Source organism: Sphingomonas mali NBRC 15500 (assembly GCF_001598415.1).
Classification (GTDB): Bacteria; Pseudomonadota; Alphaproteobacteria; order Sphingomonadales; family Sphingomonadaceae; genus Sphingomonas; species Sphingomonas mali.
In genome coordinates this window covers 1-173,384 of record NZ_BCYX01000006.1, presented here as the reverse complement: position 1 = coordinate 173,384, position 173,384 = coordinate 1, and the positions used below count along the sequence as shown (strand labels likewise).

Genomic DNA, 173,384 nt, shown 5'->3' with positions numbered 1-173,384 from the left:
CTATATCGGCGTGCCCGTCGAAGGGCCGTTCAAGCCCGATCATTATCGCTACTGATCGAGCCAATTCAGAATTGATGGAAAAGGGTCGGCTTTGCCGGCCCTTTTTCGCTTGGGCTTCAGCCCGCTAGCGCTGCCTTCAGTTCATCGAGCCAAGGTTCGTAGTTGCGCCACAGATCGAACGCGTCGCGGTTGATCGGTCTGCGGACCTGCTCTGAGCTTGCCGTTCGGACCGGGCGCGCATTTTCGTGAGGACGCAAACACGCTTCCTCAAACGGCAGACCGAGATATTCCAGCAGAGCGCGAATCTCCCGCTCGGGGTCGGCCACCAGCGATTCATGCTGAACGCGATGGATGAGGCCAGGCAACGTCTCGTCGAAATGGTCCATCGCCCGGACGTAATCGCGATAATAGCTGCCGAGATCCTGCATGGAATAGGCGAAGGTCTGCCCTCGGGAGAAATGTTGGCGAAAGTTCGAGAAGCAGCAGGCCATCGCGTCGCGTCGGGCGTCGATTATCTTAGCATTGGGCAGGATGAGATGAATGAGGCCGAGATAGCGCCAATTATTGGGCAATTTGTCGATGAAGAACGGGCGCACCGTTTTGCGTTTTATAGCCGAGTTTTCGACGTATCGCTCTCCGAGTGCCCGGACCTCTTCGGCCGTCAGCTTCTCCACCACAGCTGGATATGCCGCTGCCTTGTTTTGCCAGTCCCGCGCGACCAAGGACTGAACAATATGCGGGATGTCGGGCAATTCCGACGTGCCTTCGATTTGCGAATGGCTTGCGAGAATCTGCTCGACAAGCGTGGAGCCGGCGCGCGGCATGCCGATAACGAAGATCGGATCGCGTCTTTGGCAACCCATGCCGGCATGCTCTGCGAAGAAGGCGCGCGTGAACAGCGTCATCGAGCGATCGACTTCTTCCGACACGGCGTCGCGATCATGCGGTATGAGATCCAACCGTAGCCTGTTTCCTTCGGCATAGTGAAGGAACGAAGCTTCCCATTCCTCGCGATCCTCAAGCGCCTTGCCCAAGGCGAAATGGAGGTAGAGGCGTTTGGCGGGGGCGATTGATCGATCCAGCGAGCGCTGCATCACGGCAAGATCCTCTGCCTCGACCTTGTTGGCCTTTAATTCGGCCAGCGACCACCACGCTTCCGCGAGTTCGGGATCGAGTGCCGTGGCGCGACGATAGGCCGCAACAGATTCGTTTTGTCGGCCCATCGTCTTCAGCAAGTGCCCGTACCAGAGCCAAACTTCGGGATTGTCGTCGACGGTGGCGAGAAGCTTGCCATAGGTTTCCGCTGCAGCGTCGTAACTGCCGGTCTGCGCAAGAATGTCGGCCTTCGTGGCGGCCGCGACGATCTGCTCTGGACGGTCGGCGATAACCCGATCTAGCGTGGCCAAGGCGTCTTCAAGGCGGCCTTGAGAGAAGAACGTGAGCGCCAGGCTCACCTTGGCGTCAGGATAATCGGGCGCGACGGAAACCGCCTGCCTCAACAGCCGCTCGGCTTCAGGATGGATGCCCAGCGTGGACGCGATCTCGGCCAGCATCATCGCGGCAACGACATCGTCGGGCGAGCGCGACAAAGAGGTGCGTAGGATGCGCTCCGCGGCGGCGAGATCATTTTTCATGATCGCGGCGCGTGCCGACGAGATGTCGGGTGATCGCAGCGTCGACTTGATCGCGGCGAGGTCGGCCTTGGCCGCCTTTTCCGCAAGTCCTAGTTTGCGCAATGCTTTGCCCAATAGCCGCAGCGCTTCAGGCTGGCCGGGAGTTACTTCGAGGATCGTCGTCGCCTGTTCGACGGCTGCGACAGGATTATGGTCGAGCAGCAACGCGCCATTCCGAAGCGCGGCCTGAAGAGAACCTGTGTCTTCGCGCATGGCATAGTCGATGCCAGCAATGCGGGGCGTTCGCCACAAGAAAGGGGCCGGGAAAATCCCGGCCCCCGAATATTAGCAGCCTTGAAGATCAGAACTTGGCGACAACGCCCGCGTAGAAGAAGCGGCCCACGTTGTCGTAGATCGCGCTGCCGAAGCCGGCGCCGGTGGTACCCAGTGGCGGTTTGGTGTCGAGCAGGTTGTCAACGCCGATGTAGAAGTTGAACTTCTTGTTGGCGTCGATCTGCAGGCGGACATTGTGCAGGTACGTGTCCGGATAGTATTTGATGTCCGAATAATCGGTCTGCGATGCCGGGATGCCATTGACTTCATGCAGGGCAGACCACGGGGCGACCGTCATCTTGCCGACATAGCGTAGCTTGTAACCCAGCGTGATCGGCCCCCTATTCAGGTCAAGATTCCAGCTGAACTCATCAAACGGGAAGCCGAGCGTACCCAATTGCTGGGTACGGAAGTTGGGATCCACAGCATCCAAATACGTGTCGTTGCGGAAATTGTGGGTGTAGATCAAGCGCGTCGAAACATTCGCGATATCGCCGAGCTTGTGCTGGTAAGCCAGTTCAATGTCGAGGCCACGAACCCGCAGCTTGGCGTAGTTCAAGGGCACGACATGGAGGCTGTTCTCGATGATCCGGCCGGGCTCTTCGCCATTCGGTCCGGTCGTTCCGGGAGCACCGTTATACCGCTGGAAAAGGGCGCAATACTGATTGTTGATGCTCGCCTGTTCATAACAGGCGTCAACGACGGACTGCGCGTCAAGCGTGGAGATCGCATTGTTCACGTTGATATCGAACCAGTCGACCGTCAGCGACAGCCCCGGCACCCAGCGCGGCGTAATGACCGTGCCGATAGTATAAGAATCCGAGGTTTCTACTTTTAGCGCCGCGTTGCCGCCCGACTGATAGGCCAGTGAGTTGATATACTGGAAATTATACCCCGCCGGCACACCTGCCGCCGCGCAATTCTTCGCAATCGTCGAATTCGGGTTCGCGGTATAATTGGTGCACGGATCGCTGATGAATTGGAAATTCTGACCAAAACCCGTGTAGAGGTCGACCAACGTCGGTGCCCGGACCGCGCGCGAGTAATTGGCACGGAAACGGATGTCGCGCACCGGCGACCATTCTAGGTTGCCGTTATAGGCCCAGACCGAGCCTGCATTACCCTTATAGCTGGCGTAGCGGGCAGCGCCGCTCAACGTCAGTTCATGGAAGAACGGCACGTCCTTGAGGATCGGCAGGCGGACTTCGCCGAAGACTTCCTTCACCTCAAATGACGGTGCGCTGAGATCCGGGATGGCGTTGTAGAAGGTCAGGCCAGCCTGAGTAAAGGCGTCCTGTGAATAGGACGCTGTTTCACGACGATATTCGGCGCCGATAGCGATTCCCAGCGGGCCGCCCGGCAGATTGAAGAAGTTGCGCGTATCGCCGCTCAAGAAAGCGTTGGCGACGAACTGAGTGATTCGTCCCTTGGCAACCGAGTTCTGAAGCAAATAGCTACGCGCTGCGTCACTGACGTTCCCGACGCCGAAAAAGTTGACTGGCTGGCACGCCGCTACGTCTGCGGCCAGCTGGGCCGCGGCAAAAGACGGATTGGCCGCGTTCTCATAAGCTACGCGCGCCGCGGGATCGACGGTGGCGCGACAGACGACATGGCCGTTGGCCGTTCCCGTCTTGAACTGCCCTTCATCCACTGCGTCGATCGCCAGCAGGAAGCGCTGGAGATTCACGTTGCCCAGGATCTCGTTCTTCTCGTCGAACTGGCCGTAATTGACCGAAGTTTCGTAAGACCAACCGCTGCCGAGCTCGCCGCGAATGCCGGCGACGATGCGGTAGGTCTCACGCCTGACCCGCTCCTGACGGTTGGTCAGGCTGGTCGCATTCTCGTCGAAGTAGAATGGCTGATGGTCGCCGGGGGCGGCGCCATAATAGTCGTTCAGGAACGTGCGCGCCTGCGAGCTGAGATAAGGATTGTCGGTATAGAATACTTCGCGAGGAGAACCGGTCACGCCACCATTGAAGAAGAACGGGCCGCTGGCGCTGCCCAGCACGTCCGTACGGACATACTTGGCTTCGATGAATGGAACGAATGCCGGCGAGATCTCGAAGTGCCCGATTAGGTTCGCGCTGTAGCGATCCTGTTTCGGAAGCAGACCGAGCTGCGTCCCGTCGCGGAAGTTGTCGCCATTGCCACCGATGAAGCTGCCGTAGGGCTTGATACCGACACGCTGGCCGGTGACCGGAGTCAGTGAACCATCGGGATTGAAATGATACGAGCAATAGTAGCCGCCGCAACTGTTCCCCAGGAACAAGCCGCCATTGGAATATGTGGCACTGCGGATATCGTTGTAAAAAACCCGATTGGGCTTGCCGTCGTTATTGACATTGTCGACGGTGACGAAGCCGCTGTTGATGCTGTAATCACGACGGTCGGACGCATAGAAGTCGCCTTGGTGCGCGTATTCCAGATTGACGGCGATGTTGCCTCTTCCACCTGCGAAGTTCTTGCCGGCCAACAGGCTGGCGAAATAGGATGGCGCGTCGCCATATTGGCTGACGCCGCCCTGCGAGCGCAGTTGGACACCGTCGTAATGGTCCTTGAGCACGAAGTTCACGACGCCGGCGACGGCGTCCGAACCGTAAACCGCCGAGTCGCCGCCGGTGACGACATCGACGCGCTCGATCAAGTCGGTCGGGATGGTGTTGATATCAGGTGACGTCGCTTCGTTGAGGATGTCGCCGGCGACATGGCGGCGACCGTTCACAAGAACGAGGGTACGCTGTGTGCCAAGGCCACGCAGGTCGAGCAGGCTCAAGCCTGAGGTGCCGAGAAAGCGAGTCGAGTTGGACTGGCTGAACGTGCTGGTCAGAGCCGGCAGTTCGTTGAGTACGTCGCCAACCGAGGTGGTGCCGGTCTTGAAGAATTCCTCGCCGGAAATGCTGGTGACGGGGACGGGCGAGTCCAGATTGGGGCGGCGGATGCGCGAGCCCGTGACGACGATTTCACCCGATTGATCGGAGGCGGTCGGCCCAGCTGCCGTCGGAGGGCAGGGCGCGTCCGCGGTCGGCGTGCTGCCGTCCGGACACAGTGTCTGGCCGCCGGCAGCGGCCGCTTGCGCCGACGCCTGACCAGCGTACAGCATGCCAAAAGCGATAACGGCAGAGGTGAGCGCCGTCGACGCGCGAAGACCATTGATACGCATATGAGCCCCTTTTTTCCCTTTATGACAGTTATCTTGCCACAAAAAAAATAGGGGGTTCAAGAGTAACGGAGGAGCGCCGCATCAAAGTGACCGACTGTTTCAAATTAGCCACACCCACCGCGCTCGCGATGCAATCAAGACGCGCCCCGTCATCGATCTGGCAGCTATCACATACTGAGCAATTGTCGGCGTGCGGTCAGGTCCGGTTTTCGCCGCTTTGAGAAGTATCAGGTCGTATGCTTGTCGCAGGCCATTCTTTTGGCGGTGGGTGACAGGATATTAGAGCTAGCTCGAGCCGCACCTTACCGCGAAAGAACGATGCGACGTAGTGGATATGCACCGGGTTGGTCACGAGGAGTCGGATAGCGGTTGGTGAGATGGCCATCTCGACGAACATCACGCCCAGCCCGTCAGTCGACCATTCCGCCGGCGGGCGTCGGTGCTTCCCGGAATATCGATGGATTGCGAAGGCATCGGCGCGCCAGGCCTCTGTGATGGCATGTGCGTCCGGCAATCGCCGCGCGAGCCTGTAGGTCGAACCGGCTCTTGCCGGTCCGACCCCACCAGTCTCGTCACTGCGAGAGCCTTGCCGTGGCGATAGGACCGCACCCGCGCATCGCTGACGTTCGATGTCACCGGGTCAAGTTGTGCTGTCGAGGATGAAGCCGCTGACCGGTGCGGGCGCCGGTGCAGATAGAATCGGCCGGCGCCGTGCGATAGCCCGACCTGTCGAAGAGTATCAACGACGTCCTGGCGAACCAACTCCACCAGCAGATTACCGAACCCAGATCGAAAAACTGAGGGTGGTGCTAATGATGCTCAGTGCAAGGGGACGGACAATGTCGGACGTCCCGGCGAAGGGCCGTTCGGTCGGTCCCTACCGCCTTTAGGTCGGCTAGTTAAGACGTCCGCACTTCTCTCTAAGGAGTTCTGCCACTTTCTCTAGGCGTTTAGTCCCGGCATTCGATGGTGCATTATTCAGCCAGCGATGGAAGGGACGCGCGACGCGACAGGTTCTCCGCGGGAGCGCCACCAGGGCAGAGGCGGTCCGTCGAGCGATATAACATAGTCAAGTAAACCTGAGGGCGCCGGCCAAGCGGCACGGTATCAACTCCAAGAAGTAGCCAAGTGAAAGAACCGTACGGCTGTCGGCGATCTTTCCGACCGGTCTGAAGGATGCGAAGTCGACCATCCTAGATCCTGAACCCCTAAAGGCAGGGGCTTGTCACTTGGCAACGCCGAGATCGTCGTGAAGGGGCCGGAGGATGCTGTCACCCTCGCTTGATCCGGAGATCAGGCATGGACCATCCCACTCGTTCTGGAAGGTGAAGCTGCATCCGCCGAAACGATCTCTGCCGATGTCGAGTATTGCCGTTTATCCGGCACCCCGTAGCGATCGTGAATGGCTTCCTCCATCGGCGGCAGGTCCGAAGGCTCGAACTCCAGCAAGCAGTGACCGTTCGATAACGGAAGCAAGGTCACCGCCATCGGCTAGAGATGCGAGGCCAATTGTCTGGGATCCAGTCTGGCCTTCCCTTAATGACCGATAGCCGTCGCGCAACGCCGTCCGGATGAGGGTCTCCCATCTCTGTTCCGCCCATCTCGTCCGTCCGATTAAAGACACGCTTGCTGTCGTCCTTCGCGTAAAGCGTCTCCATCGTGGTTTGCGGCACGACGAAGGTGGTGGCGCCCCCTCGCTTAGCGTTGTTCGCTGTTCACAGATTTTCAACCTTCACGGTCGAGAATAGCCACGAGGGAGCATGCGTGGCGATGTTGGGCGGGATCAATGGTGCGCTGAAAGGGGTACGTCGGTTCGGCACGAACCTATTGCGTGACCGTAAAGGTGTGTCCGCCCTGGAGTTCGCGATAGTGGGGCCCGTCTTTCTGGCACTGCTGCTCGCGATCTTGTACACGATGCTCATCTATTTGGCACAGCAGATGCTCGAGACGGCAGCCCAAAGCGCTGGGCGCTTGATGCTGACCGGTGCGGTTCAAACCTCGCAACTTGCCAACGGCCACGTCGGCATGACGGCGAGCGACTTCAAGAACGCCATCTGCAACGGTTTTTCCGGCACGGGGCCGGACGGCCAGGCGATCAGCACGCGCGCCTTGCTGCCGTCGATGCTCTCGTGCTCGCGGCTAACGGTCAACGTGACCACCGTAAGCGCCTATAACGTTTCCGCCACCTCTTCGCCGACGTTCACCTATGACAGCAATGGCGTCCTGACTTCGACGGGCACGGGCTACAATTATCAGGCGGGCGGCGCGGGGCAGAACCGTATTGTCGTCCTGCAACTGATTTACCTGTGGCCGACAGGAAAGGGACCCCTCGGTCTCAACCTGTCAAATCAGCCGAATGCCAACCGCAAACTTGTGGCGACCTCGGTGTTCACGACCGAGAATTACACATGCAACACGTCGCAGACCTCATGCTGAAACGCCTCGTACAGAATGCTCGCGGGGCGGCGATGGTCGAATTCGCGTTCGTCTTGCCCGTGCTTCTGCTCCTGTACGCGGGCGGATGCTGCCTGTCGGATATGATCGCATGCAACCGTAAAGTGACGGTCGCGACCCGTTCTCTGGTCGATCTCGTCAGCCGAACAATGTCTCCCACGGTCCTCTACAACGATCCGAACAGCGCGAATGCGAAGTCCTACCTCAGCGCTAGTGCAGTCGTGCTGTCGCCCTACAAGCTCGACGTCGCGACTGAGCAGATTTCGCTCCTCAGGGTCTGCGATGCTTCACATGCCTATGTGGTCTGGACCCAGGCCCAAACGCAGAACGCCGACGGCAGCATCGTTGCTAACGCGACCCCCGACCAGGTCGAAGGCACGCTGCCGACGAACGAGGCGCAGGCGGCCAACACGGTCGTTTCGATCCCGACCGACATGATCACGTCGACGATGATACCGTCATCGCCGGACAGCTCGAACGTGTGTGGAAACCTTGCTCCCGGTAACAGCAACAAGACCCAGGTCGGCACGGCCGGTGGCTGGCTGTACAGGGGCAAGATTACCTACAACTTTACACCGGTGATCAGCTTCGTCCCGATCCAAACAACGGCGCTGACGAAAACCATCTACATGGTTCCCCGCCTTTACTAGGTGCTCTTATGATGCGGAAACTCCTATCAGCGACGGCTTCGGCCGCATGGGTCAGGCTCCTTCGTCGGCTGAAAGCCGACGAGCGAGGAGGAGTTCTGATGATCATGGGATTCGCGCTCATTCCGCTGACCTTCGCGGTCGGTTTCGGTATCGACTATGCTCGCGCCATGAGCCTCCAGACGCAGTTGGACGCCGCTGCCGACGCTGCTGCTTTGGCCGCCGTCGCACCCTCCATGATTCTTCAGACCAACAGTGCGTCGACCTCTGCTGCAAACGCGATGTTCAATACGCAGGCAAGCCTGCTGAACGGCTATCGGGATCTGCAGGTGACTGCCACGATTTTGGACGGAACGTCCGGGAGTAGCGGCGCTCTGGGCTATCTTCGCAAAGCTACCGTCACCTACACGGCCCAGTCGATAAACATCTTTGGCGGGATCCTCGGGGCGCCAACTCTGACGATCAAGGGAACATCCACGGCAAGCGCTGCGCAGCCGCCCAATGTCGATTTTTATCTGGCGATGGACAATTCGCCATCGATGCTCTTGCCTGCGACTTCTGATGGGGTCAGCAAAATCATTGCGGCTACGAAATCGCAGTGGAAACCCGAAGGCTGCGCATTTGCATGTCACGCGCAGATTCCAAAGGAAGACAACATCTACATCAGGGACACGCTGGGGCGGCATATCCTTCTCTCAACCGGTTATTATACTGCGGGATCGTCTAATAACGGTGTATTCTACCGTTGGGATAAGGCTGCGAACTTGATTTATGACAGTTCCGGAAATCTCATGACGTCCACTTCAACGTCCGTTTCTGGACCAACGACGACGACATCCGGAACCGGGAGTAACAAGAAGACTATCGTCACAACAGTGACCACAGTGTCGGTCACGACTTACACGGCCACCGAAAGCACCACTGATGCCTCTATCGTTTACAAGAAGGTAACTTCTACCCCCACTACAACGACGGTGTCTACGCCGGTCAGCGGTGGCAGTTCTACTACTACGACGACCACTGGTACTCCAACGTCGACCACATCTGTTTACGATCGCGGATATTGGGCGGACGGCTATTGGCTCACTCACAATTATGGAGTGTTATACGGTAGTCCGTCGAGCATCACCTTGCGCAAGGATGATGTCGTTTCAGCGGCATCGCAGCTGATCCCGTTCGCTGCGGACCAGGCGAGCCAATATCATGTGACCTACCAGGCGCAAATGTTCTCCTTCGACTGGACGCGACCTGGTGGCTCGTCGCCCGTCAAAACGCTCAATTCCCTCACCAACGTCGCATCCTATGGTAGCGGTTGGTCGGCTGCTTCAGTTTTCCCGGCTGACGATTACTGGTGGACGAATTCATATCCTGTCAAGGGCACGGGCAACGACGATCGGGCCACTGAAGTGACCAACATGCTCACCGTGATGAAGAATACCATTCCGACCGCGGGAACCGGCGCACCCGGAGCGACGCCGCAAAAGATGCTGTTCATCATTACAGACGGCATGCTGGACCAGCCGAACGGCAGCGGACGCTATTTCGGACCGATGCGGAGCTCCGATCTGACCCAATGCACCGCCATCAAGGCCAAAGGGATCAAGATCGCCATCCTCTATACACAATATCTGCCGGAATCGATCGCAAGCGACGGCTGGTCACAGACGAACGTAGCTCCATTCTTGCCGGCCCCGCCTTCGCCCTACCCGGGCGGCAATGCAGGAAACTCGGATCAGGTCCTCACGGCGCTGCAGAGCTGCGCGTCGCTGGGTATCAACGGTTCGCCACTGGTTCAGACTGTAACTGCCGATGATAACATTGCCACCGCTCTCCAGCAGCTCTTTTCAACTGCCCTGCAAACCGCTCGATTGGTTCAATGAAGGCGCGGATTTGACAATATCGACTGGATGGCCGCTGGACGGGGCGCCGATCTCGTGGCCATTTTAATCGTGCGGCTCGCGAGGGCGCCCGCACACAAGCATGCTGAAGTCGAGACTTGACGACGTAGGGGCGAGCCATATCGATGCCGCCACCGACCAATCCGGCCAAAGGGGTGAGTGCCATCGCCATGAGCGCAAGCGTGTTGCCGCGTACATCGATGGTTACCGATCATTGGCTCGATCTCGCATTCAGCTACGCCCCCGAAAGGTCGCGCGCCGCGCTGGACGCGCTGTTCGCGCTCGACGCCGTGTTGGGCAATGTATTGCGCACGACACGCGAGCCGCTCGTCGGGCAGATGCGACTCGCCTGGTGGCGCGAGGCGCTGGAGGGACTCGACGCGTCCGGTGCGCCCGCCGAACCCGTGCTGCAGTCATTGACCGCCGCGGCCTTGCCGCTGGGGATTACCGGTCGTGCACTCAGCGACATGGTGGATGCATGGGAGCCGTTGCTGGGCGAAATCGGTCCCGGATCGATCGACGATCACGCGCGTTTGCGCGGCCGTGGGCTGTTCGCGATGGCCGGGCTGGCGCTCGACGCGGCGCCGGGTGATGGGGTTGAAGAAGCGGGTGAGGGGTGGGCGCTGGCCGACCTCGCCGCCAATCTCAGCGATCCGGCACTGGCAAGCCGCGCGCGGGAGCATGCCGCGACCATGCTCGCTCATGCCCGCCGGTCGCGATGGAGCAGGAATGGTCGGGCGCTGGGCGCGCTGGCGCTGATCGCGGATCGGCGGCTAAGCGGACCGATCCCGGCAAGCTTCGTTCTTCGGCTAGCGCGGTTCCGGCTGACCGGCAGATAGCACCATGATGGTGGGATTCGGTTTTCTCCGCGTTTCTCGCGCGCTAGCGTGAGGGTCAAGGAGGATCTGGCGATGTGGCGATATCTTGCTGGGTTGGCGGCTGCCATCTTGTTGGTGGTGGCGGGAATGACATTTCAGGCGATGCGATCGCCGCCCGCGGCAACGCTCGCCGCTATGCCGGCGGCCGCGGCCGAAACCGCGACACCAGACGGACAGGCGACCAGCCCTGCGGTGCCCGAGGCGCTGCCGGCAACACGCGAGCAGAAGCGGTTCGATCGCTACGACAAGGATCGCAATGGGTCGGTTACCCGCGACGAATATCTGATGGCGCGGCACAAGGCCTTCGCCAAGCTCGACGTCGACAATAACGGCACCTTGTCGTTCGATGAATGGGCAGTGAAAGCCGAGACCAAGTTCGCGCTGGCCGACAAGGACAAGTCGGGCGCGATGAACGCGACCGAATTCGCCACGACCGCCGTCAAGCGCAAGTCCAAACCGCGGCCCAATTGCCGCCCCACCTCACCCGCTCCGGCTCCGGCGGAGGATAATCGCGAGGAAGATTCTTAAGCTGCCAGCCAACCGGCAAGCGCGGTGCGGGCGCGTTCGGTATACATCTTCTTGCGATCCGCCTTTTTCGTGCGGCCGGTAATCGGCGGGAACAGGCCGAAATTGACGTTCATCGGCTGATAGGTCTCGGCCTCAGCCGCGCCGGTGATATGGTTGAGCAGCGCGCCGAGCGCGGTTTCGATCGGGGGCGCCATCATGGCATTGCCACTCAATTCTGCCGCCGCGAAACGGCCCGCAAGCAGCCCGATCGCCGCGCTCTCGACATAGCCTTCGCACCCGGTGATCTGGCCGGCAAAGCGGATATTGGGGCGCGCCTTCAGCCGCAGCGTCGGATCGAGCAATTCGGGGGAGCGGATGAAGGTGTTGCGATGAAGCCCGCCGAGACGCGCGAATTCGGCATTTTCGAGCCCCGGGATGGTGCGGAACAGCCGCACCTGTTCGGCATGTTTCAACTTGGTCTGGAAACCGACGATGTTCCACAAGGTGCCGGTGGCATTGTCCTGGCGCAGTTGGACCACGGCATAGGGCCAGCGGCCGGTGCGCGGATCGTCCAACCCGACGCCCTTCATCGGGCCGAAGCGCAGCGTCTCGGGTCCGCGTTCAGCCATTACCTCGATCGGCATGCAGCCCTCGAAATAGGGCGTATCCTTCTCCCATTCGCGGAATTCGGTCTTTTCACCATCGACCAGCGCCTGGACGAAGGCGTGATACTGATCTTTGTCGAGCGGGCAGTTGATGTAATCCTTGCCATCACCCTTGTTCCAGCGCGACTGGAACCAGGCGGTCTCCATGTCGATGCTGTCGCGATGCACGATCGGCGCGATCGCATCGAAAAAGGCGAGGGCGTCGCTGCCGGTCGCCGCCCCGATGCTGGTCGCGAGCCCGGGAGCGGTGAGGGGGCCGGTCGCAACGATCGCGAGGCCATCATCGGGAAGCGCGTCGACGCGTTCGCGGACGATCGTGACGTTGGGATGCGCCGACAGCCGCGCCGTCACGCCGGCGGAAAAACCGTCGCGATCGACCGCCAGCGCCGAGCCCGCCGGCACCTTGTGACGGTCGCCTTCACTCATGATGATCGAGCCCAAAGCCCGCATCTCGGCATGAAGCAGCCCGACCGCATTGTTCTCGGCATCGTCCGAGCGGAAGCTGTTCGAGCAGACCAGTTCGGCCAGGCTGTCGGTCTGATGCGCCGGCGTCATGTCGCCGCTGCCGCGCATTTCGGAGAGCTTCACGCGTACGCCTGCTTCGGCGAGCTGCCACGCCGCCTCGGATCCGGCGAGGCCGCCGCCGATGATGTGAATGTCATGAGTCATGGCGCCGGGCGATAGCCGCGCCGGCGCCGGATGACAAAGCATGTTGCCGATATCGGCTCGTGGGGCCATCACATCGCCATGACCGCGATCCCATCAAAGCCCCGCGCGACATGGCTGCTGATATTGGCCATGCTGGCCGGGGTCAGCTTCTGGTTCGTCGGACAACACACCATTCCGGCACTGCCCTGGATTGCGTGGAAGGGGGCAGGTGTCGGCCTGCTGACGATCTGGGCGGCTCTCAATGCCCGTGGGCGAGATGGCTGGTTGATCACCGCCGTGCTGGCTTTGGGGACGCTGGGGGACGTGCTGCTTGAGCGCAGCCAGACCGGCGGCGCCCTGGCGTTCCTCGCGGGTCATCTGACCGCGACAATGCTCTATTTGCTCCATCGCCGCAGCAAGCCCTCGCCGAGCCAGCTGATCCTGTCCGTGCTGTTACTCCTCGGCGTGCCGTTGATCGCTTTCCTGCTTCCAGCCGATCGCGCCGCGGCGCCTGGTATCGCGCTCTATGCTACCGGGCTCGGCGCGATGGCGGCGAGCGCGTGGATCAGCCGATTCCCGCGCTATCGGGTCGGGCTCGGCGCGGTCATGTTCGTTGCCTCGGACCTGCTGATCTTCGCTAAGATGGGGCCGCTGGCGGGTTCGCTGATCCCCGTGCTTCTGATCTGGCCACTCTATTTCATCGGGCAGGCGCTGATCGCCTGGGGAGCGGTAACCACCTTGCTGCGTTGGAAAGACGATGAAGATCTTCACCATCGGTTATGAAGGCACGACGATGGACGCCTTCCTCACCACGTTGCGCGAGGCGGGGGTCGAGCAAGTGATCGACGTCCGCGCCTTGCCGCTATCGCGCCGTCCAGGGTTCTCGAAGAACATCCTGGCAGCGACGCTGAAGGATAGCGGGATCGGCTATGTCCATCTCAAGGCGCTCGGCACACCCAAGCCGGGTCGGGATGCGGCGAAGAAGGGCGATTGGCGGACGATGGAACGCGTCTATGCCGGGCAACTCCATTTGCCCGAGGCGCAGGCCCAGGCGGCGCAACTCCGCGACCTCGCCACCGAAAAGCCGTCGGCGCTGCTGTGCTTCGAGCGCGATCCCAAACATTGCCACCGCACGATGTTGCTTCGCGAAGAGGGCGAGGGGTTCGAGGTCGTCGACCTGCTTCCTTGAGAGACTCCCTCTCCCCTTGTGGGAGAGGGAAGGGGCCCATTGCGGAGCAATGGGAAGGGTGAGGGGGAGTCATAAGCAGTGTCGCCCGAACTCCCCCTCACCCTTCCGCCGACTGCGTCGGCTCCCTCCCTCTCCCACAGGGGGAGAGGGAGAATGCGACCATCAACCAGCGACGGGCAGCTTCACCGACCCATCATCGTCCCGCTCGAGCGCGCCATAGGCGATCACGACGTCGAGCGGCATGGTGCCATAGATATGCGGGAACAACGCGCCGCCACGCGACTCTTCCCACCGGACGCTATCGCCAAGCGCCGCGAGGTCGACCGCCGCGACCCACAGGTCCGATTGGCCGACGAAATGCCTGTCCACGGTCTCGGTCAGCTGCTCGCGGGTAGAGAGGTGAATATAGCCATCAGCCAGGTCGATCGGCGCGCCCTCGAAAGCATCGGCTTCGAGGGCGCGCATCTGATCGGCGGTCAGCACCTTATAGGCAATGGCCGGGCGGTCGCTCATTCGCCGTCGGCCGGGCCCGCCGCGCTATCGTCGGCAGTGTCCGCGCCGGGGTCGGGCGCGACCTCGCGCTCTTCTCCGGCGGTCAGGTCCGCCTCGGCATCGCCTTCGGTTTCCTCGATCCGCGCGGCTGAGACGACATGTTCGTTCTCGGCCACGTTGAACAAGCGAACACCGGCGGAACCACGGCCAATCACGCGCAGATCGCCAAGCGACATGCGGATCAGCTTGGCCTGATCGGTGACGAGCATCAGCTGATGCCCCTTGGTCGCCGGGAAGCTCGCGACGACCGGGCCGTTGCGGGCGATATTGTCGATATTGGTGATGCCCTGGCCACCGCGGCCGGTGCGGCGATATTCATAGGCCGAGGACAATTTGCCATAGCCGTTGGCGCAAACGGTCAGGATGAACTGCTCCTTGGCCATCAGCTCCTCGTAACGGGCGTCGCTCATCTCGCGCGGCTTGCGAATACCCTCGACATCCTCGCCCTTCCAGGCGGCGTGGCGGAGATAGTCCTCGCGTTCGTCCTGATCCCTTACGCCGACGCGATGCAGGATCGATAGCGAGATCACCTCGTCGCCATCCGCCAGTCGCATCCCGCGCACGCCGGTCGACGCGCGGCTCTGGAATTCGCGGACATCGTCGCCGGCAAAGCGGATCGCCTTGCCCTGGCGCGTGGCGAGCAGCACGTCGTCGCTCTCGTCGAGCAAGGCAACGCCGATCAGCCGGTCGTCTTCGTCCTCGCCTTCGAACTTCATCGCGATCTTGCCGTTCGACGGCACGTTGGTGAACGCGTCCATCGAATTGCGGCGCACCGAGCCCTTGGCAGTCGCGAACATCACGTGGAGCTTGCCCCACTCATTCTCGTCCTCGGGCAGCGGCAGCACGGTCGAGATCGTCTCACCCTCGGCCAGCGGCAGCAGGTTGATCATCGGCCGCCCGCGCGTATTCGCGCCGCCTTCGGGCAAGCGCCACACCTTCATCCGATAGACGCGGCCGAGCGTCGAGAAGAACAGCACCGGCGTGTGGGTCGAGGTCACGAACAATTCGGTGACGACGTCCTCGTCCTTCGTCGCCATGCCAGCGCGGCCCTTGCCGCCGCGAGCCTGAGAGCGGAACGTATCGAGGCTGGTGCGCTTGATATAGCCCTGCATGGTCACGGTCACGACCATGTCCTCGCGCTCGATCAGGTCTTCGTCCTCGATGCCGTCGGCTGCACCGGCAATCTCGGTCCGACGCGGCGTGGCGAATTCGGCGCGCACCGCGGCCAGTTCCTCACGCATCACTTCGTAGAGGCGCGCGCGATTCGCCAGGATTTCGAGCAATTCGGCGATCGAGGCGGCGAGTTCCTTGAGCTCGTCGCCGATCTCGTCGCGGCCCAGCGCGGTCAGGCGATGGAGGCGCAGGTCGAGGATCGCGCGAACCTGAAGATCCGACAGCCGATAGCTGTCGCCGGTGACCTCGACATCGGTCGCCTCGACCAGCCGGATATAGCCGGCGATTTCCGCGATCGGCCATTCGCGCATCAGCAGTGCGTGGCGCGCCTCGGTCGGGCTCGACGACCCGCGGATGATGCGGACGACTTCGTCGAGATTGGTGACCGCGATCACCAGGCCGAGCAACAGATGCGCCCGGTCGCGCGCCTTGGCGAGCTCGAACTTGGCGCGCCGGGTGATGACCTGTTCGCGGAACTGGATGAACGCCTGGATGAAGTCGCGCAGGTTGAGCAGGTCGGGACGACCGCCGCGGATCGCCAGCATGTTCGCCGGGAACGAGCCCTGCGCGGGCGTGTGGCGCCACAATTGATTGAGCACGACTTCGGGAGTCGCGTCGCGCTTCAGGTCGATGACGATCCGCACGCCTTCGCGGTTCGATTCGTCGCGAATGTCGCTGACGCCTTCGATCCGCTTGTCCTTGGCGGCCTCCGCGATCTTTTCGACGAGCGCGTTCTTGCCCTGCTGATAGGGGATTTCGGTGAGGACGATCGAGCGGCGATCGCCGCGACCCTCTTCGAGTTCGTGACGCGAGCGCAGGATGATCGAACCGCGACCGGTCTCATACGCCGATCGCGCGCCGGAGCGGCCGAGGATGATCGCACCGGTCGGGAAATCCGGACCCGGCACATATTCCATCAATTCCTCGGTCGTGATCGCGCCATTGTCCATATACGCGAAGCACGCATCGATCACTTCGCCCAGATTATGAGGCGGGATATTGGTCGCCATGCCGACCGCGATGCCGCCGGCGCCGTTGACCAGCAGATTGGGAAAGCGCGCCGGCAGAACCGACGGTTCGCTTTCCGAGCCGTCGTAATTGGGAACGAAGTCGACCGTATCCTTGTCGAGATCTTCCATCAGGAAGCTCGCCGATTTGGCGAGGCGCGCTTCGGTGTAGCGCATCGCGGCGGCGGGATCGGGATCCATCGATCCGAAATTGCCCTGACCGTCGATCAGCGGCAGCCGCATCGCCCAATCCTGGGTCATGCGCGCCAACGCCTCGTAAATCGAACTGTCGCCGTGCGGGTGATATTTACCGATCACGTCGCCGACGATGCGGGCCGATTTGCGGTACGGCCGGTTGTAGAAAAATCCGCTTTCCTGCGCCGAGAAGAGAATGCGGCGGTGCACCGGCTTCAGCCCGTCGCGCACATCGGGCAGCGCACGGGCGACGATCACGCTCATCGCATAATCGAGATACGACGACTTCATCTCATCGACGATGGAGATGGGGGTAATGTCCGAGGGGTCGGCGAGGACGGTCTCGTCGGTCAAGTTTTGGGGTCTTTCAGGTGATGTTGCTGTTCGATGACGACCCTAGCGGGTCATGCAACCGATGTCACGCGCGCGCGTACGCGCGTGAGGGCGCAATTGGGCGCGCGGGGAGCGATCCGATGCCAACCCCTGCCCGAGCGGCGGCGCGGGCGCAATTCTCCATTCAATCCGCATTCAGCCGGTTTCGGCGATTTGCTCCGCCAGGCGCCTTGAACCCCCGGCGCCCGCTGACTAGAGCGGTCGGGAAGGGTTCCCCCGCCCATGAGGAGAGATTGATGAAGAGCATTTCGACGGCCGCCTTCGCCGCGGCGATGGTCGCCGGCGCGACCGGGTTGGCCTTTGCGCCGCCCGCTTTTGCCAAGAAGAAGGAAGAAGCGCCGGCCGGCCCGCAATATACCCAGGCCGTGGCGGTTGCCGCGAACAAGGCCAAGGCCGCGCTGCTCGCCAAGGATATGGCGACCGCCGAGGCCGCGGTTGGTGAGGCCGAGGCCGCCGCCAAGACCGACGACGACAAATATATCTCGACCTTCCTGCGCTATGCCCTGGTGTCGCAGAAGATCGCCGATTCCTCGGCCGGGACCAACGGCGCCTTCGACCCGGCGCCGATGATCGCCCCGCTCGATGCGCTGATCGTCAATCCCAAGACGCCGGCGGACATGCTGCCCAAGTTCGAATTCAGCCGCGCGACGATCGCCTATGATGCCAAGGATTGGGCGCGCGCGAGCCGGCTGTTCCAGCAGGCGCAGCAGCACGGGTCGACCGAAGCGAACCTGCCGCTCTATCTCGCCAAGTCCAAGGTCCAGGCCGGCGACGCCGCCGGCGGCATGGCCGACCTCGAGAAGGTAGTCGCGTCCGGCAAGCAGTCGGAAGACATCTACAAATACGGCATCGCGCAATCGGCCGCTGCCGGTCTCAAGCCGCAAACCATCGTCTGGCTGAAGCGCTGGCTCGTCGCCTATCCGACGTCGAAGACCTGGCGCGACGCGCTCGGCTATTACGCGCTGACCCAGAACCCCGTCGCCAAGCTCGACAAGAAGCAGATGATCGACGTGTTCCGGCTGATGCGCCAGACCAAGTCGCTCGCCGACCAGAATTATTACGAGGAATATGCGCAAAAGGTGATGGACGTCGGCCTGCCCGACGAAACCAAGGCGGTGATCGCCGAGGGCAAGGCGGCGGGTAAGATCCCCGGCACCGGCAATTCCAACATCCAGGCGCTGGTCAACAGCTCGAACAGCCAGGTCGCGGCCGAAGGCTCTTTCGCGGGGCTCGAGACCAAGGCGGCTGCCTCGCCCAATGGCGCGCTGTCGTCGCAGACCGGCGACGCGTTCCTGGGCCGCGGCGACTATGCCAAGGCGATCGCGCTCTACAAGCAGGCGCTGACCAAAGGCGGCGTCAACAATGACGAGGTCAACACGCATTTGGGCATCGCCCTGGCGTTGTCGGGCGACAAGGCCGGCGCCAAAGCGGCGTTCGCCGCGGTCACCACCGCGCCGCGCAGCGACATCGCCGGCTTCTGGTCGACCTGGATCGACAGCCCGCCGACGAGCTGATTCGGCGTAATCGGGACGAGAAAGGGGCGGCTGGCGACGGCCGCCCCTTTTTTTGTTCATCGCGCTCAACGCATCGTGCCCGGTTTTCGCACGAGCGCGAGGACGGCGACTACGAGCTCTAAATGTGCCGTTTCGGCCACACTTCGCTCCTTATCGACCCAGCCGCCGGCGCCCCGCTTGTGATCATTGTATGCCAGGCGTATAGTTATTCCAAAGCGACAAATCGAGATCGCGGTACGTCGGGAGAGGCATGATGGGCGTAGCGACCTTGACGACACGGCCTGCGCGTTCGGCGCATCGACGCATTGCGCCTCATCGCGGCCGGTGCGGTGCTGGGCGCTGAACCCGATGACGTTTTTCGCGACCATGACGCCGCTTTTTGTGAATGCCTGACGCCCGAGGAAAGCGAGGCGTTTCGTCGCACCGTCCTGAAAGTGCGGACGCTCAACGCACCAGATTTACCAATCGAACGCTCGAGAAAGAGCGCAATTCTTAGGAGGATCAAATGAGGGGAATCGTGGCTGCACGAAACGTCGCCAGGCTACTCGCGGGGGTCGCTCTCACCACCCTGCTACCAATCCAGGCCGAAGCGCAGACCGAACCGGCCGATGCTAAAGCCGCGACAGCCCCCGGTGATGCCGCGGCCGCCGCCCAAGACGATATTCTGGTGACCGCACGGCGCACCACTGAGCGGCTCCAGGACGTGCCGATCGCGGTGACAGCCTTCACCGGCGATGCGCTGGCCAGTCGCAGCGTCGATACACTCGACCAGATCGCAAAATATACGCCGAACATCCGGTTCGATGGCGCGGCCGCGCTTTCGGGCGGCAATTACAACGCCACGGTGTTCATCCGCGGCGTCGGCCAGAACGACTTCGCGATCTTCTCCGATCCCGGCGTCGGCTTCTATGTCGATGATGTCTATTATGCGCGCTCGATCGGCAGCGTGCTCGACGCGGTCGACCTGGACAGCGTGCAGGTGCTGCGCGGGCCGCAGGGCACGTTGTTCGGCAAGAATACGATCGGCGGCGCCGTGCTCATCACCACCGGCCAGCCCGACACGCAGGATTTGTCGGGCAAGATCGAGGGCACCTATGGCAGCTTCAACCGCATCGACGTGAAGGGTTATGTCAATATTCCAATCGTCAGCGACAGGGTGGCGCTGCGCATTTCAGGATCGAGCATCAACCGCGACGGCTATGTGAAGCGCCTGATCGATGGCGGGACCGAGGGGAACCGCAATGCCGATTCGATCCGCGCCAAGCTGCGCATCAAGGTGACCGACGATCTGACGATCGATATCGGCGGCGACTATACCAGGGCACGCGAGAATTCGGCGCCGTCCAAGCTGATCGCGGTCGGCAATGCGCCGGGTATCACCGGCATCCCGTTCCTGAGCAACTATAATCGCTATATCGCGCCGACGCTGGGCATCACCGCTCCGAACGGCGCGAACACGCTCAACGCCTCCTACATCACCAATGATCCGTTCACGACCTATGCGACCGGGCGCAACCGCAACGACCTGGATCTGTGGGGCGTGCAGGGCGTGATCCGCTACGCATTCGGCAATGCCGAGATCAAATCGGTGACGGCCTATCGCGACCTGAAGGCCGGGTTCAACCGCGACGGCGACAACACGCCCTTCACCTTCCGCGAGACGGTGAACGACGACAAACAGTGGCAGTTCAGCCAGGAATTGCAGCTGACCGGCAAGGCGGTCGACAACCGGCTGAGCTATGTGCTCGGCGCTTATTATTTCAAGGAAAAGGCGTCCGACATCGCGCGCGCCGATCTCGCGCTCGGCCTGCAGCCGCCCCTCGCGCTGACCCCGCCTTATACGCCGGCAGTGTTCATCGAGAATTATACCGACAATTACAGCTATGCCTTTTTCGGCCAGGCGAGCTTCGAGATCGTGCCCAAGCTGAACATTGAGGTGGGCGCGCGCTACAATAAGGACCACAAGGTCTTCACCTCGATCAACACCCGCCAGCGCGACAATGTCCAATTCATCAACGTCACGCGGGCAAAGGGTTGGTCCGCCTTCACCCCGCATGTCGGCGTGAACTACAAGCCGAACCGGGATATCCTGCTCTACGCCAGCTATTCGCGGGGGTTCAAACAGGGTGGCTTCAACGGTCGGCCGCTCGCCGACGCGGCTGAAGTGACCGCCTATGAGCCAGAAACGCTCGACAGCTATGAAATCGGCATCAAGGCGGATCTGCTCGACCACACGCTGACCGCGAACCTTGCCGGGTTCCATTCGATCTACAAGAATATCCAGCTGACCGTGAATCAGACCCCGCAGAATTTCGTAGCCAATGCCGCAGCGGGGCGAATCAACGGGTTCGAGCTGGAGCTGGTCGCGCGGCCGGCGCGGTGGTTCACGGCCAATGCCTCGCTCGGCTATCTCGACGCCAAATATACGTCGATCGGCCAGGGGTTGGGCCCGACGCAGATCCTGCCGATCACGCTGGCGAGCAAGTTCGTGAAGACGCCCGAGTTCACCGCAACGGCGGGGGCGGAGATCAGCCACGAGTTCGAAAAGGCGGGCAAGCTCTCGCTGCGCGGAGACGTGACGGTGTATTCGCGGATCTATGAGGATGTGGGCAACACGGCGCTGATCACTGAGCCGGGTTATGTGCTGGCCAATGCTCGGCTGACCTATACGCTGCCCGGCAACGCGATTCAGCTATCCGGGTTCGTCACCAATCTGACCAATGCGCTCTACCTGGCCTCCGGCAATGCCAGCCCGGCGTTCGGCCTAGCCGAGGTGAGCTATGGCCGTCCGCGCGAATGGGGGATTTCGGCCAGCTACCGCTTCTGATCACCCGGGTCCGGTGGCACACCTGTCACCGGACCTGCGGCGAGGCCGGTCCGGCCTGATGCCCGATCAATCGCGGTGACACGCGCAATAACCCTAATTGCCGACTAGTTGAAGCAGCCGTCCGCCACCTGAGCCGGATGGAGCATTGGAACGGGACGGGCGGCCAATCGCGCCGCCCTTTCGCTATTCCGCCCCGACCGGAATCCCCGGCTGGTTCTTCGATGTGCGGATGGTCAGCGATGTCTTGACGCTTGCCACGTTGGGGGCAGGGGTCAGGTGCGTCGTCAGGATATCCTGGAAGGCCTTCAGGTCACCGGCGACGATCTTCAGGATGAAGTCGATTTCGCCGTTGAGCATATGACATTCGCGGACCTCGGGAATCGTCGCGATGTGCGATTCGAACGCGGTCAGGTCGCGCTCCGCCTGGCTTTTCAGGCTGACCATCGCGAACACGGTGATCGGATAGCCCAGGGTCGCGGGGTCGAGTTCGGCGTGGTAGCCCTTGATCGCGCCCGCTTCCTCGAGCGCGCGGACGCGTCGCAGGCATGGCGGTGCGGTCAAGCCGACGCGGTCGGCCAGTTCGACATTGGTCATGCGTCCATCGGCCTGTAGTAAAGACAATATCTGCCGATCGATCCGATCCAACGCCATCGCCGGTTCTCCAAGAATTTTATGCGAGTTAGCCCGATCGCCAACATAATATAATTGCTGGATTGCGCAATCGTCCCACTATGCGACGCGTCAAAATGAACCATTTGAAGCGCGCCGCACTGCGGTTAAGAAATTCTTAGGCGCGGCGGTTCCGCGCGATCCGAGGGCCCCGTTCTTGCGTTTCGACGACAGCCTCGACACCGTACTCGGCGCCGATATGGCAACGTCGTTCGGCGCGCAATCGGCATGGCGTCAGCTGACCGACCTGATTGGGCGTCGCCGGGCGGCTCCGGACGCGAAGGCGATCGAGCAATTGCGGGCGATCCGGCCGCGAGTGCCGACGCGGACCCGCGCGGCGAGCGCGCGCAGCCTCGCCTTCGCCAATCCGCCCGCGGAACTCGTCCGGCTATTCGCCGAAGACGAGCCGTCGGTCGCTGCACCGGTGATCGCGGTGGCGCGGCTGACCGGCGAGGAATGGCGCGCAATGTTGCCCGATTTGCCGCCCACCTCGCGGTCGTTGCTGCGCCATCGTCGCGACTTGCCCGCCGAGACGGTGCGCGCACTCGACAGTTTCGGGCGGTCGGATTTTGCACTGCCGCGCCCCGGTGGCGAGCCGGAGTCAGTGACCTCCGCCATCGAGGAGGTCGCGCCCATCGCGTCCGTCGCCAGTATCGTACCGGATCGGCCGATCGCCAGCGAAACGCCGCATCGTGTCGAATCGCCTGCCGGCGCACCGGCCAATGACGCGAGCCCAGCACCCGCGCCAAGAGGCCCGTTCCAGATCGCCGATCTGGTCGCCCGGATCGATGCTTATCAGCGCGACCATGGCGGCCTGGGTCGTCCACCGCGAACGATCGCCAGCGACGGGCCGATCGATCATTTCTGCTTCGAAACCGATGCCACGGGCACGATCCGCTGGGTCGACGGGGCGCCGCGCGAACCGCTGATCGGCGTGTTGCTCGGCACTGGCTCCGCGCAGGTCGACGGCGTGGTCAGCGGCGCGTTCCGCCGTCGTGCGTCGTTCGCGGATGCGCGCCTGGTGATTGCCGGTTCGTCGCCCGCCGCCGGACAATGGCAATTGTCGGCGACACCCGCATTCGACCCGGCCAGCGGCCGGTTCACCGGCTATCGCGGCGTGGCGCGGCGTCCGCGCGCAGACCAGCGCGCCGAACCCGTGCCCAAGAACAGCCCGTCGCCCGAGGCGCTGCGCGCATTGGTCCATGAATTGCGCACGCCGACCAACGCGATTTCGGGCTTCGCCGAGATGATCGAGGCGCAAGTGCTCGGACCGGCGCCCGACGCCTATCGCGAACGCGCCGCGGCGATTCGCCACGACACTCATGACCTGATCGCCGCGATCGACGACGTCGACACCGCCGCGCGGATCGAACAAGACGCCTTGGTCCTGCGCCCCGGCGTGGTCGAGATAGCCCCGCTGCTCGATCGCGCCGCGCGCGACCTCGAACCGTTGATGCTGCTCCGGCAATCGGTGGTCGATATCGATAGCGGGCCGGCCGGGCTGGCTATTGCCGGTGACGAGGTCGCCGTCGGCCGCCTGATCAGCAGGTTGATGGCATTGGCGGTCGGCGCCAGCGGGATCGGCGAACGGATCGCGATCAGGGCATGGTCGAAGGATGGCCAGGCACGGATCGCCGTCGAGCGCCCGCGCGCTTTCGCCGCATGGCCGGGTGAAGCTCTGCTGTCGCTCGAAGGCGAGGACCAGGAAGGCACGTTGCTCGGCACCGCGTTCGGGCTCAGGCTGGCGCGTAACCTGGCCGGCGAACTCGGCGGCAGCCTGAAGATCGGCGAGCAGCGCTTGACATTGCGCTTGCCGGCGGCGTTGGATCACGGCGTGGGGCAACTCTCTTCCAATTGACGTGACCGTAGCGTTCCGTCCGCAACCGCCGGCGACCGGCGACCTCGTCACCTGGCCTGACTCGTTCGGCACGCGCTTCGTCGTATTCGTCGACACCGAAGAGGAGTTCGACTGGAGCAAGCCGCTCGCGCGCGAGAACCGGTCGGTTTCGACCGTGGCAGCGCTTCCAGCGGCACACGCCAGATTCGCTGCGGCCGGCGTGCCGCTCGCGCTGATGGTCGACCACCCGATCGCCACCGACCCGCGCGCGATCGACCTGATCGGGCCGTTGCTGACCGGCGGCACGGCAGTGGGGACGCAGCTTCATCCCTGGGTCAATCCGCCGTTCGACGAAGCACTGACTCCGGCCAACAGCTTCGCCGGCAACCTGCCGCGCGCGCTCGAAGAAGCGAAGCTGATTTCGCTGACCGACGCGATCACGACTGGCTTCGGAACGCGTCCAACCGCCTATCGCGCCGGGCGTTATGGCCTGGGTCCGGCAAGTTTCGATCTGCTGGCGACGCATGGCTATCGCCTCGACAGTTCGATGCGGCCCGGCTTCGACTATGGGAACGAGGGTGGTCCCGATTTCTCCGCGCTCGGCAATCATGCCTTTCGTGCCGGCGGGATCGTGGAGTTGCCGCTGACCACAGTCTTCACCGGCGTCGCGCGCTCGGGCGGGATGGCGCTCTATCGGACCGCCGGGCGCATCCCGAAGGGGAGGGCAGTGCTCGCACGATCCGGGCTGCTCCAGCGCATTCCGCTGACGCCAGAGGGGATTCCGGTGCGCGAGGCATTGGAAGCGATTCGTGTCGCGATCGGCGAGGGCGTTCGCGTGCTGAGCTTCGCCTTCCACTCGCCCTCGCTCGCGCCCGGACACACGCCCTATGTGAAGGATAAGGCGGATCTGGCGGCATTTTGGGATTGGTGGGACAAGGTATTGGCCGAACTCGATCGGCTCGGCGCCACGGCAGCAGGTCTGGACGATGTGATCGCAGCGGCGACGGCTGGCGGCGCTGGTGGGCCCGGCAGGACTTGAACCCGCAACCTAGCCGTTATGAGCGGCCAGCTCTAACCAGTTGAGCTACAGGCCCCACCTACGAAGGCGCACGTTGATAGCGGAGCAATCAACGAGACGCCGCACGCCGGACGGCCTCGCGTCAGCGAGGACCGACGGCGCGGGATTTACTCCCGCGCCGGCATTTAGCAAGCGACAGGAGCATAGCGCGGAAAAGTGGGCACCGGTTTTCCGCAGAAAGCGATGCGACCCCAGATCGCAAAATACATCCCCTCGTTTGCACTCGGGAGTTTTGCGGGCGGACATCCCTCGGACGCCCGCTGATTCCGTAAAACGAATGGTCGGGGAGACAGGATTCGAACCTGCGACCCTCTGGTCCCAAACCAGATGCGCTACCAGGCTGCGCCACTCCCCGACGCGGGCGATCCTCTAGGCGGCATTATTGCGGGCGGCAAGTCGGCAAAGAAGAAAGGGCGGCTCCCGGAGGAACCGCCCCTCTATCGTGCCGGCGGGCGATGCCCGACGGTGCGAATCTTACTTCTTGGCCGGGGCCGCGGTGTTCGCCGCTTCGGCGCGGATCGAATCGGCCGCATTGTTCAGGCTGTCGGACGCGTTGCTGACCGCGGCAGCCGCGGTGTTGTTGGTGAGGTCGCTGGCCTGATCCGAGAGATTGTCGGCTTCGGCTGCCAGATTGTCCGCTACCGCGTCGGCATTCGCCGCGGCCGGGGTCTGCGACTTGCAGGCCGCCAGGGACACCAGGCTCGCGGCGGCGAGAACAATGGCGATCTTCTTCATTTGGGTGCTCCCAAAAAATTACCGTCGTTTCGCAGCCGGGCCGAACTGCCCTTCGCGAGCCTGGAGGAATAACGGCGACATTGTGACGGTCAACGACCAAATTGTCGCGCGTCTCCGGTTTGCGTCCAACCGGGCTCTCCGTCGCTGGATTCACTCGCTCGTATTGGGCGTCACTGGTCCGAATTCTTCAGGCGCATTGGCGACGATGGACAGAACCGTGGTCCAGGCGGCGACGTTCTGGCGCAGCTGTTCCGGATCGATCTTGTCGAGCGTGTCCTCGGGCGTGTGGTGCCAGTCGAAGTAACGCTGGCCCGATTGGGCAAGCGTTACCGCGGGAACCCCGGTCGCCAGCACCGGGCCGACATCGGTCCCGCCGCCAGCGACATCCTTGCCGCGGACGATACCGAGTGGCGCCAGGGCCGCCGCGAGCCGGTCGCCGACCGCCTTGGCGCTGTCGGGCAGGTTGGTGTTGAACCGCCAGACATTGTCGGCCCCGAAATCGGATTCGCTCGCCATCGCGAACTTCTCGCCGGCATGCGCCTTGGCATAGGCCGCGCCACCGAACCCGCCGGGCTCCTCGGCACCGAACCAGACGACCCGGATGGTGCGGCGCGGACGCGGGCCGTCGAGCAGGCGCTTGGCCGCCGCGGTGGTGATCGCGATCCCGGCGCCGTCGTCGATCGCGCCAGTGGCGAGATCCCAGCTGTCGAGATGGCCGCCGATCAGGATCGTGCCGGCCTTGGGGTCGGTGCCGGGTACCTCGGCGACGACATTGCCCGATTCAGCGTCGGGCAGCGTCTGCGGGGTGAGGACCAGTTTCATCGTCACCTTGTCGGTGCGCGCGAAGATACGTTCGAGCTGCTCGGCGTCCGCGACCGACAGCGCGCCCGCGGGGATCGGGGTCACGCCCGGCGTCCAGTTGGTCCCGCCAGTATGCGGCCAGCGACCCTTGTCGCTACCGATCGATCGGATGACGGTCGCGACCGCGCCTTTCTTGGCGGCGATATTGGGGCCGATGAAGCGCGCGCCACCATAAGCGCCATAACCGCTGCCGTCCTGCGTTGCCTTCATCTGGTTAGAGATGAAAGCGATTTTGCCCTTCAAGCTGCCATCGGGCGCAGCGATCAGGTCGCCGAGCGTCGGGAAATAGACGACCGGCGCGGTGATGCCCTCTGGCGGGGTCGCGCCCGACCGGCCGAGCGCGGTGATCACGAGCTTCTGTGGGTAGGGGCCGACGATCTCCGCCGTCTCCGCGCCGCGGATCCAGACGGGCATCTTGTAGGTTTCGACATGGACGTTCTGGAAACCGAGCTTCTTCAGCCGGATCACCGCCCAGGCGCGGGCACGCGCTTCGGCTTCGGTTGCCGCCAGCCGCTGGCCGACTTCGGTCGTCAAATCCTCGACGATATCCCACGCGACCTGGTCCTTGAGCGCAGCATCGCGCGCCTTGGCGACCGCGGGATCGACCTTGGCCGCCACAGGGCCAGCGGCGCGCTGTGCGAGGGCAAGTGTGGGAACGGCCAGGGCAAGCGTGGCGACAGACAGCATCAGCGGGATGCGCATAAGTTCAGGTCTCCTGCGACGAACGGAGCCCCGTGGCGCCGGACGGCGTTTGGGGAGACCTGCTGCTTAGAGCCGAAGCACTCGGTCCGGCAAGCCGCCGGGGCTTTCCAATCGGCCACCCAATCGCTATCTGCCCGCTCTACTTTTCCGGCAATTTCAAACCACGGAGCAACGTGCCGCATGGCCGCCCAATACGCATATGTCATGAAGGACATGACCAAGTCCTTCCCCGGCGCCCCGAAGCCGGTGCTGAGCAACATCAACCTGCAATTCTATCACGGTGCGAAGATCGGCATCGTCGGCCCCAACGGCGCCGGCAAATCGACTCTGATGAAGATCATGGCCGGCATCGACCAGGACTTTTCGGGCGAGGCATGGCCGGGTGAGAACGTCACCGTCGGCTATCTCGCGCAGGAGCCGGAGCTCGATCCGAACAAGTCGGTGCTCGAGAACGTCAAGGACGGCGCGCGGGGAGTCGCCGACATGGTCGATCGCTTCAACGCGATCTCGGCCGAAATGGGCGATCCCAAGGACGACACCGATTTCGACGCGCTGATGGAGGAGATGGGCGATCTCCAGGGCAAGATCGACGCGGTCGACGGCTGGACGCTCGACAGCCAGCTCGAACTGGCGATGGAAGCATTGCGCTGCCCGCCGTCGGACTCGCCGGTGCAGAATCTGTCTGGCGGTGAGAAGCGCCGCGTCGCGCTGACGCGTTTGCTGATCCAGAAGCCGTCGATCCTGCTGCTCGACGAACCGACCAACCACCTCGACGCGGAAAGCGTCGAATGGCTGGAAAACCATCTGAAGGAATATGCGGGCGCGGTGCTGATGATCACCCACGACCGCTATTTCCTCGACAATGTGGTCGGCTGGATCCTCGAGATCGACCGCGGCAAGTACTTCCCGTACGAAGGCAATTATTCGACCTATCTCGAGAAGAAATCCAAGCGGCTCGAGCAGGAAGAGCGCGAGGAGTCCGGACGCCAGAAGGCGATCAAGGACGAGCTCGAATGGATCCGGCAGGGCGCCAAGGCGCGCCAGACCAAGTCGAAAGCGCGTATCGCCAAGTTCGATCAGTTGGTCGAGGCGCAGCAGAACCGCTCGCCCGGCAAGGCGCAGATCGTCATCCAGGTGCCCGAACGGCTGGGCGGCAAGGTGATCGAGGTCGAGAATCTGACGAAGAGCTATGGCGACAAATTGCTGTTCGAGAATCTGTCGTTCACGTTGCCGGCCGGCGGCATCGTCGGCGTGATCGGGCCGAACGGCGCGGGCAAGTCGACCTTGTTCAAGCTCATCACCGGAGCGGAAAAGCCGGATTCGGGAACGATCGACATCGGCACCACCGTCCGGCTCGGCTATGTCGACCAGAGCCGCGATCACCTCGACGACAAGAAAAACGTCTGGGAGGAAATCTCCGACGGGCTCGATTACATGAAGGTCAACGGCTTCGACCAGTCGACCCGGGCCTATGTCGGCGCGTTCAACTTCAAGGGCGCCGACCAGCAGAAGAACGTCGGCAAGCTGTCTGGCGGTGAGCGCAATCGCGTCAATATCGCCAAGATGCTCAAGCGCGGCGGAAACGTCCTGCTGCTCGACGAACCGACCAACGACCTCGACGTCGAAACGCTCGGCGCGCTCGAGGAAGCGATCGAGAATTTCGCCGGCTGCGCCGTGGTCATCAGCCACGACCGCTTCTTCCTCGATCGCCTGGCGACGCACATCCTGGCGTTCGAGGGCAACAGCCATGTCGAATGGTTCGAGGGGAATTTCGAATCGTACGAGGAAGACAAGCGTCGCCGTTTGGGCGACGCTGCGGATCGTCCGACCGCGCTGGCGTACAAGAAGCTGACTCGCTGAACGATCGAAAAAGGCTCCGCTGTCAGGTGACGGCGGAGCCTTTTTTCTGCCCGATAGGGGTGTTCAGGCCGCTAAGCGGTGAACCGCTTGGTAAATCCTTTCACCGGCTGGCCCGCTTCGACATAGGCTTCGACATGGTCGACCCGCGCCAATGGCGGGCCAGCGCGGCACGCCTCGACCAGCGAAGCGACCGCATCCTCCTCCCCGGACGCCAATATCTCGACCGTGCCGTCGTTGCGGTTGCGCACCCAGCCGGTGACCCCCAAGGCCTGTGCCTTGCGGATGGCAAAATCCCTGAAGCCGACCTGGTGCACTTTACCGGACACCACGACCCGCTGCATTATCCCCATAAACTACAACCCTTTTGACACGACCGCGGGGTTGATCCCCACTAATCGCGGTGAGTCTAGCATCGGCCGTACCGAACCGTAGCATTATGATCCGCAGCCCAGCGTGTCAGTGGGGCAATCCGGCGGCGACTGCCGCGAATTTGCGCCGAACCGAAAGAGGCAGCTAGGGAGGCAGACGAAATCAGGAGGATATGTGCCGATAATCCCCGCCTTGCTGATCTGGGCGGCGGCCACGGCCACGCCTCCGGAAAATCCGCCGCCGATCGACGGTGCGCTGCTGCCGGTCGGCGACGCTTGTTACACAGTCGCTGCACTGGAGCAGGGCAAATCGGCAGGCAACGTCCTGCGCCGCGTCGAGCGCCTCGACAGCAGGCGGCTGATGATCATGGTCGCCTCGCGCTTCAACGCCGGTCCGCTGCTGACCAGCCGGATCGAAGTGGCATTTCCCAGCCTACGGCCGATCCGCACGATCGAGGAGACCGATGGCGAGACCAACCTGTCGGTGCGCTATCGCGACGGCAGCGCGCGCGGAACGGTCACAGGCGGGGACGGACGACGCCAAACGACCACCGTTCCGTTGGCGGGGCCGGTGTGGGACGAGGAGACGATCGAATTCGTCCTGGCCGCGCTGCCGCTTGCCGAGGGTGCGCATTTCGAAGTGCCCGTGTTCCATTTCGGTCGCGGACCGGGCGTGACGAGGATCGACGTCCGGCGTTCCATTTCGGCAGGGGTATCCGATGGCGGGCCGATAGCGGCCTGGGAAATCGAGGCCGGCACGCGATCGGATATGACGATCACCTACCTGGTCGCGAAAGCCGATCGCCGGTTGCTCGCGGTCGACGTGGGTGGTGTGCGCTCGGCCCTGGGCGGCGATTGTTCCGGGTTGATCAGGTGAAGCTCAAGCTTTGCGTCACGCCTCTGCGCGAAAATTCGCCGGGCTTCGCGTAAATCGACGGCGTTTCCGGGGGAACCATCCTTGACGCGCCAGCGGCGCTTTCATAGCTGACACGACATGACTGTTCTTACCATTCTCGAAGTACCCGATCCCGGCCTGCGCGCCGTTGCCGCGCCTGTCAGCCAAGTCGACGAAGCGATCCGCGCCACGCTCGCCGACATGTTCGAGACGATGTATGCAGCCCGGGGCATCGGCCTCGCCGCGACCCAGGTCGGAATCGAGAAGCGCCTCGTCGTGATCGACCTGCAGGAGCCCGAGGAAGAAGGTGGCGAGCCCGTGCGCAAGCCGGCCGCGTTCGTGAACCCCGAACTGCTCTGGGTCAGCGACGAGATGGCGGTCTATAATGAAGGCTGCCTGTCGATCCCCGAGCAATATGCCGAAGTCGCGCGTCCTGCGCGCTGCCGCGTGAAATGGCTCGACGGCGACGGCAAGCAGCATGAGGAAGAGATGGACGGCCTGATGGCGACGTGCATCCAGCACGAGATCGACCATTTGAACGGCGTGCTGTTCACCGACCACATCTCGCGGCTCAAGCGCGACATGATCATGAAAAAGCTGGCCAAGGCTCGGAAGGCGGCTTGATCACCGTCGAAGGCGGCTGTCATTGCGGCCACGTCCGGTTTGAGGTGCGGCTCGAGAGTCCCGAGGTCGAGCTGCTCGACTGCGATTGCTCGGTCTGCAAGATGACCGGCTATCTTCACCTGATCGTCCCCGAGCCGCGTTTTCGCCAGACCGAGGGGCGCGGCGACCTCACGCTCTATCGCTTCGGATCGGGGCGCGCACGGCACCTGTTCTGCCAGCATTGCGGGATCAAGAGCTTCTACCGCCCGCGCTCGCATCCCGACGCGATCAGCGTGAACTGGCGGTGCCTCGACGAAGATCACGGCCTGACCGCGACGATCGTGCCGTTCGACGGGGTGTATCCGGTCTAGGCGCTAAGCCCAATAAAGCCGTCATACCAATAGGCCGTCATGCCAGCGAAAGCTGGCATCTCGAGCCATAGCGGCTAGCCTCGCGTCATGGCGAAAGGCGGCTGGACGTACATCATGGCGAGCAAGCCAAGGGGTATGCTCTACGTCGGTGTAACAGCCTATCTGGCGGAACGTGTCGATCAGCATCGCCGAGACGTCGGGTCGGCTTATTGCCGGCGCTATGGGATCAAGACCTTGGTCTTGGCCGAACTGCATGATGAAATCGAATATGCTATCGCGCGTGAAAAGGCACTGAAAGCGTGGAAACGCGCTTGGAAGATCGAGTTGATCGAACACGTTAATCCCGGCTGGGAGGACTTGTTCTCGGATCGCGTGATCGCGTGAGACCCCAGCTTTCGCTGGGGTGACGGCTTGGCTCAGAACAACCCCTCGATCGCGCCAGCCGGGCCGATGCGAATTCCCTCCGCCGCCGGCACGCGCGGCAATCCCGGCATGGTCATGATCTCGCCGCAGATCGCGACGACGAAGCCGGCGCCGGCGGCCAGTCGTACCTCACGTACCGGGACGATATGCCCAACCGGTGCCCCCAACGCCGCGGGATCGGTGGAGAAACTGTACTGCGTTTTCGCCATACAGACGGGCAGATGGCTGTATCCTGCATCCTCCCAGCGTTTCAGCTGCGCCAGCACGCTCGGCTCGGCGGTGGCATGTTCGGCGCGATAGAGGCGCGTGGCGACGGTGTTGATCTTGTCGAACAGCGGCATCGCATCGTCGTATAGCGGAGCGAACTGCGCACCGCCGCCATCGGCTAGCGCCGCGACGTGATGCGCCAGAGCCTCGGCGCCGGCGCTGCCGTCGGCCCAGTGCGTGCAGATGATCGCCTTGCAGCCATTGGCGGCAGCGATCTCGCGCACGACGCGCATCTCGTCCTCGGTGTCGCTGTCGAAGCGGTTGATCGCGACGACCACGGGGACGCCGAATTGGCGGACATTCTCCAGATGCCGCGCGAGATTGACCCCGCCGCGGCGCACCGCCTCAGGATCAGGCAGGCCGAGATCGGCTTTGACGATGCCGCCATTCATCTTGAGCGCGCGGATCGTCGCGACGACTACCGCCGCGGAAGGCTTGAGGTCGGCCTGGCGACATTTGATGTCGAAGAACTTCTCCGCGCCCAAATCCGCCCCGAACCCGGCTTCGGTCACGACATAATCGGCCAGGCCGAGCGCGGTGTTGGTCGCGATCACCGAATTGCAGCCATGCGCGATATTGGCGAACGGACCGCCATGGATCAGCGCCGGATTGCCCTCCAACGTCTGGACCAGATTGGGCTTGATCGCCTCGGCGAGCAGCACCGCCATGGCGCCATCCGCCTTGAGGTCGCGCGCGGTGACGGGCTGGCGATCGCGCGTATAGGCAACGACGATCCTGCCGAGCCGTACTTCGAGATCCTCCAGATCCTCGGCGAGGCACAGGATCGCCATCACCTCGCTTGCGACAGTGATGTCGAACCCGCTCTCACGCGGGAAACCGTTGGCGACGCCACCGAGCGACTGCGCGATGTCGCGCAGCGCGCGGTCGTTCATGTCGAGCACACGCCGCCAGACGATCCGGCGCACGTCGATATCGAGCGCGTTGCCCCAATGAATATGATTGTCGATCATCGCCGCGAGCAGATTGTGCGCGCTGGTGATGGCGTGGAAATCGCCAGTGAAATGAAGGTTGATGTCCTCCATCGGCACCACCTGGGCATAGCCGCCGCCGGTGGCGCCGCCCTTGGTGCCGAAGCACGGCCCCAGGCTCGGCTCGCGCAGCGCCAGCATCGTCTTCTTGCCGATCCGGTTGAGCGCGTCGGCGAGCCCGACCGAGGTGGTCGATTTGCCTTCGCCGGCAGGGGTCGGACTGATCGCGGTGACCAGGATCAATTTGCCGAGGTCACGCGGGACCGGGAGGTGCTCGCGGATCAGCTTGGCCTTGTATTTGCCATAGGGCTCGACCGCGTCCACCGAAATCCCCGCCTTCTCGGCGATCTGTTGGATGGGCCGGAGCGTCGCGGCGCGCGAAATCTCGATATCGGAGAGCATGCGCGTTCTTAGCCGCCCCAAGCGGTCGTCGTCACCCCGCAGTCGTAACGAAATTGGGGCTGTCCTGGCATCGCCGTTCGATCTATGTTCCGGCGATTGGTCGGGTCTTGCGGGTGAATTGTGGTTGAAACGTTGATCGTTGGGTTGGGTGCTCTCGTCGTCGGACTGGTGATCGGCTGGCTGTTCGCGTCGCGCCGCGGCGTGGCCGAATTGGCTGCGGCCAAGGTCCATGCCGAGCAGCATGAAGCGACGCGGCGGCAATTGATCGAAGTGACCGCCGCGCGCGACACGACGATGCGCGCCCTCGATGCGCACCAGGCGGCGTCGCGCGAGCGCGAGGCGGCGTTCGAAGCGCGGCTGACCGAGATCGTCGCGGCGAAGGACGCGCTGGCCGCGCAATTCGCCGAGGTCGGCCAGCGGCTGCTCGACGACGCCCAGACCAAGTTCCTTCAGCGTGCCGACGAGCGGTTCAAGGAATCCGAAGCGACCAGCGGCCAGCATCTCCGCGCCTTGCTCCAGCCCGTCCATGAGCGTCTCCAGCGCTACGAAGAGGGTGTGGCCAAGGTAGAGGCCGATCGCCGCGACGCGTTCGGCACGCTCCACGGACAGATAGAGGCGATGCGGGTCGGACAGGAATCGGTCCGCTCCGAAGCCTCAAAGCTGGTCAATGCCCTGCGCAACGCGCCCAAGGCGCGCGGTCGCTGGGGCGAGCAGCAGTTGCGCAACGTGCTCGAGACGTGCGGGCTGAGCGAACATGCCGATTTCCAGGCGGAAGTCAGCGTCGACGATGGCGAGGGCGGGCGGCTCAGGCCCGACGTCATCATCCGCGTGCCAGGCGGCAATGCGCTGGTGATCGACGCCAAGGTGTCGCTCAACGATTATCAGGACGCGTTCGGCGCGATCGACGACACGGAACGGGCCGCCGGGCTGGTGCGCCACGCGGCGTCGATGCGCGCGCATGTCCAGGCGCTCGGCGCCAAGGCCTATTGGACGCAATTCGACGACGCGCCCGATTACGTGATCATGTTCGTGCCCGGAGAGCATTTCCTGTCCGCCGCGCTCGAGCAGGATCCGACCCTGTGGGATTTTGCGTTTGATCGTCGCGTCCTGCTGGCGACGCCGACCAATTTGATCGCGATCGCGCGAACCGTCGCCGCGGTCTGGCGGCAGGAGAAACTGGCCGGAGAAGCGCGGCAGATCGCCGAACTGGGCAAGGAGCTTTACGCCCGCTTGTCGGTGATGGGCGGCCACGTCGCGCGGTTGGGGCGCAATATCGGGCTCGCCAACGATGCCTATAACGCGTTCGTCGGCAGCCTGGAGACGCAAGTGCTGACCCAGGCCAAACGGTTCGAGGATTTCAATATCGACACGGGCGGGCGGGCAATCGAGTCGCCGCCGATGGTGGAGCAGTCGCCACGCCCGCTGGTGAAGCTTGCGTCGGTCGGCGAGATAGGGGATCGTTCGTCGGAGGGGTGATCCTCGTGCCTGTTGGGGAGCGGGTCGATGACGAAAATGACTGGCTTGTTGGTTGCGGCGATGCTGGCTGCATTGCCGGTGAGTGCCGCGGGACAACATAGGGATAGCGACTCCGGTGCCTTGGCAACGATCGGGAGCGCATTCTCCGCCATTCAGGCCGGCGATCCGGCGCGTGCCTTGTCGATGGTCGACCCCGTCGTGGCGTCGTTCGAGGAGGACTTTTCGGGCGAGAAACGCCACATCTTCTGTTCGCAAACCGCCGAACAGGAGGGCTATTATCTGACCACGGCCGACGGGGGCGCAGACACCGTCCGCCTCGTGCCGCCGACATGGTGCGAGGCGCTCTATGTCAAGGCATTCGCCCTGGTCGATCTCGATCGCCTCGACGATGCCCAATCGACATTCGAGCGACTGGTTACATTCGCTCCGAAGCATTCTCGCTATCTCAATGAATTAGCCTATGTCTTTCTCAAGAAGAAAGAATGGCAGCGCTCCATCGACGCCTATATGAACGCCGAGGCAGCGGCCAATTTCACGCCGGAGCGGCGCGATTACGAGCGGTGCGTGTCTTTTCGCGGAATGGGTTACGACCTGGTGGAACTCGGGCGGCTCGATGACGCCGAAGCAGCCTATCGCAAGTGCCTGGCGATCATCCCCGACGAACCCAAGTCGCTGGGCGAGATCGAATATATCAAGGAACAGCGCAAGAAGACGACCTGACGTCGTTCGCCTGACTAGCGCGAACGCTATAGTCTGCGGCCGTTCAGTCGGTGCGAGTCAGCGTGGCGGTGCCGCTGGCGCTCGACAAGGTGAGCGTTCGGTCGCGGATCGCGATGCGAGCAGGGCCGGCGATGATCGCCAGGAACTTGCCCTCGACCGCCATGCCCGGCCCCGGACACGCCATCTTGGTCGAGACCACCCGGCTTGCGCTCAGACGGCCATGGTCGATGCGATAGCCGCCGCCGAAGCTGTTGCAGCCGGCGTTCCCCGTGATGCGGTCGCCCTCGAAGCGTATCTCGGTCGCACGGGCAGTGCGGATCGGGCGTCCGTCGATGCTGGCAATCGTCCAGCGCGACCCGTCGAGCGCGGCTTTGTCCAGCATGGGATCGCCGCCACAGCCTTTGACGCTGCGTCGGCCGATCGTGACGGTGACGCGGTCGGGAAATTTGCGGTCGCTCATCCCGTCGCTGCACGGCGCGCGGGTGATATCGACGACGATCCGCCGCGTGACATAGCGCCGTCCGTTGAAACTGGGCCGCGCAGCGGGCGCCTTGATCCGGATCCGGGTCTTTCCATAATCGCCGGCATAAGTGATCCAGCCGCGTTCGATGGTCAGAGTCCAACCGGGTTCGGTGCCGACGGCGCGATAGGTTTCGGTCCTGGCCGAGGCGGGCAAAGCGAGGAACAGCGCGGGGAGGGCGAGGGTCGCAGCGAGCTTCATGGCATCTCTCCTTCGCCCGGGCTTATAGCCCAATCCGGCTAAACCGGCCATGTCGGCCATATTCAGCCGCGATGTTGGGCGAGCACTTCATACGCCATCACCGCGGTCGCTACCGCGGCGTTCAGGCTGTCGGCCTTGCCCAGCATCGGCAATTTGACCAGCAGGTCGCATTCGGCCTCATAGGCTTCGGGCAGGCCCTGCGCCTCGTTGCCGGTGAGCAGGAAGGTCGGTTTTTGGTAGCTCGCGCCGCGATAATCATGGTCGGTCTGCAGGCTGAGCCCGACGAGTTGGCCCGGCCCGGAGCGCAACCAGGGCAGGAATTCGTCCCAGCGCGCCTGGGCGATCGGCACCGTGAACAGCGCGCCCATGCTCGCGCGCACTGCCTCGACCGAAAAGGGATCGACGCAATCGTCGATCAGGATCAGGCCGCCGGCGCCGACGGCATCCCCGGTACGCAGGATGGTGCCGAGATTGCCTGGATCGCGCAGCCGCTCGGCGACCAGCCAGATCGCTGCGGTCGAACGGTCGAGCGCCTCGAGCGGGGTGGTGAATTCGGGAAATACCCCGACGACTGCTTGCGGATTGTCCTTGCCCGACAATTTGGAGAGGATGTCGTGGCTGGTCTCGATCGCTTCCCCCCCTGCGGCTTCCACGGCGTCGATCAAGGCGAGGACCAGGGGATGCTTCGCGCTATCGGCGGCGAAGAATAGATAGTGGGGGAGGCGCCCCGCTTCGCGCGCCTCGGTCAGGATGCGCAGACCCTCGGCCAGAAACAGCCCCTCGGCCTTGCGATGCTTCTTGTCGCGCAGGCTGCGGACACGCTTGACCAGGGTGTTGGAGAAGGCGGTGATCTCGCGGGGCATGAAGGGACCTATCGCGTTGTGGCGTGGCAAAGCCACGCCGTCGGTCGTCGTTGCACGACGCCGGCCGGAGCGGCGCCATTCGGCGACATAGCGCCGCTATGTCGCCTGCGCTCGCTCAATCCTCGCCGAACTTGGCCTCGACCAGCTCGCACAGCGCGCCGACCGCACTCTCCGCGCCGTCGCCATCCGCGCTGATCGTGATCGTGTCGCCCATCGCCGCGCCCAGCATCATCAGCCCCATGATCGAGGTGCCGGTGACGGCGGGACCATCCTTGACGACCTGGATCTCGACCGACTGGGTCGAGGCGAGGGTGACGAACTTAGCCGATGCCCGCGCATGCAGGCCGCGCTTGTTGACGATCTGCACTGTGCGGCTGATCGCCGGCATCAGGCAGCGGCCTCGCCGAGTGCCTCGGATGCCACCGCGATATATTTCCGCCCTGCCTCACGCGCCGCGATCACCGCGTCCACGACCTTCATCGACTTGCGCGCCGATGCCAGGCGGATCAGCATCGGCAGGTTGATTCCGGCGATCACTTCGACTCGCCCGCGTTCGAGCAGCGAGATTGCCAGGTTCGAGGGCGTGCCGCCGAACAGGTCGGTCAGGACGATCACGCCCTTGCCGTCATCGACCTTGCCGATCGCCGTGGCGATATCGGCGCGGCGCGCTTCCATATCGTCGTCAGGGCCGATCGCGATCGCTTCGACGCGCTCCTGCGGACCTACGACATGTTCCATTGCGGTCACGAACTCGGACGCGAGCCGTCCGTGCGTCACCAAAACCAGACCGATCATGCGTTGCTTACTATCCCAAACCCGTCCGCGGCGCACCCTCCAAGGAGTCCTGCGGTGCCGCCCCCAGATCTCGATGCGTGACCGTGGGCGAAAACCCGGCGTCGCGCAACCGCTTCGCGACCCGTTCCGCGACATGAACCGACCGATGGCGCCCGCCGGTGCAGCCGAAGGCTATGGTAACATAGGCTTTTCCCTCGGCGCGATAGCGCGGGAGGAGGAGCAGCAGCAGCTCCTCGATCTGCTTCATGGCGTCATCATAGGCCGGATCCGCCGCGACATAGGCCGCCACATTGGGGTCGAGTCCCGTTCCGGGGCGCAATTTCTCGTCCCAATGCGGATTGCGCAGGAATCGCATGTCGAACATCAAATCGGCATTGCGCGGGATACCGCGAGCATAGCCGAATGACATGACCGACAGAGTCGGCTCGCCCAGGCCGTCGCCGCCGAAGGTCGCGCGCACTTGTTGCGCCAACTCGTTCGACGACAGATCGGTCGTGTCGATCAGCCGGTTGGCCCAGCGCCGCAACGGGGCGAGCAACTCGCGTTCGCGTGCGATGCCGTCACTCGCCGGACGATCGAGCGCGAGCGGATGGCGCCGCCGCGTCTCGGCATAACGCCGCTCGAGCTCCGCGCCGCTGCAATCGAGGAACAGCGTGCCGATGTCGTAGCCATGCTCGGCGCGCAGTTTCTTGATGCGTTTGACGATGCTGTCGGGGTCGAAGTCGCGGGTCCGGGCGCCGATCCCGACCGCGAGCGGTGAATCGCTCTCGGTGCTCTCCGATAGGGGCGTGCTCAGCAATCGGTCGAGCAATCGGAGCGGGAGGTTGTCGACGGTTTCCCAGCCGAGATCCTCGAGGGTCTTGAGCACGGTCGACTTGCCGGCTCCCGACAGGCCGGTGACGAGCAGGATCTCCTTGGCGCGAGTCACGCCTTCGCGCCGACCAGGTGCCGCAAGGCGAGTTCGACCTTGATCGGCGCCGAGGCCGTGCGCGAATCGACTGCGACCTCGCGGATGTCGAGGCCGGCGATGCGGCGGACGTCATCCGCCAGCGGCAACCGCTCGGGCGCGTCGGTCAGGCGAATGAGCAGGGCTACCGGGATCTTCTCAACATATGGAGTCTCGATGAGGCCCAGGCCGCGTACCTCGATCTTGCCGGCGATCGTATCGGGCGGCGACGCGATCAGTTCGCCACCGGCGCGCTGGAGCAAAGTGTAATCGTCGCTGATCAGCGTAGCGCCGCGATCGATCAGGCGCAGCGCGAGGTCGGACTTGCCGGCTCCCGATTCGCCTTCGATCAACACAGCGCGCCCGTCGATGGCGACGCTGGAAACATGGAGGGTTTCAAATGAGAGCCCGGTCGCGATGGCTGCCTCCCTAGCCTGGAGCGAGCGGTAGCCTGACGACGAATCTGGCCCCACTCAGACGGTCTTCACGCGATTCGACCGCGATGGTGCCCTGATGCCCCTCGACGATCGTCCGCGCAATGGCGAGGCCTAGCCCGGAATGCTTGCCGAATTCCTCATTTTCCGGGCGGATCGACTGGAAACGCCGGAATACCGCTTCGCGCGCTTCTTCGGGGACGCCGGGACCTTCATCTTCGACGCGGATCACCAGATCGTCGTCGGAAAGTGTCGCAGCGACGGTGATCAGGCCATTGTCGGGAGAGAAGGAAACGGCGTTGTCGAACAGATTTTCGAACACCCGTTCCAGTCGCGCGCCTTCGCCCATCACCAGCGCATCGCCGCGCACGCGATTGTCGAACCGGATGCGCACGCCACGTTCGATCCCGCGCGTGCCGCGCTGCTCGATCAGCGCGGCGAGCATCGCCAGCACGTCGACCGCGTCGAACTTGGCGCGGCTGAGCTGGGCGTCGAGCCGCGACGCCTCCGAGATGTCGGTGATCAGCCGGTCGAGCCGGTGGACGTCGTCGCGTACGATCGCCAGCAGCCGCTCCTGCAGCGCCGGATCCTTGACGTTCGCCAGCCCATCGACGGCGGATCGCAGCGAGGCGAGCGGGTTCTTCATTTCGTGCGTAACGTCGGCGGCGAAGGCTTCGGTGGCGTCGATCCGCGCCCGCAGCGCCTGGCTCATGTCGCTCAGCGCACGGGCGAGGCTGCCGATCTCGTCGCGGCGCGATGGCAGCCGCGGGACGACGACTTCGCGCGCGCGCCCTAGCCGGACCCGGACCGCGGCGCGCGACAGCCGGCGCAACGGTCGCACGATCGTCCGCGCCAGGAACAGCGACAGGAAGATCGACACCAGCGTAACGATCGCCAGCACGACTCCCAGACGGAAACGTTCGAGCCGCACGGTCTGGGTGACGTCGCGGGCGTTGACTGTCGTCATGACAACCTCGCCGTCGCCGAGACCCGCCGCCGCGGTGATGACGGGTGTACGATCGGGCGCGCGCCACACCGTTGCCGGTGCGGCTTGCGTGGTGCGCGCGGTGCGGACGTCGGGCCATTCGGTGCCGGCCTTGCGCTCGCGATAGAGCGGTGCGCGGGGGGCGTTGACCACGGTATCGATGATCGCATCCAAGAAGCGCGCCGCCTGCAGACCCCAACCCTCCTTGTTGGGGTCGACCAGCACGAAATTGCGTAGGCCCATCGCGCGCGTATCGGCGACCGGCGTACCGTCGGCGGCGAACAGCCGGATGCGCGTGTCAGTATCGCGGGCGAGGCGCAGCGCTAGGTCGCTGCGGTGGTCGGCCGGCGTCGACACCATCGCTGCCGCGATCAGCCGTGCCTCGCGACTCGCCTGGGCGGTGCGGTTGTCGAGGATCCGCGTTCGATACGAATCCAGATAGAAGAACCCGCCCGCGAGCAACGCCAGCGCGAAGATATTGAGCGCGAGAATGCGCGCGGTGAGCGAAATCCGACCCGACCATTTCAGCGTCAGGTCACGGCCTTCACCCTCCGCCTCACTCCTCCGAGAAGCGGTAGCCGGCGCCATAGAGCGTTTCGATCGCATCGAATTCGGCATCGACCTCGCGGAACTTGCGCCGGACGCGCTTGATGTGGCTGTCGATCGTGCGGTCGTCGACATAGATGTCGTCCTGATACGCCGCATCCATCAGCTGGTTGCGCGTCTTGACCACGCCGGGCCGCTGGGCGAGCGCCTCGAGGATCAGGAATTCGGTCACCGTCAACGTCACATTGTCGCCGGCCCAGGTTACACGATGCCGCGCCGGGTCCATCTGCAGCCGGCCGCGGTCGATCGCGGTTTCCGCGGGTGGTTCGTCGCTGCCCGCGCTGGCCTGGCTCAGTTCGGTGCGGCGCAGGATCGCGCGGATGCGGGCGATCAACAGGCGCTGGCTGAACGGCTTGGCGATATAATCGTCCGCGCCCATCGCGAGACCCAGCGCCTCGTCGAGCTCGTCGTCCTTGCTGGTCAGGAAGATGACCGGAACCTGATTCTTCTCGCGAAGCCGCCGCAACAGCTCCAGCCCGTCCATCCGCGGCATCTTCACGTCGAAGATCGCCAGATCCGGCGGGTTGTCGACCAGCGCTTTCAACGCGGTCTCGCCGTCCGAATAGACCCGGGTCAGGAAACCCTCGGCCTGCAGCGCGATCGACACCGACGTCAGGATGTTGCGATCGTCATCGACGAGCGCGATGGTGGCCGTCATCGTAGGGACATTCCCAAAACTTGTTGCGGACACGCCTAGGCGAAACCTTTGCGGGGGTAAACCATTCGCCCATTTGACGGGCGCATGGAGCAGTTCTATGCGCCCGGGATAACGAGGATGCATACGTATGCGGGGTAAACCCGCAGCGTCGATATTCGGAGGAAGAATGATCAATCGAGTCCCCGCGCAGGGGCTGGACGCGCAGGGCATCGCCACTGCCGCCAAGCTTTACTGGAATCTTGAAACGGCCGCTCTGGTCGAACATGCCATTGCGCGTGGCGAAGGACATCTCGCTGCCGATGGGCCGCTGGTAGTCGCCACCGGCCGCCATACCGGACGCTCGGCGCAGGACAAGTTCATCGTCCGCGACGCGGAAACCGACTCGACCGTCTGGTGGGGCAAGACCAACAAGCCGATGAGTCCCGACGCGTTCGCCGCGCTCAAGGCCGACTTTCTCGCCGATTTGGCGAAGCGGGATACGCTGTTCGTCCAGGATCTGTTCGGCGGCTCACAGCCGTCGAACCGCGTCGGCGTGCGTGTCGTCACGCAATATGCCTGGCACAGCCTGTTCATCCGCACGATGCTGGTCCGCCCATCGGCGCACGACCTCGCACACTTCGCCGCCGACTATACGATCATCGACCTGCCGAGCTTCCGCGCCGATCCCGAACGCCATGGCTGCCGTACGGAGACCGTGATCGCGGTCAATTTCAGCGAGAAGCTGATCCTGATCGGCGGCACCGAATATGCCGGCGAGATGAAGAAGTCGGTGTTCGGGCTGCTCAACTATTTGCTGCCGGTCAAGGGCATCATGCCGATGCATTGCTCGGCCAATATCGGGCCAGAAGGCGGCTCGGCGGTATTCTTCGGCCTGTCGGGCACCGGCAAGACAACCTTGTCGGCGGATGCCAGCCGCACGCTGATCGGTGACGACGAGCATGGCTGGTCGGACGACGCGGTCTTCAACTTCGAGGGCGGTTGCTACGCCAAGATGATTCGCCTGTCGGCCGAGGCCGAGCCGGAGATCTACGCGACCACCAAGCGCTTCGGCACCGTGCTGGAGAATGTCGTGATGGATCCGGAAACGCGGATCCTCGACCTCGACGACAACAGCCTCGCCGAGAATTCGCGCGGCGCCTATCCGATCGACTTCATTCCCAATGCATCCGCCGCCAACATGGGCCCGGTGCCGCGCAACATCGTGATGCTGACCGCCGATGCGTTCGGCGTGCTGCCGCCGATCGCCAAGCTCACGCCCGACCAGGCGATGTATCACTTCCTGTCGGGCTATACCGCCAAGGTCGCCGGCACCGAGATCGGCGTGACCGAGCCCGAGGCGACGTTCTCAACCTGCTTCGGGGCGCCGTTCATGCCGCGCCACCCGTCGGTCTACGGCAATCTGCTCAAGGAGCGGATCGCCAGGGGCGGAGTCGATTGCTGGCTGGTCAATACCGGTTGGACCGGGGGCAAATACGGCGTCGGCAAGCGTATGCCGATCAAGGCCACGCGTGCCTTGCTCAATGCGGCGCTCGACGGCAGCCTGAACGACGCCGAATTCCGCACCGATCCCAATTTCGGGTTCCAGGTGCCGGTCGCGGTGCCGGGCGTCGACAGCGCCATCCTCGACCCGCGCGAGACCTGGGCGAACAAGGCGGAATACGACGCGATGGCAGCGAAGCTGGTCGACCTGTTCGTCGAGAATTTTGCCCAATTCGCGGACCATGTGGACGAAGGGGTGCGACAATGCGCGCCCCGGACCCCCGCCACCGCCTGATCCGGCCCGTCATCAGTCGGGCCTCCCAATGGAAGCCCGACCAATGACCGAGCATGAAATCCGATACTTTTTCGACGACGCCGCTGTCCGCCATGTAGGGGAGGGGCTGCTCGCGCGCAGCCTGCCCAAGGCGGAGTGGACGCACGAAGCGCATCTCGCCGCGTGCCTGTGGCTGCTGACCGAGCGGCCCGATATCAATGTCGAGCGCGATCTGCCCGCGATCATTTCCGGCTATAACGAGGCGGTCGGCGGCGTGAATGACGCCACGCAGGGTTATCACCACACGATCACGCTGACTTACGTCGCGGCGATACGCGGCTTCCTCGCGGCAATTCGCGACGACCTGCCCTTGGTGGAAAAGGTCAATGCGCTCCTTACCGCACCCGAAGGACGGCGTGATTGGGCGCTCACGCTCTATTCGCGCGACCGCTTGTTCTCGGTGCAAGCCCGGCTTGGCTATCTGCCGCCCGATCTGGCTTCCTGACCGCGCCGCAAGCGCGTATCTGACGGAAAGCTGGAGTCGTTTCGCCTCCGGTCCCAGTGAAAGGAACTCCCATGTCGTTGCTCGATGGCATTCTCTCGCAGGTAAGTTCGAACGCCGACGTCCAGAACCTCGCCGCCAAGGTCGGGATCACGCCCGAGCAGGCCGAGAGCGCAATCATGGCGCTGGCCAAGTCGCATACCGATCCCGGCGACACGGTTGAAGGAGCGGCCGCATCGACCGGCCTGGGCTCGGACGTGCTGAGCCAGATCGTCGGCCATATTGGCGGCGAAGGCTCGCTCGGTCAGTTCGCGACGCTGATCAACGGCGCCGAGAATTCGGGCATCCTGGGCCAGCTCGGCGGTTTTGCCTCGAGCCTGTTCGGCGGCGGCAACAAGGCCTGAGATTTCGGGTCTGACGATTTACGAGTTCAGGCGAGCTCGACCGACAAGACGCTCCCGGTGGCGCCCGTGATCCGCACGAGCGCCCCGGCGGGCGCATCGGGTCCCGTGGCGTTCCAGGTGCCGTCACCCACTTTGACCCGACCTTCGCCGGCGACGATCGCCTCGCATACCTCGACCGTCTTGCCGATCAGTTTGGCTGTGCGGTCGTTCAACCCGTGCGACGGCTCCGCCAAACGGTCGCGATGATACCATCGCAGGCCGATCGCCACGGCGGCCGCGCTGAACGCCGCGAACAACAGGGCCTGAGCGATCCAGCTCAGCCCCGGGATCGCCAGCACGACGAAGCCGGTCAGCGCCGCGCCGGCGGCGATGAAGATCATGAAGAACCCCGGCGCGATCAGTTCCGCGATCGCCAGCGCCAGTGCGGCGACGAGCCACAAGGCGCCCAGGCTCCAATCGATTCCGAACAGCGTCATGATGATCGTCCTATCGTGTCCGCGGCACCGAAACATTGGCCGGGGAGCCACCGTCGCCGCCGAGGGCATCGCGCGCCAGTTCGCCGATCCCGCCCAGGGTGCCCATCAATTGCGTTGCCTCGACCGGGAACAGGATCGTCTTGGCATTGGGTGAGGTCGCGAACAGCCCGATCGCCTCGACATATTTCTGCGCGATGAAATAGTTGATCGCCTGGGTGCTGCCACCCTCGATCGCATCGGACACCATCTTGGTCGCGGTGGCTTCGGCCTGCGCGGAACGTTCGCGCGCTTCGGCGTCGCGGAACGCCGCTTCCTTGCGACCCTCTGCTTCCAGGATCTGCGCCTGCTTCTGACCCTCGGCGCGGTTGATTTCGTTCTGCCGCGCGGCTTCGGATTCGAGGATCGTGGCGCGCTTCTCGCGCTCGGCCTTCATCTGGCGAGTCATCGCATTGACGATGTCGGCGGGCGGACGGATGTCCTTCAGCTCGACGCGGGTGATCTTCACGCCCCACGCTTCCGTCGCGTGGTCGACCACTGACAGCAGCCGTGCGTTGATCTCATCGCGCTTGGACAGCAATTCGTCGAGGTCCATCGAGCCCATCACGGTGCGCAGATTGGTCGTCGCCAACTGCATGATCGCGACATAGAGATCGCTGACCTCATAGGCCGCCTTCGCCGCGTCGAGCACCTGGAAGAACACCACCCCGTCGACCGCGACCATCGCGTTGTCCTTGGTGATGATTTCCTGGCCCGGAATATCGAGCACCTGTTCCATCATGTTCACGCGGCGGCCGATGCGGTCGAACATCGGCGTGATAAAGGTCAGGCCGGGCTGCGCGACATAGGTGAACTTGCCGAAGCGCTCGACGGTATATTGATACCCCTGCCGCACGACCTTGATCGCGCTGAGGATATAAATCAGCACGACGACAGCGACCAGCAATCCGATGATTGCACCCATCACGACTTCCCCCAAAAACCCGTTCGGCCGGACCGCCGATTTCGTTGCGATAGTAGCAGATCACGGGCGCCAATATAGCGAAATGCGACGCGCGCGCCCGGCCCCTAGCTAATCGGGCGGCCCGCGTTTACATGGACCGCCAACCTGCGATTCGAGAGATTGGCGCTCCCCATGAATATCCGGCTCGGCCTGACCTTTGACGACGTATTGCTCGTACCGGCCGAGTCCGACGTGCTTCCGAGCCAGGCCGATACGGCTACGCGGCTGACCCGCGGCATCGCCTTGTCGATCCCGATCCTGTCCTCGGCGATGGACACGGTGACCGAGGCGGACATGGCGATCGTCATGGCGCAATTGGGCGGCATCGGCGTGCTCCACCGCAACCTTTCGGTCGAGGAACAGGTCGCCGCGGTGCGCGCGGTCAAGCGCTACGAGAGTGGCATGGTGGTCAACCCGATCACGATCGCCCCGACCGCCACGCTCGCCGAGGCGCAGGCACTGATGGCGCATCACCGTATCAGCGGTATCCCGGTCACCGAGGCCGACGGCAAGCTGGTGGGCATCCTGACCAATCGTGACGTGCGCTTCGCCGGCAATCCAAAGCAGCCCGTTTCCGAACTGATGACGAAGGACAATCTGGCGACGGCGTCGATCGGCGTCCGGCACGAAGAGGCTCGACACCTGCTCCACCAGCGCCGGATCGAAAAGCTGCTAGTGGTCGATGACGACTATAAATGCGTCGGACTGATCACCGTCAAAGATATCGAGAAAGCAGTCACTTATCCCGACGCGACCAAGGACGAAGCAGGCCGTCTGCGCGTCGCCGCCGCGACCACGGTCGGCGACAAGGGGTTCGAGCGGACCGCCGCTTTGGTCGATGCCGAGCTCGACCTGGTGGTGATCGATACCGCGCACGGCCATAACAAGGATGTCGCCCGCGCGGTCGAGCGTGTGAAGAAACTGTCCAACTCGGTCCAGGTCATCGCGGGCAATGTCGCGACTGCCGAAGCGACCCGCGCGCTGATCGACGCTGGCGCCGACGGTATCAAGGTCGGGATCGGGCCGGGATCGATCTGCACCACGCGCGTCGTCGCCGGCGTCGGCGTGCCGCAGCTGACCGCGGTGATGGATTGCGCCGAGGAAGCCGCCAAGGCCGGCGTTCCGGTGATCGCCGATGGCGGCATCCGTACTTCGGGCGACATGGCCAAGGCGCTGGCGGCGGGCGCGTCGGCCTGCATGATCGGATCGCTGCTCGCCGGCACCGAAGAGGCGCCGGGCGACACCTTCCTCTATCAGGGCCGCGCGTACAAATCGTATCGCGGCATGGGATCGGTCGGCGCGATGGGGCGCGGCTCGGCCGACCGCTATTTCCAGGGCGACATCAAGGACCAGATGAAGCTGGTACCAGAAGGCATTGAGGGCCAGGTAGCGTTCAAGGGGCCGGCGCGCGACGTCATCCACCAGCTGGTCGGCGGCATTCGCGCCGCGATGGGATACACCGGGTCGCGCACGATCGCCGATCTGCAGAAGCGCGCCCAATTCGTTCAGATCACCGGCGCGGGGCTACAGGAGAGTCACGTCCACGACGTGACGATCACGCGCGAGGCGCCGAACTACCCGACGCGATGACGCCGGGTGCACGCCTGGCGGCGGCGATCGAACTGCTCGACGCCGTCATCGCCGCCGCACGCGAAGGCGGCGCTGCCGCGGACACGCTGATCGCCCGCTATTTCGCCACGCGGCGCTATGCCGGATCGAAAGACCGCCGTGCGGTGCGCGAGCTGGTTTACGAAGCCATTCGCCGCTTTGGCGAGCCGCCCGCATCCGGGCGTGCTGCGATGATCGCGCTCGCCGAGATCGACCCGGGAGTCGCGGCGATGTTCGACGGCTCGGCGCATGCTCCGCCGGACATCGATCCCGACGAACCGCGTGCCGTCGAAGCGCGTGTGCCTGGTTGGCTGGGTCGTCGCTTGGCGGACTCGGGACTGGTTCCGGCCGATATCGCCAGCCTGATCGATCGCGCGCCGCTCGATCTCAGGGTCAACCGCTTGCGGACCACGCCCGCCGAACTCGCCGACCAGTTCGCCGAGGCGCTCTTGATCGACGGCGCGCGCGACGCATTACGGTTGCCGACCGGAACCATGGTCGATCAGACGCCGGCCTGGCAGGATGGGCTGATCGAAATCCAGGATGTCGGTAGCCAAATGGTCACCGCGGCGGCGCGAGTGGAACCTGGCATGCAGGTGATCGACCTGTGCGCTGGGGCCGGCGGCAAGGCGCTGGCGCTGGCCGCGGCAATGGACAATCGCGGGATCGTGCTGGCGAGCGATGTCGATCGCGCGCGGCTGTCGCGCCTCGCGCCAAGGGCCGAGCGTGCGGGCGCGACGATCATCGAGACGCGGTTGCTCGACGGCGATCGCGAAGCCGCGGCGCTGGAGGATTGGGCCGATCGTGCCGATGTCGTGCTGATCGACGCGCCCTGTTCGGGCACTGGCACCTGGCGACGCAACCCGGAGGCGCGCTGGCGGCTGAGCCCGCCACGGATCGCCCGCCTAGCGGCGACGCAATCACGCCTGCTCGATCTTGGCGCTACCCTGGTCCGCCCCGGCGGCGTGCTCGTCTATATCGTTTGTTCGCTACTCGATGCGGAAGGAGCAGGGCAGGTCGACCGCTTCCTCGCAGATCATCCCGGTTGGACCGCCGAAGCGCCGATCGAGCAAGGGCGCCCGCGCGGCCACGGCAAACGTCTGACCCCGGCGCACGATGCGACTGACGGCTTTTTTGTCGCGCGGCTGATCCGGCCATGCTAGCCGGTGGCATTGTGCCCCGTGTGGAGACGATCATGCGTTTTTCGCCCGTAGCGCTCGCAATCGCTTTGGCGGGACTGAGCGTTTCGACTTCCTTGCAAGGCCAGCGGGCCGATGCGCAAATCGACCCGCGGTCGATGGCATTGCTGATGCAAGGTCGCGCGGCGGCCGCGTCGGGAAATCTCGATGGCGCCACCGACCTGATCGAGACTGCGCTGGCGGTCGACCCGCGCAACCGTGCCGCGTTCCTGGAACTCGCGACGGTCGCGACACGCCAGGGGCTGCCCGGCAAGGCGATCCGCCTGTATCGCGAGGCGCTGACGATCGAACCCAATGACGTGACCGCGTTACGTGGTCAGGGCGAGGCCTTGGTCGCCAAGGGCGCGATGGAAGCCGCACGCGAGAATCTGGCGCGGATCAAGACCTTGTGCGCCAAGAAGCCATGCCCCGATGCGACGACATTGGCCTCGGTCATCGCCAAGGGCCCGCCGCCAAGCGCGGCACCCGCGACCAAGGTTCCCGAAACCGCCGACGCTTCGAAATAGGACGAGCGTAAAGCCCTCTCCCGTTTACGGGAGAGGGTTGGGTGAGGGTCGTCTTTCTTCTTCCAAGCGCCCGACGCCCAAAGGAAATAAGAAGACCCTCACCCTCCCACCGCCTTTGGCGGCGGGCCCCTCCCTCTCCCGCAAGCGGGAGAGGGTTTCGTGCCTGCGGCGTCGCTCAGGACAGGCACCGCGCGAGCGCGACGAATTCCGCGACTGATACGGTCTCCGCCCGGCGCGCCGGGTCGATGCCGACTTTCTCGAGCGCCTCCAACGCGCCGGGAACAGCTTTCAGGCTTTGACGCAACATCTTGCGGCGCTGGCCGAATGCCGCCGCGGTCAGGCGTTCGAGCTTGGCGAAGGCAACGCCATCGGGCTGCTCGCCGGGCACGATATGGACCACTGCCGACATCACCTTGGGCGGCGGCGTGAATGCCGAGCGATGGACGTTCATCGCGATCCGCGCCGACGACCGCCACTGCGCGAGCACCGCGAGACGGCCATAAGCGTCGCTGTCGGTAATCGCGACGATGCGCTCGGCCACCTCGCGTTGGAACATCAGGGTAAGGCTTTGCCACCAAGGTTGCCAATCGGCCGACAGCCAGCGGACGAGCAAAGCGGTACCGACATTGTAAGGCAGGTTGGAGACGATATGGGGCCGGCCCTCGAACAAGGCCGGAGCATCGATCTCGAGCGCATCGCCCTCGATCACCCTGAGCTTGCCTGGATAGGCCTCTTCGAGTTCGGCGAGCGCGGGCAGGCAGCGGCGGTCGCGTTCGATCGCCGTGACGCGGGCGCCGGCCGCGAGCAGCGCGCGGGTCAGGCCGCCGGGCCCGGGGCCGACTTCGAGCACTTCCGCCCCGGCAAGATCGCCGGGGATCGCGGCTATCCGCGCAAGCAACTGACCGTCGAACAGGAAGTTCTGGCCGAGCGCCTTGGACGCCGACAGGCCATGGCGCGCGATGACCTCGCGCAGCGGCGGCAGGTCGGGAGTCACGCTGCGACGAGCGCGTCGGCGCGGCGCTGGGCGGCTTCGGCGGCGAGGCGGAGGGCGGCGATCATCGCGCCCGGCTCGGCGCGGTCCTGGCCGGCAATGCCGAAGGCCGTGCCGTGATCGGGCGAAGTCCGCACGATCGGCAACCCCAGCGTGATATTGACGCCTTCGTCGAAATGCAGCGTCTTCAGCGGCACCAGCGCCTGGTCGTGATAGCAGCAGATCGCGGCATCATAGGTCGCCCGGGCACGCGCGTGGAACATCGTGTCGGCGGCCATCGGCCCGGTCGCATCGATTCCCTGCGCCACCAGCGCCTCGACCGCGGGGATGATCACGTCGATCTCCTCTCGCCCGATCGCGCCTTGTTCACCGGCGTGCGGATTGAGCCCGGCAAAGGCCAGTCTCGGGCTCGCGATGCCGAAGTCGCGCACCAGCGCGCGAGCAGTGACCAGCGCCTTCGCCACGAGCAGACCGGTAGTGATCAGTCCCGGCACCTGGCTGAGGGCGACATGTGTCGTTGCCGGAACCACGCGCAAGGTCGGGCCAGCGAGCATCATCACGGTCGCGCTGGCGGCGACGCCGACACGCTCAGCGACGAACTCGGTCTGACCAGGATGGGTGAAACCGATCTGATAGAGCTGCGCCTTCGATACCGGTCCTGTGATCAGCGCGCCAGCGGCGCCAGATCGGGTCAGCCCGGTCGCGAGTTCGAGCGAATGCAGGGCGCAGCGCGCTCCCTCCAGGTCCGGGCGGCCGGGAACGATCTCTCCGCCGTTTTCCATCGTCAGCACGGGCAAGGCATCGTCGAATGCGGCAAATGCGCCGCTCGGCGAATCGATGTGCGCGACCGGGCCGTCCCAGACGCGAGCGATCGCGCGAACGTCACCGACCGCGAAAAACGGCAACAGCCGTTCTTCGCGCCGGCGGGCCCAGGCCTTGGCGATGATCTCCGGACCGACCCCGGCAGGGTCGCCCATCGCGACTGCCAGCGGGGGAAGGGCCGTCATGCGCAAACCTTCCGTCAACGATACTCGACGATGGCGTCGCGCCTCAGGTCGCGCAGGATCTTCTGCGCGCGCTTGTTCACGCGTTCCTGTTCCATCTGATACTGCAGATCGGCTGCGTTGGGCAGGTTGGGAGCCTTGGCGTCGTCGCGGCCACACAGCACCAGAACGCTGACGCCCTCGGACGGCGACCCGAACGGAGGCGTCGCTTGTCCGATCTGCATGCTCAGGACCATCTGCTGCAATGCCTGCGGCAGATCGCGGACCGTCAATGAATCGTTGTCGACGATTTCGGCGCCCATTGCCGACGCTGCCTGGTTCGCGGCGCCGCAGCCGTTGATCGCCTGGGTCGCCTTGGCGAAGTCGGCGGCGCGGCTTTGCGCCTGCTCTTGCGTCGTCCCGGCAGGGAAAGAGATCTTGATCTGTTTCAGGCTCAGCTTGGCCGCGAGCGGGTCGAGCCCGAGTACCTGGCGCTTTTCGGCGAGAAACAGGATGTCATATCCGCCCGGGAGTTCGATCGGCCCGGCCAGCTGTCCAGGCTGCATCTGCCCCACCGCGGTCGCGATTTCGCTTGGCAACATCGAGGCGCGGACCCAGCCGTCGTCGCCGCCGCTCGGACCGGTCGTCGCTTCGGACTGCGTCTGGGCGAAGTACCGGAACGTCTGCTTTCCGTCCTTCATATCCTGCATCATCGCCTGCATCGAGGCGACGACGGCTTGCGGGTTAGTCCCGGCGCTCTTGTAGATTTCGTAGAGGTGATATTCCTCCGTACCCTTGTCCTTGCTCATGCGGTCGAGGATCGACTGCACTTCCTCGTCGCTGACGTTCACCCGCGGTTCGACCGTGCGACGAAGGTAGCGCTGCCAGGCGAGCTCACCTTCGATCTGTTTGCGCACCGAACGATCCGAAGAGCCGATCGAGCGCAGATAAGCCCCAAATTTCTCCGGCGGCTGATTGAAGTTCTTGGCGACACGCCCAAGCGCCTGATCGATCTCCGCGGGGGTGACCGTGATGTCGTTGGTCTTCGCTTCCTGGATCTGCAGCACTTCGTCGATCAGGCCGCGCAGGACCATCAGGCGTAGCTGGTCGCGCTCCTGGTCGTTGAGCTGATACTGATTGGCGGCGATGATCAACGCCATCCGCTGGTCGACATCGGTGCCGGTGATCACCACGCCGTTGACGATCGCGGTCGGCTTGCGAACGTTGGGATCCAGCTTGCCGAAGATCTGGAGGTTCTCCGGAATATCCAGGCCGGTCTGCGGCACGCCGTTATCGGGAACGGTCTGGGCGATCGCCACGCCGCTCGCCGCGATCATCGCGCCGGCACCAAGCGCAAGCGCGATGCGCGCCGAAGTCGAGAAAATTTTCACCTAAAAGAAACCCCATGAACAAGCGGGCGTACCCGATAAACCGTTTACGCCTGCTCGATTTCGCATGAACCCATGCTTAGCGACCCAAATTCTTGAACGCCAGCGTCAACAGGAAGCTGTTGCCAGCCTTGGCGTCGCCGGTATTTTGATAGTCGCGACGCCAGGTGAGGCCGAGGCGGAGGCAATCGTCCTCATATTGCACCCCTAGCCGATGACGGATCGGGTCGAAGCCGTCGGCGTTCAGTAGCTGCGGGTCCTCGTTCTTGTCGGTCAGGTCGATCGTCGCCGATCCGAAAATCGACCAGAACCGCGCGAACCCCACGCGCCCGCCGACACGAAGCTCCTCGCTATCGCGCAAATCCTCGAGCGTCGGGCTGATGTTGCGGTTGAGGCGGAGGTACCCGAGCAGCAAATAGGTGCGCTTATTGCCCACCGTGGCGTCGACCTCGTTGCGGCGGATCGCGAAATTGTCCTTGTCCAGTCGGTAGCGGTGGACGATCGACACGAAGTCGCGAATACGAACTTCGGTGCGTCCGACGATATCCGACCAGCGATCGGTGAGGCCGGTGCCATCCGGAAAGATGGTCGGCTGGCTCGACAGGCGATAGCTCTGGCCGATCGTTGCGCTGATCGCGATCCCCGGCAGGTCGAGCGAATAGTCGACACCATAGGTGAAACGCGTCGAATCCTCCCAGCGGTCGTAGCCGGGGAAACGATTGAGCGCGAAGAGGTTGGAATCCTCTAGGTCGACCGCACGGGCATCTTCGTTGGGAACGAGCAGGTTGGCGGTGGGCGGCGAGGCGACGACCTGAAAACGCGGCGTCACCCGCTGCGTGCCGCCCATGAATTCGCCAACCAGCGGCCATTTCACGTCGAGCGCCAGCGCCGCGATCCCGCGCGTGTGGAAGCCGCTTGCGCCACGATAACTGATCACCGAGGTCGCGACCGTATTGCTGGCGTTGTAAGCGTCGCCGCGCAGATAGGCGGTCAGCGTCACTTCCTGGCCCCACGGGGTGATCCGGCGCAAATCCCATTGCGCGCTGACAAAGGCACGCTGGGTATCCTGGCCGGCCGTCCGCGCGATGCTCAGCGTATTGACCTGCAGGTTGATGCGCCCGCCCAGGACGTCGTCGATCCGTCGGCGATAGTCGAATTCGGGCAGGGCAATAGGCTGCAGCCCCTGCCGGTCGGTCACGATGTTCTGCCCACTTTGCGTGGTTGACAGCCGGAGGGTCTGCACCGCCCAGCCATTGATCGCGAAATAGCTATTGGCGTCGATTCGTTCGACGCTGAAGGTCGAGCGCAGCCGGTCGTCGTTGGAGATTTCGTAGCGTCGCAGGAAGGTTCGGTCGGTGGTCAGACGAAGCGACCCCGACACAGACCAGTTGGGATCGAGCTGGTACCGCGCAACGCCGTCCAAATATCCGCGGAAAGCGCTCTGGGTCGTTATCGGGGCCGACGATGTCGCGAGCAGATCGCTCTGCGGCGACACCGTGGCGTAACCGGTGATCTTGAATGCGCCCTTGGTCGACAATTGCTCGTATTCGGCCTGGATCATCGGCGCAACGCTGGTGAACAGGCGCGGTGTGATGGTCAGGCCCTTATTGTCGGCCAGCCGGAAATAATAAGGGACGCCGACCTCGAAGCCGTTGGTGCGGCTGTAGCGGATGTCCGGGCTGAGAATGCCGCTTTGCGCACCGTTCCCGACCGGAGTCGACAATTTGGGTAGCGGGACGGTGGCGAAGCCGAACAGATTGAAGCGCGCGCCGGTGAAATAGATGCGCTCGCGATCGGGACGATACACAACCTTGACCGCGGTGACTTTCCACGACGGTTCCTTGGGACACCCACCGGAATCGGTCACCGAGCAGGGCGTATAGGCAGCCTGGCGCAAGGTGACGACGCCACTCTCGCTGCGTTCGCCCTTGACCGCGGCCAGCCGCCCGCCCTGCTCGAGCACGACGAGCATATTGTCGACGACGCCGTCCTTGAGCGAATCGGTCAGGTCGATCTTGTCGCCATAGGCGGTGTCGCCCTGGGGGTTGGTGACCGCGATGTTGCCGATCGCCGTCACTTTGCCCGTCTTGCGATCCCAAACTACCTTGTCGGCGCGCAATTTGTCGCCCGTGCGGTACATGCGGACATCGCCGGTCGCCGTCACGATCTCCGTGTCGGTATCGTATTGCAGCGTGGTGGCCGAGAATTGCACCTGATCGGGATCGGTCGATGCCGGCGTTTCGGGCGGCGGTGGCAGCTCGACCGGGCGGTCCTGAAGATCCTGCGCGCAAGCCGGATTAGCGGCCGCAAGCGCGAGAAGAATCGCCGAGCCGGCCAGACATGCGGAACGCGTGACGATCACCAAACACCCTTTTTCCGGCGACGGTCCCTGACGCGCCGGGCCGCCGGTATCGCATCCATGCCGCCGATCCGCAATCGCCGGCGCCCGCCTTTGCAGCGAGCGCAATAGCGGCCTAGAGAAGCGCGTCCAGCACGCATTTCGTGTTTTTGATTGAGGTTGCATTCCATGAAGATCGAGTTCGCTGCCACGCTGCCTGTCGCTGATGCACTGGTTATTCCCGTGCAAAAGAACGGGATCGACACAGCGATTGGCGGTCGTGCCGGTCAAGAAATACTGGCCGCCGCGGCCGCGGCTGCGCGCTTCGAAGGCGAAGCGGGAGCGATTGCCGAAGCGTTTGTCGGTGGTGCTGGCGCGGTGAGCCGTATCCTGTTGCTCGGGATCGGCGACGGCAACGAGATGGATTGGGAGCGCGCGGGCGGCGCCGTCACCGCGCGGTTGCTGACCAATGCAATCAGCGCGGCGATCGATCTCGGTGCGGTCGCGCCGAGCCCGGCCGCGGTCGGACGGTTCGCCGGCGCCCTCGCGCAACGCGCCTGGCGGATCGATACCTATCGCACCAAGCTGCCCGAAAAGCAGAAGCCGACCTTCGCCGAGGCGACGATCGTCGGCGCCCCCGATGGCGCCAAGGCGGCGTGGGACCATGCTTTCGCCGTAACCGGCGGCCTCGATTTGACGCGCAGCTTGGTCGCCGAGCCGCCCAACGTCGTCTATCCGGAAACCTTCGTCGAGCGCGTACTGGCAAGCGTCGAGGGGCTGGGCCTCGAGGTCACCGTGCTTGGCCCCTACCAAATGGCCGAGCTCGGCATGGGCGCGCTCCTGGGAGTCGCGCAAGGGTCGGCCAGGGAAGGGCGCCTGCTGGCACTCAAATGGAGCGGCAAGGGCGCGGGCGATCCCGATCTCGCGCTGGTCGGCAAGGGCGTGACCTTCGACACCGGCGGCATCTCGCTCAAGCCCGGACCCGGCATGGAAGACATGAAGTGGGACATGGGCGGTGCGGGCGCGGTCGTCGGCGCGATGAAGGCGCTGGCGACGCGCAAGGCCAAGGCCAACGTTATCGGTGTGTGCGGGCTGGTCGAGAACATGCCCGACGGCAACGCGATCCGGCCCGGCGACATCCTGACCTCGATGTCCGGACAGACGATCGAAGTGCTCAACACCGACGCCGAAGGACGGTTGGTGCTGTGCGATTGCGTCACCTGGGTGCAGCGCAAGCATCATCCCAAGGCGATCGTCGATCTCGCCACCTTGACCGGGGCGATGATCATCAGCCTGGGCAACGAACATGGCGGCGTCTTTGCCAATGACGATGTGCTCGCCGAGCAACTGCTTGCCGCTGGCCGTGCCTCGGGCGACCTGTTGTGGCGCTTCCCGATGAGCGACGCGTACAACAAGCTGATCGATTCGCCGATCGCGGACATGAAGAATGTCGGCCCGCGCGGCGCCGGATCGATCACCGCCGCGCAGTTCATCGGCCGCTTCGTCGAGAACGGCGTCAAATGGGCGCATCTCGACATTGCCGGCATGGTCTGGGCCGACAAAGCGGGGAATACCTACGATAAGGGTGCGACCGGCTATGGCGTGCGCTTGCTCGACCGCTTCGTCGCCGACAATTACGAGAAGTAATATTTCCCCTCCCGCTTGCGGGAGGGGTTAGGGGAGGGCGTGTTGGGAAATGGGTGACAGGCCCTCCCCCAGCCCCTTCCGCGAGCGGGAGGGGAGCGTTTCTTTGCAAGTCGATTTCTACCACCTCACCGTCACCCCGCTCGACCGCGCCTTGCCCAGCATCGCGCAACGCGTAGTAGCAAGCGGGGGGCGGTTGCTCGTGGTCAGTGACGACGCAGCGCAGCGGACGGCGATCGACCGCCTGCTGTGGACGTTCGCGCCCGACAGCTTCCTGCCGCACGGCCAGGCGGGGAGCGAGAACGACGCCGGTCAGCCGGTATTGATCAGCGAGGCGCCCGTTCCCGCCAATGCGGCGCGCAACATCGCGCTGATCGACGGGCGATGGCGCGACGAAGCGCTCGATTTCGACCGTGCGTTTCACTTCTTCGACGGCGAGCGCATCGTGGAAGCGCGCGAGGCGTGGAAATCGCTTGGCACACGGGATGGCGTCGAGCGCAATTACTGGAAACAGGATGACAATGGGCGCTGGTCGAAAGCGGCCTGAGCTCGACTCCAGTTCGAACGCGCGGGTTGCATCCCGGGCGCTCCCCGCCTAGGGAGCCGCCAGTTTTCCACAGCCCCAGCAATAGAGGAGCGAGCGACCGCCATGGCCGCCAACCGCACGTTTTCGATCATCAAGCCCGATGCCACCCGCCGCAACATCACCGGTGCGGTCACGAAGATGCTGGAGGAAGCGGGTCTCCGCGTCGTCGCATCGAAGCGCATCCACATGACCCGCGAGCAGGCCGAAGGCTTCTATGCGGTCCACAAGGAGCGTCCGTTCTTCGGCGATCTGGTAGATTTCATGATCTCGGGTCCGGTGGTCGTTCAGGTGCTCGAAGGCGAGAACGCCGTGCAGCGCAACCGCGACATCATGGGCGCGACCAATCCTGAGAACGCCGCGCCGGGCACGATCCGCAAGGAACTGGCCGAATCGATCGAGGCCAACACGGTTCATGGATCGGATTCGGACGAGAATGCCGCGATCGAGATCGCGTTCTTCTTCACCCCCGAAGAAATTGTCGGCTGACACCGGCTGGCGACTGAAGCGAGCGACCGCGGCGGACGCCGCGGCGCTGTCGCTCGTCGCCTCGGCCTGCTTCCTGGAGACGTTTGCCGGGCTCCTCGAGGGGCCCGACATCGTCGCACATTGCGCGAAGGCCAATCACCAGGACGCGTTTCGCGATTGGGCCGAGGCCGCGGATAGCCGCGTCGTCGTCGCCGAGATCGCCAGTGGCGGCGCTCCGATCGGTTATTCGGTGCTGACCACGCCTGATTTGCCTGCGATCAATATTCATCCCGACGATATCGAGCTTCGCCGGATCTATACGCTGTCGCGTACGCACGGCACCGGGCTCGGCACTGCGCTGATGGCGCAGGCGTTGCTTGATGCTCGTGCGTTGGGCCGCCAGCGCGTGTTGCTCGGCGTCTATGCGGGCAACGAGCGCGCCCGCGCATTCTACGAGAAGCAGGGTTTCGAGAAAGTCAGTGAACGGCAATATCAGGTCGGCGCTACGTCGTGCGACGATATGATCTACGCGCTGCAGCTATGATTTGGTGATGCCGGATCGGGGTGTCGGCGGTCACTATTCCGCCGGTTTTTCCCTCGCCCATAGGGAATCGAGCCGTGCCGGGCTCCCGCCGCGTTCCGCCAGGCTGGCGCCTTCGAGTTCGAGCTTCCGTCCGCCAAACAGCCGTCCGGACGTCTTCCATCGTACCTGATAGATCGCCCGGTCCGTCTTTTTGGTATCGCCATCCCACCAGGTCGCGGTGATCAACACGGGCAGGCGGCCCTGACGATCGTCCGCGCCCTTGTCGGTGACCTTGAGCAACGGGCGTTCGAACCATCGTGCATCGATCTGCGGATTGGATAGTCCGGTCTGCGCATCGGCGCCCAAGGCTGGCGGGAAAGCGACATCGATCTCCTGGATGCGGTGATCAGGGTCGTTGAGCGTCAGCACGGTGTTGCCGCTGCGCGACGCAGTGAAGGCGACGAGCGACTTCTCGTTGCTCTCGGTCGCACGTTCGGCTTCATCGGCCTTGCGATCGGACCAGCTCATCCACAAGCCGCCCGCCGATACCAGCAAGGCGGCGATGCCCACCCATTCGGCCAGCGAAATCCAGCGTCGCCGGATCGCGGCCTTTTCGGCGCGTTCGGCCGGAGTCTCGACTTGGGAGGGCGCGGGCGTGGGCGGGGAAGGCTGGTCGCTCATGTCGGACTCACTCATCGTCCACCGGCCTCCAGCAACCGGCGCGGAGCGACCATTTCCCAGCTCATCGCGATCCTGTCCTCGACGCGTTGCCAATCGGTTGCGTCGCCGTTCAATTCCATCCCGACCCAGCCCGACGGACCGAGATAGGGCGGTACGTGATAGAAATCGGGGTCCATCTCGACGAGCATCGCCTGTTCCTCGCGCCCGCTGGTCTTGACCAGGACGGCGGTGTGCCCGTCGCCGTGATGGTTGTGCCAGAAATAGGCGTAGACCTTGCCCTTCTCGATAAAAAAGGCCGGCGATCCGTGCGACAGCTTTTCGGCTGCTTCTGGGAAAGTCATGCAGATCGCGCGGATCCGCTTCAGGTCGACGTCGGGATCGGGACTCATCGCGCGGCGAAATCTGCCAGAACCTGCGGATAAAGGCGATGCTCTTCCGCCAGGACGCGTTCGGCCAGCGTGTCGGCATCGTCATCGGGCAGGATCGGCACGCGCGCTTGTCCCAGCACGTCGCCGGCGTCGAGTTCCTCGGTCACGATATGCACCGAGCATCCCGCTTCTTCGTCGCCTGCCGCGATGGCGCGCGCATGCGTGTCGAGGCCCTTATATTTGGGCAGCAGCGATGGATGGATGTTGATGATGCGTCCGCGCCATTCGGCGACGAACTCGTCCGACAGCAGCCGCATATAGCCGGCGAGCGCGACGATCTCGGCGCCCGCCTCGCGGAGCGCCGCGGAAATCGCCGCTTCATAGGCAAGCTTGCCGATACCCTTGGGCGACAGCGCGAAGGTCGGGATGCCATGTTCGCGTGCCCAGATAAGGCCCGGCGCTTCGGGCTTGTCCGATGCGACCACCACGACTTCATAAGCATCGCCCGCATGCTCGACGATCGACATCATGTTCGAGCCTCGGCCGGAGATTAGAATGCCGACTTTTTTCATTGATTCCCCTCCCGTTTACGGGAGGGGTTAGGGGAGGGCGTGTCCATCACAGGCAACTCGTTCAGCCGATCGAAAAAGTCCAACAGACCCTCCCCCGACCCCTCCCGCAAGCGGGAGGGGAGAAGAGGTTCAGGCGTTATGTGTCGCCGTCCAATTGGTGCGGGCGCTCCAGGTGCCGGCCGAGCCGGTCACGGTGCAACCGCGCTGGCCGGCCTCGATCGTTCCGATCGTCAGCGCGGTCTCGCCCGCCGCCGTCAGGTCGGTCGCCACGGCTTCGGCCTCGCCAGCAGCAACCACGACCGCCATGCCGACTCCGCAGTTGAAGGTGCGCGCCATTTCCTCTGGTTCGATCGCGCCTTGCGCCTGCAGGAATGCCATCAGCCGCGGCTGTTCCCAGCCATCGGCATCGATCCGGGCATGCACGCCATCGGGCAGCACGCGCGGGATATTTTCGAGCAGGCCGCCCCCGGTGATATGCGCCAATCCCTTGATCCGGCCTTCGGCAATAAGCGGCAGCAGGCTCTTCACATAGATTCGCGTGGGCGCCATTAGAGCGTCGATCAGCAGCGTATTGGCATCGAACAGAGCGGGGCGGTCCAGCTTCCAGCCCCGGTCGGCCGCCAGTCGCCTGACCAGTGAATAGCCGTTGGAATGCACACCCGACGAAGCGAGCCCGAGGATCACGTCCCCGGACGCAATATCCTTCCCGGTCAGCACGCGGTCGCGCTCGACCGCGCCGACGCAGAAGCCGGCGAGGTCGTAATCGCCCTCGGCGTACATGCCGGGCATTTCAGCGGTCTCACCGCCGATCAGCGCGCAGCCGGCGATGCGGCAGCCTTCGGCAATGCCCGCCACCACGCGCTCGGCAATCGCGTTGTCGAGCTTTCCGGTCGCATAATAATCGAGGAAGAACAGCGGCTCGGCGCCCTGCACGATCAAGTCGTTGGCGCACATCGCGACCAGATCGATGCCGACGCCGTCATGGTGTCCGCTGTCGATCGCCAGTTTCAGCTTGGTGCCGACCCCGTCATTTGCAGCGACGAGGAGCGGATCCTTGAACCCGGCGGCCCGGAGGTCGAAGAACCCGCCAAATCCGCCGAGATCGGCATCGGCACCCGGCCGGCGCGTCGCCTTGGCCAAGGGCCCTATTGCACGGACCAGCGCGTTTCCGGCCTCGATGGACACGCCTGCCTGGGCGTAAGTGTAGGGCTCATTCTCGCTCATGTGCACGCGACTAGGGCGTATATTCACCCCTGACAACGCCCTGGATTGCGCTGGGAGGCGTGCTGGCTAGGAACGCAGTGCAGTCGCGTAGCTGATAGCTACGCGCAAGCAAGCGACGACGCCGGCGCGCCTCCCAGCGCAACCGCGAAGCGGCGGGCGGATTTTGACGCAGCGCGGCGTCGCTCGTCGGTTACGATGCATAATGCATCGCTCCCTCCTCGCTTCTAGCCCTACGCCAAAATCCGCTCCGTCCCGGGCGTTGTCAGGGGTGAATATACGCCCAAACGACAACACGCTTGGATTTCCACGTCTGCTTCGCCAAAAGGGCGCCGACATGCGCCGCAGCCGTTTCTTCCACGCCTCCGCCTTAGCCGCGGCCCTTGCTCTTGCCGGGGCCGCCGGGATGGTCGCCGCACAAGACGGTGGCGGCGACAAGATCGATATGAACGAGCCGATCGACGCGTCCGGCAGCTATCAGGTCGACAATGTCGAGGTCGATGTTGACGGCCCCGATGCCGAATCCGCACGGATCGCCGGGTGGAGACTTGCCCAGCGCAAGGCCTATCAGATGTTGTCGTCGAAATTCGGCGGCGGCGGCGGTGTGCCCGCGGATAGCGTGCTCGATTCGATGGTGACCGGCATCGTCATCCAGAACGAGCAGATCGGTCCAAATCGCTACATCGCCAAACTGGGCGTGCTGTTCAGCCGCGCGCGGCTGGGCGGATTGATGGGTGCGGTCGGCGACATTTCGCGATCCGCGCCGATGTTGCTGATCCCGGTCCAATGGTCCGGCGGCAGCGCGGTCGCCTTCGAGCAGAAAACAGCCTGGGCGGACGCCTGGCAGCGGTTCCGGGCCGGCGACAGCTCGGTCGATTATGTCCGCCCAACCGGCGTGGGCGCCGATTCGCTGTTGGCCAATGAAGGCCAGGCGGGCCGGCGCGATCGCGGTTGGTGGCGCAGCGTGCTCGACCAATATGCCGCCGCCGATGTCCTGGTGCCCTCGGTCACGCTCTATCGCCAATGGCCGGGCGGCCCGGTCGTCGGCGTGTTCGAGGCGCGGCATGGTCCCGACAACGACTTGCTGGCGCGATTCGCCCTGCGCGTCGATAGCGAAGCCGGCGTGCCGGCGCTGCTCGATGCCGGCGTGAAGCGGATCGACACGATCTATCAGGACGGCCTGCGCAACGGCGCGCTCGGCGTAGACCCCAGCCTGGCCTATATCCCGCCGCCCCAGGCCACCCCGACGGCGACCCCGACGCCAACCGACACGCCGACGGGCGAGGCGACGACCGCCGACGCGACGACGGCGATCGCTGGAGGCGCTGCCGTTACCGTCCAGTTCGATACGCCGAGCGCCGCATCGGTCTCGGCGATCGAGGGCGCGGTCCGCGGTGTGCCGGGCGTCAGCGGCGCCAACACCACCAGCATGGCGATCGGCGGCGTGTCGGTGATGCGGCTCAATTACAGCGGCGATCCCGCGGCTTTGGCCTCCGCGCTTGAAGCACGCGGCTTCCAGGTCGGCCGCAGCGGCGCGACGCTCAGGATCCGGCGGCCGTCCTTGCCGCCGCCGTCGGTCCCGTCGGACGACCGACCCACCGGATGAGCCAGCAATTCGGCCTGCCGCTGGCTTGGCCGCCCGGACCGGGCGATGACGAGTTCCTGGTCACGCCGTCCAATGCGCACGCCTTCCATCAGCTCGAACATTGGGGAACCTGGCCGGTGATGACCGCCTTGCTGGTCGGTCCGCGCAAATCCGGGCGCAGCCTGCTCGCCCGCGTATTCGCCAGCCGTAGCGGCGGCAGGATCGTCGACGACGCCGATCTCCGACCCGAAAAGGAATTGTTCCACGCCTGGAATGACGCCCAGGCCGCGCGCCGTCCACAATTGTTCGTCGCCAATGCGGCGCCACCGACGTGGAAAGTCGGCATCGCCGATCTGCGCTCGCGCCTTGCCGCCAGCCCGATTGCGGAGATCGGCCCGCCTGACGACGCGCTGATGCAGGCGCTGCTCGAACGCCAGTTCCTGCGTCGCGGGCTCGATGCGCGGCCGGACCTGATTCAGTGGCTGATCGCACGGCTCGAACGGAGCTTCATTGCGGTGGAGCGTGTCGTCGACGTGCTCGATCAGGAAGTGCTCGAACGTCGCAAGCGCTTGTCGATCCCGCTCGCAAGGGCCACACTGGCCGAGGCGGGAATCATCTCGCGGTCGTCCGCAGCCACGCACGAGGACACATGACTCGCCCTGCCCATATCGCGCGCCTCGCCAATGACGACGATCCGTTCGAAAGCGGGGAGAGCGGCGAACGCTATTTCAACCGCGAGCTGTCGTGGCTCGCGTTCAACCGGCGGGTGCTCGAAGAAGCGTGCAACACTGCGCATCCGCTGCTCGAACGCGTCCGGTTCCTGTCGATCTCGGGCTCGAACCTCGACGAGTTCTTCATGGTCCGCGTCGCCGGGCTGATGGGCCAGCAGAAGCAGGAGGTCGAGCGCCGCTCGCCCGATGGGCTGACCACGCGCGAGCAACTCGCCGCGATCGTCGCCGGAGCCGACACGCTGGTCGAGGATCAGCGCAACGTCTGGCGTGATCTGCGTCACCAGCTGGCCGAGGCCGGCATCCACGTGCTCGGCTCGCGCCAGATCGACGAGGCGGTTACGGCGGAAGAGGCAGTCTGGCTCGAAAACCATTTCCGCGAACAGATTTTCCCGATCCTGACGCCGCAGGCGCTCGACCCTGCGCATCCGTTTCCGTTCATGCCGAACAAGGGGTTGGCGGTGATCTTCGACCTGACGCGCGCGTCGGACGGCGAAATGATTCGCGAACTGGTCATGCTGCCCGCGGCGATGGCGCGGTTCGTCCGGCTGCCCGGTGAGCCGGCGCGCTACGTCGCGGTCGAATCGCTGGTGAAGCGCTTCTCGACACTGATCTTCCCCGGTTACGCGGTGAACGGCGCCGCCGAATTCCGCGTGCTGCGCGACAGCGATATCGAGATCGAGGAAGAGGCGGAGGATCTGGTCCGCTACTTCGCCAATGCGATCAAGCGGCGGAGGCGCGGCCGGGTGATCCGGCTCGAGCTCGAATCGGGCATGCCCGAAGCGCTGGGGGTGGTGCTGCGCGAGGAACTGGCGGGCGGCGATGCGTTCGTCACCGAAAGCGGGGCGTTCCTGGGCGTCCACGACCTCGAAGCGATCATCGATGAGAACCGGCCCGATCTGAAGTTCGTGCCGTTCAGCCCGCGCTTTCCCGAACGCATCCGCGAATTCGGCGGCGATTGCTTCGCGGCGATCAAGGCCAAGGATATCGTCGTCCATCACCCGTACGAGACGTTCGAGGTGGTGATCGAATTCCTCAAGCAAGCGGCGGCCGATCCCGACGTCGTCGCGATCAAGCAGACGCTCTATCGCGCCGGCAAGCAGTCGGCGGTGATCAACGCGCTGATCGCGGCAGCCGAATCGGGCAAGTCGGTTACGGCCGTGGTCGAGCTGAAGGCGCGATTCGACGAAGAGCAGAATCTGCTCTGGGCTTCCGCGCTCGAGCGCGCCGGGGTCCAGGTCGTCTATGGCTTCTTCGACTGGAAGACCCATGCCAAGGTCTCGATGGTGGTCCGGCGCGAGGGCGGCGAATATCGCACCTACTGCCATTTCGGGACGGGCAATTATCACCCGGTCACCGCGCGCATCTATACCGATCTCAGCTTCTTCACCGCCGATCGGGAGCTCGGCCGGGACGCTGCGCAGATCTTCAACTACGTGACCGGCTATGTCGAACCGGTGCTGAGCCAGGTCGGCATTTCGCCGCGCGACATGCGCACGCGCCTGACCGCGCTGATCGATGCCGAGATCGCCCATGCCAATGAAGGCCGGCCCGGCGCGATCTGGGCCAAGATGAACTCGGTGGTCGACCCCGCGATCATCGAGAAATTATACGAAGCGTCGAACGCCGGGGTGGAAATCGACCTGATCATCCGCGGCATCTGCTGCCTCAGGCCGGGCGTGCCGGGCATGTCGGAGAATATCCGGGTCAAGTCGGTGATCGGGCGATTCCTCGAGCACAGCCGGATCTGGTGCTTCGGCAACGGCAAGGCGCTGCCCAATGACGGCGCCAAGATCTTCATCTCGTCGGCCGACTGGATGCCGCGCAATTTCGACCGCCGGGTCGAATATATGCTGCCGATCCTCAATCCCACCGTGCACGACCAGATCCTCGATCAGGTGATGGTCGCGAACCTGATCGACACCGAGCAGAGCTGGGTTCTGCACGCCGATGGCACCTATGACCGAATCGAACCAGGCCCGCGGCCGTTCAACCTGCATCGCTATTTCATGACCAACCCGTCCCTGTCGGGGCGGGGCGCCGCGCTCGAGGGTGGGGCGGTCCCGAAACTCTCGCTGACGCGACGGCGTTAGCGACGCGATGGCAACCCTTCTTTTCCGCAAACCCAAGGCCGAGCCGGTGGCGGGACAGCCTCGCACGGGCATCATCGACATCGGATCGAACTCGATCCGCCTGGTCGTCTATCAGGGGCCGCCGCGGCTCCCCGCGCCATTGTTCAATGAAAAGGTCATGGCGGGGCTGGGGCGGGGCCTTGGCGAAACCGGCCAATTGGCACCCGCCGCGCTGGAACTGGCGATCGAGGCACTCGAACGATTCGCGGCGCTAGCTCGCGAAATGGACGTCGAAAGTCTGCGGACGGTAGCCACCGCCGCCGTGCGCGATGCCGCCAACGGACACGTGCTGCTCGACGCCGCCGCGCGGATCGGGCTGCCGGTCGAATTGCTGTCGGGCGAACAGGAAGCCAATGCCGCCGGTATGGGCGTGCTCTCCGCCATTCCCGATGCCGATGGCATCGTCGGCGATCTTGGCGGCGGCAGTCTGGAACTCGTCCGCATCAAGAAGGGCGAGGTCCGGGATCGGGTATCGTTCCCGCTCGGCGTTCTGCGCATCGCGGCGCTGCGGGCCAAGGGCAAGGGCACGATCGACCGTCGCGTCGCCAAGCTGGTGGATCAGGCCGGTTGGTCGGGCAAGGGCAAGGGCCTGCCGCTCTATCTGGTCGGCGGGTCGTGGCGCAGCCTCGCGCGGCTCGACATGAACCTGCGGCGGTATCCGTTGCCCGTCATCCAGCAATATTCGATGTCGCCCGCCACGATCGGTCGGCTGGTGCGCAGCGTCAGTCACAGCGGCAAGGGGACGCTGAAAGCCGTCCCGGGAATATCGTCGCAGCGCGCGCCGATGCTGAACGACGCGGCGGCGCTGCTTGCCGCGCTGCTTCGCCACCTCAAGAGCGATCGCACCGTCGTTTCCAGCTTCGGGTTGCGCGAAGGATTGCTTTACGAAGCGCTCGATGCCGAAACGCGCCTGCAGGATCCGCTGATCGTCGCCACGCGCGAGGAGGGGAGGCGGCTCGGCCGTTTCCCCGAACATGGCGATTTGCTCGATCGCTGGATCTCGCCGTTGTTCCAGGACGCGCCGGCGATGGAGCGGTTGCGCCGCGCCGCCTGCTTGCTTGCCGATGTCGGCTGGCACGCCAATCCCGAATTCCGTGCCGAACGCGGCGTCGAGATCGCGCTGCACGGTAATTGGGTCGCGGTGGACGCGCGCGGCCGAGCGCTGATCGCTCAGGCGCTATGGACCTCACTGGGCGGAGGCGCCGGCACGCCCGAACCGCTCAACGTGCTGGCGCCGGCGCCGGACCTCAGGCGCGCCGCGCAATGGGGTTTGGCAATACGCCTGGGACAACGACTGTCGGGCGGCGTCGCCGGACCGTTGGAGCGCTCGAAGCTGGGCGAGGACGGTTCGGCGCTAATGCTGCATTTGGTGGGCGCGGATATCGCGCTGTACGGCGAGGCGGTGCAGAAGCGCCATACGGCACTCGCTGCCATGTGCGACCGGACTCCGTTGCTCACGAGCTAATTCTCTCTCCCGTAAAAGGGAGAGTGCTAGCTCATCCGCAGGTGAAGCTCTTCACCCGGTTCTTCTCGTCGACATTCACGTTGAGGCGGCCGTTCAGATATTCCATCGTTACGACCTGACCCGGCCGCAATATACGCGCCACCGATGCGCCAGCACGCCGCTTCGCGCGATTGACCAGCGACGGCGTGGCATAGCGCCCGACCATATCGCCCAGACCCTTGGCCGAACATTCGCCGGTCGGCACGCCGGGCAGCGGCGCGACCGGTGCGCAGGCGGCCACGGCGAATGCGGTGAGGACAAAAGCGACGATCAGGGCCTTCTTCATTGCGCATCCTCCGTTCGGGTCATGCGAAGCTTGCCGTTCTTGACCGCGAACGCCAACCGCCCTTCGACCAGGTCGAGCGCGTCGCGGCCGAACTGATCGAAGCGCCAGCCCGTCAGGATCGACAGTCCGTCGCGCTGTCCAGCGGCCAGTGCTTCCAACTCTTCCGACCGCGCGAGCAGCCGCGACGCCACGTCGATATCGCGCGAGCGAATCTTGAGCAGCAGTTTGAGCAGATCGGCGACCAGCGATCCTTCCTTGCCGAGACCGGGTTTGCGGTCGTCGCGCGGTGGCATTTCGTCGTTGGTCATCGGTCTGGAGTCGTCGAGCGCCGCCATCAGTCGCGCACCGATGTCGTTCCCCGCCCAAGTCGCCGACAGACCGCGCACCCGAGCCAAATCGGCTTGCTTGCGCGGCGGATGACTGGCGAGGTCGGCGAGCGTTTCATCCTTGACGATGCGGCCGCGCGGCAGGTTCTTGCCTCGAGCTTCCATTTCGCGCCAGCGTGCCAGCGCCTTCAGCCGGCCCAGCACGTCGGGCTTGCGACCGGCGATGCGCACGCGCTTCCAGGCGAGATCGGGATCGTTGGCATAATTGGCCGGATCGGCCAGCCGCTCCATTTCCTGGTCGAGCCACGCGCCGCGCCCGGTCTTGCGCAGCTTGTCGAGCATCCTGGGGAATATCTCCGCGAGATGCGTCACGTCGGCGATCGCATAGACGATCTGCCGCTCCTCGAGCGGGCGGCGCCCCCAGTCAGTAAAGCGCGCTCCCTTGTCGACCTGAATCCCCAGCCAGCTGTCGACCAGGTTCGAATAACCGATCTGCTCGCCTTGCCCGAGCGCCATCGCCGCGATCTGCGTATCGAACAGCGGATGCGGCGTCTTAGCGGTCAGATTGTAGATGATCTCGATGTCCTGACCGCCGGCATGGAAGACCTTGAGCACATCCTCATTGTCGACCAGCAGGTCGAGCAAGGGCTTCAGGTCGATGCCGGGAGTCATCGGATCGATCGCCGCCGCCTCGTTCTCATCGGCGATCTGGATCAGGCAGAGTTCGGGCCAAAAGGTGCTTTCGCGCATGAACTCGGTGTCGACGCAGACGAAGTTCGATTGCGAGAGCCGCGCGCAGAGATTGGCGAGGGCGGCGTTATCCTCGATCAGGCCATGGATATGCATCTTGACCCCATAGCGAGGCGCGCGCGCTTGACAAAGGCCTGTGTGAAGGGAATGCGCCCGGCTTTCCATCAACCGTCATCCCAGCGAAAGCTGGGATCTCGCGCCACACCCGTTTCGATCGTGGCCTGAGACCCCAGCTTTCGCTGGGGCGACGTAGTCAGAGATTACGCCATGCACGCCTATCGTACGCACACCTGCGCCGCGCTGACCGCCGCCAATGTCGGCCAGGACGTCCGCCTGTCGGGCTGGGTGCACCGCAAGCGCGACCATGGCGGCGTGCTCTTCGTCGATCTGCGCGACCATTACGGCATCACCCAGGTCGTCGCCGACAGCGATTCGCCGGCTTTGCCGATCCTGGAAGGGTTGCGCGCCGAATCGGTCGTGACGATCGACGGCGTGGTCAAGGCGCGTGCCGAGGGCACCGCCAATCCGAACCTCGCGACCGGCGAGATCGAAGTGTTCGCGCGCGCCGTGACTGTCCAGTCGGCTGCTGCGGAACTGCCCATGCCGGTCGCCGGCGAGGCCGACTATCCCGAGGACATCCGCCTCCGCTACCGCTTCCTCGATTTGCGTCGCGAGCGGCTCCACAACAACATCGTGCTGCGCTCGAACGTGATTTCGAGCCTGCGCCGGCGGATGATCGATCAGGGTTTCACCGAGTTCCAGACACCGATCCTGACCGCGTCGAGCCCCGAAGGCGCGCGCGACTATCTGGTTCCGAGCCGTGTCCATCCGGGCAAATTCTATGCGCTTCCCCAAGCGCCGCAGATGTTCAAGCAGCTGCTGATGGTGGCCGGCTTCGACCGTTATTTCCAGATCGCGCCTTGCTTCCGCGACGAGGACGCCCGCGCCGACCGCAGCCCGGGCGAATTCTATCAGCTCGATTTCGAGATGAGCTACGTCACCCAGGACGACGTGTTCGCCGCGATCGAGCCGGTCTTGCACGGTGTGTTCGAGGAATTCGCCAACTGGCAAGGCAAGGGCCGCACCGTCAGCCCGCTGCCGTTCAAGCGCATTCCGTACAAGGAATCGATGCTGAAATACGGCAACGACAAGCCCGACCTTCGCAATCCGATCCTGATCACTGACGTGTCCGACCTGTTCAAGGGCTCGGGCTTCGGCCGCTTCGCCTCGATCGTCGAGGCGGGCGATGTCGTCCGCGCGATCCCGGCGCCAGGAACCGCCGAGAAGAGCCGCAAGTTCTTCGACGACATGAACAGCTGGGCGCAGTCGGAAGGCTTTGCCGGCCTCGGCTACGCGACGCGCAAGGGTGGCGTGTTCGGCGGGCCGATCGCCAACAACCATGGCGAGGAAGGCATGGCGAAGATCGCCGAGGCACTGGGTCTCGGCCCCGACGACGGCGTGTTCTTCGCCGCCGGCAAGGAAGCCCAGGCAGCCAAGCTCGCCGGCCTCGCGCGCACCCGCGTCGCCGAACAGCTCGATCTGATCGACGACAAGCGCTTCGAATTCTGCTGGATCGTCGACTTCCCGATGTTCGAATATGACGAGGACGCCAAGAAGGTCGACTTCAGCCACAACCCCTTCTCGATGCCGCAGGGCGAGCTCGAAGCGCTGGAGACCAAGGACCCGCTCGATATCCTGGCGTTCCAGTATGACATCGTCTGCAACGGCGTGGAGCTGTCCTCAGGCGCGATCCGGAACCACCGGCCCGAGATCATGTACAAGGCATTCGAAATCGCCGGCTACACCCAGCAGGATGTCGACACCAATTTCGCCGGCATGATCAACGCCTTCAAGTTCGGCGCGCCGCCGCACGGCGGGTCGGCGCCGGGCGTCGACCGCATCGTCATGCTGCTGGCCGACGAGCCCAATATTCGCGAGGTCATCGTCTTCCCGATGACGCAGAAGGCCGAGGATCTGATGATGGGCGCGCCCAACTTCGCCACCGCGAAGCAGCTGCGCGAACTCAACATCCGTCTGGTCGATCAGCCGAGCGGGGCAAAAGCCTCGCCGATCGCCCAGGCAGTCGCACCCGACGCCGGATGACGAGCGATCGGCCCGTGCGCGCGACCCCGCTTCGGGTTGCGACAGCGTTCGTGCTGATCTTCGTCGTCTATCAGGCGGCGGAGGGATTGCAGACGGTGATCGCGCCGGGCAATCCGGTGGGGCCGCTCCTCATGCTGTCTTCGCTCCTCCTGGCATGGCCGATCGGGCGCTGGCTGGGGTGGCGGGGCTATGACGCCTATCTGCTCGACCGGCGCGCAGCGTCGTTCGCCCTGCTGGCAGCCGGGATGGCGCTCGCGCTGCTGGCCAAATTTGCCACGCTGGCGGTAGCGCTTCGCATCGGCGCCTATATTCCGGACGGGACGGGGCCGACGCCGAATATCCTCATGCCGTTGGCGATCGGATTGTTGACAACGTTCGTTCCATCGGTCGCCGAAGACATTCTCACGCGTGGATTCCCGCTCAGGACCAGCGGGATTCGCTGGATGCCCGCGGCATTCATCGGCGTGAGTGCCTTGCTGTACACGCTCAACCACATCTGGCGGTTCGACTGGGGCTGGACCGAGCAGGTTCGCCTGTTCTGCCTGGGGCTTGCCTATGCCGCGGCGGCGTGGCGCTGGCGGACGCTTTGGGCAGCGGTCGCGTTGCATTGGGGCTGGAACTTCGCGGGCATCGTCGCCGATCTGGTCGAGCCCGTGCGGATTGTTGACAGCGACGCTGTGCGATTGCTCGGCGCCGCGGTCCATCTCGGGCTGCTCGCGATCGTGCTAGTGATGCCCGCACGGCAGCGCCAGCAAGGGAACCGGGGCGGATGATCATCGACCTCAAGAATTTCGAGAAAGGCGAGAAGTATCCCGGCGACTATGTCGCCGATCTCGCCAAGGTACAGAAACGGCTGGCGCATATCCAGGTCGCGCATATCCTGCACAAGCGGCGCGCGGTCGTGCTGTTCGAGGGTTGGGATGCCGCCGGCAAAGGCGGCATCGTCCAGCGCCTGACCGCCGAATGGGACCCGCGCAATTTCCAGGTCTGGCCGATCAAGGCACCAAGCCCGCAAGAGCTGGCACGGCATTTCCTCTGGCGGTTCTGGAACAAGCTTCCGGCGAACAGCAATATCGCGGTATTCGACCGGAGCTGGTATGGGCGCGTTCTGGTCGAGCGCGTGGAGAATTACGCGAGCGAGGCCGAATGGCGCCGCGGCTATGACGAGATCAACGAGTTCGAAGCGCAGCAGAGCGATTCGGGTACCACGATCGTCAAGCTGTTCGTCCATGTCACCCAGGAGGAACAGGACGAACGTCTGAAAGCGCGGCTCGAACATCCCTGGAAGCGCTGGAAGACGGGCTTCGAGGATTATCGCAACCGCGATCGGCGTGCCGATTATCTCGATGCGATGGCGGAGATGTTCCGGCGTACCGATACCCGCTGGGCACCATGGATCGCGATCGACGGCAACGACAAGCAATCGGCACGCATCACAGCGCTCAACGCGATCGCCGACCGACTGGAATCGCACGTGCCGATGGACCCGCCGCCGCTCGACCCCGAGCTGGAGAAGCTCGCGCGCAAGGCGTTGGGAATCTAGAAATCAGCCGGTTCACGCGGCTGTCCAACGACGGTACGATGCGGACATGTTCGACCGCATCTTCCTGAGCCACCCGCGCAGCATCGGCGAATCCTATCCCGAGCACGCCGTGACCGCCTTCGCCTTCGGCATCCGCATGATTGGAGGCGGGTTGGCTTGCCTCGTCCACGGGGTCGTGCCGGCGCTGTTCACGCGCACCGCGAGCAACACCGTCAAGGCGCTCTATGGCCGCATGAAGTCGCGACAGCCCGCCTATCAGCAACGGCCGCCAGCCTTCACCGAGCCCGATTGGCAGCTCGAATACGAGATCTGAGTTCGCCACCAGCAAACCGTTCGTGCTGAGCCTGTCGAAGCACGTTTGAGACTCACCGCCCTTCGACAGGCTCAGGGCGAACGGAGGTAAAGGCGTGATCCGCCACGTCGCCATTGTCGGCGCGGGCTTTTCGGGCACGTTGCAGGCGATCAACCTGCTGCGCCACGATGGTCCCAGCGCAACGTTGATCGAACGCGCTCCGGTGCCGGGGGAGGGGCTTGCCTATGGCGCGGCTTATCCCGGGCATGTGCTCAACGTGCGCGCGGCGAATATGAGCGCGCTGCCCGACGACCCGGATCATTTCGTCCGCTGGCTCGCCGAAAATGGCGAGGGCGACGCCGGTGCGACGTTTGTTCAGCGGGTCACCTATGGCGCCTATCTGCGCGACCTGCTGGCAAAGGCGCTGGCAAGTTGCGGCGGTCGGCTGAAGGTCGTCCATGGCGACGTCGTCGATGTCGCGCGATCGGGCGGCGGCGCGCGCGTTTCGCTGGCGGATGGCGCGACGATCGAGGCCGACACCGCGGTGCTCGCCGTCGGCAACCTGCCGCCGCACGATCCGCCGGGCTTTGCCGATGCCGGCCTGTCGGACGAGCGTTACAAGAGCGATTCCTGGGACCGCAGCGTGCCGCTCGGGCTGAACGACGACGATACCGTGCTGCTGGTCGGCACCGGGCTGACCATGGTCGACATCGCACTGCTGCTCGATTCGAGCGGGTTCAAGGGGCGGATCGTCGCCCTGTCGCGGCGCGGTCTGGTGCCGCACCGCCACGATTCGCCTGGCCCGATGTTTCCCAGGCTCGCCGAGCGCCCGGTCGCGACACCGTCCGAAATGGTGCGTTTGGTTCGCGAGCGCGGCGACGCGATCGGATGGCGCAACGCGGTCGATGAACTGCGTCCCTATACCCAGGCGATGTGGGCGAACGGCAGCGATGCCGATCGTGCGCGTTTCCTCCGCCATCTTCGCCCCTGGTGGGATGTGCACCGCCATCGCCTGGCGCCGGGCGTCGCCGATCGTCTGGCCGCAATGCAGGCACGCGGACAGTTGGAGATCGTTGCCGGCAAGACGATCGCCGCGGTGGAGGACGCAGGCAGCATCAGCGTGACCTGGCGTCGCCGCGGCAGCGACTCGCCCGAAACGCTGGCTGCACAGCGCATCATCAACTGCACGGGACCGCAAGGCGACCTGACGCGTACGACCGAGCTATTGCTCGCCACTTTGTACCGGCGCGGTGTGATCAGGCCCGATCCCGCGCATCTCGGGCTCGACGTCGATTCGCGCGCGCAGACGATCGCCGCCGATGGCGCCAGCAACGACTGGCTCTACGCGCTTGGCCCGATGACTCGTGGCGCCTTCTGGGAAATCGTCGCCGTGCCGGACATCAGGCAACAGACCTGGAACCTCGCCCGGCGCCTGTCCAACGCGCAATGGGTCGGTTGGGAAGGGCTCTGACGGCCCTCATTCCTTATTAACTGCGCGTGATTAAGCCCTTGGCGAGAAAGGGCAAAGCGTGGGACGAATTCTTTTCGCGATCGGTTTCTGGGCATTGGCCATTTGGCTTGCCTCGTCTCAATACGGTCTTGGGGTCGCGATCCCGCTGTCGATCCTACTCGGCGCACTCGGGCTGAAATTCTTCGCGGCCGGCGTGACGGTGCGGGTGTTCCTCATCATCGTCTCGATATTCTGGGGCCTTATAACCATTTCGACATTGGTCGAGGGTGTACGCTTGTTTCGTCGTGACCTGCTCGATCAGGCGAGCCGCCAATGGACGATCAGCGTATCACTGATCGGCCTCGCTATAACGTTCGTCGTCGCGATCCAGTCCGCGGAACGCAATTGGGAACACTATCGGCAAGGCATTGCGATCGCGAAGACGACCGCTCGCTGACGGTTTGTCGTCAGGCGGGCGCGAAATTCCCGTCGTCGTCCATCACGTGCAACACGCCGTCGGCGATGGCGAAATAGGCGCCGCGCAGCTTGAGCGTGCCTGCCGCCTCGCGCTCGGGAATGCACGGGAAAGTCCGCAGGTTACGCAATGATACGCGCACCGTTTCGAGCTCGAGCGCACGGATCGCTTCGGGGCCGGTGCCGTATTCGGCGATGATGCGATCGCGCGCTTCGTCGAGCATGTCGACCCAGTGATCGATGAACCCGCCATTGCCCGGGGCGGCGCCGTCGAAGCGCTTGGACAGGGCAGCGGCGACGCCGCCGCACGAGCCGTGGCCGAGCACGACGACTTCGGGCACTTCGAGCTGGGTCACCGCGAATTCGAGCGCGGCCGAGACGCCGTGGCGCCCGCCGCCCAACTCGAACGGCGGGACGAGGTTGGCGATGTTGCGGACCGAAAAGATTTCCCCGGGCGAGGCATCGAAAATCTGCGCCGGATCGACTCGGCTGTCCGAGCAAGCGATGACCATAACGCGCGGGCTCTGTGCCTCGCGCAATTGCGCCCAGCGCTCGTGCTGGCGGGACCAGCCATTCTCACGAAAACGATGATATCCGGTGATGAGGTCTGCGAAGTCGGCCATGCGTCGCCTTTGCCAAGTTGACGGGGGGGTGGCAAGCGCGGCTACAGGGTCTGTACTCAATGGCGGCGGGGATCGAGATTGCGTTGTGGAGCCCGTCGGCGAGGAGTGCAGCGCAGTCGCGTAGCTCGAGCTACGCGCAAGCAAGCGACGACGTCCGGCGGGCTCCACAACGCAACCGCGAAGCGGCGGGCGGATTTTGCCGCGTGGATGAACAGGTAAAACTGCCCCGGCAGTTTTAGCCGTGTCCGGGGGACACGGCGACCTGTTCATCGTCACTCGTCGGTCACGATGCTTACTGCATCGCTCCCTCCTCGCTCCTACCCACGCGACAAAATCCGCTCCGTCTCGGCCCCGCCGCCATTGAGTACAGACCCTAGGCTCGCTATCTGCGCGTGCATGAACGAGATCACTCCCGTCGCGCGTGAGCCGCGCCAGCGCAAGCCCGACTGGATTCGGGTCAAGGCACCGACCTCGGCCGGTTTCGCCGAGACGCGTGCGCTGATGCGCGCGAAGAGCCTGACGACGGTGTGCGAGGAAGCGGCTTGTCCGAATATCGGCGAATGCTGGTCGAAGAAGCACGCCACGGTGATGATCCTGGGCGATACGTGCACGCGCGCCTGTGCGTTCTGCAACGTCAAGACCGGCATGCCGCGCGCGGTCGATCCGATGGAGCCGCAGAATGTCGCCGATGCGGCGGCGCAGATGGGGCTGCAACATATCGTGGTGACTTCGGTCGACCGCGATGACCTGCCCGATGGCGGCGCCAGGCAGTTCGTCCGGGTGATCGAAGCGATCCGCAAGGCCAATCCGACCACGACGATCGAGATCCTGACTCCCGATTTCCGCAACAAGCACGAAGCGGCGGTCGAGGCGATCGTCGCGGCGCGTCCGGACGTCTACAACCACAATCTCGAAACCGTGCCGCGGCTCTACCCGACGATCCGTCCCGGCGCGCGTTACTATGCGTCGCTGCGGCTGCTCGAGTCGGTCAAGAAGCTCGACCCGTCTATCTTCACCAAATCGGGCGTCATGCTCGGGCTGGGCGAGGAACGGCTCGAGGTTCACCAAGTGATGGACGACATGCGCTCCGCCGATGTCGATTTCCTGACCATGGGCCAGTATCTCCAGCCCACCCCGCGCCACACCAAAGTGATGGATTTCGTCACGCCCCAGGCGTTCGACGCTTATGCCGCGATCGCGCGTGCCAAGGGGTTCCTGTTGGTCGCCTCGTCGCCGCTGACGCGGTCGAGCTATCATGCCGGAGACGATTTCGCGAAGATGAAGGCGGCACGCGACGCGAGACTCTCATCCGTCACCCCAGCGAAAGCTGGGGTATCAGGCGGTTGAGACCGGAGAGAAGGCTGGAGATGCCAGCTTACGCTGGCATGACGGACAAGGCTGATGCCACGCCACACTGAGACCCGCTTTCTGCCCTACTCGCCCGAACAGATGTTCGACCTGGTGGCTGATGTCGGTCGTTACGCGGAATTCCTGCCCTGGGTCAGCGCGGTCAGGCTGCGCAGCGATACGCAGAGCGAGATGGTTGCCGACCTGATCGTCGGGTTCAAAGGGCTGCGCGAGACCTTCACATCGAAAGTGAAGAAGGAGCGTCCAGCCAAGATCCATGTCGACTATATCGACGGCCCGCTCAAATACCTCAGCAACGATTGGTATTTCCGCGTCGCACCGGGCGGGTGCGAGGTCGATTTCGCGGTCGACTTCGCCTTCAGGAACCGCGTGTTCGAGATGCTCGCGGGGCAGGTCTTCTCGTCGGCGCTGACCCGGATGACGGGCGCGTTCGAGACGCGCGCGGCCCAGCTTTACGGCGCCGGGACGTCCGATCCGCGCGGCATCAGCAATTCGAGCGCGACCAGCGCCGCCTGAAGCCTGATCCCGCCGCGGCCGAGATCGCCGAAATCCTTGCGGTCGGCGACGACATCGGACGGATCGGCGTCACGCTCGGCGCGCGCGAACACCACGGTGCCGACCGGTTTCTTCTCGCTGCCGCCGCCGGGGCCGGCAATGCCGGTGATCGCCACCGCGAGGTCGGTGTCGGTCGCCTCCAGCGCGCCCTGCGCCATCGACCAGGCGGTCGCGATCGACACCGCGCCGAACGTATCGAGCACGTCATGGCTGACGCGGAGCATGTCCACCTTGGACTCGTTCGAATACGTCACAAAGCCGCCGAGCAGAACCTCCGAAGAGCCAGGGATTTCGGTGATCGCCGCAGCGACCAGACCGCCGGTGCAGCTTTCCGCGAGCGCGAATTTGCGGCCGAGCGCCTTGTTGGCGTCGACGACCTTGCGCGCCAGGGTAACGAGCTCGGCGGGCAGGACGGTGTCGATCGTCACGGTCGTGCCGTCGCCGGCGCCGCCGCGGCGACCGGGCAGATCGAAAACGGGCTGTCCTTCTTGTCCTTGCCCCCTGCGACGGAAGCGATCAGCACAATCAGGCCGGCGGTATTGGCAGGCGGCAGCGGCGACATCAGGCCGATCGCGCGATCGATCGTCGAGCAATCGCGCGGTTTGATGTCCTGGGCAATCGCGCCCGCGATCATCGGCCCCATCATCGGACGGAGCAATCTGGGATCGATCCCCGCCATGTCCTTGCCGCCGATCTTGCCGAACGCGGCCACTGCCTGCGGCCACGCGAGATCCGCCGGGGCCTGGTAACGCGCGACGAGCGGCGGCAGACCGCCACGTAGCGTCGCATTCTCGGGCAGCACATTGCTGCAGGCCCGCCCGACCTGCTGGAACACATCCGGCAGCACCGCGGTGATCAGCGATTGCGCCTCCACCTCGGTCAGACAGGGTTGCGGCTCGGCCGCCGCCTGCGCGGTCGTCGCCGCCATGCCCATCCACAGCGCGATGGCCGCGCCCGTCAACTTCTTCATTGTGTGTCCCTTAGATCCTGATGGTCACCACCGCCTGCGCGGCAATCCCCTCGCCACGGCCGGTGAAACCCAGCCGCTCGGTCGTCGTCGCCTTGACGCTAATCTGCTCGCGCGACACCCGCAACAGCGTCGCGACGCGATCGCGGATAGTGTCGCGATATGGGCCGATCTTGGGGGCTTCGCAGATGATCGTCAGGTCGACGAAATCGATCGTGCCGCCCTTGGCCGCCACGAGCGAGGCGGCGTGTTCGAGGAATTGTCCCGACTCGGCGCCTTTCCATCGCGGATCGCTCGGCGGGAAATGCTGGCCGATATCGCCCGCGGCGATCGTGCCCAGCACTGCATCGGTGATGGCGTGGAGCGCGACATCGGCGTCGCTATGCCCTGATAAGCCCTTGTCGTGCGGGATCAGCACGCCGCCTAGCCACAAACGCTCTCCGGCGACGAGGCGGTGGACGTCGTATCCGGTCGCTGTCCTGACGCGCATCATCGCTCCCAGCCTAGCTTCGGCTAGCGCGATGTCGCCGGGATAGGTGATCTTGTCGAGCAGCGGGTCGCCGTCGACAATCGCCACATCATGCCCGGCGCGGCGCAATATCTGCGCGTCGTCGGTCGCTTCCTCGTCGATTGGCCAGGCGCGATGCGCGGCAAGGATGGCGGCGTAATCGAACGCTTGCGGCGTCTGCACGCGCACCAGAGCCGACCTATCCACCGTGTCACCGAGAGCATCGCCTTTCCGGGCGATCGTGTCGGCGACGGGAAGGGTAGGGACCGCGCCCTTGGCGCTATCCAGTGCGAGTAGCAGTCGATCGATCACCGCTGCGGGCACGATGGGGCGCGCTGCATCGTGGACCAAAACGCGCCGCGCTTCACCGATCGCCTCGAGCCCGTTCAGTACCGACTCGCGGCGTGTCGCGCCGCCAATTGCCGTCTCTCCCTCGACGAATGACTCGTTGCCGGCCGCGACCACCGTGACGACACGATCGATCCCGGGATGCGCGGCCAGCGCGCGCCGGCTATGGTCGACCAGCGACAGCCCGGCGAGCGGCAGGAATTGCTTGGGCGTATCGCCGCCGATCCGCTCGCCTTTTCCGGCGGCAACGATCAGGGCAATTGTTTCGGCAGACATGGCCGCGCGCCTAGCGCACCCTGCTTGGCCTTGCCAGCGCCATCGCGCCGAGCTATGCGCTGCCCGATTTTTAAGCACATGACCAAGCTCGCGCCCATCCAGGTCGGTCCGGTCCGGATCGAGACCCCGGTGATCCTCGCGCCCATGACGGGCGTGAGCGATCTGCCGTTCCGTCGCCTCGTGCGGCGCTTCGGCTCGGGGCTCAACGTGACCGAGATGATCGCCAGCCAGGCCGCGATCCGCGAAACCCGCCAGTCGATCCAGAAGGCGATGTGGGATGCGATCGAAGAGCCTGTCTCGATGCAGCTGGTCGGCTGCACGCCGTTCGAGATGGGCGAGGCGGCCAAGCTCGCGGAAGACAAGGGCGCGGCGATCGTCGACATCAATATGGGCTGTCCCGTCCGCAAGGTGACCAATGGCGATGCCGGATCGGCGCTGATGCGCGACCTCAAGCTCGCCAGTGCGATCGTCGCGGCCTGCGTCAAGGCGGTGAAGGTCCCCGTCACGCTCAAGATGCGGATGGGCTGGGACCATGCCAGCCTCAACGCCCCCGAGCTCGCGCGGATCGCCGAGGATCTCGGCGTGCAGATGGTCACCGTCCACGGCCGCACGCGCAACCAGATGTACAAGGGTGAGGCCGATTGGGGCTTCGTCCGCTCGGTGAAGCAAGCAGTTAGGGTGCCGGTGATCGTCAACGGCGATATCTGTTCGTCGGAAGATGCGGTGAAGGCGCTGGAACTGTCGGGCGCAGACGGCGTCATGATCGGCCGCGGCTCGTACGGCAAGCCGTGGCTGCTCGCCCAGGTGATGGCGTATCTGCAACAGGGCCGGGCAGTCGCCGAGCCGTCCATCGATGAACAATATAATGTCATCGCAGGGCATTACGACGATATGCTCGACCATTATGGCACCGAGACGGGCGTCAACATGATGCGCAAGCATATCGGCTGGTATACCAAGGGCCTGCCCGGCTCGGCCGAATTCCGCAACAAGGTGAACCAGGAACCTGACGCCAATCGCGTCAAGGCGATGCTGGCTGATTTCTATGCGCCCTGGCGAGCCCGCGCCGCTGCCTGAGTCGCCCAATTTCGCCGAGCTTTTCGCCGGGCTGCCGATCGCCATTCTCGTGGTCGATCCCGAGGGACTGGTGCGCAATGCCAATGGCGAATGCGAATTGCTGCTGAACCAGTCCGAGCGCGCGATGCGCGGCCTGCCGCTTGCCGATGTGTTGACGCCGCCGCCTGGGGCAGGGGACGGACGGGCGGTATCGGCGTTCGATTTCGATATCGGTACCGAACGCACCGGCCGGCTCCGCGTCGACTATTATGAGACGCCGGTCGCCGACCATGACGGATGGCGGGCGATCGCGCTCCACGCCATCAGCGGTACGCGCAAGGTCGGCCAATCTGCCGAACGTGGCGGGGCGCGCGCCGTCATCGGCGCGGCGGCGATGCTCGGTCACGAGATCAAGAACCCGTTGTCGGGGATTCGCGGCGCGGCGCAATTGCTCGCCGCCGAAGGCGCCGGCGCCGAACTCACCACGCTGATCACGACCGAGGTCGACCGCATCGCCGCCCTGATCGACAAGATGCAGGATTTCACCGGACGCCAGGTCAATCCGCAGCCGACCAATATCTACCCTTTGCTCGATCACGCGCGGCGCGTCGCCCAGACCGGTTTCGCGCGCGACATCACGATCGAGGAAAGCTTCGACCCTTCGCTGCCGCCGGTCCTCGCCGACAATGACGCGCTGTTGCAGATTGTCATCAACCTGTTGAAAAACGCCGCCGAAGCGCTCGATGACGTCAAGAAGCCGCGGATCCTGATCTCAACCGCTTACCGTCACGGCCTGGCGGTCGACGCCGGGCCCGGCCAACCGCGGCGTGGTCTGCCGATCGAATTGTGCGTGATCGACAATGGCGCCGGTGCGCCTGCCGATATCGCCGATCATTTGTTCAGCCCGTTCGTGTCGAGCAAGCCCGAAGGGCAGGGGCTTGGCCTCGCTTTGGTCGACAAATTGGTGCGCGATATGGGCGGCGTCGTGCAATATTCGCGCGAAGGGGCGCCCGAAATGACCATCTTCCGTATCCTGCTGGCGCGCGCGCAATGAGTCGGTCGGGCGACATCCTGGTGCTCGATGACGATTCGGCGATCCGCACGGTCGTCGCGCATGCTCTGCGCCGTGCCGGGCACCGCGTGAGAACGACCGCCAGTCTTGCCGAGTTCAACCGCGAATTGCGCGCCGCTATGCCCGATGTGGTGGTGAGCGACGTTGTCCTCCCCGACGGCAACGGCCTCGATATGGTGGCGGGATTGGTCCAGACCTATCCGCAGCTGCCGGTCATCGTCCTGTCGGCGCAGAATACGCTGACGACGGCGGTGCGCGCGACCGAGGTCGGTGCCTATGACTATCTGCCCAAGCCGTTCGACCTCGACGATCTGACGCGGGCGGTAGACGGCGCGCTCGCGCGGCAGGGTGGCGGTGCCGCCGAAGCGCTCGAAGACGCCGATCGCGCGCTGCCGTTGATCGGCCGATCGCCGGCGATGCAGGACGTCTATCGCGTGATTGCGCGCGTGATCTCGAACGATCTCACCGTGCTGATCTCGGGCGAATCGGGGACGGGCAAGGAGTTGGTCGCGCGTGCCATCCACGATCTCGGTCCGCGCGCGCATGCGCCGTTCCTGGCGATCAACATGGCGGCAATCCCGCGCGAGCTGATCGAGGCGGAATTGTTCGGTCATGAACGCGGCGCCTTTACCGGGGCGCAGGCACGATCGGCCGGGCGGTTCGAGCAGGCCGCAGGGGGCACATTGTTCCTCGACGAGATCGGCGACATGCCGCTCGAGGCGCAGACGCGGTTGTTGCGCGTGCTGCAATCGGGTGAGTTCACCACGGTGGGTGGCGCTCGGACGATCAGGGCCGACGTCCGCATCGTCGCGGCGACCAATCGTGACCTCAATGCGCTGGTCCAGTCGGGGCAATTCCGAGAAGATTTATTCTATCGTCTCAACGTCGTACCGGTCACTCTTCCAGCTTTGCGCGAACGGCGCCAGGACATTGCGCTGCTGGCGCGCCACTTCCTCGATCGCGCCGCCGAGAATGGCCTGCCGCGCAAGCGCCTGGACGAGGCGGCAATCGTCGCGCTCGAGGCGCATGACTGGCCGGGCAATGTCCGCGAGCTCGAAAACATCATGCGGCGGCTGGCAGTGCTGAGTCGCGACGAGGTGATCGGCGCGGGCGAATTGGGCAGCGTCATCGGCATGCCGTCGGCGGCGGTACCGGTCGGCGCCCTCGATCTCGACGCAGCGGTGCGAGCGCGGCTCGACCGTATCGCCCGCGAAGATCCACGCGCGCTCGACGACGGCACGCTCTACGAGCGGATCATCGCGGAAGTCGAACGGCCGCTGATCGAGGCGATGCTCGCGCGTCATGGCGGCAATCAGTTGCGAGCCGCGCGCGCGATGGGAATAAACCGCAATACGCTGAGGAAACGCCTCGACACCTTGGGGATCGAGCCAGGGGGCACGGCGGACGGGGGCTGATCCACGACGGTTTGACGTCAATTATGTGTTTTCCTTGCCACGCAACCGTTGTATTCCTGCAACGATGAGTGGCGAGAGCATGACGGCCGCGCCCCGGCGTTTCTGGGACGGGCGTCCCCGAATTACCCCAGCTTTCGAGCTGACCGTGCTCGTGCTGGCAATCGCGGTCGGCGTCGCCACCTATTTCGTCGTGCGCGCCGGCGCCGCGCCGCAGCGTTTGCTGACCCCACCACTCGTCGCGTTGTTGCTGGTGGTCAATCTTGGCCCCTGCGTCGCGCTGATCATGCTGCTCGGCCGCCGCATCGCGAAAAGCCGCGTGGCGAAATCCGGGACAGGCGGGGAAGGGCGGCTGCACGTCCGCCTGGTCGCGTTGTTCTCGACCATTGCCACCGTGCCGACCGTGCTTGCGGTGATCTTCGCGTCGGTGATGTTCCAATACGGCGTCGAATTCTGGCTGTCCGACCGCGTGAGTGGTTTGCTCAAAAATGCAACCACGCTTGCCCAAGAGTCATACGAACAGTCTTTATCTCGCTGGAACCAAGAGGCTCTGACCACCGCCACCGATCTCTCCGCGAATTTCAAGGTGCTCAGTGAGACGACCGACCCTGCTACGCTCAGCAAGGCGCGCGATCCAGTTTATGGTTCTCTGTTGCCCAACTATCTTGGTCAGCAAGCCTATTATCGCGCCCTTTCCGAAGTAGCGCTATTCACGATCAACAAGCAGAACGATATCCAGTTCATCGCGCGCGTCGACCCATACGGAAATGTGGCGCAGCAAATTGACCCGATTGCGGTAGCTGCTGTGCTCAAGGGCGAGCCGAGCATGGTGACGGTAAAGGGTAATCGCGTTCGAGTGCTAACGTTGGTCCCTGGCAGCAAGCAGATTTTCCTTTACGCTGGCAGGGTTACCGATGGTCCGGTGGTGGATCGACAGTCTCAGCGCGTGCTGGACGTGGTTGCCGAATTCAAAGCAACTCAATCGCGCGCCCGTGCGCTGCAGCTGGAATTCAACGCGGCCTTGTTCATCGTCGCGCTGCTGATCGTGGGGATCGCGGTGTGGATCGCGTTGGTCGTCGCCGATCGCCTGGTCCGCCCGGTCGGCGAAATGGTGGCGGCCGCGCGCCGCGTTGCCGATGGCGACCTGACCGCGCGCGTGCCCGATCCGCGAACCGATGACGAGGTCGGCACGTTGGCCAATGCGTTCAACCGCATGACTTTCAGGCTGCAGGAACAGACCGGTGCGCTCGAAAGCCGGCGCGCGCTGATCGAGGCGGTGATGTCGGGCGTCTCCGCCGGCGTGATCTCGGTCGATGGCGGCGGGACGATCCGGTTGATCAATGCCTCGGCGGTCGCCCAGCTCAAGCTCGACGAAACCCAGGCGGTCGGCGCGCAGCTGGTTGCCGTCGCGCCCGAGCTCGCCGAACTGCTCGAGGGCGACGCGCGCGAATCGATTGTGCAATTGACCACGGGCGGTGAGCCACGGACGCTCGCGGTGCGCATCACCGCCGATGAGGACGGGCGTGTCCTGACGTTCGACGACATCACCCAGCAATTGCTCGATCAGCGCCGCGCCGCGTGGTCCGACGTCGCGCGCCGCATCGCGCATGAGATCAAGAACCCGCTGACTCCGATCCAGCTCGCCGCCGAGCGGCTGCAACGCCGCTATGGCAAGACGATCGACGAGAAGGACGGCGTCTTCGCCCAGCTGACCGACACGATCGTGCGCCAGGTCGGCGATCTGCGCCGGATGGTCGACGAATTCTCCTCCTTCGCGCGCATGCCCAAGCCGGTTTTCCACCCCGAATCGCTGATCGACCTGACGCGCCAGGCGGTGTTCCTGCACGAAGTGGCGCATCCCGATATCACGTTCCGGCTCGACACGCCGGAGGCCGCACCCCTGGTCTGCGATCGCCGCCAGATCGGCCAGGCGCTGACCAACATCATCAAGAACGCGGTCGAGGCGATCGAGGCGCGCGGTGAGGATGCGCTGCCGGGCGAGATCAACGTCACGCTCGATCACGGCGAGCGCCTGATGACCGCGACCATCAGCGACAACGGCATCGGGCTGCCGCTCGAGCGCGATCGGATCGTCGAACCCTATATGACGACGCGCGCGCGCGGCACCGGCCTGGGCCTGGCGATCGTCAAGAAGATCATCGAGGAACATTGCGGCACGATCGCCTTTGCCGACCGCCCGGGCGGCGGCACGGTGGTGACGATCGTGTTCGACACCCTCCAACTCGACGCCCTGCTCGAAGACAATCGTGACCCCGCGGAAACCAGCAAGGGCGAAGGCGCGCTGGCGATGCTTACCCGTACCGGACAAAAATCATGAGCCTGGACATCCTCGTCGTCGACGACGAGCAAGACATTCGCGAACTCGTGGCCGGCGTCCTGCAGGACGAAGGCTATGAGACGCGCGCCGCCGCCGACAGCGACGCCGCGCTGGAAGCGATCGCGACGCGCCGGCCGAGCCTGGTATTGCTCGACGTCTGGCTGCAGGGATCGCGGCTCGACGGGCTGGAATTGCTGGAGGAGATCAAGCGGCGCGACGCCTCGATCCCGGTGCTGGTCATTTCCGGCCACGGCAATATCGATACCGCCGTCGCCGCGATCCGGCGCGGCGCGGTCGATTTCATCGAAAAGCCCTTCAACGCCGACCGCCTGTTGCTGATGGTCGGCCGCGCCACCGAAACCGAGCAATTGCGCCAGGAAGTCGCGTCCTTGCGCGCCGCGACCGGACGCGACACCGATCTGACCGGCACGTCGACCGCGATCAACGCGGTGCGGGCGACGCTCAAGCGTGTCGCGGGCACCGGCAGCCGCGTGCTGATCATGGGATCGGCGGGCGTCGGCAAGGAAGTTGCCGCGCGCCTCTTGCACAGCTGGAGCCAGCGGACCCAGGGCCCATTCATCGTCGTCAGTGCGGCGCGGATGATCCCCGAGCGGGTCGAAGAGGAGCTGTTCGGCGTCGAGGAAGCGGGCGATCTCGTGCGTACCGGCCTGCTCGAACAGGCGCATGGCGGGACCCTGTTCCTCGACGAGATCGCCGACATGCCAATGGCGACCCAGGGCCGTATCCTGCGCGTGCTGACCGATCAGAGCTTTACCCGGGTCGGCGGCACCCGCACGGTCAAGGTCGATGTCCGCGTCGTCTCGGCAACCGCTCGCGACCTCCAGGGCGAAATCGCCGAAGGGCGGTTCCGTGAGGACCTCTATTACCGGCTCAATGTCGTGCCGGTCACGATCCCGCCTTTGGCCGATCGCCGCGAGGACATTCCTGCGCTGGTCGACCATTTCGTCGCGCATTATGCCGCCGAGCGCCGTGTACCGACGCCTGAAGTCGCCGATGACGCCATGGTGGCGCTGCAAAGCTATGAATGGCCGGGCAATGTCCGCCAGCTTCGGAATGTGGTCGAGCGAACGATCATCCTGGCTCCCGGCGATCGCATCGGACGGATCGACGTCGACCTGTTGCCGGCCGACGTTCTGGGCGGCGCAGGCGAGGGGGCCGGCGCCTCGGCGATGATGGGCGCACCGTTGCGCGAGGCGCGCGAGACGTTCGAACGCGAATATCTCAAGGTCCAGATCCGGCGCTTTTCGGGCAATATCTCGCGGACCGCGACCTTCATCGGGATGGAGCGCTCGGCGCTGCACCGCAAGCTCAAGCTGCTGGGGATCACCGACAGCCGCGACGAATAGATATCGGTGCGCGCTATGTGTCCCATGGGGGTATCGCGAGCGCGCTGGACGTAGGGGCGGGGCCTCACCTATATAACGGACCGCGCGTGCCGCGTGGGCATGCGTTTCAGACGCCAGAGAACGGCGCCATGCGGGTCAAGGCCCGCCAAGACCAAGGATCGCCATATGGCCGACAAACAGACTTCGCTCCAGGACCTGTTCCTGAACGCTCTCCGCAAATCGAAGACTCCGGTGACCATGTTCCTGGTCAAGGGCGTGAAGCTTCAGGGCATCGTTACCTGGTTCGACAATTTCTCCGTCCTGCTCCGCCGCGACGGTCAGTCGCAGCTGATCTACAAACATGCCATCTCGACGATCATGCCGTCGAACCCGATCGACATCGCGGCGATCACCGATGCGATCAGCGCTGATCCCAAGAAGTCGCCGCTATTGCAGGAAATTTTCCTCAACGCGGTGCGCAAGTCGGAAGACAGCGTGACGATGTTCCTGGTCAATGGCGTCATGCTCCAGGGGCATATCGCGGCGTTCGACCTCTTCTGCATGCTGCTCGAGCGCGAAGGCATGGCGCAGCTGGTATACAAACATGCCGTATCGACGATTCAGCCGGCGCGTCCGCTGAATCTTGCTGAAGAATCAAACGGTTCTGACGAGGATTGACCACAGGATTTGAACGCGATCGCGATGAATTCGCCCGTGGTGCACGGGCGATCGTCGTGTTGCCCGACCAGGGCAATGCCAGCCGCGATGCCGATGCCCGGCTCGCGGAGACGGCGGGGCTTGCCGCGGCCATCGGCGTCGAGGTCGCTGAAAAGATCGCCTATCGCGTCCGCCAGCCCAAACCCGCGACGCTGATAGGGTCAGGGCAGGTCGAACAGCTCGCTGCGCAAGTCCGGATGGAGGATGCGCAGCTCGTTGTGTTCGACGCCAGCCTGACGCCGGTGCAGCAGCGTAATTTGGAAACGGCGCTCGAGTGCAAGGTGATCGACCGCACCGGGCTGATCCTCGAGATATTCGGCGAGCGCGCCGCGACCGCCGAAGGGCGATTGCAGGTCGAACTCGCGCATCTCGATTATCAGGCCGGCCGGCTGGTGCGCAGCTGGACTCACCTCGAGCGCCAGCGCGGCGGCTTTGGCTTCCTCGGCGGCCCCGGCGAAACCCAGATCGAGGCCGACCGCCGCCTGATCCGCGACCGCATGGCACGGCTGCGCAAGGAGCTCGAGCAAGTCAGCCGCACGCGGGGACTGCATCGCGATCGGCGCCAGCGCGCGCCCTGGCCGGTGATCGCGCTGGTCGGCTATACCAACGCAGGAAAATCTACGCTTTTCAATCGCCTGACCGGCGCTGACGTCATGGCGGAAAACCTGTTGTTCGCGACACTTGATCCCACGCTGCGGCAAATCCAATTACCGGGAATCGACAAGGCGATCCTGTCCGACACAGTGGGATTCGTCTCCGAACTCCCGACCCAACTCGTCGCCGCGTTCAAGGCGACCTTGGAGGAAGTGGTCTCGGCTGACCTGCTGATCCATGTCCGCGACATCGCGCATCCCGATACCGAGGCGCAGCGCGCCGATGTCGAGGAAGTGCTGCGCGAGATCGGCGTGGCCGACACGACCCCGCGGTTCGAGGCATGGAACAAGATCGACCTGCTCGACGGCGAAGAGCACGAGGACGCACTGGCCGAGGCCGCGCGCCGCGACGACGTCGTCGCGATCTCGGCGATGAGCGGGGAAGGGGTCGAGGAATTGAAGCGCGAGGTGGCAGTGATGCTGACCGTCGGGCATCGTCGCTATTCGATCACGCTCGATGCCGCCGATGGCGCGGGGGCCGCGTGGCTCCACCAACATGGTGAAGTGCTGGGGCAGGAGGTCGAGGGCGATCGAGCCAACTATGACGTCCGCATGGCGCCGCGCGATTACGAGCGATTCCAGCAACGTTGAGCGCTGAGCGCTGAACCTTGATCCGATGCAACCGAGCCAACGCCTCCCCGGCGAAGGCCGGGGCCCAGTCGCTATGAGATCTCAATGGCGGAATGCCGTCTCCGCGTCGTCGATACTGGGCCCCGGCCTTCGCCGGGGAAGCGTAAAGATGCCGGGGAAGCGCGGAGGTTGAGAACGATCAGGCGCGCTCACGAGCCTTTGCTGCCAGCCAAAGCGCTTCCTGCTGCTCGAGACTGCGTTCGGAAAACCTCTCATCCGCGGCTTCCATCGCCTTGAATCGGCGTTCGAATTTGGCGTTGGCCGTCCGCAACGCAGCTTCCGGGTCGATGCCCAGCTTGCGCGCCCAATTGACCACCGCGAACAGCAGGTCGCCGACTTCTTCCTCACGCTCGGCGTCGCTGGCGGCGGTTTCGACCTCGGCCAGTTCCTCGTCGATCTTGGCGCGCGGGCCGCTCGCATCGGGCCAGTCGAAGCCGGTGCGCGCTGCTCGTTTCTGGAGCTTTTCGGCTCGGAGCAAAGCGGGGAGGCCGATCGCGACCCCGTCGAGCGCGCTCTCGGCGCCCTTGGCCCCCCGCTCCGCGGCCTTGATTTGTTCCCAGAGGTAATGGCCGCCCTCGAGCGCATCGCCAAAGATGTGCGGATGCCGACGTTCCATCTTGTCACAGATCGCCGCGACGACGTCCTTGAGCGCGAAATCGCCGACTTCCTCGGCCATGCGCGCGTGGAACACGACCTGGAGCAGCAGATCGCCGAGTTCGTCCTTGAGGTCGGCCATATCGGCGCGCTCGATCGCGTCGGCGACTTCATAGGCTTCCTCGATCGTGTACGGCGCGATCGTCGAGAATGTCTGGACCGTGTCCCATTCGCAGCCGCTCACCGGATCGCGCAGCCGCGCCATGATTGCCACGAGACGATCGATATCGGTCGCGCTCATGCGAGGGGGGATCCCCCCTGTCGGTCATCCTTAAGATTGATAATATACATTATGTAAAACTCACTTGGAGTTTGGGGTGAGGATCAGCGTCTTGCCCTCCACCCGCCAGGATTTCAGCCGCGACAGGAAATTCATCCCCAGCACGTCTTGATCGCCGAATTCCGGCGCGACGATCGTCGACAAGTCGGTCGCGGTGATCCCACCGACCTTGAGCTTTGCGATCTTCGCCGACTTGCCCGTCACGCTGCCATTGGCGGTCGACACGATCGCCGGCGGCGCCATGCCGTCGAGATCGATCCTCGCGTCTGCCGCGGTCGTCGTGGACAGCGCGGTCACGGTCGCGCCGCTGTCGACCAGCATGACGCGCTCGACGCCGTTGATCGTCGCGCGTGCCCAGAAATGGCCGTCATCGGCCATCGGGATGCGGACTTCGCTGCCGACCACCGACTGATCGGGTCCGTAGAACAAGGCGCGCGTGCCGGAGACCAGCCACTGGTTCTGGTTGACGATCGCGACCACGATCAGGCCGGTGGCGAAGATGCCAATCCAGGCCAGCGCCATGACGGCAACGCGGCCCAGCGGCATGCGGCGCGCCAACAGCGCCGACAACGGGAGCACGAGCAGCAACACGTAGAAAATCACGTTTCCGGTCGTATCGCTCATCGCGCCACCTCGACTTCGAGCCCGTCATAGGCCGGTTCGACTCCTTTGGGGAGTTCGGCGAGCAAGGTCGCATAATCCATCGACTGATCGAGATGCGTCAGCGCAGCCCGTTTCGGGCGAAGCTCCTCGATCCAGGCCAGTGCCTCGGCGAGATTCGGATGGCTCGGATGCGGCTGGCGTCGCAGCGCATCGACGATCCACGCGTCGAGATCTTGATACAGAGCGCGCATATCATCGGTCATGACATTGAAATCGGTGGCATATCCGATCGCACCGCCATCAGCCTCGAAGCGCAGTCCGGCCGAGTGGATCGTACCATGCGGTTGATCGGTGACGCTGATCGACACGTCGCCGAGCGTTAGCCGATCCGGCAGCGGCTCGAGTGAAACGGTCGAAGGATAGCCGTCGCGCCCGGCAAAGACATAGCCGAAGCGCTCGGTCAGTACCGCGCCCGTCGACGGTCGTGCGAGCCCACGGATAGGCCGTCCGGCAGCGTGGAACAGCTGGCGCAGGTCGTCGATGCCGTGCGTGTGGTCGGCATGATCGTGAGTCCAGATGACCGCGTCGACCTGATCGACGTTCGCCGAGAGCAATTGTTCGCGCAAATCGGGTCCGGTATCGACCAAGATACGCGTGGTCGCGGTTTCGACCAGGATCGAGACGCGGCGGCGGCGGTTTTTGGGCTCGGCCGGATCGCACGCACCCCAGTCATTGCCGATCCGCGGCACCCCCGACGACGTTCCCGAGCCGAGGATACGAACCTTCACGCCAGCGTCTTGGCGAACAGGCGGTGGAAATTGGCGCGCGTCGCGTCGGCCAACTCGTCAGCATCCTCGCCACGCAATTGCGCCAGGAAGCGGCAGGTATCGGCGACAAAAGCGGGCTCGCCGGTCTTGCCGCGATGCGGGACGGGGGCGAGGAACGGCGCGTCGGTTTCGATCAGCAAGCGCTCACGCGGCAGTCGCGCCGCCGTCTCCTGCAGATCCTTGGCATTCTTGAACGTCACGATCCCGGAAATGGAGATATAAAAGCCAAGTTCCAAGGCTTTGTCGGCGAAATCGCCACTCGCGGTGAAGCAGTGGATGACGCCGGGATAGGTCCCCTGCTCCATTTCCTGGCGCAAGATCCGAGCGGTATCGTCCTCGGCGTCGCGGGTATGGACCACCAGCGGCAATTGCGTTTCGCGGCAGGCAGCGATGTGCGCGCGAAAGCTGGCGCGCTGATGCTCGCGGTCCGAATGATCGTAGTAATAATCGAGCCCGCTCTCGCCGATCCCGACGACGCGCGGATGCGCCGCGCGCTCGATCAGCTTGGCCGTATCGACATCGGGATGCTGGTCGGCCTCATGTGGATGGACGCCGATCGTCGCCCAGACGTCCGGCTCGCGCTCGGCGACGGCGATGACGTCATCCCATTCGCGCTCGCGCGTCGAGATGTTGAGCATCGCCACGACTCCGCTGTCGCGCGCGCGCTGCAGGACGTCGGCCTGGTGCTCGGCCAGGCCCTTGTAATTGAGGTGGCAATGGCTGTCGGCGAGCCTCATGCCGCGTCCACCGCCATTTCCAACCGGGGAAACACGCCGCTCGGCGCCGGCAGCGCGGTCCCGACCTCGATCGGCCGGTTGAGCGCATCGAAATCGCGCACGTCGGTCCCCTGCCCCAACAGATCGAGCAATTTGTCGGCGCTGTCCGGGATCGCCCAGCGCGCCATGATCGCGATCCGCCGCACGGCTTCAGCAGCGTAATAGAGGATCGTGTCGGCGCGCGCGGGATCGGTCTTGCGCACGCTCCACGGCGCCTGGTCGGCGAAATATTGGTTGGCGTCGCGCGCGGCCGACCAGATCGCCTCGAGCGCGGTATGGATCGCCAATTCGCCCATGGCTTCATGCATGCCGGCTTCGGCCGCTTTCACGCTCTCGACCAGCGCTTCCTCCGCCGCGGTCGCTGCGCCGGCCTCGGGCACGCGTCCGTCGCAATTCTTGGCGATGATCGACAGGCCGCGTTGCGCGAGATTGCCGAGGTTGTTGGCCAAGTCAGCGTTACAGCGTGTGACGATCGCTTCTTCCGAATAGCTGCCGTCCTGACCGAAGCTGACTTCGCGCAACAGGAAATAGCGCAGCGGATCGACGCCGAAGCGGTCGGCAAGCTCGATCGGGTCGGTCACATTGCCGACGCTCTTCGACATCTTCTCCCCGCGGTTGAGCAGGAAGCCGTGACCGAACACCTGTTTGGGCAGCGCGATATTCGCACTCATCAGGAAGGCTGGCCAGTAAATAGTATGGAATCGCACGATATCCTTGCCGATCAAATGCAGATCGGCGGGCCAGTATTTACCCAACGGGCCGTCCAGATCCGGATAGCCGATGCCGGTCAGATAGTTGGTCAAGGCGTCGACCCAGACGTACATAACATGGCCGTCGCTGCCGGGTACCTTGACCCCCCAATCGAAGCTGGTGCGCGAGACCGACAGGTCGGAGAGCCCGCCCGACACGAACGCGATCATCTCGTTGCGCCGGGCATCGGGCTGAATGAAGTTCGGATTGGCGACGTAGAAATCGAGCAAGGGCTGCTGGTATTTGCTCAGCCGGAAGAACCAGGTTTCCTCCGCGGTCCATTCGACCGGCGTGCCCTGGGGTGACAGTTTATCGCCCCCTTCCCCCTCGACCAGTTCCTTTTCGTCATAGAAGGCCTCGTCGCGGACCGAATACCAGCCCGCATAGCGATCGAGATACAGGTCGCCGGCAGCGGCCATGGCTTCCCAGATCGCCTGGCTAGCGGCGTGATGGTCGGCTTCGACGGTGCGGATGAAGCGATCGTATGATATATTAAGACGATCATCCATCGCCTTGAAATATCCGGACATCTCGTCGGCCAGCGCCCGCGTTTCGACGCCGCGATCGCGCGCGGTCTGGACCATCTTGAGGCCATGCTCGTCGGTGCCAGTCTGGAAGCGGACATCGCGTCCGGCCTGGCGATGATAACGCGCGATCGCATCGGCGGCGATCGCTTCATAAGCATGGCCGATATGCGGGCGGCCATTGGGATAGCTGATTGCGGTCGTGATATAATAGGGTTCGGCCATGCCCTGCCTCTAGTGCAGGTCCGGCGCGGATGGAACCTCCCGCCGGACGGGCGCCTGCGATCAGCGGCGCGTTGCTATCGGTGGCGCGGTCAGTGCCAGGCGCGCGACGATCCCCGCCATCTCGAACACTGTTCCCTGTGCATCAAGCGACAGGCCCAGCGCGCTGGCAGCCAAGTTGCGCGCCGCATCATGCGCATCGAGCGCAGTCCGCAATGCCTCACCCGATCGCGTCCGGGCGGCCGCGGCGATGAAACTCGGCGCGCGCTCCAGGAACGCTTCATACCGTTCCTGCGCCGCCTTGAGCGACAGCGCGCGGGCAAGTTCGGCGCGGGCGGCATTGCTGGGATCACCCTGCGCCAGTTCGGCCAGCGCCTTGTCGAGGCCGGGGATATCGAGCCCGGCCATCGCCAAAGCGCGGGCCGGCGACCCCTGCCCCACTCGAATCAATTCGTCGATCTCGTTCGACGCGACACCGGCATCGACGAGTGCCGCACGCATCTCCGCATCGTCGAGCGGGTCGAATCGCAACATCCTGCACCGCGAGCGGATCGTCGGCAGCAAGCGGCCGGGCGCGTGGCTGATCAGCAGGAACACCGTGCCGGCAGGCGGTTCCTCGAGATTCTTGAGCAAGGCGTTCGACGCGCCGGGGCGTTCGAGATCGTCGGCGGTATCGATCACCACCACGCGCCGGTCCGAATAGGTCGCCTTCACGCCCAGGAAATGGTCAAGCTCGCGCACCTGATCGACGCGGATACTCCTGGCCAAGCCCTGTTCGGGCTTCTTCTCGTCGCGCGGCAGCCGCTGCAGCACCTTGAGATCGGGATGCGACCCGGCATCGATCAATTGCTGTGTGCGGTCGCCGGGCGGAACCGCGAAATCGTCCGGCTGGCCGGGCCCGGCCAGGAGCCGGCGTGCCGCAAGCATCGCGAACCGCGCCTTGCCTACCCCTTCGGGGCCCGCAAAAATCCAGCCATGGTGCAGCGATCCGCTATCGATCGCGGCGGAAAAAGCCTGCCGTGCCGCAAGGTTACCATAGAGTGACGTCATGGCAGCAGGTCGGCGACCGCCTCGATCACGCTGGCTGCCACCGTTTCCACGTCACCTCCGGCGTCGATCAACCGAACGCGATCGGGTTCTGCCGCAGCGAATCGCCGGAACGCCGCCGCGACATCGTCATGGAACGCCCGTTCGCGCGCGGCGAAGCGGTCGGCCGCGGCTCCGTCGCGTGCCGCAGCGCGTTCCGCGCCGATCTCCGGTGAAACCTCGAGCACCAGGGTGCGGTCGGGCAGCAGCCCGCGTGATCCGAAGGCGTGCAGCGCAAGCACGGCGGCATCGTCGATCCCGCCCGCTACGCCCTGATACGCGCGCGACGAATCGATGAAGCGGTCACTGATCACCCAGGTGCCGATGCCGAGCGCCGGCTGGATGACCTTTTCGACATGGTCGGCACGCGCCGCGGCGAACAGCAACGCCTCGGTATGCGAGCTCCAGCGCTTGACCTCGCCCTGCATCAGCAGGTCGCGGATCGCCTCTCCACCTTCGCTGCCGCCGGGCTCGCGTGTGACGATAACGTCGAGGCCTCGCGCCCGGAGTTCGTCGGCGAGGCGGCGGACCTGGGTCGACTTGCCCGCGCCCTCGCCGCCCTCGATCGAGAGGAACTTGCCGCGCGCCACTTGTGCGTCAGCCGCCGAACAATTGCATCAGCCCGGCCCAGGCGCGCCCGAAGAAGCCCGCCGGGCCGACATCCTTGTCGGCGACGAGCGGGAAGCGCTGGTCGGGCATGCCGGGCGAGGTCACGATCAGGTCGGCGACATGGTCGCCCGCCTTGATCGGCGCCTTGAGCGGGCCGTCATAGACTACCTTGGCGTTGGTGTTGGGTGCAGTACCCGACGGCACGGTCATCGCCAGATTGTCCGCTGCGACCAGCCCGACGCTGCTCGACGATCCCAGCTGAACCTCGGCGGTGGCGATCTGCTTGCCCTTGGCGACGATCGGATGCGACTGCCAGGCGCGGAAGCCCCAATTCATGAACTTGATTGATTCGTCCTTGCGCTGATTGGAGCTGGTGAAACCCGCCGCCACCATGATCAGCCGTCGACCGTTCTGGTTCGCCGAGCCGACGAAGCTGTAGCCCGCTTCGTCGGTGTGACCGGTCTTAAGTCCGTCGGCACCGGCGACAACGCCGAGCAAGGGATCGCGATTGGCCTGATCGATGGCGCTTCCGTTCATCTGAGTGCCCCAGGTGAAGCTCGGCAGCGCATAGTAACGCTTGTAGAGATCGGGGAAGTCACGGATCGTCGCTTCGGCCAGCTTGGCGAGGTCACGTGCCGTGACATAGGTCACGCCGTTATCGGGCCAGCCGTTCGATGTCCCGAAATGGCTGTTGTTGAGCCCCAGCTTCTTCGCCGCCTCGTTCATCCGGTCGGTGAACGCCTGTTCGGTACCCGATATGCCTTCCGCCATAACGACGCAGGCGTCGTTGCCCGACAGCGTGACGATGCCCTTCAACAGATTGTCGACGCTGACGCTTTCGTCGGCCTTCAGGAACATGGTCGAGCCCTGGCTGTGCCATTTGCGCCAGGTTTCCGGGCTCATCGTGAATTGCTGGTCTGCCTTGAGCTGGCCCTTCTTGAGCATGTCGAACACGACATAGACCGTCATCATCTTGGCGGTGGACGCCGGCGGCATGCGATGGTCGGGGTCCTTCGAATAGAGGACCGCGTTGGACGACAAGTCGACCATATAGGCGACGGGGGCCGGCGTATCGAAGGTCGGCGCGGCCGCGGTGGCCGGCATGGCGGCCAGGACCAGAGCGGACGCGGCGCTCAGGTGGATCATCTTGGGCATATAGGTCATGGTGACAACAGTCCGTACGCTAAGGCGGGGTAAGATCAGTCCTGGCGGACCACACGAGCATCGCCATAGCCGCGCGCCGCCGCCGCGTCACGTGCCTGGCTGGCCTGATTTTTCGTCGCATAGGGTCCCATCCGTACGCGCCACACCGAGCCTGCCGGTATGGCCTGTCCGCCCAGGCTCCTGGCGAGTGCCGTGGCACGCGGCTGGCTCGAAAAGGCCGCCACCTGGACGTAGAATCCACCGGCGGTTGGCGCGGCGGGCTGGGTCGGCTTCCTGGCCGGAGTCTTGGCTGCCTGCGTCTCGGGTGGAATGCGGAGCGACGGGCGCGGCTGCATCGGCGTCGGCGCGGCGACGGAGACCGGCGCCCCGGTCAGCCGCTGGCGGAGTCCGGCGAGCAACGACGGTGGGGTATCCAGTCGCGGCACCCCCGGCTCGCCCGCACGCAGCGCCGCGAGGTCGGACGGGCTGGCGGTGACCGCACGAACGCGCACCGCCTCACGTCCGGTGATGCCCAGCGTCCGCGCCGCGCCTTGCGATAGGTCGATCAACAAATTGCTCTGACGCGGCCCCCGGTCATTGATCTGGACCAGAATTGTCCGTCCCGTGCCGAGCGCGGTTATTTCGGCATAGGAGCCGAGCGGCAGCGTGCGATGCGCCGCGGTGAATCCCTTGGGATCGAACGGAACGCCCGATGCCGTACGCCCACCGGCCAGCTCGTCGCCGTACCAAGTGGCATAGCCGACTTCATCATAGCGCGACTCGCCGCGCCCCGATGTGGCGCGCGGGCCATCCGACGATGGCGGCCCGGCATCGGCTTCGTCAGCGGAGAGCGGTGCGGGCCGGCCCGCGGGCGGCGCGACATCGGTGGTGCGAGCCGAGGCGAGCGGCATCGGCCGCGGCGCCTCTTGTGGAACAGATGGTGGATAGACCTGTGGATAACCGCCCCGTGGCACGCTGCCATAGGTCGGATCCGGCAAGCGCGGTCCGTCGCCAGATCTACCGCCCCCCACACACCCGGCCAGGACCAGGCATGCCCCCAGTCCGACCCCGAACGCCCCTTTATTCAACCGCATCCGCCAGCAGCCCCACGCTCAACGCATAAAAATTCGAACAATTGTAATCGAGGATGACCCGGTAATTGCCGGTCAGCAGATAAGCGGTCTTGCCCGGCCCGTCGGGCTCGATCAGCGTCGCCTGAATGTTGCCCGCCGGCCACGCCTTCGACTGCGGCACGATCCCCAGCGCGCGCCATTCGGCCATCGTCCGCCAGCCGCTTTGCCGAGCGAATACTTTGGGACAGCGTGGCGAAATCAGCTTGTTGGTGACACCCGAGCGATCGAACGTCGCGGGTACCGAAACGGCGAGACCCCAGGGTTGCCCGCGCCGCCACCCGGCATTGTAGAAATAATTGGCGATCGAGGCGAGCGTATCGGCGTCGCTGTTCCAGATGTCGGCACGGCCATCGCCATCGCCGTCGCGCGCCATGCGCAGATAGACCGACGGCAGGAATTGCGGCCCGCCCATCGCGCCCGCCCAGCTGCCGACGAGCTGGCTGCGCGTGACACCGCGATCGACCATCTTCATCGAGGCGATCAGTTCGCCCTCGAACAGCGAACGCCGGCGACCGTCATAGGCCAGGGTCGCCAAGGCTCGCGGCAGATCGAAATTGCCCATGATCCGGCCGTAATTGGTCTCATGCCCCCAGATCGCGACCATGATCGATTCGGGCACGCCTGTTTCGGCCTCGATCCGGCCAAGATGCGCGCGTTCGGCGAGGTACTTCGCCCTACCCTGTCCGATTCGGGCGGCGTCGACATGGCTACGTAAATACGGCGCGAAAGGCGGCGACGCGCTATTGGTCGGGTTGGCCGGATTGCCCCCCGGCTGGGCATGGTCGAGATCGATCACGCGCTGATTGAAGGTGAGCCCGGCCAATACCGAATCGACGCTCGATGGCTTCACCCCCTGGGCGATCGCGCGGCTGCGCACGCCTTGCAGATAGGCTTGAAACGCCGAATCGTCTTGTGCGTTGGCCGACCCGCTCGTCAGCCACAACCCGGCGGCCAGCGTGATCGCCGCCGCCATTCGTCCTATCATAGCCCGTCCGCGCATCGGCAGACCGTGCCACAGCGCGCGGTAAAGGTGAAATCCCATTGTCGCGCGACTTGCACAAATCGCCGTCCTTGACCAAAGCGCTGCTCGCGCGCGGAGAGGTGGCCGAGTGGTTTAAGGCAGCGGTCTTGAAAACCGCCGTGGGTTAACGCCCACCGTGGGTTCGAATCCCACCCTCTCCGCCAGCGCCGGATCGTCGATCGCAACGGGGCCGCTCTCCGAGAGCAGCCCCGTCGATCGTCTTCAATGGCGTTTCAGGCGGTTGCGGTTTCTTCCGACGCGGCGAGGGCCGAAGCGAAGTCGCGATAGGAACGGAGCGGGCGGCCCAGCAACCGGGTGAGGCGCTCGACGTCGCCGGCCTGCGGGATCATGCCATCGCTGACAAAGCGCTCGGCCATCAGGCGCATGTCATAGGCCGTCCATTTCGGCATGAAGCTCGTCAAATTCTGCTCGAACGCGCTGGGATCATCGCCGCCATAGACGATCGGGCGGCCGAGGACGTCCGACCAGATCGCGGCCACGTCCGAACCAGTCAGCGTGTCGGGACCGACGAGGTTGATCGTCTCGACCGGTAGCGTGGCCGGCGCCTGCGCACGGCGGACGAGTTCGATCGCCGCGACCTCTGCGATGTCGCGCGCATCGACCATGGCGAGACCCTTGCCGCCGATCGGCATGGGGTAGACGCCGTGGTCGAGGATGACGTCCTTGATCATATGCTCATTGTCGATGAAGTAGGACGGACGCAGGATCGTGGCGTTGAAACCCATCTGTTCGATCATTCGCTCGGCACCGAATTTCACCGCGAAGTGCGGCACGTTCACGAACAGATCGGCATGGATCACCGACAGATAGACAAGGCGATCGACGCCCATTTCGCGCGCGATGTTGAGCGTGACGAGCGCCTGGGTGAATTCATCCCCGGTTACCGCATTGAGCAGGAAAAATGCGTCGACGCCGGTGAACGCAGCGCGCTGTGCGTCGATATCGAGCAGGTCGCCTTGCGCGACCTCCACCCCGGCAGGGAAATCGGCTTTCGCAGGATCGCGGGTAAGCACGCGCACGGAGGCGCCCCGGTTGACGAGCTGATCGACGACATGGCGCCCGACGCGGCCGGTCGCGCCGATAACGAGAATGGTCATGATGTGTCTCCTGAGGTGTCTTGATTGACGCCCCGAAGTTAGTGATCCACAGATGCACCAATAGACGCTATATCTGGACATACTGTCTCGCTGGTGGAACATATGGATCTTCTCGCCCTCGCCGATTTCAACCTCGTCGCCAGGCATGGCGGGTTCGGACGCGCCGCACGGGCCGCCACACGCCCCAAGGCGACGCTGTCCCGGCGGGTGGCGGAATTGGAGGCCGGGCTCGGCGTGCGCTTGTTCGAGCGCGGCGGCCGCGATCTAAAGCTCACCGAAGAAGGGCGCGCACTCCATGAACGGACCGGGCGGCTGCTTAGCGAACTCAACGAGACGGCAGCGGCAATAGCAGCGGGCGGCGATGCTCCGCGCGGCCGACTGCGGATCAGCGCCCCTTCGCTCTTTTCGCAGATCGCGATGGGCAGGCTCGCCGCCGGCTTTGCGCTCGAATATCCCGAGGTGCGGCTGGAAGTCACGACCGACGACCGCAACGTCGACATGATCGAGGAGGGCTATGATCTGGTCATTCGGGTCAACCCACGACCCGACGAGAGTCTGATCGGGCGGGCCTTCCTGCGTGACCGGCTGGTGGTCGCGGCGGCACCGGCGCTCGATCGGCCGATTGACGGTTCGGCGGTGCGAGCTGTCGTGCGCGGATCGGCCGATCTGTCGGGCGACTGGAACGTGATTACGACGAGCGGACGGTCGACGATCGCGATCGATCCTGTCCTGTCCCTTTCATCCATGGTGATGGTCCGCGACGCGGTCCGACAAGGTCTCGGTGCTGGCCGCCTGCCGCTTTCGCTGGTCAGCCATGACCTGGCGGCCGGTCGGCTAGTGGCATGGGCCGATGCTGACGAACCCGAGACCAGCTTGTGGGCGCTATATCCGTCGACCCGGCTTCTCAGCGGCCGCGTGTCCGCGTTCCTGTCGTATCTGAAAAAGGTCTTCCCCAGCGGCTCGCCTGACGAGTTGGCGGCGTTTATCGACTAAGGATGCGTCGAACGCGGCTCGCCGGCACCGTGATCGCGGTCGCAGCGCGGCTTGGGTGCGCAATGACTGGCCGAATGCCGCACGTCGCAGCGCTTTGCGTCGTCGGCTCGGCGCGGTTGGACACAGCCTTTATCGACGGTAGACGTCACGGCGGCGACCTGGCCGACCGGCATCTGCGTCAGGCCGAGCCCCGCTACTGCACCGACCAGCAGTCCAATCCCCGCGAATGCACCATAGCGGCGCATCACCGTCGGTTTACGGGCGGGAGGATGATAGAGCGAGATACCTGGTTTGCGACGCATGCGATTATCTGAGCGGCTCGTTAGCAGATTCCGGTCGCCGGCCATAGCCGAGAGCGTAGCGCTACGGCCGAGGGGCGATCAGGCAGCCCCCACCTCGACCAGCGCTTCATACAGATGGTCGGGCAATGTCCGGTGGAACAGGCAGCCGGCCTGAAAATCATCGGCCCAGCGGACCGTCGCCGCGATCTGACCCGCGCCGGGCAGAGTCAGCCAGATCACGCTGTCTTTCTTGAGCGCCGAATAGGTCGAGATGCGCGCGCCTTCGGGCGACAAGTCGGTCACGCGGCACAATGTCCGGTCGAGCCCGTCCCTGCCCAGCTTGGCGTCGAGCGACACGGGGGCGCGCGGGGAGCGGCGGCGGTTCATCACCGCTGGTTCGAACTCCGCCGAAATATTGATCTGCCTGGCTTCCATGACGAAAAGTCTAGGCACACGATGCCTAAGACAGCGTTAAGGACGGCAATCTCCCGACATGCGAACGCCGCGCTCCCAGGAGGGAACGCGGCGTCGAACGTCACACTACCGCCGAAGCGGCGCGGCTTACTTCTTGGTGAGCGACAGCCCGCCGAAGCGCTTGTTGAAGCGCGCCACCTGACCGCCCGCATCGAGCATCTGGCCACGACCGCCGGTCCAGGCCGGGTGCGACAAAGGATCGATTTCGAGCGTCATCGTGTCGCCTTCCTTGCCCCAGGTGGAGCGGGTTTCGTACACGGTGCCGTCGGTCATCTGGACCTTGATCATGTGGTAATCGGGGTGAGCGTCTTTCTTCACGTCGCGAAATCCTTTTGAAAGCCGCCGGTTTCCGACCGGCAGCGAAGGCGCGGCGCCTAGCAGAGGGCGTCCGCAAGTGCAAGATTATGACTAAGGCGTCGCCGCCGCGTCAGACCGAAGGCGGATCGGCGATCATCGCCGTGAAGTTCGCCTGTGCGGCCAACTGACCATCTATCAACGCCCGGCCCGCGAATTTGCACACCGACGAGCGCTTCTGGACGAACTCGACCTCGAGCCTAAGCAGCACGCCGGGTTCGACCGGCTTGCGAAACTTGGCTTCGTCGATCGCCATGAAATAGACCAGCTTCCTCGACCCGGCGAGCCCCAGGCTCTCGACCGCCAGCACGCCGGCAGCCTGTGCCAGCGCCTCGACGATCAGCACGCCGGGCATGATCGGGCGGCCAGGGAAATGGCCCTGGAAGAAGCCTTCGTTGATCGTCACCGCCTTGATCGCGACGATCGACCGGTCGAGGATCAATTCCTCGACGCGGTCGACCAGAAGCATCGGGTAGCGGTGCGGTAGCGCCGCCATCACCCGCCCGATATCGAGCGGGCCGATGGAAGCGGCTGCCGTCGCCTCTTCGTTCACCGTCCGGACGGCTTCTTGCCGGTCGTCGGTGCCGGCGCCGGGGGCAGCGCGCCGCCCGGAACGCCCGCGGGCGGATTACCGCGCGGCGCCGCCGGGGCACCGGCAGGGTTGCCGCCCGGCTGCCAGTTTGCCGGCGGGGTGATGCTGACGGTCGTCACCAGCTTGTTGAGCTCGGCGGTGATATCGTCAGTGATGTCGGCATTGGCGTCAAAGTCGAGCGCGGCTTCCGGACGAATCACCAGGCTGACGCGCTTGGTCGTCTTGACCGTGGCATAGGCCTGCTGGAATTTGGCCGAGATCTGTTCGATCGCATAAGCGCGAGCGCGCAGGGCCGGCATTTCCGCCGTCGATGCCTGCTGCTCCTTTTGCTGGATCGAAGCGAAATTGGGCGAGGCGCGCAGCTTGGCAAGCTCGGAATCGTCGAGCTGGCCATCCTTGTTGGCGTCGAACGCCTGCTCCAGCGGCGCGAGCTCCTTGCGGATCGCTTCGGCCTGATCGAGACCGGTCTTGTAGGTGGTCTTGATCTGGGCGATCGCGTTGGTGAACGCGGCGGTCTTCAGGATCGCGGTCTGCGGGTCGGCGACGGCGACGGACTGCGCCGAGGCGACGGGCGCCAACGCCAGGCCGGTCGTCAGCGCGACCGCGCTGATGCCGAGATATTTGATCATGCTATTCATCAGAATTGAGTCCCTACGTTGAATGTTACGAGTTTGGTATCGTCGCCCGGCGAATGCAGAAGCGCTTTGGCGATGTCGATGCGAAGTGGCCCGAAGGGCGAGTTCCAATTGACCCCGAAGCCGATCGAGACGCGCGGCCGCGGCGTGTCGCCGAGGAACTGCTCGTCGAACGCCGGAGTAGAACTGGTCAGCGCGTTGTTGGCCGCGCTGCCCACGCAATTGCCGCTCGCGTCGGGAATGCCAGTCTGACAGAGTGTCTGGGTTTGCGCACTGGTGGTGGGGTCGACATAATAGTAAAGTTGCCGGCCGGAACTGTCTTTGATCGGCGTTACGATCGGGTCGTAGATCGTCTTCTTGGTAACGGGGTCGATGTGCGACGGGAAAGTAGTCAACTTCGGCTTGGTTACCCCCCAAACGGCGCCTACATCGACGAAGATCGATGGACGAAGCCCCAGCTCGCGAATGCCGCCCGAAAGCGGTGGCTGAAGCTCGAACCGCACGAGATAATAGGCCCGACCGCCCAAGGCGTCGTCGACATAATTCTTCTTGTCGGGATCAAGTGTCTGGGCGGTGACGACGCCGTTCGCGTCGGTCGTGTTGATGTAATTGGTACGCCGGACGCGCGGGCCGACGCCGCGAATGTCGAACCCGCGGATCTGCGGCTCGCCGAGATAGAAGCGATCGGTGATGCGAACCTTGTCGATGCCGGCGCCGCGACTCTTTTCCAGGCTGGCGATATAGCCGGCCTCGCCACTGATCGAGAAAATCCAGTTATGGCCGAGGTTCATGTATTTCGACGCTTCGATCCGTGAGCGGACATAGCGCACATCGCCGCCCAGCCCAGCGAAGTCCTGGCTAAGCACCAGGCGCTTGCCTGCGGTCGGCTTCAGACGGCTGTTGAGGCTATCGTAGACCAGCGAATAGCCGAGCACTGATGACAGGCGATTGCCGATCGCATCGCACAAATAGCGTCCGGCCTGCAGCGGATCGCAAGTATCGTTGCTGCTATTGCCGCGGATGCCGTCGAAATTGTTATCGGTGTAATAGGTGCCCTTATCGAGCCCGACTTCGTCATAGGTCAGCCCGTAGCGCGCCGACAACGACCAATATTCGGTGATCGGCACGCCGGTGCGGACCTGGAAGCCGGTCGAGACCTGCGAATAGGTCGTCTGGCGCTGGTCGCCGAGATAGTTGAACGAATTGTAGTCGCGGCGGAAGATGTCGACGCCGACGGCGACGTTCTTGTTGAACAGATACGGCTCGGTGAAACCGAGCGAGACCGACTTCGAATAGACCGAATAATCGACATTGGCGCGCAATTCCTGGCCCTTGCCGCGGAAATTGCGCTGCGTGATGCCCGCCTGGATGATGAACCGTTCGAGGCTCGAATAGCCCGCTGACAGCGACAGTTCGCCCGTCGCCTTTTCCTCGACATTCGCGTTGAGCACGACGCGGTCGGGCGCGGAGCCCTGCTCCTGCTTGATCTCGAACTTGTCCTGGAAGAAGCCCAGGCTGTTGATGCGATCCTGCGAGCGCTTGACCTGGAAGCTGTTGAACGCATCGCCTTCCGCCAGGCGAATCTCGCGGCGCACGACCTTGTCCTGCGTGTTGCGGTTGCCGGTGATGTCGATCTTCTCGATGTACGACCGTTTAGCTTCCGCGATGTGGAAGTTGATCGACATGGTCAGCTTGTCGGGGTCGCGGTTGAATTCGGGGTTCACGTCGGTGAACGCATAGCCGAACAGACCGGCGGTTTCGTTCAGCCGGTCGACCGAATCTTCGACGCGCTTGGCATTGTACCAATCGCCCTTGTTGATCCCTAGCCCTGCCGCCAGTTTGGTATTGTCGAAATCGCGGATATCGCTGTCGACGGTGACGTTGCCGAACTTATAGCGCGGACCTTCTTCCACCACATAAGTGATGATGAAGTTCTTCTTGTCCGGGGTCAGCTCGGCCACGGCCGATGTCACGCGGAAATCAGCGTAACCCTGGGTCAGGTAGAACTGTCGCAGCTTCTGCTGGTCGTAAGCCAGGCGATCCTGGTCGTACGAGGTGTTGGACGACATGAAGCGGGTCAGGCGCGCCTGCTTGGTGACCATCTGCTCGCGCAGCTTGCCATCGGAAAAGACGTTATTGCCGATGATGTTGATCGCGCGGACCTTGCTCTTGGGTCCCTCATCGATCTCGAACACGACGTCGACGCGGTTCTGGTCGAGGCTGACCATCTTGGGCTCGATCCGCGCGGCGAAGCGGCCCTGGCGACGATAGAGCTCGACGATCCGCGCGACGTCCTGGCGCACCGCGGTGCGCGTGAAAATCTGACGCGGCGCGAGTTTGATTTCCTTGGTGATCTTGTCCGACTTGAGGGTCTTGTTGCCCTCCAGGATCACGCGGTTGATGATCGGGTTCTCGCGCACGCGGATTGCGATCTCGCCTGTTTCCGCCCCCGCGATCGAGATGTCGGCGAACAGATCGCTGGCGTACAGGTCGCGGATCGCCTGATCGAGCGTCTCGTTGCTGTAGACCTGACCGACACGCAGCTTGGTGTACGACATGACCGTTTCCGGCTCGATACGCTGCGATCCTTCGACGCGCAGCGATCGGATGATCTTCTGCGGTGCCACGGCGGGCGATGTCGGCGCGGCGGGCGCGGTCTGGGGCGCGGCAGGCGCGGTCTGCGGTGCCGCTGCCTTGGGCGCGGGAGCGGCGGGCGCAGCGGTTGCGGTCTGCGCGGCGGCTGCCACGGGGACCCCCGAGAGCATTGTTCCCGCGAGCAACACCGTCACGGCGCGCGTTCCGAACTTCGACGTATTGATAACTTTCACCATTCCACCCCAGCCGGAGACATTGCCGTCGCGTGATTTACGGGCGCGCCCGCCCTGCCCTAACCGCTTCAGCCGATCAACCCGGCGAGATGCTGCCACAAGCCCACCTTGCCCAGATCGTTGAACGTCACGACCAGGAACAAGCACAGGATCGCCGCCAGCCCGCCGCGAAAAGCCCATTCCTGGATCGCCGGCGTCACTGGACGCCGCCGCACAGCCTCGATCGCGTAGAACAGCAAATGCCCTCCGTCGAGCATGGGGACTGGCAAGAGGTTGATGAACCCCAAATTAATGGAGATGATCGCGACCAGCCAGATGAAGTCCGGCCAGCCCATGCTGAGCTGCTCCCCGGAGAATTTCACCATGCCGACGACCCCCGACATGTCCTTTATCGGACGCCGGCCGGAGATCAGCTGGCCAAGCCCCTGGCCGGTCTGCCTGACCAACGCCCAAAGCTCCCTGGAAGCGACGCCCGGTGCCTCCAGCACGCCGACTCGCACGAAAACGGGCTGGGCGGCGCGAACCCCCAGCATCCCGATATCGCCTTCGTTGCCGAACTTGTCCTTGACGTGGCGCTTGCCGATCACGGTGTCGCTCGCCATCGCGACGCCGTTACGGTCGAAATCGATCCTGACCCGCTCGCCGGCACGAAGCTGGACGTAATAGGCCAGATCCTCGAACGTCTCGACCGCGCGGCCACCCAGCGCAGTGATCTTGTCCCCGGCCTTCAGCCCGGCCGCCGCGGCGGCGCTCCCCGCTTCCACCCCGGCCACGGTCGATGGCGTGCGATTGTCGCCATAGGCCAGCGCGAACCCCATCAGGATCAGCAAAGCCAGGAAGAAATTGGTCACCGGACCAGCCAGCACGACGATCGCGCGCTGCCACAAGGGCTTGGCCTGGAAGGTGCGGGCGCGCTCCGCCGGCGGCAGCGCCAGCCAGGCGGGGTCGGGCTGGCTCGCCGGGTTCATGTCGCCGGCGAAGCGGACATAGCCGCCGAGCGGAATCCAGCTCAGCTTCCAGCGGGTGCCGCGTTTGTCGGTCCAGCCGGTAATCTCCGGGCCAAACCCGATCGAAAATACTTCCGACTTGATGCCGAACAGCCGCGCGGCGAGGTAATGGCCGAGCTCATGGAAAAAGACGAGCGGCCCCAGCAACAGCGCGAAGCCGACAATGTACAGGATCAGGCCGGGACTCTGCATCAGGTAACGCAATCCTCTACACGCTCGCCCGCGATGGTACGCGCTTCATCATCTATAGCCAGTACGTCGTCCAGTGTCTCGGGCGCGGGCGGGTCGTAGCGGTCGAGCGTATCGGCGACGATTGCGGCAATTTCGAGGAACCCGATCTTTTCGGATAGAAAAGCCGCCACCGCGACCTCGTTGGCGGCATTGAGGATCGCCGGGCGTGCGCCGCCCGCGGTCAGCGCGCGCCGTGCAAGCGCCAGCGCGGGAAAACGCTGATCGTCAGGCGCTTCGAAATCGAGCCTGCCGACCGCGACCAGATCGAGCGGCGCCATCGGCGTCGCCATCCGCTCGGGCCAGGCGAGGCAATAAGCGATCGGCGTGCGCATATCGGCCGGCCCCAGCTGTGCAAGAACCGATCCGTCGGCATATTCGACCAGCGAATGAACCAGCGACTGGCGATGCACGATGATCTCGATACGGTCCGGGTCGACTGGGAACAGCCGCGCCGCTTCGATCAGCTCGAGCCCCTTGTTCATCATCGTCGCCGAATCGACCGAGATCTTGGCGCCCATCGTCCAATTGGGATGCGCCACTGCCTGTCGCGGCGTCACGTCGCGCATGCGCTCCAGGCTCCAGTCGCGAAACGGTCCTCCGCTAGCGGTCAGGATGATGCGGCGGACGTGTTTCGCCTGGGCGGGATCGAAACATTGAAAGATCGCGTTGTGCTCGGAATCGGCGGGTAGCAGCGTCGCACCGAAACGCCGCGCGGCGTCGACGACCAGCTCTCCCGCCGAAACCAATGGCTCCTTGTTGGCGATCACCACGGTGCCGCCCCGCTCCACCGCCGCCATCACCGGACGCAGCCCGGCGCACCCGACGATCGCGCCGACGGTGAGATCGGCCCCAGACTGCGCCGCATCGCACACCGCTTGCGCGCCGCCCGCGACGCTGGTCTCGGTACCGCGCAACGCCTCGCGCAGCGCCGGCAGACAACTTTCATCGGCGACCACCGCGAGTTCCGCGCGCGTCCGCCTCGCCGCCGCGGCGAGGCGATCGACGTCGCAATTGGCAGTGAGGGCGCGCACGCTGAAGCGATCGGGCTCACGCTCGATCAGGTCGAGCGTGGATGTGCCGACCGATCCGGTCGCACCGAGAATGGTCACGGTCTTCATGGGCGCCAGACGTAGAGGAGAGGAACGATGACGACCAGGAAGGCGGCGACCGGCGCCACCGGTACCAGCCCATCGAGCCGGTCGAGCGCGCCGCCATGGCCGGGGAACAATGCGCCGCTGTCCTTCCTGCCGGCGCGGCGTTTGAGCCAGCTTTCGAACAGGTCGCCGCCTTGGGCGAGCAACGCTAGGAACGGAGTCGCCAACGTCAATCGCAGCGCCAGGCCATATTGCCAATGCAGGACCCAGCCGAACGCGGTCGCCAGCGCGATGCCGCCGATCAGCCCGGCCCAGGTCTTGTTGGGGCTGATCATCGGCGCGAGCTTGGGGCCGCCGATATATTTGCCGGCGAAATAGGCGCCGATGTCGCACATCCAGACCAACGCCAGCGTCCACAGCGCGTAGATCAGCCCGAACTCGCGGTTTTCGCGAATGACCAGCAGCGCCAGGACCGGCACGCCGACATAGATCATGCCCAGCCCCAACGCCCGGGGCTTGAACACCGCGGCAACGAACACCGCCGCTGCCCCGACGACCCCCAAAGCAAACCAGCCCGGCCCCCAGGCGGCAGGCGACATCACGGTCAGCGGGACGACCAGGGTCAGCATCGCGCCGCGCTTGTCGCGCGCCGTGGCGCCGACCAGATCCGCCCATTCGGCAATCATGATCATCGCCATTGCCGCGACGACCAGCCAGAATATCCAATGGCCAAGCACGATCGCCGCGAGCGCCAGCGCCATCAGGCCCAGGCCTACGGCGGCGCGGATCAGCAATTCGGAAGGGCGCTTCGCAGGGCGCGCGGGACGATCGCTCACAGGCCTCCGAAACGACGTTGGCGCCGCCCGAAAGCGGCAATCGCCTCGCTCAACGTTTCGGCATCGAAATCGGGCCATAAAGTGTCGACGAACAGCAATTCGGCATAGGCCGCCTGCCACAACAGGAAGTTCGAGAGGCGCTGCTCGCCCGAGGTGCGGATCAACAGGTCGAGCGGCGGCAGATCGTGCGTATCGAGCAGGTTTTCGATTGCCTGGGTATCGATATCCTCGATCGCCATGGTGCCGTCGCGGACACGGCGCGCCAGTTCCCGGGCGACGCCGGCCAGTTCGGCTTGCGACCCGTAATTGAGCGCGATCGCCAGCAACGGGCCGGTATTGGCCGCTGTCCGTCCTGTCGCATCGTCGATCATCGCGACCAGATCGGGAGAGAAGCGGCGATAATCGCCGATCACCCTCAGCCGCACATTCTCCCGGACCAATTCGTCGAGGTCGCTGCGGATGAAGTGCCGCAGCAATCCCATCAGATCGCCGACTTCTTCCTCGGGGCGCCGCCAGTTCTCGGACGAAAAGGCGTATAGCGTCATCGCCTCGATCCCCATCGCGCGGGCGGCGCGGGTGACCTTGCGAACCGCCTCGACGCCCTGGCGGTGCCCGGCGAGACGCGGCAGGTGGCGCTTTTTCGCCCAGCGTCCATTGCCGTCCATGATGATGGCGATGTGGCGCGGCAACACCGCGCTCGAATCGGCCCGCGCCACATCGGTGACGGCCACCGGCTTCACTGGCCCAGAATTTCCTTTTCCTTGGCCGTCGCCGCCGCGTCGATATCGGCGATCGTGCTGTCGGTCAGCTTCTGCACCTCGGTCTCGTGGCGCTTGCGCTCATCCTCCGAGAACACGCCCTTCTTCTCATCGGTCTTGAGCGAATCCATCCCGTCGCGACGCACGTTGCGCGCCGCGATCCGCGCCTTTTCGGCATATTGCCCCGCCAGCTTGGCGAGCTCCTTGCGGCGCTCCTCGGTCAGGTCAGGGATCGGCAGGCGTAGCGTATTGCCGTCGTTGATCGGATTGAGGCCGAGACCGGCCGATCGGATCGCCTTTTCGACCGGACCGATATTCGATTTGTCCCACACCTGAACCGACAGCATGCGCGGCTCGGGTGCGGAAACGGTCGCGACCTGATTGAGCGGCATATGCGATCCGTACACCTCGACCGTCACCGGATCGAGCAAAGCGGTCGACGCGCGGCCGGTCCGCAACCCGCCGAGATCGTGCTTCAGCGCTTCGACCGCACCCGCCATGCGGCGTTCCAGATCGGCCTTGTCATAGGCGGCCATGTATCATCCTTCCCTTTGTACCACCGTCGAAACGCCCTCTCCGCGCAGCACCGAGGCAAGATTGCCGGGCTCGCGGATGTTGAACACCACGATCGGAATATTGTTGTCGCGGCACAAGGCGATCGCGCTTGCGTCCATGACTTTCAGATTGTCCGCGAGCACCGTGTCGTAACTAACTGTTTCATAACGTTTTGCTGCCGGATCTTTCTTCGGATCGGCATTGTAGACGCCATCGACCGACGTGCCCTTGAACAAGGCGTCGCAATTCATTTCGGCCGCGCGCAGCGCAGCACCGCTGTCGGTCGTGAAGAAGGGCGAGCCGACGCCCGCCGCGAAGATCACCACGCGGCCTTTTTCAAGGTGACGCATCGCGCGCCGACGGATGAACGGCTCGCATACCGATTGCATCGGGATCGCCGACTGCACGCGGGTATCGACTCCGACCTGTTCGAGCGCGTTCTGCACCGCCAGCGCGTTCATCACCGTCGCCAGCATACCCATATAATCGGCGGTCGCGCGCTCGATGCCCTTGGCCGCGGCGGACAGCCCACGAAAGATGTTGCCGCCGCCGACCACGACGCACAATTCGTGCCCGGCATCCCTGGCGTCCTTGATCTCGCCCGCGACGCGCGCGGTGACCATCGGGTCGATCGCCAAGCCCCCATCGCTCATCAGGACCTCGCCCGAGAGTTTCAGGAGGATGCGTTTATAGGCGGGGCTGGACATCTACACCTTCGGGTCGTGAAGTGGCGCGGACCTTAGGAGCGCTGCGCTCCGAAGCCAAGCGGTTAGCGGATACGAAAAAGGGCCGCGCCTCGCGACGCGGCCCCTTCTTCGGTCGAGACGTCGGATCAGGCCGGCTGAGGCACGCCCGACGCCGCCGCGACTTCCGCCGCGAAGTCCGATTCTTCCTTCTCGATGCCTTCGCCGAGCTGGAAACGGACATAGTCCTTCAGCGCGATCGGCGAACCCGCTTCCTTGGCGGCCGCGGCGACCACGTCGGAGATCTTGGTCTTGCCGTCCATCACGAACAGCTGGCTGACCAGGGCATTCTCCTTGCGGTACTTGGCGATCGCGCCGTCGACCATCTTGGCGACGATCTCGGCCGGCTTGCCGCTCTCCGACGCCTTTTCCTGGGCGATCGCGCGCTCGCGCTCGATCACCGCCGGATCGAGGTCTTCCTCGTTCAGCGCCAGCGGGAACGCCGCCGCGATGTGCATCGCCAGCTGCTTGCCGAGCGCTTCGAGCTTGTCGGCCGGAGCCTCGCTCTCGAGCGCGACGAGCACGCCGATCTTGCCCAGGCCCGGTGCCTGCGCATTGTGGACATAGGGCACGACCGCGCCCTTGCTCACTTCGAGCTTCTTGGCGCGACGCAGCGTCTGATTCTCGCCGATCGTCGCGATGTTGTTGGTCAGCACTTCCTCGACGGTCTTGCCGCCCAGTGATGCCGCCTTGATCGTCGCGATGTCATCGCCCAATTCGAGCGCGACCGAAGTCACGTCGCGGACGAAGGTCTGGAACTGATCGTTCTTGGCGACGAAGTCGGTTTCCGAATTGACCTCGACCGCGGCACCCTTGGTGCCCGAAACCTCGACTCCGACCAGGCCCTCGGCCGCGGTGCGGCTCGATTTCTTGGCGGCAGCCGCCAGACCCTTGGTGCGCAGCCAGTCCAGCGCGGCATCCATGTCGCCGCCGGCTTCGCCAAGCGCCTTCTTGCAGTCCATCATGCCCGCGCCGCTCTTTTCGCGCAGGTCCTTGACCATTGCTGCCGTGATGTCGGCCATGTTTTCGATCCTTCTAGTCAGAATGTAGTTGCGGGCGAGGCGGGGCGTTGTCGCCCTACCCCGCCCGCATGACGGTTAGGCGACGGCTCAGGCGTCGATCTGACGCTCGGCCTCGGCCGTCATTTCGGCCTGCTGGGCCGCATCGGCGACGACAGGCTCTGCGTTCAGCGCTTCCTCGACCGGCGCCTCGACCTGGGCACCCAGGTCGACGCCGGCATTGGCCTGGCGCTGCTGGCCGCCACGGGTAGCGGCGATGGCGATCGCCTCGCAATAGAGGCGGATCGCGCGGGCCGCGTCATCGTTGGCCGGAACCGGGAATGCGATGCCGTCGGGCGAAACGTTCGAATCGAGGATCGCGACGACCGGGATACCCAGCGTGTTGGCTTCCTTGATCGCCAGCTCTTCTTTGTTGGCGTCGATCACGAACATCACGTCCGGAACGCCGCCCATGTCGCGGATGCCGCCGAGCGACAGCTCGAGCTTGTCCTTCTCACGGGTGAGCTGCAGCACTTCCTTCTTGGTCAGGCCGTGCGTGTCGCCCGAGAGCTGCTCTTCGAGGCTCTTGAGGCGCTTGATCGAGTTGGAGATCGTCTTCCAGTTGGTGAGCATGCCGCCCAGCCAGCGGTGGTTGACGAAATGCTGTCCGGCACGACGCGCGGCGTCGGCGATCGGCTCCTGGGCCTGGCGCTTGGTGCCGACGAACAGGACCTTGCCGCCCGCCGCGACCGACGAGCTGACGAATTCGAGCGCACGCGCGAACAGCGGCACGGTCTGCGACAGGTCGATGATGTGGACGCCGTTGCGATCGCCGAACAGATACGGCTTCATCTTCGGGTTCCAGCGGTGGGTCTGGTGGCCGAAATGTGCGCCCGTTTCGAGCAATTGCTGCATGGTGACGACAGGTGCCGCCATAGGGATAACTCCTTCCGGTTGTTCCTCTGGGAAGCGGGGACCGAAAATCCTGTAATTCCCCGCGCCAATCATGGCGGAGGCAGGTCCGGCACCGGGTTATGATGCTTCCCATGCGGGTTTGAGGCGCGGCCCCTAGTCCAAAGTCCCGGGAAAGGCAAGCGGCTTGGACACACACTCGTCCGACACGCATCGATCCGCCGCGGCAATATTCATGCTATGTTCCGATTTTTCGCTTGACGATCGGAACATCAACAGAACATACAGCGATCATCCACAGGACGCGGAACATCTGAATCGTCCAGTGGTTGGTTCAGCACGGATCGCGATCCGCCAAAAGGGGAAGCCGCAATGTTCACTTTCGTTGCTATCCTGATGTTCGCTGGTGCGCTGGTCGCGGCGGGCGCGACCATTTATTCGACCATCGTCCCGGCTTTGCCCAGCATCCAGGCCGCGCTTGCCGGCAAGGGGCGCGGGTCAATCGTTCCGCCACTACCGCCACGCCATGCCGCGACGACGATCAGGGTAACGGTGCGGCCGGTTTCGGCGCAGCCGACATATTGGCGCGCTGCCGCCTGATCCGCGCATAATTGCGCGCGCTAAACGGGATCAGCGCCAGATATACCAGGCAAAGGCCAATCAGCGTGTGCCAGGGCGCCGAAACGAGCGCGGCGCCGATCACGACGATCACCGCCAATGCCTCGAACCGGATGCGGCGCCTGAGCCTGAGCGCTCCCCAACTGAAGGTCGCGATGCTGGAAATCATCAGGAAGGCGATGAACGCCATCCACGGCGCCACCAGCCAGGGCGAGCGCAGCCAGGGCTCGCCGGTGATGAACCAGAGATAGAGCGGCAGCATCGCGCCGATCGCTCCCGCGGGCGCGGGAATGCCCGTCAAATAGCCGGCGGACTTGCGCGGCTGTTCGGTGGCGTCGATCTGGGCGTTGAACCGCGCCAGCCGCAGCGCGCAGAATACCGCGAAGACCAAGGCACAGATCCAGCCAAAGCGCGGTGCGTCGGTCAGCGACCAGAGATAGAGGATCAGCGCCGGTGACACGCCGAACGAGATGGCGTCGCTGAGCGAATCGAGCTCGGCACCGAATCGGCTGGTGCCGCGCAGCATCCGTGCAACCTGCCCGTCGACGCCGTCGAGCACGCCGGCGACCAGGATCATTACGACCGCCATCTGCCAGTCGCCACCGATTGCGAATCGCACGCCGGTCAGTCCGGCGCTTAGCGCGAGCGCGGTCAGCGCGTTCGGGGTGATCGTCCGTAACGGCAGACCCGAGGTCGGCCGTCGCAGCCGTCGCGGGCGCGGCGGTCTCACTGCGTGACGCCGCTCATCGTTTCACCGCCGATCCGGCCAATGATCGTCTCACCCGCGATAGTGCGCTGGCCCAGGATCACCTGACAGGCCGTGTCGGCGGGCAGGAACACGTCGACCCGGCTGCCGAAGCGGATCAGTCCGATGCGCTGGCCGGGGGCGACCATGTCGCCTTCCTTGACGAAGGCGACGATCCGGCGCGCGACGAGCCCGGCGATCTGGGTAAAGCCGATCAGCCGGCCATCCTTGCCTTCGACGACGAGGTGCTGGCGCTCATTCTCTTCGCTTGCCTTGTCGAGGTCGGCGTTGAGGAACTTGCCCGAAATATAGACGACGCGGCGGATGATCCCCTGGATCGGCGTGCGGTTCACATGGACGTCGAACACGCTCATGAAGATCGAGACGCGGATCAGCGGGGCCGTGCCCAATATGTCGAGCTCCGCCGGCGGCACGACCGGCTGGATCATCGTCACCAGCCCGTCGGCCGGCGCGATCACCAGGCTGTCGTCGCGCGGCGTGACGCGGATCGGATCGCGGAAGAAGGCGGCGACGCCCAGCGTCAGGAACGCCAGCGGCCAGAACAGGACTTTCCAGATGACCAACGACAGCAATGTCGCGACGGCGGCGATGATGACATAGCGCCGCCCTTCCGGGTGCATTGCCGGAAAGCGCCACTTGACGGTGGTCGTGCCGATTTCCGGCGGATCGAGTGAAGGCATGCGCGTCGTCTAACCGTGTTGCCTGTGCGGTACAATGCACGGGAAGCAGGTTGGGCTCCACTCGCGACGTTGCGGGCTTGGGTCTGTACTCGCTTAACGCGAGGTCGTCACGGAGCCGATTTTGGTGTCCGGCTAGAAGCAAGGAGGGAGCGATGCTTATAGCATCGTGACCGACGCGCGACGACGATGAACAGGTCGCCGTGTCCCCCGGACACGGCTAAAACTGCCGGGGGCAGTTTTACCTGTTCATGGTGCCAAAATCGGCCCGCCGCTTCGCGGTTGCCCGCAGGAACCCGCCGAGCGTCGTCGCTTGCTTGCGCGTAGCTTTAAGCTACGCGTCTGCGCTGCGCTCCTCGTCGGCGGGCTCTCGCGGGCAATCACGATCCTCGCGCTAAGCGAGTACAGACCCTAGCGCTTGACCCCCCTCCCCGCTTCACCCTAGAGGCCCGACCAAACCCCATCAGGAAAGCGGATATGGCGAAGATCAAGGTGAAGACGCCCGTCGTGGAGATCGACGGCGACGAAATGACGCGGATCATCTGGGAATGGATCCGTGAACGCCTGATCAAGCCGTATCTCGATATCGACCTCGATTATTACGATCTCGGCATCGAGCATCGCGACGCGACCGACGACAAGGTCACCGTCGACAGCGCCAAGGCGATCCAGAAATACGGCGTCGGCGTGAAGTGCGCGACGATCACCCCCGACGAGCAGCGCGTCGAGGAATTTCACCTCAAGAAGATGTGGAAGTCGCCCAATGGCACGATCCGCAACATCCTGGGCGGCGTCGTGTTCCGCGAGCCGATCGTGATCTCCAACGTCCCGCGCCTGATCCCGGGCTGGACCAAGCCGATCGTGGTCGGCCGTCACGCCTTCGGCGACCAGTATCGCGCCACCGACTTCCGCGTTCCCGGTCCGGGCAAGCTGACCATGACCTGGGTCGGCGACAATGGCGACAAGATCGAGGAGGAAGTGTTCCAATTCCCCTCGTCGGGCGTCGCCATGGGCATGTACAATCTCGACGATTCGATCCGCGATTTCGCGCGCGCCTCGATGCACTACGGCCTCAACCTGAAGTGGCCGGTGTACCTGTCGACGAAGAACACGATCCTCAAGGCCTATGACGGCCGCTTCAAGGACCTGTTCCAGGAAGTGTTCGAGGCCGAGTTCGCCGACAAGTTCAAGGAAGCGAACATCACCTACGAGCATCGCCTGATCGACGACATGGTCGCCAGCGCGCTCAAGTGGAGCGGCGAGTTCGTCTGGGCCTGCAAGAATTACGACGGCGACGTCCAGTCGGACCAGGTCGCGCAGGGCTTCGGCTCGCTCGGCCTGATGACCTCGGTCCTGCTCTCGCCTGATGGCAAGACCGTCGAGGCCGAAGCCGCGCACGGCACCGTCACGCGCCACTATCGCCAGCACCAGCAGGGCAAGGCGACCTCGACCAACCCGATCGCGTCGATCTTCGCCTGGACCGGCGGTCTCAAATATCGCGGCAAGTTCGACGGCACGCCCGACGTGACGCGCTTCGCCGAGGAACTGGAGAAGGTCTGCATCGAAACCGTCGAAAGCGGCAAGATGACCAAGGACCTCGCGCTGCTGATCGGCCCCGATCAGGCGTGGATGACCACCGAGCAGTTCTTCGAGGCGGTTCGCGAGAATCTCGAAACGCGCATGGCCAGCTGGGCCTGAGTCGACGCCTAATCCTTCTCCCCTTGTGGGAGAAGGATAGCGTAGCTCGGCGGCTCGCCGCCTAGCGAAGCTTGGATGCGGGGGCGGCGCAAAACGCCGCGCGAGCCTTCGGCTCGCCCCCTCACCCTCCCACCTGGCTAACGCCGAGCGGGCCCCACCCTCTCCCGCAAGGGGAGAGGGTGTCACTTACGAGAGGCAGCCTCGGGCGAGCGCACATGCTCGGGACGGAAGCCCATGCCGATGATCTGTGCGGGAATCCGTCGCAGCAGCGGAATGCGATCGAGTAGCTTCGCGGCGAGTGGCGGCCCGTCGAGCGGCTCGGTGTTGGAGAGCAGCGGCGCGATGATCGTGTCCTGCACCATTCGCTGCATTCCCTGGGTCAGTTTGACCGCTCGGATTCGGCGGTCGTACACCTTGTGGAGCAGCGGATCCGGGTCCTCGCCTGCCGCCATCGGCGCGGCCAGGATATTCGCCGCGGCGACCGCATCCTGCACTGCCAGATTGATCCCGACGCCGCCGATCGGTGACATTGCGTGCGCGGCGTCGCCGATCACGAGCAAGCCCGGCCGGTCCCATTTATCGAGGCGGTCCACCGTCACGGTGAGCAGCTTGACGTCGTCCCAGCTCGTCACGCCCTGATCGACCGTCGCGGTTTCCGGTCCGATCGCGCGTACCCGATCGCGGAACGCGTCGAGACCCTCGGCCCTGATCTTCTCGGCGCCGCCCTTGGGGAAAACGAAGGCGCATTGATAATAATCGCCGCGATCGATCAGGACGAACAATATGCCGGTGTCGAACACGCCCATTGTGTCGTTGTCGGGCTTCGCAACCTTGGGAATGCGGAACCAGAAGACGTCCATCGGCGCCCCGATCACCGTCGTGGGCAGGCCGTCGCGGTGCCGCGAATCGCGGCCGTCCGCGGCGATCGTCAGACGCGCGCGGATCTCCTTGCCTTCGCCTGTTCTGACCCCGCAAACCCGCCCGCTTTCCTCGATCAGCTCGGTACCTTCGCAGCTTTGGCGCAGGTCGAACGTGGGATAGCGCCGCGCCGCATCGGCGACGAAATCGAGGAAATCCCATTGCGGCATCAGCGCGACATACGGCGCCGGGACATGAAGGTGCGTCAGATCGACGATCTGCATGTCGCGACCGGCGATCCGCGCGCCCAACCGTTCGATCTTCTGGTGCGGGCGCTGGAGCAATTCGTCGAGCAGCCCGAGCTCGCTGAAGATGCGCAAGGTCGAGGGATGGACGGTATCGCCGCGAAAATCGCGCAGGAAGTCCTTGTGCTTCTCCAGCACGATCGTCCTCAGTCCGGCGCGCGCGAACAGCAACCCCGCGACCATGCCGGCCGGTCCGCCGCCGATAATGCAGATATCCGTTTCAGTCATGACCTGACAAACTCCCTCCGGCCTGCTTTGATACCGCCATGGCGATTGGTCTCGACAACAAAGGGTTCAGCGACGCGCTGGTGATTCTCGGTGCCGCAGGCATCGTGATCCCCGCTTTCGCGCGGTTCAAGGTCAGTCCGGTGATCGGGTTCATCCTGGTCGGCATGCTGGTCGGCCCGGCGGGCCTGGGCGCGTTGGTCGGCCAGCAGCCGTGGCTCTACCACATCACCATCTCCGATCCGCATGCGATCGAGCCTTTTGCCGAGTTCGGCATCACGTTGTTGCTGTTCTCGATCGGGCTCGAGCTCTCGCTGAAAAGACTCTGGGCGATGCGCGGCGCGGTGTTCGGGATCGGCGCGGCCGAATTGCTGGGTTGTGCCGCGGTGATCGGGGTGGCTCTGCTGGTTACCGGAAATCCCTGGGGAGCGGGCCTGGGCCTCGGTCTGGCGCTGGCACTGTCGTCGACCGCCTTGGTGCTGCCGATCGCGGGGACGACCAGTCCGGTGGGCCGAATCGCCTTTGCGATGCTGTTGTTCGAGGATCTGGCGCTGGTGCCGATCATCTTCGGCCTGGGCGCGATGGGCGGGCGCGGCGGGGACATTGTCAGCGTCCTGATCTGGGGCGCGGTGGCGATCGCCGCGATCTTCCTGGTCGGCCGCTTCGTGCTGCCGCGGCTGTTCGCCCAGGCAGCACGGACCAAGAGCCCCGAGCTGTTCCTGGCCATCTCGCTCTTGGTCGTGATCGTCGCCAGCCTCGCGACGACCGCTGCCGGCCTGTCGCCGATCGTCGGGGCGCTGCTCGCGGGCGTGCTGATCGCCGAGACCGAATATCACAACGAGGTCGAGGTCATTACCGCGCCGTTCAAGGGGCTCGCCCTCGGTGTGTTCCTGATCACTGTGGGGATGAGCCTCAGCCTCGACACGTTGATCGATCGTTGGGGCGATTTCGTGCTGGCCTTGCTCGGCGTGGTCGCGGCGAAATCGATCGTTACCTTCGCGTTGCTCAAGCTGTCCAAGGCACGCAACGGCGTCGCCGCCGAAACCAGCCTCCTGATGTCCAGCCCGTCCGAGACGACGCTGATCGTGCTCGGGACGGCCGCCGGCGCCGGTCTCATCGCGCCCCAGGACGCGGCGTTCTGGCAGACGGTGACCGCGCTCGGCCTGACGATCACGCCGGCGCTTGCCGAGATAGGCCATGCCGTGTCGCGCCGTCTGGAAGCGCGCGAGCGGCTCGCTCCCGACCTTCAGCTTGCCGAGGAAGGACCGGGCACCGTGGTGATCGGCTTCGGGCGCGTGGGGCGGATGGTCGCCGACATGCTGCGGGAGCATGGCCAACCCTATATCGCGGTCGAGGCCGATATCGATGCGGTCAACGCAGGGCGGCACGAAGGCTATTCGGTGCTGTTCGGCGACGTGTCGCGCGGCGAGCTGGTCGACCGCCTCAATCTCGGCCGCGCCAAGGCGCTCGTGCTGACGATGGATGATCCGGTACTGACCGCGCATTTGACCAAGCGCGTCCGCGGCTGGGTCCCGAACCTGACGATCGTCGCGCGCGCGCGCGATGCGTCGCATGCTGCGGAGCTCTACCGGGCGGGTGTCACCGACGCCGTGCCCGAAACGCTGGAAAGCTCGCTGCAGCTTTCCGAAGCGGTGCTGGTCGAATTGGGCGTCGCGATGGGACCAGTGATCGCCTCGATCCACGAAAAGCGCGACGAATTGCGCAAATCGATCAAGCAAGAGGCGGGGATCGATCGGGAACCGCGGCTGCGCCGTGCGAGGAAAGCGGACGCTTCCTAAGTCGATCGGTTATATAGAAACGCCTCCCCGGCGAAGGCCGGGGCCCAGTATCGATGACGTGGCGACGGCATCTCGCCACCGATAGTACAGAGCGGCTGGACCCCGGCCTTCGCCGGGGAAGCGTACTATCCGGTCCGGCCAGCGGTCGGCGGGTTCTCAGCCGACCAGCGCCGTCCTGATCGCCGCGACCGCTTCATCGCCCTTGCTGCCATCGGGACCACCGCCCTGCGCCATGTCGGGACGGCCACCGCCGCCCTGCCCGCCAAGCACCTCGACGGCCTTGCGCAGCAGATCGACCGCGTTGAAGCGGCCGGTCAGATCGTCGGTCACCCCGACCGCGATCGAGGCGCGACCGTCATTGACCGCGACGAGCACCGCGACACCCGACCCGATCCGCGCCTTTGACTCGTCGACCGCGCCGCGCAGGCCCTTGGGGTCGAGCCCGTCGACCACCTGGCCGACGAAATTGATGCCGTTGACCTGCTCGGGGCCGGCCGGCGCGGCACCGCCGCCGCCACCCAGCGCCAGCGCCTTCTTGGCCTCGGCCAATTCGCGCTCGAGCCGGCGGCGATCCTCGACCAAAGCCGCGACACGCGCCGGCACTTCGTCAGGCGTCGACTTGAGGACCGCAGCAGTTTCGCGCAACTTCTCGTCGCGGCTGGCGAGATAGGCTCGCGCCGCTTCGCCGGTCAGCGCCTCGACGCGGCGAACGCCCGACGACACCGCGCCTTCGCTCACCAGCTTGAACAGACCGATATCGCCGGTCGCGTTGACATGCGTGCCACCGCACAATTCCAGGCTGTAGATCGACTTGCCGTCGGGCGCGCGGCCCATCGAGACGACGCGAACCTCATCGCCATATTTCTCGCCGAACAGCGCCATCGCGCCTTCCTCGATCGCCTCTTCGGGCGTCATCAGCCGGGTCGAGACCGCGTCATTCTGGCGGATATAGGCATTCACATCGGCCTCGACCTCGGCGAGCCGCGCCGGATCGATCGCGGTCGGCTGCGAGAAGTCGAAACGCAGGCGCTCGGGCGCGACCAGCGAGCCCTTTTGCGCGACATGCGTGCCGAGCCGTTCGCGCAATGCAGCGTGGAGTAAGTGCGTCGCCGAATGATTGGCCCGGATCGCGTTGCGGCGCTCGCCGTCGACCACCAGGTGCACGGCGTCGCCGATCGCAAGCTCGCCAGCCTCGATCTTGGTGCGATGCGCCCAGAGCCGGCCGAGATGCTTCTGCGTGTCGAACACGCGGCCCTTCAGCCCCTTGTCGTTGCTCGCGATCCCGGCGTCGCCAACCTGGCCGCCGCTCTCGGCGTAAAAGGGCGTCTGATTGAGCACGATGTCGACTTCATCGCCGGCAACGGCCTTGTCGACGCGCGCGCCGTTCTTGATCAGGGCGACGATCTCGCCCTCGCCTTCCTCCGACGTATAGCCGATGAACTCGGTGCCGCCCTTTTCCTCGACCAGATCGTACCAGAGCTCGTCCGACGCCTTTTCGCCCGACCCCTTCCAGGCGGCGCGTGCGGCGCGCTTCTGCTCGGCCATGGCGGCGTCGAATCCTTCACGGTCGACCTGCAGGCCCTGTGCGCGCAGCGCGTCCTCGGTCAGGTCGTACGGAAAGCCGAACGTGTCATAGAGCTTGAACGCTGTTTCGCCCGCCAGGGTCGAGCCCTGCGCCATGCCCGCGGTGGCTTCGTCGAGCAGCTTGAGCCCCTTGTCGAGCGTGCGGCGGAACTGCTTTTCCTCCTGCTGCAACGTGGCTTCGATCAGAGGCTGCGCACGGATCAGTTCGGGATAGGCCGCGCCCATCTCGGCGACCAAGGCCGGCACCAGCCGGTGCATCAACGGATCCTTCGCCCCCAGCAGATGCGCGTGCCGCATCGCGCGGCGCATGATGCGGCGGAGCACATAGCCGCGGCCTTCGTTGGCGGGCAGCACGCCATCGGCGACCAGGAAACCCGACGAGCGCAGATGGTCGGCGATCACGCGATGACTCGCCTGCTGCTCACCGACCGCCTTGGTGTGGGTCAGCGCCTCGGACGCGGCGATCAGCGCCTTGAACGTGTCGGTCTCGTAATTGTCGTGCACGCCCTGCATCACCGCGGCGACGCGCTCGAGCCCCATGCCGGTGTCGATTGACGGCTTGGGCAGATTGCCGACGATCTCATTGGCTTCCTGCTCGAACTGCATGAACACCAGATTCCAGATCTCGACAAAGCGATCGCCATCCTCGTCGGGCGATCCTGGCGGTCCGCCCGGAATATGGTCGCCATGGTCGAAGAATATTTCCGAACACGGCCCGCACGGACCATTGTCGCCCATCGCCCAGAAATTGTCCTTGGTCGCGATGCGGATGATCCGCTCTTCGGGCAGGCCGGCGATCTTCTTCCACAGGTCGAACGCTTCGTCGTCGGTATGATAGACGGTGACGGTCAGCCGGTCGGGATCGATCCCCCATTCCTTGGTCAGCAGCCCCCAGGCGAGCGTGATCGCGCGTTCCTTGAAATAATCGCCGAACGAGAAATTGCCGAGCATCTCGAAAAAGGTGTGGTGGCGCGCGGTATAGCCGACATTGTCGAGATCGTTGTGCTTGCCGCCGGCGCGGACGCATTTCTGGCTCGACGTCGCTGTCGAATAGGGTCGCGATTCCAGGCCGGTGAACACGTTCTTGAACGGCACCATGCCCGCGTTGACGAACATCAGCGTCGGGTCGTTCTGCGGCACCAAGGGCGCCGATTGCACGGCGGTGTGGCCGTTGGCGGCGAAGTAGTCGAGAAAACTGCGGCGGATGTCGTTTGTCGAGCTCATGGCCGCGACTTAAGGCCTACTCCCAGAACCGGCAATGGTCGTGATCGCCCGAAGAAGCCCGTCGGCGAGGAGCGCAGCGCAGTCGCGTAGCTTGAGCTACGCGCAAGCAAGCGACGATGTCCGGCGGGCTTCTTCGGGCGACCGCTCTGCGGCGGGCGGATTTTGGCGCACAGGGGCGTCCCGCGTCGGTCACGATGGAATTCCATCGCTCCCTCCTTTGCTCCTACCTGTGCACCAAAATCCGCTCCGTCACGGCCGTTGCCGGTTCTGGGAGTGGGCCTGCAGCGAGCGTTGAGCGCTACTCAAGCCGGTGGTGTGCGACACCGAACAGGGATATGATGCGCAGGCGTCACGATTGGGGAATGACCGATGCGCCTCTCGCTCCTCGCCCTTCCGCTGCTCGCTCTGATCCCGGCATCTGTCGGCGAAGCGACAATGCGACCGAGCGCCGCCGACCTGCTCGCCAGCATCTCGATCTGCGGAGATGATTTGCCGGTCGGCGCGACGCCGCAGCTCTACCCTGGATACGGCGCCGGCGGTTTCCCGATCACGACCGCCAATCCGCGCGCGCAGGCATTCTTCGACAATGGCATGCAACTCGCCCATGCTTTTGCGCACGGTGCCGCGAGCGCCGCCTTTGCCGAGGCGGCCAAGCTCGATGCCAAGTGCGCCATGTGCCAATGGGGCGCGGCGTGGAGCGACGGGCCGACGATCAATTTCCCGATCGGCGCCGAGCAACAGAATGGCGCGCTCGCCAAGGTGCTGGCCGCGGAGAAGCTGCTGACCCCGCAATCGCCGCAACGCGAACGCGACCTGATCGCGGCGCTCAAGCTTCGCTACGTGAATGGCGGCGGCAAGGGCGCGGGCGACCTCGCCTTCGCCAAGGCGATGGACGCGCTCACGCTGCGCTATCCCCAGGATGACGAGATCGCGACGATCGCGGCCGACGCCTGGATGATCCCGACCGCGCTGACCAGCGGTACCGCCAATCTGCCGCGCGCGGTCGCGCTGCTCGAGGGCGTGCTCAAGCGCAATCCGGACTATACGCCGGCGATCCACTTCTACATCCACGCAACCGAGATGAGCGGTTTTCCCAAGCGTGCCGAACCCTATGCCGACAAGCTCGGCAGGCTGGCACCGGCGTCGAGCCATCTGATCCACATGCCATCGCATACCTTCTATTGGGTCGGCCGCTATCAGGACGCCGCCGACGTGAATGTTACCGCAGTCGACCTCGGCCAAAGCGACGCGCGGATCGCGGGACTGGTCAAGCCCGGCCAGGTCTGGATGCTGCCCTATCACGGCCATAACGTGCAGTACGGGGTTGGCGGAGCGTTGATCTCGGGCGACGGTAAAGCGGCGCTGGCGCTCAGCGATCCGCTGATCGCGGCGACCGCCAGCCTGCCCGATCCCAACAACCTCTTCTTCCAGATGGGAGTCGGCACCAGCTATTTCGCGGAAGGTCGCTTCGCCGATCCGGCCAAGGTGCTGGCGATGGCCGATCCGGGAGTAAAACAGCCCTATATTCGGCAATATTGGCTCTACGCACGTGGCGAAGCGCAGGCGCGGCTGGGCAATGCCGCGGGGGTGCGCGCCGAACGCGCGAAAATCAGCCTGCCGCCGCTCCCTGCCAAGCCCGACGACCTTGCCAATCAATCGCGGCAACTCGTCCGGATCGCGCAACTCGTGCTCGATGGCCGCGCGGCGATGATCGAGAAGCGGCCGGACGTCGCCGCACGCGCTTATCTCGCCGCCGCCAAGCTCGACGAAGCGACATTGATGAAGACGCTGAGCGATCCGCCCGCCTGGTGGTACCCAGTGCGTCGCAGCTATGCCGCTGCTTTGCTCGCGCAGGGAAAGCCGCGCGCGGCGATACGGCAGGCGACTCGCGTTCTCGCGCGCCGCTCGAACGACCCGGTCGCGCTGTCGATCCGCGCTGATGCGGAAGAAGCGCTGGGGATGAAGGATGCAGCGGCCGCCGATCGCGCGGCTGCTGCACGGGGCTGGCGTGGCGATAAGGCGGACCTGACGCCCGCGCTTGCCTAAGCGTACTATTAGCCCGTCTGACTAGCGCCTCACCGGTCGGAAATAGCGCAATAATCGCGTGCCATCACTGCCGTCGAACGGAAGAAGGTTGGCCAGCCCCATGCCGACAGACAGGATCGCGAAGGCCGTCGCGACGGCGGACGCGGCGGAAAGATCGCGCGATTTGTCGAGCGACGGAATCCCGGCAGCGGCCATCCCGGTCGCGATGTTGGCGAGCGGTCCGGCGACGGCGACGATCGCATGCCGTCGGCGAGCTTCGATACGGTCGAGCGTGTAGCTGACATAGCCGCCGAGATCGCCGCGCATCCGATGCTTGAGGAACCCGAGCTTGCGCGGCCGGAGCGTGTATTCGAACGGCACGACGACGATTCGGCTGACCCGCGCGCCCATTGCGGCTGCCGCGACGGCATGGGCAAGCTCGTGAATCAGCACGGCGATGAAGACCAAAGCGAGGATGAAGAGCCCAGCGCCCACCCCGCCGAGTTGCCAGCGATGCGCCTCCATCGCGCCCATTGCCGCCATGCTCGTAAGCGCCAGAACGACCCAGGCGACGATGCGCATCACGTCACTACCGGAACGGCGCGTCGATCGAGGACGGCGGCTCGCTGAACCATTTCGGCCCGGCCTCGGTCATGTGGAAGCAATCCTCCAGCCGCACGCCGAACTTGCCCGGGATGTAGATGCCGGGTTCGTTGGAAAAGCACATGCCTGGCGCCAATCGGGTCGTTTCGCCGCGGACCAGATTGACCGGTTCGTGTCCGTCGAGTCCGATGCCGTGTCCCGTGCGGTGCGAACACCCCGGAAGCTTGTAGCCGGGGCCGTAGCCGAAGCTCTCGTAGAGTTTGCGGATCGCCTCATCGACGCTGCCCGCCGGAACGCCAAGTTTTGCTGCGGCGAGTGCGGTTTGCTGCCCCTGATGCACTTGGTCCCAGACCATGCGCTGATCCTTGCTGGCGGCGCCGTAGACGAAGGTTCGCGATACGTCGGACTGATAGCCCTGTACGGTGCAGCCGCAGTCCATCAGCACGATTTCGCCATCAGCCACCTTGTGCACCGCCTGGGTGCCGTGGGGATAAGCCGCGGCTTCGCCGATCAGCACCAGGCTGAATTCGGGACTGCCACCCAATTTGCGCGTCGCCGCGTCCATGATCGCGCCGATATCGCGTCCGGTCATGCCCTTCTCGACTCGCTTGTAGGTCCAGCGATAGGCAGCGATCGTCACGTCGGTGGCGAGCTGCATCAGGGCGAGTTCGGCCGGCGTCTTGATCATCCGGCAGCCGCGTACGACCGGATTGGCCGACACGATTTTCGCACCGGGCATAGCGTGCGCGAGCATGTCGGGGATGAAGAAGCGGACCGTTTCCTCGATTCCCACCGCGTGCGCCGCGAGCTTGCGGTCCTTGAGAAAGCCGGCGACGACCTTGAGCGGATCTTCGTCTTCCTGCCACACGCGCACCTCGGCCGGGATGGCGAGCGTCTCGCGCATCCGCGGTTCCTCGAAATAAGGCGAGACGATGCACGGCTCGCCCTCGACCGGCAGCACGGCGAGCAAGGCGCGTTCGCTGCGTCCCCAGCGAACGCCGGTGAAATAGAGCAAGGACGAGCCAGGTTCGATCAGCACCGCGCCGAGACCGTGCTGCTTCATCAGCGCCTGGGCGCGATCGAGCCGCCGTCGGCGTTCGTCCGCGCCGATCGGCACCACGCCGGTCGTCATGTCCTGCAAATCGGCAAGATCGGCCTCGGCTGCTCGCGCAGCGCCGGAAACCAACAAGGGGGCGGCGGCAGCGGCGGCCAGGACCGCTCGGCGGCCCGGTAAAAAGCGGGGATCGTGCATGTTCAGGACGATAGGGTTCTTGACCGCGGCGCCGCAATCCCCTTTCCCTGCGTCACCAAAATGGGGAGAGTAATTTTGGCCAAGCGCCTGACGACCTACATCCTGATCGCCTTGGTGCTTGGCTTGATCGTGGGCTGGGTCACGAACGCCGCCCTCGGGGGCGGCAATCCGACGCCCGATCAGGCAGCCACGCTGGCGACCATCGCCAAATGGCTGGGCCTGATCACCACGATCTTCCTCAAGCTGATCAAGATGATCATCGCACCGTTGGTGTTCGGCACCCTGGTGGTCGGGATCGCGCATATGGGCGACACCGGGGCGCTTGGCCGTGTGGGATTGAAATCGCTCGGCTGGTTCGTCTGCGCCAGCCTGTTGTCGCTCACCCTTGGCCTGATCCTCGTCCATATCCTGCAGCCGGGCGCCGGGCTCAACATGCCCTTGCCGGCGATCAACGCCGCCACCGATATCGACAAGAGCAAGTTCGATCCGATCCAGATCATCGGCCACATCTTCCCAAGCTCGATCATCGATTCGATGGCGCAGAACGACATCCTTCAGATCGTCATTTTCTCGGTATTCTTCGGCGTCGCGATCACCGCCGTCGGCGAGCGCGCCGCGCCGCTGATCAAGGCGGCCGAAGCGCTGACCAAGGTCATGCTGCAGATCACCGATTACGTGATGCGGTTCGCGCCCGTCGCGGTGTTCGCGGCGGTGGCCAACGCCCTGGTCGAGCGCGGTCCGGAAGTGATCGGCAAGCTCGGCTATTTCATGCTGTGCGTTTACATCGGCCTGGCTCTGCTATGGCTGCTGCTCGGCCTATTGGCCTATCTCTTCGTCGGACGCCGGGCGTTGACCCTGTTCCGCTATGTTCGCGAGCCCGTGCTGGTCGCCTTTTCCGCTGCCTCGTCGGAAGCCGCGTTCCCGAGAACGCTCGAGGCGCTCGACCGGTTCGGCGTGCAGTCGCGGATTTCCAGCTTCGTGCTGCCGCTGGGCTATTCGTTCAATCTCGACGGCTCGATGATGTATATGACCTTCGCGTCGCTGTTCATCGCCCAGGCCTATGGCATCCATCTCGACCTCGGCACGCAAATCGCGATGCTGCTGACGCTGATGATCACGTCGAAAGGTATCGCCGGCGTTCCGCGCGCCAGCTTGGTGGTGATTGCCGCGACGCTAAGCCAGTTCAAACTGCCCGAAGCGGGGATATTGCTGGTGCTGGCGGTCGACCATTTCCTCGACATGGGACGCTCCGCGACCAACGTCGTCGGCAATGCGGTCGCTGCGAGCGTAGTGGCGCGCTGGGAAGGCGCGTTGGGCGCGGAGGCGCCCCCCGAAATCGAGCCGCCGCACGCGCCCAGCCATGGACTGAGCGGCGAGCGTTAGCGGCTCATCTAGCTGAACGCCTTCCCGGCGAAGGCCGGGGCCCAGTCGCGACGGACTATCGACGGCAGGATACCTTCTCGACGTGCGCGAAACTGGGCCCCGGCCTTCGCCGGGGAAGCGTCCGATCAGACCAAATCTATAGGACTGGATCGCTTAGGCGTAAGCGTAGGGCCCGCCCTTTTCGAGTGCCACTTGATAGGCCGGACGTGCATGCACCTTGTCGAGCCAGGCAATCGTCGCCGGACGCGACGCGCCAAGTCCGGCGCGGCTGCGTGCCGCTTCGAGCGGGAAGCTCATCATGATGTCCGCGGCCGTCATCTCGTCGCCGGCGAACCAGGGGCGCTGGGACAGTTCGCTTTCGACATAATCGAGGTGGACGTCGATCATCGGCTGGATGCGCTTGGCCGCGGTCTTGCCCATCAGCGGGATGCGGTTGACCACGAGCATCACCAGCAACGGCGGCATCAACGACCCTTCGGCGTAGTGGAGAAATTGGCGATAGCGCAGCACATCGTCGCGATGCGCGGGCGGCCCCAGCCTGCCGTCACCTTTCTCGACCAGATATTCGCAGATCGCCCCGGTCTCGACGATCATCCGGCCGTCATCCTCGAGCACCGGCGATTTGCCGAGTGGGTGGACCTTGCGCAACGCGGGTGGCGCCAGCATCGTCTTAGCATCGCGCTGATAATATTTGATCTCGTATGGCAGCCCGAGCTCTTCGAGCATCCACAGGATGCGCTGCGACCGCGAATTGTTGAGGTGATGGACGATCAGCGTCATGGCGTTCCTCCCCCGGCTCGTTTTATGAAATTCTCAGGCGGGCCGGCACGACCATATCCATGCCGAGGCCGGAAAATCCACAATATCGTTGCGGAGGCGAGCCGCCAGAACGCCGCGCAACCGCTCGCGACCGGCTTCCCGAGCCGCGCTATCCAGCTCACGAAGCTGCGCCGCGGCAGGCCCGATTCGGCTGAAGAAGGCGAGCGCTTCGTCGACCGCGTGCTCCCCCTCGCCCGCCCGATAGGAATAGTCGACCGGCTGTGCATCGCCCGTCCAGCCGCTCGCTTGCAGAATGGCGCGAACATGATCGGCGTCCGCGAAGGCGAAAGGCCCCGGCGATGTCCCCGGCTTTTGCAGCGCCGCACCGGTCACCGCGCTCCCCGTCTCGATCGCCCATGGATTGAGCGTGACGTCGCGAAAGCAGGAGAAGACAAAATGCGCGTCGCTCGTCGCCCCGTGCCGTAATCTGGTGAAAGCGGCGACGGGATCAGCGAAGAACATGACGCCATGGCGCGAAAACAGAAGGTCGGCAGTGATGCCACCCAACTCGCTTGCGTCTCCGACTTCGAAGCGGAGGTTGGGATAAGCGGCGCCCCGCCCTCGCGCGGTCTCGACAAGATTTCGGGAAAGATCGATTCCGATCACTCTTAGAGCGGGGCGAGCAGCCGCCAGCGCGATCGCCGTGCCGCCCGCACCGCAGCCAATATCGACCGCGGTACCGGTCTCCGGCGCGACGTCGAGGATCGCTGCATTTAGATGGGGCGACAAATTGGCGAAGCTCAAATCGGTGCGACGCCATTCGTCCGCCCAGGTGTCCCCGACGCGTCCCGCCCAGTCATATGCCAATGTCATTCGACCCTCCCGTTTTTGATCTCAGCCTAGCGACGCGATCGATCATCGGCGGCGTTCTATGCACCTCGGAGATCGCGAGCCCAACATTATCGGCAAGCGGATCCCCGAAATATGAAAGGCCCGCCGACGCGGGCGGGCCTTTCCGGGAGTTGCGGCGGAGGGGGGATCGCCGCTGGGGTTGTGCCGGTAACGAGGCGAATGCGGATTGGTTGCATCGCAACAAAATTTTTCGCACCGCCTCGAAAAAAGGGGTCAGAGGTCGTCGTCGGCGCCGTCGTCCAGGCCGCCTACCATCATCTCTTCGGCAACCTCGGCAGTACGGCTGCGGATGGCGCGTTCGAGCCGCTCGGCGACGTCGGGATTCTCCTTGAGATAATTCTTGGAGTTCTCGCGACCCTGGCCGATGCGGATCGAGTCGTAGCTGAACCAGGCACCCGACTTCTCGACCAGGCCGGCCTTGACGCCGAGATCGAGGATCTCGCCGATCTTGGAAATGCCCTCGCCATACATGATGTCGAATTCGACCTGCTTGAACGGCGGCGCGACCTTGTTCTTGACGACCTTCACCCGGGTGGTGTTGCCGACGATATCGTCGCGATCCTTGATCTGGCCGGTACGGCGGATGTCGAGGCGGACCGACGCGTAGAATTTGAGCGCGTTGCCGCCCGTCGTCGTCTCGGGATTGCCGTACATCACGCCGATCTTCATGCGCAGCTGATTGATGAAGATCACCATGCAGCGCGAGCGGCTGATCGATCCGGTCAGTTTGCGCAGCGATTGCGACATCAAGCGGGCCTGCAGGCCGACATGGCTGTCGCCCATCTCACCCTCGATTTCGGCGCGCGGTACCAAAGCGGCGACCGAGTCGACCACCAGCACGTCGATCGCGTTCGACCGCACCAGCGTATCGACGATTTCGAGCGCCTGCTCGCCGGTATCAGGCTGCGACACGATCAGTTCGTCGATATTGACGCCCAGTTTCTTGGCATAGACCGGATCGAGCGCGTGTTCGGCGTCGACGAACGCCGCCGTACCGCCGCCGCGCTGGGCTTCGGCAATGACGTGGAGCGCGAGCGTGGTCTTGCCCGAGCTTTCCGGCCCGTACACCTCGATCACCCGGCCGCGCGGCAGGCCGCCGACACCGAGCGCGATGTCGAGACCAAGGCTGCCGGTCGAGATCGATTCGACCTGCATGGCCTCTTTCGACCCCAGCCGCATCGCCGAGCCCTTGCCGAACGCTCGATCGATCTGAGCCAGAGCAGCTTCGAGTGCTTTTTGCCGGTCGGTATTTTGCGATGCCATGCCGTCGATAACTTTCAGAGAAGCTGCCATTGAGAAGGCCTCCGCGCTAGCCGGGTTAGCACCGGCGTTCAATCGTGTTGGAGAGCATGTATCGCATTTGTTCTCATGGAACAATAGCGGAACATGAACTTTTTTCGCACCGAAACGGCGCTTTCCCGATATTTCTTGCCCGGGACCCTGCCCCGCTTCATGGTTTGGCCCATGCAAAGCGACCTCGACGCCTTTATCGCCGGCCTGCCCAAGGCCGAGCTCCACCTTCACATAGAAGGCAGCCTGGAGCCCGAGCTGATGTTCGCGCTGGCGGAGCGCAACCGGATCGAGATTCCGTTCAAGTCGATCGAGGAAGTGCGCGCGGCCTACAGGTTTTCCAACCTGCAGGATTTTCTCGACATCTATTATGCCGGCGCCAACGTGCTCCGCACCGAAGCGGATTTTCGCGACCTCGCGCTCGCTTATTTCGATCGCGCCGCGGCGGACGGCGTGGTTCATGCCGAAATCTTCTTCGATCCCCAGACGCACACCGATCGTGGCATCGCCTTCGAGACCGTGATCAAGGGATTGCTCGCGGGAATGGCGGAGGCCGAGGCCAGGCATGGCCTGACGTCTAAGCTGATCCTCTGCTTCCTGCGGCACCTCAGCGAGGAAGCGGCGTTCGAGACGCTTGCCCAGGCCGAGCCATGGCTCGATCGCATCGCCGGCGTCGGGCTGGATTCGTCGGAAGTCGGTCATCCGCCCGAAAAATTCGCTCGGGTCTTCGCGGCGGCGCGTGAAAAAGGACTGAAGCTTGTCGCTCATGCCGGCGAGGAAGGGCCGCCCGACTATGTCCTTCAGGCGCTCGACCTGCTCGCGATCGACCGGCTCGACCATGGCAATCGCAGCCTGGAGGATCCGGTGTTGACCACGCGGCTGGCGCGCACCGGGATGACGTTGACCGTTTGCCCGCTATCCAATGTCAAATTGTGCAACGTCGCCTCGATGGAGGCCCATCCGATCGACCGGATGCTCGATCTCGGGCTGCGTGCGACGATCAATTCGGACGATCCAGCCTATTTCGGCGGCTATATCGGGGAGAATTACCGCCAGGCAGCAGCGGCGCGCGGGCTTGGCAAGCACGAGTTGGTCACCTTGGCACGCAATTCCTTCCTGGGATCATTCCTGAGCGATGACGATGTCGCCCGCCATACCGCGGCGCTCGATGCCTATGTAGCGGAGCACGGCTGATGCCCATCTTCACCCCGATCCCGCATGACGCGTTCGAGGCGCAAGTGAAGATGCTCGCCGCCGAGATCGCCGACAGCGGATGGCTCCCCAGCTTCATCATCGGGATTGGCCGCGGCGGACTGGCGCCGGCAGTCTATCTCAGCCACGCGACGGGCTTGCCGATGCTGTCGGTCGACCATTCGTCGCGCGTCGAGGATTTTTCCGACGCGCCGCTGATCAAACTGGCGGCGCGGACGCGCGACGGCGAGCGACTGCTGTTCGTCGACGACATCAACGATTCAGGCGCGACGATCGGCAAGCTGCGCGCCGCACTAGCGACGGCGGGCGCGGCGCGCGACCACGTCCGCTTCGCCACCTTGCTCGACAATAAACGCTCGCGCGAACAGGTCGACTATCGCGCCGAGGTGATCGATCGCGACGAGCGCAAGGACTGGTTCGTCTTCCCCTGGGAAGCGGTGGCTCCGCAAGCGTCGCTCGACGCCGATGCCGCGGAAGTGCCCGACCGGATCGCTTGATCAGCGACTATCGATCGGGAGCCGGCAACCGTGCTCAGAGTTCGGCAAGCGCCTTGGCGACGTTTTCCATCGTATAGGGCTTCACCAATCGCGGGCGGTCGGCGTGCGCCGGCGTGTCATCCCCGCCACCGGTCGACAGCACGAAGGGAATGTTGCGGCCCGCCAGCGCGTCGGCAACCGGCCAGCTTTTCTCACCGCCCGACAGATTGACGTCCAGAATCGCGGCATCGAGCTGTTCGTCATCGATCACCGCGAGCGCGGACGCTACGCTGTCGCAGGTCGCGACGTGCGTCTTGTCCAATGCCTCAAGAAAATCCTCGAGCATCATGGCGATGAGGGGTTCGTCCTCGACGATTAGGATGCGATGCGGCGACGACATGACTCGCCTTAGACTCCGGCGTTGCCGGACGCCATGCCCCGCATACCGTAGCGAAACAATTCGTATGCCGATCCCGCGCGATGATTCCGATTCTTCGCGTTACGCTTGATCATTGGTCCACCGCGGGCGCCGCCAGCATGTCGCGCGCCGCTTCGGCGAGCTGCTGCACGGAAAAGGGTTTGGGCAGGAACGCCACGTTATCGAGATCGATCGATTTCCGCAGCTGTTCCTCGGCATAGCCCGACATGAACAGGATCGGCAGATCGGGATAGCGTTCGCGGGCGTGGCGCACCATCGTCGGGCCGTCCATCGACGGCATCACCACATCGGAAATGAGCAGATCGGGCTTTTCGCCCCGCGCCAGCAATTCGAGCGCCGCTTCGCCATTTTCCGCAGTTAGCACGGTATAGCCCTGGCGCGTCAGCGCGCGCTCGGCGACCGCGCGGACCATATCTTCATCCTCGACCAGCAGGATCAGCCCGGTCCCCCAAAGGTCGACCGGCTTTTCCTTGACGGTGACCTTGGCGACCTTGGGTGCCTCGGCCGCGTGGACGGGGAAATAGATCGAGAAGGTCGAGCCCTGCCCCGGCTTGGAATCGGCGAAGATATAGCCGCCCGATTGCTTGACGATGCCATAGACGGTCGACAGGCCAAGCCCCGTTCCCTTGCCGACCTCCTTGGTGGTGAAGAAGGGTTCGAAGATCTTGCCGAGGATTTCGGGCGGAATGCCGGTGCCGGTATCGCTTATTTCCAGCGCCGAATAATCGGCGATCGGCAGGATATCGGATCCCATCTTGCGAACCTCCGCCGCGCTGACCGCGCGCGAGGTGATCGTGAGCGTCCCGCCGCCATTTGGGTCCTTGGACAGCATCGCATCGCGCGCATTGACCGCCAGATTGACTACGACCTGCTCCAGCTGCCCCGGGTCGGCGCGCACCGCGCCCAGGTTGCGGCCATGCCGCACCTCGAGCTTCACCGTCTCGCCGAGCAGGCGCTTGAGCAATTGCGATACTTCGGAGATCACATCGGGCAGCTGGAGTACTTGCGGCCGCAACGTCTGCTGGCGGGAGAAAGCGAGCAATTGGCGCGTCAGGCTGGCGGCGCGGTTGGAGTTCGCCTTGATCTGCTGGATGTCGTCATAGTCGCTGTCGCCGGGCGAGTGGCGCATCAGCATCAGGTCGCAATGGCCGATGATCGCGGTCAGGATGTTGTTGAAATCATGCGCGACACCGCCGGCGAGCTGGCCGACCGCCTGCATCTTGGTCGCCTGCGCGACTTCGCGCTTGAGGCGAGTCTCTTCGCCATTGTCCTTGAGGCTCAGCAACACCGCGGCGTCGCCCAGCCCGCGCGCGCCGGCAATAGTCAGCGCCACCGGTTCGTCGGGATGGTCCTTCAGGCGGATGGCCATGTCCATCGAATGAGTCGCGCCATTGGCGAAACGGCGGATCGCATCGGCAACCGCCGCCTTGTCCTCGCGCACCACCAGGTCGCCGGGATACAGCGGCGGCTGTCCCTGATCGACCTGCGCCGCGCGGACGAACGGGTCGTTCATCTGGACGAACCGGCCGTCGCGATCGACCAAGGCGAGCCCGACGGGGAGCAACGAGATCAGGCTTTTGACATGCGCCGCCGCCGATCCGCCGATCGCGGGCTGACCATGTTCTTCCTCGTCGAGAAGGACGACCAGGATCGGCGCGTCCTCTCCGTCGAGGAATGGGATCTGCAGGATGCGGAGCGGCGCGCCGCGCGGACCTTCTCGCTCGAACCGCACCTGCCCTTTGTCGTCGGCGATCAGGAAGCGGGCAAAGTCGCGGCCGACCACCACGCTTTCCTCATGCCCCATCGCGCGTTCGCGCAACACGCGATTGGCGGCGAGCAGGCGGCCCTCGGGCGCGATCAGCGCCGCCATGATACCGGCCGCGGCCAGCCGGTCGCCGGTCGGTCCGGCGATGATGGACTGCACATTGGTCGCGAGATCGAGCCCCTGCGCCTCATGGAAGCGCCAGACCAGCATGTCCTCGCTCTCGCCGGCGCGCTCGATCGCCACCGCAAGCGGCGCGCCGCGGGTCGTGATGCGATCGAGTTCGGCCGACCCGTCGCGCCACGCGATCCGCCCCGCCGCCGCCAGTTCGCCGGGGCCATTGTCGTCGAGCGGCAGACCGGGCGGTGTCGGATAACCGCCAAAACGCGCGCGATAGCGCTCGTTGGCGCAGATCAGCCGCCCTGCCCGGTCGGTTACGGCGATCGCATCGTCGCTTGCCGCCGCCAGCGCGCGCGCCACGCTCCAGTCGGTTTCGCCCGGCGTGTCCGATGCCGCCGGCGCGAACCGCGACCAGACGAGAACGGCGCCGACCAGCAGCAGCATGGCGGCGGCGAATCCGCCGGCGATGGCAAAATTGTGGAGGATCAGCAGCGCGATCAGCGCCGCCCCCGCGCCGCACGCCGCCGCGACGATCAGAGCCTGGCGCTGACCGGGCGCGCGTACATCGTTCGGAACGGGTCGGGAAGCCATCAGCCCCTTGTGGCGCGGTGGCTAGGCAGGTCAAGCATCGTCGGGAAATCCCCGACGTGAACCCGCGCCGCCCGACCGCATCGGCCGCTCGCTATTTGGTGGTGGGGGTGTTCGGCTTGGTGTTGGGAGCGCTCGGCGTCGCCGGACTGGTGTCGGCATTCCGCTTTGGGACCGAGAAAACGCCGGTCACCCGTCCGCCCGATTTGCTCGTGCCGATCTTGCCGCCGGAGTCGAGCGACGCGGCGTTGTTGTTGAGGTTGATGAGCAACCGGCCGCCGCGCACCACATTGGCGCCGCGGTGGAGCACGACATTGCCGATCATCGTGATCGTGCGCTTGTTGAGGTCGTAAATGGCGTACGAGCCCGACGCATTCTCGTCGGGGCGCGTCACGACGACATTGCCGGACGCGCGGATCTGCGAAATTTCCGGGGGCGCACCGCCCGAATCGACGATGCTCGACGTATAGAGCACCTCGGCGCGGTCCGACGTCACGGTCATCGCGCCCTGGCGCGCGCGCACCTTGCCCTGGAACAGCGCGCGCTGCGTCTTGTCCTGAATCTCGATATGGTCGGCATCGACGCTCAGCGTTTCGTTCCCGCCCGACTGGAACGCCGAAACGCGCGCGCCGAGCAACGTCGCTGCGCAAGCGAGAAGGATGAACGTGGTACGCCGATGAGCCATGAATTTTTGCCTACAACAAGGTTTCGCGGGTTGAAAGCGCCGAACCGCGCCAAAAGAACAGCATTGCCCGACGGCCGATGAACCCCCGCTGATGAAACGAACGACGCCGACGGGAAGTCCCATCGGCGTCGTCGTCGATCATCATAGCTGGCAGCTTACCAGATGCGGACGCGATCGGTCGGAGCGAGGTACAATTTCTGGCCGGGCTGGACTTTGAACGCGGCGTACCACGGGTCCATGTTGCGGACGATGCTGGCGCGCGCTTCCGACGGCGCATGCGGATCGGTGCGCAGGCGCTTGAGCAATTCGGGCTCGCGATAGCTGCGGCGCCACACCTGCGCCCAGCCGAGATAGAAGCGCTCGTCGCCCGAATAGCCGTTGATTACCGGCGCGGTCTTGCCGCCGAGCGCCTTATGATAAGCGTCATAGGCGACGGTAAGGCCGGCGAGATCGGCAACATTCTCGCCCAGGGTCAGCTTGCCCTGGACATGCTGGCCCGGCAGCGGCTCGTATTTGTCGTACTGCGCGACCAACGCGTCGGTGCGCGTCTTGAACGCGGCGACGTCGGCGGGAGTCCACCAGTCGGTGAGTTGCCCGCTCTTGTCATATTTGGCGCCCTGATCGTCGAAATGGTGGCTCATTTCGTGCCCGATCACCGCGCCGATCCCGCCGTAATTGATCGCCGGGTCGGCATTGGGGTCGAAGAAGGGCGGCTGCAGGATCGCGGCGGGGAAGACGATCTCGACCATGCCGAAATTGGCATAAGCGTTCACTTCCATCGGGGTCATGCCCCATTCCCAGCGCTGCAACGGCTTGCCGAGATGCGCGATATTGTCCTTGCGGCCCCATTCGTTGGCACGCCATTCGTTGCCGAACGCATCGCCCTTCACGATCTTGAGCGTGCCGTAATCGTGCCATTGCGACGGATAGCCGATCTTCGGACGGAAGGCGGCCAGCTTGGCATGCGCCTTGACCTTGGTCTCGGCCGACATCCAGTCGAGCTTGTCGATCCGCGCGTTCATCGCGGCGATGATGTTCTTGACCAGCTGGTCGGCCGCCGCCTTGGTCGCGGGCGGGAAATATTGCTGGACGTACAATTTCGAGACGTCGTCCTCGAGCGCGCCGGTGGTGAATTCCACCCCGCGCTTCCAGCGCGCCTGCTGCTCGGGCGTGCCCGACAGCGTCTTGCCGTAGAAGTTGAAATTCTCGTCGTCGAACGCCTTGGGCAGCACGTCGGCATAATTGTCGAGGCTGCGCACGACCAGCTGATCCTGCAGCACCGTCATCGGCGCGTCGACCACCAGCTTGACGATTCCGGTGATCGCCGAGGGTTGTGCCACCAGCAACGTGTCGACCGGCGCGCCGATCCCCTTGAGATAGGTCGGGAAGTCGAAGCCAGGCGCCTTGGCCTGGAGGTCGGCAACCGACATCTTGTTGTAGCGCTTGTTGGCGTCGCGGCTGTCGATCCGCGACCAGCTGACCGCGGCGATCTGCGTTTCCAGATCGACGATCGCCTTGGCGCGGGCATCTGCATTCGCTTCACCGGCCAGGGTCAGCATCTTGGCGATGTGCGTCTGATATCCCGCCTTGGCGTCGGCGAATTTGGGGTCGCTGTAATAATCGCGGTCGGGCAATCCCAACCCGCCCTGACGCAAGCCCAGGATATAGGTTTCGGGCGCCTTGTCGTCCTGTCCGACGCCGGCGCTGAACGGTCCACCAACCCCGCCCATCGCGGCTTCGGCCAGCAATGCCGCATAGCCAGACTTGTCGGTCGACTTGATGCGATCGAGCCACGGCTTGATTGGCGTCAGCCCCTTCGCCTCGATCGACCCGGTGTCGAGAAAAGTCGCATAGGCAGTGCCGATCTTCGAATTGGGGTCCGTAGCGGCTTTCTCGAGGATGCCCTTGGTCCGCGATTCGGACAAGTCGGCGAGCAGATTGAACGCGCCGTAATTCGACTTGTCGGACGGGATCGGGGTGTTCTTCGCCCAGGTGCCGTTGGCGTAATTGTAGAAACTGTCGCCCGGCGCGACCGACTTGTCCATGCCCGCTTCGTCCATGCCGAACGTGCCGAAGGTCGGCTTGGCCGACGACGCGGCCACGGTCTGCTGGGTGAACGCCGCGGCGCCGAGCGCCGTCGCCGCAAGAAGTGCGAACGCGAAGGGTTTCATGTGGGGAGAGTCCTTTCCGAAGTGGAGGAGCGGACGCTCGCGTGGCAAGCCGGAGCCGTCATGTTCCCCCTTATTGATAGCGCGTGTTCTAGGCCGGTGACACGCCTAGTCAATCGCGTCAGCCGTGGTCCCGCATGATCCGGCCGGCGTCGCGCTTCCACTCGCGCTCCTTGATATGCTCGCGCTTGTCGTGCGCCTTGCGGCCCTTGGCCAGGGCCAGCTCGACCTTGGCGCGCCCGCGTGCGTTGAAATAGACGGTGAGCGGCACGAGCGTCATGCCGTCGCGCGCCACCGCGCCATGCAGCTTGTTGATCTCGCGCGCATTGAGCAGCAATTTGCGCGGCCGCTTGGGCTCATGGTTGAAGCGATTGCCGTGGCTGAATTCGGGGATGTTGGAATTGACCAGCCAGACGCCGCCGTCCGCCAACACTTCCGCATAGCTTTCGGCGATCGATCCCTCACCAGAGCGCAGGCTCTTCACTTCCGTGCCGGTCAACGCGATCCCCGCCTCGAACGTCTGCTCGATGGCATAGTCGAACCGCGCGCGCCGGTTCTCGGCGACGATCTTCTGCTTGTCGAACGTAAGGGGCTTTGGACGGGCCATGGGCCGGGCGATGTAGGCTCCCGGGCGCCGGAAAGAAAGCTCTAGTGAAACGGTGGGTTCAGTGGATCGTCGCCGAAGCGGTTGGGACCAACGGTGCCAGGGAGGACCAGGAAGATGACGAGCACGATCGTCAGCAGAAATCCCAGCATGCCAACCGACCATAATAATGTGAAGGATTGCATCGCCGGGTCCCAGGACGGCTGGCTTTCGGCCGGCGGCAGGTTCGAGCGGACCTTGGCGAATGTTCCGAACATCGTCGGAAAAACCGTTGCGAACAATATTGGGGTCGCCACCTGAACCGCAAAGACGGGACTTGCCCACCACCCCGACCGGTTGCTGTCATGAAGTCGGCGGACCACAGCCGCTGCGAGAAGCGCGACCATTGCCAGCATCAAGATCGCGTTCACAATCATCCCCCAGCGAAACACTGGTTCCATCGCCTGCATCATCATCTCGGGATGGCGGTCGAACTGTTTCGGATCGCGCCCGAAGATCGGCTGCATATTCTGGAAACCGGCCATCATCAGCGGGATCGAAATGAGCGTGCCCACGATATATTGCGCCGCATAGGTGACCAACACCCATAGCCAGAATGGCTGACGGTTCTCGCGCCCTTCGAAATCGAACAAGCCGTTCACGTGCTGGCGAACCAGATTCATTGCGATCTGTCCTTCCTCTCGCAGAGGGATTTAGGCGCTACGTTCAATGGAAGGGCGGTTGCAGCGGGTCGTCGCCAAAGCGGTTCGGCCCAACCGTTCCCGGCAAGACAAGGAAGACGATCATCATCACCAGGATCGCGAAACTGAGCACGTTGGCCAACGACATCAGCGTCATCGACTGCATGGCCTGTTGGAACGCCGGGTTGGTCATGTCCGGCGGACTGCCGGGCTTTGCCGCCGTCATCGAGGCCATGATCGTGAAGTAGTGGGGAAAAATTGCCGCCATGACGAGCGGCGAGACGATTTGCATCGCGTAATAAGGCAACGCCCACCAGCCGGAACGGTCACTGTCGTGAAGCCGCCGCACCACGGCGGCCACGGTCAGGACGAGAAACAACACGGCAATTACGAGCATCATGATGATCATGTTCTGCATCATTGGCGCCATGATCTGAAACATGGCCTGGGGATCGTTGTCGAACCTGTGCGGATCGCCCTGCATCGCCGGCGCCATCTGATTGACCCAGGACGCCATGAGCGGGACAATCGCGATCGCCATGACGACGAATTGAACGACGTAGACGATCAGGATCCACAACCAGAAGGGCTGACGATTCTCCCTTCCCTCGAAGTCAACGATGCCGGTCAGGTGCCGGGTCAGCAGGTTCATGGCGAATGCCCCTCGCGATGTGTCGCGAGCCTAACGCTCATGAGCGGAATTGAAAGCCCCTGCTCGACCTTAGCGGCCATCGCAGCCGGCGGCTGATCGCTGCACCAAACTGGCGCGCCGAACCTGCGGAACCGTGCCGCCCGCCAAACCCCAGCTTTAGCACCGCCTAGCGCATCTACATTGACCGTTTTATCTCCTATCGAAATGATGGGAATAACGGATCGAGAGGGAAATGGCCGTCCCTCTGGCGAAAGCCACCGTCAGGCCTGCGGCTTTTGATGGGATGCAGCTTGCTCCGCGTAACCAACGGCTAAAGCGCGATGCAGGGCTGCGTGACGCCCGGCTTCGTCGTCCCCGAATGAAGGGAATGAAACGATGCGATGTCATGACTCCAATTGTCCGATCGGCTGATCGACTGCTCCTGATCGCCTGACGATCACGCCGACCGGCAGCGCCGGCGGCGCACGCCCGAATTCCATCGAACATACGTGCCCTGCGAGGCGCGGCCGGAGGCGCCTGCCTGCGGCAAAGGGGACCCTTTCGCCTGATGACCAAGCATCTTTTCCTGACGACCCTCAGCCTGACAGCGATGACGTCCGCCCTTCCGGCGCTTGCGTTCGCCGACGAGAAGGCCGCGCCGGCATCGGCGGCCAGCGCAGTCCCCAGCACTGCCGCCGATGCCGATCCGGAAGGCGGCGGAGACATCGTCGTCACCGCGCGCCGCCGGGCCGAAAGCGCGCAGGACGTGCCGATCGCGCTCAGCGTGGTCGACGACAAGGCGCTGGCCGCGACCGGCAATTATTCGCTGGCGCAGATCCAGCAGCTGGTCCCCAGCCTCCAGGTATTCAGCTTCAATCCACGCAACACCAATGTGAACATCCGCGGGCTCGGGTCGAACGTCGCGCTAACCAATGACGGGCTGGAGAACGGCGTCGGCATCTATATCGACAATGTCTATTACGGCCGCGTCGCCCAGTCGCAATTCGACCTCGTCGATCTGCAGCAAGTCGAAGTGTTGCGCGGACCCCAGGGAACGCTGTTCGGCAAGAATACGACCGCGGGCGCGATCAACATCACCACGCGCGCCCCTAGCTTCGATCCCGAACTGTCGGCAGAGGCGTCGTTCGGCGACTATGGCTATCGCCAGCTCCGCGCCTCAGCCTCGGGCGCGCTGATCGGTGATGTGGTCGCGGCGCGGCTGAGCATCGCCGACACGAGGCGCGACGGCTTCCTGACCAACGTCCATGACGGCAGCGATTCGGCCAATTACTATAATTTCAGCTTGCGCGGGCAGCTGCTGGTCAAGCCCAGCGACCGCCTTTCGATCAAGCTGATCGGCGATTATTCGCACCAGAAGCAGCACCATGTGCTGCAGGTCCTGTCAGGCTTCTTCGGCACCTATGACGACGGTACGCCGATCGCCAACAATTTCCTCAATCGCACCAGCCGGGCCGGATACACGCCCCTGCCCTTCACGCCCTTCGCTCGGCTCGGCGATTCCGACAGTCCCTATCAGGCCAACATGAAGAGCTATGGCGCGTCGGGACAGATCGACTGGGATCTCGGCCGGGCCGCCCTGACCTCGATCACGGCCTATCGTTGGTGGGATTGGGATCCGGCCAACGATGGCGACGCCACCGGCCTGCCCGTCGTGACGAAATCGCAGCAGGCCAATCTCCAGCGCCAATTCAGCCAGGAAGTGCGGCTGGCGTCGAAGGGAGACAATCGCGTCGATTACGTCGTCGGCGCCTATTATTTCTGGCAGATCGTCAAGGGCTACGGCGCGGTCGCTTATGGATCAGCGGCGCCCAATTGGTACCTTCCGACCACCAGCGCCGCGGTCGCCAATGCCGCGCTCAACGGCTTCGAGGCGAACTCGACCTCAACGCCGACGACCCACAGCGCCGCCTTGTTTGGCCAGGCGACATGGAACGCGACCAGCCGCCTCAAGCTGACGCTGGGGCTGCGCTACACTCACGAGAAGAAGGAGGGTGCATATAACCAGTTCTGGGTCGCCGGCACCGATCCCGCGACCTTGTCCCCGGCGGCGGCCGGCGCGGTGATCGCGATCCGCAACCAGTTCAATCCGGTCACCTCCTATTCGACCAGCTTCACCGACGACAGTCTCTCGCTGCTCGCCAATCTGTCGTACAAGATCGCGCCCGACGCGCTGATCTACGCCACCTATTCGCGCGGATCGAAGTCCGGCGGCCTCAACCTCACGTCGCTGCCGGCCGGCGTCACCCCCGACGTGCGGCCCGAGCGGGTCAATGCCTATGAAGTCGGGCTGAAGGCGCAGGCACTCGACAAACGGCTGACCGCGAACCTTGCCGCATTCTGGACCGACATATCCGATTACCAGACTGCGATCACCGAGCAGGCGCCGGGCGGCCTTACCTACCGCCAATATATCTCCAACATTTCCAGCGTCCGGTCGCGCGGCGCCGAAGCCGATCTCAGCTTCACCCCGACCCGTCTCGTCAGCATCAATGCTTCGGCGTCCTATACCGACGCCGTCTATGTGGAGTATCCCAACGCGCCGCAGGCGCCCGAGCGGCTCGACCTGGGATCGATCCAGAATCTGAACGGCAAGTCGCTCGCCGGCGTTCCCAAGTTCACCTACACGCTGGGCGCCGATATTGCCCAACCGGTCGGCCGTATCGCCGGCCAGGCGCTTCAGGTCTACGGCCATGCCGATTTCGCGCACCGCTCGTCACTGAATACCTCGTCGACCAATTCGCGCTACGCTCAGGTGCCCGGTTACGGCGTGCTCAACGCGCGCGTCGGCGTGCGGCCGGAAAACGGCCGCTGGGACCTCTCAGTCTGGGCCCGCAATCTAACCAATACCAAATATTTCCAGACACTTGCTCCCGCCAATACCGGCGTGATCACGGCATTGCTCGGTGATCCCCGGACGGTCGGCGCCACGCTCCGCATCAAATTGTGAGGTGAACCATGGCCAGCCTGTTCCCGCCCCGACCGCTGTACTTCACCGCCCCGGCCGATGACGCCGGTCCGCACCGTCCCGCCGCGTGGCGTCTGATCGCCTTGTCGGCGGTCGCGGTGCCGGTCGCAGCGGCCGGGCTGCCGCTCGCCGTCTATCTGCCGCCCATCTATGTCCAGGATCACGGCCTGTCGCTCGGCGCGATCGGCCTGATCTTCCTGGTCGGCCGGCTGTGGGATGCGCTACTCGATCCGTTGGTCGGCACGCTGAGCGATCGCACCCGCACCCGTTTTGGCCGACGCCGCCCGTGGATCGCCGGGGGCGGCCTGCTGTTCGCGCTGGCGGCGGCGTTCCTGTTCTTTCCACAGGGGCAGGTGTCGGTCGCCTATCTCGCCGCGACGCTGTTCTTCTTCTATCTCGGCTGGACCGCGATCCAGATCCCGTTGCTCGCCTGGTCGGGCGAGATTTCGGGCCGTTATCACGAGCGGACGCGGATCGCGACGTTCCAGACCGTGGTGACCGCGTCGGCGCTACTGCTGACCTTGATCCTGCCGACGATCGCCGATCAATGGCGGCCGGGCGACGGCCGGTTGAAGCTCGCGCTGATGGGCGGGCTGGTGCTGGTGACGATTCTGCCCGGGCTCGTGCTCACGCTGACTGCCTTCCCTGAGCAGCCGGTGACCCTCGCGCCCGTGCGACGCCTGCCGATCGGCCAGGCGATCCGCACCGTGCTCGCCGACCCGTTGCTGTTGCGCGTGCTCGGCTCCGATTTCGCGGTGACGCTCGGCCAGAATATCCGCGCCTCGCTGATCGTCTTCTATGTCAGTTTCTTCATGCACCGGCCCGACTGGGCGGCGGGATTATTCCTGTTCCAGTTCGTGTTCGGGGTGCTGGCCGGCCCGATCTGGCTCAAGATCGGCTACCGTCTGGGCAAGCATCGTACTGCCGTGACCGGCGAAATCGTGCAGGTGGCGATCAATCTGGGCCTGCTGTTCGTTACCCCGGATCGCTTCGGCCTGCTGCTCGCGCTGACCTTGGCGCAGGGACTGGCCCAGGGCTCGGGCAATCTGATGCTCCGCGCGATCGTCGCCGACGTCGCCGACAAGCACCGGCTCGACCATGGCGAAGACCGCACCGGGCTGTACTTCTCGGTGTTCAGTCTGGCCGGCAAGGCCGCAACCGCCGTCGCGGTCGGGATCGCCCTGCCACTCGTGTCCTGGCTCGGCTTCGATCCCAAGGCGGCCAACAGCCCGGCCACGCTGCAAGCCCTGGCCATCGTCTTCGCGATCGGCCCCGCCATCGCGCACGCCTTTTCCGCCTGGCTCGTCAGCGGTTTTCCGCTCGATGAGGCGGCGCATGCCGAAGTCCGCCGTGCGCTGGACGCCCAGGGGGCAGCGCTCGCCCCTGCCGAATGACCACTTCAACCCGAAGGAGACGTGCCATGACCAATCTTACCCATGAATTCGTGAATGCGCGGGACGCCGATGCCCTGCTCGACATCGTGCCGGTCGCCGGCCGGATCGGCGCCGAAATCCGCGGCGTGAGGCTGTCCGGCGATCTCGATCAGGTCGCCATCGCCGCGATCCGCGCCGCGCTGGTGCGCCACAAGGTGATCTTCTTCCGCGATCAGGATCATCTCGACGACGCCGCGCAGGAAGCGTTCGCGGAGAAATTCGGCAAGCCGATCGCGCACCCCACCGTGCCGGTCGTCGACGGCAGCAAGTATCTGCTCGAGCTCGATTCGAAGGAAGGCTATGCGGCGTCGAGCTGGCATACCGACGTGACGTTCGTCGATGCCTATCCCGAAGCGTCGATCCTGCGCGCGATTACCATTCCCGAAGCCGGCGGCGACACGCTTTGGGCCAATGGCGTCACCGCCTATCAGGAATTGCCCGAGAGCCTGCGCACGCTGGTCGACGGCCTCTGGGCGCTGCACACCAATCTCTACGATTATGCCGGGACGTTCGGCGAGGCCGACCGCAAGCGGGTCGAGGAGCACCGCAAGGTATTCGCGTCGACCGTCTATGAAACCGAACACCCGGTTGTCCGCGTCCATCCGGAATCGGGCGAGCGCGCGCTGTTGCTCGGCCATTTCGTGAAGCAGTTCGTCGGGCTGAATTCGGCGGATTCGCAGCGGCTGTTCTCGATCCTGCAGGATCACATCACCAAGCCCGAGAATACCGTGCGCTGGCGCTGGAAGCCGAACGACGTGGCGATCTGGGACAATCGCGCGACCCAGCACCGCGCGATCGCCGATTTCGGGCCGCAGCGCCGGACGCTGCGCCGCGCGACGGTCGCCGGTGACGTGCCGGTGGCGATCGACGGCAGCCGCAGCCGGGTGATCAAGCCCGAACTGATCGCCGTCGCCGCCTGATCGACTTGGCTGGGGTAGCGGCCGCTGCCCCATCCTGGCGCCGCGTCCGTGTCACGCCGGACGCGGCGTCGAAACCATCATTGCGGATTCAGAGCCGTCCTATCGCCATCGCCGCGTCGACCGCTGCGCGACTGGCGTCGCTCGGCTCGGTCATCGGCAGCCGGAGGTGCATCGGCCAATCCGGCTTGATCTTACCCAATGCATATTTGACCGGCCCGGGCGAAGCATCGGTGAACATCGCGATGTGCAGCGGATAGAGCCGATCGTGGAGCGCCAGCGCGGTAGCATGATCGCCCGCGGCCCAGGCGGCCTGGAACTCGGCGCACAAGCGCGGCGCGACGTTCGCGGTGACCGAGATGCAGCCGACTCCGCCCATCGCGTTGAACGCCAGCGCTGTCTCGTCATTGCCCGACAGCTGGACGAAATCCGTGCCGCAGCCCAGCCGTTGCTCGGTCACCCGGCCGAGACTGCCAGTCGCATCCTTCACCCCGATGAAGACCTGGGGAAACGCCTTGACGATGCGCGCCATGGTCGCCGGCTGGATGTCGGTCACCGTGCGACCAGGCACGTTGTAAAGCACGATCGGCAGCGGCGTTTCGCGCGCAATTGCCTCGAAATGCCGGAAGATGCCTTCCTGGCTCGGACGGTTGTAATAAGGCGGCACCATCAGCGCGGCGTCGGCGCCCGCGGCCTTGGCGGCATGGACGTTGGCGATCGCCACGCGGGTGTCGTTCGAGCCAGCGCCGGCCAACACGGGCACGCGGCGATTGGTCTGTTCGACACAGACCCGCACCGCATAGAAATGCTCGTCGGCGGTCAGCGTCGCCGCCTCGCCGGTGGTCCCGACGGGCACCAATCCGGCCGATCCCTCGGTAATTTGCCACTCGACGAGTTCGCGATAGGCGTCCTCGGCGAAGGCGCCATCCGCCGCGAACGGCGTGACCAATGCGGGGATCGATCCCGAAAACATGCTTAAACGCTCCCGCGTGACGGCGATCCGCCGCTTTTTCGTTGTTTTATATCCTGACAGATAGGGCGCGAGAGCATATCCTGTCCACATGCTTGCGTTGTTCAAAAGCGGGATTGCCGCCGCCGCCCTTTCCGGGATGGCGGCGACGGGTATGGCGTTCCAGGATCAGCTCGAATGGGCCAAGTCCAAATTGATGGGCGCGCCCAGTGCCGATCCCAGGTCGGTCAGCGCCTTGTCGGCGGCGATCACCGAATGGCGCTCGCTCAGGCAGACCAATAGCGCTCCGTTCGAAAGCTATGCCCGTTTCCTGCTCGCGCATCCGGGGTGGCCCGGCGACGTCGCGATGCGCCGCGCAGCCGAAGCGTCGCTGGCCATGCCGGGCTGGTCGCCGTCGACCGCGGTCGCGTTCTTCCGGCGCTATCCGCCGCAAACGGGCACGTCGTGGGTCCGCTTCGCCGAGGCGCTGACCGCAACCGGTTCGATCGACGACGCGCGGACGGCCGCGCGCAATGCCTGGGCTCAGGGGAGCCTGACGCCGACCGACGAGAGCAAGGTGCTGACGACCTGGCCCGATGCGCTGCTGCCGAAAGACCAGGACGTGCGGATGGACCAGTTGCTGTGGCAGGGGCAGACCACCGCCGCGGCCCGCCAGCTCGCGCTTACCAGCGCAGGGCGACGCCCGCTGTTCGCGGCACGGCTTGCGCTACGCACCAACGCACCGGACGCGGGCAGTGCCGATTCGATCGGCGCCGGCGATCCCGGCTATCTGGCGGACAAGGCGATCTGGCTGACCAATACAGGCGCCGCCGGATCGGCACGCGCGCTGCTGGCCCGGCCGCACAATTTTTCCAGCAAACCGCTCGATGTCGATCGCTGGTTCGACCTGCTGCTGCGCAATGCCCGGGCCGCCGTCGAGGCGGGCGACTATTCGACCGCGTACAATATCGCGAGCCAGGTCGACGACGCCTATCCTACCGGCACCGACATCGCGCTGCGTCCTCTTGCCGAGCGGGATCCCTATACCGATCTGGTCTGGCTTGCCGGGCAAACCGCGCTCAAGCGGTTGGGTCGTCCGTCCGACGCGATCGGCATGTTCGTCCGCTATACCGGCGGCTCGCGGTCGACCGCGCTCAAGTCGAAGGGTTTCTATTGGGCAGGACGCGCAGCCCAGGCCGCCCGGCAGAACGATGGAGCGACTCGCAACCTCACCGCGGCGGCGCGCTACGGTGACCAATTCTACGGCCAGTTGGCGGCCGAGCGCCTCGGCCAGCCGCTATTGGCACCGGCCGAGCCGACGCCCCCGCCGATCCCACCCGCCGAACGCTCGGCTTTCTACAACAACGAAGTGGTCCGCGCGGCGCAATTCCTCGGAACGGTCGGTGCGCATGAGGACCAGAGCCTCTTCCTGCGCCAGATCGCCAACCTCGCGAGCACCGTCGACGATCACGTACTGGCCGACGAACTCGCGCGGACGCTCGGGCGGCCTGATCTGTCGGTGATGGTCGGGCGGAGCGCGCTGTTGAACGGTGTCACCGATTACAGCCGTTCGGGATTTCCGACGGTCAATATCCCGGCATCGTCTGCGTCGAGCTGGACGATGGCGCATGCGATCATGCGTCAGGAAAGCCAGTTCGACCGTTCGCTGATCAGCCGCGCCGGCGCGCGCGGGATGATGCAGTTGATGAACGGCACCGCGCGCGAGCAGGCGGGCAAGCTCGGCCTCGCCTGGGATCAGGGCATGCTCCTCAGCAGCACCGATTATAATATCCAGCTCGGCACCGCCTATTTTCAGCGGCTCTACAATCAATATGGCAGCTATCCGCTGGCGATCGCCGCCTACAATGCCGGTGCCGGCAACGTGAACAAATGGCTGGCGGCGAACGGCGACCCGCGCACCGGCGCGGTCGATTGGGTCGACTGGATCGAGGCGATCCCGTTCGACGAGACCAAGCGCTATGTGCAGCATGTGCTTGAAAATGCGGTGGTCTACGACCTGATCAATCCGCAACGCGCGCTGTCGACCGGCAATGCGCGATTGAGCTGGTATATCGGCAACAAGCGGCCGGGCTGACAACCTGCCCGTCACCCCAGCGAAAGCTGGGGTCTCAGGCCATGGCGCGATACGGCTCGAGATCCCAGCTTTCGCTGGGATGACGGATGGGGCTATCGAGGCTCAGTGAACGATCGCCCCAATTACATCACTCCGGCCGGCTTCGCCGCGTTGCGTGCCGAATATGAGCAACTCTTCGCCGAGGAACGGCCGAAGCTCGTCGAGACGATCGCCTGGGCGGCGGGCAATGGCGACCGCTCGGAAAATGGCGACTATATCTACGGCCGCAAAAGGCTGCGCGAGATCGACCGGCGCCTGGGTTGGCTGTCGAAGCGGATGAAGGCCGCGAAGGTGGTCGATCCGGCGCAACAACCCGACACCAGTCGCGCCTGGTTCGGCTGCACGATCACCATCGCCGACGAGGACGATAATCAGCGCATCCTGACCCTGGTCGGTGACGACGAGACCGACGCCGGCAAGGGCCTGATCGGCTGGAGCGCCCCACTTGCCCGCGCCTTGCGAGGAGCCGCGGTCGGCGACCTGCGCCGAGTGACCTTGCCCGCGGGCGAAAAGGAATATGAAGTGATGGAGGTCAGCTATCCCTCCGCCGATGCGACCAAACAATAACGGCAAAAAGTAACGGAGCGTTTCCGTCGCGTGGCTGGTCGGTGATCGTGATAGGTTCTAGATCGATCACGTAACGAACAGGAGATCATCCGTGCCCATTCTCGCCAGTTGGTCGTCCCAGCTCCAATCGCTGCTGCGTATCGTCACCGCGCTCGGCTTCATGCAGCACGGCGTATCCAAGTTCTTCGGTATCCCGCCCTTCCCCATGCCGCTCAATCCATTGCTCTACGCCGCCGGTACGCTCGAACTGGTCGGCGGCGGACTGTTCCTGCTCGGCCTGTTCACGCGGCCGGTCGCGTTCATTTTGTCGGGCATGATGGCGGTCGCCTATTTTATGGCGCACGCCCCCAAAAGCTTCTTCCCGGTGGTCAACGGTGGCGAGCCGGCAATGCTCTACGCCTTCATCTTCCTTTTCTTCGCCGCGGCGGGCGCTGGATCGTGGAGCCTCGACGCGCTGCGTAGCCGGCCGGCTGCCCAATAGCCTAACCCGTGCGGGCGTGATTGCGCTAGCCGCATCGCGCTCGCTACACCGGCGCCATGACCGACGAGACTCATGGCCGCAACATCGCCCTGCTGATCGACGCCGACAACGCGTCCTCCAGCACGCTCGACCCGGTACTGACGATCCTGGCCGAGCTCGGCACCGTCAACATCCGCCGCGTCTACGGCAATTGGTCCAAGCCCGCGCTCAAGGGCTGGCGTGACCAGACGGTCCGCTACGGGATCGAGCCGCAGCAGCAATTCGATCTGACCAAGGGCAAGAACGCGACCGACATGAAGATGACGATCGACGCGATGGACCTGCTCTATCGCGGCCGCGTCCACGGCTTCGGCATCATGTCGTCGGATTCGGACTTCATGCCGCTGGCGATGCGGATCCGGCAGGATGGCCTGCCCGTCTATGGGTTCGGCACGTCGAAGACGCCCGAATCGTTCCGGCAAGCTTGTACCCGGTACATCGACGTCACCGCGCTCCGCCCGGCCCCTGCCCCGGAGACTGTCAACGGTGGCCACGCTGCCGCCGGCAATGGCAAGGCCGACGTCGACCCGGAACTGCTCAAACTGCTGGTCGATGCCTATGACGCCGTGAAGCGCGACGAGCGCGGGTACGTCAACCTATCCGAGCTCGGCGAGCGCGCGGGCAACCGCTCCAGCTTCGACGCGCGAAACTATGGCTATAAACGTCTCTCTGACCTCATCGAGGCGGTGCCCAATTTCCAGACGGAGCGCCGCGACGGCGGCCGCATCTTCGTCAAGCGCGTGCGCTAGCCCCTTAACGCGAAATCACGATCAGCCCACCGGTCGCCGCGCGCGCATCGCCTGGGCGAGCGTGCCCTCGTCGAGATAATCGAGCTCGCCACCGACGGGCAGGCCATGCGCCAGCTGCGTAAGCCGAACCGGAAACCGCTCGATCCGCTCGGCGATGTAATGCGCTGTGGTCTGTCCTTCGAGCGTGGCGTTCATCGCCAGCACGACTTCGTCGATCCCGCCTGCTTCGACCCGCCCGACCAGGTTGGCGATCGCCAGATCCTCCGGCCGGACGCCGTCGAGCGCCGACAATCGGCCGCCCAGCACGTGGTAGCGCCCCGGGAACAGCCGCGATCGTTCGAGCGCCCAGAGATCGGCGACTTCCTCGACCACGCACAAAGACCGCTGGTCGCGGCGCGGATCGGCGCACACCGCGCACGGATCGCTGGTATCGACATTGCCGCAGGTCGAGCAGGTCGCGAGCTTCTGATCCACAGCCTCAAGCGCGGCGAGCAACGGCCCCAGCGCCGCCTCGCGCTTCTTGAGCAGATGCAGCACCGCGCGCCGCGCCGAGCGGGGCCCGAGTCCGGGGAGCCGAGCCAGCGCTTGGGTCAGCGCTTCGATTTCCTGCGATGCCATGGGGAACAAATAGGGGGTTGCGTGCCCCCCTGCCAAGGGGCGAAAGGCGAACCCCATGCGGATCGTCTTCATGGGAACCCCCGACTTCGCCGTTCCGGTGCTCGATGCGCTGATCGCGGCGGGCCACGACATCGTCGCGGCATACAGCCAGCCGCCCCGTGCCGGCGGGCGCCGTGGCAAGGCGCTGACCCCCTCACCGGTTCAGGCGCGCGCTGAAACGCTGGGGATCGAGGTGCGCACGCCGCTGTCGTTTCGCAAGGAACCGGGCGCGATCGAGGCATTCGCGGCACTGGCGGCCGACGTCGCGGTCGTGGCGGCTTATGGGCTGATCCTGCCGCAAGCCGTGTTGGACGCCCCGCGGCTCGGCTGCCTCAACGTCCACGGCTCGCTGCTGCCGCGCTGGCGTGGCGCGGCGCCGATCCAGCGCGCGATCCTGGCCGGGGATACCGAAACCGGGGTTGGGATCATGCAGATGGAGGCAGGGCTCGATACCGGGCCGGTGCTGCTCGAGGAGCGCACGCCGATCGATGGCAAGACGTCAGGCATCCTCTCGGCCGAACTGGCGGCGATCGGCGCACGGTTGATGGTGCGCGTGCTCGACGACATCGGCACCTTCCCGCCGCGTGCACAGTCCGAGGAAGGCGTCACCTATGCGTCGAAGATCGACAAGGCCGAGGCGTGGATCGACTTCACCCGTTCCGCCATCGACGTCGAACGCCAGATCCGCGCGTTCAACCCAGCGCCGGGCGCCTATTTCGAATATGCCGGCGAGCGCATCAAGGTGCTCAGCGCTGCCGTCATGGAGTTGTCCGGCACCCCCGGTGACGTTCTCGACGGCCAGCTGACCATCGCCTGTGGCGAAGGGGCGATCCGTCCGCTCGCGGTGCAGCGCGCGGGACGCGGCGTCATGACGTCGAACGAGCTTTTGCGGGGCTTTTCCATCGACATAGGCACGCGTCTGTGACGCGCTTCGCGCTGACGGTCGAATATGACGGGCGTCCGTTCATGGGCTGGCAGCGGCAGGACCACGGACCCAGCGTGCAAGCTGCGATCGAGCGTGCCGCAAAGGAGATCGTGCAGGGCGACGTCACCGTGCACGCCGCCGGGCGTACCGATGCCGGCGTCCACGCGCTGGGCATGCGCGCGCACCTTGACGTCACGCGGGCGATCACGCCGTTTCGGCTGATGGAGGCACTCAACGCACGCCTCAGACCCGACCCCGTGGCGATCCTCGACTGCGAGATCGTGCCGGACGATTGGCACGCGCGCTTCTCGTGCCTCGCCCGGCATTACGAATATCGCATCATCTGTCGCCGCGCGCCGCTGACCTGGGAAAAGGGGCTGGCGTGGCGCGTGCCGCAGGAACTCGATGCCGACGCGATGCATGATGCCGCACAGATACTGGTCGGGCGGCATGACTTCACCACCTTCCGATCCGCGCATTGCCAGTCGGACAGCCCGGTCAAGACGCTCGACCGCCTTAATGTCGTCCGCGACGGTGCGCGGATCAGTGTGTTCGCCTCGGCGCGATCGTTCCTCCATCACCAGGTGCGCTCGATGGTCGGGTGTCTGGAATTGGTCGGCCAGGGCAAATGGTCGATAGGCGACCTGAAGGCGGCGCTACAGGCCGCCGATCGCGCGGCCCTGGGGTTCAACGCGCCGCCCGACGGCCTTTACTTCCTGCGCGCGGACTATCCTTAACCTTCCCCGTTCGTGCTGAGCTTGTCGAAGCACGGTAGCTTAGTCGTAGCGTGCCACATGGGTGCCCTTCGACAAGCTCAGGGCGAACGGAATAGGTCAACGGCTGAACCGCGCCGCCAGCTCGACATGGGTCGACCAGCGGAACTGGCCGACCGGCTGTATCCAATCGAGGCGGTAGCCGCCTTCGCAGATCATCTGAGCATCGCGCGCGAAACTGCTGGGATTACACGATACATAGGCAATAACCGGTGTCGTCGCCAGCGCCAGCCCCGCAGCTTGATCGCGCGCCCCTGCGCGGGGCGGGTCGAGCACGACCGCTCCGAAGCGGCCGAGCTCCTCGACGGTGAGCGGACGGCGGTAGAGATCGCGATGGTCGGCAAACACCTGCCGTCCCGCACGCCCAGCGGCTGCTTTCAATGACATTATGGCGTCACGCCCCGCTTCTGCGGCATAGACCCGCGCCGGGGCCAACGAGAGCGCGAAGGTGCCGAGCCCGGCGAACAGGTCAGCGATCGTGCCTGCCTGTCCCACGGCTTCACGTACCGCGGCGATCAGCGCCGCTTCGCCGTCGTGCGTCGCCTGGAGGAAGCTCCCCGGCGGGAACGGCACGGCGACGCCGCCTAAGGTGATGGTGACCGGGTCGGGCTCCCACCGCGTCTCGGGCCCTATGCCGTCGTCGGTCGCGAAGCGCGCGACTCCATGTTGCTGGCAGAAGGCGATGATCGCCTCCGCCGCCTCGAGGCCGTCGAAGCTCGCGCCGATCAGCAATTCCACGCCCTGATCGCATGACGTCATCTGGATGTCGGCCCGGCGGCGTTTCAGTCCCAGCCGCGCCAACAGCTTGCGCAATGGTGCCACCAGGGCGAATAATTCCGGCGCAAGTATATGACATTCCTGGATATCGACGATCGCATGGCTGCCGGCCTCGGCGAACCCCAATCTTATCCGCCCACCCTTGGCTTCGGCGTGGAGCGAGGCCCGGCGCCGCGTGTTGGGCGGCGAAACGATCGGCGCGCGGATATCCGTTTCGAGTTCGTGCGCGGCAAGCGCCCCCGCGATACGGTCCGTGATGAACGCCGCGTAGCTCGCGTCGTCGAGATGCTGGAGCTGGCACCCGCCGCAGGTCGGGAAATGACGGCAAGGCGGTATCTGGTGATGCGGCCCGGGCGTGACAGACCCATCGACGTTGAGCACGTCACCGGGCGCCGTCAGCGCTGCATGGCGTCCATCCGCCGTGACGCCCTCGCCCCGCGCGGCGACGCGGATGATCGTATCGGCGGTCATCGCAGGCACTCCGCGATCGCGCGCGGCAGGCACGGGATCAGATCGTCGGCAGCGAAAGCCGGCCCTGCGAGCTGCGCCGCGCGGCCATGAAGCCATACGGCGGCTTCAGCCGCCGCGAGCGGCGCCACGCCTCCGGCCAGACACGCGCCGAGCAGGCCGGCGAGCACATCGCCGGTGCCGGCGGTCGACAACCACGGCGATCCGCCGGAATAGACTCGCACATCGCCCTGAGGCGTCGCAATGACCGTGTCGGCCCCCTTGTGCACGATCACCGCCCCGGTTTCAGCCGCAGCCGCTAGGGTACGATCGATCTTGCTTTCCTCCCCCTTGCCGAACATCCGGTCGAACTCGCCGCTATGCGGGGTCAGGCAGGTCGGCGCAGCGCGGCCGCGCAACCGGCCGATATCGCGTCCGATCAGGCTCAGCGCATCGCCGTCGAGCACCAGCGATCGCGCCGATGCGATCGCCGCGTCAAGGCTCGCCCCCCCGTCTCCGTCGCGCCCCAGGCCAGGCCCGATCACCACCGCGCCCGTCCGTTCGTCCTCGAGCAGCTTTTCGAACTCCGACACTGGCCGATGAACGATCGCATTCGGTCCCTGGCCGTCATCTGCGCCAAGCCGCACGACATAGCCGGCGCCACCATGAAGCGCCGCGTTCGCTGCGAGCCTGGCGGCACCCCGCATCTGGCCTTCCAGGATCGCGACCAGCCCGCGGGTATATTTCTGAATGTGCTGCCCGGGCCTGCTCAACCGTGGCGTCGCGACTGTCCGCCAAGCCGTGCCGATCGGAATGCCGATATCGTCGAGCAGGAGGTGGCCGCGGCGATCGAGCCCCTTATCGAGCAGATGTGCGGGCTTGAGCGCGCCAAGCGCAAGCGTCACCGTGGCGCTGGCTGCACCCAGGTCGCGGCCGAAATCGGTGTCCATGCCCGAGGGTAGATCGATTGCGAGCGTGAAGTGGGCGGCGGTCACCAACCGCTGCAATTGGCCGGCGACATCGGGCGCCAATGGACGCGTCAGGCCCGTTCCGAACAATCCGTCGACGACGACCGGCCGTGCCGGCGCATCGATGAGCGCCACCACCTCGCCGGTCCATCGCGCGCGCATCTCGGCCGCGACGCCCTGCGTCGCCTCGCCAAGGGCGGCCACCATGACGTCATGCCCGCTCTCGCGCAGCAGGCGCGCGGCCACCCAGGCGTCGCCGCCATTATTGCCCGGACCGGCAAGGACCAGCACCGGCCGCCCCATCGCGAAGCGGGCCGCCTCGCGCGCGACGGCTGTCCCGGCACGTTCCATCAATTCGGATTGCGAAACCCCACCGGCGAACGCCGCTTCTTCTGCCGCGCGCATCGCAGCTGCGGTGACGATCGGTAAGCCTTCAATCGGAATCATTTGGCGCTATTAGCGCCCTTCCCCTTCATCGTCGCGGGCAAACGGAAGCGGTCGCCACCGATCGCCACTTCGATCTGATGATCGGCGACGATGGTGACCTTGGCCGCCTCGGCACCGTCGGCGGCGATGACGCCACGCCCATCCTTGACCACCAACAAGCGGCGGAATCCGCCGTCGGGCTTGTGCACGGTCAGGATCAGGCCCTCGGTCGATTGCACACGATCGAGCGTGCATTGGCGCGAGAAGGCAGCATTGCCCGCCGGCGCGCAGACGATGCGGCCATCGTCCTCGGCATCCGAACTCGCCTGGGCGAGCGCATTGTCGAACTCGCTATTGCCGCTGCCGGCCGACGATCGCGGGTCGGCCGAACAGGCGGCGAGAATCAGGATCGAGCCTATCGCTAGAGCGCTAGATATCCGCGTAGACATGGGTTTCGGCCGCCGCTCCGGGATGGGTCACGGCGCCCTTATAGGCAGGGCCGACATTCTGCGCATAGCGCCACAAAGCGCCCGACCCATAATCGGACACCCGCGCCTTCCACGCCTTGCGACGTTCGGCGAGGACATCCTCCGCGACATCGAGGTCGATCGTCCCGGTTTCGGCATCGATCCGGATCATGTCGCCGTCCGCGATCAACGCGATCGGACCGCAATCGGCGGCTTCGGGGCCGACATGGCCGATGCAGAAGCCGCGCGTCGCACCCGAGAAACGCCCGTCGGTGATCAGCGCGACCTTCTCGCCCATACCCTGGCCGTATAAAGCCGCGGTGGTCGATAGCATCTCGCGCATGCCCGGGCCGCCCTTCGGCCCCTCATAGCGGATGACGATCACCTCGCCTTCGTTGATCTGGCGGGCCTCGACCGCGGCGAAGCATTCCTCTTCGCAATCGAACACGCGCGCCGGTCCGGCGAACTGCAGATGGTGAAGCCCGGCGACCTTCACGATCGCGCCCTCCGGCGCCAGCGTGCCGCGCAGGCCGACGACGCCACCGGTCGGGGTGATCGGTGTCTTGGCGTCGTAGATGACCTTTTGGTCAGGGTTCCACGTCACCTGATCGATATTCTCGCCCAGCGTCTTGCCGGTCACCGTCAGGCAGTCGCCATGCAGAAACCCTTCGGCAAGCAGGGTCTTCATCAGCATATAGACCCCGCCTGCATCATACATGTCGCGGGCGACATATTGGCCACCGGGCTGGAGATCGGCGCAATAAGGCGTGGTCTTGAAGATCTCGGCGACGTCGAACAGGTCGAACTCGATCCCCGCTTCGTGCGCCATCGCCGGCAAATGGAGCGCACCATTGGTTGAGCCGCCGGTTGCCGCGACGATCCGCGCGGCATTCTCGAAGGCCTGACGAGTACAAATGTCGCGCGGGCGGATATTCCTCGCCAGCAACTCCATCACCTGGGCGCCGGCCGACACCGCAATCTGTTCACGCGTGGTGTAAGGAGCCGGGACCATATTACTGTTCGGCAAGGATAATCCTATCGCCTCGCCAACGCATGCCATCGTATTGGCTGTATACTGGCCGCCGCACGCGCCATGCCCCGGACAGGCCACGCGTTCGAGCTCGTGCACTTCGGACAGCGGGCAATTGCCGGCGGCATAGCGGCCGACAACCTCGAACACGTCCTTCACCGTGACGTCACGGTCGTGGAAGCGGCCGGGCAGGATAGACCCGCCATAAACGAAGATCGACGGGATATTGAGGCGGAGCATCGCCATCATCATTCCCGGCAGCGACTTGTCGCACCCGGCAAAGCCGACCAGCGCGTCATAGCAATGGCCGCGCACCGACAGCTCGACCGAATCGGCGATGACCTCGCGGCTGACCAGCGAGGCTTTCATCCCCTGATGCCCCATCGCGATGCCGTCGGTCACGGTGATCGTGTTGAAGCGCCGCGGCATGCCCCCGCCCTGCTCGACGCCGCGCCGCGCGGCATCGGCCTGCGCGTCGAGCGTGGTGTTGCACGGCGCCGAATCGTTGCCGGCCGAAGCGAGCGCGACGAACGGGCGTGCGATCTCCTCCTCGGTCAGGCCCATGGCGTAATAATAGCTGCGGTGAGGGGCGCGCTCCGGACCAACCGAGACGTGACGGCTGGGGAGTTTCGATTTGTCGAATGTGTGGGTCATGGCGCGACGCCTATGTCGCGAGAAGACCCATTTACGCAAGACTATTGCGTATGCCGGTGTGGCGGGGAGCGGCCGAAGCCGCTCCCACGACCGATGACGTCCGGTTTTAACCGGAGACCATGCGCGGGCGCGGCGTGGAGACGGACCTGCGTAGCCGTCACTCAGCAAGTTGGGGGCCAGTTGAGGACTCGGGCGGCTGACGATGGTTAAGCGCGGTCGGGCGGTCCCGCGCTGGCACGCAATTCTGTCACGCGAGTGTCGATTCGAGACACCACCAACCGGGTTGGGCGCTCCTGATCGTCTGCGCGGCAGTGGTGCGCGCGGCCTCGTTGTCGAACAGAGCGAAGCAGGTGGCGCCGGATCCGGACATCCGGGCGAGCGTGACGCCACGCTGGGCGGCGAGCAGGTCGATCACGGCGCCGATCATAGGGGCCAAGGCGCGGGCGGGCGCTTCGAGATCGTTGCGACCTTCAATGGCAGCAACGAGCCATTCCGTCATGCCGGGCTTGTCCCGGCATCCACCGTGCCGCGTATCCTCAATATCAGGGATTTGCGGCTCCGTGGACCCCGGCACAAGGCCGGGGTGACGAGGGAATAGAGGCCCCCGATCGATTCCGTCCCAGCCGCGGAAGACGGCAGCCGTTGAGACGGCAATGCGTGGATTCACAAGCAGTACTGGAAGATCGCTCAGCCCTTCAACGACCTGCAAGCGCTCACCGCGCCCCTTTCCTACAGCGCTTTTTCCCAGCAGGCATGCAGGAACGTCCGAGCCAAGCCCCAATGCGATATCCGCGAGGGCCGAAGGATCAACCCCCTTCAACCGCGCCAGCGCGCGCAGCGTCGCGGCAGCATCGGCCGACCCACCCCCGATCCCCGACGCCACCGGCAAATGCTTGTCGAGCGTGATTGCGAGCGGGGGCAGCGCCCCAAGCGCTGCGGCGAAATCATCGCGCGCGGCCAGGACGAGATTATTGCCCTCACCACTCAGCGCCCCCGCGAACGGCCCAGTCAGCGCGAACGAGTCACTGTCGCTCTCCTCGACCGACACGGTGTCGCCATCGCGCAGGAACGCGAACAACGTCTCGATCTCGTGATAGCCATCCGCTCGCCGAGCGCGAACGTGGAGTGCCAAGTTGATCTTGGCCGGCGCCGCTTCGACGATGGTCACGAGCGCGTCGCGGCCGGGCCGTTGAGGATCTTGGCGTCGAGCCGTGTGGTCGCGTCGGGCTTTGCCACCACTCGCGCCGCTTTCCAGGCGTAACGCGCCTCGTACCGGCGCCCGACCGCCCAATAGACGTCGCCGAGATGCTCGGCGATCTCGGCGTCGGCGGGCGAAGCGGCACCGGCTGATTCGAGCAGGGGCAGCGCGCGGTCGGGCTCGCCGCGCCGGAAATAGGCCCAGCCGAGCGAATCGGCGATGGCGGGCTGGTTTGGCGCGAGAGCATTGGCCTTTTCGAGCATCGCCACCGCACGTGTCGCGTCGCCGCCATGTTCGATCAGCGAATAGCCGTAATAATTGAGCGCGACCGCCTGGTCGGGACCAAGCGCCACCGCGCGTTCGAGCGCGGCTCGGGCCAGTTCCCAACGACCGGCTTTGTCATAGGCCGATCCGATCTGCAGCCAGACCGCCCAGCCGGCATCGTCACCCAACCGGTCGCGCGCCTTCTCATACGCAACCGCCGCTTCCAACGGGCGGTTCGCGATCAGCAGCATGTTGCCGTAATGTTCGGCGCTATCGGCATCACCGTCGGGCGCGTCGGCAAGCGCCTTGGCGGTGGCGATTGCCCCCGGCATATCGCCCTTGGCGCGCAGCACCTCGACACGGATCGACTGGGCGAGCGCGTGATAGGCCGTATTCGGCGCGATCTCGCCCAGCACGGTCAGCGCACGGTCATGCGCGCCCTGCCGCTCGAGCGCCGCGGCGAGCAACAGGCGCGCGCGGCCGTCGTCGGGATCGAGGATCAGCGCCGAGCGCGCCAGCGTGATCGCGATCGGGGTCGTGCCGGGATCGGTCAGGTCCGCGGCAACGCGCGTGTATAGCCGCGCAATGCCGACCATCGGTGTCGCCTTGACGGCGCGAAGGTGGCTCCGCACCGTGGCCACTTCGGGATCAGAGCCGCCAAGCAAGTCACGCGCAAGAGCATCATTGCCCTGCCCCATCAGCAATTCCGCCGCCGAATAGCGCAAATCGAGGCCACCGCTGCTGCCGCGCAATTCTGCTGACAGCGCCTTCGCGGCGCCCGGAATATCGTCGCGCGCGATCAGGATCAGCGCGCGTTGTTCGAGCATGATATGACCGATCGCGCCGGTGCGTCCGGTTGCCGCCAGACTCGCCGTGGGATCCCCGCCGCGGCCGAATTCCTGCCAGGCGCGGACCGCGGGCGCGAAGAAGTCGAACGGCGTCTTGTCGAGCGATGCCAATGCCTTGTCGACGGCAACAGGACTGCCGCTCTTCACCGCATCGGCGAGCAGCAGCAGCTTGGCATCGTTCGGCGCGTCGGTCCCCAAGGCCGCCACGGCGCGCCGCGCGAGGACCAGATCGCCCGCCGCCATCGCCTGACGAAAAGCGCGGTTGGCGACGGTCGGATCGCCGGGAGCATTGGTCAGCGCGATGCCATATTGCTGGGCGGCGACGCCGACATTGCCGTTCGCCGCCGCGACCCGGGCGCGGCCGAACGCGCCATAATCGTCGGCCTGCGCGCTCGCCGGGACGAACGCGGCCATCAGCGCGGCGCATGCGACAACAGCGGGCTTACATATTGGGATAGTTCGGTCCTCCGCCACCCTCCGGCACCACCCAGACGATATTCTGGGTCGGGTCCTTGATGTCGCACGTCTTGCAGTGGACGCAATTCTGCGCGTTGATCACGAAGCGCGGATTGCCCTCTTCCTGCCCGACGATCTCATAAACGCCCGCCGGGCAATAACGCTGCGCCGGCTCGTCATACATCGGCAGATCATAGTCGATCGGGATGTCGGGGTCCTTGAGCGTCAGATGGACCGGCTGATCCTCTTCGTGGTTGGTGTTCGACAGGAACACCGAAGACAGGCGGTCGAAGGTCAGCACCCCGTCGGGCTTGGGATAGTCGATCGGCTTGACCATATCCTTGCGCCACAGCGTCGTGTGATCGGCATGGTGCTTCATCGTATAGGGCATTTTGATGCCCCAGCTTTCGAGCCACATGTTGATGCCCGAAAGGATCGTGCCGAGGAATTCGCCATATTTCTCGACAAGCGGCAGGACGTTGCGGACGACCGACAACTCCTTCTTCACCCAGCTCTTGTCGTACGCGTCTGGGTAGGCAGTAAGTTCGTCGCCTTCGCGGCCGCCCTGGACCGCATCGAACGCCGCTTCGGCCGCCATCATGCCGGACTTCATCGCGGTATGCGTGCCCTTGATCCGCGGCACGTTGAGGAAACCGGCGCTGTCGCCGATCAGTGCCGCCCCCGGCATCACCAGCTTGGGCACCGATTGATAGCCGCCGTCGCTGATCGCGCGCGCGCCATACGACACACGCTTGGCGCCCTTCAGGATCTCGGCGACGGCGGGATGCGTCTTCCAGCGCTGCAGTTCCTGGAACGGCGAGAGATACGGGTTCGAATAATTGAGCCAGGTGACGAACCCGAGCGCGACCTGCCCATTGGCCTGGTGATAGAGGAAGCCGCCACCGTCCGATCCGCTCTCGCTGAGCGGCCAGCCTTGCGAGTGGATCACGCGGCCGGGAACGTGGTTTGCGGGGTCGATATCCCACAATTCCTTGATGCCAAGGCCATAGACTTGCGGCTCGCAATCGGCGCGCAAGTCGAAGCGGTCGACCAATTGGCGCGTCAGATGCCCGCGCGCGCCTTCCGAAAAGAAAGTGTATTTGGCGTGGAGTTCGAGCCCCGGCTGGTAATCGGGCTTGTGCGTGCCGTCGCGCGCGACCCCCATGTCGCCGGTCGCCACCCCCTTCACCTTGCCGTCGTCGCTATAGAGAATTTCCGCCGCGGCGAAGCCGGGGAAGATCTCGACCCCGAGCTCCTCCGCCTGTCCTGCCAACCAGCGGCAAAGGTTGCCCAGGCTACCGGTATAGGTGCCCTTGTTGTGCATGAAGCCGGGCGAGATGAACTCGGGCAGCTTGAAGCGACGCTTCTTGGTCAGCACCCAATGCTGGTTGTCGGTGACCGGGGTCTCGGCCATCGGGCAGCCTTTGTCGCGCCAACCGGGGATCAGTTCGTCGAGGCTGCGCGGGTCGACCACCGCCCCCGACAGGATGTGCGCGCCGACCTCTGAGCCCTTTTCGAGCACGCAGACCGAAATCTCCGCGCCCTTTTCGGCCGCGAGTTGCTTCAGGCGGATCGCCGCCGACAGGCCCGCCGGCCCGGCGCCGACGATCACCACGTCGTACGGCATCGACTCGCGTTCGCTCATCCCTTTTCCTCCCGTTGGGACCCTCAGAAGACCAGTCATCGTATGACGACAACGGTCTGTCGGCGAATGCGGTGCCAACGAATTGACCCCGCGGTCAAGCTGGGACTCTATGCGACCGGCTATGGGGGCTGACCAGAATCACGATTGGCGGGCGAGTATCGCCAGTGCGCTCGAATGGTGGCGCGACGCGGGAGTCGATTGCGAAATCGACGATTCGCCGCGTGACTGGCTTGCGCGCGCCGGCGCCCCGTCCGTCGTCGAGCGGTTGCCCGGGCAAGTGGCCGAAGCTGTCGTCGCGCCGCCTACCCTGCCGGCGACGCTGGAAGAGTTCACCGTGTGGCGACTTGGCGCCGCCGCTCCCGAAGCGGGTTGGCCGGGCCAGCCGCTCGGCACGCAAGGCGACGTCGCCAGCGGATTGATGATCGTCGTCGACATGCCCGATCGTGAGGACGATGCCGCCGGCCAATTACTGTCGGGCAATGCGGGCGCGCTGTTCGATCGCATGCTCGCGGCGATCGGCCGGGACCGCGAGTCGATCTATCTCGCCGCCTTGACGGTAAAGCGTCCGCCGGCCGGCCGCGTGACCGAGGAAACGGGCCAGAAACTCGAGGCGCTGATCCGCCATCACCTGTCGCTGGCGCGGCCCAAACGGGTGCTCGCACTAGGTAATGCGGCGAGCCGTGCAATCACGGGGTTGGACGTCGCCAATGCCCGTGCAAGTTTACGCAAGGTTAACCATGACGGCGGGACAAGCGAGGTTGTCGCCAGTTTTCATCCTCGCTTCCTGTTGGAGAAGCCTGTCGCCAAAGCCGATGCCTGGAAGGACCTCAGAGTGTTGATGGGGGGATTTGAGTGAAAGTCGCGCGTTTTCTCGTCGCTTCGGCGCTGGTATTTGCCCCTGTGCTACCTGCTGCCGCCGCCGGCAACCCGCCCGCATCCGCCGTGATGGCGCGCGGCATTCCGGCCCAGCTCGATGCGGATCAGCGCACCGGTTATGCCGCAGTGTTCAAGGCGATCCACGAAAAGCGCTGGGACGATGCGCAGTTGCAGCTGACCGCGATGAAACCGGGGCCGCTCCATTCGATCGCGCTCGCCGAACTCTATACCGCCAAAGGCTCGCCAAAGGTCGAGAACGACCCGCTGCTAGCGGTGGTCACCGCCGCGCCGGAATTGCCCGAGGGGCCGACCATCGCCCGCATCCTCGCCTCGCGCGGCGTGACCGCGCCGGCGCTCCCCTACCAGCAACGGCTGGTGTGGAATAACGGCGCCTCGACCCGTGGCCGTGCCAAGCCGACCAAATACGACCTCGCCGCTGCCGAGCTCGCCCTCAAGATGCAGCCGATGATCAAGAATGACGACGGTCCCGGCGCGCAGGCGTTGCTCGAATCGACCACCAACCTCACCCCCGAAGCGCAGATCGAATGGCAGCAGCGCGTTGCCTGGATCTATTATCTGCAAGGCAATGACGCCAGCGCACGTCTGATGGCTGCCAAGGCACGCGTCGGTACGGGCGACTGGGCAGTCCAGGGCGAATGGGTCGGCGGGCTCGCGGCCTGGCGTCAGGGCGATTGCACCGAGGCGGCGCGCGCTTTCGTCAACGTCGCGGCTCGGGCCAGCGATGTCGAGCTCCGCGCCGCCGGTCTCTATTGGGCAGCGCGCGCCGACATGAAATGCGGTCGGCCGCAATTGGTCGAAGCGCGGCTTAAAAACGCCGCCCAGCTCGACGAGACCTTTTACGGCATGCTCGCTCGCCAGCAGCTGGGCATCAAGGAAAAGCCACCGGTTCCGGACGAACTGATGCTCGCCGACTGGGACAAATTGCAAAACCGCCCGAATGTCCGCGTCGCCGCCGCTTTGGTCGAGATCGGCGAGACCGGTTTGGCCGACGACGTGCTCAAGCAGCAGGCGAAGATCGGCCCCAAGAACGAATATGCGTCGCTGGTGCGCCTGACCGAGACGCTCAATCTGCCCGAGACGGTGATGTGGCTGGGTAATAACTGCCCCGAGGGGACGAAGGCGCCGACGATCGCGCGCTTCCCAGCCCCGAAATGGGCGCCGGCCGGCGGCTGGACCGTCGACAAGGCGTTGGTCTACGCCCACGCACTCCAGGAATCGCGCTTCCGCAAGGACGTGATCAGCCCGGCGGGTGCTTATGGCCTGATGCAGATCATGCCTGCCGCGGCGGTCGATTATGCGCGTGAACGTGGCATCACTGTCGATCGCGGCGCGCTGTCGCTGCCGTCGGTCAACATGGCGGTCGGCCAGCGGACGCTCGAGCGCCTGAGTACCCAGGGTTTCACTGGCGGCTATCTGCCCAAGGTGATCGCCGCTTATAACGCAGGCCCCGTTCCGGTCATGGAATGGAACGGCATCGTCAAGGATGGGGGCGATCCGCTTCTGTACATCGAGTCGATCCCCTATTGGGAAACGCGCGGTTACGTCACCACGGTGCTGCGCAATTACTGGATGTACGAGGGCAAGGACGGCCGGGTGAAATCGCCGAGCCGTGAAGCGCTAGCGCAGGGCATGTGGCCCAAATTCCCGGGGCTGTCCGGGCCGAGCGCAGTCCGCCTGACTCCTTCCAAATAAGTGCCGATCGACGACAGCCGCAATTTCGTGCCCGTTCGGATCGCGGTCCTGACCGTCTCCGACACGCGCGGCTTGGCTGAAGACAAATCGGGCGACGCGCTGGTCGAGCGGCTGACGAGTGCCGGCCACATCCTCGCCGCCCGTACGATCGAACGCGACGATCTCGACACGATCATCGAGCAACTCGCCGCGTGGATCCAGGATCCCGGGATAGACGTCATCCTCACCACTGGCGGCACCGGCGTGACCGGGCGCGACGTCACGCCCGAGGCGGTGGAAGCCGTCGCCGAAAAGATGATTCCCGGTTTCGGCGAGCTCTTCCGCTGGCTGAGCTATCAGACGATCGGCACCTCGACGATCCAGTCGCGGGCCTGCGCCTGCGTCGCCGGCGGCACCTATATCTTCGCGCTGCCCGGATCGACGGGGGCAGTGAAGGACGGCTGGGATATGATCCTCAGGGACCAACTCGACGGCCGTTTTCGCCCCTGCAATTTCGTCGAACTCATGCCGCGGCTGACCGAGCGATAGGCTATTTCGCCCCGGCCGCTGCCGCCGCCTTGCGACGCTCGGCGACGAACTTGACCAAGTCGGCATCCGTCGAGCCGTACCAGGCGACATAATCCTTGAAATTGTCGTAGGTCATTTTGCCGATGGTAGAGATGTAGGCGTATTCGGACAGATCGCCGTCCGAATCGATCGCGACCTTCAGGAAACGGTTATTCGCGTTCCATTCATTCGCCATGTCGGTGGAGAAGAACGGTTCCTTCTTGAACCAGCTGTAGAAATCGAACGAGTCGCAGCCGACCTTGTTTTCGCAGCCGTAGAACAGGATCTGAAAATCGTTTCCGCCGATCGCGCTCTCGATATAGGAGTCGCCGTCCTTGCCGACCTTGATCTCCGCTTTGTAACCCGCCTCGCGCATCAGCGCGGCAACGCCATCGACGCTGCTCACGTCGACAATCCGATCTGCCGCGAAGGCCGGCGCGGAAACGGCCATGGCCGCCGCGACAGCCAAAACCTTGCCCCACATATCAATCCCTCAGTTGTGTGCGGCGACCCTAAGGCCTGGCCGATCGGCCGCAAGGCCGTTCAGTGCGAATCCGCCTGCATCGCGGCCAATTCATTTCCATTCGGATCGCGGAAGTGGAACCGGCGCCCGCCCGGAAAGGCGAAGATCGGCTGGGTGATCGTCCCGCCGGCGTCCTTCACCGCCGCCTCGGTCGCTTCGAGATCATCGACCTGAATCACTGCCAGCGGTGCCGCCGTCCAGTCGGCGCGATCGCCTTGCAGCCCCAGATCGGTCTCACCGCTCATCGTCGCCGCATAGGTCGGGCCGAAATCGGTGAAATCCCAGCCGAACGCGGTGGCGAAGAACGCCTTGGTGCTCGCGACGTCCTGGACCGGCAATTCGACATAGTTGAGTTTTGCCATCTCATCTCTCCATTGTTCTTGATATGTTCTACATCGCGGCGTAGGATCGGGCAATGGCAAAAGCTCGTCCGATCCGCGGCGCGACGGTCAATCGCGAGAGCACCCGATTCAGCCTGCCCGAGCGGCTCGCCGACGGTGACTGGCTGGACGCGCTGGAGGATGTCGACGGTGCCCTGCCCCCATTGCGCACCAGCGTCACGGTCGAGACCCCGCGTACGATCATCACGCGCAACCAGTCGCCCGATATCGGCTTCGACCGCTCGATCAATCCGTATCGCGGCTGCGAGCATGGCTGCATCTATTGCTTCGCACGACCGACCCACGCCTATCTGGACCTGTCGCCGGGGCTCGACTTCGAGTCCAAACTGTTCGCCAAGCCGACCGCGCCCGAGCTGCTCCGCGCGGAGTTGATGAAGCCCGGTTATAGCTGCCGCCCGATCGCGTTCGGCACCAATACCGATCCCTATCAGCCGATCGAGGCGCAGTGGAAGATCACCCGCAGCTGTATCGAGGTGCTGGCGGAGACCGACCATCCGCTGACCATCACCACCAAGTCGGACCGCGTGGTGCGCGACATCGACCTGCTCGCGGCGATGGCGGCGAAAGGCCTGGCAGCGGTTGCACTGTCGGTGACGTCGCTCGACGCGAAGGTCGCGCGGACGGTCGAACCGCGCGCACCGCATCCCGAACGCCGGCTGACCGCCGTGCGTCTGCTAGCCGATGCCGGTATCCCCACCATCGTATCGATCGCCCCTGTCATCCCCGCGATCACCGATCACGAGATCGAGCATATCGTCGAGCGCGCGGCGGAAAGCGGGGCGCGGACGATCAATTACCTGCCGGTTCGTCTGCCGTTTGAGGTCGCGCCGTTGTTCCGCGCCTGGCTCGACGCGCATTTCCCGGACCGGGCGGGCAAGGTGATGGCGATCATCAACTCGCTACGAGACGGGCGCGACAACGATCCCAATTTCTTCACCCGGATGCGCGGATCTGGGCCCTGGGCCGACCTGCTCCGCACGCGCTTCCAGATCGCGATGAAGAAGCATGGGTTGAACCGCGAGCGGTTGAGCGTCCGCACCGATCTGTTCCATCCGCCGCGGGGGCCGCAGGGGGAGTTGTTTTAGGGCCACGATGCTCGGTAATTGGCACGCCCAGGGTCGACACCCTCACTCTGGCAAACTGTTGCACCCATCGGACCGGCCAGACCGATGGACACAGTCCGCCACACCTCGCTCACGATTTGACGAGATGGGTGATCTTGCGCGTCACGAACCAGCTCACCGGCAGGGCCAGGACGAACCCGGCAAATGCCGCGATTAGAATTTGACGTCCGGTCCCATGACCCGTGCTCAGCGCGGCGGTGACGAATATGCCCATGATCGTCGTGCCGATCATGAAATGGAGGCCAAACATCAGCAGTTTCTGCATCACCAATCTCCCGTGGAGAGATTGGTCCTGATGGAAGGGCCGGTCCGTTACCTTGATCGGGCGCAAAAGAAGGCGCGATTTCTACCGCCGTCTGCTCTTCATCAGCGGCTGAATCTTGGTCCCGAAATCCTCGACGCCCTGGACGAAATCGTCGAAGGTCAGCAGGACGCCGCCGGTATTCGGCACCTCCGCCATCTCATCGAGCATCCGCGCGATGCTGGCATGGCTGCCGACCAGGGTGCCCATATTGATGTTGACCGCGCCTTCGGGCGCCGCGAGCTGGCGGACGTTGGTTGTCGCATTGTGCTTGTCGGCGGCACCTTGATCCATCAGCCAGGAGATCGCTGCGACATCGACGCCGTCATTGTACGATTTCCACTTCGCCATCGCTTCCTCATCGGTATCGGCGGCGATGATCATCACCAGCACGAACACCGACACATCGCGGCCGGTCTTGGCGGTGGCGGCCGCCAGCCGGTCGTTGTTGGACGCGAAAGCGGTCGGCGTATTGACGCCCTTGCCGAGGCAAAAGGCATAGTCCGCCCATTTCGCCGAGAAGGCGAGCCCCTCGTCCGAGGAGCCGGCGCAGATGATCTTCATGTCGCCCTCGGGCTTGGGCCGGACGAGGCAATCGTCCATCTGATAATAATCGCCCTTGAAGTCGCTCCGGCCGGTTGCCCACAATTCGCGCAGGATGTGAGCATATTCATCGAGCATCTTGTATCGATTGCGGAAATGCTCGTCGCCGGGCCACAAACCCATCTGGCTGTATTCGGGCCTCTGCCACCCGGTGATCAGGTTGAGTCCGAACCGTCCATGGCTGATCGAATCGATCGTGTTGCACATGCGCGCGGCAAAAGCGGGCGGAATGACGAGCGTCGGGCAAGTCGCGTAGATCTTGATCTTCTCGGTGACCGCGGCGAGGCCGGCCATCAGCGTGAAGCTCTCCAGCCCATATTCCCAGAACTCGGTCTTGCCGCCGAACCCGCGCAGCTTGATCATCGACAGCAGGAAGTCGAGCCCGTGCTTTTCGGCCGATTGCGCGATCGTCTTGTTGAGATCGAACGACGGCATGTATTGCGGCGCGTTCTCGCTGATCAGCCAGCCATTGTTGTTGATGGGCACGAAAACGCCGACCTGCATCGCATTCACTCCTCTTGAGCATCGCGCGGAAAAGTGGGAACCGGTTTTCCGCAATAAGCGATGCGATCACAAAAGCTTACGTTATTGGGGCATCACGCCCGTCATCCAGTCGACCACGAAACCGTTGAAATTGTCCGCGTCGGTAACGTTGACCGCGTGGCCGCCATAAGCGGGCCGCCCGATGCCCGACTTGGCGATTCCCATCGCCAGCGCCTCGCCCGCGCGTGGCGGCACCAGCATGTCGTCCTGGCTGGCGATCACCAGCGTTCGCGTCGCGATCTCACCCAGCCGATCGGCGATATCGAACGACCCGAGCGCGAGGATGCGCTTTTCCATCGTCTCCGTACCGGGAAAGTTTTCCATCTGGTGCGGCAGTTCGGCGTCGATGTCTTCGTCGTGGCTCGACACCCAGTCCGGCGGGTAGAGGAAGACCGGCTGCGCGCGCAGATATGCTCTGGGTCCGGCCAACCGCAGCAATGCGAGCCGGATTTCGAAGCAGCGCAGGAAATGCGGATCCGGGCTGGCCCAGCCATTGACCACGACCAGGCGATCGAGCCGATCCGGTGCCTTCAGCGCGAGCGCGAGTCCCGCGACTCCACCCGCGGCGTGGCCGATCAGGTGCGTGCGATCGAGACCCAGCGCATCCATCAAGCGCAGGATATCGTCGGCGAAATCGTCGACCGACACTCGTGCCGGCAAGGCGCGATCGCTCCGCCCTGTGCCGCGATGGTCATAGGCGATGACCCGGAAATGCTCGGCGAGCGCGGGGATATTGGGCGCCCAATAGCTCGCCGACCCGCCAAGGCCCGAGGACAGGATCACCGGAGGGGCATCGGCCGTGCCATGTTCCTCGTAATACAGGCCGCTAGCCTCAGGCATTCACGCCCCTTCCGTCACCCCAGCGAAAGCTGGGGTCTTGTTGAGGCGGGGGCGTCGCGTCGCCGCTTGAGATCCCAGCTTTCGCTGGGATGACGGTTTGCGCCGGGATGACGGTTTGGAGCCGCGCATCAGCCGATATATGCCACGCTGGCGATCTCGACCAGGCAATCGGGCTTCACCAGCTCCGCCTTGATGCAATAGCGCGCCGGCTTGTTGCCCGGAAAATACTCGGCATAGACCTGATTGAACGCAGCATAGTCGCCTAGGTCCTTGAGGAAGATGTGGTTCATCGCGACGTCGGCCATCGTCGCGCCGGCCGCTTCGAGCGTGATCTTGATGACGTCGAGCACGTGACGCGTCTGCGCCGCGGCGTCGCCCACATGGAGAACCGCTCCACCCTCGCCCAACGCCAGCACGCCTGAGACATAGACCGTGCTCCCCGCCTTCGCCCCCGCCGAATAGGGCGCGATTGGGGTCGGGAATTGCGGCGGATTGATGGGCTCGAACGCCATGACGTCAGTCCTTGCTATCTGATTGAGGAATCTGGCCAAAACTGCCGCAGAAATCGGCGACGGTGGAAACCCATCCGAAGAATTTCTCGACGTTGTAGAGGGTTGCTTCCTGCATCGTCGGCGGCCCCAGATGATGCGTCGCGTCCTCCAGCATCACGCCGAAATATTCGAGGTGGAAACCGTCGCGCAGCGTGCTTTCGACGCAGACATTGGTCGCGATCCCGACGAACACGATGTTGCGGATGCCACGCGCGCGCAGCGTCGAATCGAGCTGCGAATTGAAGAAGGCCGAATAGCGCGTCTTGTGGAGCGAGATGTCGCCCGGCTGGGGCTTGAGGGCATCGACCAACTCGTAATCCCAGCCGCCACGCGCGAGGAGTTGCCCAGCCAGTTCGGGTCGCGCACGCATCGTCTTGAGCGCGTTTGATTTATGCCAATTGGGCGACCCCGGTCCGCCGGCCTCCTTGTAATCTGCATCCCACCCATTCTGCAGGAACACCACCTGGACACCCGCTTTACGCGCGGTGTCGAGCACGGTGGCGATCTTGCCGATGACGCCGGCTGCACCCGAAATGTCGAACCCGGCGAGATCGACATAGCCGCCCTCGCTCGCATAAGCATTCTGCATGTCGATCACGACGACCGCGGTCTCGTGTGGTGCGAGCCGCAGCGCCTCGGGTCGGGCCGCCAGCGTCACGCCATTCTCACCAGCGGAGCCGGTCGTCACCATGTCCATTCAGCGCAGCCTGCCGTGCAGCGGGAGCAAAGGCAAGCCGACTAGCAAAGTACCGGTTCGCGACGCGCCGTACGACCTGCGCGGCGGCGATTTCGGGCCGGCTGGACCGTACAATGCGGCGACGCGGAACAATATCGTCACGCCGAGGCGCGACAAAAGAGTTAGCCGCTAGCTCCCGCCGGATTATTGATGTCTGTTGGATAGGTGCCGTGCCCTTCACGTACCAGTCCCGCATCGAAAACCAGCACTTCGGAGACGCTGACGCCTTTCTGGTTGATGTATTGGATCACCAGCGTGTTAACGCCAGCGAACACTGCCTCGATGGTAAAGTGCAAATCGGGAATGCGACGGAGCCCCTCCTCCCAATAGGCGCGAAGGGCGGCTTTGCCATGCATTATACCGCCAGTCTCGGGCAATAGGCTGGCGGCTATGGGCGAGGTGAAGGTGACGTCATCATGGAAATGCAGCAGAACAGCGTCGAGATCGTGCGCATTCCAGGCAGCGCGCCAATGAGCGGCGAAAGTGGCTGGGTCGAAATTCGTCATTCCGCGCAACGCACTACGCCGCCGTCGCCAGCTTATAATCCTTATATTGCTCGCGCAGCACGGTCTTGAGCAACTTCCCCGTCGCGGTGTGCGGCAGGTCGTCGACGAACAGGATCTCGTCCGGCAGCCACCATTTGGCGACATGCTGGGTCAAATGCTGGGTTATCTCCTGCGGGGTCACCGCGCTCCCTGGCTTGCGGACGACGAGCAGCAACGGACGCTCGTCCCATTTGGGATGATACACGCCGATCGCCGCCGCTTCGCCGACGCCGGGACAACCGACCGCCGCATTTTCCAGATCGACCGAGCTGATCCATTCGCCGCCTGACTTGATCACGTCTTTCGACCGGTCGGTGATCTGCATCGTGCCGTCCGGATGAAGCACCGCGACGTCGCCGGTGTCGAACCAACCCCCGGCGTCGACCGCGTCCTGCTCGGCCTTGAAATAGCGCTTCACTACCCAGGGACCGCGAATTTGCAGCCGGCCCGACGTCTCGCCGTCGCGCGGGAGTTCGGTGCCCTCGTCGTCGACGATCCGCAATTCGACCCCGAACGGGATCGAACCCTGTTTGCACACGATGTCGAGTTGCGCGTCGCGAGTCAGGTCACCCCAACCCGGCCCCGGCGCCAGCGCGGTCGCCACCGGCGACGTCTCGGTCATGCCCCAGAGGTGGAGCGGCTTGATCCCCATGTCCATGAATCGCGCCAGCATCGCGCGCGGCGCGGCCGATCCGCCAACCGTGATCTGGCGCAGGAAGCGCGGTTCCTCACCGGTGGCGTCCATATGCTGGAACATCGCCAACCACACGGTCGGCACGCCGCTGCCGATCGTCACCTTCTCGCTATTCATCAGTTCGCACAGCACGGCGGCATCGTTGGTCTGCGAATAGACGAACTTCGCGCCGGCCAACGCGCCGGCAAACGGCAGGCCCCAGGCCGCGGCGTGAAACATCGGCACGATCGGCAGGATCACGTCCGACGCGGACAGGCCCATCACCCAGGGCTCGGCCGCATGCATCGCGTGGAGCACGGTCGAGCGATGCTCGTACAACACGCCCTTGGGATTGCCCGTGGTGCCGCTGGTATAGCAGATCATGCACGGCTCCCGCTCCGGTCCCTCGTACCAGGCATAATCGCCATCCTCGGCATCGAGCAGTGCCTGGAAACCGTCGGGCCCTAGATCATCGAACACGACGTAGCGCTCGATCGAGGTCCATTCCGGCTTCAAGCGATCGACCAGCGGCTGGAACTGCTTGTCGTAGAACAGCACGCGATCTTCGGCATGGTTGGCGATGTAGATCAATTGCTCGTCGAACAGGCGCGGGTTGATCGTGTGGATCACCCCGCCCATCCCCATCGCGCCATACCAAGACGTCAGATGATGTTCGTGGTTCATCGCCAATGTGGCGACGCGGTCGCCGGGGTTGATACCCCATTTCACCAGTCGCTGCGCGAGCTTGCGCGCGTTGCGGTGGATGCCGGCCCAGTCGTTGCGGGTCTCGCGCCCATCGGCCCAGCGCGTCACGACCTCCCGGGTCGGATGCTCGCGAGCGACATGATCGAGCAGCCGCATCACGCGCAGCTCGAAATCCTGCATCGCACCCATCTGCATTCCACTCTCCATACTCGATGTTTGAAGAGTGTTATTCCGCCCGAAGCGGTCGAAGTCTAGGGGCCGCGTCCGCGGCCTCTAGCCAACCAATGCAAGCCGTTGTGGCGGCGCGATTGCGACCTCCGCCGATCGCACCCCAGGGAGCGTCGCGATGCGGTCGGCAAGTTCGGGATCGAGCAGGAAATCGCGCCCGATCAGGATGGTTGCCGTCCCGCCCGCCGGCAACGGAACGACGAGTCGGGCTTCGCCGCGCGCGCCGCGTGCCTCGGACAATAATGCACCGATCGCCGGGATCGCGATCGCATCTTCGATCTCGATATCGAGATTCATCCGCGTCGCGCTGGCCAGTTCGTCGAACGGCTGGATGCGCTTGACCGTCACCCGCGGCTGTTCCTCACCCGCGCGGCGGTCGAGCTCGACCGTGATCAGGCCGCAACCACCGTTACGCGCCGCTTCCTCCAAGTCGGTCGCGACCGAATCGTCGAAACAGGTCGCGACGAACTGGCCCGATGGGTCGGACAGGGTCGCCATCAGATAGCGGCGCCCCTTGGCCGAGGTGCGCCAACGCGTATCCTCGACCATCGCCGCCATCACCGCGCCGGCGCGTCCGCTCTCCGGAATCTGCAAGTCGCCCAGGTCGGCATAGCGCCGTGCGCCGTGCATCCGCGCAAGCTGGGTGAAGCGATCGACCGGATGCGCCGAGAAATAGAAGCCGAACGCTTCCTTTTCCTGCTCCATCCGTTCGGCCAGGCTCCAGCGCGCCGATAGCGGCAGTTTGATGTGCGTGCCCGAGGCTTCGCTCTCACCGAACAGGCCGCCCTGCCCGCTATTCTTCTGGTCGTGGACGCGCGCCGCGGTCGCCAGGATCGTCTCGGCGCAGGCGTAGATGCCGGCACGATTGGCGTCGATCGCGTCGAACGCGCCCGCCGCCGCCAGCGTTTCGAGCTGGCGCTTGTTGAGCAGGCGCGGATCGACGCGGTGTGCGAAGGCATCGAGGCTGTCGAACGGCCCGGACGCGTCGCGTTCCTCGACCAATTTCTCCATCGCGCCTTCGCCGACCGATTTGAGGCCGGCGAGGGCGTAGCGGACGGCCAGATTCTGGTTAAGCCCCTCCCCTTCAGGGGAGGGGTTGGGGTGGGGCATCACCCCGAGCGAACCACTCTGCGAGGCAC

The 173,384-nt window shown here is 64.5% G+C and carries 165 protein-coding genes and 3 tRNA genes; 70 read left to right on the top strand and 98 right to left on the bottom strand.

From position 1 onward, the window contains the following. Positions 1-116: 116 nt before the first annotated feature. From SMA01S_RS07590 to SMA01S_RS24510, 3 genes are all read right to left on the bottom strand, one after another. The gene (locus SMA01S_RS07590; protein WP_066819930.1) at positions 117-1,886 is read right to left on the bottom strand and encodes a tetratricopeptide repeat-containing sulfotransferase family protein; all 1,770 of its coding nucleotides are present in this window, start codon (positions 1,884-1,886) and stop codon (positions 117-119) included. Positions 1,887-1,974: 88 nt separating this feature from the next. Further along, positions 1,975-5,106, bottom strand: coding sequence for a TonB-dependent receptor domain-containing protein (locus tag SMA01S_RS07585; protein WP_084250163.1), 3,132 nt, complete (start codon positions 5,104-5,106; stop codon positions 1,975-1,977). 1,293 nt (positions 5,107-6,399) lie between these two features. Further along, entirely contained in the window at positions 6,400-6,594 is a 195-nt protein-coding gene (locus SMA01S_RS24510) for a hypothetical protein (RefSeq protein WP_157093859.1), read from the bottom strand. A 282-nt stretch (positions 6,595-6,876) separates the two neighbouring features. On the opposite strand from SMA01S_RS24510, the gene SMA01S_RS07580 reads away from it, so the two are divergent. The 3 genes from SMA01S_RS07580 (at position 6,877) to SMA01S_RS24140 (ending at position 10,087) form a co-directional block, all read left to right on the top strand. Next, positions 6,877-7,542 (top strand): TadE/TadG family type IV pilus assembly protein, encoded by a 666-nt coding sequence (locus SMA01S_RS07580; RefSeq protein ID WP_245649198.1) that lies wholly within the window; start codon positions 6,877-6,879, stop codon positions 7,540-7,542. Continuing rightward, positions 7,536-8,210, top strand: a complete 675-nt coding sequence (locus SMA01S_RS07575) for a TadE/TadG family type IV pilus assembly protein (RefSeq protein WP_066819926.1) — start codon at positions 7,536-7,538, stop codon at positions 8,208-8,210. The genes SMA01S_RS07580 and SMA01S_RS07575 overlap by 7 nt, the downstream gene beginning before the upstream one ends. Before the next feature lie 98 nt (positions 8,211-8,308). Beyond that, on the top strand, positions 8,309-10,087 hold the full coding sequence (locus SMA01S_RS24140; protein ID WP_169804209.1) for a pilus assembly protein TadG-related protein: 1,779 nt from the start codon (positions 8,309-8,311) through the stop codon (positions 10,085-10,087). Here the strand turns inward: SMA01S_RS24140 and SMA01S_RS25360 are convergent. Then, positions 9,981-10,271, bottom strand: a complete 291-nt coding sequence (locus tag SMA01S_RS25360) for a TadE/TadG family type IV pilus assembly protein (protein WP_369405662.1) — start codon at positions 10,269-10,271, stop codon at positions 9,981-9,983. The two genes, SMA01S_RS24140 and SMA01S_RS25360, sit on opposite strands and share 107 nt — an antisense overlap. A 4-nt stretch (positions 10,272-10,275) precedes the next feature. Here SMA01S_RS25360 and SMA01S_RS07565 point away from each other — a divergent pair, with 4 nt between their 5' ends. Together SMA01S_RS07565 and SMA01S_RS07560 are read left to right on the top strand one after the other, a co-directional pair. Next, the gene (locus SMA01S_RS07565) at positions 10,276-10,944 is read left to right on the top strand and encodes a squalene/phytoene synthase family protein (RefSeq protein WP_218016852.1); all 669 of its coding nucleotides are present in this window, start codon (positions 10,276-10,278) and stop codon (positions 10,942-10,944) included. Positions 10,945-11,037: 93 nt separating this feature from the next. Next, entirely contained in the window at positions 11,038-11,511 is a 474-nt protein-coding gene (locus SMA01S_RS07560) for an EF-hand domain-containing protein (RefSeq protein WP_369405661.1), read from the top strand. Here SMA01S_RS07560 and trmFO read toward each other — a convergent pair. Then, positions 11,508-12,824 (bottom strand): methylenetetrahydrofolate--tRNA-(uracil(54)-C(5))-methyltransferase (FADH(2)-oxidizing) TrmFO, encoded by a 1,317-nt coding sequence (gene trmFO, locus SMA01S_RS07555; protein ID WP_066819972.1) that lies wholly within the window; start codon positions 12,822-12,824, stop codon positions 11,508-11,510. The genes SMA01S_RS07560 and trmFO overlap by 4 nt on opposite strands. A 78-nt stretch (positions 12,825-12,902) precedes the next feature. Here trmFO and SMA01S_RS07550 point away from each other — a divergent pair, with 78 nt between their 5' ends. Continuing rightward, positions 12,903-13,586: a lysoplasmalogenase family protein gene (locus SMA01S_RS07550; protein ID WP_066819920.1), complete on the top strand. Its 684-nt coding sequence runs from the start codon at positions 12,903-12,905 to the stop codon at positions 13,584-13,586. Then, positions 13,561-13,992, top strand: a complete 432-nt coding sequence (locus SMA01S_RS07545) for a DUF488 domain-containing protein (RefSeq protein ID WP_066819919.1) — start codon at positions 13,561-13,563, stop codon at positions 13,990-13,992. The genes SMA01S_RS07550 and SMA01S_RS07545 overlap by 26 nt, the downstream gene beginning before the upstream one ends. Before the next feature lie 162 nt (positions 13,993-14,154). Here the strand turns inward: SMA01S_RS07545 and SMA01S_RS07540 are convergent, their stop codons facing one another. Next, complete coding sequence (locus tag SMA01S_RS07540; protein ID WP_066819917.1) at positions 14,155-14,505, bottom strand: DUF952 domain-containing protein; 351 nt, start codon at positions 14,503-14,505, stop codon at positions 14,155-14,157. Beyond that, positions 14,502-17,273: a DNA gyrase subunit A gene (gyrA, locus tag SMA01S_RS07535; protein WP_066819915.1), complete on the bottom strand. Its 2,772-nt coding sequence runs from the start codon at positions 17,271-17,273 to the stop codon at positions 14,502-14,504. Before gyrA ends, SMA01S_RS07540 begins: the two co-directional genes overlap by 4 nt. A 275-nt stretch (positions 17,274-17,548) precedes the next feature. Between gyrA and SMA01S_RS07530 the strand changes: the two genes are divergently transcribed. The 3 genes from SMA01S_RS07530 (at position 17,549) to SMA01S_RS07525 (ending at position 21,653) form a co-directional block, all read left to right on the top strand. Beyond that, positions 17,549-18,826 carry a tetratricopeptide repeat protein gene (locus SMA01S_RS07530; protein ID WP_066819912.1) on the top strand — a complete coding sequence of 426 codons (1,278 nt, stop codon included), beginning with the start codon at positions 17,549-17,551 and terminating at the stop codon, positions 18,824-18,826. Positions 18,827-19,131: 305 nt separating this feature from the next. Then, a complete protein-coding gene (locus SMA01S_RS24505; RefSeq protein WP_157093857.1) occupies positions 19,132-19,335 on the top strand; it encodes a hypothetical protein in 204 nt (67 codons plus the stop codon). Then, on the top strand, positions 19,332-21,653 hold the full coding sequence (locus SMA01S_RS07525; protein ID WP_066819910.1) for a TonB-dependent receptor: 2,322 nt from the start codon (positions 19,332-19,334) through the stop codon (positions 21,651-21,653). The genes SMA01S_RS24505 and SMA01S_RS07525 overlap by 4 nt, the downstream gene beginning before the upstream one ends. A gap of 183 nt (positions 21,654-21,836) precedes the next feature. Here SMA01S_RS07525 and SMA01S_RS07520 read toward each other — a convergent pair whose 3' ends face one another. After that, on the bottom strand, positions 21,837-22,304 hold the full coding sequence (locus SMA01S_RS07520) for an Lrp/AsnC family transcriptional regulator (protein ID WP_066810938.1): 468 nt from the start codon (positions 22,302-22,304) through the stop codon (positions 21,837-21,839). Positions 22,305-22,479: 175 nt separating this feature from the next. On the opposite strand from SMA01S_RS07520, the gene SMA01S_RS07515 reads away from it, so the two are divergent. Further along, entirely contained in the window at positions 22,480-24,180 is a 1,701-nt protein-coding gene (locus SMA01S_RS07515) for a sensor histidine kinase (protein WP_369405660.1), read from the top strand. Position 24,181: 1 nt separating this feature from the next. Continuing rightward, positions 24,182-25,198, top strand: a complete 1,017-nt coding sequence (locus tag SMA01S_RS07510) for a polysaccharide deacetylase family protein (RefSeq protein WP_245649195.1) — start codon at positions 24,182-24,184, stop codon at positions 25,196-25,198. Here the strand turns inward: SMA01S_RS07510 and SMA01S_RS07505 are convergent. The 4 genes from SMA01S_RS07505 to SMA01S_RS07490 all read right to left on the bottom strand — a co-directional run bounded on the left by SMA01S_RS07505 (position 25,177) and on the right by SMA01S_RS07490 (position 27,535). After that, positions 25,177-25,253: transfer RNA gene (locus SMA01S_RS07505), tRNA-Ile, on the bottom strand. The two genes, SMA01S_RS07510 and SMA01S_RS07505, sit on opposite strands and share 22 nt — an antisense overlap. Before the next feature lie 262 nt (positions 25,254-25,515). Further along, positions 25,516-25,592, bottom strand: a tRNA-Pro gene (locus SMA01S_RS07500). A gap of 119 nt (positions 25,593-25,711) precedes the next feature. Beyond that, positions 25,712-25,972, bottom strand: coding sequence for a hypothetical protein (locus SMA01S_RS07495; RefSeq protein ID WP_066591159.1), 261 nt, complete (start codon positions 25,970-25,972; stop codon positions 25,712-25,714). 150 nt (positions 25,973-26,122) lie between these two features. After that, a complete protein-coding gene (locus tag SMA01S_RS07490) occupies positions 26,123-27,535 on the bottom strand; it encodes a M20/M25/M40 family metallo-hydrolase (protein ID WP_066819908.1) in 1,413 nt (470 codons plus the stop codon). 180 nt (positions 27,536-27,715) lie between these two features. Between SMA01S_RS07490 and ettA the strand changes: the two genes are divergently transcribed. Then, positions 27,716-29,395: an energy-dependent translational throttle protein EttA gene (ettA, locus tag SMA01S_RS07485; RefSeq protein ID WP_066819906.1), complete on the top strand. Its 1,680-nt coding sequence runs from the start codon at positions 27,716-27,718 to the stop codon at positions 29,393-29,395. A 71-nt stretch (positions 29,396-29,466) separates the two neighbouring features. On the opposite strand, the gene SMA01S_RS07480 is transcribed toward ettA, so the two are convergent. After that, positions 29,467-29,736, bottom strand: coding sequence for an acylphosphatase (locus SMA01S_RS07480; protein WP_066819904.1), 270 nt, complete (start codon positions 29,734-29,736; stop codon positions 29,467-29,469). Between the two features lie 202 nt (positions 29,737-29,938). Here SMA01S_RS07480 and SMA01S_RS07475 point away from each other — a divergent pair, with 202 nt between their 5' ends. The 4 genes from SMA01S_RS07475 to SMA01S_RS07460 all read left to right on the top strand — a co-directional run bounded on the left by SMA01S_RS07475 (position 29,939) and on the right by SMA01S_RS07460 (position 32,016). Continuing rightward, positions 29,939-30,640 carry a DUF3108 domain-containing protein gene (locus tag SMA01S_RS07475; protein WP_157093856.1) on the top strand — a complete coding sequence of 234 codons (702 nt, stop codon included), beginning with the start codon at positions 29,939-29,941 and terminating at the stop codon, positions 30,638-30,640. A gap of 117 nt (positions 30,641-30,757) precedes the next feature. Then, positions 30,758-31,282 carry a peptide deformylase gene (def, locus tag SMA01S_RS07470; protein WP_066819900.1) on the top strand — a complete coding sequence of 175 codons (525 nt, stop codon included), beginning with the start codon at positions 30,758-30,760 and terminating at the stop codon, positions 31,280-31,282. Beyond that, complete coding sequence (locus SMA01S_RS07465; RefSeq protein WP_245649194.1) at positions 31,279-31,632, top strand: GFA family protein; 354 nt, start codon at positions 31,279-31,281, stop codon at positions 31,630-31,632. The genes def and SMA01S_RS07465 overlap by 4 nt, the downstream gene beginning before the upstream one ends. Before the next feature lie 87 nt (positions 31,633-31,719). Then, complete coding sequence (locus SMA01S_RS07460) at positions 31,720-32,016, top strand: GIY-YIG nuclease family protein (RefSeq protein ID WP_066819898.1); 297 nt, start codon at positions 31,720-31,722, stop codon at positions 32,014-32,016. Between the two features lie 32 nt (positions 32,017-32,048). On the opposite strand, the gene SMA01S_RS07455 is transcribed toward SMA01S_RS07460, so the two are convergent. After that, positions 32,049-33,713, bottom strand: coding sequence for a formate--tetrahydrofolate ligase (locus SMA01S_RS07455; RefSeq protein WP_066819896.1), 1,665 nt, complete (start codon positions 33,711-33,713; stop codon positions 32,049-32,051). Between the two features lie 144 nt (positions 33,714-33,857). On the opposite strand from SMA01S_RS07455, the gene SMA01S_RS07450 reads away from it, so the two are divergent. Both SMA01S_RS07450 and SMA01S_RS07445 read left to right on the top strand, forming a co-directional pair. Beyond that, positions 33,858-35,189 carry a DNA recombination protein RmuC gene (locus SMA01S_RS07450; protein WP_439654305.1) on the top strand — a complete coding sequence of 444 codons (1,332 nt, stop codon included), beginning with the start codon at positions 33,858-33,860 and terminating at the stop codon, positions 35,187-35,189. Between the two features lie 27 nt (positions 35,190-35,216). Continuing rightward, positions 35,217-35,909: a tetratricopeptide repeat protein gene (locus SMA01S_RS07445; RefSeq protein WP_066819892.1), complete on the top strand. Its 693-nt coding sequence runs from the start codon at positions 35,217-35,219 to the stop codon at positions 35,907-35,909. A 43-nt stretch (positions 35,910-35,952) separates the two neighbouring features. Here the strand turns inward: SMA01S_RS07445 and SMA01S_RS07440 are convergent, their stop codons facing one another. The 8 genes from SMA01S_RS07440 to SMA01S_RS07405 all read right to left on the bottom strand — a co-directional run bounded on the left by SMA01S_RS07440 (position 35,953) and on the right by SMA01S_RS07405 (position 41,917). After that, positions 35,953-36,630: an META domain-containing protein gene (locus SMA01S_RS07440; protein ID WP_066819890.1), complete on the bottom strand. Its 678-nt coding sequence runs from the start codon at positions 36,628-36,630 to the stop codon at positions 35,953-35,955. 62 nt (positions 36,631-36,692) lie between these two features. Beyond that, positions 36,693-37,493: a TrmH family RNA methyltransferase gene (locus SMA01S_RS07435; RefSeq protein ID WP_066819888.1), complete on the bottom strand. Its 801-nt coding sequence runs from the start codon at positions 37,491-37,493 to the stop codon at positions 36,693-36,695. Positions 37,494-37,608: 115 nt separating this feature from the next. Then, entirely contained in the window at positions 37,609-37,881 is a 273-nt protein-coding gene (locus SMA01S_RS07430) for an HPr family phosphocarrier protein (protein ID WP_066819886.1), read from the bottom strand. After that, positions 37,881-38,288, bottom strand: coding sequence for a PTS sugar transporter subunit IIA (locus SMA01S_RS07425; RefSeq protein ID WP_066810665.1), 408 nt, complete (start codon positions 38,286-38,288; stop codon positions 37,881-37,883). Before SMA01S_RS07425 ends, SMA01S_RS07430 begins: the two co-directional genes overlap by 1 nt. 10 nt (positions 38,289-38,298) lie before the next feature. Continuing rightward, positions 38,299-39,216: an RNase adapter RapZ gene (gene rapZ / locus SMA01S_RS07420; protein WP_066819884.1), complete on the bottom strand. Its 918-nt coding sequence runs from the start codon at positions 39,214-39,216 to the stop codon at positions 38,299-38,301. Next, positions 39,213-39,653, bottom strand: coding sequence for an HPr kinase/phosphorylase (locus tag SMA01S_RS07415; RefSeq protein ID WP_066819963.1), 441 nt, complete (start codon positions 39,651-39,653; stop codon positions 39,213-39,215). The genes rapZ and SMA01S_RS07415 overlap by 4 nt, the downstream gene beginning before the upstream one ends. Before the next feature lie 10 nt (positions 39,654-39,663). After that, positions 39,664-41,241: a sensor histidine kinase gene (locus SMA01S_RS07410; RefSeq protein WP_066819882.1), complete on the bottom strand. Its 1,578-nt coding sequence runs from the start codon at positions 41,239-41,241 to the stop codon at positions 39,664-39,666. Beyond that, entirely contained in the window at positions 41,210-41,917 is a 708-nt protein-coding gene (locus SMA01S_RS07405) for a response regulator transcription factor (RefSeq protein WP_066819881.1), read from the bottom strand. Before SMA01S_RS07405 ends, SMA01S_RS07410 begins: the two co-directional genes overlap by 32 nt. A gap of 166 nt (positions 41,918-42,083) precedes the next feature. Here SMA01S_RS07405 and SMA01S_RS07400 point away from each other — a divergent pair, with 166 nt between their 5' ends. The 3 genes from SMA01S_RS07400 (at position 42,084) to SMA01S_RS07390 (ending at position 44,576) form a co-directional block, all read left to right on the top strand. Then, the gene (locus SMA01S_RS07400) at positions 42,084-43,691 is read left to right on the top strand and encodes a phosphoenolpyruvate carboxykinase (RefSeq protein WP_066819880.1); all 1,608 of its coding nucleotides are present in this window, start codon (positions 42,084-42,086) and stop codon (positions 43,689-43,691) included. Between the two features lie 43 nt (positions 43,692-43,734). Beyond that, on the top strand, positions 43,735-44,175 hold the full coding sequence (locus tag SMA01S_RS07395) for a hypothetical protein (protein ID WP_066819879.1): 441 nt from the start codon (positions 43,735-43,737) through the stop codon (positions 44,173-44,175). Between the two features lie 71 nt (positions 44,176-44,246). Next, positions 44,247-44,576 (top strand): hypothetical protein, encoded by a 330-nt coding sequence (locus SMA01S_RS07390; protein WP_066819878.1) that lies wholly within the window; start codon positions 44,247-44,249, stop codon positions 44,574-44,576. A gap of 26 nt (positions 44,577-44,602) precedes the next feature. Here SMA01S_RS07390 and SMA01S_RS07385 read toward each other — a convergent pair whose 3' ends face one another. Together SMA01S_RS07385 and SMA01S_RS07380 are read right to left on the bottom strand one after the other, a co-directional pair. Continuing rightward, positions 44,603-45,052: an NfeD family protein gene (locus SMA01S_RS07385; protein WP_066819876.1), complete on the bottom strand. Its 450-nt coding sequence runs from the start codon at positions 45,050-45,052 to the stop codon at positions 44,603-44,605. Between the two features lie 10 nt (positions 45,053-45,062). Continuing rightward, positions 45,063-46,013 carry an SPFH domain-containing protein gene (locus SMA01S_RS07380; protein WP_066819874.1) on the bottom strand — a complete coding sequence of 317 codons (951 nt, stop codon included), beginning with the start codon at positions 46,011-46,013 and terminating at the stop codon, positions 45,063-45,065. A gap of 171 nt (positions 46,014-46,184) precedes the next feature. Here SMA01S_RS07380 and guaB point away from each other — a divergent pair, with 171 nt between their 5' ends. From guaB to SMA01S_RS07365, 3 genes are read left to right on the top strand one after another with little or no spacing between them, the layout of a single operon-like run. Further along, positions 46,185-47,642: an IMP dehydrogenase gene (gene guaB, locus SMA01S_RS07375; RefSeq protein ID WP_066819872.1), complete on the top strand. Its 1,458-nt coding sequence runs from the start codon at positions 46,185-46,187 to the stop codon at positions 47,640-47,642. Continuing rightward, entirely contained in the window at positions 47,639-48,823 is a 1,185-nt protein-coding gene (locus tag SMA01S_RS07370) for an RsmB/NOP family class I SAM-dependent RNA methyltransferase (protein ID WP_066819870.1), read from the top strand. The genes guaB and SMA01S_RS07370 overlap by 4 nt, the downstream gene beginning before the upstream one ends. Positions 48,824-48,855: 32 nt before the next feature. After that, a complete protein-coding gene (locus tag SMA01S_RS07365) occupies positions 48,856-49,365 on the top strand; it encodes a tetratricopeptide repeat protein (RefSeq protein WP_066819962.1) in 510 nt (169 codons plus the stop codon). A 175-nt stretch (positions 49,366-49,540) separates the two neighbouring features. On the opposite strand, the gene rsmA is transcribed toward SMA01S_RS07365, so the two are convergent. The 4 genes from rsmA to SMA01S_RS07345 form a co-directional block, all read right to left on the bottom strand. Continuing rightward, on the bottom strand, positions 49,541-50,359 hold the full coding sequence (gene rsmA / locus SMA01S_RS07360) for a 16S rRNA (adenine(1518)-N(6)/adenine(1519)-N(6))-dimethyltransferase RsmA (RefSeq protein ID WP_245649193.1): 819 nt from the start codon (positions 50,357-50,359) through the stop codon (positions 49,541-49,543). After that, the gene (gene pdxA / locus SMA01S_RS07355; protein WP_084250159.1) at positions 50,356-51,363 is read right to left on the bottom strand and encodes a 4-hydroxythreonine-4-phosphate dehydrogenase PdxA; all 1,008 of its coding nucleotides are present in this window, start codon (positions 51,361-51,363) and stop codon (positions 50,356-50,358) included. The genes rsmA and pdxA overlap by 4 nt, the downstream gene beginning before the upstream one ends. 14 nt (positions 51,364-51,377) lie before the next feature. Then, on the bottom strand, positions 51,378-52,730 hold the full coding sequence (locus SMA01S_RS07350) for a peptidylprolyl isomerase (protein WP_066819864.1): 1,353 nt from the start codon (positions 52,728-52,730) through the stop codon (positions 51,378-51,380). Between the two features lie 76 nt (positions 52,731-52,806). Continuing rightward, positions 52,807-55,089, bottom strand: coding sequence for an LPS-assembly protein LptD (locus SMA01S_RS07345; protein ID WP_245649192.1), 2,283 nt, complete (start codon positions 55,087-55,089; stop codon positions 52,807-52,809). A gap of 165 nt (positions 55,090-55,254) precedes the next feature. On the opposite strand from SMA01S_RS07345, the gene SMA01S_RS07340 reads away from it, so the two are divergent. The 4 genes from SMA01S_RS07340 (at position 55,255) to SMA01S_RS07325 (ending at position 58,304) form a co-directional block, all read left to right on the top strand. Beyond that, positions 55,255-56,712, top strand: coding sequence for a leucyl aminopeptidase (locus tag SMA01S_RS07340; RefSeq protein WP_066819862.1), 1,458 nt, complete (start codon positions 55,255-55,257; stop codon positions 56,710-56,712). 103 nt (positions 56,713-56,815) lie between these two features. Then, on the top strand, positions 56,816-57,256 hold the full coding sequence (locus SMA01S_RS07335; protein WP_066819861.1) for a DNA polymerase III subunit chi: 441 nt from the start codon (positions 56,816-56,818) through the stop codon (positions 57,254-57,256). 102 nt (positions 57,257-57,358) lie between these two features. Further along, complete coding sequence (gene ndk / locus SMA01S_RS07330; RefSeq protein ID WP_066819859.1) at positions 57,359-57,781, top strand: nucleoside-diphosphate kinase; 423 nt, start codon at positions 57,359-57,361, stop codon at positions 57,779-57,781. Further along, a complete protein-coding gene (locus SMA01S_RS07325; protein ID WP_245649191.1) occupies positions 57,771-58,304 on the top strand; it encodes a GNAT family N-acetyltransferase in 534 nt (177 codons plus the stop codon). The genes ndk and SMA01S_RS07325 overlap by 11 nt, the downstream gene beginning before the upstream one ends. A gap of 33 nt (positions 58,305-58,337) precedes the next feature. Here SMA01S_RS07325 and SMA01S_RS07320 read toward each other — a convergent pair whose 3' ends face one another. From SMA01S_RS07320 to purM, 4 genes are all read right to left on the bottom strand, one after another. Further along, the gene (locus SMA01S_RS07320; RefSeq protein ID WP_157093853.1) at positions 58,338-58,979 is read right to left on the bottom strand and encodes a hypothetical protein; all 642 of its coding nucleotides are present in this window, start codon (positions 58,977-58,979) and stop codon (positions 58,338-58,340) included. Further along, the gene (locus SMA01S_RS07315) at positions 58,976-59,353 is read right to left on the bottom strand and encodes an MmcQ/YjbR family DNA-binding protein (RefSeq protein ID WP_066819856.1); all 378 of its coding nucleotides are present in this window, start codon (positions 59,351-59,353) and stop codon (positions 58,976-58,978) included. The genes SMA01S_RS07320 and SMA01S_RS07315 overlap by 4 nt, the downstream gene beginning before the upstream one ends. Beyond that, positions 59,350-59,904 carry a phosphoribosylglycinamide formyltransferase gene (purN, locus tag SMA01S_RS07310; protein WP_066819854.1) on the bottom strand — a complete coding sequence of 185 codons (555 nt, stop codon included), beginning with the start codon at positions 59,902-59,904 and terminating at the stop codon, positions 59,350-59,352. Before purN ends, SMA01S_RS07315 begins: the two co-directional genes overlap by 4 nt. Before the next feature lie 129 nt (positions 59,905-60,033). Further along, the gene (gene purM, locus SMA01S_RS07305; protein ID WP_066819852.1) at positions 60,034-61,128 is read right to left on the bottom strand and encodes a phosphoribosylformylglycinamidine cyclo-ligase; all 1,095 of its coding nucleotides are present in this window, start codon (positions 61,126-61,128) and stop codon (positions 60,034-60,036) included. A 334-nt stretch (positions 61,129-61,462) separates the two neighbouring features. Between purM and SMA01S_RS07300 the strand changes: the two genes are divergently transcribed. From SMA01S_RS07300 to SMA01S_RS07285, 4 genes are read left to right on the top strand one after another with little or no spacing between them, the layout of a single operon-like run. Further along, complete coding sequence (locus SMA01S_RS07300) at positions 61,463-62,731, top strand: hypothetical protein (RefSeq protein WP_066819850.1); 1,269 nt, start codon at positions 61,463-61,465, stop codon at positions 62,729-62,731. After that, the gene (locus SMA01S_RS07295; RefSeq protein ID WP_066819848.1) at positions 62,728-63,363 is read left to right on the top strand and encodes an HdaA/DnaA family protein; all 636 of its coding nucleotides are present in this window, start codon (positions 62,728-62,730) and stop codon (positions 63,361-63,363) included. Before SMA01S_RS07300 ends, SMA01S_RS07295 begins: the two co-directional genes overlap by 4 nt. Then, positions 63,360-65,531 carry an RNA degradosome polyphosphate kinase gene (locus SMA01S_RS07290; protein ID WP_066819846.1) on the top strand — a complete coding sequence of 724 codons (2,172 nt, stop codon included), beginning with the start codon at positions 63,360-63,362 and terminating at the stop codon, positions 65,529-65,531. The genes SMA01S_RS07295 and SMA01S_RS07290 overlap by 4 nt, the downstream gene beginning before the upstream one ends. A 7-nt stretch (positions 65,532-65,538) precedes the next feature. Continuing rightward, a complete protein-coding gene (locus SMA01S_RS07285) occupies positions 65,539-67,035 on the top strand; it encodes a Ppx/GppA family phosphatase (protein WP_066819845.1) in 1,497 nt (498 codons plus the stop codon). A 31-nt stretch (positions 67,036-67,066) separates the two neighbouring features. On the opposite strand, the gene SMA01S_RS07280 is transcribed toward SMA01S_RS07285, so the two are convergent. Next, the gene (locus SMA01S_RS07280; RefSeq protein WP_066819843.1) at positions 67,067-67,360 is read right to left on the bottom strand and encodes an I78 family peptidase inhibitor; all 294 of its coding nucleotides are present in this window, start codon (positions 67,358-67,360) and stop codon (positions 67,067-67,069) included. Further along, a complete protein-coding gene (rnd, locus tag SMA01S_RS07275; protein WP_066819841.1) occupies positions 67,357-68,532 on the bottom strand; it encodes a ribonuclease D in 1,176 nt (391 codons plus the stop codon). Before rnd ends, SMA01S_RS07280 begins: the two co-directional genes overlap by 4 nt. A 171-nt stretch (positions 68,533-68,703) precedes the next feature. Here rnd and aspS point away from each other — a divergent pair, with 171 nt between their 5' ends. The 6 genes from aspS to SMA01S_RS07245 all read left to right on the top strand — a co-directional run bounded on the left by aspS (position 68,704) and on the right by SMA01S_RS07245 (position 74,281). Further along, on the top strand, positions 68,704-70,539 hold the full coding sequence (gene aspS, locus SMA01S_RS07270) for an aspartate--tRNA ligase (RefSeq protein WP_066819839.1): 1,836 nt from the start codon (positions 68,704-68,706) through the stop codon (positions 70,537-70,539). A 14-nt stretch (positions 70,540-70,553) separates the two neighbouring features. Next, positions 70,554-71,312 (top strand): CPBP family intramembrane glutamic endopeptidase, encoded by a 759-nt coding sequence (locus SMA01S_RS07265; protein ID WP_218016851.1) that lies wholly within the window; start codon positions 70,554-70,556, stop codon positions 71,310-71,312. After that, entirely contained in the window at positions 71,309-72,082 is a 774-nt protein-coding gene (locus SMA01S_RS07260) for a polyphosphate kinase 2 family protein (protein WP_066819835.1), read from the top strand. Before SMA01S_RS07265 ends, SMA01S_RS07260 begins: the two co-directional genes overlap by 4 nt. Positions 72,083-72,128: 46 nt before the next feature. Then, positions 72,129-72,395: a DUF6356 family protein gene (locus SMA01S_RS07255; RefSeq protein ID WP_066819833.1), complete on the top strand. Its 267-nt coding sequence runs from the start codon at positions 72,129-72,131 to the stop codon at positions 72,393-72,395. Positions 72,396-72,489: 94 nt separating this feature from the next. Next, positions 72,490-73,845 carry an FAD/NAD(P)-binding protein gene (locus SMA01S_RS07250; RefSeq protein ID WP_066819831.1) on the top strand — a complete coding sequence of 452 codons (1,356 nt, stop codon included), beginning with the start codon at positions 72,490-72,492 and terminating at the stop codon, positions 73,843-73,845. 58 nt (positions 73,846-73,903) lie between these two features. After that, entirely contained in the window at positions 73,904-74,281 is a 378-nt protein-coding gene (locus tag SMA01S_RS07245) for a hypothetical protein (RefSeq protein WP_066819829.1), read from the top strand. A gap of 10 nt (positions 74,282-74,291) precedes the next feature. Here SMA01S_RS07245 and SMA01S_RS07240 read toward each other — a convergent pair whose 3' ends face one another. Next, positions 74,292-74,921: a carbonic anhydrase gene (locus tag SMA01S_RS07240; RefSeq protein ID WP_066819827.1), complete on the bottom strand. Its 630-nt coding sequence runs from the start codon at positions 74,919-74,921 to the stop codon at positions 74,292-74,294. 396 nt (positions 74,922-75,317) lie between these two features. Between SMA01S_RS07240 and lipA the strand changes: the two genes are divergently transcribed. Both lipA and SMA01S_RS07230 read left to right on the top strand, forming a co-directional pair. Beyond that, a complete protein-coding gene (gene lipA, locus SMA01S_RS07235; protein WP_066819825.1) occupies positions 75,318-76,268 on the top strand; it encodes a lipoyl synthase in 951 nt (316 codons plus the stop codon). Positions 76,269-76,322: 54 nt separating this feature from the next. Then, positions 76,323-76,805 (top strand): type II toxin-antitoxin system RatA family toxin, encoded by a 483-nt coding sequence (locus SMA01S_RS07230; protein ID WP_066819824.1) that lies wholly within the window; start codon positions 76,323-76,325, stop codon positions 76,803-76,805. Here the strand turns inward: SMA01S_RS07230 and SMA01S_RS07225 are convergent. The 3 genes from SMA01S_RS07225 to SMA01S_RS07215 are packed head-to-tail and all read right to left on the bottom strand — an operon-like array spanning position 76,742 to position 78,943. After that, a complete protein-coding gene (locus SMA01S_RS07225; RefSeq protein WP_066819823.1) occupies positions 76,742-77,272 on the bottom strand; it encodes a CinA family protein in 531 nt (176 codons plus the stop codon). The genes SMA01S_RS07230 and SMA01S_RS07225 overlap by 64 nt on opposite strands. Continuing rightward, on the bottom strand, positions 77,269-77,814 hold the full coding sequence (locus SMA01S_RS07220) for a hypothetical protein (RefSeq protein WP_066819821.1): 546 nt from the start codon (positions 77,812-77,814) through the stop codon (positions 77,269-77,271). Before SMA01S_RS07220 ends, SMA01S_RS07225 begins: the two co-directional genes overlap by 4 nt. 10 nt (positions 77,815-77,824) lie before the next feature. Next, a complete protein-coding gene (locus tag SMA01S_RS07215) occupies positions 77,825-78,943 on the bottom strand; it encodes a bifunctional 2-C-methyl-D-erythritol 4-phosphate cytidylyltransferase/2-C-methyl-D-erythritol 2,4-cyclodiphosphate synthase (RefSeq protein WP_066819819.1) in 1,119 nt (372 codons plus the stop codon). A 78-nt stretch (positions 78,944-79,021) separates the two neighbouring features. On the opposite strand from SMA01S_RS07215, the gene dusB reads away from it, so the two are divergent. From dusB to hflX, 7 genes are all read left to right on the top strand, one after another. Next, the gene (gene dusB, locus SMA01S_RS07210; protein ID WP_066819816.1) at positions 79,022-80,020 is read left to right on the top strand and encodes a tRNA dihydrouridine synthase DusB; all 999 of its coding nucleotides are present in this window, start codon (positions 79,022-79,024) and stop codon (positions 80,018-80,020) included. Next, entirely contained in the window at positions 79,989-81,053 is a 1,065-nt protein-coding gene (locus SMA01S_RS07205) for a two-component system sensor histidine kinase NtrB (protein ID WP_066819814.1), read from the top strand. The genes dusB and SMA01S_RS07205 overlap by 32 nt, the downstream gene beginning before the upstream one ends. Next, positions 81,050-82,486, top strand: a complete 1,437-nt coding sequence (gene ntrC / locus SMA01S_RS07200; protein ID WP_066819812.1) for a nitrogen regulation protein NR(I) — start codon at positions 81,050-81,052, stop codon at positions 82,484-82,486. The genes SMA01S_RS07205 and ntrC overlap by 4 nt, the downstream gene beginning before the upstream one ends. A gap of 79 nt (positions 82,487-82,565) precedes the next feature. Further along, positions 82,566-84,821 carry a sensor histidine kinase NtrY-like gene (locus tag SMA01S_RS07195; protein ID WP_066819956.1) on the top strand — a complete coding sequence of 752 codons (2,256 nt, stop codon included), beginning with the start codon at positions 82,566-82,568 and terminating at the stop codon, positions 84,819-84,821. After that, on the top strand, positions 84,818-86,188 hold the full coding sequence (gene ntrX, locus SMA01S_RS07190; protein ID WP_066819807.1) for a nitrogen assimilation response regulator NtrX: 1,371 nt from the start codon (positions 84,818-84,820) through the stop codon (positions 86,186-86,188). Before SMA01S_RS07195 ends, ntrX begins: the two co-directional genes overlap by 4 nt. Before the next feature lie 99 nt (positions 86,189-86,287). Beyond that, the gene (hfq, locus tag SMA01S_RS07185; protein ID WP_084250157.1) at positions 86,288-86,845 is read left to right on the top strand and encodes an RNA chaperone Hfq; all 558 of its coding nucleotides are present in this window, start codon (positions 86,288-86,290) and stop codon (positions 86,843-86,845) included. Further along, a complete protein-coding gene (gene hflX / locus SMA01S_RS07180) occupies positions 86,842-88,128 on the top strand; it encodes a GTPase HflX (protein WP_066819803.1) in 1,287 nt (428 codons plus the stop codon). Before hfq ends, hflX begins: the two co-directional genes overlap by 4 nt. Positions 88,129-88,306: 178 nt before the next feature. On the opposite strand, the gene mazG is transcribed toward hflX, so the two are convergent. The 10 genes from mazG to SMA01S_RS07130 form a co-directional block, all read right to left on the bottom strand. Next, positions 88,307-89,062, bottom strand: coding sequence for a nucleoside triphosphate pyrophosphohydrolase (gene mazG, locus SMA01S_RS07175; RefSeq protein ID WP_066819801.1), 756 nt, complete (start codon positions 89,060-89,062; stop codon positions 88,307-88,309). A 60-nt stretch (positions 89,063-89,122) separates the two neighbouring features. Further along, positions 89,123-89,725 carry a retropepsin-like aspartic protease family protein gene (locus SMA01S_RS07170; protein ID WP_066819799.1) on the bottom strand — a complete coding sequence of 201 codons (603 nt, stop codon included), beginning with the start codon at positions 89,723-89,725 and terminating at the stop codon, positions 89,123-89,125. Then, positions 89,722-90,492 (bottom strand): MBL fold metallo-hydrolase, encoded by a 771-nt coding sequence (locus SMA01S_RS07165; RefSeq protein WP_066819797.1) that lies wholly within the window; start codon positions 90,490-90,492, stop codon positions 89,722-89,724. Before SMA01S_RS07165 ends, SMA01S_RS07170 begins: the two co-directional genes overlap by 4 nt. After that, positions 90,489-91,268: a TatD family hydrolase gene (locus SMA01S_RS07160; protein WP_066819795.1), complete on the bottom strand. Its 780-nt coding sequence runs from the start codon at positions 91,266-91,268 to the stop codon at positions 90,489-90,491. The genes SMA01S_RS07165 and SMA01S_RS07160 overlap by 4 nt, the downstream gene beginning before the upstream one ends. Then, positions 91,265-92,806: a methionine--tRNA ligase gene (gene metG / locus SMA01S_RS07155; RefSeq protein WP_066819793.1), complete on the bottom strand. Its 1,542-nt coding sequence runs from the start codon at positions 92,804-92,806 to the stop codon at positions 91,265-91,267. The genes SMA01S_RS07160 and metG overlap by 4 nt, the downstream gene beginning before the upstream one ends. A 60-nt stretch (positions 92,807-92,866) precedes the next feature. Further along, positions 92,867-93,853: a DNA polymerase III delta subunit-related protein gene (locus SMA01S_RS07150; protein WP_066819791.1), complete on the bottom strand. Its 987-nt coding sequence runs from the start codon at positions 93,851-93,853 to the stop codon at positions 92,867-92,869. After that, the gene (gene tmk, locus SMA01S_RS07145; protein WP_066819789.1) at positions 93,850-94,479 is read right to left on the bottom strand and encodes a dTMP kinase; all 630 of its coding nucleotides are present in this window, start codon (positions 94,477-94,479) and stop codon (positions 93,850-93,852) included. Before tmk ends, SMA01S_RS07150 begins: the two co-directional genes overlap by 4 nt. 7 nt (positions 94,480-94,486) lie before the next feature. After that, a complete protein-coding gene (locus tag SMA01S_RS07140; RefSeq protein ID WP_439654304.1) occupies positions 94,487-95,644 on the bottom strand; it encodes a D-alanyl-D-alanine carboxypeptidase family protein in 1,158 nt (385 codons plus the stop codon). A 53-nt stretch (positions 95,645-95,697) separates the two neighbouring features. Continuing rightward, entirely contained in the window at positions 95,698-96,552 is an 855-nt protein-coding gene (locus SMA01S_RS24500; protein ID WP_066819787.1) for a septal ring lytic transglycosylase RlpA family protein, read from the bottom strand. Between the two features lie 169 nt (positions 96,553-96,721). Continuing rightward, complete coding sequence (locus SMA01S_RS07130; RefSeq protein ID WP_245649190.1) at positions 96,722-97,747, bottom strand: lytic murein transglycosylase; 1,026 nt, start codon at positions 97,745-97,747, stop codon at positions 96,722-96,724. Positions 97,748-97,869: 122 nt separating this feature from the next. Between SMA01S_RS07130 and SMA01S_RS07125 the strand changes: the two genes are divergently transcribed. Further along, positions 97,870-97,959: transfer RNA gene (locus tag SMA01S_RS07125), tRNA-Ser, on the top strand. 69 nt (positions 97,960-98,028) lie between these two features. On the opposite strand, the gene SMA01S_RS07120 is transcribed toward SMA01S_RS07125, so the two are convergent. After that, positions 98,029-98,913, bottom strand: a complete 885-nt coding sequence (locus SMA01S_RS07120; protein ID WP_066819785.1) for an SDR family oxidoreductase — start codon at positions 98,911-98,913, stop codon at positions 98,029-98,031. A gap of 102 nt (positions 98,914-99,015) precedes the next feature. Between SMA01S_RS07120 and SMA01S_RS07115 the strand changes: the two genes are divergently transcribed. Next, the gene (locus SMA01S_RS07115) at positions 99,016-99,906 is read left to right on the top strand and encodes a LysR family transcriptional regulator (protein ID WP_066819783.1); all 891 of its coding nucleotides are present in this window, start codon (positions 99,016-99,018) and stop codon (positions 99,904-99,906) included. Here the strand turns inward: SMA01S_RS07115 and SMA01S_RS07110 are convergent. The 14 genes from SMA01S_RS07110 to rpsB all read right to left on the bottom strand — a co-directional run bounded on the left by SMA01S_RS07110 (position 99,903) and on the right by rpsB (position 112,228). Beyond that, positions 99,903-100,208 (bottom strand): hypothetical protein, encoded by a 306-nt coding sequence (locus SMA01S_RS07110; protein WP_157093851.1) that lies wholly within the window; start codon positions 100,206-100,208, stop codon positions 99,903-99,905. The two genes, SMA01S_RS07115 and SMA01S_RS07110, sit on opposite strands and share 4 nt — an antisense overlap. 78 nt (positions 100,209-100,286) lie before the next feature. Next, on the bottom strand, positions 100,287-100,622 hold the full coding sequence (locus tag SMA01S_RS07105) for a PilZ domain-containing protein (RefSeq protein ID WP_066819776.1): 336 nt from the start codon (positions 100,620-100,622) through the stop codon (positions 100,287-100,289). Positions 100,623-100,748: 126 nt separating this feature from the next. Beyond that, complete coding sequence (gene rpmE, locus SMA01S_RS07100) at positions 100,749-100,979, bottom strand: 50S ribosomal protein L31 (RefSeq protein WP_066806082.1); 231 nt, start codon at positions 100,977-100,979, stop codon at positions 100,749-100,751. A gap of 109 nt (positions 100,980-101,088) precedes the next feature. After that, the gene (gene fabZ, locus SMA01S_RS07095) at positions 101,089-101,568 is read right to left on the bottom strand and encodes a 3-hydroxyacyl-ACP dehydratase FabZ (protein ID WP_281179156.1); all 480 of its coding nucleotides are present in this window, start codon (positions 101,566-101,568) and stop codon (positions 101,089-101,091) included. Then, positions 101,565-102,245 (bottom strand): OmpH/Skp family outer membrane protein, encoded by a 681-nt coding sequence (locus tag SMA01S_RS07090; RefSeq protein ID WP_066819774.1) that lies wholly within the window; start codon positions 102,243-102,245, stop codon positions 101,565-101,567. Before SMA01S_RS07090 ends, fabZ begins: the two co-directional genes overlap by 4 nt. Continuing rightward, positions 102,245-105,073 (bottom strand): outer membrane protein assembly factor BamA, encoded by a 2,829-nt coding sequence (bamA, locus tag SMA01S_RS07085; protein WP_084250155.1) that lies wholly within the window; start codon positions 105,071-105,073, stop codon positions 102,245-102,247. Before bamA ends, SMA01S_RS07090 begins: the two co-directional genes overlap by 1 nt. A 65-nt stretch (positions 105,074-105,138) precedes the next feature. Continuing rightward, entirely contained in the window at positions 105,139-106,272 is a 1,134-nt protein-coding gene (locus SMA01S_RS07080; RefSeq protein ID WP_066819948.1) for a M50 family metallopeptidase, read from the bottom strand. Continuing rightward, positions 106,269-107,426, bottom strand: a complete 1,158-nt coding sequence (locus SMA01S_RS07075; protein ID WP_066819772.1) for a 1-deoxy-D-xylulose-5-phosphate reductoisomerase — start codon at positions 107,424-107,426, stop codon at positions 106,269-106,271. Before SMA01S_RS07075 ends, SMA01S_RS07080 begins: the two co-directional genes overlap by 4 nt. Continuing rightward, on the bottom strand, positions 107,423-108,238 hold the full coding sequence (locus tag SMA01S_RS07070; RefSeq protein ID WP_066819769.1) for a phosphatidate cytidylyltransferase: 816 nt from the start codon (positions 108,236-108,238) through the stop codon (positions 107,423-107,425). Before SMA01S_RS07070 ends, SMA01S_RS07075 begins: the two co-directional genes overlap by 4 nt. Then, positions 108,235-108,978 (bottom strand): isoprenyl transferase, encoded by a 744-nt coding sequence (locus tag SMA01S_RS07065; protein WP_281179155.1) that lies wholly within the window; start codon positions 108,976-108,978, stop codon positions 108,235-108,237. Before SMA01S_RS07065 ends, SMA01S_RS07070 begins: the two co-directional genes overlap by 4 nt. Next, positions 108,975-109,532 carry a ribosome recycling factor gene (gene frr / locus SMA01S_RS07060; protein WP_066819768.1) on the bottom strand — a complete coding sequence of 186 codons (558 nt, stop codon included), beginning with the start codon at positions 109,530-109,532 and terminating at the stop codon, positions 108,975-108,977. The genes SMA01S_RS07065 and frr overlap by 4 nt, the downstream gene beginning before the upstream one ends. Before the next feature lie 3 nt (positions 109,533-109,535). Further along, positions 109,536-110,258, bottom strand: coding sequence for a UMP kinase (pyrH, locus tag SMA01S_RS07055; protein ID WP_066819766.1), 723 nt, complete (start codon positions 110,256-110,258; stop codon positions 109,536-109,538). 125 nt (positions 110,259-110,383) lie between these two features. Continuing rightward, a complete protein-coding gene (tsf, locus tag SMA01S_RS07050; protein WP_066819764.1) occupies positions 110,384-111,316 on the bottom strand; it encodes a translation elongation factor Ts in 933 nt (310 codons plus the stop codon). Between the two features lie 87 nt (positions 111,317-111,403). Beyond that, positions 111,404-112,228: a 30S ribosomal protein S2 gene (rpsB, locus tag SMA01S_RS07045; RefSeq protein WP_066819762.1), complete on the bottom strand. Its 825-nt coding sequence runs from the start codon at positions 112,226-112,228 to the stop codon at positions 111,404-111,406. Between the two features lie 348 nt (positions 112,229-112,576). On the opposite strand from rpsB, the gene SMA01S_RS07040 reads away from it, so the two are divergent. Further along, positions 112,577-112,804 carry a hypothetical protein gene (locus SMA01S_RS07040; RefSeq protein WP_066819761.1) on the top strand — a complete coding sequence of 76 codons (228 nt, stop codon included), beginning with the start codon at positions 112,577-112,579 and terminating at the stop codon, positions 112,802-112,804. Here SMA01S_RS07040 and SMA01S_RS07035 read toward each other — a convergent pair. Then, a complete protein-coding gene (locus SMA01S_RS07035; protein ID WP_066819759.1) occupies positions 112,746-113,552 on the bottom strand; it encodes a CDP-alcohol phosphatidyltransferase family protein in 807 nt (268 codons plus the stop codon). The genes SMA01S_RS07040 and SMA01S_RS07035 overlap by 59 nt on opposite strands. Continuing rightward, on the bottom strand, positions 113,549-114,268 hold the full coding sequence (locus SMA01S_RS07030) for a phosphatidylserine decarboxylase (protein ID WP_066819757.1): 720 nt from the start codon (positions 114,266-114,268) through the stop codon (positions 113,549-113,551). The genes SMA01S_RS07035 and SMA01S_RS07030 overlap by 4 nt, the downstream gene beginning before the upstream one ends. Positions 114,269-114,742: 474 nt before the next feature. On the opposite strand from SMA01S_RS07030, the gene SMA01S_RS07025 reads away from it, so the two are divergent. Next, on the top strand, positions 114,743-115,963 hold the full coding sequence (locus tag SMA01S_RS07025; RefSeq protein WP_066819755.1) for an NADP-dependent isocitrate dehydrogenase: 1,221 nt from the start codon (positions 114,743-114,745) through the stop codon (positions 115,961-115,963). 182 nt (positions 115,964-116,145) lie between these two features. Here the strand turns inward: SMA01S_RS07025 and SMA01S_RS07020 are convergent, their stop codons facing one another. Then, complete coding sequence (locus tag SMA01S_RS07020; protein ID WP_066819754.1) at positions 116,146-117,354, bottom strand: FAD-dependent oxidoreductase; 1,209 nt, start codon at positions 117,352-117,354, stop codon at positions 116,146-116,148. Positions 117,355-117,392: 38 nt separating this feature from the next. Here SMA01S_RS07020 and SMA01S_RS07015 point away from each other — a divergent pair, with 38 nt between their 5' ends. Next, the gene (locus SMA01S_RS07015; RefSeq protein ID WP_066819753.1) at positions 117,393-119,150 is read left to right on the top strand and encodes a cation:proton antiporter domain-containing protein; all 1,758 of its coding nucleotides are present in this window, start codon (positions 117,393-117,395) and stop codon (positions 119,148-119,150) included. A 156-nt stretch (positions 119,151-119,306) separates the two neighbouring features. Here SMA01S_RS07015 and alaS read toward each other — a convergent pair whose 3' ends face one another. After that, entirely contained in the window at positions 119,307-121,958 is a 2,652-nt protein-coding gene (gene alaS, locus SMA01S_RS07010) for an alanine--tRNA ligase (protein ID WP_066819752.1), read from the bottom strand. 369 nt (positions 121,959-122,327) lie between these two features. Between alaS and SMA01S_RS07005 the strand changes: the two genes are divergently transcribed. After that, positions 122,328-124,004: a hypothetical protein gene (locus SMA01S_RS07005; protein WP_066819750.1), complete on the top strand. Its 1,677-nt coding sequence runs from the start codon at positions 122,328-122,330 to the stop codon at positions 124,002-124,004. 21 nt (positions 124,005-124,025) lie between these two features. On the opposite strand, the gene SMA01S_RS07000 is transcribed toward SMA01S_RS07005, so the two are convergent. Both SMA01S_RS07000 and SMA01S_RS06995 read right to left on the bottom strand, forming a co-directional pair. Continuing rightward, positions 124,026-124,565, bottom strand: a complete 540-nt coding sequence (locus SMA01S_RS07000) for a site-2 protease family protein (protein ID WP_066819748.1) — start codon at positions 124,563-124,565, stop codon at positions 124,026-124,028. A 7-nt stretch (positions 124,566-124,572) separates the two neighbouring features. Beyond that, on the bottom strand, positions 124,573-125,838 hold the full coding sequence (locus SMA01S_RS06995; protein WP_066819746.1) for a M24 family metallopeptidase: 1,266 nt from the start codon (positions 125,836-125,838) through the stop codon (positions 124,573-124,575). Between the two features lie 75 nt (positions 125,839-125,913). Between SMA01S_RS06995 and SMA01S_RS06990 the strand changes: the two genes are divergently transcribed. Beyond that, on the top strand, positions 125,914-127,221 hold the full coding sequence (locus SMA01S_RS06990; protein WP_066819740.1) for a dicarboxylate/amino acid:cation symporter: 1,308 nt from the start codon (positions 125,914-125,916) through the stop codon (positions 127,219-127,221). Between the two features lie 153 nt (positions 127,222-127,374). Here the strand turns inward: SMA01S_RS06990 and SMA01S_RS06985 are convergent, their stop codons facing one another. The 3 genes from SMA01S_RS06985 to recA all read right to left on the bottom strand — a co-directional run bounded on the left by SMA01S_RS06985 (position 127,375) and on the right by recA (position 130,185). Continuing rightward, on the bottom strand, positions 127,375-128,001 hold the full coding sequence (locus SMA01S_RS06985; protein WP_066819738.1) for a glutathione S-transferase family protein: 627 nt from the start codon (positions 127,999-128,001) through the stop codon (positions 127,375-127,377). A gap of 33 nt (positions 128,002-128,034) precedes the next feature. Further along, positions 128,035-128,853, bottom strand: coding sequence for a class I SAM-dependent methyltransferase (locus SMA01S_RS06980; RefSeq protein ID WP_066819736.1), 819 nt, complete (start codon positions 128,851-128,853; stop codon positions 128,035-128,037). A gap of 252 nt (positions 128,854-129,105) precedes the next feature. Then, complete coding sequence (gene recA / locus SMA01S_RS06975; protein WP_066819734.1) at positions 129,106-130,185, bottom strand: recombinase RecA; 1,080 nt, start codon at positions 130,183-130,185, stop codon at positions 129,106-129,108. A 171-nt stretch (positions 130,186-130,356) separates the two neighbouring features. Between recA and SMA01S_RS06970 the strand changes: the two genes are divergently transcribed. Beyond that, complete coding sequence (locus SMA01S_RS06970; protein ID WP_066819945.1) at positions 130,357-131,376, top strand: adenosine deaminase; 1,020 nt, start codon at positions 130,357-130,359, stop codon at positions 131,374-131,376. Then, on the top strand, positions 131,376-131,891 hold the full coding sequence (locus SMA01S_RS06965; RefSeq protein WP_066819732.1) for a phosphoribosyltransferase: 516 nt from the start codon (positions 131,376-131,378) through the stop codon (positions 131,889-131,891). Before SMA01S_RS06970 ends, SMA01S_RS06965 begins: the two co-directional genes overlap by 1 nt. Positions 131,892-131,925: 34 nt before the next feature. Here the strand turns inward: SMA01S_RS06965 and SMA01S_RS06960 are convergent, their stop codons facing one another. From SMA01S_RS06960 to SMA01S_RS06930, 7 genes are all read right to left on the bottom strand, one after another. Further along, on the bottom strand, positions 131,926-132,270 hold the full coding sequence (locus tag SMA01S_RS06960) for a response regulator (RefSeq protein WP_066819731.1): 345 nt from the start codon (positions 132,268-132,270) through the stop codon (positions 131,926-131,928). A gap of 109 nt (positions 132,271-132,379) precedes the next feature. Then, positions 132,380-134,782 (bottom strand): hybrid sensor histidine kinase/response regulator, encoded by a 2,403-nt coding sequence (locus tag SMA01S_RS06955; protein WP_066819729.1) that lies wholly within the window; start codon positions 134,780-134,782, stop codon positions 132,380-132,382. Positions 134,783-134,873: 91 nt separating this feature from the next. Beyond that, the gene (locus SMA01S_RS06950) at positions 134,874-135,464 is read right to left on the bottom strand and encodes an LptA/OstA family protein (protein WP_066819727.1); all 591 of its coding nucleotides are present in this window, start codon (positions 135,462-135,464) and stop codon (positions 134,874-134,876) included. Positions 135,465-135,619: 155 nt separating this feature from the next. Beyond that, entirely contained in the window at positions 135,620-137,635 is a 2,016-nt protein-coding gene (locus tag SMA01S_RS06945; RefSeq protein ID WP_066819720.1) for a M13 family metallopeptidase, read from the bottom strand. A gap of 118 nt (positions 137,636-137,753) precedes the next feature. Then, the gene (smpB, locus tag SMA01S_RS06940; RefSeq protein WP_066806604.1) at positions 137,754-138,239 is read right to left on the bottom strand and encodes an SsrA-binding protein SmpB; all 486 of its coding nucleotides are present in this window, start codon (positions 138,237-138,239) and stop codon (positions 137,754-137,756) included. A gap of 41 nt (positions 138,240-138,280) precedes the next feature. Continuing rightward, entirely contained in the window at positions 138,281-138,898 is a 618-nt protein-coding gene (locus SMA01S_RS06935) for a DUF805 domain-containing protein (protein WP_066819718.1), read from the bottom strand. Positions 138,899-138,941: 43 nt separating this feature from the next. Next, positions 138,942-139,568, bottom strand: coding sequence for a DUF805 domain-containing protein (locus tag SMA01S_RS06930; RefSeq protein ID WP_066819716.1), 627 nt, complete (start codon positions 139,566-139,568; stop codon positions 138,942-138,944). Positions 139,569-140,115: 547 nt separating this feature from the next. On the opposite strand from SMA01S_RS06930, the gene SMA01S_RS06925 reads away from it, so the two are divergent. The 3 genes from SMA01S_RS06925 to SMA01S_RS06915 are packed head-to-tail and all read left to right on the top strand — an operon-like array spanning position 140,116 to position 144,886. After that, the gene (locus SMA01S_RS06925) at positions 140,116-142,515 is read left to right on the top strand and encodes a TonB-dependent receptor (RefSeq protein ID WP_066819714.1); all 2,400 of its coding nucleotides are present in this window, start codon (positions 140,116-140,118) and stop codon (positions 142,513-142,515) included. Positions 142,516-142,523: 8 nt separating this feature from the next. After that, the gene (locus SMA01S_RS06920; RefSeq protein WP_066819712.1) at positions 142,524-143,927 is read left to right on the top strand and encodes an MFS transporter; all 1,404 of its coding nucleotides are present in this window, start codon (positions 142,524-142,526) and stop codon (positions 143,925-143,927) included. 26 nt (positions 143,928-143,953) lie between these two features. Then, complete coding sequence (locus SMA01S_RS06915) at positions 143,954-144,886, top strand: TauD/TfdA dioxygenase family protein (protein ID WP_066819710.1); 933 nt, start codon at positions 143,954-143,956, stop codon at positions 144,884-144,886. Positions 144,887-144,974: 88 nt separating this feature from the next. Here SMA01S_RS06915 and dapA read toward each other — a convergent pair whose 3' ends face one another. Further along, positions 144,975-145,856, bottom strand: coding sequence for a 4-hydroxy-tetrahydrodipicolinate synthase (dapA, locus tag SMA01S_RS06910; RefSeq protein ID WP_066819708.1), 882 nt, complete (start codon positions 145,854-145,856; stop codon positions 144,975-144,977). Between the two features lie 88 nt (positions 145,857-145,944). Between dapA and SMA01S_RS06905 the strand changes: the two genes are divergently transcribed. From SMA01S_RS06905 to SMA01S_RS06890, 4 genes are all read left to right on the top strand, one after another. Continuing rightward, positions 145,945-147,927: a lytic transglycosylase domain-containing protein gene (locus SMA01S_RS06905; RefSeq protein WP_066819706.1), complete on the top strand. Its 1,983-nt coding sequence runs from the start codon at positions 145,945-145,947 to the stop codon at positions 147,925-147,927. Between the two features lie 105 nt (positions 147,928-148,032). After that, positions 148,033-148,533 (top strand): transcription elongation factor GreB, encoded by a 501-nt coding sequence (gene greB, locus SMA01S_RS06900; protein WP_066819704.1) that lies wholly within the window; start codon positions 148,033-148,035, stop codon positions 148,531-148,533. Between the two features lie 91 nt (positions 148,534-148,624). Next, positions 148,625-149,014: a DoxX family protein gene (locus SMA01S_RS06895; RefSeq protein WP_066819702.1), complete on the top strand. Its 390-nt coding sequence runs from the start codon at positions 148,625-148,627 to the stop codon at positions 149,012-149,014. 56 nt (positions 149,015-149,070) lie between these two features. After that, positions 149,071-149,802 (top strand): NYN domain-containing protein, encoded by a 732-nt coding sequence (locus tag SMA01S_RS06890; protein ID WP_066819700.1) that lies wholly within the window; start codon positions 149,071-149,073, stop codon positions 149,800-149,802. A gap of 21 nt (positions 149,803-149,823) precedes the next feature. Here the strand turns inward: SMA01S_RS06890 and recR are convergent, their stop codons facing one another. Beyond that, positions 149,824-150,420 carry a recombination mediator RecR gene (recR, locus tag SMA01S_RS06885; protein WP_066819698.1) on the bottom strand — a complete coding sequence of 199 codons (597 nt, stop codon included), beginning with the start codon at positions 150,418-150,420 and terminating at the stop codon, positions 149,824-149,826. A gap of 55 nt (positions 150,421-150,475) precedes the next feature. Here recR and fmt point away from each other — a divergent pair, with 55 nt between their 5' ends. Next, complete coding sequence (gene fmt / locus SMA01S_RS06880; RefSeq protein WP_066819694.1) at positions 150,476-151,384, top strand: methionyl-tRNA formyltransferase; 909 nt, start codon at positions 150,476-150,478, stop codon at positions 151,382-151,384. Continuing rightward, positions 151,381-152,121: a tRNA pseudouridine(38-40) synthase TruA gene (gene truA / locus SMA01S_RS06875; RefSeq protein WP_066819692.1), complete on the top strand. Its 741-nt coding sequence runs from the start codon at positions 151,381-151,383 to the stop codon at positions 152,119-152,121. The genes fmt and truA overlap by 4 nt, the downstream gene beginning before the upstream one ends. Before the next feature lie 96 nt (positions 152,122-152,217). On the opposite strand, the gene SMA01S_RS06870 is transcribed toward truA, so the two are convergent. From SMA01S_RS06870 to SMA01S_RS06840, 7 genes are all read right to left on the bottom strand, one after another. Then, positions 152,218-153,405 (bottom strand): class I SAM-dependent RNA methyltransferase, encoded by a 1,188-nt coding sequence (locus SMA01S_RS06870; protein WP_066819943.1) that lies wholly within the window; start codon positions 153,403-153,405, stop codon positions 152,218-152,220. Then, positions 153,402-154,796 carry a bifunctional ADP-dependent NAD(P)H-hydrate dehydratase/NAD(P)H-hydrate epimerase gene (locus tag SMA01S_RS06865; RefSeq protein ID WP_066819690.1) on the bottom strand — a complete coding sequence of 465 codons (1,395 nt, stop codon included), beginning with the start codon at positions 154,794-154,796 and terminating at the stop codon, positions 153,402-153,404. The genes SMA01S_RS06870 and SMA01S_RS06865 overlap by 4 nt, the downstream gene beginning before the upstream one ends. After that, a complete protein-coding gene (locus tag SMA01S_RS25100; protein ID WP_066819689.1) occupies positions 154,793-155,224 on the bottom strand; it encodes a hypothetical protein in 432 nt (143 codons plus the stop codon). Before SMA01S_RS25100 ends, SMA01S_RS06865 begins: the two co-directional genes overlap by 4 nt. Then, complete coding sequence (gene ilvD / locus SMA01S_RS06855; RefSeq protein ID WP_066819688.1) at positions 155,205-156,926, bottom strand: dihydroxy-acid dehydratase; 1,722 nt, start codon at positions 156,924-156,926, stop codon at positions 155,205-155,207. The genes SMA01S_RS25100 and ilvD overlap by 20 nt, the downstream gene beginning before the upstream one ends. Positions 156,927-157,173: 247 nt before the next feature. Further along, positions 157,174-158,094 (bottom strand): 4-(cytidine 5'-diphospho)-2-C-methyl-D-erythritol kinase, encoded by a 921-nt coding sequence (locus tag SMA01S_RS06850; RefSeq protein WP_174543087.1) that lies wholly within the window; start codon positions 158,092-158,094, stop codon positions 157,174-157,176. Beyond that, the gene (locus SMA01S_RS06845) at positions 158,091-159,650 is read right to left on the bottom strand and encodes a tetratricopeptide repeat protein (RefSeq protein WP_066819686.1); all 1,560 of its coding nucleotides are present in this window, start codon (positions 159,648-159,650) and stop codon (positions 158,091-158,093) included. The genes SMA01S_RS06850 and SMA01S_RS06845 overlap by 4 nt, the downstream gene beginning before the upstream one ends. Positions 159,651-159,678: 28 nt before the next feature. Further along, on the bottom strand, positions 159,679-161,337 hold the full coding sequence (locus tag SMA01S_RS06840) for an electron transfer flavoprotein-ubiquinone oxidoreductase (RefSeq protein WP_066819684.1): 1,659 nt from the start codon (positions 161,335-161,337) through the stop codon (positions 159,679-159,681). A gap of 121 nt (positions 161,338-161,458) precedes the next feature. On the opposite strand from SMA01S_RS06840, the gene SMA01S_RS06835 reads away from it, so the two are divergent. Genes SMA01S_RS06835 through moaB form a run of 3 tightly spaced genes read left to right on the top strand, consistent with a single transcriptional unit; the run spans position 161,459 to position 164,454 of the window. After that, positions 161,459-162,193 (top strand): uracil-DNA glycosylase, encoded by a 735-nt coding sequence (locus tag SMA01S_RS06835; RefSeq protein WP_066819936.1) that lies wholly within the window; start codon positions 161,459-161,461, stop codon positions 162,191-162,193. Next, positions 162,190-163,926, top strand: coding sequence for a lytic transglycosylase domain-containing protein (locus SMA01S_RS06830; protein WP_066819682.1), 1,737 nt, complete (start codon positions 162,190-162,192; stop codon positions 163,924-163,926). Before SMA01S_RS06835 ends, SMA01S_RS06830 begins: the two co-directional genes overlap by 4 nt. Continuing rightward, on the top strand, positions 163,927-164,454 hold the full coding sequence (moaB, locus tag SMA01S_RS06825; RefSeq protein WP_066819680.1) for a molybdenum cofactor biosynthesis protein B: 528 nt from the start codon (positions 163,927-163,929) through the stop codon (positions 164,452-164,454). Position 164,455: 1 nt separating this feature from the next. On the opposite strand, the gene SMA01S_RS06820 is transcribed toward moaB, so the two are convergent. Further along, entirely contained in the window at positions 164,456-164,878 is a 423-nt protein-coding gene (locus tag SMA01S_RS06820) for a YbjN domain-containing protein (RefSeq protein ID WP_169804208.1), read from the bottom strand. A gap of 137 nt (positions 164,879-165,015) precedes the next feature. Then, complete coding sequence (locus SMA01S_RS06815) at positions 165,016-165,357, bottom strand: VOC family protein (RefSeq protein ID WP_066819676.1); 342 nt, start codon at positions 165,355-165,357, stop codon at positions 165,016-165,018. 53 nt (positions 165,358-165,410) lie between these two features. Between SMA01S_RS06815 and SMA01S_RS06810 the strand changes: the two genes are divergently transcribed. Then, positions 165,411-166,481, top strand: a complete 1,071-nt coding sequence (locus SMA01S_RS06810; protein WP_066819670.1) for a PA0069 family radical SAM protein — start codon at positions 165,411-165,413, stop codon at positions 166,479-166,481. Between the two features lie 109 nt (positions 166,482-166,590). On the opposite strand, the gene SMA01S_RS06805 is transcribed toward SMA01S_RS06810, so the two are convergent. The 8 genes from SMA01S_RS06805 to SMA01S_RS06770 form a co-directional block, all read right to left on the bottom strand. Continuing rightward, positions 166,591-166,785, bottom strand: a complete 195-nt coding sequence (locus SMA01S_RS06805) for a hypothetical protein (RefSeq protein WP_066819668.1) — start codon at positions 166,783-166,785, stop codon at positions 166,591-166,593. 81 nt (positions 166,786-166,866) lie between these two features. Next, the gene (gene rutA, locus SMA01S_RS06800) at positions 166,867-167,928 is read right to left on the bottom strand and encodes a pyrimidine utilization protein A (RefSeq protein ID WP_066819934.1); all 1,062 of its coding nucleotides are present in this window, start codon (positions 167,926-167,928) and stop codon (positions 166,867-166,869) included. A gap of 81 nt (positions 167,929-168,009) precedes the next feature. Continuing rightward, complete coding sequence (rutD, locus tag SMA01S_RS06795; RefSeq protein ID WP_066819666.1) at positions 168,010-168,807, bottom strand: pyrimidine utilization protein D; 798 nt, start codon at positions 168,805-168,807, stop codon at positions 168,010-168,012. Positions 168,808-168,935: 128 nt separating this feature from the next. Then, complete coding sequence (rutC, locus tag SMA01S_RS06790; protein ID WP_066819664.1) at positions 168,936-169,319, bottom strand: pyrimidine utilization protein C; 384 nt, start codon at positions 169,317-169,319, stop codon at positions 168,936-168,938. Positions 169,320-169,323: 4 nt separating this feature from the next. Beyond that, complete coding sequence (gene rutB / locus SMA01S_RS06785; protein WP_066819662.1) at positions 169,324-170,055, bottom strand: pyrimidine utilization protein B; 732 nt, start codon at positions 170,053-170,055, stop codon at positions 169,324-169,326. A 161-nt stretch (positions 170,056-170,216) separates the two neighbouring features. Then, positions 170,217-170,600: a nuclear transport factor 2 family protein gene (locus SMA01S_RS06780; RefSeq protein WP_066819660.1), complete on the bottom strand. Its 384-nt coding sequence runs from the start codon at positions 170,598-170,600 to the stop codon at positions 170,217-170,219. 13 nt (positions 170,601-170,613) lie between these two features. Next, entirely contained in the window at positions 170,614-172,212 is a 1,599-nt protein-coding gene (locus SMA01S_RS06775) for a long-chain fatty acid--CoA ligase (protein ID WP_439654303.1), read from the bottom strand. A 78-nt stretch (positions 172,213-172,290) separates the two neighbouring features. Beyond that, the coding region (locus SMA01S_RS06770; protein WP_500801822.1) for a helix-hairpin-helix domain-containing protein at positions 172,291-173,384 on the bottom strand (1,094 nt) is incomplete at its 5' end.

What these genes read in the sequence shown, in the direction of transcription:
- SMA01S_RS07590 (WP_066819930.1), bottom strand. Translation starts at nt 1,886, where the DNA reads ATGCGCGAAGACACAGGTTCTCTTCAGGCCGCGCTTCGGAATGGCGCG.
- SMA01S_RS07585 (WP_084250163.1), bottom strand. Translation starts at nt 5,106, where the DNA reads ATGCGTATCAATGGTCTTCGCGCGTCGACGGCGCTCACCTCTGCCGTT.
- SMA01S_RS24510 (WP_157093859.1), bottom strand. Translation starts at nt 6,594, where the DNA reads ATGGCGGTGACCTTGCTTCCGTTATCGAACGGTCACTGCTTGCTGGAG.
- SMA01S_RS07580 (WP_245649198.1), top strand. Translation starts at nt 6,877, where the DNA reads ATGTTGGGCGGGATCAATGGTGCGCTGAAAGGGGTACGTCGGTTCGGC.
- SMA01S_RS07575 (WP_066819926.1), top strand. Translation starts at nt 7,536, where the DNA reads ATGCTGAAACGCCTCGTACAGAATGCTCGCGGGGCGGCGATGGTCGAA.
- SMA01S_RS24140 (WP_169804209.1), top strand. Translation starts at nt 8,309, where the DNA reads ATGATCATGGGATTCGCGCTCATTCCGCTGACCTTCGCGGTCGGTTTC.
- SMA01S_RS25360 (WP_369405662.1), bottom strand. Translation starts at nt 10,271, where the DNA reads ATGGCACTCACCCCTTTGGCCGGATTGGTCGGTGGCGGCATCGATATG.
- SMA01S_RS07565 (WP_218016852.1), top strand. Translation starts at nt 10,276, where the DNA reads ATGAGCGCAAGCGTGTTGCCGCGTACATCGATGGTTACCGATCATTGG.
- trmFO (WP_066819972.1), bottom strand. Translation starts at nt 12,824, where the DNA reads ATGACTCATGACATTCACATCATCGGCGGCGGCCTCGCCGGATCCGAG.
- SMA01S_RS07550 (WP_066819920.1), top strand. Translation starts at nt 12,903, where the DNA reads ATGACCGCGATCCCATCAAAGCCCCGCGCGACATGGCTGCTGATATTG.
- SMA01S_RS07545 (WP_066819919.1), top strand. Translation starts at nt 13,561, where the DNA reads ATGAAGATCTTCACCATCGGTTATGAAGGCACGACGATGGACGCCTTC.
- SMA01S_RS07540 (WP_066819917.1), bottom strand. Translation starts at nt 14,505, where the DNA reads ATGAGCGACCGCCCGGCCATTGCCTATAAGGTGCTGACCGCCGATCAG.
- SMA01S_RS07530 (WP_066819912.1), top strand. Translation starts at nt 17,549, where the DNA reads ATGAAGAGCATTTCGACGGCCGCCTTCGCCGCGGCGATGGTCGCCGGC.
- SMA01S_RS07525 (WP_066819910.1), top strand. Translation starts at nt 19,332, where the DNA reads ATGAGGGGAATCGTGGCTGCACGAAACGTCGCCAGGCTACTCGCGGGG.
- SMA01S_RS07520 (WP_066810938.1), bottom strand. Translation starts at nt 22,304, where the DNA reads ATGGCGTTGGATCGGATCGATCGGCAGATATTGTCTTTACTACAGGCC.
- SMA01S_RS07495 (WP_066591159.1), bottom strand. Translation starts at nt 25,972, where the DNA reads ATGAAGAAGATCGCCATTGTTCTCGCCGCCGCGAGCCTGGTGTCCCTG.
- SMA01S_RS07490 (WP_066819908.1), bottom strand. Translation starts at nt 27,535, where the DNA reads ATGCGCATCCCGCTGATGCTGTCTGTCGCCACGCTTGCCCTGGCCGTT.
- ettA (WP_066819906.1), top strand. Translation starts at nt 27,716, where the DNA reads ATGGCCGCCCAATACGCATATGTCATGAAGGACATGACCAAGTCCTTC.
- SMA01S_RS07480 (WP_066819904.1), bottom strand. Translation starts at nt 29,736, where the DNA reads ATGCAGCGGGTCGTGGTGTCCGGTAAAGTGCACCAGGTCGGCTTCAGG.
- def (WP_066819900.1), top strand. Translation starts at nt 30,758, where the DNA reads ATGACTGTTCTTACCATTCTCGAAGTACCCGATCCCGGCCTGCGCGCC.
- SMA01S_RS07460 (WP_066819898.1), top strand. Translation starts at nt 31,720, where the DNA reads ATGGCGAAAGGCGGCTGGACGTACATCATGGCGAGCAAGCCAAGGGGT.
- SMA01S_RS07455 (WP_066819896.1), bottom strand. Translation starts at nt 33,713, where the DNA reads ATGCTCTCCGATATCGAGATTTCGCGCGCCGCGACGCTCCGGCCCATC.
- SMA01S_RS07445 (WP_066819892.1), top strand. Translation starts at nt 35,217, where the DNA reads ATGACGAAAATGACTGGCTTGTTGGTTGCGGCGATGCTGGCTGCATTG.
- SMA01S_RS07440 (WP_066819890.1), bottom strand. Translation starts at nt 36,630, where the DNA reads ATGAAGCTCGCTGCGACCCTCGCCCTCCCCGCGCTGTTCCTCGCTTTG.
- SMA01S_RS07435 (WP_066819888.1), bottom strand. Translation starts at nt 37,493, where the DNA reads ATGCCCCGCGAGATCACCGCCTTCTCCAACACCCTGGTCAAGCGTGTC.
- SMA01S_RS07430 (WP_066819886.1), bottom strand. Translation starts at nt 37,881, where the DNA reads ATGCCGGCGATCAGCCGCACAGTGCAGATCGTCAACAAGCGCGGCCTG.
- SMA01S_RS07425 (WP_066810665.1), bottom strand. Translation starts at nt 38,288, where the DNA reads ATGATCGGTCTGGTTTTGGTGACGCACGGACGGCTCGCGTCCGAGTTC.
- SMA01S_RS07410 (WP_066819882.1), bottom strand. Translation starts at nt 41,241, where the DNA reads ATGGCGCCGGCTACCGCTTCTCGGAGGAGTGAGGCGGAGGGTGAAGGC.
- SMA01S_RS07405 (WP_066819881.1), bottom strand. Translation starts at nt 41,917, where the DNA reads ATGACGGCCACCATCGCGCTCGTCGATGACGATCGCAACATCCTGACG.
- SMA01S_RS07400 (WP_066819880.1), top strand. Translation starts at nt 42,084, where the DNA reads ATGATCAATCGAGTCCCCGCGCAGGGGCTGGACGCGCAGGGCATCGCC.
- SMA01S_RS07395 (WP_066819879.1), top strand. Translation starts at nt 43,735, where the DNA reads ATGACCGAGCATGAAATCCGATACTTTTTCGACGACGCCGCTGTCCGC.
- SMA01S_RS07390 (WP_066819878.1), top strand. Translation starts at nt 44,247, where the DNA reads ATGTCGTTGCTCGATGGCATTCTCTCGCAGGTAAGTTCGAACGCCGAC.
- SMA01S_RS07385 (WP_066819876.1), bottom strand. Translation starts at nt 45,052, where the DNA reads ATGACGCTGTTCGGAATCGATTGGAGCCTGGGCGCCTTGTGGCTCGTC.
- SMA01S_RS07380 (WP_066819874.1), bottom strand. Translation starts at nt 46,013, where the DNA reads ATGGGTGCAATCATCGGATTGCTGGTCGCTGTCGTCGTGCTGATTTAT.
- guaB (WP_066819872.1), top strand. Translation starts at nt 46,185, where the DNA reads ATGAATATCCGGCTCGGCCTGACCTTTGACGACGTATTGCTCGTACCG.
- SMA01S_RS07370 (WP_066819870.1), top strand. Translation starts at nt 47,639, where the DNA reads ATGACGCCGGGTGCACGCCTGGCGGCGGCGATCGAACTGCTCGACGCC.
- SMA01S_RS07365 (WP_066819962.1), top strand. Translation starts at nt 48,856, where the DNA reads ATGCGTTTTTCGCCCGTAGCGCTCGCAATCGCTTTGGCGGGACTGAGC.
- pdxA (WP_084250159.1), bottom strand. Translation starts at nt 51,363, where the DNA reads ATGACGGCCCTTCCCCCGCTGGCAGTCGCGATGGGCGACCCTGCCGGG.
- SMA01S_RS07340 (WP_066819862.1), top strand. Translation starts at nt 55,255, where the DNA reads ATGAAGATCGAGTTCGCTGCCACGCTGCCTGTCGCTGATGCACTGGTT.
- ndk (WP_066819859.1), top strand. Translation starts at nt 57,359, where the DNA reads ATGGCCGCCAACCGCACGTTTTCGATCATCAAGCCCGATGCCACCCGC.
- SMA01S_RS07320 (WP_157093853.1), bottom strand. Translation starts at nt 58,979, where the DNA reads ATGAGTGAGTCCGACATGAGCGACCAGCCTTCCCCGCCCACGCCCGCG.
- SMA01S_RS07315 (WP_066819856.1), bottom strand. Translation starts at nt 59,353, where the DNA reads ATGAGTCCCGATCCCGACGTCGACCTGAAGCGGATCCGCGCGATCTGC.
- purN (WP_066819854.1), bottom strand. Translation starts at nt 59,904, where the DNA reads ATGAAAAAAGTCGGCATTCTAATCTCCGGCCGAGGCTCGAACATGATG.
- purM (WP_066819852.1), bottom strand. Translation starts at nt 61,128, where the DNA reads ATGAGCGAGAATGAGCCCTACACTTACGCCCAGGCAGGCGTGTCCATC.
- SMA01S_RS07300 (WP_066819850.1), top strand. Translation starts at nt 61,463, where the DNA reads ATGCGCCGCAGCCGTTTCTTCCACGCCTCCGCCTTAGCCGCGGCCCTT.
- SMA01S_RS07295 (WP_066819848.1), top strand. Translation starts at nt 62,728, where the DNA reads ATGAGCCAGCAATTCGGCCTGCCGCTGGCTTGGCCGCCCGGACCGGGC.
- SMA01S_RS07290 (WP_066819846.1), top strand. Translation starts at nt 63,360, where the DNA reads ATGACTCGCCCTGCCCATATCGCGCGCCTCGCCAATGACGACGATCCG.
- SMA01S_RS07285 (WP_066819845.1), top strand. Translation starts at nt 65,539, where the DNA reads ATGGCAACCCTTCTTTTCCGCAAACCCAAGGCCGAGCCGGTGGCGGGA.
- SMA01S_RS07280 (WP_066819843.1), bottom strand. Translation starts at nt 67,360, where the DNA reads ATGAAGAAGGCCCTGATCGTCGCTTTTGTCCTCACCGCATTCGCCGTG.
- rnd (WP_066819841.1), bottom strand. Translation starts at nt 68,532, where the DNA reads ATGCATATCCATGGCCTGATCGAGGATAACGCCGCCCTCGCCAATCTC.
- aspS (WP_066819839.1), top strand. Translation starts at nt 68,704, where the DNA reads ATGCACGCCTATCGTACGCACACCTGCGCCGCGCTGACCGCCGCCAAT.
- SMA01S_RS07260 (WP_066819835.1), top strand. Translation starts at nt 71,309, where the DNA reads ATGATCATCGACCTCAAGAATTTCGAGAAAGGCGAGAAGTATCCCGGC.
- SMA01S_RS07255 (WP_066819833.1), top strand. Translation starts at nt 72,129, where the DNA reads ATGTTCGACCGCATCTTCCTGAGCCACCCGCGCAGCATCGGCGAATCC.
- SMA01S_RS07240 (WP_066819827.1), bottom strand. Translation starts at nt 74,921, where the DNA reads ATGGCCGACTTCGCAGACCTCATCACCGGATATCATCGTTTTCGTGAG.
- lipA (WP_066819825.1), top strand. Translation starts at nt 75,318, where the DNA reads ATGAACGAGATCACTCCCGTCGCGCGTGAGCCGCGCCAGCGCAAGCCC.
- SMA01S_RS07230 (WP_066819824.1), top strand. Translation starts at nt 76,323, where the DNA reads ATGCCACGCCACACTGAGACCCGCTTTCTGCCCTACTCGCCCGAACAG.
- SMA01S_RS07220 (WP_066819821.1), bottom strand. Translation starts at nt 77,814, where the DNA reads ATGAAGAAGTTGACGGGCGCGGCCATCGCGCTGTGGATGGGCATGGCG.
- SMA01S_RS07215 (WP_066819819.1), bottom strand. Translation starts at nt 78,943, where the DNA reads ATGTCTGCCGAAACAATTGCCCTGATCGTTGCCGCCGGAAAAGGCGAG.
- dusB (WP_066819816.1), top strand. Translation starts at nt 79,022, where the DNA reads ATGACCAAGCTCGCGCCCATCCAGGTCGGTCCGGTCCGGATCGAGACC.
- SMA01S_RS07205 (WP_066819814.1), top strand. Translation starts at nt 79,989, where the DNA reads ATGCGCCCTGGCGAGCCCGCGCCGCTGCCTGAGTCGCCCAATTTCGCC.
- ntrC (WP_066819812.1), top strand. Translation starts at nt 81,050, where the DNA reads ATGAGTCGGTCGGGCGACATCCTGGTGCTCGATGACGATTCGGCGATC.
- SMA01S_RS07195 (WP_066819956.1), top strand. Translation starts at nt 82,566, where the DNA reads ATGACGGCCGCGCCCCGGCGTTTCTGGGACGGGCGTCCCCGAATTACC.
- ntrX (WP_066819807.1), top strand. Translation starts at nt 84,818, where the DNA reads ATGAGCCTGGACATCCTCGTCGTCGACGACGAGCAAGACATTCGCGAA.
- hfq (WP_084250157.1), top strand. Translation starts at nt 86,288, where the DNA reads ATGCGTTTCAGACGCCAGAGAACGGCGCCATGCGGGTCAAGGCCCGCC.
- mazG (WP_066819801.1), bottom strand. Translation starts at nt 89,062, where the DNA reads ATGAGCGCGACCGATATCGATCGTCTCGTGGCAATCATGGCGCGGCTG.
- SMA01S_RS07170 (WP_066819799.1), bottom strand. Translation starts at nt 89,725, where the DNA reads ATGAGCGATACGACCGGAAACGTGATTTTCTACGTGTTGCTGCTCGTG.
- SMA01S_RS07160 (WP_066819795.1), bottom strand. Translation starts at nt 91,268, where the DNA reads ATGAGGCTCGCCGACAGCCATTGCCACCTCAATTACAAGGGCCTGGCC.
- metG (WP_066819793.1), bottom strand. Translation starts at nt 92,806, where the DNA reads ATGGCCGAACCCTATTATATCACGACCGCAATCAGCTATCCCAATGGC.
- SMA01S_RS07150 (WP_066819791.1), bottom strand. Translation starts at nt 93,853, where the DNA reads ATGACGTCACTCTATGGTAACCTTGCGGCACGGCAGGCTTTTTCCGCC.
- SMA01S_RS07140 (WP_439654304.1), bottom strand. Translation starts at nt 95,644, where the DNA reads ATGATCCACCTGAGCGCCGCGTCCGCTCTGGTCCTGGCCGCCATGCCG.
- SMA01S_RS24500 (WP_066819787.1), bottom strand. Translation starts at nt 96,552, where the DNA reads ATGCCGCTCGCCTCGGCTCGCACCACCGATGTCGCGCCGCCCGCGGGC.
- SMA01S_RS07130 (WP_245649190.1), bottom strand. Translation starts at nt 97,747, where the DNA reads ATGGCGGCGGCGATCACGCTGGCCGCCGGGTTGTGGCTGACGAGCGGG.
- SMA01S_RS07120 (WP_066819785.1), bottom strand. Translation starts at nt 98,913, where the DNA reads ATGACCATTCTCGTTATCGGCGCGACCGGCCGCGTCGGGCGCCATGTC.
- SMA01S_RS07115 (WP_066819783.1), top strand. Translation starts at nt 99,016, where the DNA reads ATGGATCTTCTCGCCCTCGCCGATTTCAACCTCGTCGCCAGGCATGGC.
- SMA01S_RS07110 (WP_157093851.1), bottom strand. Translation starts at nt 100,208, where the DNA reads ATGCGTCGCAAACCAGGTATCTCGCTCTATCATCCTCCCGCCCGTAAA.
- SMA01S_RS07105 (WP_066819776.1), bottom strand. Translation starts at nt 100,622, where the DNA reads ATGGAAGCCAGGCAGATCAATATTTCGGCGGAGTTCGAACCAGCGGTG.
- SMA01S_RS07090 (WP_066819774.1), bottom strand. Translation starts at nt 102,245, where the DNA reads ATGAATAGCATGATCAAATATCTCGGCATCAGCGCGGTCGCGCTGACG.
- bamA (WP_084250155.1), bottom strand. Translation starts at nt 105,073, where the DNA reads ATGGTGAAAGTTATCAATACGTCGAAGTTCGGAACGCGCGCCGTGACG.
- SMA01S_RS07075 (WP_066819772.1), bottom strand. Translation starts at nt 107,426, where the DNA reads ATGAAGACCGTGACCATTCTCGGTGCGACCGGATCGGTCGGCACATCC.
- frr (WP_066819768.1), bottom strand. Translation starts at nt 109,532, where the DNA reads ATGGCCGCCTATGACAAGGCCGATCTGGAACGCCGCATGGCGGGTGCG.
- pyrH (WP_066819766.1), bottom strand. Translation starts at nt 110,258, where the DNA reads ATGTCCAGCCCCGCCTATAAACGCATCCTCCTGAAACTCTCGGGCGAG.
- tsf (WP_066819764.1), bottom strand. Translation starts at nt 111,316, where the DNA reads ATGGCCGACATCACGGCAGCAATGGTCAAGGACCTGCGCGAAAAGAGC.
- rpsB (WP_066819762.1), bottom strand. Translation starts at nt 112,228, where the DNA reads ATGGCGGCACCTGTCGTCACCATGCAGCAATTGCTCGAAACGGGCGCA.
- SMA01S_RS07040 (WP_066819761.1), top strand. Translation starts at nt 112,577, where the DNA reads ATGTTCACTTTCGTTGCTATCCTGATGTTCGCTGGTGCGCTGGTCGCG.
- SMA01S_RS07030 (WP_066819757.1), bottom strand. Translation starts at nt 114,268, where the DNA reads ATGCCTTCACTCGATCCGCCGGAAATCGGCACGACCACCGTCAAGTGG.
- SMA01S_RS07025 (WP_066819755.1), top strand. Translation starts at nt 114,743, where the DNA reads ATGGCGAAGATCAAGGTGAAGACGCCCGTCGTGGAGATCGACGGCGAC.
- SMA01S_RS07020 (WP_066819754.1), bottom strand. Translation starts at nt 117,354, where the DNA reads ATGACTGAAACGGATATCTGCATTATCGGCGGCGGACCGGCCGGCATG.
- SMA01S_RS07015 (WP_066819753.1), top strand. Translation starts at nt 117,393, where the DNA reads ATGGCGATTGGTCTCGACAACAAAGGGTTCAGCGACGCGCTGGTGATT.
- alaS (WP_066819752.1), bottom strand. Translation starts at nt 121,958, where the DNA reads ATGAGCTCGACAAACGACATCCGCCGCAGTTTTCTCGACTACTTCGCC.
- SMA01S_RS07005 (WP_066819750.1), top strand. Translation starts at nt 122,328, where the DNA reads ATGCGCCTCTCGCTCCTCGCCCTTCCGCTGCTCGCTCTGATCCCGGCA.
- SMA01S_RS07000 (WP_066819748.1), bottom strand. Translation starts at nt 124,565, where the DNA reads ATGCGCATCGTCGCCTGGGTCGTTCTGGCGCTTACGAGCATGGCGGCA.
- SMA01S_RS06995 (WP_066819746.1), bottom strand. Translation starts at nt 125,838, where the DNA reads ATGCACGATCCCCGCTTTTTACCGGGCCGCCGAGCGGTCCTGGCCGCC.
- SMA01S_RS06985 (WP_066819738.1), bottom strand. Translation starts at nt 128,001, where the DNA reads ATGACGCTGATCGTCCATCACCTCAACAATTCGCGGTCGCAGCGCATC.
- SMA01S_RS06980 (WP_066819736.1), bottom strand. Translation starts at nt 128,853, where the DNA reads ATGACATTGGCATATGACTGGGCGGGACGCGTCGGGGACACCTGGGCG.
- recA (WP_066819734.1), bottom strand. Translation starts at nt 130,185, where the DNA reads ATGGCAGCTTCTCTGAAAGTTATCGACGGCATGGCATCGCAAAATACC.
- SMA01S_RS06970 (WP_066819945.1), top strand. Translation starts at nt 130,357, where the DNA reads ATGCAAAGCGACCTCGACGCCTTTATCGCCGGCCTGCCCAAGGCCGAG.
- SMA01S_RS06965 (WP_066819732.1), top strand. Translation starts at nt 131,376, where the DNA reads ATGCCCATCTTCACCCCGATCCCGCATGACGCGTTCGAGGCGCAAGTG.
- SMA01S_RS06960 (WP_066819731.1), bottom strand. Translation starts at nt 132,270, where the DNA reads ATGTCGTCGCCGCATCGCATCCTAATCGTCGAGGACGAACCCCTCATC.
- SMA01S_RS06955 (WP_066819729.1), bottom strand. Translation starts at nt 134,782, where the DNA reads ATGGCTTCCCGACCCGTTCCGAACGATGTACGCGCGCCCGGTCAGCGC.
- SMA01S_RS06950 (WP_066819727.1), bottom strand. Translation starts at nt 135,464, where the DNA reads ATGGCTCATCGGCGTACCACGTTCATCCTTCTCGCTTGCGCAGCGACG.
- SMA01S_RS06945 (WP_066819720.1), bottom strand. Translation starts at nt 137,635, where the DNA reads ATGAAACCCTTCGCGTTCGCACTTCTTGCGGCGACGGCGCTCGGCGCC.
- smpB (WP_066806604.1), bottom strand. Translation starts at nt 138,239, where the DNA reads ATGGCCCGTCCAAAGCCCCTTACGTTCGACAAGCAGAAGATCGTCGCC.
- SMA01S_RS06935 (WP_066819718.1), bottom strand. Translation starts at nt 138,898, where the DNA reads ATGAATCTGGTTCGCCAGCACGTGAACGGCTTGTTCGATTTCGAAGGG.
- SMA01S_RS06930 (WP_066819716.1), bottom strand. Translation starts at nt 139,568, where the DNA reads ATGAACCTGCTGACCCGGCACCTGACCGGCATCGTTGACTTCGAGGGA.
- SMA01S_RS06925 (WP_066819714.1), top strand. Translation starts at nt 140,116, where the DNA reads ATGACCAAGCATCTTTTCCTGACGACCCTCAGCCTGACAGCGATGACG.
- SMA01S_RS06920 (WP_066819712.1), top strand. Translation starts at nt 142,524, where the DNA reads ATGGCCAGCCTGTTCCCGCCCCGACCGCTGTACTTCACCGCCCCGGCC.
- SMA01S_RS06915 (WP_066819710.1), top strand. Translation starts at nt 143,954, where the DNA reads ATGACCAATCTTACCCATGAATTCGTGAATGCGCGGGACGCCGATGCC.
- dapA (WP_066819708.1), bottom strand. Translation starts at nt 145,856, where the DNA reads ATGTTTTCGGGATCGATCCCCGCATTGGTCACGCCGTTCGCGGCGGAT.
- SMA01S_RS06905 (WP_066819706.1), top strand. Translation starts at nt 145,945, where the DNA reads ATGCTTGCGTTGTTCAAAAGCGGGATTGCCGCCGCCGCCCTTTCCGGG.
- SMA01S_RS06890 (WP_066819700.1), top strand. Translation starts at nt 149,071, where the DNA reads ATGACCGACGAGACTCATGGCCGCAACATCGCCCTGCTGATCGACGCC.
- recR (WP_066819698.1), bottom strand. Translation starts at nt 150,420, where the DNA reads ATGGCATCGCAGGAAATCGAAGCGCTGACCCAAGCGCTGGCTCGGCTC.
- fmt (WP_066819694.1), top strand. Translation starts at nt 150,476, where the DNA reads ATGCGGATCGTCTTCATGGGAACCCCCGACTTCGCCGTTCCGGTGCTC.
- SMA01S_RS06870 (WP_066819943.1), bottom strand. Translation starts at nt 153,405, where the DNA reads ATGACCGCCGATACGATCATCCGCGTCGCCGCGCGGGGCGAGGGCGTC.
- SMA01S_RS06865 (WP_066819690.1), bottom strand. Translation starts at nt 154,796, where the DNA reads ATGATTCCGATTGAAGGCTTACCGATCGTCACCGCAGCTGCGATGCGC.
- SMA01S_RS25100 (WP_066819689.1), bottom strand. Translation starts at nt 155,224, where the DNA reads ATGTCTACGCGGATATCTAGCGCTCTAGCGATAGGCTCGATCCTGATT.
- ilvD (WP_066819688.1), bottom strand. Translation starts at nt 156,926, where the DNA reads ATGACCCACACATTCGACAAATCGAAACTCCCCAGCCGTCACGTCTCG.
- SMA01S_RS06845 (WP_066819686.1), bottom strand. Translation starts at nt 159,650, where the DNA reads ATGGCCGCGTTCGTCCCGGCGAGCGCGCAGGCCGACGATTATGGCGCG.
- SMA01S_RS06840 (WP_066819684.1), bottom strand. Translation starts at nt 161,337, where the DNA reads ATGAGCGAACGCGAGTCGATGCCGTACGACGTGGTGATCGTCGGCGCC.
- SMA01S_RS06835 (WP_066819936.1), top strand. Translation starts at nt 161,459, where the DNA reads ATGGGGGCTGACCAGAATCACGATTGGCGGGCGAGTATCGCCAGTGCG.
- SMA01S_RS06815 (WP_066819676.1), bottom strand. Translation starts at nt 165,357, where the DNA reads ATGGCAAAACTCAACTATGTCGAATTGCCGGTCCAGGACGTCGCGAGC.
- SMA01S_RS06810 (WP_066819670.1), top strand. Translation starts at nt 165,411, where the DNA reads ATGGCAAAAGCTCGTCCGATCCGCGGCGCGACGGTCAATCGCGAGAGC.
- SMA01S_RS06805 (WP_066819668.1), bottom strand. Translation starts at nt 166,785, where the DNA reads ATGCAGAAACTGCTGATGTTTGGCCTCCATTTCATGATCGGCACGACG.
- rutA (WP_066819934.1), bottom strand. Translation starts at nt 167,928, where the DNA reads ATGCAGGTCGGCGTTTTCGTGCCCATCAACAACAATGGCTGGCTGATC.
- rutD (WP_066819666.1), bottom strand. Translation starts at nt 168,807, where the DNA reads ATGCCTGAGGCTAGCGGCCTGTATTACGAGGAACATGGCACGGCCGAT.
- rutC (WP_066819664.1), bottom strand. Translation starts at nt 169,319, where the DNA reads ATGGCGTTCGAGCCCATCAATCCGCCGCAATTCCCGACCCCAATCGCG.
- rutB (WP_066819662.1), bottom strand. Translation starts at nt 170,055, where the DNA reads ATGGACATGGTGACGACCGGCTCCGCTGGTGAGAATGGCGTGACGCTG.
- SMA01S_RS06780 (WP_066819660.1), bottom strand. Translation starts at nt 170,600, where the DNA reads ATGACGAATTTCGACCCAGCCACTTTCGCCGCTCATTGGCGCGCTGCC.
- SMA01S_RS06775 (WP_439654303.1), bottom strand. Translation starts at nt 172,212, where the DNA reads ATGCAGATGGGTGCGATGCAGGATTTCGAGCTGCGCGTGATGCGGCTG.